At 71.3% G+C, this 230,686-nt stretch carries 194 protein-coding genes, 1 tRNA gene and 5 pseudogenes (2 of these 200 running past the window's edge); 131 read left to right on the top strand and 69 right to left on the bottom strand.

The genetic code is table 11. The features are described from left to right. The 8 genes in view from FR742_RS24490 to FR742_RS24455 are tightly spaced (at most 6 nt apart) and all read left to right on the top strand, a layout consistent with a single transcriptional unit that may run on beyond the window. Positions 1–324, top strand: partial view of an NtaA/DmoA family FMN-dependent monooxygenase gene (locus FR742_RS24490; RefSeq protein WP_148033114.1) — the 3' portion only. It extends 996 nt beyond the left edge of the window; only the last 324 of its 1,320 coding nucleotides appear in the window; its start codon lies off the left edge, out of view; its stop codon occupies positions 322–324. After that, on the top strand, positions 321–1,472 hold the full coding sequence (locus tag FR742_RS24485) for an LLM class flavin-dependent oxidoreductase (protein ID WP_148033113.1): 1,152 nt from the start codon (positions 321–323) through the stop codon (positions 1,470–1,472). The genes FR742_RS24490 and FR742_RS24485 overlap by 4 nt, the downstream gene beginning before the upstream one ends. Next, the gene (locus FR742_RS24480) at positions 1,469–2,503 is read left to right on the top strand and encodes an LLM class flavin-dependent oxidoreductase (protein ID WP_148033112.1); all 1,035 of its coding nucleotides are present in this window, start codon (positions 1,469–1,471) and stop codon (positions 2,501–2,503) included. Before FR742_RS24485 ends, FR742_RS24480 begins: the two co-directional genes overlap by 4 nt. Next, a complete protein-coding gene (locus FR742_RS24475) occupies positions 2,500–3,591 on the top strand; it encodes an LLM class flavin-dependent oxidoreductase (protein WP_148033111.1) in 1,092 nt (363 codons plus the stop codon). The genes FR742_RS24480 and FR742_RS24475 overlap by 4 nt, the downstream gene beginning before the upstream one ends. Then, positions 3,588–5,183 (top strand): ABC transporter substrate-binding protein, encoded by a 1,596-nt coding sequence (locus FR742_RS24470; protein WP_261808720.1) that lies wholly within the window; start codon positions 3,588–3,590, stop codon positions 5,181–5,183. Before FR742_RS24475 ends, FR742_RS24470 begins: the two co-directional genes overlap by 4 nt. Continuing rightward, on the top strand, positions 5,180–6,085 hold the full coding sequence (locus FR742_RS24465; protein ID WP_148033110.1) for an ABC transporter permease: 906 nt from the start codon (positions 5,180–5,182) through the stop codon (positions 6,083–6,085). Before FR742_RS24470 ends, FR742_RS24465 begins: the two co-directional genes overlap by 4 nt. Before the next feature lie 6 nt (positions 6,086–6,091). Further along, positions 6,092–6,940, top strand: a complete 849-nt coding sequence (locus tag FR742_RS24460) for an ABC transporter permease (RefSeq protein ID WP_148033109.1) — start codon at positions 6,092–6,094, stop codon at positions 6,938–6,940. Continuing rightward, positions 6,937–8,547: an ABC transporter ATP-binding protein gene (locus tag FR742_RS24455; protein ID WP_148033108.1), complete on the top strand. Its 1,611-nt coding sequence runs from the start codon at positions 6,937–6,939 to the stop codon at positions 8,545–8,547. The genes FR742_RS24460 and FR742_RS24455 overlap by 4 nt, the downstream gene beginning before the upstream one ends. Here FR742_RS24455 and FR742_RS24450 read toward each other — a convergent pair. Then, complete coding sequence (locus FR742_RS24450; protein ID WP_148033107.1) at positions 8,525–10,243, bottom strand: DUF4132 domain-containing protein; 1,719 nt, start codon at positions 10,241–10,243, stop codon at positions 8,525–8,527. The two genes, FR742_RS24455 and FR742_RS24450, sit on opposite strands and share 23 nt — an antisense overlap. 177 nt (positions 10,244–10,420) lie before the next feature. On the opposite strand from FR742_RS24450, the gene FR742_RS24445 reads away from it, so the two are divergent. The 3 genes from FR742_RS24445 to FR742_RS24435 all read left to right on the top strand — a co-directional run bounded on the left by FR742_RS24445 (position 10,421) and on the right by FR742_RS24435 (position 15,182). Continuing rightward, on the top strand, positions 10,421–11,716 hold the full coding sequence (locus FR742_RS24445) for an aspartate aminotransferase family protein (RefSeq protein WP_148033106.1): 1,296 nt from the start codon (positions 10,421–10,423) through the stop codon (positions 11,714–11,716). 24 nt (positions 11,717–11,740) lie between these two features. Then, entirely contained in the window at positions 11,741–12,784 is a 1,044-nt protein-coding gene (locus tag FR742_RS24440) for a LacI family DNA-binding transcriptional regulator (RefSeq protein ID WP_148033105.1), read from the top strand. 172 nt (positions 12,785–12,956) lie between these two features. Beyond that, the gene (locus FR742_RS24435) at positions 12,957–15,182 is read left to right on the top strand and encodes a cellulose binding domain-containing protein (protein ID WP_148033104.1); all 2,226 of its coding nucleotides are present in this window, start codon (positions 12,957–12,959) and stop codon (positions 15,180–15,182) included. On the opposite strand, the gene FR742_RS24430 is transcribed toward FR742_RS24435, so the two are convergent. Then, positions 15,170–16,363: an MFS transporter gene (locus FR742_RS24430; RefSeq protein WP_148033103.1), complete on the bottom strand. Its 1,194-nt coding sequence runs from the start codon at positions 16,361–16,363 to the stop codon at positions 15,170–15,172. The two genes, FR742_RS24435 and FR742_RS24430, sit on opposite strands and share 13 nt — an antisense overlap. A 271-nt stretch (positions 16,364–16,634) precedes the next feature. On the opposite strand from FR742_RS24430, the gene FR742_RS24425 reads away from it, so the two are divergent. After that, the gene (locus FR742_RS24425; RefSeq protein WP_261808719.1) at positions 16,635–18,098 is read left to right on the top strand and encodes an MFS transporter; all 1,464 of its coding nucleotides are present in this window, start codon (positions 16,635–16,637) and stop codon (positions 18,096–18,098) included. 11 nt (positions 18,099–18,109) lie between these two features. Then, on the top strand, positions 18,110–18,925 hold the full coding sequence (locus FR742_RS24420) for a ChbG/HpnK family deacetylase (protein ID WP_187281289.1): 816 nt from the start codon (positions 18,110–18,112) through the stop codon (positions 18,923–18,925). A 30-nt stretch (positions 18,926–18,955) separates the two neighbouring features. Here FR742_RS24420 and FR742_RS24415 read toward each other — a convergent pair whose 3' ends face one another. Together FR742_RS24415 and FR742_RS24410 are read right to left on the bottom strand one after the other, a co-directional pair. After that, on the bottom strand, positions 18,956–20,407 hold the full coding sequence (locus FR742_RS24415) for an MDR family MFS transporter (protein ID WP_261808718.1): 1,452 nt from the start codon (positions 20,405–20,407) through the stop codon (positions 18,956–18,958). A 226-nt stretch (positions 20,408–20,633) separates the two neighbouring features. Further along, positions 20,634–21,293, bottom strand: a complete 660-nt coding sequence (locus tag FR742_RS24410; protein ID WP_148033100.1) for a TetR/AcrR family transcriptional regulator — start codon at positions 21,291–21,293, stop codon at positions 20,634–20,636. 80 nt (positions 21,294–21,373) lie between these two features. Here FR742_RS24410 and FR742_RS24405 point away from each other — a divergent pair, with 80 nt between their 5' ends. Then, positions 21,374–21,835, top strand: coding sequence for a DUF1772 domain-containing protein (locus tag FR742_RS24405; RefSeq protein WP_261808717.1), 462 nt, complete (start codon positions 21,374–21,376; stop codon positions 21,833–21,835). A 5-nt stretch (positions 21,836–21,840) separates the two neighbouring features. Here the strand turns inward: FR742_RS24405 and FR742_RS24400 are convergent, their stop codons facing one another. Together FR742_RS24400 and FR742_RS24395 are read right to left on the bottom strand one after the other, a co-directional pair. Continuing rightward, on the bottom strand, positions 21,841–22,461 hold the full coding sequence (locus FR742_RS24400; RefSeq protein WP_148033098.1) for an L-threonylcarbamoyladenylate synthase: 621 nt from the start codon (positions 22,459–22,461) through the stop codon (positions 21,841–21,843). 55 nt (positions 22,462–22,516) lie between these two features. Continuing rightward, positions 22,517–23,278, bottom strand: a complete 762-nt coding sequence (locus FR742_RS24395) for a FadR/GntR family transcriptional regulator (RefSeq protein WP_222709044.1) — start codon at positions 23,276–23,278, stop codon at positions 22,517–22,519. 184 nt (positions 23,279–23,462) lie between these two features. On the opposite strand from FR742_RS24395, the gene FR742_RS24390 reads away from it, so the two are divergent. The 19 genes from FR742_RS24390 to FR742_RS45950 all read left to right on the top strand — a co-directional run bounded on the left by FR742_RS24390 (position 23,463) and on the right by FR742_RS45950 (position 45,848). Then, entirely contained in the window at positions 23,463–24,701 is a 1,239-nt protein-coding gene (locus FR742_RS24390; RefSeq protein WP_222709043.1) for a sugar ABC transporter substrate-binding protein, read from the top strand. A gap of 57 nt (positions 24,702–24,758) precedes the next feature. Beyond that, the gene (locus FR742_RS24385) at positions 24,759–25,691 is read left to right on the top strand and encodes a carbohydrate ABC transporter permease (protein WP_148033095.1); all 933 of its coding nucleotides are present in this window, start codon (positions 24,759–24,761) and stop codon (positions 25,689–25,691) included. Beyond that, positions 25,688–26,503, top strand: a complete 816-nt coding sequence (locus FR742_RS24380; RefSeq protein WP_148033094.1) for a carbohydrate ABC transporter permease — start codon at positions 25,688–25,690, stop codon at positions 26,501–26,503. The genes FR742_RS24385 and FR742_RS24380 overlap by 4 nt, the downstream gene beginning before the upstream one ends. 4 nt (positions 26,504–26,507) lie before the next feature. After that, entirely contained in the window at positions 26,508–27,656 is a 1,149-nt protein-coding gene (dgoD, locus tag FR742_RS24375) for a galactonate dehydratase (protein ID WP_148033093.1), read from the top strand. 2 nt (positions 27,657–27,658) lie between these two features. Then, positions 27,659–28,282 carry a bifunctional 4-hydroxy-2-oxoglutarate aldolase/2-dehydro-3-deoxy-phosphogluconate aldolase gene (locus tag FR742_RS24370; RefSeq protein ID WP_222709042.1) on the top strand — a complete coding sequence of 208 codons (624 nt, stop codon included), beginning with the start codon at positions 27,659–27,661 and terminating at the stop codon, positions 28,280–28,282. 24 nt (positions 28,283–28,306) lie between these two features. Continuing rightward, positions 28,307–29,536: a D-mannonate dehydratase ManD gene (gene manD / locus FR742_RS24365; RefSeq protein ID WP_148033091.1), complete on the top strand. Its 1,230-nt coding sequence runs from the start codon at positions 28,307–28,309 to the stop codon at positions 29,534–29,536. Then, on the top strand, positions 29,526–30,077 hold the full coding sequence (locus tag FR742_RS24360) for a gluconokinase (RefSeq protein WP_148033090.1): 552 nt from the start codon (positions 29,526–29,528) through the stop codon (positions 30,075–30,077). Before manD ends, FR742_RS24360 begins: the two co-directional genes overlap by 11 nt. 145 nt (positions 30,078–30,222) lie before the next feature. Further along, the gene (locus tag FR742_RS24355; protein WP_148033089.1) at positions 30,223–31,884 is read left to right on the top strand and encodes an ABC transporter substrate-binding protein; all 1,662 of its coding nucleotides are present in this window, start codon (positions 30,223–30,225) and stop codon (positions 31,882–31,884) included. Between the two features lie 2 nt (positions 31,885–31,886). Further along, positions 31,887–32,897 (top strand): ABC transporter permease, encoded by a 1,011-nt coding sequence (locus FR742_RS24350; RefSeq protein ID WP_148033088.1) that lies wholly within the window; start codon positions 31,887–31,889, stop codon positions 32,895–32,897. After that, on the top strand, positions 32,897–33,766 hold the full coding sequence (locus tag FR742_RS24345; protein WP_148033087.1) for an ABC transporter permease: 870 nt from the start codon (positions 32,897–32,899) through the stop codon (positions 33,764–33,766). Before FR742_RS24350 ends, FR742_RS24345 begins: the two co-directional genes overlap by 1 nt. Then, positions 33,763–35,700, top strand: a complete 1,938-nt coding sequence (locus tag FR742_RS24340; protein ID WP_148033086.1) for an ABC transporter ATP-binding protein — start codon at positions 33,763–33,765, stop codon at positions 35,698–35,700. The genes FR742_RS24345 and FR742_RS24340 overlap by 4 nt, the downstream gene beginning before the upstream one ends. A gap of 8 nt (positions 35,701–35,708) precedes the next feature. Beyond that, positions 35,709–37,760 (top strand): hydantoinase/oxoprolinase family protein, encoded by a 2,052-nt coding sequence (locus FR742_RS24335; RefSeq protein WP_148033085.1) that lies wholly within the window; start codon positions 35,709–35,711, stop codon positions 37,758–37,760. Next, a complete protein-coding gene (locus FR742_RS24330) occupies positions 37,757–39,454 on the top strand; it encodes a hydantoinase B/oxoprolinase family protein (protein WP_148033084.1) in 1,698 nt (565 codons plus the stop codon). The genes FR742_RS24335 and FR742_RS24330 overlap by 4 nt, the downstream gene beginning before the upstream one ends. Then, positions 39,447–41,651, top strand: a complete 2,205-nt coding sequence (locus FR742_RS24325; RefSeq protein WP_261808716.1) for a hydantoinase B/oxoprolinase family protein — start codon at positions 39,447–39,449, stop codon at positions 41,649–41,651. The genes FR742_RS24330 and FR742_RS24325 overlap by 8 nt, the downstream gene beginning before the upstream one ends. Next, the gene (locus tag FR742_RS24320; RefSeq protein WP_148033083.1) at positions 41,648–42,895 is read left to right on the top strand and encodes an amidohydrolase family protein; all 1,248 of its coding nucleotides are present in this window, start codon (positions 41,648–41,650) and stop codon (positions 42,893–42,895) included. The genes FR742_RS24325 and FR742_RS24320 overlap by 4 nt, the downstream gene beginning before the upstream one ends. Next, the gene (locus FR742_RS24315; protein WP_148033082.1) at positions 42,892–43,287 is read left to right on the top strand and encodes a DUF4440 domain-containing protein; all 396 of its coding nucleotides are present in this window, start codon (positions 42,892–42,894) and stop codon (positions 43,285–43,287) included. The genes FR742_RS24320 and FR742_RS24315 overlap by 4 nt, the downstream gene beginning before the upstream one ends. Then, positions 43,284–43,610: a TIGR04076 family protein gene (locus FR742_RS24310; protein WP_148033081.1), complete on the top strand. Its 327-nt coding sequence runs from the start codon at positions 43,284–43,286 to the stop codon at positions 43,608–43,610. The genes FR742_RS24315 and FR742_RS24310 overlap by 4 nt, the downstream gene beginning before the upstream one ends. Beyond that, positions 43,607–44,620, top strand: coding sequence for an LLM class flavin-dependent oxidoreductase (locus FR742_RS24305; RefSeq protein ID WP_148033080.1), 1,014 nt, complete (start codon positions 43,607–43,609; stop codon positions 44,618–44,620). Before FR742_RS24310 ends, FR742_RS24305 begins: the two co-directional genes overlap by 4 nt. A gap of 76 nt (positions 44,621–44,696) precedes the next feature. After that, positions 44,697–45,848, top strand: coding sequence for an alpha/beta hydrolase (locus tag FR742_RS45950; RefSeq protein WP_148033079.1), 1,152 nt, complete (start codon positions 44,697–44,699; stop codon positions 45,846–45,848). On the opposite strand, the gene FR742_RS24295 is transcribed toward FR742_RS45950, so the two are convergent. Further along, a complete protein-coding gene (locus tag FR742_RS24295) occupies positions 45,832–46,260 on the bottom strand; it encodes an Lrp/AsnC family transcriptional regulator (protein WP_219546296.1) in 429 nt (142 codons plus the stop codon). The genes FR742_RS45950 and FR742_RS24295 overlap by 17 nt on opposite strands. A 156-nt stretch (positions 46,261–46,416) precedes the next feature. On the opposite strand from FR742_RS24295, the gene FR742_RS24290 reads away from it, so the two are divergent. Beyond that, entirely contained in the window at positions 46,417–47,229 is an 813-nt protein-coding gene (locus FR742_RS24290; protein ID WP_148033077.1) for a tryptophan 2,3-dioxygenase, read from the top strand. Positions 47,230–47,233: 4 nt separating this feature from the next. Here the strand turns inward: FR742_RS24290 and FR742_RS24285 are convergent, their stop codons facing one another. The 3 genes from FR742_RS24285 to FR742_RS24275 form a co-directional block, all read right to left on the bottom strand. Then, positions 47,234–47,845 (bottom strand): helix-turn-helix domain-containing protein, encoded by a 612-nt coding sequence (locus FR742_RS24285; RefSeq protein WP_222709040.1) that lies wholly within the window; start codon positions 47,843–47,845, stop codon positions 47,234–47,236. Positions 47,846–48,022: 177 nt separating this feature from the next. After that, positions 48,023–49,444, bottom strand: coding sequence for a S28 family serine protease (locus tag FR742_RS24280; RefSeq protein ID WP_148033075.1), 1,422 nt, complete (start codon positions 49,442–49,444; stop codon positions 48,023–48,025). Positions 49,445–49,545: 101 nt separating this feature from the next. Beyond that, positions 49,546–50,778, bottom strand: coding sequence for an NB-ARC domain-containing protein (locus FR742_RS24275; RefSeq protein ID WP_187281288.1), 1,233 nt, complete (start codon positions 50,776–50,778; stop codon positions 49,546–49,548). A gap of 190 nt (positions 50,779–50,968) precedes the next feature. Between FR742_RS24275 and FR742_RS24270 the strand changes: the two genes are divergently transcribed. Genes FR742_RS24270 through FR742_RS24260 form a run of 3 tightly spaced genes read left to right on the top strand, consistent with a single transcriptional unit; the run spans position 50,969 to position 57,770 of the window. Then, positions 50,969–54,472, top strand: coding sequence for a PD40 domain-containing protein (locus tag FR742_RS24270; RefSeq protein ID WP_148033073.1), 3,504 nt, complete (start codon positions 50,969–50,971; stop codon positions 54,470–54,472). Between the two features lie 35 nt (positions 54,473–54,507). Then, a complete protein-coding gene (locus FR742_RS24265; protein WP_148033072.1) occupies positions 54,508–55,161 on the top strand; it encodes a hypothetical protein in 654 nt (217 codons plus the stop codon). Then, the gene (locus tag FR742_RS24260; RefSeq protein WP_148033071.1) at positions 55,158–57,770 is read left to right on the top strand and encodes an NACHT domain-containing protein; all 2,613 of its coding nucleotides are present in this window, start codon (positions 55,158–55,160) and stop codon (positions 57,768–57,770) included. The genes FR742_RS24265 and FR742_RS24260 overlap by 4 nt, the downstream gene beginning before the upstream one ends. Positions 57,771–57,823: 53 nt before the next feature. Here FR742_RS24260 and FR742_RS24255 read toward each other — a convergent pair whose 3' ends face one another. Next, complete coding sequence (locus tag FR742_RS24255) at positions 57,824–58,732, bottom strand: family 16 glycosylhydrolase (RefSeq protein ID WP_148033070.1); 909 nt, start codon at positions 58,730–58,732, stop codon at positions 57,824–57,826. Between the two features lie 105 nt (positions 58,733–58,837). Beyond that, positions 58,838–59,884 carry an iron-containing redox enzyme family protein gene (locus FR742_RS24250; RefSeq protein ID WP_222709039.1) on the bottom strand — a complete coding sequence of 349 codons (1,047 nt, stop codon included), beginning with the start codon at positions 59,882–59,884 and terminating at the stop codon, positions 58,838–58,840. Positions 59,885–59,970: 86 nt separating this feature from the next. On the opposite strand from FR742_RS24250, the pseudogene FR742_RS45945 reads away from it, so the two are divergent. Beyond that, positions 59,971–60,093: pseudogene (locus FR742_RS45945) on the top strand (hypothetical protein); the annotation flags it as partial. Here FR742_RS45945 and FR742_RS45940 read toward each other — a convergent pair. Then, positions 60,057–61,154: a glycosyltransferase family 2 protein gene (locus tag FR742_RS45940; RefSeq protein WP_261808715.1), complete on the bottom strand. Its 1,098-nt coding sequence runs from the start codon at positions 61,152–61,154 to the stop codon at positions 60,057–60,059. The pseudogene FR742_RS45945 and the gene FR742_RS45940 sit on opposite strands and share 37 nt — an antisense overlap. Positions 61,155–61,452: 298 nt before the next feature. Here FR742_RS45940 and FR742_RS24235 point away from each other — a divergent pair, with 298 nt between their 5' ends. Further along, positions 61,453–62,160 (top strand): SPFH domain-containing protein, encoded by a 708-nt coding sequence (locus FR742_RS24235; RefSeq protein WP_148033068.1) that lies wholly within the window; start codon positions 61,453–61,455, stop codon positions 62,158–62,160. Between the two features lie 3 nt (positions 62,161–62,163). On the opposite strand, the gene FR742_RS24230 is transcribed toward FR742_RS24235, so the two are convergent. The 5 genes from FR742_RS24230 to FR742_RS24210 form a co-directional block, all read right to left on the bottom strand. Then, a complete protein-coding gene (locus FR742_RS24230) occupies positions 62,164–64,890 on the bottom strand; it encodes a beta-L-arabinofuranosidase domain-containing protein (protein WP_148033067.1) in 2,727 nt (908 codons plus the stop codon). Continuing rightward, positions 64,887–66,272 (bottom strand): glycoside hydrolase family 43 protein, encoded by a 1,386-nt coding sequence (locus FR742_RS24225; protein WP_148033066.1) that lies wholly within the window; start codon positions 66,270–66,272, stop codon positions 64,887–64,889. The genes FR742_RS24230 and FR742_RS24225 overlap by 4 nt, the downstream gene beginning before the upstream one ends. 304 nt (positions 66,273–66,576) lie before the next feature. Beyond that, the gene (locus tag FR742_RS24220; RefSeq protein ID WP_148033065.1) at positions 66,577–67,059 is read right to left on the bottom strand and encodes a CoA-binding protein; all 483 of its coding nucleotides are present in this window, start codon (positions 67,057–67,059) and stop codon (positions 66,577–66,579) included. Beyond that, entirely contained in the window at positions 67,056–68,393 is a 1,338-nt protein-coding gene (locus FR742_RS24215; RefSeq protein ID WP_148033064.1) for an O-acetylhomoserine aminocarboxypropyltransferase/cysteine synthase family protein, read from the bottom strand. Before FR742_RS24215 ends, FR742_RS24220 begins: the two co-directional genes overlap by 4 nt. Positions 68,394–68,412: 19 nt before the next feature. Beyond that, positions 68,413–69,633, bottom strand: a complete 1,221-nt coding sequence (locus tag FR742_RS24210) for a homoserine O-acetyltransferase (RefSeq protein WP_148033063.1) — start codon at positions 69,631–69,633, stop codon at positions 68,413–68,415. A gap of 80 nt (positions 69,634–69,713) precedes the next feature. On the opposite strand from FR742_RS24210, the gene FR742_RS24205 reads away from it, so the two are divergent. From FR742_RS24205 to FR742_RS24195, 3 genes are all read left to right on the top strand, one after another. Then, positions 69,714–70,262 carry an OsmC family protein gene (locus tag FR742_RS24205; RefSeq protein WP_148033062.1) on the top strand — a complete coding sequence of 183 codons (549 nt, stop codon included), beginning with the start codon at positions 69,714–69,716 and terminating at the stop codon, positions 70,260–70,262. A 10-nt stretch (positions 70,263–70,272) separates the two neighbouring features. Beyond that, positions 70,273–71,514, top strand: coding sequence for an NAD(P)-binding domain-containing protein (locus FR742_RS24200; RefSeq protein ID WP_148033061.1), 1,242 nt, complete (start codon positions 70,273–70,275; stop codon positions 71,512–71,514). 496 nt (positions 71,515–72,010) lie between these two features. Then, the gene (locus FR742_RS24195) at positions 72,011–72,382 is read left to right on the top strand and encodes a helix-turn-helix domain-containing protein (RefSeq protein ID WP_148033060.1); all 372 of its coding nucleotides are present in this window, start codon (positions 72,011–72,013) and stop codon (positions 72,380–72,382) included. Positions 72,383–72,547: 165 nt separating this feature from the next. On the opposite strand, the gene FR742_RS24190 is transcribed toward FR742_RS24195, so the two are convergent. Then, positions 72,548–72,964 (bottom strand): hypothetical protein, encoded by a 417-nt coding sequence (locus FR742_RS24190; protein WP_148033059.1) that lies wholly within the window; start codon positions 72,962–72,964, stop codon positions 72,548–72,550. A gap of 969 nt (positions 72,965–73,933) precedes the next feature. On the opposite strand from FR742_RS24190, the gene FR742_RS24185 reads away from it, so the two are divergent. The 6 genes from FR742_RS24185 to FR742_RS24160 are packed head-to-tail and all read left to right on the top strand — an operon-like array spanning position 73,934 to position 79,245. Beyond that, a complete protein-coding gene (locus FR742_RS24185; protein WP_148033058.1) occupies positions 73,934–75,430 on the top strand; it encodes a histidine kinase in 1,497 nt (498 codons plus the stop codon). 55 nt (positions 75,431–75,485) lie between these two features. Further along, a complete protein-coding gene (locus FR742_RS24180; protein WP_219546228.1) occupies positions 75,486–75,893 on the top strand; it encodes a roadblock/LC7 domain-containing protein in 408 nt (135 codons plus the stop codon). Continuing rightward, positions 75,890–76,240 carry a DUF742 domain-containing protein gene (locus FR742_RS24175; protein ID WP_148033056.1) on the top strand — a complete coding sequence of 117 codons (351 nt, stop codon included), beginning with the start codon at positions 75,890–75,892 and terminating at the stop codon, positions 76,238–76,240. Before FR742_RS24180 ends, FR742_RS24175 begins: the two co-directional genes overlap by 4 nt. Then, positions 76,221–76,799, top strand: a complete 579-nt coding sequence (locus FR742_RS24170; protein ID WP_148033055.1) for an ATP/GTP-binding protein — start codon at positions 76,221–76,223, stop codon at positions 76,797–76,799. The genes FR742_RS24175 and FR742_RS24170 overlap by 20 nt, the downstream gene beginning before the upstream one ends. Continuing rightward, on the top strand, positions 76,796–78,121 hold the full coding sequence (locus FR742_RS24165) for a cytochrome P450 (RefSeq protein ID WP_187281286.1): 1,326 nt from the start codon (positions 76,796–76,798) through the stop codon (positions 78,119–78,121). Before FR742_RS24170 ends, FR742_RS24165 begins: the two co-directional genes overlap by 4 nt. Then, positions 78,025–79,245 carry a cytochrome P450 gene (locus tag FR742_RS24160; RefSeq protein ID WP_148033054.1) on the top strand — a complete coding sequence of 407 codons (1,221 nt, stop codon included), beginning with the start codon at positions 78,025–78,027 and terminating at the stop codon, positions 79,243–79,245. Before FR742_RS24165 ends, FR742_RS24160 begins: the two co-directional genes overlap by 97 nt. Before the next feature lie 87 nt (positions 79,246–79,332). Here FR742_RS24160 and FR742_RS24155 read toward each other — a convergent pair whose 3' ends face one another. Continuing rightward, on the bottom strand, positions 79,333–79,551 hold the full coding sequence (locus tag FR742_RS24155) for a hypothetical protein (protein ID WP_148033053.1): 219 nt from the start codon (positions 79,549–79,551) through the stop codon (positions 79,333–79,335). A 462-nt stretch (positions 79,552–80,013) separates the two neighbouring features. On the opposite strand from FR742_RS24155, the gene FR742_RS24150 reads away from it, so the two are divergent. From FR742_RS24150 to FR742_RS24130, 5 genes are all read left to right on the top strand, one after another. After that, the gene (locus FR742_RS24150) at positions 80,014–81,336 is read left to right on the top strand and encodes a cellulose binding domain-containing protein (protein WP_187281285.1); all 1,323 of its coding nucleotides are present in this window, start codon (positions 80,014–80,016) and stop codon (positions 81,334–81,336) included. Between the two features lie 386 nt (positions 81,337–81,722). Then, positions 81,723–82,733 carry a ketoacyl-ACP synthase III family protein gene (locus tag FR742_RS24145; protein ID WP_261808714.1) on the top strand — a complete coding sequence of 337 codons (1,011 nt, stop codon included), beginning with the start codon at positions 81,723–81,725 and terminating at the stop codon, positions 82,731–82,733. Further along, positions 82,730–82,981: an acyl carrier protein gene (locus tag FR742_RS24140; protein WP_148033051.1), complete on the top strand. Its 252-nt coding sequence runs from the start codon at positions 82,730–82,732 to the stop codon at positions 82,979–82,981. Before FR742_RS24145 ends, FR742_RS24140 begins: the two co-directional genes overlap by 4 nt. 19 nt (positions 82,982–83,000) lie before the next feature. Beyond that, positions 83,001–84,044: a ketoacyl-ACP synthase III family protein gene (locus FR742_RS24135; RefSeq protein WP_148033050.1), complete on the top strand. Its 1,044-nt coding sequence runs from the start codon at positions 83,001–83,003 to the stop codon at positions 84,042–84,044. A gap of 39 nt (positions 84,045–84,083) precedes the next feature. Further along, positions 84,084–87,857, top strand: a complete 3,774-nt coding sequence (locus FR742_RS24130; RefSeq protein ID WP_261808713.1) for a type I polyketide synthase — start codon at positions 84,084–84,086, stop codon at positions 87,855–87,857. Between the two features lie 130 nt (positions 87,858–87,987). Here the strand turns inward: FR742_RS24130 and FR742_RS24125 are convergent, their stop codons facing one another. From FR742_RS24125 to FR742_RS24095, 7 genes are all read right to left on the bottom strand, one after another. After that, positions 87,988–89,121, bottom strand: coding sequence for a thiopeptide maturation pyridine synthase (locus tag FR742_RS24125; protein ID WP_261808878.1), 1,134 nt, complete (start codon positions 89,119–89,121; stop codon positions 87,988–87,990). Positions 89,122–89,132: 11 nt separating this feature from the next. Then, complete coding sequence (locus FR742_RS24120; RefSeq protein WP_148033047.1) at positions 89,133–90,152, bottom strand: lantibiotic dehydratase C-terminal domain-containing protein; 1,020 nt, start codon at positions 90,150–90,152, stop codon at positions 89,133–89,135. Further along, positions 90,149–92,731 (bottom strand): lantibiotic dehydratase family protein, encoded by a 2,583-nt coding sequence (locus FR742_RS24115; protein ID WP_261808877.1) that lies wholly within the window; start codon positions 92,729–92,731, stop codon positions 90,149–90,151. The genes FR742_RS24120 and FR742_RS24115 overlap by 4 nt, the downstream gene beginning before the upstream one ends. A gap of 128 nt (positions 92,732–92,859) precedes the next feature. Beyond that, a complete protein-coding gene (locus FR742_RS24110; protein ID WP_148033045.1) occupies positions 92,860–93,039 on the bottom strand; it encodes a hypothetical protein in 180 nt (59 codons plus the stop codon). A gap of 22 nt (positions 93,040–93,061) precedes the next feature. After that, on the bottom strand, positions 93,062–94,675 hold the full coding sequence (locus FR742_RS24105; RefSeq protein WP_148033044.1) for a SagB family peptide dehydrogenase: 1,614 nt from the start codon (positions 94,673–94,675) through the stop codon (positions 93,062–93,064). A gap of 44 nt (positions 94,676–94,719) precedes the next feature. Further along, a complete protein-coding gene (locus tag FR742_RS24100; protein WP_148033043.1) occupies positions 94,720–96,663 on the bottom strand; it encodes a TOMM precursor leader peptide-binding protein in 1,944 nt (647 codons plus the stop codon). Further along, positions 96,656–98,563 carry a hypothetical protein gene (locus tag FR742_RS24095; RefSeq protein ID WP_222709038.1) on the bottom strand — a complete coding sequence of 636 codons (1,908 nt, stop codon included), beginning with the start codon at positions 98,561–98,563 and terminating at the stop codon, positions 96,656–96,658. The genes FR742_RS24100 and FR742_RS24095 overlap by 8 nt, the downstream gene beginning before the upstream one ends. Positions 98,564–98,919: 356 nt before the next feature. Here FR742_RS24095 and FR742_RS24090 point away from each other — a divergent pair, with 356 nt between their 5' ends. Both FR742_RS24090 and FR742_RS24085 read left to right on the top strand, forming a co-directional pair. Beyond that, positions 98,920–99,981, top strand: a complete 1,062-nt coding sequence (locus FR742_RS24090) for an ABC transporter substrate-binding protein (RefSeq protein WP_148033041.1) — start codon at positions 98,920–98,922, stop codon at positions 99,979–99,981. A 115-nt stretch (positions 99,982–100,096) separates the two neighbouring features. After that, positions 100,097–100,993 carry a hypothetical protein gene (locus tag FR742_RS24085; protein ID WP_261808712.1) on the top strand — a complete coding sequence of 299 codons (897 nt, stop codon included), beginning with the start codon at positions 100,097–100,099 and terminating at the stop codon, positions 100,991–100,993. A 46-nt stretch (positions 100,994–101,039) separates the two neighbouring features. Here FR742_RS24085 and FR742_RS24080 read toward each other — a convergent pair whose 3' ends face one another. Then, on the bottom strand, positions 101,040–101,606 hold the full coding sequence (locus FR742_RS24080) for an ABATE domain-containing protein (RefSeq protein WP_148033040.1): 567 nt from the start codon (positions 101,604–101,606) through the stop codon (positions 101,040–101,042). An 84-nt stretch (positions 101,607–101,690) separates the two neighbouring features. Here FR742_RS24080 and FR742_RS24075 point away from each other — a divergent pair, with 84 nt between their 5' ends. From FR742_RS24075 to FR742_RS24060, 4 genes are all read left to right on the top strand, one after another. Continuing rightward, on the top strand, positions 101,691–102,578 hold the full coding sequence (locus tag FR742_RS24075) for an alpha/beta fold hydrolase (RefSeq protein WP_148033039.1): 888 nt from the start codon (positions 101,691–101,693) through the stop codon (positions 102,576–102,578). Between the two features lie 56 nt (positions 102,579–102,634). Beyond that, entirely contained in the window at positions 102,635–103,372 is a 738-nt protein-coding gene (locus FR742_RS24070; protein ID WP_148033038.1) for a VOC family protein, read from the top strand. 158 nt (positions 103,373–103,530) lie between these two features. Continuing rightward, positions 103,531–104,742, top strand: a complete 1,212-nt coding sequence (locus FR742_RS24065; RefSeq protein WP_148033037.1) for an HNH endonuclease family protein — start codon at positions 103,531–103,533, stop codon at positions 104,740–104,742. A 20-nt stretch (positions 104,743–104,762) separates the two neighbouring features. After that, the gene (locus FR742_RS24060) at positions 104,763–105,191 is read left to right on the top strand and encodes a hypothetical protein (RefSeq protein WP_148033036.1); all 429 of its coding nucleotides are present in this window, start codon (positions 104,763–104,765) and stop codon (positions 105,189–105,191) included. Positions 105,192–105,248: 57 nt separating this feature from the next. On the opposite strand, the gene FR742_RS24055 is transcribed toward FR742_RS24060, so the two are convergent. The 4 genes from FR742_RS24055 to FR742_RS24040 all read right to left on the bottom strand — a co-directional run bounded on the left by FR742_RS24055 (position 105,249) and on the right by FR742_RS24040 (position 109,917). Then, positions 105,249–106,844, bottom strand: a complete 1,596-nt coding sequence (locus FR742_RS24055) for an ATP-binding protein (RefSeq protein ID WP_222709037.1) — start codon at positions 106,842–106,844, stop codon at positions 105,249–105,251. Positions 106,845–107,029: 185 nt separating this feature from the next. Continuing rightward, on the bottom strand, positions 107,030–108,412 hold the full coding sequence (locus tag FR742_RS24050; RefSeq protein ID WP_148033035.1) for an MFS transporter: 1,383 nt from the start codon (positions 108,410–108,412) through the stop codon (positions 107,030–107,032). 14 nt (positions 108,413–108,426) lie between these two features. Then, entirely contained in the window at positions 108,427–109,107 is a 681-nt protein-coding gene (locus FR742_RS24045) for a triacylglycerol lipase (protein WP_148033034.1), read from the bottom strand. 156 nt (positions 109,108–109,263) lie between these two features. Next, positions 109,264–109,917 carry a TetR/AcrR family transcriptional regulator gene (locus FR742_RS24040; RefSeq protein WP_148033033.1) on the bottom strand — a complete coding sequence of 218 codons (654 nt, stop codon included), beginning with the start codon at positions 109,915–109,917 and terminating at the stop codon, positions 109,264–109,266. A gap of 45 nt (positions 109,918–109,962) precedes the next feature. Between FR742_RS24040 and FR742_RS24035 the strand changes: the two genes are divergently transcribed. The 3 genes from FR742_RS24035 (at position 109,963) to FR742_RS24025 (ending at position 112,924) form a co-directional block, all read left to right on the top strand. Continuing rightward, positions 109,963–111,060 (top strand): DUF1214 domain-containing protein, encoded by a 1,098-nt coding sequence (locus FR742_RS24035; protein ID WP_148033032.1) that lies wholly within the window; start codon positions 109,963–109,965, stop codon positions 111,058–111,060. Beyond that, positions 111,057–112,376, top strand: a complete 1,320-nt coding sequence (locus FR742_RS24030) for a DUF1254 domain-containing protein (protein WP_187281283.1) — start codon at positions 111,057–111,059, stop codon at positions 112,374–112,376. Before FR742_RS24035 ends, FR742_RS24030 begins: the two co-directional genes overlap by 4 nt. Before the next feature lie 194 nt (positions 112,377–112,570). Continuing rightward, the gene (locus tag FR742_RS24025) at positions 112,571–112,924 is read left to right on the top strand and encodes a hypothetical protein (protein WP_148033030.1); all 354 of its coding nucleotides are present in this window, start codon (positions 112,571–112,573) and stop codon (positions 112,922–112,924) included. A 55-nt stretch (positions 112,925–112,979) separates the two neighbouring features. Here FR742_RS24025 and FR742_RS24020 read toward each other — a convergent pair whose 3' ends face one another. After that, positions 112,980–113,354, bottom strand: coding sequence for a helix-turn-helix transcriptional regulator (locus FR742_RS24020; RefSeq protein WP_396989693.1), 375 nt, complete (start codon positions 113,352–113,354; stop codon positions 112,980–112,982). 76 nt (positions 113,355–113,430) lie between these two features. Further along, positions 113,431–114,384 (bottom strand): TerC family protein, encoded by a 954-nt coding sequence (locus FR742_RS24015; RefSeq protein WP_148033028.1) that lies wholly within the window; start codon positions 114,382–114,384, stop codon positions 113,431–113,433. 435 nt (positions 114,385–114,819) lie between these two features. Here FR742_RS24015 and FR742_RS44690 point away from each other — a divergent pair, with 435 nt between their 5' ends. Continuing rightward, the gene (locus tag FR742_RS44690; protein ID WP_187281282.1) at positions 114,820–115,392 is read left to right on the top strand and encodes a helix-turn-helix domain-containing protein; all 573 of its coding nucleotides are present in this window, start codon (positions 114,820–114,822) and stop codon (positions 115,390–115,392) included. A gap of 14 nt (positions 115,393–115,406) precedes the next feature. Here FR742_RS44690 and FR742_RS24005 read toward each other — a convergent pair whose 3' ends face one another. Together FR742_RS24005 and FR742_RS24000 are read right to left on the bottom strand one after the other, a co-directional pair. Continuing rightward, a complete protein-coding gene (locus tag FR742_RS24005) occupies positions 115,407–116,432 on the bottom strand; it encodes a RidA family protein (RefSeq protein WP_148033026.1) in 1,026 nt (341 codons plus the stop codon). A gap of 44 nt (positions 116,433–116,476) precedes the next feature. After that, a complete protein-coding gene (locus tag FR742_RS24000; RefSeq protein ID WP_148033025.1) occupies positions 116,477–118,102 on the bottom strand; it encodes an amidohydrolase in 1,626 nt (541 codons plus the stop codon). Positions 118,103–118,193: 91 nt separating this feature from the next. Here FR742_RS24000 and FR742_RS23995 point away from each other — a divergent pair, with 91 nt between their 5' ends. The 7 genes from FR742_RS23995 to FR742_RS23965 all read left to right on the top strand — a co-directional run bounded on the left by FR742_RS23995 (position 118,194) and on the right by FR742_RS23965 (position 126,573). Continuing rightward, positions 118,194–119,711 carry a PucR family transcriptional regulator ligand-binding domain-containing protein gene (locus FR742_RS23995; protein ID WP_187281281.1) on the top strand — a complete coding sequence of 506 codons (1,518 nt, stop codon included), beginning with the start codon at positions 118,194–118,196 and terminating at the stop codon, positions 119,709–119,711. A 249-nt stretch (positions 119,712–119,960) separates the two neighbouring features. Further along, positions 119,961–120,932, top strand: coding sequence for an L-2-amino-thiazoline-4-carboxylic acid hydrolase (locus FR742_RS23990; protein ID WP_148033023.1), 972 nt, complete (start codon positions 119,961–119,963; stop codon positions 120,930–120,932). Positions 120,933–121,019: 87 nt separating this feature from the next. Further along, positions 121,020–122,078 carry an extracellular solute-binding protein gene (locus FR742_RS23985; RefSeq protein WP_148033022.1) on the top strand — a complete coding sequence of 353 codons (1,059 nt, stop codon included), beginning with the start codon at positions 121,020–121,022 and terminating at the stop codon, positions 122,076–122,078. Between the two features lie 118 nt (positions 122,079–122,196). Continuing rightward, positions 122,197–123,060 carry an ABC transporter permease gene (locus FR742_RS23980; RefSeq protein WP_148033021.1) on the top strand — a complete coding sequence of 288 codons (864 nt, stop codon included), beginning with the start codon at positions 122,197–122,199 and terminating at the stop codon, positions 123,058–123,060. Further along, a complete protein-coding gene (locus FR742_RS23975) occupies positions 123,057–123,869 on the top strand; it encodes an ABC transporter permease (RefSeq protein ID WP_187281280.1) in 813 nt (270 codons plus the stop codon). Before FR742_RS23980 ends, FR742_RS23975 begins: the two co-directional genes overlap by 4 nt. Beyond that, the gene (locus FR742_RS23970; protein WP_148033020.1) at positions 123,866–124,969 is read left to right on the top strand and encodes an ABC transporter ATP-binding protein; all 1,104 of its coding nucleotides are present in this window, start codon (positions 123,866–123,868) and stop codon (positions 124,967–124,969) included. The genes FR742_RS23975 and FR742_RS23970 overlap by 4 nt, the downstream gene beginning before the upstream one ends. Then, positions 124,945–126,573, top strand: coding sequence for an amidohydrolase (locus tag FR742_RS23965; protein WP_148033019.1), 1,629 nt, complete (start codon positions 124,945–124,947; stop codon positions 126,571–126,573). Before FR742_RS23970 ends, FR742_RS23965 begins: the two co-directional genes overlap by 25 nt. Here FR742_RS23965 and speB read toward each other — a convergent pair. Then, positions 126,548–127,519, bottom strand: coding sequence for an agmatinase (gene speB / locus FR742_RS23960; RefSeq protein WP_148033018.1), 972 nt, complete (start codon positions 127,517–127,519; stop codon positions 126,548–126,550). The genes FR742_RS23965 and speB overlap by 26 nt on opposite strands. Positions 127,520–127,619: 100 nt before the next feature. On the opposite strand from speB, the gene FR742_RS23955 reads away from it, so the two are divergent. The 6 genes from FR742_RS23955 (at position 127,620) to FR742_RS23930 (ending at position 134,522) form a co-directional block, all read left to right on the top strand. Then, positions 127,620–128,207, top strand: coding sequence for a flavin reductase family protein (locus FR742_RS23955; RefSeq protein WP_148033017.1), 588 nt, complete (start codon positions 127,620–127,622; stop codon positions 128,205–128,207). Between the two features lie 5 nt (positions 128,208–128,212). Then, positions 128,213–129,646: a 4-hydroxyphenylacetate 3-hydroxylase N-terminal domain-containing protein gene (locus FR742_RS23950; protein WP_187281279.1), complete on the top strand. Its 1,434-nt coding sequence runs from the start codon at positions 128,213–128,215 to the stop codon at positions 129,644–129,646. Further along, positions 129,643–130,869, top strand: coding sequence for a M20 family metallopeptidase (locus FR742_RS23945; RefSeq protein WP_148033015.1), 1,227 nt, complete (start codon positions 129,643–129,645; stop codon positions 130,867–130,869). Before FR742_RS23950 ends, FR742_RS23945 begins: the two co-directional genes overlap by 4 nt. After that, positions 130,866–131,720 carry a polysaccharide deacetylase family protein gene (locus tag FR742_RS23940; RefSeq protein ID WP_148033014.1) on the top strand — a complete coding sequence of 285 codons (855 nt, stop codon included), beginning with the start codon at positions 130,866–130,868 and terminating at the stop codon, positions 131,718–131,720. The genes FR742_RS23945 and FR742_RS23940 overlap by 4 nt, the downstream gene beginning before the upstream one ends. Beyond that, positions 131,696–133,306, top strand: a complete 1,611-nt coding sequence (locus FR742_RS23935; protein WP_148033013.1) for an amidohydrolase — start codon at positions 131,696–131,698, stop codon at positions 133,304–133,306. The genes FR742_RS23940 and FR742_RS23935 overlap by 25 nt, the downstream gene beginning before the upstream one ends. A gap of 61 nt (positions 133,307–133,367) precedes the next feature. Further along, positions 133,368–134,522 (top strand): C45 family peptidase, encoded by a 1,155-nt coding sequence (locus tag FR742_RS23930; RefSeq protein WP_148033012.1) that lies wholly within the window; start codon positions 133,368–133,370, stop codon positions 134,520–134,522. 14 nt (positions 134,523–134,536) lie between these two features. Here the strand turns inward: FR742_RS23930 and FR742_RS23925 are convergent, their stop codons facing one another. Continuing rightward, the gene (locus FR742_RS23925; RefSeq protein WP_148033011.1) at positions 134,537–135,472 is read right to left on the bottom strand and encodes an RNA polymerase sigma-70 factor; all 936 of its coding nucleotides are present in this window, start codon (positions 135,470–135,472) and stop codon (positions 134,537–134,539) included. A 175-nt stretch (positions 135,473–135,647) separates the two neighbouring features. On the opposite strand from FR742_RS23925, the gene FR742_RS23920 reads away from it, so the two are divergent. Then, complete coding sequence (locus FR742_RS23920) at positions 135,648–136,142, top strand: carboxymuconolactone decarboxylase family protein (protein ID WP_148033010.1); 495 nt, start codon at positions 135,648–135,650, stop codon at positions 136,140–136,142. A gap of 14 nt (positions 136,143–136,156) precedes the next feature. Further along, positions 136,157–136,909 (top strand): SDR family oxidoreductase, encoded by a 753-nt coding sequence (locus FR742_RS23915; protein ID WP_148033009.1) that lies wholly within the window; start codon positions 136,157–136,159, stop codon positions 136,907–136,909. 49 nt (positions 136,910–136,958) lie between these two features. Here the strand turns inward: FR742_RS23915 and FR742_RS23910 are convergent, their stop codons facing one another. Continuing rightward, positions 136,959–138,005 carry an aldo/keto reductase gene (locus FR742_RS23910; RefSeq protein ID WP_148033008.1) on the bottom strand — a complete coding sequence of 349 codons (1,047 nt, stop codon included), beginning with the start codon at positions 138,003–138,005 and terminating at the stop codon, positions 136,959–136,961. A 49-nt stretch (positions 138,006–138,054) separates the two neighbouring features. Between FR742_RS23910 and FR742_RS23905 the strand changes: the two genes are divergently transcribed. Continuing rightward, entirely contained in the window at positions 138,055–138,450 is a 396-nt protein-coding gene (locus FR742_RS23905; RefSeq protein ID WP_148033007.1) for a MerR family transcriptional regulator, read from the top strand. A gap of 3 nt (positions 138,451–138,453) precedes the next feature. Here FR742_RS23905 and FR742_RS23900 read toward each other — a convergent pair whose 3' ends face one another. Next, complete coding sequence (locus FR742_RS23900) at positions 138,454–139,269, bottom strand: type II CAAX prenyl endopeptidase Rce1 family protein (protein WP_261808711.1); 816 nt, start codon at positions 139,267–139,269, stop codon at positions 138,454–138,456. Positions 139,270–139,643: 374 nt separating this feature from the next. Between FR742_RS23900 and FR742_RS23895 the strand changes: the two genes are divergently transcribed. Beyond that, on the top strand, positions 139,644–139,994 hold the full coding sequence (locus FR742_RS23895; RefSeq protein ID WP_148033006.1) for a helix-turn-helix transcriptional regulator: 351 nt from the start codon (positions 139,644–139,646) through the stop codon (positions 139,992–139,994). Between the two features lie 375 nt (positions 139,995–140,369). Then, positions 140,370–140,711: a hypothetical protein gene (locus tag FR742_RS23890; RefSeq protein ID WP_222709036.1), complete on the top strand. Its 342-nt coding sequence runs from the start codon at positions 140,370–140,372 to the stop codon at positions 140,709–140,711. Positions 140,712–140,816: 105 nt separating this feature from the next. Here FR742_RS23890 and FR742_RS23885 read toward each other — a convergent pair whose 3' ends face one another. Continuing rightward, positions 140,817–142,508 (bottom strand): carbohydrate binding domain-containing protein, encoded by a 1,692-nt coding sequence (locus FR742_RS23885; RefSeq protein WP_187281278.1) that lies wholly within the window; start codon positions 142,506–142,508, stop codon positions 140,817–140,819. 343 nt (positions 142,509–142,851) lie between these two features. Here FR742_RS23885 and FR742_RS23880 point away from each other — a divergent pair, with 343 nt between their 5' ends. From FR742_RS23880 to FR742_RS23855, 6 genes are all read left to right on the top strand, one after another. Further along, positions 142,852–143,880: a LacI family DNA-binding transcriptional regulator gene (locus tag FR742_RS23880; RefSeq protein ID WP_148033004.1), complete on the top strand. Its 1,029-nt coding sequence runs from the start codon at positions 142,852–142,854 to the stop codon at positions 143,878–143,880. Between the two features lie 237 nt (positions 143,881–144,117). Beyond that, positions 144,118–145,410 (top strand): extracellular solute-binding protein, encoded by a 1,293-nt coding sequence (locus tag FR742_RS23875; RefSeq protein WP_148033003.1) that lies wholly within the window; start codon positions 144,118–144,120, stop codon positions 145,408–145,410. Between the two features lie 2 nt (positions 145,411–145,412). Continuing rightward, entirely contained in the window at positions 145,413–146,414 is a 1,002-nt protein-coding gene (locus FR742_RS23870) for a carbohydrate ABC transporter permease (RefSeq protein ID WP_148033002.1), read from the top strand. Next, entirely contained in the window at positions 146,411–147,274 is an 864-nt protein-coding gene (locus tag FR742_RS23865) for a sugar ABC transporter permease (RefSeq protein WP_261808710.1), read from the top strand. The genes FR742_RS23870 and FR742_RS23865 overlap by 4 nt, the downstream gene beginning before the upstream one ends. A gap of 49 nt (positions 147,275–147,323) precedes the next feature. Next, positions 147,324–148,883, top strand: a complete 1,560-nt coding sequence (locus FR742_RS23860) for a glycoside hydrolase family 13 protein (protein WP_148033001.1) — start codon at positions 147,324–147,326, stop codon at positions 148,881–148,883. Positions 148,884–148,885: 2 nt separating this feature from the next. Beyond that, positions 148,886–149,917, top strand: a complete 1,032-nt coding sequence (locus FR742_RS23855; RefSeq protein ID WP_148033000.1) for a LacI family DNA-binding transcriptional regulator — start codon at positions 148,886–148,888, stop codon at positions 149,915–149,917. A 30-nt stretch (positions 149,918–149,947) separates the two neighbouring features. Here the strand turns inward: FR742_RS23855 and FR742_RS23850 are convergent, their stop codons facing one another. Continuing rightward, positions 149,948–152,764 carry a BTAD domain-containing putative transcriptional regulator gene (locus tag FR742_RS23850; RefSeq protein ID WP_261808709.1) on the bottom strand — a complete coding sequence of 939 codons (2,817 nt, stop codon included), beginning with the start codon at positions 152,762–152,764 and terminating at the stop codon, positions 149,948–149,950. Between the two features lie 180 nt (positions 152,765–152,944). Between FR742_RS23850 and FR742_RS23845 the strand changes: the two genes are divergently transcribed. From FR742_RS23845 to FR742_RS23830, 4 genes are all read left to right on the top strand, one after another. Continuing rightward, a complete protein-coding gene (locus tag FR742_RS23845; protein WP_148032998.1) occupies positions 152,945–153,247 on the top strand; it encodes a hypothetical protein in 303 nt (100 codons plus the stop codon). A gap of 334 nt (positions 153,248–153,581) precedes the next feature. After that, positions 153,582–154,961 (top strand): MFS transporter, encoded by a 1,380-nt coding sequence (locus FR742_RS23840; protein ID WP_261808708.1) that lies wholly within the window; start codon positions 153,582–153,584, stop codon positions 154,959–154,961. A 66-nt stretch (positions 154,962–155,027) separates the two neighbouring features. Beyond that, positions 155,028–156,140 carry a C1 family peptidase gene (locus FR742_RS23835; RefSeq protein ID WP_148032997.1) on the top strand — a complete coding sequence of 371 codons (1,113 nt, stop codon included), beginning with the start codon at positions 155,028–155,030 and terminating at the stop codon, positions 156,138–156,140. Positions 156,141–156,148: 8 nt separating this feature from the next. Then, positions 156,149–156,586, top strand: a complete 438-nt coding sequence (locus FR742_RS23830; RefSeq protein ID WP_148032996.1) for a hypothetical protein — start codon at positions 156,149–156,151, stop codon at positions 156,584–156,586. On the opposite strand, the gene FR742_RS23825 is transcribed toward FR742_RS23830, so the two are convergent. After that, a complete protein-coding gene (locus tag FR742_RS23825; RefSeq protein WP_148032995.1) occupies positions 156,574–159,948 on the bottom strand; it encodes a hypothetical protein in 3,375 nt (1,124 codons plus the stop codon). The two genes, FR742_RS23830 and FR742_RS23825, sit on opposite strands and share 13 nt — an antisense overlap. 5 nt (positions 159,949–159,953) lie before the next feature. Then, positions 159,954–160,403, bottom strand: coding sequence for a hypothetical protein (locus tag FR742_RS23820; protein ID WP_148032994.1), 450 nt, complete (start codon positions 160,401–160,403; stop codon positions 159,954–159,956). A 243-nt stretch (positions 160,404–160,646) separates the two neighbouring features. Here FR742_RS23820 and FR742_RS23815 point away from each other — a divergent pair, with 243 nt between their 5' ends. Continuing rightward, complete coding sequence (locus tag FR742_RS23815) at positions 160,647–161,333, top strand: hypothetical protein (RefSeq protein WP_148032993.1); 687 nt, start codon at positions 160,647–160,649, stop codon at positions 161,331–161,333. A 120-nt stretch (positions 161,334–161,453) separates the two neighbouring features. Here the strand turns inward: FR742_RS23815 and FR742_RS45935 are convergent, their stop codons facing one another. Next, positions 161,454–163,307, bottom strand: coding sequence for a PHB depolymerase family esterase (locus FR742_RS45935; RefSeq protein WP_148032992.1), 1,854 nt, complete (start codon positions 163,305–163,307; stop codon positions 161,454–161,456). Between the two features lie 247 nt (positions 163,308–163,554). Here FR742_RS45935 and FR742_RS23805 point away from each other — a divergent pair, with 247 nt between their 5' ends. Both FR742_RS23805 and FR742_RS23800 read left to right on the top strand, forming a co-directional pair. Further along, entirely contained in the window at positions 163,555–164,013 is a 459-nt protein-coding gene (locus FR742_RS23805; RefSeq protein WP_261808707.1) for a MarR family winged helix-turn-helix transcriptional regulator, read from the top strand. 858 nt (positions 164,014–164,871) lie between these two features. Further along, positions 164,872–165,933: a beta family protein gene (locus tag FR742_RS23800; protein WP_148032991.1), complete on the top strand. Its 1,062-nt coding sequence runs from the start codon at positions 164,872–164,874 to the stop codon at positions 165,931–165,933. Here FR742_RS23800 and FR742_RS23795 read toward each other — a convergent pair. The 4 genes from FR742_RS23795 to FR742_RS23780 all read right to left on the bottom strand — a co-directional run bounded on the left by FR742_RS23795 (position 165,915) and on the right by FR742_RS23780 (position 170,509). Beyond that, entirely contained in the window at positions 165,915–166,412 is a 498-nt protein-coding gene (locus tag FR742_RS23795; RefSeq protein ID WP_148032990.1) for a hypothetical protein, read from the bottom strand. The two genes, FR742_RS23800 and FR742_RS23795, sit on opposite strands and share 19 nt — an antisense overlap. A gap of 1,092 nt (positions 166,413–167,504) precedes the next feature. Next, positions 167,505–168,404, bottom strand: a complete 900-nt coding sequence (locus FR742_RS23790) for an NAD(P)-dependent oxidoreductase (protein ID WP_148032989.1) — start codon at positions 168,402–168,404, stop codon at positions 167,505–167,507. Then, the gene (locus FR742_RS23785; RefSeq protein WP_261808706.1) at positions 168,401–169,861 is read right to left on the bottom strand and encodes an MFS transporter; all 1,461 of its coding nucleotides are present in this window, start codon (positions 169,859–169,861) and stop codon (positions 168,401–168,403) included. Before FR742_RS23785 ends, FR742_RS23790 begins: the two co-directional genes overlap by 4 nt. A gap of 54 nt (positions 169,862–169,915) precedes the next feature. Continuing rightward, positions 169,916–170,509, bottom strand: a complete 594-nt coding sequence (locus tag FR742_RS23780; RefSeq protein ID WP_148032987.1) for an NADPH-dependent FMN reductase — start codon at positions 170,507–170,509, stop codon at positions 169,916–169,918. 142 nt (positions 170,510–170,651) lie between these two features. On the opposite strand from FR742_RS23780, the gene FR742_RS23775 reads away from it, so the two are divergent. From FR742_RS23775 to FR742_RS23765, 3 genes are all read left to right on the top strand, one after another. Further along, positions 170,652–173,840: a BTAD domain-containing putative transcriptional regulator gene (locus FR742_RS23775; RefSeq protein WP_148032986.1), complete on the top strand. Its 3,189-nt coding sequence runs from the start codon at positions 170,652–170,654 to the stop codon at positions 173,838–173,840. Between the two features lie 160 nt (positions 173,841–174,000). Further along, on the top strand, positions 174,001–174,609 hold the full coding sequence (locus FR742_RS23770) for a TetR/AcrR family transcriptional regulator (protein ID WP_222709035.1): 609 nt from the start codon (positions 174,001–174,003) through the stop codon (positions 174,607–174,609). Beyond that, on the top strand, positions 174,606–175,526 hold the full coding sequence (locus FR742_RS23765; protein ID WP_148032984.1) for an alpha/beta hydrolase: 921 nt from the start codon (positions 174,606–174,608) through the stop codon (positions 175,524–175,526). The genes FR742_RS23770 and FR742_RS23765 overlap by 4 nt, the downstream gene beginning before the upstream one ends. 80 nt (positions 175,527–175,606) lie before the next feature. Here the strand turns inward: FR742_RS23765 and FR742_RS23760 are convergent, their stop codons facing one another. Next, the gene (locus FR742_RS23760; RefSeq protein ID WP_261808705.1) at positions 175,607–176,083 is read right to left on the bottom strand and encodes a helix-turn-helix domain-containing protein; all 477 of its coding nucleotides are present in this window, start codon (positions 176,081–176,083) and stop codon (positions 175,607–175,609) included. A 61-nt stretch (positions 176,084–176,144) separates the two neighbouring features. Here FR742_RS23760 and FR742_RS23755 point away from each other — a divergent pair, with 61 nt between their 5' ends. After that, a complete protein-coding gene (locus tag FR742_RS23755; RefSeq protein ID WP_148032983.1) occupies positions 176,145–177,389 on the top strand; it encodes an MFS transporter in 1,245 nt (414 codons plus the stop codon). Positions 177,390–177,459: 70 nt separating this feature from the next. On the opposite strand, the gene FR742_RS23750 is transcribed toward FR742_RS23755, so the two are convergent. From FR742_RS23750 to FR742_RS23740, 3 genes are all read right to left on the bottom strand, one after another. Beyond that, the gene (locus tag FR742_RS23750) at positions 177,460–177,969 is read right to left on the bottom strand and encodes a DUF1062 domain-containing protein (protein WP_261808704.1); all 510 of its coding nucleotides are present in this window, start codon (positions 177,967–177,969) and stop codon (positions 177,460–177,462) included. 220 nt (positions 177,970–178,189) lie between these two features. Beyond that, positions 178,190–179,032 (bottom strand): sigma-70 family RNA polymerase sigma factor, encoded by an 843-nt coding sequence (locus tag FR742_RS23745; protein ID WP_261808703.1) that lies wholly within the window; start codon positions 179,030–179,032, stop codon positions 178,190–178,192. 224 nt (positions 179,033–179,256) lie between these two features. Further along, the gene (locus tag FR742_RS23740; protein WP_148032980.1) at positions 179,257–180,438 is read right to left on the bottom strand and encodes an SGNH/GDSL hydrolase family protein; all 1,182 of its coding nucleotides are present in this window, start codon (positions 180,436–180,438) and stop codon (positions 179,257–179,259) included. 308 nt (positions 180,439–180,746) lie between these two features. Between FR742_RS23740 and FR742_RS23735 the strand changes: the two genes are divergently transcribed. The 6 genes from FR742_RS23735 (at position 180,747) to FR742_RS23710 (ending at position 188,634) form a co-directional block, all read left to right on the top strand. Further along, positions 180,747–181,532, top strand: a complete 786-nt coding sequence (locus tag FR742_RS23735; RefSeq protein WP_148032979.1) for a GntR family transcriptional regulator — start codon at positions 180,747–180,749, stop codon at positions 181,530–181,532. A 117-nt stretch (positions 181,533–181,649) separates the two neighbouring features. Beyond that, a complete protein-coding gene (locus FR742_RS23730; protein ID WP_148032978.1) occupies positions 181,650–182,684 on the top strand; it encodes an ABC transporter substrate-binding protein in 1,035 nt (344 codons plus the stop codon). Then, complete coding sequence (locus FR742_RS23725) at positions 182,684–184,387, top strand: iron ABC transporter permease (protein ID WP_148032977.1); 1,704 nt, start codon at positions 182,684–182,686, stop codon at positions 184,385–184,387. The genes FR742_RS23730 and FR742_RS23725 overlap by 1 nt, the downstream gene beginning before the upstream one ends. Before the next feature lie 20 nt (positions 184,388–184,407). Further along, positions 184,408–185,529 carry an ABC transporter ATP-binding protein gene (locus tag FR742_RS23720; protein WP_148032976.1) on the top strand — a complete coding sequence of 374 codons (1,122 nt, stop codon included), beginning with the start codon at positions 184,408–184,410 and terminating at the stop codon, positions 185,527–185,529. 4 nt (positions 185,530–185,533) lie between these two features. Next, a complete protein-coding gene (locus tag FR742_RS23715) occupies positions 185,534–186,340 on the top strand; it encodes a phosphatase (protein ID WP_148032975.1) in 807 nt (268 codons plus the stop codon). Between the two features lie 29 nt (positions 186,341–186,369). Then, a complete protein-coding gene (locus FR742_RS23710; RefSeq protein ID WP_148032974.1) occupies positions 186,370–188,634 on the top strand; it encodes a phosphodiester glycosidase family protein in 2,265 nt (754 codons plus the stop codon). A gap of 69 nt (positions 188,635–188,703) precedes the next feature. Here FR742_RS23710 and FR742_RS23705 read toward each other — a convergent pair whose 3' ends face one another. The 3 genes from FR742_RS23705 to FR742_RS23695 all read right to left on the bottom strand — a co-directional run bounded on the left by FR742_RS23705 (position 188,704) and on the right by FR742_RS23695 (position 190,941). Continuing rightward, entirely contained in the window at positions 188,704–189,525 is an 822-nt protein-coding gene (locus FR742_RS23705) for an alpha/beta fold hydrolase (protein ID WP_148032973.1), read from the bottom strand. Positions 189,526–189,544: 19 nt separating this feature from the next. Beyond that, positions 189,545–190,114, bottom strand: a complete 570-nt coding sequence (locus FR742_RS23700; protein ID WP_148032972.1) for a DJ-1/PfpI family protein — start codon at positions 190,112–190,114, stop codon at positions 189,545–189,547. Between the two features lie 83 nt (positions 190,115–190,197). Beyond that, on the bottom strand, positions 190,198–190,941 hold the full coding sequence (locus FR742_RS23695; RefSeq protein WP_148032971.1) for a GntR family transcriptional regulator: 744 nt from the start codon (positions 190,939–190,941) through the stop codon (positions 190,198–190,200). 377 nt (positions 190,942–191,318) lie between these two features. Between FR742_RS23695 and FR742_RS23690 the strand changes: the two genes are divergently transcribed. The 8 genes from FR742_RS23690 to FR742_RS23660 are packed head-to-tail and all read left to right on the top strand — an operon-like array spanning position 191,319 to position 199,569. Next, positions 191,319–192,668, top strand: coding sequence for an extracellular solute-binding protein (locus FR742_RS23690; RefSeq protein ID WP_222709034.1), 1,350 nt, complete (start codon positions 191,319–191,321; stop codon positions 192,666–192,668). Beyond that, entirely contained in the window at positions 192,665–193,615 is a 951-nt protein-coding gene (locus FR742_RS23685) for a carbohydrate ABC transporter permease (RefSeq protein ID WP_148032969.1), read from the top strand. The genes FR742_RS23690 and FR742_RS23685 overlap by 4 nt, the downstream gene beginning before the upstream one ends. Further along, positions 193,615–194,526, top strand: coding sequence for a carbohydrate ABC transporter permease (locus tag FR742_RS23680; RefSeq protein ID WP_148032968.1), 912 nt, complete (start codon positions 193,615–193,617; stop codon positions 194,524–194,526). The genes FR742_RS23685 and FR742_RS23680 overlap by 1 nt, the downstream gene beginning before the upstream one ends. Then, positions 194,526–195,593 carry an ABC transporter ATP-binding protein gene (locus FR742_RS23675; protein WP_148032967.1) on the top strand — a complete coding sequence of 356 codons (1,068 nt, stop codon included), beginning with the start codon at positions 194,526–194,528 and terminating at the stop codon, positions 195,591–195,593. Before FR742_RS23680 ends, FR742_RS23675 begins: the two co-directional genes overlap by 1 nt. Beyond that, positions 195,593–196,669 (top strand): ABC transporter ATP-binding protein, encoded by a 1,077-nt coding sequence (locus FR742_RS23670; protein WP_148032966.1) that lies wholly within the window; start codon positions 195,593–195,595, stop codon positions 196,667–196,669. Before FR742_RS23675 ends, FR742_RS23670 begins: the two co-directional genes overlap by 1 nt. A gap of 41 nt (positions 196,670–196,710) precedes the next feature. Further along, positions 196,711–198,171 (top strand): NAD-dependent succinate-semialdehyde dehydrogenase, encoded by a 1,461-nt coding sequence (locus tag FR742_RS23665; RefSeq protein ID WP_148032965.1) that lies wholly within the window; start codon positions 196,711–196,713, stop codon positions 198,169–198,171. Then, positions 198,168–198,332: a hypothetical protein gene (locus FR742_RS44685; RefSeq protein WP_187281277.1), complete on the top strand. Its 165-nt coding sequence runs from the start codon at positions 198,168–198,170 to the stop codon at positions 198,330–198,332. Before FR742_RS23665 ends, FR742_RS44685 begins: the two co-directional genes overlap by 4 nt. 1 nt (position 198,333) lies before the next feature. Beyond that, positions 198,334–199,569, top strand: a complete 1,236-nt coding sequence (locus tag FR742_RS23660) for an iron-containing alcohol dehydrogenase (protein WP_148032964.1) — start codon at positions 198,334–198,336, stop codon at positions 199,567–199,569. Positions 199,570–199,878: 309 nt separating this feature from the next. Here the strand turns inward: FR742_RS23660 and FR742_RS23655 are convergent, their stop codons facing one another. Together FR742_RS23655 and FR742_RS23650 are read right to left on the bottom strand one after the other, a co-directional pair. Further along, a complete protein-coding gene (locus FR742_RS23655; protein WP_148032963.1) occupies positions 199,879–200,886 on the bottom strand; it encodes a sugar phosphate isomerase/epimerase in 1,008 nt (335 codons plus the stop codon). A gap of 750 nt (positions 200,887–201,636) precedes the next feature. Continuing rightward, entirely contained in the window at positions 201,637–202,158 is a 522-nt protein-coding gene (locus FR742_RS23650) for an ROK family protein (RefSeq protein WP_148032962.1), read from the bottom strand. Positions 202,159–202,668: 510 nt separating this feature from the next. Between FR742_RS23650 and FR742_RS23645 the strand changes: the two genes are divergently transcribed. The 6 genes from FR742_RS23645 to FR742_RS23620 all read left to right on the top strand — a co-directional run bounded on the left by FR742_RS23645 (position 202,669) and on the right by FR742_RS23620 (position 212,565). Then, positions 202,669–203,946 (top strand): ROK family transcriptional regulator, encoded by a 1,278-nt coding sequence (locus FR742_RS23645; protein ID WP_148032961.1) that lies wholly within the window; start codon positions 202,669–202,671, stop codon positions 203,944–203,946. Between the two features lie 212 nt (positions 203,947–204,158). Continuing rightward, positions 204,159–209,357, top strand: coding sequence for a ThuA domain-containing protein (locus FR742_RS23640; protein ID WP_187281276.1), 5,199 nt, complete (start codon positions 204,159–204,161; stop codon positions 209,355–209,357). Between the two features lie 112 nt (positions 209,358–209,469). Next, on the top strand, positions 209,470–210,105 hold the full coding sequence (locus FR742_RS23635; RefSeq protein WP_148032959.1) for a hypothetical protein: 636 nt from the start codon (positions 209,470–209,472) through the stop codon (positions 210,103–210,105). A 131-nt stretch (positions 210,106–210,236) separates the two neighbouring features. After that, positions 210,237–211,262 carry a DUF916 domain-containing protein gene (locus FR742_RS23630; RefSeq protein ID WP_148032958.1) on the top strand — a complete coding sequence of 342 codons (1,026 nt, stop codon included), beginning with the start codon at positions 210,237–210,239 and terminating at the stop codon, positions 211,260–211,262. After that, the gene (locus FR742_RS23625; protein WP_148032957.1) at positions 211,259–211,975 is read left to right on the top strand and encodes a hypothetical protein; all 717 of its coding nucleotides are present in this window, start codon (positions 211,259–211,261) and stop codon (positions 211,973–211,975) included. The genes FR742_RS23630 and FR742_RS23625 overlap by 4 nt, the downstream gene beginning before the upstream one ends. Next, positions 211,972–212,565: a hypothetical protein gene (locus FR742_RS23620; RefSeq protein WP_148032956.1), complete on the top strand. Its 594-nt coding sequence runs from the start codon at positions 211,972–211,974 to the stop codon at positions 212,563–212,565. The genes FR742_RS23625 and FR742_RS23620 overlap by 4 nt, the downstream gene beginning before the upstream one ends. Positions 212,566–212,986: 421 nt before the next feature. Here FR742_RS23620 and FR742_RS45315 read toward each other — a convergent pair whose 3' ends face one another. The 3 genes from FR742_RS45315 to FR742_RS45305 are packed head-to-tail and all read right to left on the bottom strand — an operon-like array spanning position 212,987 to position 213,848. After that, positions 212,987–213,412: a hypothetical protein gene (locus tag FR742_RS45315; RefSeq protein ID WP_222709033.1), complete on the bottom strand. Its 426-nt coding sequence runs from the start codon at positions 213,410–213,412 to the stop codon at positions 212,987–212,989. Positions 213,413–213,459: 47 nt separating this feature from the next. Beyond that, positions 213,460–213,654 (bottom strand): LLM class flavin-dependent oxidoreductase, encoded by a 195-nt coding sequence (locus tag FR742_RS45310; protein ID WP_222709032.1) that lies wholly within the window; start codon positions 213,652–213,654, stop codon positions 213,460–213,462. Then, positions 213,654–213,848, bottom strand: a complete 195-nt coding sequence (locus FR742_RS45305; RefSeq protein ID WP_222709031.1) for a hypothetical protein — start codon at positions 213,846–213,848, stop codon at positions 213,654–213,656. Before FR742_RS45305 ends, FR742_RS45310 begins: the two co-directional genes overlap by 1 nt. A 627-nt stretch (positions 213,849–214,475) precedes the next feature. Here FR742_RS45305 and FR742_RS23605 point away from each other — a divergent pair. Beyond that, positions 214,476–216,311 (top strand): cellulose binding domain-containing protein, encoded by a 1,836-nt coding sequence (locus tag FR742_RS23605; protein WP_148032955.1) that lies wholly within the window; start codon positions 214,476–214,478, stop codon positions 216,309–216,311. A gap of 178 nt (positions 216,312–216,489) precedes the next feature. On the opposite strand, the gene FR742_RS23600 is transcribed toward FR742_RS23605, so the two are convergent. Then, entirely contained in the window at positions 216,490–216,975 is a 486-nt protein-coding gene (locus FR742_RS23600) for a hypothetical protein (protein WP_148032954.1), read from the bottom strand. A gap of 511 nt (positions 216,976–217,486) precedes the next feature. Between FR742_RS23600 and FR742_RS23595 the strand changes: the two genes are divergently transcribed. The 4 genes and pseudogenes from FR742_RS23595 to FR742_RS23585 all read left to right on the top strand — a co-directional run. Continuing rightward, positions 217,487–217,888 (top strand): exonuclease domain-containing protein, encoded by a 402-nt coding sequence (locus FR742_RS23595; RefSeq protein ID WP_396989663.1) that lies wholly within the window; start codon positions 217,487–217,489, stop codon positions 217,886–217,888. Further along, a pseudogene (locus FR742_RS23590) lies at positions 217,867–218,068 on the top strand (transposase); the annotation flags it as partial. The gene FR742_RS23595 and the pseudogene FR742_RS23590, both read left to right, overlap by 22 nt. Before the next feature lie 65 nt (positions 218,069–218,133). Next, positions 218,134–218,289, top strand: a pseudogene (locus tag FR742_RS46605) (transposase); the annotation flags it as partial. Between the two features lie 148 nt (positions 218,290–218,437). Continuing rightward, a pseudogene (locus FR742_RS23585) lies at positions 218,438–219,136 on the top strand (DUF4158 domain-containing protein); the annotation flags it as partial. Here the strand turns inward: FR742_RS23585 and FR742_RS23580 are convergent. Next, positions 219,096–219,710: a TetR/AcrR family transcriptional regulator gene (locus tag FR742_RS23580; protein WP_148032950.1), complete on the bottom strand. Its 615-nt coding sequence runs from the start codon at positions 219,708–219,710 to the stop codon at positions 219,096–219,098. The pseudogene FR742_RS23585 and the gene FR742_RS23580 overlap by 41 nt on opposite strands. A gap of 115 nt (positions 219,711–219,825) precedes the next feature. On the opposite strand from FR742_RS23580, the gene FR742_RS23575 reads away from it, so the two are divergent. Together FR742_RS23575 and FR742_RS23570 are read left to right on the top strand one after the other, a co-directional pair. Further along, the gene (locus FR742_RS23575; protein WP_148032949.1) at positions 219,826–220,641 is read left to right on the top strand and encodes an SDR family NAD(P)-dependent oxidoreductase; all 816 of its coding nucleotides are present in this window, start codon (positions 219,826–219,828) and stop codon (positions 220,639–220,641) included. 181 nt (positions 220,642–220,822) lie between these two features. Next, positions 220,823–221,522 (top strand): annotated as a pseudogene (locus FR742_RS23570) (ribosomal RNA small subunit methyltransferase A). Between the two features lie 632 nt (positions 221,523–222,154). Here FR742_RS23570 and FR742_RS23565 read toward each other — a convergent pair. Next, entirely contained in the window at positions 222,155–222,553 is a 399-nt protein-coding gene (locus FR742_RS23565; RefSeq protein ID WP_261808702.1) for a nuclear transport factor 2 family protein, read from the bottom strand. A gap of 88 nt (positions 222,554–222,641) precedes the next feature. On the opposite strand from FR742_RS23565, the gene FR742_RS23560 reads away from it, so the two are divergent. From FR742_RS23560 to FR742_RS23550, 3 genes are all read left to right on the top strand, one after another. Then, positions 222,642–223,430: a helix-turn-helix domain-containing protein gene (locus tag FR742_RS23560; protein WP_148032948.1), complete on the top strand. Its 789-nt coding sequence runs from the start codon at positions 222,642–222,644 to the stop codon at positions 223,428–223,430. Between the two features lie 298 nt (positions 223,431–223,728). Then, entirely contained in the window at positions 223,729–224,025 is a 297-nt protein-coding gene (locus FR742_RS23555; protein WP_261808701.1) for a hypothetical protein, read from the top strand. After that, positions 224,022–224,429, top strand: coding sequence for an aldehyde dehydrogenase family protein (locus FR742_RS23550; RefSeq protein WP_148032947.1), 408 nt, complete (start codon positions 224,022–224,024; stop codon positions 224,427–224,429). The genes FR742_RS23555 and FR742_RS23550 overlap by 4 nt, the downstream gene beginning before the upstream one ends. Before the next feature lie 733 nt (positions 224,430–225,162). Here FR742_RS23550 and FR742_RS23545 read toward each other — a convergent pair. The 4 genes from FR742_RS23545 to FR742_RS23520 all read right to left on the bottom strand — a co-directional run bounded on the left by FR742_RS23545 (position 225,163) and on the right by FR742_RS23520 (position 229,147). Then, the gene (locus tag FR742_RS23545; RefSeq protein WP_187281274.1) at positions 225,163–225,723 is read right to left on the bottom strand and encodes a DUF3987 domain-containing protein; all 561 of its coding nucleotides are present in this window, start codon (positions 225,721–225,723) and stop codon (positions 225,163–225,165) included. A gap of 410 nt (positions 225,724–226,133) precedes the next feature. Further along, positions 226,134–226,207 (bottom strand) — tRNA-Ile (locus FR742_RS23535). A 430-nt stretch (positions 226,208–226,637) separates the two neighbouring features. After that, positions 226,638–228,125, bottom strand: coding sequence for a S1 family peptidase (locus FR742_RS23525; protein ID WP_148032945.1), 1,488 nt, complete (start codon positions 228,123–228,125; stop codon positions 226,638–226,640). An 89-nt stretch (positions 228,126–228,214) separates the two neighbouring features. After that, positions 228,215–229,147 (bottom strand): LysR family transcriptional regulator, encoded by a 933-nt coding sequence (locus FR742_RS23520; RefSeq protein WP_148032944.1) that lies wholly within the window; start codon positions 229,145–229,147, stop codon positions 228,215–228,217. Positions 229,148–229,243: 96 nt separating this feature from the next. Between FR742_RS23520 and FR742_RS23515 the strand changes: the two genes are divergently transcribed. From FR742_RS23515 to FR742_RS23505, 3 genes are read left to right on the top strand one after another with little or no spacing between them, the layout of a single operon-like run. After that, positions 229,244–229,468 carry a DUF6158 family protein gene (locus FR742_RS23515; RefSeq protein ID WP_148032943.1) on the top strand — a complete coding sequence of 75 codons (225 nt, stop codon included), beginning with the start codon at positions 229,244–229,246 and terminating at the stop codon, positions 229,466–229,468. Then, the gene (locus FR742_RS23510) at positions 229,468–229,704 is read left to right on the top strand and encodes a hypothetical protein (protein ID WP_148032942.1); all 237 of its coding nucleotides are present in this window, start codon (positions 229,468–229,470) and stop codon (positions 229,702–229,704) included. The genes FR742_RS23515 and FR742_RS23510 overlap by 1 nt, the downstream gene beginning before the upstream one ends. Positions 229,705–229,732: 28 nt before the next feature. Then, positions 229,733–230,512 (top strand): putative hydro-lyase, encoded by a 780-nt coding sequence (locus FR742_RS23505; protein WP_222709029.1) that lies wholly within the window; start codon positions 229,733–229,735, stop codon positions 230,510–230,512. Here FR742_RS23505 and FR742_RS23500 read toward each other — a convergent pair. Then, on the bottom strand, positions 230,475–230,686 hold the 3' portion of the coding sequence (locus FR742_RS23500) for an excinuclease ABC subunit UvrA (protein WP_148032941.1). The gene runs 2,002 nt beyond the window's last position; only the last 212 of its 2,214 coding nucleotides appear in the window; its start codon lies beyond the right edge, outside the window; it ends in the stop codon at positions 230,475–230,477. The genes FR742_RS23505 and FR742_RS23500 overlap by 38 nt on opposite strands.

Genomic DNA, 230,686 nt, shown 5'->3' with positions numbered 1-230,686 from the left:
CAGGGCCGGGTGCCGATCAAGGACCGCGCCGCCGTCGCCGCCAAGTGGCGGGCGCTGGCCGGGGAGAAGGGCCTGTCGATCCGGGAGCTGGTCATCGAGGTGACCGGGCGGCAGACGTTCGTCGGCACCCCCGGGAGCGTGGCCCGGCAGATCGACGAGCACGTGCAGGCCGACGCCGCCGACGGGTTCATCCTCGTCCCGCACCTCACACCCGGAGGCCTGGACGAGTTCGTCGACCGCGTGGTGCCGCTGCTGCGGGAGCGCGGCGTCTTCCGAACCGACTACACCGGGGCCACCCTCCGCGACCACCTGGAGCTGACATGACGGTGCACCTGGCCGTGGCGCTGGAGGGCGCGGGCTGGCACCCCGCCGCCTGGCGCGAGACGTCCGCGGACGTCTTCTCCGCCCGCTATTGGGCCGCCCTCGTGACCGAGGCCGAGCGCGGGCTGCTCGACTTCGTCACCATCGAGGACGCCCTGGGACCGCAGTCGACCCTGCCCGACGGCCCCGACGAGCGCACCGACCAGGTCCGGGGGAGGTTCGACGCGGTGCTGCTCGCGGCCCGCCTCGCGCCGCTCACCAGCCGGATCGGGCTGGTGCCGACGGCCACCACCACGCACACCGAACCGTTCCACGTGGCCGTCGGCATCGCCACGCTCGACCACATCAGCGGCGGGCGGGCCGGCTGGCGCGCGCAGATCTCCGCGCGGGCCTCGGAGGCGCGGCACTTCGGCCGCAGGCGGTTCCCGCCGCTCGACCCGGAGGCCCGTGACATCGCCGCCGAACCGCACGTGCGCGACCTGTTCGCCGAGGCCGCCGACGCGGTCGAGGTCGCGCGGCGGCTCTGGGACAGCTGGGAGGACGACGCCGAGATCCGCGACGTGGCCACCGGCAGGTTCATCGACCGGGACAAGCTGCACTACGCGGACTTCGCCGGGCGGTTCTTCTCGGTCAAGGGGCCGTCGATCACGCCCCGGCCGCCGCAGGGTCAGCCGGTGGTGACCGCGCTCGCCCACGCGCGGCTGCCGTACGAGTTCGCGGCCGGCAGCGCCGACGTCGTGTACGTCACGCCGCACTCCGACGAGCAGGCCCGCGCCGTCGTGGAGGAGGTCCGGGCGCTGTCGGGCGACATCAAGATCTTCGCCGACCTGGTCGTCTTCCTCGGCGAGGACGCGGCGCGGCGTAAGGCGCGGCTCGACGAGCTGGACGGGGCCGAGCTCGCCTCCGACGCCGCGATCTTCACCGGGACCGTGCGCGAGCTGGCCGACGTGCTGCTGGAGTGGCGGCGGGCCGGGATCCAGGGGTTCCGGCTGCGGCCCGGCGTGCTGCCGTACGACCTGGAGCGGATCACCCGCGGGCTGACGGCCGAACTGCGCGGGCACGGGGTGTTCCGCCGCGCCTACGAGGCCACCACGCTGCGGGGGCTGCTCGGCCTGCCGCGTCCGGCCAGCCGCTACGCGGAGGTGTCATGAAATTTCTGGCTATCACGTTGATCGTCCATAACGATGACCGATCGCCCACCGAGCGCTTCCGCGAGGTCGTCGAGAACGCGGTGCTGGCCGAGGAGCTCGGCTTCGACGGGTTCGGCGTGGGGGAGCGGCACGAGCGCCCCTTCATCTCCTCCTCGCCGCCGGTGGTGCTCAGCCACATCGCCGCCAGGACGACCCGGATCCGGCTGTTCACCGCCGTCACCACGCTGAGCCTGCTGGACCCGGTCCGCGCGTACGAGGACTACGCGACGCTCGACCACCTGTCGGAGGGCAGGCTGGAGCTGATCATCGGCAAGGGCAACGGCGCGGCGCAGGCCCAGCTGTTCCACGTCACGGCCGAGGACCAGTGGGAACGCAACCGGGAGTCGTACGAGCTCTTCCGCCGCCTCTGGCGGGAGGACAAGGTCACCTGGGAAGGCCGGTTCCGGCCGCCGCTGACCGAGGCGGAGACCTGGCCGCGGCCGCTGCAGCGGCCGATCCGCGTCTGGCACGGCAGCGCCACCAGCCAGGAGTCGGTGGATCTGGCCGCCCGCCACGGCGACCCGCTGTTCTCCGCCAACGTCACCCACCCCATCGGCCCCTACGCCGAGCTGATCGACCACTACCGGGAACGCTGGGAGCACTACGGGCACGACCCGGCCGGCGCGCTGGTCGGCGCGGGGACGGCGGGCTACTACGCGGCCCGGTCCTCGCAGGAGGCCGTCTCCGCCTACCGGCCCGTCTACGACGCCCGGGTGGCGTTCCAGCGGAAGCTCGGCCTGCCGGTGGTCTTCCCGACCCTGGAGGACGCCATGGAGCGCAGTTCGATCCTGGTCGGCAGCCCGCAGCAGATCGTCGACAAGGTGCTGCGCTACCACAAGCGGTTCGGCCACGAGGTCATGCACCTGCACGCCGACGCCGACGGGCTCACGCCCGGTCAGCACCGGGACGCGTTGGAGCTGTTCCAGGCCGAGATCGCGCCCGTGCTGCGGGCGGAGATCCCCAGCAGGCCGTTCCCCGGAGGTGCCACGTGACGCTGTCCATCCTCGACCTCGCCCCGATCGTGTCGGGAGGCACGGCGGGCGACGCCCTGCGCAACACCCTCGACCTCGCCCGCCGGGCCGAGGAGTACGGCTACCGCCGCTACTGGCTGGCCGAGCACCACTTCGCGCCCGGCGTCGCCAGTTCGGCGCCGGCCGTGCTGATCGCGCTCGTGGCCGCGGCCACCTCCACGATCCGGGTCGGATCGGGCGCCGTGCAGCTCGGTCACCAGACGCCGCTGTCGGTGGTCGAGCAGTTCGGGATCGTCGACGCGCTCCACCCGGGCCGGATCGACCTGGGGATCGGGCGCTCCGGGCAGCGCCGCGCCGAACTCGCCACGGACCCGGTCGCCGAGAAGAAGGCGGCCCGGGTGGTGGACGGGCTGCTGATCCCGCCGCCCTTCGACTGGTCGGCGCTCGCCAGGCAGCCCAGGCTCGCCCGCCAGATCGCCGCCCTCCAGCAGCCGGGCGCGCGGACGCCCGACTTCGCCGACCAGATCGACGACGTGCTCGCCCTGCTCGACGGCACGCACGAGGCCCGCGCCGTGCCCGGCGAGGGCGCGGACCTGCGGGTGTGGATCCTCGGCAGCAGCGGCGGGCAGAGCGCCCAGGTCGCCGGGGAACGCGGGCTGCCCTTCGCGGCGAACTACCACGTCAGCCCGTCCAGCGTGCTGGAGGCCGTCGAGGCCTACCGGGAGGCGTTCAAGCCGTCGGAGGCGCTGGGCGAGCCGTACGTGATCGTCTCGGCGGACGCGGTCGTCGCGGAGAGCCGGGCGCGGGCCCGCGAGCTGGCCAAGGGGTACGACCTGTGGGTCCGCAGCATCCGGACGGGCGACGGCGCGATCCCGTACCCCACAGCGGCGGAGGCCGACGCGCACGTCTGGACCGACGCCGACCGCGACCTCGTCAAGGACCGCCTCGACACCCGGTTCGTCGGCCCACCCGCCGAGGTGGCCGAAGGGCTGCGCGTGCTCCGGCGGGTGACCGGGGCCGACGAACTGCTCATCACGAGCATCACCCACGACCACGAAGACCGCGCGCGCTCGTACGAGCTGCTCGCCGAAGCCTGGAACCGCCCGTGAAGCGCATCCTCCCCGCCCTGCTGCTGACCCTCGCCGCGTGCGGCGCGCAACCCGTCCAGACCGCGCGGACCACCTCGCTGACCTGGGCCGTCGAGACGCAGCCGATCACCCTGAACCCGCAGCTGTGGGCCCAGAACAAGGCCAGGCTGCTGGTGTTCAACCAGTTCGACGCGCTGCTGTCGAAAGCCGCTGACGGCTCCTTCGGGCCCTGGCTCGCCACGGCGTGGACGGTGTCGGACGACGGGCTGACCTACACCCTCGACCTGCGCGACGACGTCACCTTCCACGACGGCACGGCGTTCGACGCCGCCGCCGTCAAGGCCAACCTCGACCAGTTCCTCGTGCCCGGCTACAACCCGTCGGTGGCCGCGATCCAGCTCAGGTCCTTCGACGAGGCCGAGGTCGTGTCGCCGCACCGGCTCAGGATCACCCTCAAGGAGCCGGACGCGCTCTTCCTCGACTTCCTCGCCTCGCCCCTGGCCGGGCAGGTCTCGCCGAAGTCGCTGAAGGGCGCCGAGGACCTCAAGTTCGGCGGGCCGGACCTGGTCGGCACCGGGCCGTTCATCCTTGAACGGTACGTCCAGGGCCAGGAGATCCACTACCGGCGCAACCCCGCCTACGCCTGGCCCCCCGCCGGAGCGGCCCACCAGGGCCCCGCCCACCTTTCGGAGATCACCTACCGGTTCCTGCCCGAGGCCGCTGTCCGCGTCGGCGCGCTCACCTCGGGCCAGGTGCAGGTCATCGAGGGCGTCCCCGCGACCGAGGTCGCCCTCATCGAGAAGGACCCGGAGCTGACCCTGCGGACGGCGCTCAACTCCGGCACCGCCTACTCCTACTACTTCAACACCTCCCACGCCCCCTTCGACGACCGGCGCGTACGGGAGGCGTTCCGCGAGGCCGTGGACCTGGACGCGGTGCTGAGATCCGTCTACCAGGGCACCGCCACCAGGGCGTGGAGCATCGTCGGCAGCGAGAGCCCCTTCTACGACCCGTCCCTGGAGAACACCTACGGCGGCGACGTGGCCAGGGCCAACGCGCTGCTCGACGCCGCAGGGTGGAAGGAACGGGACGCCGAGGGGTTCCGGGTCAAGGACGGCGAGCGGCTCACCGTGCGCGAGGTCGCCTCGGCGCCGTTCGTCCGGGACCGCCGCGACATCCTCGCCCAGGCCATCCAGGCCCAGGTCAAGCAGAACGCCGGCATCGACTTCCAGGTCAGGATCCTCGACCAGGGCAGCGCGCAGCAGGCCGTGGACGACGACGCCTACGAGGTGTTCGGCAACTCCCGCGGCGACTCCGACGCGGGCGCCGCGCTCAACCTCATCCTGCCGGAAGGGGCCGCCATCAACCGCACCCGCTTCGCCGACCCCGACCTGGACAAGTGGCTCGCCGCCGCCTCCGCAAGCTCCGGCCAGGCCGAACGCAAGGAGCTCTACGCCAGGGCGCAGCGGGCGGTCGTGGCGGACCACGCCGTCGTGTTCCCGCTCTACGTGCCCGCCGACCAGATCGCCGCGAGCAAGAACGTCCAGGGGCTCGGCTTCGATCCCGCCTCCGGCACCCCGGCGAGCGCGTACGACGTGCGGATCGGCACATGATCAGACGGCTGGGCGCCGGGCTGGCGGTGCTCTGGGCCGCCGCCACCGCCTCGTACGCCGCGCTGCTGCTCGCCCCGGGAGACACCGTCGACATCCTGGTCGGCGACGGCCCCGACACCCCGGAGATCCGGGCCGGGATCGTCGCGGAATGGGGGCTCGACCGGCCCGAGATCGTGCAGTACCTGTCCTACCTGTGGCGCCTGCTGCACGGCGACCTCGGCCGCTCGTACCAGCAGCAGCGCGGCGTCGGCGAGATCCTGGCCGGCCAGATCGGGCCGACCGCGCAGCTCACGCTCGCCGCGGCGGCCACCGGCGTGGTGCTGGCCGGCCTCATCGCGATCGGCACGGCGGGCAGAGGGCGGTGGCCGCGGGCCGTCGCCTCGGCCGCCGAGCTGGTATCGGTGTCCGTGCCGCCGTTCCTCATCGGGATCGTGCTGCTGTCGGTCTTCTCGTTCACGCTCGGCTGGTTCCCCGTGTCCGGGGCGGACGGGCCGGCGGCGCTGGTGCTGCCCGCGCTGGCGCTCGGCCTGCCCGTCGCGGGCGTGCTCGGCCAGGTGCTCCGGGGCGGGCTGGAGCGGGCGCTGGAGCAGTCGTTCGCGGTGACGGCCAGGGCGCGCGGGCTCACCGAACGCGCCCTGGTCGCCCGGCACGCCCTGCGGCACGCGCTCATCCCGGCCGTGACGCTGGCCGGCTGGTTCACCGGCGCGCTGCTGGGCGGCGCGGTGATCACCGAGGTGCTGTTCGGCCGGCCCGGGCTCGGCCAGGTCGCCATGCAGGCCGTGACCGGTCAGGACATGCCCGTCGTGATGGCCGTCGTGCTGCTGTCGGCCGTCGTGTACGTCACGGTCAGCACGCTGCTCGACCTGGCCTACCGCGTCATCGACCCGCGGATCAGGGGCTGACCGCCGATGTCCCCGACCTCCCGCGGCACCGCCCGCCCCACCGGCCGGTTCGCTGTCCCGCTGTGGTGGCTCGTACCGGGTGCCCTTCTCGCGCTGCTTACCCTCGCCGTCGCCGCTCCCGGTCTGCTGACGGCCGCCGACCCGCTGGCCGCCGACCCGATGGACGCGCTCGCCCCGCCCGGCGGCGCCCACTGGTTCGGCAGCGACCACCTCGGCCGCGACGTGCTGGCCAGGGTCGTGTACGGGGCCCGCCACTCCATCAGCATCGGCGTGGCCGCCACCGTCCTGGCCGTCACCTCCGGCGTGCTGCTCGGCCTGGCCGCCGGGCTGTCGCCGAAGTGGCTGGACGAGGCGCTGGCCCGCTCGTTCGACGTGCTGTCCACCCTGCCCGAACTGCTGCTCGCCCTGCTCATCGTGGCGATCACCGGCCCGGGGACGATGAACGTGATCTTCGCGATCGCCGTCGCCCAGATCCCCAGCTACGCCCGCGTGGTCCGCGCCCAGACCTTCGTCGTCCGCCGCTCCGGCTACGTCGAGCAGGCCGTCACCTTCGGCCGCTCCCGCCTGGCGATCACCACGGGGCACGTGCTGCCGAACGTGCTCGGCCCGATCCCCGTCCTGGCCACCATCGGACTCGGACAGGCCGTGATCGCCGGTTCCGGGCTCAGCTTCCTCGGCATGGGGCCGCAGCCGCCCGCCGCCGAGTGGGGCGCGATGCTCTCCGAGGCCCGCAACTACCTGCGGGTCGCCTGGTGGGAGGCGTTCTTCCCGGGCCTCGCGATCACGCTCACCGTCGTCTGCCTGACCGTCGTCGGACGCCGCCTGCAACGCCGTTTCGAGGGGAGGACACCATGACCTCGCTGGTGACCGTGGAGGACCTGCGGGTGAGCTTCGGCGGCGCCGAGGTCGTGCGCGGCATCTCGCTGTCGGTGGCGCCCGGCGAGTGCGTGGCGATCGTCGGCGAGTCCGGCTCCGGCAAGAGCGTCACCGCCCGCACCCTGCTCGGCCTCGCCGGGCCCGGCTCGGAGGTGCGTGCCGGGGCGTTCCGGGTGTCCGGCAGGGACGTCCTCGCCTTCACCCCGGCCGACTGGCGGCGGCTGCGCGGCGGGTTCGCCGGACTCGTCCTGCAGGACGCGCTGGTCTCGCTGGACCCGCTGCGCACGGTGGGCGCCGAGATCGCCGAGGTGCTCGCCGTCCACGACGTCGTGCCCCGGGCCCGCCGCGCGGACCGGGTGCTGGAACTGCTGGACGCGGTGGGCGTGCCCGAGCCCGCGACCCGCGCCGGTCAGTATCCCCACCAGCTCTCCGGCGGGCTGCGGCAGCGGGCCCTGATCGCCTCCGCCATCGCCGCCGACCCGCCGCTGATCATCGCCGACGAGCCGACCACGGCGCTCGACGTCACCGTCCAGGCCCAGATCCTGCGGCTGCTCGCCGAGCGCCGGGCCGCCGGGACCGCGCTGCTGCTGATCAGCCACGATCTGGCCGTGGTCGCCTCGATCGCCGACCGCATCCTGGTCATGAAGGACGGCCGGATCGTGGAGGAGGGGCCCGCCCGCGACGTGCTGTCCGCGCCCGCCCACGACTACACCCGGGCGCTGCTGGCCGCCGTCCCGTCCGCGGCCTCCCGCGGCACCCGCCTCACCACCGGCGCCCCGCGCGCCCGTGCCACTCCTGACCTGTCCGCCCGGGTCCTCGCCGGGACCGGGCTCGCCCGCTCGTACGGCTCCCGCCGCGTCGTCCACGACGTCTTCTTCACCCTGCACGCCGGCGAGACGCTCGGCGTCGTGGGGGAGTCCGGGTCGGGCAAGACCACGCTCGCCCGGCTCGTACTCGGCCTGCTCGAACCCGGCGCCGGCCAGGTCACCCTGCACGGGCAGCCGTGGAGCCGCCGGCCCGAACGCGCCCGCCGCCCGCTGCGCCCCCGCATCCAGCTCGTCTCCCAGAACCCGCTCGACTCCTTCGACCCGCGCCACACCGTCGGCCGCCTGATCGCCGAGCCGCTCCGCCTGCCCCGGGCCGGACGCCGCGAGCGCGTCCTCGACCTGCTGGCGCGCGTCGGCCTGCCGCCCGGGACGGCCGCCCGCCACCCCAGGGAGCTGTCCGGCGGCCAGCGCCAGCGCGTCGCCATCGCCCGCGCCCTCGGCCCCCGCCCCGACGTGCTGGTCTGCGACGAGCCGGTCTCGGCGCTCGACGTCTCGATCCAGGCGCAGGTGCTCGACCTGCTCGCGGACATCCAGGACGAGTACGGCACCGCGATGGTGTTCATCTCCCACGACCTGGGTGTGGTCCATCACGTGGCCGATCGCGTGCTGGTCATGAAGGACGGCCGGGTCGTGGAGGAGGGCGACGTCACGGAGGTGTTCGCCCGGCCGCGCGACCCCTACACGCGCGCCCTGGTGGCCTCCGTGCCCCGGCCGGCGCGGGCCGACGCCGCGTGGATCAAGCCTGGAGCCGGGCGGTGATGGACGGGCCGGAGGCGGCCACGAACAGGTCGACGTCGCGCATGGCCTCGCTGAACACCGGCGCCGGCACGTCCGTCAACGGCGCGGCGCGCCACCCGCCCTCCACGAGACGGTCGAAGCCGACCTCCCCCGTGATCGCGTGGTCCTCGTCGTACAGGTGGTGGCTCAGCCTCGCCCGCCACCGTCCGCCCGCCATCACACGCCGGGCGTCGCCGTCGAGCTCGGCGCCGTCCCACGCCCCCAGGAAGGCGGACGTCCAGCCCCGCTCCTTGAACAGCGCGCGGAGCCTGCGGTAACGCACCACCTGCTCGGCGAACCGGTGGGAGGAGACGCCGCTCGCCTCCTCGGCCGGGGTGAGCAGGTAGACCTCGCGGAAGGCCTGCTTGAACGGCTGGCGCAGCTCCTCGCCCCGCACCACCTCCCGCCAGGCGCGCACCTCCTCGGCCCGCGCGCGGGCCGGATGCCACAGCCGCACCGGCACGTCCGGCACGGTCAGCCCCAGCTCGGCGCGCCACACGCCGGGCGAGACCTCGAACTCCCAGATGAGCCGGTCCGTGATCGGATGCCCCTCCAGCAGCCGGTACGGCGGAGCCGACGTGCCGGCGCACCCGGCTTCCAGCGCCCTGACCAGGGTGGCCCGCTGCCGGGTCCGCTTGACCAGCTCGCGCAGCCGCCCGACCTCCTCGGGGTGCTCCCGCGTGACCGCCACGGGAACCGTCTTCAGCTTCCGGTCGCCGTGCCACCACGACAGCTCGACCTCGTCGTCGGCCGAGATCACCGCCGTGTGCTCGCCGACGGCCTGCCGCACCGGCCCGTCGGGCAGCCGGAACGCCACCTCCAGCCGGTCGGCCAGGGCGGGCTCGACGCGCTTGAGCATGCGGGCGAGCTGCCTGGGCACCCCGGCGTGCCGGGTGGCCCGGCCCGCGGCGCGGAGCGCGGAGACCACCTCGGGGGTCGGGTGCTCCTCGGCCGCGCGGGCGATCTCGAACAGCACCGCCTGGGAAGGCAGCGTCCCGGCCCCGGTGGGCGCCACCGCGACCCCGCGCACCAGCGTGTCGAGCAACCCGGGCAGCCAGGGCTCGTCCCGCCGGAGGGCCAGCCGCACGGCCCGGCCGATGGCAGCCTTCTCCCCGCTGCCGAACGCCTTCTCCGCCTCGTACGGGATCTCGCCGGCCTGGATCGCCGCGACGCGGGCCGCGGCCGTCTCCAGAGCCGTCCGGGCGAACTCCGGGTAGCCGGGCAGGCCGCCGAGCCAGTCGGCCAGGCCAGGCGGCGGCGGCCCGTCCGGCCGCACCGCCTCCCAGAACAGCGACCGCCGCTCCACGTCCCAGCCGAGCAGCACGTCCAGCTCGGCGACCGCGATCGGCCCGCGCTCCCCGGCGAACCGGGCGCGCACCTCGGCGTCCATGCCGGCCAGCCCCGCCGCCACCACGACCAGGACGGGGTCGTCCGACCGCCGCCCGTCCTCCAGGAGGCGCCCGACCAGCTCGCGGGCCGGCGCGACCAGCACCTGCCGGGCAGGCTCGCCGAGCGCGTACCGGACCGGCACCGGGATGCCGTCGCCGTCCGGGATCGGCGAGCCGCCCAGCCCGACGAACCCGACGCTCAGCCGGGAGGCGTCCGGCCAGTAGGTGGGGTCGTTCGCGGTGCCGGTGAGCAGGTTGAGAAGACGCTGCGCGAGGGGGGAGAGGTGCATGCGGATCGTCCCTGTCGGAGGCGGGTTCGGCGGTGCAAGATCTAGCAGCAGCGGGCGACAGAATGAGACCGCCGCGGGCGGGCGGCTGCGCGCGGGCTTGTGACGGCTCCCGCCGTTGATCGAAGATGGCCACGGGCGAGGCACGCGGCGTCTCGGCGCGGCCGGAGAGGACTGGCGATGGACACGACGTTCTGGGAGGAGGCGGACCGCCTCCTGGTCCGCTACGGAGGCACTTTCACCCCGCGGGTCATCGAACGGGCCTCCGGCGCGCATGTCTTCGACCGCCAGGGCAGGCCGATCCTCGACTTCACCTCGGGGCAGATGAGCGCCATCCTCGGCCACGCGCACCCCGACATCGTGGCCACCGTCTCGTCCGCGGTCGCGTCGCTCGACCACCTCTACAGCGGCATGCTCAGCGCCCCGGTCGTGGACCTCGCCGCCAGGCTCACCGCGACCCTGCCTCCGGCGCTGGGCAAGATGCTGCTGCTCACCACGGGGGCGGAGGCGAACGAGGCCGCGATCAAGATGGCCAAGCTCGCCACCGGCCGCTACGAGATCGTCTCCTTCGACCGCTCGTGGCACGGCATGACCCAGGGCGCGGCCTCGGCGACCTTCTCGGCCGGGCGGCGCGGCTACGGCCCGCCGACGCCGGGCAACCTCGCGCTGCCCGCGCCGAACGCCTACCGGTCGCCGTTCCGGTCCTCCGACGGGTCGCACGACTGGGAGGCGGAGCTCGCCTACGGCTTCGCCCTGGTCGACCAGCAGTCCGCGGGGAGCCTCGCCGCCTGTCTCGTCGAGCCCATCCTGTCGTCGGGCGGGATCATCGACCTGCCGCCCGGCTACCTGCGCCGCCTCAGGGAGCTGTGCGACGAGCGCGGCATGCTGCTGATCCTCGACGAGGCGCAGACCGGTCTCGGCCGCACCGGCGCCATGTACGCGTTCGAGCGCGACGGGGTCGCCCCCGACATCCTGACGCTGTCGAAGACCCTCGGAGCCGGGCTGCCCGTGGCGGCCGTCGTCACCACCGCCGAGATCGAGCAGGTCTGCCACGACCGGGGCTTCCTCTTCTACACCACGCACGTCTCCGACCCGCTGGCCGCCTCCGTGGCGCTGACGGTGCTGGACGTCATCGAGCGTGACGCCCTCGTCGAGCGCGCCGCACGGCTCGGCGACCGGCTCGCCGACCGGCTGCTCGATCTCCGCGACAGGTACGAGGTCGTCGGCGACGTCCGCGGCCGTGGCCTGCTCCAGGGCATCGAGCTCGTGGAGGACAAGCGGAGCAAGGCGCCCGCCGACGCGCTGGGCAACGCCGTCACCTCGGCCTGCCTCGAACGGGGCCTGCACATGAACATCGTCCAGCTGCCCGGCATGGGAGGCATCTTCCGCATCGCCCCGCCGCTCACGATCACCGACGACGAGTTGCACACCGGCGTCGACATCCTCGAAGCGTCGCTCAAGGCCGTGGCCGGGTGAGATGACCCCGGATATGGTGCTGCGATGATCCGGGACGCTTCGGCCGCTTCCGCGCCGCGCCGCGCCGGCATGCGGCAGGTCGCGAAAGAGGCGGGCGTGTCCCCGACGACCGTGAGCAACGTGCTGAACAACCCCGAGCTCGTGGCCGAGGAGACGCGCCGGCGCGTGCACGCGGCCATGGAGCGCGTCGGCTACCTGCCGAACGACGCCGCCAGGCGGTTACGGGGCGCGCCCAGCCCGCTGGTCGGCGCGGTGACCCTCGACATCGCCGGGCCGTTCTTCACCGAGGTGTGCCGCGGCGTCGAGGACAGGCTGCTCCAGGACGGCTGCATGCTCATGACCTGCAGCACCGACCTGCAGCCTGGGCGGGAGCAGCACTACCTCCAGGAGCTGGAGAAGCAGGGCGTGCGCGGGGTGCTCATCACGCCGGTCGAGACCGACCTGGACCCGCTGGTCACCCTGGCCGGGCGCGGCGTCCCGGTGGTGCTGCTGGACCACAGGTCCGACGGCCGGCTGTGCTCGGTGTCGATCGACAACCAGTGGGGCGGCGAGCAGGTCGCCACCCACCTGATCGAGCTGGGGCACCGGCGGATCGCCCTGCTGGGCGCGTCGATCGAGGTGCAGCAGACCGCCGAGCGCCACGCCGGGGTGCGCAGGGCGTTCGAGCGGGCCGGCCTGGACCCCGGCAGGGGCGTGCTGGACGTCCGGGTGCCGTCGCCCGACATCACGGTGACCGCCGCGGCGGCGCTGGAGGACGTGCTGAGCGCCGCCGACCCGCCCACCGCGATCCTCTGCCTCAACGACGCGGCGGCCCTCGGGGTGATCGGCGGCCTGCGCGAACGGGGGATCGCGGTGCCGCAGGAGATGTCCGTGGTCGGGTACGACGACGTGGCGTTCGCTGCCCAGCTCGCCCCGCCGCTGACCACGGTGTGGCAGCCGAAGCGCGAGCTGGGCCGGGTCGCGGCGGAGCTGCTCCTGGACGAGGCCCGGCCGGGTCACCGGCATCAGAAGCTCGTCTACCGGCCGCGGCTGGTCGTCCGCGAGTCGACGGCGGCCCCCCGCCGCTGAGCGCGCCGATCCCGAAAGTTTCACGCTTCCGCGCCCGGCCCGCCGCTCTGACCTGAAAGGTAACAACCCGGCCCGTCAGGAGAGCCCGGCCACGATTGAACTCTGAGCAGGGGATTTCTACGGTGTAGGCGCTCAGCGGTCCATCGAAACCTCCCTTCTGATTGGACGCTCAATGAAACGTTTATCCCGTCCCACGCACCTCGTCGCGGCGCTCGGCAGCACCGTCTGCCTGGTGGTCGCGGGCGCCGTCGCCCTCCCCTCGCACGCCGCCGCGGTGGCGTGCGAGGTCGACTACGCCGTAGCCGCCCAGTGGCCCGGCGGGTTCACCGCCAACGTGACCATCCGGAACGTGGGCGAGGCGGTCGACGGCTGGCGCCTCGACTGGTCGTTCACCGCCGGGCAGCAGGTCAGCCAGGCGTGGAACGCCACCACCACGCAGAACGGCTCCGCCGTCAGGGCCGTGGACGCCGGCCACAACGCCGCGATCCCGCAGGGCGGCAGCGCGACGTTCGGCTTCAACGCCTCCTGGAACGGCTCCAGCAACCCCGCTCCCGCCTCGTTCGCGCTCAACGGCGTCACCTGCACCGGCGACCCCGGCGAGCCGACCCCGACAGTGACCCCCACAGTGACCCCGACCGTCACGCAGACGCCCGTGCCCGAGGGGAACAAGCAGGCCGAGGACCTCGACCGCGGCCTGATCAGCGTCCGCTCCGGCAGCGGCAACCTGGTCTCCTGGCGGCTGCTGGGCAACGAGGCGCGCGCGACGTCCTTCAACGTCTACCGGGGCGGCACGCGCGTCGCGACCGTCACGAACTCCACCAACTACCTGGACTCCGGCGCGGCGAGCGACGCCTCCTACACGGTGCGCCCGGTCACCGGCGGGACCGAGGGCCCGGCCTCGGAGCCCGCGCTCCGGTTCGCGAGCGGCTATCTCGACGTGCCCATCTCGCCGCCCAGCGGCGGCCACCACGCCAACGACGCCAGCGTGGGCGACCTGGACGGCGACGGCCGCCTGGACCTGGTGCTGAAGTGGGAGGCGAACAACTCCAAGGACAACTCCCAGTCCGGCGTGACCGACCCCGTCTACATCGACGGCATCAAGCTGGACGGCACCCGCCTGTGGCGGATCAACCTGGGCCGCAACGTCCGCGCCGGCGCGCACTACACGCAGTTCCAGGTCTACGACTACGACGGCGACGGCAGGGCCGAGGTCGCGATGAAGACCGCCGACGGCACCGTGGACGGCCGCGGCACCGTCATCGGCGTCGCGAGCGCCGACCACCGCAACTCCAGCGGCTACATCCTGTCCGGCCCCGAATATTTGACCATGTTCAACGGCCAGACCGGCGCCGCCATGTCCACGGTGAACTACGACCCGCCCCGCGGCACCGTCTCCTCCTGGGGCGACAACTACGGCAACCGGGTGGACCGGTTCCTGGCCGGCACCGCCTACCTGGACGGCCGGCGGCCCAGCCTGATCATGGCCCGCGGCTACTACACCCGCAGCGTGATCGCCGCCTGGGACTTCCGCGCCGGCGCGCTCGTCAAGCGCTGGACGTTCGACTCCAACGCCTCCGGCAACGGCTCGTACGCCGGCCAGGGCAACCACGCGCTCACCATCGGCGACGTGGACGGCGACGGACGCGACGAGATCGTGTACGGCGCGGCCGCCATCGACGACAACGGCCGCGGCCTCTGGAACGTCGGATGGGGCCACGGCGACGCCGCCCACCTGGGCGATCTCAACCCCGCCAGGGCGGGCCAGGAGTACGTGAAGATCTCCGAGTCGGCGAGCCGGCCGGGGCTGTACATGGTCGACGCCCGTAACGGCCAGGTGCTGTGGCAGACCGGCACCGGCTCCGGGTCCGACGGGGAGGGACCGGGCCGCGGCGTGGCCGGCGACGTCTACGCCGGCAGCCCCGGCGCCGAGTCCTGGGCCGCGGGCGCGGGACAGAACGGGCTGCGCAACACCTCCGGCACGGTGGTCGGCCGCCAGCCCTCCTCGGCCAACTTCCTGTCCTGGTGGGACGGCGACCCGGTGCGCGAGCTGCTGGACCAGACCCGGATCGACAAGTACGGCACCGGCGGCGAGACCCGCCTGCTGACCGCCTCCGGGGTGCACAGCAACAACGGCACCAAGGCGACCCCGTCACTGTCGGGCGACATCCTGGGCGACTGGCGTGAAGAGGTCATCTGGCCCACCACCGACGACCGCGCCCTGCGGATCTACTCCACGCCCCACGCGACCACCACCAAGATCCACACCCTGCTGCACGACCCGCAGTACCGGGTGGCCCTGGCCTGGCAGAACACCGCCTACAACCAGCCGCCGCACCCGAGCTTCTTCATAGGCGACGGCATGGGCACCCCACCCCAGCCCGACGTCTACCTGCGCTGATCGCCGGCGGAGGCCGCGGGAGAGCGGGCGCCGACGGCGGGCGCCAGGAAGATGGCGGAGACGACGAAGGCGAGCACCACCAGCATGGCCGCGCGCAGACCCCAGTGGTCGCCGAGGAAGCCGAGCGCGGGCGGGCCCACGAGGAAGGCGATGTAGCCGATCGTGGCCACCAGGCTGACGCGCGCGGTCTCGTCCGGTCCCGACTCTCCCGCGGCCGACAGCGCGACGGGGAAGCCCAGCGACGCGCCGAGACCCCAGAGCAGCACCGCCGTCCCCGCCAGGACGGCGTGGTCCGAGAAGATCACCACGAGGAGGCCCAGCGCCCCGAAGACGGCGCTGGCGCGCATGACGGCGGCGCGCCCGTAGCGGTCCAGGAAGAAGGCGCCGCAGAAGCGGCCGACGGTCATGGCGGCGGCGAACCCGGTGTAGACCAGGGAGCCGGACGCGGCGCTGAAGCCGTGCCCGTCCACCATGAGCAGCGGCAGCCAGTCGTTGGCGGCACCCTCGGCCAGGGCCATCGCCAGCACGATCGCGCCGATCAGGAGAAGCCTGCCGTCCTTCCAGACCTGCGGCTTCGACCGGCCGGTGCGGGTCTCGTCCGGCAGGCTCCTCCCGGTGCCCGCGGGGATGGCGCGGATGGCGTACCAGAGGATCGCGGCGGTGATGAGGGTGACCGCGGCCAGGTGCCAGTGGACCGGGAGGCGGGCGGCCGTGGCCGCGATGCCCGCGCAGGCGCCGATGACGGTGCCCAGGCTGAAGCAGCCGTGCATGGTGGGCATCGTCGTCGTGCCGCTGATGCGTTCGACGTCGGCGCCGTCGACGTTGATGGCGACCTCGCCCGCTCCCATGCCCGCGCCGAACGTGAACAGGCCCGCCGTGACCAGGAGCGCGGACGACGTCAGGGCGCCCGCCGCGATGACCGCCGTGCTCGCGACGATCAGCCCGGTGCCCGCGCCGATGACCGGCCGGGTCCCGTACCGGGAGACGAAGCGGCCGGAGCACAGGATCCCGATCATCGAGCCGAGCGACAGGCCGAACAGCACCAGGCCCATCTGGGCGGTGGACGCCTCCAGCCGGTCGCGGAGGTCGGGGGTGCGGGTCACCCATGACGACAGCGCGATCCCGGGGAGGAAGAAGAACAGGAACAGGGCGTGCCGGCGCCGGCGCGTGGCGAAGTCCATGCGGGGAGATCTCCGTGGGGGTGCGGACAGTCCGGCAGGTCTGGGGCTTCCGCGCCCACCGAGCGTACAGAAGCATGTTAATGGGGACGTTGATGCACATTCTGCCCCGATCCGATCTTGTCGTGCCGGGCCGGATGTGCGTGACAAGATCCCAGCTATTGACGCCGTACGGCACTTGTCTGCATCTTCTTATGCGAGTTGTCGAACACGTGTGAGCAGCCATCGAGCGTTGCATCCGGTGGGGCGTCGCACCAGCAGGGAAGGTGATCGCTTGTCCCGGCCCGGTACGGCCCCCGCTCCGGCGCGGACGCCCGCGTGGCGCTACGCCATCGGGATGTTCGGCACATCGATCCCGATCAACATGATCAAGGGATCGATGATCCTCTTCTACGTCGACATCCTCGGGCTCGACGTGCGCGCCTACGGCGTGGTCATGGTGATCTACGCGATCATCGACGCGATCGACAACCCCGTGCTCGGCCACCTCTCCGACCGCACCCGGAGCCGGTTCGGCCGGCGCCGGCCGTGGCTGCTCGTCGGCGCGCCGATGCTCGCGGCCTGCATGATCGGCTTCTTCTCCGCACCGGCCTCGCTGGACGGCATCGGCCTCCTGCTCTGGTTCGCGGTGTTCGCGATCCTCTGCGAGGCCTTCGACTCGATGCTCAACGCCAACTACGGAGCGCTGCTCCCCGAGCTCTACCCGCGCGAGCGTGACCGCGCCGTCGCCAACGGGCTGCGCCAGGGCTTCCAGCTCGTGGCGCTGGTGATCTCGCTCGCGGTCACCCCGTTGCTCACCACGCAGGTGTTCGGCACCGAGGAGACCACCCAGGGCTTCCGGACCACCGCGATCATCTACGGCGCGATCGCGCTCGTCGTGATCGTGTTCATGGCGCTCGGCGCCCGCGAGAACCCCCGCTACTCCACCCGCGAGCGGCCGCCGTTGCTGGGCAGCGTGTGGTCGATCGTGCGCAACCGGATGTTCTGGACGGTCGGGCTCACCGGCGCCTGCTACGGGATCGCCATGGCGCTCGTGCTCTCGGGCATCCAGCTGTACGTCCGCTACTCGCTGGGGCTCCCGGTCGGCAACGCGCTCTACCTGCAGGGCATCGTCATCCTCGTCTCGGCCGGCGGCCTCGTGGTGTGGACGCGCGTCGTCGCGCGCCGCGGCGCCCTGTGGGCCTGGCGGGTCGCCTTCGCGGTCCTCGCGGCCAGCTTCGCCGCCCTGTTCCTCGCCACCGACCTGGTCACCGCGATCGCCGCGGGGGTGCTGGTCGGGGCCGGGTGGTCGGGGATGCTCGCGACGAACGACCTCATCGTGGCGCGGGTGCTGGACGCCGACGCGGCGCGCAACGGTGAACACCGCGAAGGGCTCTTCCTGTCGGCGTTCGGCTTCTTCGGCCGGCTCAACGGGATCGTGACCGGGCTCTCGCTCACCTCGCTCGGCGTCTTCTTCGGCTACAACTCCGGCGACGACCCCGGCGCCGACCCCGGCCTCGCGTTCCGCGTGTACCTGTGCGTCTACCCGTTCATCCTGACGACGATCGGCGCGGTCGCGGCCCGCTTCGTCTCGGTCCCCCTCGAAACACCCCCCGAAGCCTCCGAACCACCCTCTGGCCCCGCATCCCCCACCCCAACGGCGGACCCACCCCACGATTCGGCGACGGAGCCGCCTTCCGGTGCGGTGGCCGAGCCGTCGTCTGGGGTTGGGGACGAGGCTGTGGAGGGGCCGCGGTGAGGCGACGGGTCGTGATCACGGCTGATGACCTCGGGCGGGAGAGCGGGACGACCGAGGTGATCGTGTCGCTGCTCGCCGAGGGGCATGTCAGCGCGACGACGCTCATCTGCGTCTCGCCGGTCGCGGAGGAGGCGGCCGGACAAGTACGGAAGCTCGGCGTACTGCCTCGGGTGCACGTCACGCTCACGAGCGAGCGCGGCGTCCCCCGGTGGCGGCCGCTCGACGGCGCGGCCAGCCTGGTCGAGCCGGACGGGACGCTCAGCGTGGATCCGATGGCACTAGGCGCTCGCGGGGAGGCCGGGGACGTCATCGGGGAGGCGGACGCGCAGCTGCGGTGGATGCGGCAGCGGGGTTTCGCCCCCGTGGCCGCCGACTCCCACGCCGGCACCCTCTACGGCCTGCACGGCCGGTCGTGGCTCGCCGAGGCGCTGGAGTGGTGCGCGCGCCACGGCCTCGCCTTCAGGCTGCCCCGCGACCCGGCGCCGTACTTCGGCGGGCCGCTCCCGCCGCCGCTCGCGGCCCTCCACGAGCGCGCCGTCGCGCACGCCGACGCGCTCGGCGTGGCCATCCCCGAGACGATCGCGACCAACCGGAGCACCGCGTCCGAACTCGGCGCGTACGAGCGACTCCGGGACGACTACCTCCGCCGGCTCGCCGCCCTCCCCGAGGGCACGAGCGAGTTGTTCCTGCACCCGTCACGCGAGGACGCGGTCGAGGGACCGGACGGCGTCGTGCGCTCCTGGGAGGCCCGGCTGCTGCGCGACCCGGTCTGGCACGACGCACTCCGGCGGGAGGACGTCGAAGTCGTCGCGGGCTGGTGGCCCTGACGCGGGCTTCCCCGTACGGATGATCGAGCCCTACGCGGCTTCCACCTCGCCGGAGGAGGCGGCGCGGGCCGGGAGGAGCAGGGCGGTGACGACCACGACCACGGACAGCGCCGCGCCGATCACGAAGGCCAGCCGCATGCCGCCGAGGTCGGCGAGCACCTCGGTGACCCCCGCCGCCGCCAGCGCTTCGGAGCGCGTGCTCATCACGGTGATCACGAGCGCGGTGCCGAAGGCCGCGGCGACCTGCTGCAGCGTGCTCAGGATCGAGCTGCCGTGGGAGTAGAGCCGCGGCGGGACCGCGCCGAGCCCGAGGGTGAACACCGGGGTGAAGGTCGCGGCCAGGGAGACCGACAGCAGCGTGTGCAGGCCGAGGATCTGCCAGTAGGGCATGGTCATCGAGACCTGGGTGAAGCCGGTGAGCGTGAGCATGATGCCGATCGCGCCGGGGATGACCAGCACCCGGCCGCCGTACTTGTCGAACAGGCGGCCGACGGCCGGGCCGAGCAGGCCCATGGCGAGGCCGCCCGGCATCACCAGCAGCCCGGTCTCCAGGGCGCTGAGCCCGCGGACGCTCTGCAGGTAGAGCGGCAGCAGGATCATCGAGCCGAGCATGGCCATGAAGGACACCGCCATCATGATCAGCGCGATCGTGTAGGTGCGGTGGCGCAGGGTGCGCAGGTCGAGCAGCGGCACGCCGCGCTTCTGCAGCGACAGCTGGCGGAAGACGAAGACGGCGATGGTCACCAGCCCGGCCGCCACGATGGCGGCGGCCACCCGGACGTCACCGCCCTCGAACCGGCTGAGCCCGTAGACCAGGCCGCCGAAGCCGGTGGCGGCGGCTGCCACGCTGAACCAGTCGACGCTGCCGATCTGGGGAGTGCCGACGTTCTCCAGCCGCTTCAGGCCGCCCCACGCGATCAGGGCGGCGATGGGCAGCACCACGGCGAACAGCAGACGCCAGGACCCGAACTGGAGGATCACCCCCGAGACCGTCGGGCCCATCGCGGGCGCGACCGACATGGCCAGGGTGACGTTGCCCATCACCCGGCCCCGGTCCTCCTGGGGCACCACCCGCATCAGCGTGGTCATCAGCAGGGGCATCATCACGGCCGTGCCGGACGCCTGGACGATGCGGGCGGCCAGCAGCACCTCGAACGACGGAGCGACGACGGCCAGCGCCGTGCCGGCCAGGAACAGGCCCATCGCGGTCGAATAGGCGGCGCGGGTGGTGACGCGCTGCAGGAACCAGCCGGTGATCGGGATCACCGCCGCCATGGTCAGCATGAAGGCGGTCGAGAGCCACTGCGCGGTCTGCTCGGTGATGTGCAGCGCGGCCATCAGCTGGGGGATCGCGTTGATCATGATCGTCTCGTTGAGGATGACCACGAACGTGGCGAGCACCAGCAACCGGATCACGGCCGGTGTGCGGCCCGGGGTGGTGGCCACGGGCTTGGCAGGTGGGTCGAGCAGTCGGCTGGACACGGTACCTCGATCGGGATCGTGGGGCGAGACATGGTCATGGCCGGCATCCCGGCACTGTGACTCACTGGAAGTCGTGGTCATGTACAGACTGACGGACGCCACTGACAAAACTCATCGACGACGCCCAGCCTTCCGCCACCCGCCAGGAAATGTCACCCGATTTTCCGCCGAGAAAACTATGCACTCCAGATAGGGAAGAGGCTTCGTCAAGGAGTCGCCGTAGGGGTCAGGGGGCGAGGAGGGTCGCCGCGAGCACGGTGGCGAGCCATTCCTCGTACTCGGCCTCGCTCCACCCGCACACCTCGGTCAGCTTCTCGAAGTTCTCCGTCGAGGTGAGCACGTAGATCTGCGCGGCCGCCCTGCCGGGGTCGAGGCCCGGGCGCAGCGCGCCGAGAGCGTGCAGATGTTCGGCCGGTCCGCGGCTTCCGGTCAGCCTTTCCCGCTCGATCCCCGCCAGCACGTCGCGCAGCCCGGTGTCGGACGGGGCCGCGGCGGCCGCCGCGCGCAGCACGCGGTGCACGGGGGTGACGCGCCGGAGGATCGAGGTGGCCATCGCGGCGTACCGGGCCAGCTTGCGTGCCGGGTCGGGCTCCTCGATGATCGCCCGGACCCCGGGCCGGTCGCTCTGCGGCACGGCAAGGGCGTCCCCGGCCAGCGTGATGTCGTAGACCAGCTTCGCCAGCGCGGGCTTGCCGCCGGGGCAGGACGTGTAGAGCGTCTGGACGGCCACGCCGGCGTCGCGCGCGACCTGCGCCATCGTGGTGTCGGCGTACCCCTTCCCGACCATCAGCTCCCGCGCCGCCGTCGCGATCCGCAGCCGGGTCGCCCGCGCGTGCTCGCGGCGCAGGCTGCTGGAGTACGAGCGGCGCTTCCTCGGCTCAGTCATCGCCACCATGCTTCCAGATCTATTGACTGGATTCATCTCTAATGAAAAAGTGCTGATCCAGCCAAAAGGAAGGCATGCTGATGTCCCTGGCTCTCAGCGTGTCCAGGATGGTGGCCCTGTTACTGGTCGGCGTGTACGCGGGCGGAGTCCTCTTCGTGGTGCTCGCCCCGTCCGTCGGCCGGATCCCGGGGCCCGCGTACGTCCGATACTGGCAGGCGCTCAACGCCGACTACGGCCAGCGCATGCCGCCGCTCCTGCTGATCAGCGTCGCGGCCCTGCTCGTCGTCACGGTCCTGTCATGGCAGCGCGGATGGCTCGTCTTCGGCCTGAGCGCGGCCGCCCTGATCCTGGTCGTCCTCACGGTCGCCCTCACCGTCGCCGGGATGGAACCCCTCAACCAGGCCGCGAACGCCTGGGACCCCGACGCGCTGCCCGCCGGCTGGGACGAGATCCGTCAGCGGTGGCTCAACCTGCACCTCGTACGGACCGGGCTCGCCCTCGCGGCGTTCGCGTGCCTGATCGTCGCCCGGACCGCCGACTGAAGGTGCTATTCGAACAGGTCCGCGGGCCCCGTGCCGTGACGGAGGATCTCGGGCTCGCCCTGCGAGAAGTCGACGACGGTCGTCGGGGTGGCGCCGCACTCGCCGGAGTCGATGACGGCGTCGACCGCGTGGTCGAGCCTCTCCTTGATCTCCCAGCCCTGCGTCAGGGGCTCGGTCTCGTCGGGCAGCAGCAGCGTGCTCGACAGCAGCGGCTCGCCCAGCTCGGCCAGCAGGGCCTGGGTGACGACGTGGTCGGGGATCCGCACGCCGACCGTCTTCTTCCTGGGGTGCAGCAGCCGCCGCGGCACCTCCTTGGTGGCGGGCAGGATGAACGTGTAACCGCCGGGAGTCGCCGCCTTGACCAGGCGGAACACGGCCTTGTTCACGTGCACGAACTGACCGAACTGGGCGAAGTCCCGGCACACCAGCGTGAAGTGGTGCTCGTCGCCGAGGCCGCGGATCTCCCTGATCCGGTCGATGCCGTCCTTGTTGCCGATCCGGCAGCCCAGGGCGTAGCACGAGTCGGTCGGGTACGCGATCAGCCCGTCCGCGTGCAGCAGATCCACCACCTGGTTGATCAGTCGGGGCTGGGGGTTGTCCGGGTGTACGTCCAGGTACTTCGCCACCCTTGGATCTTAGGAGCGGTCACGGGGTGACACGACACGCGGTCCCCGTCCAGGGTCACACGCCGCCGGGCTCGGCCGTCCGCTCCCACATCGACCGCATCTCGGCGAACCCCTGCTCCATGATGTCGACCATGGCCTGCCTGGCCCGCTCGCCGTCGCGCCGCTGGAGCGCCTGGGCCACGTCGATGTGGAGCTGCAGCGCCTGCTCGTGGGGGTAGTGGGGCATCAGGTGGTAGTGGTGACGTCCGGCCAGCACCTCGGCGACGATCAGTTGCAGTTTGGCGAACATCTCGTTGCCCGAGGCGGCCAGCACCCGGCGGTGGAAGTCGATGTCCAGGCTGAGGAAGCGTGACTCGTCGCCGGCCTTCCCCGCGGCCCACATCTTGGCCGCGAGCCCGACCAGCTCGCTCGCCTCGTCGTCGCCGATCCGCTCGGCGGCCAGCCAGGCGGCGTGCGGCTCGATCGCGGTCCGCAGCTCGGTGATCGAGCGCATCTGCGCCATCCGCCCGCCGGAGGCGAGCCGCCAGCGGATCACCTGCGGGTCGAAGACGCTCCACGCGCCGGCGGCCTGGATCATGATGCCGACCCGGCGCCGGGTCTCGATGAGCCCCATGGAGGCGAGCACCCGCAGCACCTCGCGGATGACCGAGCGGGAGACCTGGTAGCGGTCGACCAGGTCTTCGATGCTCAGGACGGAACCGGCGGCCACGTCGCCGTTGCAGATGGCGGTGCCGAGATGGTCGAGGACTCGTGCGTGCAGCCCAGCCTCGGCAAGGGATCGCTGAGTGGGTGCGCCCCCTGGGGAGGACTGGTTCACGGCTGAAAGCATATCAGTTGACGCCAAGCCTTGAATAAATCAGCTTTTTTGCCCTAACATCCCGGCAATAGTCAGATGTTAGACGAGTGTGGCGCCCTTCAGGGGGGCGGCGGCCATGCCAGAAAGGCGAGATGACGTGCGACGTCGATCGATAACCGGTACTTCTCTGGCCGTGGTTGTCGCCATGAGCCTGACCGCCTGCGGCGGAGGCGACGGCGGCGGCGGTGCGTCCGACACGGTCCGGGTCACCCTGGCCAACCACGTGTGGACGGAGAACGTCAAGCAGGCACTGCCCGAGTTCGAGAAGCAGACCGGGCTCAAGGTGGAGATCACCCAGCTCGGCGAGGACCAGCTCTCCGACCAGTACAACGTCAAGCTCAACGCCGGCTCGGCCGACATCGACGTGATGATGTACCGGCCCCTGCAGGAGGGCAAGCTCTTCGCCAGGAACAAGTACCTGGCCGACCTCACGGAGCGGGTGAAGTCCGAGAGCTGGGACTTCAGCGACTTCCAGCCCGGCCCGGTGCAGTCCACCACGTACGAGAGCAAGCCGGTCGGCATCCCGATCATCACCGAGCAGGAGGTCCTCTACTACCGCAAGGACCTGCTGGAGAAGGCCGGCCTGAGCGCCCCGCCGAAGACCCTGGACGAGCTGAAGGCCGCCGCCGCCAAGATCAAGGAGTCGGAGCCTGACGTCGCCGGCTTCGTCGCCCGTACGGGCAAGTCCGCGGCGGTCACCCAGTTCTCCAGCTTCCTCTACAGCTTCGGCGGCGACTTCGTCGACCAGAGCGGCAAGTCGGCGGTCGGCACCGACGCGGCCAAGCAGGCGTACGCCTACTACGGCGAGCTGATCAAGGACTACGGCCCCGCGAACGTCAGCACCGACATGGGCTGGCCCGAGGCGATGGCGATCTTCACCCAGGGCAAGGCCGCCTTCTACACCGAGGCGAACTCGCTCTACAAGAACGCCACCGACGCGGACAAGTCCAAGGTGTCGGACCAGGTGGGCTTCGCGCCGTTCCCGGCCGGCCCGGCGGGCTCGAAGCCGTACAACATCCCGTCGTGGGCGCTGGGCATCAACGACGCCTCCGAGAACACCGAGAACGCCTGGAAGTTCATCGAGTGGGCCACGGGCAAGGAGCAGACGCTCGCCCAGCAGAAGTCCGGCGTGCCGGGCGCCCGGACCTCGGTCTGGGCCGACCCCGAGGGCGTCTCGACCTTCCCCGAGGACCTGGCCGAGGCCATCGCGGCCAGCACCGAGAACGGCGTCGGCCATGACCGGCCGCTGGTGGTGAAGGTCGCCGAGGCCCGTGAGATCGTCGGCCAGCCGATCGTCGACGCGATCACCGGCAAGGACGCCGCGGCTTCGGCCGACACGGCCCACACCGCCTTCCAGCAGTTCCTGGACGACGAGGCCGAGTAAGCGGCACGCGCGGGCGGCGGGCCGAGCGCCCGCCGCCCGCCCACCCCTGGAGACCTCATGGCAACGATCACCAGCAAGGCGCCGAGCGGCGCCTCCGGCACGCCCGGCTGGGTGCGCTGGGTCAACGACCACCGCAAGTGGCTGTTCGCCGCGCCCGCGATGACCTTCGTCGCCGCGCTGCTCGTGTTCCCCCTGGCCTGGACCGGGTACCTCAGCCTCACCGACGCCGAGGGATCGGTCCGCGCCGAGAGCGAGTTCGTCGGCTTCCAGAACTACCTCGACGTGCTGTCCGACACCACCAGGTTCTGGCCCGCCGTCGGCCGGACCGCCACGTTCACCGGCGTCGCGCTGCTGTTCGAGATGGTCCTCGGGATGGCGATCGCGCTGCTGCTCTGGCGGCCGTTCAAGGGGCAGAAGTGGGTGCGGGTCGCGATCCTGCTGCCGCTCGTCGCCACCCCGGTCGCGGTCGGCATGATGTGGCGGCTCATCTTCGACCCGAACATCGGCATGGCCAACCAGGTGCTCGGCTGGATCGGCATCGGGCCGCAGCCGTGGCTCGCCGGCGAGCACACCGCCCTGCCCACCACGATCTTCATCGACGTGTGGCAGTGGACGCCGATGGTGGTGCTGATCCTGCTCGCCGGGCTCACCTCGCTGTCGGAGGAGCCGCAGGAGGCGGCCAGGATCGACGGCGCCAGCACCTGGCAGCGGTTCCGGCACGTCACCCTGCCGCTGCTGATGCCCACGGTGACCGTGGCGATCCTGCTGCGCGGCATCGACGCGCTGAAGACCTTCGACATCCTCTACGCCACCAAGGGCCGCGGCGGCGGCTCGTTCCACGAGGTGGAGACCCTGAACGTGTACGCCTACGGGCTCAGCTTCGACTACAACGAGTACGGGGTCTCCTCCACCGTCCTCATCCTGTTCTTCCTGATCATCATCGGGGCGATGTGGGCCCTGACCGCCCGGCGCAAGGAGGCGCGGCGATGAGGCCCAGTCTCGCGTACCGGGTGTTCCGGGTGGCGGCGCTCACCGTCGTGGTGCTCGCCCTGGTGGCGCCGCTGGTCTGGATGGTCGCCGCGGCGTTCAAGACCAACGTCGACATCTACGACCCGGGCAAGGCCCTGGTGTTCTCGCCCACCCTGGACAACTTCGGCAAGGTGCTCCAGCAGGCGAACTACGTCACGTTCATCGTCAACAGCCTCTGGGTGGCGTTCGCCGCCACCGTGGCGTCGCTGATCCTCGGGCTGCCGGCCGCCTACTCGATGAGCCGGTTCAACATGCGCAAGTCCGCGCTGGTGGTGCTGATGGCCCGGATCATCCCCGGCGTCTCGCTCCTGGTGCCCTGGTACTACGTCTTCTCCAACCTGCGGATGGTCGGCGGCTACGAGGTGCTGATCATCAGCCACATGTTCGTGTCGCTGCCGCTGGTGGTCTACATCATGATGGGCTACTTCGACAGCCTGCCGACGGAGCTGGAGGAGGCGGCGCTGGTCGACGGGCTGACCCACATCGGCGCGTTCCGCCGCATCACGCTGCCGCTGTCGGTGCCGGGCATCGCCACCGCCGGGATCCTGTCCTTCATCTTCTCCTGGAACAACTTCATGTTCGCGCTCGTGCTCTCCGACGCCGACACCAAGACGCTGCCCGTCGCGATCTTCGACTTCGTCGGGTACGCCAGCATCGACTGGGGCGGCCTGATGGCCGCGACCACCGTGGTCACCCTGCCGATCATGGTGATCGCCCTGTTCGTGCAGAAGTACGTGGTCTCCGGCCTCACCGCCGGCGCGACGAAGGGCTGAGCCGATGACGACCATCGCGCGCGTCGAGACCTTCCTCGTCGCCCCCCGCTGGCTCTTCGTCCGGGTGGAGACCGGCTCCGGGATCGTCGGCTGGGGCGAGGCCACCTGCGAGGGGCGTTCCGAGACCGTCAGGACCGCCGTGGACCAGCTCGCGGAGCTGCTGATCGGCCGGGACGCGCTGCGGATCGAGGACCACTGGCAGGTGCTGACCAAGGGCTCGTTCTACCGCGGCGGCCCGATCCTGGCCAGCGCCGTGGCGGGCCTCGACCAGGCGCTCTGGGACATCGCGGGCAAGCACTTCGGCGCCCCGGTGCACCAGCTGCTCGGCGGGCCGGTCCGGGACCGGATCCGGGTGTACGGCTGGGTCGGCGGCGACGAGCCGGGCGAGGTCCGCGACCACGTCGCCGCCCAGGTCGAGGCCGGGCTCACCGCGGTGAAGATGAACGCCTCGGGCAGGATGAGCCCGGTCGCGTCGGTCGCCGAGCTGAACGGCGTGGTCGCCCGGGTGGCCGCCGCCCGCGAGGTGCTCGGCGACGACCGTGACGTCGCCGTCGACCTGCACGGGCGGTTCACCCTCGCCAGCGCCCGCCGGGTGGCGCCGCTGCTGGAGCCGTACCGGCCGCTGTTCCTGGAGGAGCCGGTCGTACCGGAGAACTCGCACCTCATCGGCGAGTTCGTCCGCTCGACCACCATCCCCGTCTCGACGGGGGAGCGGCTCTACAGCAGGCAGGAGTTCCTGCCCGTCCTCCAGGCCGGCATCGCGGTCGCCCAGCCGGACCTCTCGCACGCCGGCGGCATCACCGAGGTGCGCAAGATCGCGGCGCTCGCCGAGGTGTACGACGTGCAGCTCGCCCCGCACTGTCCGCTCGGCCCGATCGCCCTCGCGGCCTGCCTGCAGGTCGGCTTCGCCACGCCCAACTACCTGATCCAGGAGCAGAGCCTCGGCATCCACTACAACCTGGGCGCCGACGTGCTGGACTACTGCGTGGACAAGACCCCGCTGACCTTCGTCGACGGGTACGTCGAGCGGCTCACCAGGCCCGGCCTGGGCATCGAGGTCGACGAGCATGCGGTGCGCTCGGCCGGCAAGCGGGGACACGCCTGGCGCGGCCCCGTCTGGCGGCACCGGGACGGCTCCTACGCGGAATGGTGACCATGACATCCGACTTCACCGCCACGCTGGCCGCCACCCGGCTGCTGGCGATCATCCGCGGCTCCGGCGGGGAGGCCGCCGTCGCCGCCGGGACCGCGCTGCTCGACGAGGGCGTCCGCGTGCTGGAGGTGGCCCTGACCACCCCCGGCGCGCTCGACGCCATCGCGGCCATCCGGGCCGCCGCGCCGGCCGGCACGCTGGTCGGCGCCGGCACCGTGCTCACCGAGGCGGACGTCGCCGACGTGGCCGCCGCCGGCGCGCAGTTCGTCGTCACCCCGGCCGTCGTCGACTCCATCGGCGCGGCGGCCAGGCGAGGGCTCCCGGTCGCCGCCGGAGCGCTCACCCCGACCGAGGCGTACACCGCGACGCGGATGGGCGCCGCCGCGGTCAAGCTCTTCCCCGCCTCGCTGGGCGGCCCGGCCTACCTGAAGGCGCTGCGCGACCCGTTCCCGCACCTCCCGCTCGTCGCGGTCGGCGGCGTCGGCCTGGCCGAGCTGCCCGGCTTCCTCGCCGCGGGCGCGATCGCGGCCGGCGTCGGGGGGCCGCTGGTCGGCGACGCGGCGTCCGGCGGCGACCTGGACGCCCTGCGCGAGCGGGCCCGCGCCTTCCTGGCCGCGACGTCGTGACCCCTCGTTGAGAAAGGCATCCACGTGAAGATCACCGCAGCGGACGTCATCGTCACCAGCCCCGACCGCAACTTCGTGACCCTCAAGATCACGACGGATGACGGGATCACCGGGCTGGGCGACGGCACCCTCAACGGGCGGGAGCTGGCGGTCGCGTCGTACCTGGCCGACCACGTCGCCCCCCTGCTGATCGGACGGGACCCGCACCGCATCGAGGACACCTGGCAGTTCCTCTACCGCTCGGCGTACTGGCGGCGCGGCCCCGTCACCATGGCCGCCATCGCCGCCGTGGACGTGGCGCTCTGGGACATCAAGGCCAAGGCCGCCGGAATGCCGCTCTACCAGCTGCTCGGCGGAGCCTCCCGGAACGGGATCATGGCCTACGGGCACGCCTCGGGCCGCGACCTGCCGGAGCTGTTCGACTCGATCCGCCTGCACCTGGAGCTGGGGTACCGGTCGATCCGGGTGCAGACCTCCGTGCCGGGGGTCGACGCGGTGTACGGCGTCGCCGCCCAGCCGAGCATCGACGGCAAGCGGTACGACTACGAGCCGGCCCAGCGCACCCCGCTGCCCGCCGAGGAGGACTGGGACACCCGCGCCTACCTGCGCCACCTGCCCGGCGTCTTCGAGGCGGTACGGAACGAGTTCGGCCCCGAGCTGCCGCTGCTGCACGACGGGCACCACCGGATGACCCCCATCCAGGCGGCCAGGCTCGGCAAGGACCTCGAACCGTACGACCTGTTCTGGCTGGAAGACTGCACCCCGGCGGAGAACCAGGAGGCGCTGCGCCTGGTCCGGCAGCACACCACCATCCCGCTGGCCATCGGCGAGGTCTTCAACACCGTGTGGGACTACCAGACCCTGATCCGCGAGCAGCTCATCGACTACGTCCGCTCCGCCGTCACCCACACCGGCGGGATCACCGCCATGCGCAAGCTCCTCGACTACGCCGCCCAGTACCAGATCAAGTCCGGCATCCACGGCCCGACCGACATCTCGCCGGTCGGCATGGCCGCCGCACTCCACCTGGACCTGGCGATCCACAACTTCGGCATCCAGGAGTACATGCGGCACGGCCCGGCCACCGACGAGGTGTTCCGGCAGTCGTTCAGCTTCACCAACGGCTACCTGCACCCCGGCGAGCTGCCGGGGATCGGCGTGGAGCTCGACGAGGAGGCGGCGGCGCGCTTCCCGTACCAGGCGGCCTACCTGCCGTTCAACCGGCTCAAGGACGGCACCGTCCATGACTGGTGACCGTCCGCCCACCCGGCACATCGTGGTCATGGGCGTGTCGGGCGCGGGCAAGACGACCGTGGCCCGCGGCATCAGCGAGGCGACCGGGCTGCGGTTCGCCGAGGCGGACGAGTTCCACTCGGAGGCGAACGTGGCCCGGATGCGCGCCGGCGTCCCGCTGGACGACGCGGATCGCTGGCCGTGGCTGCGCGACCTGGCCTCCTGGATGGCCGACCGGCACGCCGAAGGCGTCTCCACCGTCCTGGCGTGCTCGGCGCTCAAGCGCGCCTACCGCGACGTGCTGCGGCAGGGCCCGCCGGACGTGGAGTTCGTCCACCTCGACGGGGCACCGGAGCTGATCAGGGACCGGATGACCCGCCGCACCGGCCACTACATGGCGGCCAGCCTGCTCGACTCGCAGCAGCAGATCCTGGAGCACCTCGATCCGGACGAGTCCGGGATGGTGCTGGACGTGGCGCTGTCGCCGGACGAGCTGGTGGCGGCGGCGCTCACCCGTCTCGGCCTGCCCGGCGGGATGTTTCCCTCTGGTGAAATTATCTGAACGTCCTTGTCCTTAATGCCCGGTTACCGGTACAACGTCAGAGATAGACAGGACTCTGACCGGTGAACTGGCACGCGGGAGCGTTCAGTGAACGGAAGGCCTGACTGAACACGTCGTCTCTTCCGTGTCCCCCAGGAGGACCCCCATGGCCGGATTCTCACGTGCGGTCGCCGCCACCTCGCTGCCGATGTCGCGCAGGTCGGCGCTGCGGCTCGGCGGCGGCGTGGCGCTGCTGCTCGCCGCCGGGTGCGCCGCCGGGACCAAGGGGGGCGAGCAGCCGCAGCCGTCGGGGGCCGCGTCCGGCGGGGAGGGCGGCGCGCTGCGCATCGCCGTGGGCGGCTACGTCAGCAGCTGGGACCAGGACTTCGTGGGGTTCGACCTCACCGCGCTCATGCTGTTCAAGAACGTCTTCCCCTACATGATCGACTACGGCGTGAAGGACGTCGGCGGGGCGCAGATCCTCGACACGGAGAGCATCGCCCCCACCTTCGCCGAGTCGTTCGAGCCGGACGCCGACAACAAGGTCTGGACGCTGAAGCTGCGCAAGGGCGTCAAGTTCGCCAGCGGCAACGAGATGACCGCGGCCGACGTCAAGTGGTCCAAGGACCGGGCGTTCGCCGCCAAGGCCAACGTCGCGGGCGTCTACCGGCTGATCGGGCTCACCGAGGCCGACCAGGTCAAGGTGGTCGACGACTACACGGTGGAGTTCCACCAGGCGTTCCCCAGCGCGCTCACCCGGCAGATCCAGGCCATCTCCCTGTACGTCTTCGACTCCGCCGAGGCCAAGAAGCACGCCACCGACGCCGACCCCTGGGCCAAGGAGTGGTTCGCCAAGAACCCGCCGACCGGCGGCTACTTCGAGGTCTCCAAGGCGGTCCAGGGCCAGGAGATCGAGCTCAGCGCCAACACCGGCTACCCCGGCCAGGACCCGGCCAGGCTGAGCACCATCCGCCTCACCGTGGTCTCGGCCGCCGCCACCCAGCGCCTGCAGCTGGAGGCGGGCGACGTGGACATCGCCCTCGGGATGAGCCGCCGCGACGTCGCCGACCTGAAGGACGCCCAGGGCATCAAGGTGATCTCCGCGCCGAGCAACAACCAGGTGGCCATCCAGATGTCGGTCGCCACCGCGCCGTTCGACGACGTCAAGGTGCGCCAGGCGCTGGCCTGCGCGGTTCCGTACGAGCAGATCATCAGCAACGTGTACGGCGGCGACGCCCGCCCGGCCAAGAGCCTGGTGCCGCTGGACATGCCGGGTTACGCCGAGACCGGCTACCCCTACGCCTACGACCTGGACAAGGCGAAGGCCCTGCTGGCCGAGGCCGGCAAGCCGTCGATCAGCTCCGAGCTCGTCTTCGAGGCCGACAACGCCGAGCAGCAGCAGATCGCCGTGCTGGTGCAGAGCGAGGCCAGGAAGGCCGGCATCGAGCTGAAGCTCGCCCCGCTGGACCCGGCGACCCTCGGCGAGCGCCGCGAGAAGAAGAGCATCCCGTTGCAGCTCACCGCCGGGCAGCTGTGGGTCAACGACGTCGAGTACATGCTCGGCACCAGCTTCACCAAGGGCGCCAACCTGAACTACTCCAACTACGTCAACGACGAGATCGAGAAGATCTTCGAGCAGTCGCACACCACGGTGGAGGAGGCCGAGCGGCTCAAACTGTGGGCCCGGGTGCAGGAGATCCTCGCGGCCGACGTGCCGTGGGTGATCATCTGCCAGCCGAACTTCACTCTCCCGGTGCGCGAGGAGGTCGCCGGCTGGGTCCAGCCGATGGACGGCCTGGCCCGCCTGCGTTACCTGACCAAGGCATAACTGTGCGGATCGCCCGATTCGCCGCACGGCGCCTGCTGCAGGCCGTGCCCGTCCTCCTCGGCGTCGTCGTGGTGACGTTCGTGCTGGTCCGCGTGCTGCCCGGCGATCCGATCCGGACGATCCTCGGCCCCAACGCCACGGAGGCCGACGCGGCGGCGGCGCGTGCCCGGTACGGGCTGGACCAGCCGATGTGGCAGCAGTTCGTGGACTACCTGGGCGGGCTGTTCACCGGTGACCTGGGCGTGTCCATCCAGAGCGGCCAGTCGGTGATGGGCGAGATGGCCGTCCGCCTCGGGCCCACGCTGGAGCTCGTCGTGATCGCCGTGACGATCGCGACGGTGCTGGCCACCGTGCTCGGCATCTGGTCCGCGCGCCGCGCGGGCCGCGCCGGTGACCACACGCTGCGGGTGCTGGCCCTGGTGGGCAACTCGCTGCCGGAGTTCTGGCTCGGCCTGGTGCTCATCCTGGTCGTGTACAGCGGCCTCGGCTGGGTGCCGGCGCCCAGCGGCCGGGTCGACCCGGACACGAACCTGTCGCTGATCACCGGCGCTGACCTGCTGGACGCGGTGCTCACCGGCAACGGCCCGGCGTTCGCGTCGGCCGCCGGGCACCTGGTGCTGCCGGTGGCGACCATGGTCGTCGTCATCGTGGCGCCGCTGATGCGCAGCGTGCGCGCCTCGGCGCTGGAGGTGCTGGGCTCGGAGGCGTACCGGGCGGCCGCCGCGCACGGCCTGCCGGAACGCACGCTGCTGCGCGGCTATCTCGCCCGCGCCGCCCTGGTGCGGCTGCCCGCGCTGGCGGCGCTGGTGTTCGGGTTCGCGATCGGGTCGACGGTGCTGGTGGAGTACGTCTTCTCCTGGCAGGGCTTCGGGCAGTGGGCGCTGCGCGGGCTGCTGTTCCGGGACTACCCGGTGGTGCAGGCGTCGGTCGTGGTGATCGCGCTGTGCTACACGCTGATCTTCCTGATCGCCGACGTGGTGCACGCCGTCCTCGACCCGAGAGTGAGGATCTGATGGCCGACCTGACCACGGCGGGGGAGGCCGGCCCGCCGCGCGCCGCCGCCGCCGCGGACCGCGGCTTCGCCACCACGCTGATCCGGACCGGGTCGGTGATCCTGGGGCTGGTCGTGCTCGCCGTGCTGATCGGGCCGCTGCTGGTCCGCTGGGGACCCGAGGAGATCGACGCGGCGGCCTCGCTGGCCCCGCCCGGCGGGGCGCACCCGCTGGGGACCGACGTCAACGGCATGGACATCCTCAGCCGGGTGCTGCACGCGGGCCGCCTGGACCTGGGCGTCGCCGTCGCGTCGGTCGCCCTGGCCGTGGTGCTCGGCACGCTGCTCGGGATCGTCGCCGGGTACCGCGGCGGGCTGGTCGACGACGTGCTGATGCGGATCCTGGACGTGTTCCAGGCGTTCCCGGCGTTCATCCTGGCGCTGGCGGTCGCCGCCCTGCTCGGGGGCGGCGTGCCCGAGCTGATCCTGGTGATCGCCCTGGTCAACGCGCCCGCGTACGCCCGTCTCGTCCGGGCCGAGGTGCGCACGGTGCGGGAGCTGCCGTTCGTGGAGGCGTCCAGGACGTCGGGATCGTCCGGCCTGGGCACCCTCTGGCGGCACGTGCTGCCCAACAGCCTCACCCCGGTACGCGTCATCGCGCCGCTGAACTGCGGCTGGGCCATGCTCACCCTGGCCGGGCTGTCCTTCCTGGGTCTCGGCGTCACCGTGCCGACGGCGGAGTGGGGGGCCATGATCAGTCTCGGCTCGGCGGACGTGGTCGCCGGGCGCTGGTGGACCTCGGTGCCGCCCGGCCTGCTCCTGCTGGTCAGCGTCCTCGGGTTCAGCCTCCTCGGCGAGGGGCTGCAGGAACGCGCGGGGGTCACCCGATGACCCTGCTCGACATCCGGGACCTGAAGGTCGCCATCGGTTCCGTACAGGCACTCGCCGGTGTGGACCTCACGGTCGCGCGCGGCGAGGTCGTCGGGCTGGTGGGGGAGAGCGGCGGCGGCAAGAGCATGATCGCCAGATCGGTCGTGGGGCTCCTGCCGGACGGCGCCAGCGCCACCGGCCAGGTCCTCGTCGAGGATCGGGACGTGCTGACGATGGACGCCGCGGCGCTGGCGGCGCACCGCGGCGCGGGCGCGGCGATCTGCTTCCAGAACCCGCGCGGCGCGCTCAGCCCGACCCGCGTCATCGGCCGCCAGCTCACCGACCGCCTGGTGACCCACCAGGGCATGGACGCCTCCCAGGCGCGCTCGGCGGCGGTGGACCTGTTCGAGAGCGTCGGCATCCGCTCGGCGGCCCGGCGGTTCGGCAGCTACCCGCACGAGCTCTCCGGCGGCCAGGCGCAGCGCGTCATGATCTCCCTCGCCACCGGCTGCGCCCCCGGGCTGCTCATCGCCGACGAGCCCACCACCGGCCTGGACGTCACCCTCACCCGCGAGATCCTGCTCCGGTTCCGCGAGGCGGCCGACGAGGAGGGCCGCGGCGTGCTCCTCATCTCCCACGACCTCGCGTCCATCGCCCGCATCTGCGACCGCCTCGTCGTCCTGAACGCGGGCGCGATCGTCGAACACGGCCCCACCACCGCCATCCTGACCACCCCAGCCGCCCCCTACACCCGCACCCTCCTCTCCGCCGTCCCCACCCTCCCCACCCCAACCCGACACCCCGCCGAGTCCGGGGAATCCGGGGAATCCGGGGAATCCGGGGGGGCCGGGCAGGCCGGGCAGGCCGGGCAGGCCGCAGGTTCCGCCGACTGCGCCGATCCCGCCGACCGTGCGCGGCCCGTAGGTGCGGGGGTGTCTGCCGAGTCCGGCGAGTCCGGCGAATCCGTCCCTTCCGCTGGTTCCGGTGATGAGGTTGTGCGGGTTGAGGATGCGCATGTGGTGTACGGGAGCCGGTTCGGGGCGGGGGGGCACCATGCGTTGCGTGGGGTCAGTCTGACTGTGCGGGCGGGGGAGACCGTGGGCGTGGTCGGCGAGAGCGGGAGTGGGAAGAGCACGCTGGCCCGGCTCATGCTCGGCATGATCACCCCGTCGCGCGGGGTGGTCACGCTGGCCGGGCAGGAGCCGTCACGTCTGCGCGGGCGGGAGCTGCGCGCCCTGCGCCGCCGCGCCCAGCTCGTGTTCCAGGACCCGATCGGCTCGCTCAGCCCGCGCCGCACCGTCGCCGACGCGGTGGCCGAGCCCCTGCGCGCCGCCGGGGTCAAGGCGCCCGAACGGGCCCGGCGGGTCGCGGCGGTGCTGGAGCGCATGGGCCTGGACGGGACGTACGCCGAGCGCCGCCCGCACGAGCTCTCCGGCGGCCAGGCGCAGCGCGTCGGCATCGCCAGGGCGCTGGCCGGTGAGCCCGACCTGATCGTCTTCGACGAGCCCACGTCCGCGCTGGACGTGACCGTACAGGCGCAGATCCTGAAGGTGATCGGCGAGGTGACGGCCGAGCGGGGCCGCGGCTCGGTGTTCATCTCGCACGACCTGGCCACCGTGCGCGGCTTCTGCGACCGGGTCGTGGTGCTCTACCTGGGCCGGATCGTCGAGGAGGGCCCGGTCGAGGAGGTCTTCGCCCGGCCGCGGCATCCGTACACGATGGCGCTCCTGGCCGCCGTGCCCTCGCTGGACGGCGAGGAGGAGACCGGCCGGGTGCGTCTGACCAAGGACCCGGAGGAGGCCGCCGCGGGCGGCGGCTGCGCGCTCGCGCCGCGCTGCCCGTTCGCGGAGGACGCCTGCCGCACCGAGGAGCAGGAGCTGCGGACCCTGGGCCGCGCCCGCGTGGCCTGCCGCCGCGCCGGCGCGCTTCCCGATCTCGAAGGACCAGAGAGGTGACACATCCCATGCCCGCGATCAGGCTGGCCGTCGACATCGGCGGCACCTTCGTCGACGCCATGGAGCTGGACACGCGCACCCACGCGGTCCGCTTCCGCAAGGCGCCGACGACCCCGGCCCGCCCCTGGGAGGGCGTGCTCACCGCCGTCGAGCTGCTCGGCACCGACCTGCGCGAGGTGGAGCTGTTCATCCACGGCACCACGCTCGGGCTGAACGCGGTGCTGGAGCGGCGCGGCGAGACCACCGGGATCATCGCCAACGAGGGCTTCCGTGACGTCTTCCTGCTGGGCCGGGGCAACGTGCCCTCGGACCACATGTACGACTTCCAGTACCAGCGCCCGGAGAGCCTGGTCCGGCGCGCCGCCACGATCGGGGTGCGGGGGCGGCTCGACTACAAGGGCCGCGTCGTGGAGGACCTGGACCCGGACGACGTGCGGGAGGCCGCCCGGATCCTGGTGGAGGAGCAGGGGGTCCGGACGATCGCGGTCTGCTTCCTGCACTCCTACCTCAACCCCGAGCACGAGAAGCAGGCCGCGCGGCTCATCCGCGAGGCGTACCCGCAGGTCACCGTGTCGGTGTCGACGGACATCGTGCGCGAGTACCGTGAGTACGAGCGGACCAGCACCACCGTCCTGGACGCCTACATCCGCCCCATCTTCGAGCGTTACGTCGACCGCCTGGAAGCGGGCCTGGCCGAGGACGGCTTCGACGGCCGGTTCCTGATCATGCGGTCCGGCGGCGGTTCGATGACCTCGGGGGTGGCCAAGACCTCGCCCATGCACACCGTGCTGTCCGGCCCGGCCGGCGGCATCGTCGGAGCCGCGCACGTCGCCGCCGCGCTCGGCCGCGACAACCTGCTGACCTTCGACATCGGCGGCACGTCGCTGGACACCTGCGTGATCGAGCGGGGCGCGGCGGTGGCGGCTTATGAGGCGAAGCTGGAGCACTTCCCGCTGCTCATCCCCGCCTACGACATCCGCACCATCGGCGCGGGCGGCGGCTCGGTCGCCCACCTGGACCGCGGCCTGCTCAAGGTCGGCCCGCAGAGCGCCGGCGCCGACCCCGGCCCGGTCTGCTACGGCCGCGGCGGCACCCGGCCCACGGTCACCGACGCCGCCGTGACCCTCGGCTACGTCGACCCGGACCGCTTCCTCGGCGGCGACATGCGCCTGCACGACGAGGCGGCCAGGGACGCGCTGCGCGAGCAGATCGCCGAGCCGCTCGGGCTCGGCGTCGAGGCCGCCGCGGCCGGGATCTTCGACGTGCTGCTGGCCAGGACGGTCGGCGCGGTCCGGCAGATCACGGTCGAGCGGGGCCACGATCCCCGGGTCTTCTCGCTGCTGGCCTTCGGCGGCGCCGGGCCGCTGCTGGCGCCGCTCCTGGCCCGCGAGATGGGCATCCCCGAGGTGATCGTCCCGTTCGCGCCGTCCGGGTTCTCCGCGTGGGGCATGCTGGCGGCCGACATCGTGGACGACGTGTCGCGTACCGTCATGGTCACCCTGGAGGACGCCGACCTGGCCGCGCTGGAGTCGGTGTTCGCCGAGGCCGCGGCCGAGGCGGCGGCCTCGCTGGCCGCGCAGGGTATCCCCGCCGGGCAGGCCGTGCTGGAACGCGCCATGGAGGTGCGCTACCTCGGCCAGGAGCACTCGCTGACGGTCCCCGTCGGCCGCGACCTGCGCCCCGACGTGGTGCGGGCCGCGTTCGAGGAGCTGCACCACGCCCGGTACGGGCACGTCATGGACAACCAGCTGCAGATCCTGAACCTGCGGGTGCGCGGCATCGGGCGCATCGAGAAGCCGGAGCTGCCCCGGCACGCCCCCGGCGACGGCGACCCCGGCCGGGCCCGCACCGGCCGGCGGGACGCCTACGACTTCGGGACGCGGGCGGTGACGGAGTTCGCCGTGTACGACCGGGCCAAGCTGGAGCCGGGCGACGCCCTGGACGGCCCCGCCCTGATCGACGAGGGCACCTCCACCACGGTCGTGCACTCCGGGCAGCGCGTCCAGGTGGACCCCTTCGGTCATCTGCTGGTCACTCTCACTCCGGAGGCTCGGGCATGAGCGAGGCGAACGTGCGGCTGGACGGCGCGACGGCCGAGGTGGTCCGCAGCTACCTGCTGGCCGCGGCCGAGGAGATGCGGGCCACCCTGATCCGGACCTCGTTCAACCCGGTGATCTACGAGGTGCACGACTTCGGGCTGTCCATGTACGACGCGGACCTGCGGCTGGTGGCCGAGGCCACCGGGCTGACGTTCTTCCTGGGGGCGAACGACTTCTCGCTGGCCAAGGGCGTGGAGTACGTGGGCAGGGAGAACCTGCACCGCGGCGACATCGTGCTGCTCAACTACCCGTACTGGAACGCGGCCCACTCGTACGACGCGACCCTGTTCGCCCCGGTGTTCCAGCCGGATCCCGCGGACCCGGAGGCCGACGGCACGCTGGTCGGGTTCCTGTGCGTGCGGGCGCACTGGATGGATCTGGGCGCCAAGGATCCGGGCTATGTCCTGGATTCGACGGACATGCATCAGGAAGGGTTGATTTTTCCGGGTACGAAGGTGTTTTCCCGGGGTGAGCCTGTGCGGGAGATCCATGAGCTGATCCGGTTCAACTCGCGGATGCCGGACCTGGTCATCGGTGACCTGCACGCCCAGGTGGCCGCCCTGCGCACCGGCGAGCGCCGCCTGCTGGAGATCCTGGACAAGTTCGGCCGCCCCACCGTGGACGCGGCCGTCCAGCGCATGGTCGAGGACGGCGAGGCCCGCACCCGCGCCGCCCTCGCGGCGCTGCCGCAGGGCACGTGGACGGCCGAGGACTGGGTCGACGACGACGGCATCACCGAGGACCCGGTCAAGATGCGGGTCACGGTCACGATCGCCGACGGGCGCTTCACGGTCGACTTCGACGGCTCCGCCCCGGCCACGCCGGGCCCGATCAACATGCCGTTCGGCGCCACGGTCGCGCTCTGCAAGGTCATACTCAAGTCGCTGACCTCGCCCGACGAGCCGTCCAACCACGGCACGACGGTGCCGCTGGAGGTCCGCGCCGAGCCGGGGACGCTGTTCCACGCCGTCTACCCGCAGCCCACGTTCACGCTCTGGACGGGCATCGTGGCGGTGGAGCTCATCCTCAAGGCGCTGGCGCAGGGCATGCCGGACCGGGTGCCGGCCTCGTCCGGGGGTGACGTGCCCGGTTTCATGATGGTCGGTACGCATCCCGACACGGGTCAGATGTTCGCCGTCAGCAACAACGACCTGGTCGGCTGGGGCGCCACGCCGGACCACGACGGCATGAACGCGGCGACCCACGTCTCCGGCAGCGCCGGGCGGAGCACCCCGATCGAGGTGCTGGAGGCGCGTACCGGGATGTTCTTCGAACGCCTGGAGATGCGTACGGACTCGGGCGGCGCGGGCCGTCACCGGGGCGGAGTGGGCCTGCGGCGCGAGATCCGCTTCACCACGCCGGGAGAGTTCCTGTCGGTGATCAAGAAGACGCGGTCGCGGCCATGGGCCCTGGAGGGCGGGCTGGAGCCGGACCCGAACCAGGTGATCGTGTTCCCCGGCACGGATCGTGAGGCCCGGGTGAGCACCAAGCGGGTCAAGGTCGAGCCGGGAGACCGGGTGACGCTGCTGACGGCGGGCGGCGGCGGCCACGGCGACCCGCGCGAGCGCGATCCCGAGGCGGTCCGCCGAGACGTTGCCGAGGGCTACGTCTCAGCGGAAGCCGCCCGCGAAATCTACGGCGTGGACGATGGCTGACCCCACCACGCCCAGCCCCGCACGGCCGAATCCCACCACGCCCAGCCCCGCACGGCCGAATCCCGCGACGCCTGGCCCCGCGCGGCCGGACCCCGCGACGCTCGGTCCTGCGCGGCCGGACGCCGGGGTGTCGGATCCCACGCGGCCGGACCTCACGACGCCCGGCCATGCGCGGCCGGATCTCGCGGCGTCCGGCCACGCATGGCCGGACCCCGCGACGCCCGGATCCGCGCGGTCGGACGGCGGGGTGTCCGGGCCTGCGCGGTCTGATTCCGGGGTTCCTGGCATCGCTCTGGACGGGGCGACGGCGGAGGTCGTGCGCTGTCATCTGGTCGCGGTGGCCGAGGAGATGCGGGCCACCCTGGAGCGGACCTCGTTCAACCCGGTGATCTACGAGGTGCGCGACTACGGGATCTCGGTCTACGACCCGGACCTGAGGCTGGTCGCCGAGGCCACCGGGCTGAGCCGGTTCCTCGGCGCGAACGACTACTCCATCCGCAAGGGCGTGGAGTACGTGGGGCGGGAGAACCTGCTGCCCGGTGACGTGGTGCTGCTGAACTACCCGTACTGGAACGCGGCCCACTCCTACGACGCGACCCTGTTCGCCCCGGTGTACGGGGACCCCGGGCTGCTGGGCTTCGTGTGCGTGCGGGCGCACTGGATGGATCTGGGCGCCAAGGACCCGGGCTATGTCCTGGATTCGACGGACATGCACCAGGAAGGGTTGATTTTTCCGGGTACGAAGGTGTTCTCCCGGGGCGAGCCTGTCCGGGAGATCCATGAGCTGATCCGGTTCAACTCGCGGATGCCGGACCTGGTCATCGGCGACCTGCACGCCCAGGTGGCCGCCCTGCGTACCGGCGAACGCCGCCTCGCCGACGTGCACGCCCGCTACGGCACGCCCCTGGTGACCGCCGCCGTGGACAGGGCCGTCGAGGCCGCCACCAGGTCGGCCGCCGACGCCGTCGCCGCGCTGCCGCAGGGCACGTGGACGGCCGAGGACTGGCTGGACGACGACGGCATCACCGAGGACCCGGTCAAGATGCGGGTCACGGTCACGATCGCCGACGGGCGCTTCACCGTCGACTTCGACGGCTCGGCCGCGATGACGCCAGGGCCGGTGAACCTCCCCCTGGGCGCCACCATCGCCACCTGCCGGGTCGCGTTCAAGGCCATCACCACCCCGTGGGAGGAGACCAACGCGGGCCACTTCGCGCCGCTGGAGGTACGGGCCGAGCCCGGCACCCTGTTCCACGCCACCTACCCCGCGGCCACGTTCACCCAGTGGACGGGCACGGTAGCGCTGGAGCTGATCTACAAGGCGCTGGCGCAGGGCATGCCGGACCGGGTGCCGGCCTCGTCCGGGGGTGACGTGCCCGGTTTCATGATGGTCGGTACGCATCCCGACACCGGCCGGATGTTCGCCGTCAGCAACAACGACGCCGTCGGCTGGGGCGGCACACCGGACCACGACGGCATCGGCCCCGCCAACCACCTGGCCCAGACGCAGGCCCGCAACACGCCGGTCGAGGTGCTGGAGGCGCGTACCGGGATGTTCTTCGAACGCCTGGAGATGCGTACGGACTCGGGCGGCGCGGGCCGTCACCGGGGCGGAGTGGGCCTGCGGCGCGACATCCGGTTCACCACGCCGGGCGAGTTCCTGTCGGTGATCAAGAAGACGAGGTCGCGGCCATGGGCCCTGATGGGCGGGCTGGAGCCGGACCCGAACCAGGTGATCGTGTTCCCCGGCACCGACCGTGAGGCGCGGGTCAGCACCAAGCGGGTCAAGGTCCAGCCAGGAGACCGCGTGACGCTGCTGACAGCGGGCGGCGGCGGCCACGGCGACCCGCGCGATCGCGATCCCGAGGCGGTCCGCCGCGACGTCGCCGAGGGCTACGTCTCAGCGGAAGCCGCCCGCGACGTCTACGACGTAGCGGCGCCGCTCCCCGTTCCCTCCCCACCCCCGACGGCGGGCGGCTCCGTGCTCAAGCCCTCCTCACCCCCGACGGTTGAGGGCTCCGTGCTCAAGCCCTCCTCACCCCCGACGGTTGAGGGCTCCATGCTCAAGCCCTCCCCACGCCCGACGGCAGGGGGCTCCATGCTCAAGCCCTCCCCACCCCCGATGGTTGAGGGCTCCACGCTCAAGCCCTCCCCACCTCCGACGGCGGGGGGCTCCATGCTCAAGGAGATGCGATGAACACGGTCGTGATCACCGGCTGCACCGTGGCCGACGGCCGGGTGGCCGACGGGGCGAGCCCTGTCGAGGACGCCGGGATCCTTGTTCAGGGCGACCGCATCGCGGCCGTGGGCACCCGGCAGGAGATCCTGGCCGAGGTGGCGGACCGGACGGACGTGGACCGCGTCGACCTGGGCGGCGCGTACGTCACGCCCGGACTGGTCAACATGCACACCCACCTGTCCCTGTCCCTCCCCGGCGCCGGCGGTGACCAGGTCAAGGACCTGAACCCGCACGAGCTGGCCCTCTACATGGCCGACGGCGCCCGCCGCACCCTCGCCTGCGGCGTCACCACCGTGCGCTGCGTGGCCGAGAAGGACCACGCCGACTTCGCGCTCCGGCGCGCCATCGAGGCCGGCCGGGTGCCCGGACCCCGCATGTTCACCGCCGGGCGCGCCCTGGTCTGCACCGGCGGGCACGGCCACGAGGGCACCGACACCCTGGAGTGCGACGGCGTCGACGGCTTCAGGCGCGGCACCCGCGCCCAGCTCAAGGCCGGCGCCGACCTCATCAAGGTGATGATCTCCGGCGGCATCGCGGGACAGCACGAGTCGATCGACACGCCCCAGCTGTTCGCCGACGAGATGGCGGCGGTGATCGAGACCGCGCACGCCTGGGGCCGCAGGGTCACCGCGCACGCCGGCCCCGCCGCCGTGATCGCCCAGGCCGTGGAGCTCGGCCTGGACTGCGTGGAGCACGGCTACCAGCTCACCCCCGAGGTGGCCGCCCGGATGGCCGCCCGCGGCACCGCGCTGGTGCCCACCCTGCTGGTCACCCGCTGCAAGGAGTTCTTCGACGAGCTGGGCGTGCCGGAGTGGATGCAGTGCCGCTCGCTCGGCGCCGGCCCCGCCCACCTGGACAGCTTCGCCACCGCGGTGGCCGCCGGGGTGGAGGTGCTGCTCGGCAGCGACATGCCGCCGTTCTGGTCGTTCGAGGGCACCAACGCGACCGTGCGCGAGCTGGAGCACATGGCCGAGGTGATCGGCCCGGCCCGCGCGCTCCACGCCGCCACCCTGGGCCCCGCCCGCTGGCTCCGCGCCGAGGCCGACATCGGCACCGTGGAACCCGGCCGGTACGCCGACCTGATCGCGATGGACGAGAACCCCCTGGCCGCGGCGTCCGCGTACCGGGGCGTCCACTGGGTGATGAAGGGCGGCCGCGTCGTGCGGACCGGCCCCTCGACCTCTGGAAGGAAGACACCGTGACCCTGGACGCCGCGGCGGACATCGCCGCCGCCATCGACGACCTGTACGCCGCGTTCGTCGCCGGCGACCGCGCCCGCTTCGACGGCCACCTGCACCCCGACGTGACCACCTGGGAGACCCACCTGCCGGGCCCGCTGCGCACCCGCGCCGAGCTGGACGCCTACCGCGACGCCCGGGACGGCGCCGGCCGCCGGCCGGTCATGGACACGCTGACCGCCCGCGACAAGCGCATCGACGTCTGGGGAGAGGTGGGCGTGGCCCGGTACGTCCTGGTGGCCGAGCCGCACGGCGCCCCCGCCCAGCACACCAGGGTCACCGACGTGCTCCGGCACACGCGCGGCCGCTGGCTGATCGCCCACCATCACGCCGAGCTGCTGAGTGAGGGAGCATGACCACCGGCGACACCGACATGGAGCTCTACGACCTGCGGGTCACCGTCGACACGATCGAGGGCCGCTCGGTCTGCGGCATGGCCGTGGGCGACTACTTCGAGCTGGAGAACAGCGCCCACCTGCGGATCCCCGACGGCCGCCACTTCTGCGTCTGGGCCCTGGCCGCCGTCCTGCCCTTCCTGGCCGCCAAACAGCGCGACCTCGGCCCGGGGGACTGGCTGGAACGCGACACCCTGTTCTGCTGCCCGGACCCGGAGGAGCGGCTCACCATGCGGCTGGAGCGCGTCCGGCGCCGCCCGATGAACTCGGCGGACCTCACATGAGCCGCGGCTTCGAGATCGGCATCGGCCTGCAGAGCGACAAGCGCCCGGGCGACTACGCCCGGCTGGCCCGCATCGCCGAGGAGCACGGCATCGACGTGGTGTCGGTGTTCGGCGACCTGATGTACCAGCCGCCCATCTTCCCGCTGCTGGAGATGGCCGCCGCCACCTCCCGGGTGCGCCTGGGCACGGCCTGCCTCAACCCCTACTCGATGGCCCCGTACGAGATCGCGGGCCAGGTCGCCGCGCTCGACCTGGCCTCCGGCGGGCGGGCCTACCTGGGCCTGGCCCGCGGCACCTGGCTGGGCGAGGTGGGGCTGGCGCAGCCGCGCCCGCTGACCGCGCTGGCCGAGTGCGCCGAGGTCGTGTACCGGCTGCTCGGCGGCGACACCTCCGGCTTCTCCGGGGAGGTGTTCACGCTGGCGCCCGGCACCGCGCTGCGCTACCCCGTACAGCGTCCCCGCCCGCCGCTGCTGATCGGCGCCTGGGGCGCGCGCGGCGCGGCGCTCGCGGGACGTCTCGCCGACGAGATCAAGGTGGGCGGCAGCGCCAACCCGGCGATGGTGCCGGTGATCAGGGAGCGGTTGCGTCCGGGGGCCGAACAGGCCGGGCGGTCCGCCGACGACGTCGGCATCGTGCTCGGCGCGGTCACCGTCGTGGCCGCCGACGGCGCCGCCGCCCGCGCGAAGGCCCGGCGTGAGGTGGCGATGTACCTCGCCGTCGTGGCCGACCTGGACCCCACCGCGAACGTCCCCGCCGACCTGCTGGCACGGGTCAAGACCGAGACCGCGGCAGGACGCCACGAGGAGGCGGCCAGGCTCATCCCGGACGACCTGCTGGACCTGTTCGCGTTCTCCGGCACACCCGACCAGGTGGCAGCCCAGGCACAGCGCCTGATCGACGCGGGCGTCCACCGCGTCGAGTTCGGCACCCCGCACGGCCTCACCGACGATCAGGGCGTCTCCCTGATCGGGGCGGAGGTCGTCCCCATGCTGAGGCCCGCGACGCGATGAGACCACGACGGGGTCGTCCCGACGCCGGGCGTGGCGACGCGATGACGGCTGTCACGATGCGGAGGTCCGCGACGTCATGACGACTGTTACCGTGCTCACCGCCCCCGGGCTCGTCGCGGATCTCGGGCTGCTCGGGGAGCTGGCCGGGCGCGAGTTCGCGGCGCTCGGGGTCGCCGGGCGGGTGGTCTCGCCGCCGGACACGCCGTCCTTCGAGGCCGCCCTGGACGCCGCCCTGGACGCCGCCGGGGCGGACGGACTGGTGGTCGCGCTGCCCGGCGCCGATCCTGAGGTGCGCGCCCTGATGGATCCGCCCAGGCCGTACGCGTCGCGGCTGGTCTGGCTGGACCTGGGGGTGACCGGCCCGCACCCGGCCGGTGGCGCCACCCACCTGTACGGGCGCGGCGCGCAGGGCCTGACCTGGGCCATCCGGCACGTCGTGCACCGGGCGGCGGCCCGGCCCCGCCGCGTCCCCTACGGCCCGCACCCCGACCAGTACGGCGAGCTCCACCTGCCGGAGACGCGGCCCGCCCCCGTGGCGATGCTGCTGCACGGCGGCTTCTACCGGTCCATCTGGGCCGCCGACCTCATGGACGCCCTCGCCGCCGACCTGGCCGCCCGCGGATTCGCCGCGTGGAACGTCGCGTACCGCCGCCCGGACAGGCACGGCTGGGCCGCGACCGTGTCCGACGTCGCCGCCGCTTACACGGCGCTCAGCACCTTGCCGGACCTCGACCTGCCGGACCCCGACCGGCCGCTCGGTGACCGTTCGGACCTCGACCCCGCCCGCGTCGCCGTGATCGGCCACTCCGCCGGCGGTCAGCTCGCGCTGCGCCTGGCCGCCGACCTGTGGCAGTCGGGACGCCCGGCCCCCGCGCTGGCCGTCTCCCTCGCCGGGCTGCTTGACCTGGTGGAATGCGACCTGCGCGACCTCAGCGGCGGCGCGACCGCCATGGCGCTGGGCGGCCGCAGCACCGAGATCCCGGAGGAGTACGCCAGATCCAGCCCGCTGGCCCGCCTCCCGCTGGGCGGCCCGCAGCTCGTCGTGCAGGGCGCCCAGGACGACCCGGACCTGGTCGACTTCAACCGCCGGTACGCCGCCGCGGGGACGGACGACGACGTCACCTACCTGGAACGCCCCGGCGACCACTTCGACGTGATCGACCCGGCCGCCCCCATCTGGGACGCCACCGCCGAGCTGATCGCCGCCAGGCTCAGGGCAGCTCCGTGACCGGCCGCCACCGCACGGGGCTGGACAGCACCATCGTGCTCGACGGCCGCCCGTACTGAGCCAGCCGGTCGATCAGCCCTTCGAAGTCCGCCATCGACGCCAGCGCGACCACCAGCAGGCAGCACGTGTCACCGGTGACCCGGTACACCTGCACGATCTCCGGCTGCTCCAGCGCCTCCTCGTGACGCAGCACGCAGCGCGCCCCGTAACAGGACATCCGGATGAGCGCCCGCACCGTACGCCCGGCCCGCCCCAGGTCGACGTGCGCGTGGTAGCCCTCGATCACCCCGGTCTCCTCCAGCCGCCGCACCCGCTCGGCCACGGCGGGGGAGGACAGGTGCACCCGCCGGGACAGCTCGCTGAAAGAGAGCCGGGCGTCGGCCTGCAGCTCGGTAAGGATCGCCCAGTCCATCGCGTCCACGGCACCCACCCATCACTCTCGGCAGCGGTGAAGGCGAACCCGCGGTCCTGCTTTGAGAACGGAAAGTCTCCCCGTCCCAACGCCTTCGACATGCCATTTCATCACAGTTCGTCTTCGGTGAACATTGAGGTGAACGAGGAGGAAGCGATGGTGACCCCCAATCTGAGCTTCGCGCAAGCCACGCCGTACGACGAGTACGTCGGCACGGACACCCTGCGCGCGCTGCCGGGCCCGCGCACCGACGCGCCCGAGGAGCCCGCCTTCCTGGTGACCACTCAGGTGATGGAGCTCTACTTCGGCCTGGTGCGCACCGAACTGCGTCTGGCCGCCCGCCTGCTCGGCACCCCCGACCTGCCCCCGGCGACCGCCGCCATCGCCCGCGCGGCGGCCTACCTGGATGTGGTCAACACCGCCTGGCGCCCGCTGAACCGCCTCACGCCGCGCCAGTTCAACGCCTTCCGGCCGGCGCTCGGCGAGGGCTCCGGGTTCCAGTCTGCGCTCTACCGCGAGGTCGAGTTCCTGCTCGGCGACAAGTCCGAGTCCCTGGCGCGGGTGCACCGCGGCAATCCCGAGGCCCACGGCGAGCTGCTGGCGGCGCTGCGCGCGCCCAGCCTGTACGACGTCGCCATGTCCGTGCTGGCCCGGCTCGGCTACGAGATCCCCGCCACCACCCTGGCGCGCGACCCGGCTCAGCCGTACCAGCCCGAGCCCCTGGTAGAGCAGGCCTGGGCCCGCGTGTACGCCGAGCGCGGCGCCGGCGACCACCTCTGGGAGCTCGCCGAGGCGCTGACCGACGTCGCCGAGGGGTTCATGCGGTGGCGCACCCTCCACCTCATGGTGGTACGCCGCGCGATGGGCGCGAAGACGGGCACCGGAGGGTCGAGCGGCGCGAGCTGGCTGGAGCGGTCGCTGCGCCGCGAGATCTTCCCGGAACTGTGGTCGGCCAGGACCCTGATCTGAGCGTCTAGAACAGCCTGGGCGTCACGACGGACACCACCGTCGTCACCTCGTCGGTGTCGTTGTACATGCTGTGCGGCACCGTCGAGCGCAGGTGGACGCTGTCGCCGGGGTGGAGCCGGTGCTCCACCCCGTCCACCTCGTACAGCAACTCCCCGCTCAGCACGTAGGCGAACTCCTCCCCGGAGTGCCCGTACGCCGGCTCCCGCCGCCCGCCCGGCGCGATGTGCACCAGCAGCGGCTCCAGCACCAGGCTGGGCCCGCGCGAGGACAGCATCCGGTACGTCTGGGCCCCCGACACGTACTCGGTCGCCGCCGTCTGGGCCCGGGTGAGGGTGAAATGCTCCGGCAGCCGCTCGGTGTCCCGCCCGGGCTGGTGGCCGGGGGAGTCGTCGAAGAACTCGGCGACGCCCCGGTCCAGCGCCGCCGCGACGCTGTTCAGCGCGACCAGCCCGATGGTGGAGATCCCGCGCTCCACCTGGGAGAGGAACCCGATCGACAGGCCGGAACCGGCCGACAGGCCGCGCAGTGTCATCCCGCGTTCCTTGCGGAACTGGCGCATCCGCGCGCCCACGAGCTCCTGACGGGGCTCGTCCGCGGACCGGCCTCCCGACGTCACCGGTGACCTCCAGGTAAAAGGGGGGTTGTTCAGCAGCATGAACATATTTCACGGAAGGCGCCTGGGCCAACCCTTTCCGGCGAACCCGATGGTCAGAGGCTGTGTGACGGTTTCCGCGCCACACGGGCGTGGCCGGAGCGAGGCCGGGCGCTGCCCGGACCTCGCCCCGGCGGCGGGTCAGAAGGTGCGGCGGTCGGGGAGCATGTCGTCGTCGGGGATGGACGACACGCCGCGCTGGGCAGCCTGGGCGCCGGTCACCCCGGCCCAGCGGAGCAGCGTGTCCGTGGCCGCCTGCCGCTCGGCGTCGGGCAGGCGGGCGATGTTCGCGCCGTGGTTGGCGCCGGGGGCGACATACAGGTACGAGTCATGGCGGCTGGGCGTGAACCGCTCCGCGCTCCACGGGTCGTTCTCCCCATAGACGAACATCATCCGGCTGGACTGCTTGCGCACCCAGTGGTCGACGTCCAGCATCGGCAGCGGGTCGTGGCGGGACCGCAACTCGGCGGGGATGACCGAGTTGGGCTGGTAGAGCCCGGGGTAGCGGGTCAGGCCGCGCAGATGCCCGAACTTGAGCGTGGGCCAGCCGAGCTGGGTGGCGGCCTGGTAGTAGTAGGGGACGTAGTAGCCGATGCCCTGGTCGGTGTAGAAGGAGAAGCCGGCGACGGTGTCGATCCAGTCGTAGATCTCGTCGTCGGTCGCCGTGCCGGGCGGCACGTCCGCGCAGTCGCTCTCGTTCGAGTACTGCCAGAAGGCCCACACCGCGTCGAGCACGGTCATCTCGAACGACCGGTCGGCGCTGCCGAGCGACTGGGTGAAGGTGTAGCCGTTCCGCGCGGCCTCGGCCTCGAACCTCGGCACCAGCCTGGCGCGCCGCTTCAGCGCCTCCTTCTGCACGTTCTCCAGCGAGGTGCGGCAGGCGGCGTCGCCCACGTTCTCGAAGAACTCGTCATAGGCGCGGTCGGCGGGGTTGACCCGGTCGTTCGGCGCCACGTAGGCGATCACGCCGTCCACGTCGTCCGGGTAGAAGCGGCGGTGGTAGACCGAGGTCATGCCGCCCTTGCTGGCGCCGGTCTGGATCCACTTGCCGCCGTAGACGGTCTTGAGCGCCTGGACGATGCGGTGCTCGTCGCTCGCCTGCTGCCAGATGTCGAGCTTGCCCCAGTCGGCGGGCTCCGGCCGCGAGCTGCGGAAGAACCGGTGCTCGACCGAGACCTGATTGGCGCCCAGCAGCCGGGTCGGCTCGGTCTGCGAGGCCGACGGGTTGACGGCCAGGCCGTAGCCGCCGGTGTAGAGCACCACGGGCGCGTCGTCGGACCGGTGCAGCAGGGTGAGACGCTGCTGGTACGTGCCCTTGCCCGGACGGCGGTGGTCCACCGGCTGGGTGAGCGTGAGGACGAAGAAGCGGAAACCGCTCGGCCGGGTCTCGGAGACGACGGTCAGGCCGGGGATCGCGGCGAGCTTGTCCAGCAGGGGATCGGCGACGGTGGCGGCGGAAGCGGCGCTCGCGGTCGCGGCGGCCGAAGCCGGCTGGGCGAGTGCGCCGGTGGTGACTAACGCGAGGGCGAGTGCGGCCGGGAGCAGACGGGGGCGCGGGGACATGCTTCTCCTGGTTTGCGTCGAGGAGCAGGACGTCTCACTTATACCGATCTGCCGGTTCCAAGGCGACCCTCCGGCCCAGCGGCCCCACGCGGCCGGCCGCGTCACAGCGCCGCGGCGTGGTCGTGCACCAGGTCGTGCATCCGGTACCAGCAGGGTGACGTCTCCTGGAGGAGGTGGGCGTCCATCAGCTGGTCCAGCAGCCGCCGCGCCCGCGGCATGCTCGTGTCCAGCAGTGCGGCGGCCGTGTCGGCGCCGAAGCCGGCGCGGCCGCCCGAGCCCAGCAGCCGGTACACCCGCCGCTGCTCGTCCGGCAGCCGATCGTACGACCGGTCCAGGGCGGCGGCGACGCTGTGCGGGCCGTCCGCCAGCTCGGCCAGCCGGTCGCAGGCCAGCCGGTCGAGCAGATGCCGCACCCCCCAGGCGGGGCGCGCCCTGAGCCGGGCGGCGGCGATGCGGATGGCCAGGGGGAGCAGCCCGCAGCGCCGCACGACCTCCGCCAGGACGTCCGACGGGGCGCGGCGGTCCAGGCCGGCCAGCCGGGTGAACAGCGCGATCCCGGCGGTGACCGGCAGGACGTCCAGCGACAGGCCGCGGGCGTCGCCGTGACAGGTCAGGCGGCGGCGGCTGGTGACGATCACCAGGCATCCCGGCCCCGCGGGCAGCAGCGGGAGGAGCTGGTGCTCGTCGGCGGCGTCGTCCAGGACGATCAGGACCCTGCGTCCGGCGAGCACGCTGCGGTAGAGCGCGGCGCGGTCGTCAGGGTGCCAGGGGATGTGCTCGTCCGGGACGCCGAGGGTGCGCAGCACGCGGGCGAGGGCCGTGCCGGGCTCGACGGGCGCCTTCGGGGCGTGGCCGCGCAGGTCGACGAAGAGCTGGCCGTCGGGGTACAGCGGCGCGAGCCGGTGCGCGGCGTGCACCGCCAGCGCCGTCTTGCCGATGCCCGCCATCCCGTTGACGCAGACGACCGGCACCGTGTGCGAGCTGCGGTGGCCCTCCACGACCGCCAGCTCCCGATCCCGGCCGGCCAACGCGGCGACGTCGGCGGGCAGTTGCCGGGGCACGGTCACGGGAGGCGGCCCCGCCACCGCCGGGCCAGGCTGGCCGTGGGCGGCGGCGTTCAGCGTCGCCCGGTCCGCGCCGTTCAGCTCCAGCGCCTCCGCCAGCAGCAGCATCGACGTGACGCGCGGCCGCAGGAGCGCGCCGCTCTCCATGCGGCGCACGGTTCTGACGTTGAGACAGGCCCGTTCGGCGAGTTGCTCCTGGGTCAGCAGCGCGCGCTCCCGCCACCCGCGCAGCAACGCCCCCAAGGACATCCCGGCACAGGGATCCCCCACGGTTCCGACACCCCCCGGTTCGATTTCGTCAGCCCTGCCGGTGCGGACAGAGAGGACCATCGAAACCGCGTCCACGCTGTTCAGGCCACTGGTGAGACGACATCGGACGGAATCGGACGGGCCGGGCCATCCCGGATCCCCGTTCGAATGCGATTGATGGGAGCGGCGGCGAGTGACCAGAATGAGCGCCATGGGCGAGCGGGAGGATCACGGCCATGCGCACGATCTATGCCCCTACCAGGGTCTGGCGCCCTTCGAGAGCGGGAGGGCCGAGCTGTTCTTCGGCCGTACGAGGGCGACCCGCGACCTCCTCGACCGGCTGCGAAGGCGGCTGACGGACCACGGCTCCGTCCTGCTGGTCACCGGCGCCTCGGGTGTGGGCAAGTCCTCGCTGCTGAGGGCGGGGCTGATGCCGGCGCTCGCCGGATCGCACGACTGGCCGCGCCTGCTCGTCACGCCGACCGCGCGGCCGTTCCGCGCGCTCGCCGAAGCCTGGGCGCGGGCGTTCGGCGGGCACCCGGAGGAGGTCGAGCGGACATTACGTGACGTCCCTCGGACGCCCGGCCGGCTCGTCCTGGTGGTCGACCAGTTCGAGGAACTGTTCACCCTGGTGACCGACGAGCGGGAGCGCCAGGCGTTCGTCGGCGCCCTGCACGCCATGGCGGCCCGCCCCGGAGGCGCCGCGGTGATCGTGGGGGTGCGCGCGGACTACTGGGAACGCTGCGCCGCCTACCCGCACCTCGCCGAGGCCATCCAGGACGGCCAGGTGATCGTCGAGCCGATGACGGAGCCGGACCTCCGGCTGGCCATCACCGGCCCCGCCGCCGCGGCGGGCCTGGAGCTCGAACCCGGCCTGGTGGAGATCATCCTGGCCGAGCTGCGCGCCGGGCCGTCAGCGGGCGATCGCTACGGTGCCGCGGCCCTCCCCCTGCTTTCCCAGGCGCTGCGCAACACCTGGGAGCGACGCGAAGGCCGCACCCTGACCGTCCGCGGCTACGAGGAGTCCGGCCGGGTCCGCGACTCCGTACGGCGTACGGCCGACGAGGCGCTCGGCGAGCTGCCGCCTGAGGATCGCAAGGCCGCGCTGAGGATCTTCCGGCGGATGATGGTGATCACCCCCGGCGGCCGGCCGGCGCGGCGCGCGGCGACGCTGGCCGAGCTGCACGCCGCCGCGTCCGCGCGCCCAGGGGAGCGGGTCGCGGCGCTGCTGTCCGCGTTCGCCGGCCGCCGCCTGCTCACCCTGCACGAGGACTCCGTCGAGATCGCCCACGACGCGCTCCTCACGGCCTGGCCCACCCTGCGGCAGTGGCTCGAACCCGACCTCGCCGCGCAGGAGGTGTACGACCGGCTCCTGGACGCCGCCGGGCAGTGGGCCGAGAACCACCGCGACCCCGCCTTCCTCTACCGGGGCCCCCGGCTGCTGGCCGTCCAGGACAGCCGGCCCCGCTGGGACCGCGACCCCGGCAGCTTCCCCCCGCCGGGCCCCACCGCGGAGAGCTTCGTCACGGCCTCCGTGCGGGAGGCGCGGCGCGTGACCCGCCGCCGCCGTCTCGTCATGGGCGGTCTGTCGGCGCTGTCGGTGCTCGCCCTCTGCGCGGCCGGCGCCGCCGTCGCCGCGGCCGACGAGGCCGTACGGCAGCGCGCGGTGGCGATCTCTCGCCAGCTCGCCGCGCAGAGCGAGGTCACCGGAGACGCCACGCTCTCCTCACTGCTGGCCGTGGCCGCGTGGGACATCGCCCCGACCGACGAGGCGCGCAACCGCGTCCTGTACGCGGCGACCCGCACCGGCAGGGGGACGCTCACCGGGCACGCGCGCGGCGTCATGGCGCTGGCGTTCAGCCCCGACGGCTCCGCCATCGCGACGGGGAGCGACGACGGCACCGCGCGGCTCTGGGACACCGCGTCGCGCCGGCAGCTCGGCGCGCCCATCACCCGGCCCAAGTACGACTGCTCGGACGTCCGCCTGGCCTTCAGCCCCGACGGCCGCACGCTGGCCACCGCGTGCGCGGGCAGCGTCCGGTTCTACGACGTGGCCACCCGCCGCGAGCTGGGCCGGCCGCTGGAGCACGAAGCGGTCGTGTCGGCGCTGGCGTACCGTCCCGACGGGAAGACCCTCGTGACCGGCGACTTCAGAGGCGTCGTCCGGCAGTGGGACGCCGCGACGCACCGCCCGCACGGCCCGCCGATGGGCCGCCCCGACCACGGGCCGAAGCTGGCGAACATCGTCCGCGAGGTGACCTTCAGCCGGGACGGCACGGTCATGGCGGTCGCGAGAGGCAGGGTCGTACGGCTCTGGGACCCCGTCACCTCCCGGCCGCGGGGCGAACCCGTCGCCCGGCAGGCCGACACCGTCCTCGACGTCGCGCTCAGCCCGGACGGCGCCACCCTCGCCACCGTCAGCCAGGGAAGGACCGCCCTCCTGTGGGACCTGGCCTCGCGCGAGCGGACGGGCGAGCTCAAGGACCACCTCGCCGGGTTCACCGCGATCGCCTTCAGCCCGGACGGCACCAGGATCGCCACCGCGGGAGGCAGCGGCCGCACCGTCCTGTGGGACACCGCGGCCCGCCGGCGGCTCCTCACGCTCGCCGACAACGTCGGCGTCCTCGAATGCGTGGCGTTCAGCCCGGACGGGACGCTGCTCGCCGCGGCCGGCCAGGACGGCGTGGTGCGCCTGGCGGACCCGCGGATCCGCCAGCAGATCGGGACCCACGTGCCCGCGCGCTCGGCCGTCGCGCTGAGCCCCGACGGCCGCACGCTCGCCGCCGGGGCGGCCGGCGAGAAGGATCCCGCGATCCAGCTGTGGGACACCGCCACCCAGCGGCCCGCGGGCCCGCCGCTGAGGCCGACGGGCACCCGCCGTTCCGTGGCCACGATCGAGTTCACCCCCGACGGCCGCACGCTCCTGACCTCCGGCGGGGACGGCCTGCGGCTCTGGGACGTCGCGGGCCGCCGCGAGCTCGCCCACGACCGGACCCTCGACGGCGTGGCCGAGCTCAGCCCCGACGGCAGGTTCGCCGCCGTCCAGGTCGGTCAGGACATCGCGTTCTGGGACCTCGCGCGCCGCGGGGAGACCGGGCCGCGCCTGCGCGTCCCCGGCCACACCGACGTCGTCACCGGGATGGCGATCAGCCCGGACGGCGCGACCCTGGCCAGCGCGGGCTTCGACGAGCGGGTGCGGCTCTTCGACGTGGCCACCCGCCGCGAGATCCCCGGCTCGCCGCCCGCCGCCGCCGGCGGGCTGGTCAACGACCTGGCGTTCAGCCCCGACGGCCGGACGCTCGCCTACACGGCCGCCGACGACGCGGTCCGGCTGTGGGACGTCGGACGTCGCCGCCCGGCGGGCATCGCCCTGATCAACGAGGACGGGGCGACCGGCGCGCTCGCGTTCAGCCCCGACGGCCGGATCCTCGCCACCGGCTCAGCGGACGGCGGCGTGCAGCTCTGGGACCTGCGGATCCACCGGAGGCTCGGAGCGCCGATGACCGGCCACACCGGCGGCGTGACCGACGTCGCCTACGGCCCTGACGGGGCGTCCGTCGCCACGGTGGGCGGCGACGGCGCCGCGCGGCTCTGGAACGTCCGCACCCCCGCCGACCTGGTGGCCGCGGCGTGCGCCAACGCGGGCCGCGCCCTCACCCGCGAGGAATGGGAGAACCACGTGCAGGAGGAAGAGTACCGCCGGACGTGTCCATGACCCCGGAGCCGGGCCCTCTCGGGGGGAGAGCGCGCATGTTCCTGCGAGGACTGCGGCGGCGGACGGACCGGCCCGTCCCCGAGCTGGTGGCGCTGTTCCGCTCGATCATCGACGGCGGCCGCGACGTCCACCCGATCGCGTCCGACTTCCTGGAGCACTTCATGGACGGCGCGGGCGCGTCCAGGACGATGTCGTCGCGGTGGCTGCGCTCGTTCCGGGTGATCGAGAAGGCCGAGCGCAGGAACCAGCGCCGGTTCGAGCGGCAGCTCACCCGGGAGGCGGGGCTGCTGCCCGACGGCGGGTCGAGCTGGTCGCACGACCACTGGGACGCGCGGATCAACGCCTTCATCGGCACGGAGCTGTTCTACGTCAGCAGGATGAGCCTGCTGCGCTCGCACGGGTCGTTCGTGCTGACCAGGGACGGGCCGGAGGTGCGGGTGTCGGGTACGGTGCGCCACCGCTGGTTCGACCCCTACGACTGGGACCGGGGCCGATGGGTCTACATCCCCCGCCACGGGTTCGTGCCCATCGCCGTCGGCCGCGAGCTCGTCGAGGCCGACGAGGCGCGCAACTTCCTGATGGAGTGCCGCCACGTCCAGACGCTGGAGGGCCGGTGCGTGGCCGGCCGGTGGCCGCGGCGCGGCCGCGCGAGCTTCGCGTGGTCGCTGGTCCGGACGGGGGACGGATGACCGCGGAGCGTCCCCGCCCGCCGGGCCCCGGCACCGCCGGCACGGCGGACTTCGTACGCTCGCTGGCCCTGCTCAGGCAGTGGGCCGGCGAGCCGTCCCTGAGCAGGCTGCGCGTCCTCGGCGGTCAGACGCCGACCGCCGACGGGACCAAGGTCGACGCCCTGCCGAAGAGCACGACCTCGCACGTCCTGCGGCAGACCGACAGGCTGCCCCGGTGGGACTTCGTCCGGGCCTTCGTCACCGCCTGCTTCCACTACTGCGACCATCCGCCCGAGCTGATCCCCGCCGAGCTCGAACGCTGGCGGGCGGCCAGGGCGGCCCTGGCCGAACCGGCCGCCCCCGCGCCCGAGCCGCCACCCGCCGACGTCCCCCCGCCCGATCCCGCCGTCCGGCTGCTGGCCCGGCGCGTGCTCCGGGAGGAGGACCGGGCACGCAAAGGGCTGCTCGGCGGCTACAGTCTCGCGCCGCTTCCCTTCGGCCCTGACGACGCCTCGGGCGGCGGGGCGGCGCACGACCTGCACGCGATCGGCCGGTTCTTCGGCGGCCTGCGCCCGCGGCGCCTGCTGGTCGTGGGGGAGTCGGGGGCGGGCAAGACGGTGCTCGCCGTCGAGCTGGTGCTGCAACTGCTGGAACCCCTGCTGGGGGGACGACCCGGCCGGGACCGGCCGGTGCCGGTGCGCCTGAACGCGGCCCGGTGGACCCTGGGCAGGCCGTTCGAATCCTGGCTGGCCGAGCAGCTCGCGCAGCAGTTCGGGCTCGCGGCCAGGGACGCGCACCGGCTGGTGCGCGACCGTCTGGTGCTGCCGGTGGTGGACGGGCTGGACGAGCTGGACCCCGAGCCGTCGTCGGGTCCGCCGCGCCGGGCGATCGGGCTGCTCGCCGAGCTCAACCGCTACAGCGACCTCTCCGGGCGGCGGCCGGGCGCGGTCGTCGTGACCTGCCGCGCCGACCGCCACGCCGAGCTGCGCGCGGCCGGGGCGGGGCTGGACAACGCCGCCCTGATCAGGCTGAGACACCTCAACACCGAGCAGATCGGCACCTACCTGCGCGCCCGCTGGCCGGACGGCCACCCCTTCGCCCCGCACCGCGACGCCGTCCACGCGGCGCTGTCGGGGCCCGCGGGCGAGGCCGTGCACGCCGCGCTCGCCACGCCGTGGCGGCTGCTGCTGACCGTGACCGCCGTGGAGTCCGGCGGCCACCCCGACGACCTGCTCCACGCCGACCCGGACGCCGACCCCGCCGCCGGAGCGGCACTGATCGCCGGAAGGCTGCTTGACGCGTACGTGCCTGCGGCCACCCACCTGGCACCCCGCACCGCCCACGGCACCCCCTACCGCCCTGACCAGGTCCGCTCATGGCTCGTCCGCCTGGCCGCCCACCTACACGACCAGTCCACCCTCGCCACCGAGGCAGACCGGCCGAGGCCCGGCTTCCTCACCCACCTGCGCGGGCACCGCAACGGGCCGCCGCCCGGCCTTGGCCTCCACCCGCGCGGGCGAGTGGGTGGCGCTGCCGGGGTGGATGGGCCGGTGTCCGGCATTGGTCTCCACCTGGGTGGGCGGGTGGGGCGTGGTGCTGGGGTGGGGCGGATGGCGCCTGGGTTGACGGCGATCGATCTTGTGCCTCATCTGTTGTGGCCGATCGGGGGGCGGCGGCGGGTGCGGGTGCTGCACAGTCTGGGGTGTGTGGTGTTCGCGGTGATCGCGATGCTGGCGTTCTGGACGGGCTCGGCGGCCGGTGAGCTCCCGGATCAGTCGCTCACCCTGGCGCTGATGGCGGGGTGGGTGGTCATCGCCACCGTGCTGTCGCTGGCGCCGTGGCCGGCCGCCGCCGGTGGGCGGACCGGGGTGCCGCGACGGCGCCGGGTCACCGGCGGTCTGGTGGGCGCGCTGGGGGGGGTGCCCGTCGGCGTGCTCGGAGGGCTGACCGGGCTCGCGCTGACCGGGGGAAGGGCCTTCGGTCCCGGCTTCGCGGTCGTCGCCGGGGGCACGGGGGGACTGGTGCTGGGCGCCGTGATCGGGCTGACGGCGGCCGGCCGGCCGGGAGCCGAGCGCATGACCGTGCCGGAGGCGATCCGCGCCGAACCCCTCACCCTGCTGGGCTTCGGGCTGTGCGGCGCGCTCACCGGCCTGCCGCCGCTGCGGCTGGCCGGCGCCGGTCCGCTGCCGCTGGCCGCGGGGGTGGCCGCCGCCTTCGTCCTCGCCTTCGCGCTCGGGGTCGTCTTCACGATCGCCACCGGGGGCTGGAGCAAGGACGCGGAGCTGGCCCACCCGCGAGAGGCCCTGCACCGCAACGCGGTCATCGGGCTGGCCTTCGGCCTCATCGGCGGCGTCGCGGCCTTCCTGGTGTTCCTCATGAAACACGACGTCGCCGAGTCGCTGCTGTGCGCGCTCGTCGGCGGCGTGACCTTCGGCCTCGCCTTCGGCGCGATCGCCTGGGCCCGCACCATGATCGGCCTGGCCGTCGCGGCCGCGCGTGGCCTGCTGCCGCTACGGCTGTGGGCCTTTCTCGACTGGGCCTGCGAGGCCAACCTGCTGCGCGTCAGCGGCGCCACGTACCAGTTCCGGCACCGCGAGCTCCAGGACTTCCTGACTCCCGGCGACAGATGACGCCGGAAAGGGGCGAAGATCCGACACGCGGGGAGTTCCCGAACGGCGGCCTGTCACCAGGCGCGGGTGCGGCCCACCCAGACGTTGCGGGCACGCAGGTGGGTGTCGCCGGTCGGCCCCGGCAGCTGTTGGTTCCAGCCGGGGTCGCCGGGCCCGTCCAGGCCGGACGCGTACGAGCCCATCTGCAGGTTGATGATGAGGTACTGCGGGACGCCGGCCCAGTTCTCGCCCCTGTGGGTCGCCACCCAGGAGCCGTCGAGGTAGTAGTCCAGCCCGACGTCGTCGCCGTCTTTGTACATCCAGACCCGGTACTTGTGCCAGGCGGCCGGGTTCGCGACGGGCACCCGCTCCCGCGTGACGAAGTAGTCGTCGCCGGCCTCCTCGCCCTCATCGCCGCTGGAGGTCTTGTTCCAGGTGTTGAAGAGGTTGGTGGAGTCGCCCACGTACTCCAGGATGTCGGTCTCCGGCGGCCACGCCGGCCATTCCCCGGTCGTCCAGAACGCCGGCCAGATGCCCGGCCCGGTCTGGGCGCTGAACTCGCCCTCGATGTCGTACTCGGGGAACTGGTCGTTGACGATGATCTGTTCCTTGGCGTGGATGGCGCCGGAGCGGTACCACAGCGGGGCGTACGGCTTGTGCGGGCTGGTCCCGTCGGCCGCGGCCAGCCGGGTCGCCTTCAGGGTCAGCACGCCCCCGGAGAGTGAGATCTGGCCGGCGTGCATCCGGGCGGCGCCGTTGTGGGTGTCGTCGTCGCCTCCCCAGGGATAGAGGCGGTTCCACTCCCGGTCGAAGGCCGTCCAGCTGTCGAAGGACGACTTCTCGATGACGTTCTCCCACGTCTCGGCACGGGCGGGAGAAGGGGACGGGGTCGCGGCCGTCGCGCCGGTGGGCAAGGCCGCCACCCCCAGGGACAGGCCGGAGACGGTCAGAAATCTACGCCGGTCGACGCCATGATCAGACATCTGTTTCCTTTGCCGGTTCCGCCACAGAGTGCCCGCACGTGAGTCAATGATCACTGTTAAGGCGGCAACAGTATGCCTCACGTGACGAAGATCGGCGAGCCCCCGTCAGGGATGCCGCAACGACGTTAGCCCCGCGTCCCAGCGGCCGAGGACGTACTCGGCCCACAGGCGTTCCAGCCGCAGCGCGCACGCCGCCCCGTACAGGACGTCCCCGGCCAGCCACGGGTGTTCGGCGGCGAAGTTCTCGCACAGGTCGTGGCAGGCGATCTGCTCGTGCACGGCGTCGGCCTGCACGTGCTCGTCGTAGAAGAGCGCGGCGGTGTCGTCGCCGCCGAGCCTGCGCAGCCCGATGGCGTAGCGGCGGTTGGGCAGGGAGGAGGTCATCTCCAGCGCGGCGAGATGCCCGATCAGGGCGCCGCGCAGCCGCCGGTGCAGGCCGAACAGCGACATGGCGTTGGAGATGGCCAGCGTGATGCCCGGCACGCGGCCGAGGTGGGCGCCGTAGGAGTCGTCCAGGCCGAGGCCGCGCATGGTGGCGCGGAACAGCTCGGAGTGCATGCGCTCGGCCCGGCCGCCGCCGTACTCGTCGGCCTGGATCTCCACCAGCGCGGCCTTCGGCCGGCCACGGAGGCGGGGGATCGCCCAGGTGTGCGGGTCCGCCTCCTTGAGGTGGTAGATCGACCGGTGGATGACGAACTCGCGGAACTGCTCCAGGCCGGCCCGGCGGGACAGGAAGGCGGACAGGGAGGGGCCGTCGTCGTCGGCGGTCAGCTCCCTGAGCGCCCGCCGCACCTCGACCGGGCCGTCGAGCGGCGGCCGGGGCACGGCCGCCGCGAGCGTCTCCTCGAAGCGCCGCTCCAGCTCCATGCGCGCGGCCAGCAGCGGCGGCGCCCACTCCCAGCGCTCGTCCACGTCGTCGAAGCCCTGGTAGTGCAGCTCATAGCAGACGAACAGGGCGAGCTGGAAGTCGTCGTCGCCCAGCTCGGCGCCGGTGACGTCCAGCGGGATCGGGCTGTCGTCCGGCGGACGGGTCAGGCGGTCGAAGAGCGTCGCGGTGACCGGCCCGCGCGGAGCGGGCAGCCTCGTGGCCGGCTCCCGCCCGGTGGCGCCGCGACCTTCCCTCCTGGCCCTCCTGGCATCAACCGCTGTCACGCGTCCCCCTTCTCGCCCGGGAACTGCCCGGGGACCGACGCGCAAAACCCGGGTGTCCCTCCTGTTTCGCCGGGAAGAAGGGTGGGATGTCGCATCAGGGAGATGACGTGGTGACGGTGACGCCTTGCGAGGACGGGCCCCTGCTGATCCGGGGGCCGTTCGAGCTGGTGACTCAGGACGGCGTGCCGATCCCGGCGGGGCGGGCGACGGTCGCGCTGTGCCGGTGCGGGTTCTCGTCGGTCAAGCCGTTCTGCGACGGCTCGCACAAGGTGGCCGGCTTCCGGGCGCCCAGCGAGCGCGAGGCCCCGGCCTGACGCAGCCACCGTACGGAGTGGGCCGCCCGGCGGAGCCTGCGCCCGGCGTACGGCACGCCGCCGCACACGGCGGCACCGACCGCGAGCCAGGCGCACGTCGCCCGCTCCACGATCCAGACCGGGGCGAACAGCGCCGACGTGCCCGGGAAGACGCGCCGCCCGCCCGCCCTGCGCCGCCCCGCCTCCGCCACCCCCACGGCCAGTACGGCGCCCGCCACGGGCAGGACATACCGGCGGCGCAGCAGGCAGAAGGCCAGCGCCGGCAGCACGGACAGGAACAGCGCCATGCGGCCGGGCTGCGCCAGGTCGTCGTACGCCTGCCGGACGCGCTGGCTCCAGAAGCGGGCGGCGTCGGGCGGCAGGCGCCGGACGTAGAGATCCAGCGGGCGCAGCTCCCTGCCGCCGTGCGCGCGTACGGTACGGATGAGTTCGAGATTCTCGAACAGCACGTCGCCGTCGTAGCCGCCCATCCGGGTGAAGAACGAGCGGCGCACCCCGAACGTGCCCGGATAGTCGGCCCCCAGACCGCGGTTGAGCAGGGTGCGGGCGGTGTCCCAGCGGGCGTGCCAGGGCAGTCGCGCGAAGTAGTTCTGCGGCCGGACCAGCTCGGCCTCGTCCAGGAGACGATCCACCCTGGCCAGGGCCCACTCGTCGTAGCGCACGTCGTCGTCGGCGATGATCACATGCTCGGCGCGGGCCAGCCGCATGCCGGTCAGCACGCCGCCGACCTTGCCGTTGGCGCGGAGCAGATCGGTGTCCGGGCGGGCGTGCGTCACGAGGCCGCGCCAGGCGGCGGCGTGGCGCTCGAACAGCGGCGCGGGAGAACCGTCGACCACGACCACCCGTACGCGGCGGCTCAGGGCGCGCAGGTAGGCGGTCAGCTCCTCCAGGCCGGAGTCGTCCTCCCAGCGCAGCGGGAGCACGTAATCCATCAGGCGGCGTCTTCCATCCCTCATGCCGGTCGCACCGTACCCGGGAAGGCCCTCAGGAAACGACGGCCGATGCGTGCCGGGAATAAATCGAGGTTAGAATGCTCACCGGTTGACCGGCTCTTGAATCCCGGCCCCCACGTGCGGCTACACCGTGGAATTCGACAATCTACATAGTCTTGCCCCCGCGAAATGGGTGCCGGCCCCGATAGCCGGATTCCTGTTCCTGGGCCAAACTGGTAAGTGAGCGGACCCGATTGCTCGAAATTCCTTGAAGTGACGAGGTTCGCGCCGACGACGAGCCAGGTCGACAGGGGATGAGGGCATGTTCGCGCTGGACGGTCAGACGGTCACGTGGCAGGCGCCGGCCGTGTGGCTCCTGCTGGGCCTCCTGCTCCTCGCCGCGCTCATCGCCCGGGTGGTGCGCGTCGTCGGCGAGGACGAGCGGCTGGTGGTGCGCAGGCTGGGCCGCGTGACGGGGGTCCGGGGGCCGGGGCTCGTGGTCGTCTGGCCGATCCTGGAGCGCGACGTACGGGTGTCGCTGCGCACGGCGGGGCTGGACGTGTTCGGCAAGGAGGCCGTCACCCGCGACGGCCGCCCAGGTGAGCGAGACGACCCGGCAGTGGGGGATACGCGTCACGCTGCTCGACATCACCGACATCCAGGTCCCGCTCAGCGCCGATCTGATCGCGTGGGGCAGGGGCGACCGGCGGCAGGAGAGCCTGCCCGCATGACGTCACAGGGAAGGAGACCCATGAAGATCACGAGCAACACCATCCCCGGCATAGGGACCGTCCATCACACCGACACCTGGCGGGGAGACCACCTCGCCGTCATCGTCACTCCCGCCGGACGCACCCTCCTGCTCTACGACGAAGCGGACCCCGACACGCCCGCGCACACCGTGGAGCTCGAACAGCAGGAGGCCGACCAGCTCGCCGACCTGCTGCGCGGCCGTCCCACGGCAGACCGGCTGACCGAGGTCGAACGCCGCCTGGCCGCCGTGGAACGCCGCCTGGCCGCCGCCGCGTAGCCCTCAGAGGAACCTCCAGAGGGTGTTGCCCGCTCCCTCGTCGGCGAGCACGACCTGCGCGCCCTGGGACGTCCCGGCGAGGCCGAGGACCCGGCCGCCGTTGGCGCACTGGATGCGGAAGGCGGCCCCCGGCCCGGGGCGCAGCCGCCAGCGGTGGTCGGCCGTGCCGTTGTCGGCCCACTGCAGGACGCGCGATCCGGAGGCGGTGCCCATGTTCTCCACACCCAGCACCTTCTGGCTGTGGCCGTTGCGCAGCCGCAGGTAGCCGCCCGTGTCGACGACCGCCGTCCACAGGTGGTCGGCGGTGCCGGTGTCGCCCCACTGGACGACGAGCGCGCCGTCTGCCGTGGACATGCCGGTGACGCCGAGCACCATCCCGGTGGCCACGTTCTGGACGCGCCGGGCGCCGCTCGGCACGAACCGCCACCGGTTGTCCGCGCCGCCGTTGTCGGAGTCCTGGACCACCGGGGCGCCGTTGGCCGTCGAGCCGTTCTGTACGCCGAGCAGCTTGCCGCTGTGGACGTTGCGGATCTTGACCGAGCCGTCGCCGGTGTCGGTGACCGTCCAGCGGTGGTCGGCGGTGCCGTTGTCGTCCCACTGGACCACCCGGGCGTTGTCGGCGGCCGACATGTTCTCGACCCCGAGCACCTTGCCGCTGTGCGCGTTGCGGAACCGCAGGGCGTCGCCGTCGACGATCGGGACCCAGTCGTGGTCGGCGGTGCCGTTGTCGGTCCACTGGAGCGCCGGGGCGCCGTCGGCGGTGGACATGTCCTGGATGCCGAGGACCAGCCCGCTGGCCGCGTTGAGCAGCCGGAAGCCGGAGCCGGTGCCGCCCTGACCGCCGGTGTTCCAGTAGACGACGTAGTTGTGGCCGTGCGCGTCGTGGAACGGCCCCAGCCGCACCGTCGCCCCGCCGGCCGTCGCCGTGAAGGCCAGGGACGAGGTGCTCGTACGGGTGATCGACGAGGGGACCAGGACCGGGGCGGACGACAGGCCGGTGTTGCCGTAGTCGCCCGACAGTACGACCGGGCCGTAGGTGACGGCCTGCAGACCAGGGTTGTCGTTGGCGGCCTTCATGACCACCCGCATGGGCAGCCGCACGGTCACGGTGTCGCCCGGCGCCCACGACCGGGTGAGGCCGGCGTAGCTGCCCGGGGTGACAGGGATGTTCTGCTGCACCCCGTTGACGCTGATCGTCGCGCCCTGGGTCCACGCCGGGATGCGGACGCGCATCGTCCACGTCCCGCCCACCTCGCCGGTGACCCGCAGCGACGTGGTGTCGCCGACCGGGTACGAGGTCGTCTGGGTGACCGTGATGCCGCGCTGGCTCCAGTCGAGGGTGGAGGGCGCGAACAGGTTCACGAACAGCGTGGTGCCGTCGTAGAAGTAGATCGAGTCCATCAGCTTGGTGTTGGTCTCGATGCCGGTGCCCTGGCAGCACCAGAAGGAGTCGTAGTCCGTGCTCCAGGTGCCGCCGCCCCAGGCCGGGCCGACGCCCCGGCGCCCGCCGGGGTTGAGCGGGGTGAAGTACGTGACGTGCCCGCGCGCGTCGGCCGGGTTCTGCTGCCCGATCAGATGGTTGAGCAGGGCGTTCTCGTAGTAGTCGAAGTAGTCGGCCCGGGTCGGCGACAGCAGCCACAGCTCCCGGGTCAGCTTCAGCATGTTGTAGGTGTTGCACGCCTCGCCGGTGTCCCTGGTCAGGTGGGCGGCGATCGCGTTCGGGGCGCGGAAGTGCTCGGCCTGGCTGTTGGAGCCGTTCGCGTACGTGTGCGCGCCGACGGTGATCGACCAGGCGTTCGCGGCGATGTCGCGATAGCGGGTGGTGCCGGTCGCCTTGTACTCGCGGGCCGCCCCGATCCACTTGGGCACCTGCGTGTTGGCGTGCAGCCCGTTGAGCTGGTCCTGGCCCGCGGCCAGCGGGTTGAACACGGCCGCGTGGTCGAACCGCTGGGCCGTGGTCAGCCACCGGGAGTCGCCGGTCATCTGGTACAGGTCGGTCAGCACCGCGTTCATGCCGCCGAACTCGGTGCCGAGCATGGCCTGCAGCTGGCTCGCGCCGAGCCGCGAGGTGCGGGTGTCCACCCATCCCGCCAGGGCGAGCAGCACGGTCCTGGCCCGGGTGTCGCCGATCAGCCGCCACACGTCCAGCAGCCCGGCCAGCGTCTTGTGGATGCAGTAGTACGGGACGTTGCCGTTGGTCAGCGTGCGGTTCTCCACAGCGGTGATGTCGGACTCGGGGAAGCCCGACAGGTAACCGGCGGTGAACCCGGCGGCGGCGTTGTTGGCCTGGCACCGGGCCAGCTCGGTGACCATGTGGACGGCCTTGTCCCGGCAGGTGGTGTCGCCGAGCACGGCGTAGGCCTGCGCCCACGCCGTCAGGAAGTGGCCCTGCATGTGCGACCGGAACGGGAAGCCGGGCGCGTCCCAGCCGCCGTTGGCCGCCGCGCCGCCGGTCGGCAGGCGGTGGTTGGCCCGGAAGACGTACAGCAGCCGGTCGACGTCGACGAAGCGCAGGTAGTTCAGGGTGCGGTTCTGGTTGTCCAGCCAGCGCCCGGAGGTCAGCCGGACCTGGCCGAGGTCGAAGGCGTGGGCCGAGACGCCGATGTCGGATCTGGCCCACGGCAGCGCGGCCGCGGACGCGGGGGAGGCGCCGGCCACCTGGCCGGCGGCCGAGAGCGCGACGGCGGCACCCGTGGCCTGGAAGAGCCGGCGGCGGCTGATCTCGCTCATGAGGCCACCCGGAAGGTCGCGTCCTGGCGGTCGGTGGCGCTCGACGAGGAGCTGACCGGGTCGATGCGCAGCACGTACCCCTGGTGCCGCAGGTGGTGGGTCGGGAAGTTGTGCGACCGGAACGACGACCAGCCGCCGTCCGCCAGCCCGGCCACGCGGTGGAAGGTGGCGTCGGCGCGGAACACGGACGAGCCGTCGTCGGGGTCGAGCCGGACCGCGTAGTTGCTGTGCCGCAGGTAGTTGCCCGGCACGTTCACCGACTGGAACGAGACCCCGGCCGGATCGGCCAGCCCCGGCACCATCCGCCACAACTGATCCTGGTGCGGGTCGAACGGGTAGGGGTCGATGCGTCCCACCCGGTCGGCGTGCCGGACGAAATAGTCGGGGAAGTTGTACGACTTCAGCCGCACCCAGTTCGGCAGCCCCCACCGCGCGACCATCGCGTTGTACTCGGCGTCGGTGATCGAGGCGATCGAGCCGTGCTTGGAGTTCAGCGGCGGGGTGTAGTCCCGCTGGTTGGCCGCCGTCCACGCGCCGGCGCCGATGTTCGACGACGACCACAGGTAGTAGTCGTTGTTGACCGGGCTGAAGGAGTCGCCCCACAGCCGCCAGCCGCCTTCGTTGGTCTTCTGCAGCAGCGGCGCCTCGATCGCGTTGCCCATCCGCAGGCCGCCGGTGTACGTGGTGAAGCTGTTCGGCTGTCCTGTGGCCGAGCGGGCGCCGTAGAGGTTCCCGTCGTTGAGGTTCTTGTAGTAGAGGTACGTCGTGCCGCCGTCGACGACGATGTCCCCGTCGAGCACGTTGAAGGCGGGGCTGAAGAACGGCTGCTGGGCGCTGACCGACTGGAAGTCGCTGGTGTAGTTGACCGCCAGGATGTCCCGGCCGCCGGTGTTGAACGAGTAGACGATGCCGTACTGGCCCCGCGAGGCGTCGCGGAAGACCGTGGGCGCCCAGGTGTGGCCGCTGGTGGTGTGCATGCGCAGCCGCCGGTAGCCGGTGAAGGCGGTCAGGTCGGCCGAGTCCCAGACGTGCAGATACTGGCTGGTCGTGCCGAAGTCGAGGCCCTTCAGGTCGGTGGCGATCACCACGAAGGCGCCGTCGAGCTTGCGGTGGATCTGGGGGTCGCGCAGGCCCTGCTGCCCGGCGGTCGGAGTCGCGACGGGGTTGTTCTGGTTGAGCGGCGCCCAGTTCAGGCCGTCCCGGCTGACCGCGAGGTGCAGGCCGTAGTCGGCGGCCGACTGGTTGGGGGACTCGGTGAAGTACGCGAACACGTAGGCGGTGCCGGCCGCCTGCGCCGCGCGGGGAAAACCGGCCACACCGGTGGCCGCCAGCGCGGCCGAGGCCAGGGCGGCCTTGCCGAACTGCCTGCGGCTCAGGGACATCCAGGGCTCCTTGGCTAGATCGGAGCGGACGGCCACAGCATGTGTTAGCGCTACCATTTCTTTCCGCCGAACCACATGGCCTGCTCCGGTGGGTGCGTCGTCGCGGAGTACATCCGACACCCCGCCCCGACGTCAACGGGGGCGATCCGCACCGGCGGTGCAGACCTGCCCCCGAAGCGCCCGCATCTGGAGTTTCCCGGTGAAGCGGACCGCGCCGTACCGTCCGCGACGTGAAACTTTCACCGGCGGCCGCCGTCGCCGAGCCCGTCGCGTTCGCGACGGGACGACCCGGCGGAGCGCGTGACTACTGGAGCCCGGCGCGGACGGACGTGATGCGCTGGGTGTTGAAGCCGAGCCAGTGCATCCGGCCGACGTAGCGCGCGTGCTCGACCTTGATGCAGCGGTCCATGATCACGGTCACGCCGCCGTCCTCGGCGATCCGCGCGCCTTCTTCGTTGATCACGCCGAACTGGCACCACAGGGCGCCGGTGTCGATCGCCACGGCCTCCTCGGCGATGGCGGGCAGCGCGTCCGGCGCGCGGAAGACGTTCACCAGGTCGACCGGGACGGGCACGTCGCGCAGGCTCGGGTAGCAGGTCTCCCCGAGGATCTCCTTCTCCCGGGGGTTCACCGGGATCACCTGGTAGCCGTGCCGCTTGAGGTAGTAGCCGACGAAGTAGCTGGCCCGCAGCTCGTTGCCGGACAGGCCCACGATCGCGATCGACCTGGTGGCGTGGAGCACGCGCTGGATCGTCAGCGGGTCCTGGTAACGCCCGAGCTCGGTCATGCCGTCTCCTCCTTCTCCCCGATCGCCTTGGCGACGCGGGCGAACCCCTGCTCCAGATCCCAGATCAGGTCCTCGACGGACTCGGTGCCGACCGACAGCCGCACCGTGCCCGGCCCGACGCCGGCCGCCCGCAGCTCGGCGTCGCCGAGCTGGCGGTGCGTCGTGCTCGCGGGGTGGATGACCAGGCTCTTCGCGTCGCCGACGTTCGCCAGGTGCGACCAGAGCGTCAGCCCGCCGATCAGGCTCTGCCCGCCCTCCCGGCCGCCCGCGCAGTCGAAGGAGAACACCGCGCCGGCGCCGCGCGGGAGGTACTTCTCCACCAGCGGTCGGTATCTGCTGCCAGGCAGGCCGGCATAGCTCACGTTGGAGACCAGCTCGTGCGACTCCAGGAAGGCCGCGACCGCCCGCGCGTTCTCGACGTGGCGGTCCATCCGCAGCGACAGGGTCTCCAGCCCTTGCAGGAACAGGAAGGCGTTGAACGGCGAGAGCGCCGCCCCGAGGTCGCGCAGGGTCTCCGCGCGCAGCTTCATCAGATAGCCGTACGTGCCGAACGTCTCGTGGAAACGCAGGCCGTGGTAGGCCGGAGACGGGTCCGCCACCACCGGGAACCGCCCGTTGGACCAGTCGAACGCGCCGGACTCGACGACCACGCCGCCGATGCTCGTGCCGTGGCCGCCGATGAACTTGGTCGCCGAGTGGATCACGATGTCGGCGCCCCACTGGATCGGGCGGCACAGGTAAGGCGTCGCGAACGTGTTGTCCACGATCAGCGGCAGCCCGTGCTCATGCGCGATGGCCGCCACGGTCTCGATGTCCAGCACGTTGCCGGCGGGGTTGCCGATCGTCTCGCCGAAGAACGCCTTCGTGTTCGGGCGCACCGCCTGGCGCCACGCGTCGGGATCGTCCGGATCGACCCAGGTCAGCTCCACGTTCATCTTGCGCAGCAGGTGCTTGAACTGGTTGACCGTCCCGCCGTACAGCGCCGAGGACGAGACGACGTGGTCGCCCGGCTCCAGCAGCGTGAAGAGCGCGGCCGCCTGCGCGGCGATCCCGCTGGCGAACGCCACCGCGCCGCAGCCGCCCTCCAGGTTCGCCACCCGCTCCTCGAACACCGCGACGGTGGGGTTCATGATGCGCGAGTAGGTGTTGCCGTACTCCTGCAGGTTGAAGTACGCCGCCGCGGACTCGGGATCTTCGAAGACGTAGCTGGTCGTCTGGAAGATCGGCACGGCGCGGGCGCCGGTGTTCGGGTCCGGCCGCTGCCCGGCGTGCAGTTGCCGGGTCTCGAACCCGAACTCGCGGGCTTGTTCGGCACGGGAAAACTGGTCGGTCACGAAGGCCTCTTCTTCGACGTCATCCGGTCCCGCCCTGAGCCAGGAACCGGCGGATCATGGGAGTCTGGCGCGCTTCTTCGAGCAGGAAGCAGTCGTGGCCGTACGGTGCCTCGATCACCTCGAACTCGACCGGCTTGCCGAGGTCGCGCAGCGCCCGCGCGACCTCCTCCGACGCCTGCGGCGGGTAGAGCCAGTCGGAGCTGAAGGCGATCAGCAGCGTCCGCGCGCCGACGCCTTCGAGCGCCCGCGTCAGCGATCCGCCGCCGTGCTGCCGCGCGAGGTCGAAGTACGTCAGCGCGCGCGAGATGTAGAGGTAGGTGTTGGCGTCGAAGCGCTTGACGAACGAGCCGGCCTGGTGGCGCAGGTAGCTCTCCACCTCGAACTCCGGCTCGGTGATCGTGTAGCGGAGGTCGTCGGCGAACTGCAGCCGCCTGCCGAACTTGTCGTCGAGCGCCGGCGCGGACAGGTAGGTGATGTGGCCGACCATCCTGGCCACGCCCATGCCGCCGTCGGGCGCCCGGCCCGTGCCGTAGTAGTGGCCGCCCTGCCAGGCGGGGTCACGCATGATCGAGTCACGCGCGATCGCGTTCCAGGCCATGCCCTGCGGGTGGAGCGCGTGCGTGCTGGCGATCGCCACGACGGCGTCGACCTGGTCGGGGTACAGGACCGCCCACTCCATGGCCTGCATCCCGCCGAGCGAGCCCCCGGCCACCGCCGCGAGCCGCTCGATGCCCAGGACGTCCAGGAACGCGCGCTGGGTCCGTACCATGTCCGCCACCGTGATCACGGGGAAGTCCGCCCCGTACGGCCTGCCCGTCGCCGGGTCGATGGACGACGGGCCCGTCGTGCCGCCGCAGCCGCCGAGCAGGTTGGTGCAGATGACGAAGAAGCGGTCGGTGTCGAAGGCCTTGCCGGGGCCGATCATCCCGTCCCACCAGCCGAGCCCCTTGCCGGCGGCGCCGTCGCGGTCGGCGGCCCCGAACCCGTCGCGGGTGCTCTCCTCGGACGGCACCTTGGCCAGGCCCGCGGCGTGGGCGTCGCCGCTGAGCGCGTGGCACACGAGGATGACGTTGTCGCGCTGGGGCGAGAGGACTCCGTAGGTCTCATACGCTACGCGCACCGGGTGCAGATCTCTGCCGCAGTCGAGGGGGACAGGCTGCGGCAGGTCGAGATACTGGGTTTCCACGGTGCCGGCCGTGCCGGCCATGCCGGCCGCGAGCGTCGAGGCTGGCTGTGACATGGGAGCTATGGTAGCCGCCACCGTGGGTGTATGGTCAAATACCTACTGGAAGTACAGGAAGTAGCCGAAGGGTGCGGGACATGACGACTGTCGCCAACGGAGTGAACGTGCAGGCGCTGCTGGACGCGCGCGAGGTGCTGAAGACCGCGCCGGAGGCCGCGCAGTTCGTCTGGCGGGCGTCCTCCAAGTGGCAGAACGGCGTCCACAGCACCACCACCGTCAAGGAGTTCTTCGGTCTGGGGCAGGAGCAGACCCACAAGAACGAAGCGGTGTTCGACGCCGACCACCCTGACGTCTTCGCGGCCGAGGACAACGGCATCACGCCGATCGAGTACCTCCTCGTCGGCCTGGCCAGCTGCCTGACGGCCGGCGTCGCGTCCGTCGCGCAGAACCGCGGCATCCAGCTGCGCTCGGTCGAGGCGACGCTCGAAGGCAAGCACGACATCCGCGGGATCCTCGGCGCCGACGCCGACGTCCGCAACGGCTTCACCGACATCAAGGTGACCTTCAACATCGACGCGGACGCCTCGAAGCAGGACATCGAGGCGCTGGTGGCCCAGTCGCAGAAGCGCTCGGCCGTGTTCGACGCCATCACCAACCCGACAGACGTCACCGTCGAAGTCGCCTGAGGGCCGAGTCATCAGCGAGCGTGTCACAACGGTCGTCATCGGGGCGGGGCACGCGGGCCTCGCGGCGAGCCGCTTCCTCGGCGACCGTTCGATCGATCATGTCGTGCTGGAGCGCGGCGAGGTGGCGAACTCCTGGCGGCGCGAGCGCTGGGACTCCTTCCGCCTGCTCACCCCCAACTGGCAGAGCCGCCTGCCCGGCCTCGGCTACGAGGGCCCGGACCCCGACGGCTACATGACCATGGGGGAGGTGACCGAGTTCATCGAGCGTTTCGCCGTGCTCTCCGGCGCTCCCGTACGAACGAGCACCAACGTCACGTCCGTCCGGCGGACCGACGGCGGATACGACGTGACGACGGACCACGGCGAGATCGGCTGCCGGGCGGTCGTCATCGCCAGCGGTGCCTGCAACCAGCCGGTGGTGCCGAAGTTCAGCGAGGCGGTGCCGTCCTCCGTGCGGCAGCTGACGCCGTTCGGCTACCGCGAGCCCGGTCAGCTCCCCGACGGCGGCGTGCTCGTCGTGGGCGCGTCGGCGACCGGCGTGCAACTGGCCGCCGAGCTGCGCAGGTCGGGCCGGCCGGTGATCCTCTCGGTGGGCGAGCACGTGCGGCTGCCCCGCACCTACCGCGGGCGCGACGTGCTGTGGTGGATGGACGCCTCCGGCGTGTGGGACCAGCGCTACGACGAGGTCGACGATCTCACGCGGGCCAGGCGGCTGCCCTCGCCCCAGCTCGTCGGCACCCCCGAGCGCGCGACGCTCGACCTCAACGCGCTCACCGCGATGGGCGTCGAGCTGGTGGGCCGCTGGGCGGCCGTGCGCGACGGCCGCGCGCTGTTCTCCGGCGGCCTGCGCAACGTGTTCTCGCTCGCGGACCTCAAGATGAGGCGCCTGCTCGACGGCTTCGACGCGTGGGCGCGCACGTCCGGCCGCGAGGCCGAGGTCGGCCCGCCCGAGAGCTTCGAGCCGACCCGGGTGCCCGAGTCGGCGCGCCTGCAGCTCGATCTGAACAGCGGCGAGATCCGCACGATCGTGTGGGCGACGGGTTTCCGGCCCGATTACGGCTGGCTGGACGTGCCCGTGGTCGACGAGAAGGGCCGGCTGCGCCACGACGGCGGCGTGGTCGACAGCCCGGGACTGTACGCGCTGGGCCTGCCCATGCTGCGGCGGCGCAGATCCACCTTCATCAACGGCATCGAGGACGACGCGCGCGACGTCATCGGCCACCTCGCCCAGGACCTGGCCGTACGTAGCTGAGCCCCTACCGAAAATCTATGTTCGCCGTAGTAGACATCCGAAGGCGTACGCGCTAGAGTTCTTGTCATCGAAAGGAACGGATCCGCCGGGCAGCAGAAGAGTTACCGCAACACGACGAACTGCCCGTGACGAGGTTTGAGTAGGTGAAGGCAGAAGGTCGGACGTGATGGGCCAACGCAGTGGTAAGGGGTCCTGATCGTGGACGCGCTGCCGAAGTGGAAGTGGACAGTCAGTCCGGCAAGTTGAGGAAGGGAGTGTTGAACGCCATCGAAGGATCGCCCGTCGCCGGCTGAGTCCCGCCGGACGGGTGCCGCAGTTCCACAAGATTGGAAGGTGGTCTACGGTCACGCATTCGCGATCCCCGCATCACCGCCGCACATCAGGGCGGATGCGGAATACAGTAGGCCGGCCGAATGGCCGGTAGATGGTGTTGAACCTCTTCGGGCCCCGGCGCATACAGGCGCCGGGGCCCTTGTTCGCATGATGAAAGGCATCTATGGATCAAACCCACACACCCGGCGCCCGCCCGGGCGGCACCGCGGGCAGCGTCACACACGAGGCCGACGATCGGTTCGAGGATGAGGACTACCCCGCCTACAGCATGGGTGCGGCAGCCGAGATGCTCGGTGTCACCCCCACGTTCCTGCGGGCCCTCGGCACCGCCAAGCTGATCGAGCCGAGACGCTCCAGCGGCGGCCACCGCCGCTACTCCCGCTACCAGCTGCGCCTCGCGGCCCGTGCCAGGGAACTCGTCGACCAGGGCACCCCCGTGGAAGCCGCCTGCCGGATCATCGTCCTGGAAGACCAGCTCGCCGAGGCGCTGCGCATCAACGCCGCGTACGAACGCGAGCGCAAGACCGGAGACTGACGCGGCGGCTTCGCCACCCTGCGGCCTGGTCTCCGACCGCGCTGACCAGGCCATCCCTCCCGAGGGGAACCGACGTGGCATCCTGGCTCGCGCTGGACCGTTGCCCGCCGACGGACGGCAAGAAATCGGCGCCGCCGAAGCAGCGCCGATTCCTCGATCAGCGTCCTATGGGACAGCGCCGCGGTCGAACGCCTTCATCTCCCTCCCGTGGACGGCCAGCGCGTAGATGACGAGGACGTCGAAGACGATGACGATCGTCGACCAGACCGGGTAGGCGGGCAGCCAGGCGAAGTTGACGAGCGCCTGGAGGGCGGCGAGGGTGATGCCGACCACTCGTCCCCAGGTCTTGCCCGTCATGACGGCGACGCCGGCGAGGAAGACGACCACACCCATGACCAGGTGGAACCATCCCCAGAACGTGTAGTTGACGGGAATCGCCAGGTTGTTGGCGGTGACGACGTAGAAGTCGGTGTTGAAGATCCCCACCAGGCCCATGAAGGCCTGGAAGCATCCCAGGATCATCATCCCGATGCCGGCGAGTGCCACCCAGCCGACCCAGCCGGTCGGCTGGGGCGCCTCCATCGTGGGCCGGGCAGGAGCCTGTTGCGGCGTTTCCTGACGGGCTTGTGGAGGCACCTGACCTCGGGACGTCTCCTGCGGTCGTGCGTAGCGTGGATTGGTCATTGCCGGCTCCCTTCGCACGGCAGAGCTTGCGAGGTGGCCCGCTTGCGCGGCCCCGCCTGTGCGCCGAATTCGTCCGGACGCTGTCTCCCGGTGATTCAGCGATTCGGGCAGCTCAGGCGTGTACCTAAAAACACCCTATTCGGTTCTTATGTTCAGAACCTTCGCTTCTCGCCCGCATTTCTCCAAAGGTGTTCAAAATGGGCATTGCCCGGGTCGAAGCGGAACATCTTCCCAATGGGACTTCTTTATCCATTTATGGTGATCGTACGGGTGAGAAAAGGGGATCAACGTTCCCGATGATGGAGGGCCTCGACCGGCCGAGTCCCCGCTCAGCCCGCCTCGGCGCGGTCGAGCTGCTCGCCCGACTGTCCGAGCTCCTCGGCGAACAGGGCGACGAAGGCGATCTCCCCGGCCTGGAGGGTGAAGCCGGCCGCCGCGGACCACCCGGACGGCCCGCATCAGGCGGTGCCGGCCGGAGTGGGCGGGGGAGGGGCCCGGTTCCATGGGGTCGGCGACCTGCTCTGCGCCCATTAGTCCCGACGCCACCGCAATCAGAACAAATCGGGACAATTTGCGCGACGGAATGCACTGAAGACCTTACACACGGTTGACTATCGTGACCAAGCGGGAATACTGGTTTCCCTGTTGGCCGTCGTTCGACTGAGACTGAGGATGCACATGTCGCTTGGCCTCGCCCTGCCTCAGGCAGAGCCGCACCGGGCACGCAGCCGTGCCCACGTCGCGGAAGGGCGCGGTCAACGCCGACGCGGTCCAGGCCGGACGCCGCGCGAGAACCCCACGCGCCGCTAGCAAACTCTTCGGCGGTCGACATCTTTCCGCCGGCTCTCCTCGACCCCAGGACTTGTCATGCCGCCAGACTCCTTCAGCGTTCCCGCAGCGATCATCGCCCTGGTGCTCGCCCTGGCCCTCGTGGGCGTCCTCCTCCACCTCGTGCGCGTACGCCGCGATCTCGCCCAGGCCCGCGGGCAGCTCGCCCAGGCCCGTCAGGAACACGAACATCGGACGCGCGAGACCAGCAACACCGAGCAGCGCCTGGCCCATGCGGAGCGCCAGGCCCAGGAGAGCGCGGAGCTGCTGCGCGAGGCCCGCGCCCAGCAGGAGCTCGTCCGCGCCGAGACCGAGCACCTGATCACCAAGCGCGTCCCCGCCCTGCTGTCCCACCTGCGCAGCCCGCACGTGATCGTGCCCGGCGTGCAGCACCAGGCGCTCGCGGGCACGGACGTCGACAGGCAGCACCGCGCCCTCCTCGACGCGTTCACCCGCGGCGTCAGAGAGGAGGGCGAGCGTATCGACGAAGCGGCCCAGGCGGTCATCAGGGGCGCGATGTCCCGCGTGCAGACCCAGGCGCTGCGCGCCCAGGACCTGCTCGCCGGTGTGCAACAGCGCTACAGCGGCGACGAGCACACCGCGCTCCTGCGCGAGGTGCTGGGACTCGACATGTTCAACGAACTGATCATCCGCCGCGTCCAGGTGACCGGCATCGCGTGCGGCGCCACGCCCGGCCTGTCGCGTGACGACACCTACCTGGTGGACCTGATGGTGGGCGCCATCTCCCGGGTGGAGAACTTCGAGCAGCGCATCGAGGGCCCCGCCAACCACCTGCGCCGCCGGATCGGGGTCGCCGCCCGCGCCGCGGAGTCGATCCTGTTCATCACCGCCGAGCTGCTGGCCAACGCGGTCCACCACTCCTACGGCACGCTCAAGGTGACCATCGCCGTGCACGAGACCAACAACGGCGCCGCCATCGTCATCGACGACGCCGGTGTCGGACTCAACGAGGAGCAGTACGCCCGCGCCACCCGCCTGCTGAGCGGCACCCAGCCGGCCCGCCTCGTCGACCTGGGCAACCCGCCCCACACCGGCTGGGCCGCCATCGGCCGCCAGGTCGCGCACTACGGCCTGCAGGTCACGGTCAAGAAGAGCGCCTTCGGCGGCGTGCAGGCCGTGCTGAACATCCCCACCGCCCTGCTCGTGGAGATGCCGGAGGACAGCCGGCCGTCGGTGCTGGCGCCCGAGCCGGTCCGCGCCGCGGCCCCCGCCTTCCGGCCGGAGCCCGTGGCGCCAGCGCCCGTCGCCTCGTTCGCGCGGACCGAGCCCGCGGCGGAGACGCGGCAACAGACAGGAGAGGACCTGGCCCCGCTGCCGCAGCGTCGCCGCCAGTCGCCGCCGCGCCCCGCGTCCGGCCCCCGGCCCGGCGCGGGCGGTTCCCAGGGCCCCGACGGCAAGGTGCTCACCACCCCGGAGGCGGCCCAGAAGCGGTGGGGGGACTTCCAGATCGGAGCCGAAGCGGGCCGCCGCGAAGCGCTCCCGACCCAGCAGCACGACATCACCGAAGGGAATTGACCGTTCCATGGACGCTCACAGCGCTTCTGGCCGTGTTCCGACCAAGGGACGCGCGTTGTCCCTCGACGTGTCCTGGGTCCTGTCGCCCCTGATGGCGCTGCCCGGGGTCACGCGAGGCGTGGTGCTGAGCCGTGACGGGCTGATCCTCGGCGGTTCGGCCGACGTGACGACCGAGACCGGCGAGCGCGCCGCCGCCATGACGAGCTCCGTGCTGGGGGCCGCCCGAGCCCTGTGCGACGGCCTCAGCGGCGGCTCCGAAGGCGGGGTGGTGGACATCGTCATCTCGGCCGACAGCGGCTACTACTACATCGCCCCGGCCGGCGACCGCGCCGCCATCGTCGTCGCCGCCACCGGCGCGGTCAACGTCGGCGCGCTGGCCTACGAGGTGCAACTGCAGGTGCAGAAGCTGATCAAGGCTCTCGACGAGGCCAGCGCGGCCAGGGTGCAGGGCGTGCGGACATGACCTCAGGACGACAACGGCGGCGGGTCGTCCCGGACTACATGGCCGCCGCGAGACTGACCGTGCCCGAGCACATCAGCGTCCAGCGGACGACCCTGGTCTACATCGCGCCCGACGCCGCCACCAACGGGCTGGACCCTCCGGGCTCGCATCTGCTGGCCCTGCTGCGGGACGGGCCGTTGTCGGTGTACGAGTGCGCCGCGCACCTGGGCCTGCCCTACTGCGTGGTGCGGTTGCTGGTCGCCGGGCTGGTCGGCGGCGGAACGCTGCTGACCCGCGATCCGCCGGCCACCGACCTGCCCGACATCGAGATCTTGGAGTTGGTACTCAATGGCCTCCGCGCTCTCTGACAGTCGCGTCAGCGCCGAGCACATCCCGGTCAAACTGGTCATCGCAGGGCCGTTCGGGGTGGGCAAGACGACCATCGTGGGCGCGCTCTCGGAGATCAAGCCCCTCAACACCGAAGAGGTGCTCACCCAGGCGGGCACGCTGGTCGACGACCTCACCGGCGTGAACGAGAAGACGACCACGACCACCGCGATCGACTTCGGCCGCCTCACCCTGCCGGGCGTCGTGCTCTACCTGTTCGGGGCGCCGGGACAGACCCGCTTCCAGGTCCTGTGGGACGAGCTGGTACGCGGCGCGCTGGGGGTCCTGGTGCTGGCCGACACCCGCCGCATCGACGAGAGCTTCGCCGTGCTCGACCTGGTGGAGAACGCCGGCATCCGCTACGCCGTGGCCGTCAACCACTTCCCCGACTCGCCGGACTACCCGCTGGAGTCCGTGCGCCAGGCGCTCGACCTGGACCCGCGCACGCCGCTGATGGTGTGCGACGCCCGCGACCCCGCCTCCGCCCGCGCCTCGCTGATCGCGCTGGTGGAGCACGTCAGAGAGCTGGTGTTGTCATGACCCTGCGCTACATGCCCGACGCCGGGCGCCTGTACGGGCCCGAGTACGCCAGAGACCCGCAGGCCGTCTACGCGGAGCTGCGCGCGCGGCACGGCGCGGTCGCGCCCGTGGAGATCGCCCCGGGCGTCGAGGCCCACCTGGTGATCGGCTACCGGGCCGCCCTGGACGTGCTGACCAACGCCGGCGGCTTCTGGAGCAAGAACTCCGGCGCCTGGCAGGCGCGGCTCCCCGAGACCCCGGAGACCGGCGGGGTGATCGCGATGCTCGGCTACCGGCCGAACGCGCTGTTCTCCGACGGCGCCGAGCACGCCCGCTACCGCAAGGTGATCGCCGACTGCTTCCAGCAGATCCAGCCGCACAAGCTGCGCCAGCTGGTGACCGAGGTGTCGGACTCGCTCATCGGCCGGTTCGCCACGAAGGGCGAGGCCGACCTGGTCGCCGACTTCGCCCGGCTCATCCCGGCCCGCGTCTTCAACCTGCTCTTCGGGCGGCCCGACTCCGACAGCGAAGGCCTGGTCCAGGCCCTGTCGGACATGATGGAGGCCGACGGCGAGACGGGCGCGCGAGGCAGCGAGGCGTTCAGCCGCTACATCGGCGAGCTGATCCAGGCCAAGCACGCCCAGCGGGGCGACGACCTGACCTCCTGGTTCATGGACCATCCGGCCATGCTGCGGACCGACGAGCTGGCGGAGACCCTCGTGTTGGTGACGGCCGCCACCTACGACCCCATGGCCAACCTGATCTCCAACACGATCTCCCGGATGGTCAGCGACGACCGCTACTACAGCTCGCTCACCAATGGCGCGCTCAGCACGTACGACGCCCTCATGGAAGCCCTGCGCGCCGAGCCCGCCATGGCGAACTACGGCCCGTACTTCACGCTCCAGCCCGTGCACTTCCACGGCACCTGGATCCAGCCGGCCGAGCTGGTCCTCGTCTCCTACGCCGCGGCCAACACCGAGCCCACCGGCATCCCCGAGGAACTGCGCTCCGACGGCGGCGCGTACCTGGGCTTCGGCGCCGGGTCGCACCGCTGCCCGGCCAGCGACCCGGCCGTGCTCATCGCGATGACCGCGATCGAACGCCTGACCTCTCACCTGTGCGACCTCGAACTGACCGTGCCCCGCGACGAGCTGTCGTGGCGGCCCGGCCCGTTCCATCGCGCGCTGGCGCACCTGCCGGTGCGCTTCACCCCGATCCGTCCCGACCAGCCAGGAGAATCCCCGTGGGCAATGCGGCCCCCGTCGTCCTCGATCCCTTCGGCTCCGACCTCCCCGGCGAGGTCCGCCGACTACGCGACCTCGGCCCCCTGGTCCTCGTAGAGCTCGCGGGAGGCATCCCGGCCTGGGCGGTGACCCGGCACGACCTGCTCAAGCAGCTCATCCTCGATCCGCTGGTGAGCAAGGACAAGCGGCACTGGCGGCTGCTGCCCCAGGCGCTCGCCGAGCCGGGCTGGACCTGGATCATGACCTGGATCGGCGTGTCCAACATGCTCAGCGCCTACGGCGAGGAGCACCGGCGGCTGCGCAAGCTGATCGCCCCGAGCTTCACCGCGCGCCGTACCAAGGCCATGCAGCCGATCGTCGAGGACATCGTCGCGGAACTGCTGGACGCCATGGCCGCGCAGCCCCGGGGCCAGGCCGTCGACCTCCGCGCCGCCTACGCCCACCCGCTGCCGATGCGGGTGATCTGCGAGCTGTTCGGCGTCCCCGAGGGCATGCGGGAGGAGATGGCCCAGGTGATGGAGGCCATCATGGACACCACCGCCACCCCGGAGCAGGCGGCTGCCACGGCCGTACGGATCGGCACCGCGCTGCCCGCCCTGGTCGCCCACAAGCGTGAGCACCCGGGCGACGACCTGACCACCGAGCTGATCAACGTCCGCGACAGCGGCGACTCGCTCACCGACGACGAGCTGCGCGACACCCTGCTGCTCCTCATCGCGGCCGGGCACGAGACCACCGTCAACCTGATCGGCAACGCGGTGCACGCCCTGCTCACCCATCCGGACCACCTGCAGCGGGTCCTGTCGGGAGAGGTCTCCTGGGAGGCGGTGGTCGAGGAGACGCTGCGCTGGACGCCGTCGATCGCCAACCTGCCGCTGCGCTTCGCCATCGAGCCGATCGAGATCGGCGGCGTACGGATCGAGGCGGGCGACGCGATCATCACCAGCTACCTGGCGGCCGGGCACGACCCCGACCAGCACGGCCCGGACGCCGACCGGTTCGACCCGACCAAGGAACGCGACGAGCACCTGGCCTTCGGCATCGGCGTGCACCGCTGCATCGGGGCTCCGCTCGCCCGGCAGGAGGCGCTCACCGCCCTGCCCGCGCTGTTCGCCCGCTTCCCGGACCTCCGGCTGGCCGTGGACGAGAGCGAGCTGCCCCACGTGCCGTCCTTCATCGCGCACGGCTGGGCCCGCCTGCCGATCCTGCTGCACCGCTGACCGGCACCGGCCGGCACGAAGAACGGTGAGACACACGCGCCCCCCGGTCCGGCCCCTCAGCCCCGGGGGTGCGCGCGGCTCACGGTGTCACGCGTAGAGGAAGTAGTAGCGGTAACGGCCTTCCCACTCGCATGAATAGTCGTCCCACCAGCCCTGGTTTATGCCGTGGCTGCCGATCCGCTGGCACTCCGAGTAGTCCCTGAAGACGCCGGCCAGCCTTTCGGCGTGCGCCGGGGCGGCGCCGATCGTCAGCGACACTCCGAGGACCATGACGGCCGAGACGAGAACAGCGCGTGCCTTTCGCATTCGTCCTCCTGCGACTGGGGGGTGATCATCACGGTGGACATTATCACCAACCCGGCGTTGGAAAGATTGTCACGTCGAATCGGCCGGGGCAAGAGGATGAAACTTTCACGGCGTTAACCCGAGGTTGCGCGGGTGTTTACTGCCGGTAAGGCCGGTGTCGCTTGCCGAGTGGCTTGTCAAGGCCTCGTGGGTGCTTATCCGACCGCCTGTGCATGCCATGGATGATCTGGTCGGCCTTCGAGCCCTGTGATCCACAAAGTACGATTTATGCCGCTTTTTCAGCCCGGTTGGGATGAAGTGCGGAAAACTTTGACCAGCGTCACTTACGTGTCATATCGTCTCCCCGCCCATATCGATGTGAGCCGCGACACTCGAGCAGGACATTGTTCTAGCAGGGTTCTAGCAGGCGCTATGGCCGGGGACCGGGGAAGCGGCGATCATCCGACCAACCGGAGTCGCACCATGCAAGCTCGAATCCGCACGGCCATGATCGTCGGCATGGCGATGACCGTGCTGGCCGCCGTCGGTGTGTCGGTGGCCTCGGCGCCGCCGGCCCACGCCGCGCAGGTGGTCACCGACATCGCCTACGCGCCCGCACAACCGGCCGGCAGCAAGGGCCATCTGCTGGACCTCTACCTGCCGTCCACCGGCATCACGCCCCGGCCGCTGCTGATCTGGCACACCGGCTCGGCGTGGACGAGCGACGACGGCAAGGCCGGCACGGACGCGATCGCGGCGATCTTCAACCCCCTGGGCTTCGCCGTGGCCGGCGTCAGCGTCCGGAACAGCGCACAAGCGATCTTCCCGGCCCAGGTGCACGACATCAAGGCGGCCATCCGCTGGCTGCGTGCGAACGCCGCGACGTACCAGATCGACCCGAACCGCTTCGCGATCATGGGCGACTCCTCGGGCGGCTGGCTGACGGAGATGGCCACCCTGTCCGGCGGGGTGGCGGCGCTGGAGGGCACCGTCGGCACGACCGGCGTCTCCAGCGCCGTGCAGGTGGGACTCGCCTTCTACAGCCCGACCGACTTCCTGCAGATGAACGCGCAGAACCTGCCGACCGGCGGGCTCGACCACGACTCCCCGGCCTCCCCGGAATCCCTCCTGGTCGGCTGCCCGATCCAGACCTGCCCGGCCAAGGTGGCCCAGGCCAACCCGATGACCTACGTCGACGCCAACGACCCGCCGCTGATGTTCCTGCACGGCCAGGCCGACTTCCTGGTGCCGCACGGGCAGAGCGTCCTGCTCTACAACAGGATCAAGGCTCAGTGCGGCGACGCCACCTTCGTCTCGGTGCCCGCCGCGGACCACATGATGTCCCAGATCATGGACCCCGCCCAGTACGGCAACCAGACCGTCTACACCACCACCGACTGCTCCGAGACCGTGGGCACCGGCACGCTGAACCCCACCTGGGCCAACTTCGCGACCTTCCTGCGCGGCGGGCTCAAGCTGGGCACCTCCTGTGAGGTCGCCTACGCCACCGGCGCCTGGAACGGCGCCTTCAACGGCACCGTGACCATCAGGAACACCGGCACGACCCCCGTCGACGACTGGACCGTGACGTGGGCCTGGTCGGGCAACCAGCAGATCACGAACGCCTGGAACGCCACGGTGACCCAGACCGGCGCCCAGGTGACCGCCCGCGACGCCGGCCACAACTCCTACATCGGCCCCGGCTCCAGCCAGAGCTTCGGCTTCTCGGCGACCGCCACCGGGACGAACCCCGTTCCGGCCCAGTTCAAACTCAACGACATCGTCTGCACGAAGGTGCCCGCCTGAGACGACGCGCGCCGGGCCCGAGCGTGAATAGCGCCGGGTCCGGCGCCGGATTCGCGGCCGTCACATTCGCGGAAATGGCGGTGTGAAGCGGAAAGAAGCATTTCCGAAATGCGACACGTTCCGTCGGATCTCGATTACGGAATGTCGCGGGCCGGATCACTCGCGGACATATTGCCTTATCCGAGGATCGGCCCCTATCCTTGCTGACGGCTCGCCGGACCATTCCGTTGTATTCACCCGCCGGTCGGGAGCCGATTGATATCCCGGGCCCGAAATAAATCGGATGAGCCGCCTCACGCTGCCCGAGGACCGTTGCCCGGGATCGTCGACGAGTTAGGGGACGTGTGCGTACATCCAACATGTTCGTCAGGAGCCTCGGCGTTTATGTGCCTGACAGCGTGAGCGTCGAGCAGGCGGTTCGCGAGGGCTGGTATCCGGAGGAGGAGGCCGAGAGATTTCGGCAGATCGGCGCGGCGGTGGCGGGCGACATGCCCGCGCCCGAGATGGCGCGGCTCGCGGTCCTGGACGCGTACGACCGCTGGGGTGAGTCCTCCCCGCGCGAGCTCGACCTCCTGCTCTACCCGTCGGTCTGGCACCAGGGCCCGAACGGCTGGCAACCTCAGCACTACCTGCAGAAGCACCTCCTCGGCGGGAACGTTCCGGCGTTCGAGATCCGGAGCGGCTGCGTGGGGATGATCAGCTCGCTGGAGCTGGCGGCGAGCTACCTGCGGGCCGACGAGGACCGGCGGACCGCCATGGTCGTCTCCTCGGACAACCACGGCACCCCGCTGGTGGACCGCTGGCGGATGACGCCCGGGGCGCTGATCGGCGACGCCGCGGCCGCGCTCGTCCTCGGCAAGGAGTACGGCATGGCCGAGCTCCTGTCGGTGAACGCGACGGTGATACCCGAGGCCGACGCGGTCAACGACGGCGCCTACCCCCTGTTCCCCCCGGACGCCACCGTCGGCAGGGGGCTGAGCTTCGGTGACCGCCACGAGGAGTTCCGCCAGCGGCTGCTCAAGGCGCAGGGGACCGGGATCCACCTGACGATCCAGAAGACGATGATGCAGCAGGTCGAACAGACCCTGGACGAGGCCGGGATCGGGCTCTCCGACATCACGCGGGTCGCCTTCCCGCACGGCCGCCGCGAGGACCTGGACGGGCAGATGTCCTGGCTGGGCATCGACGAGGACCAGACGACCTGGGACTACGGCAGGCGCGTGGGCCACTGCGGCGCGGTGGACCAGTTCATCGCCTTCGAGCACCTGATCGCGACCGGCGGGCTGGTGGCCGGCGACCACCTGCTCATGGTCGGGTTCGGCTCCGGGACGTCCGTCGCCGCGGCGGCGTTCAGGGTCCTGTCCACCTCTCCCGTCACGCAAGGGGCACGCGCATGACCGAGCTCACGCAGAGACTGGTCGCCTTCGTCCAGGAGAACCTCGTCCTGGACGGCGACGACATCAAGGTCGACGAGACGACCCCGCTCCTCGTGTCGGGCCTCCTGGACTCCCTGCGGACGGCGCGGCTGCTGAACTTCCTCCGCAGGGACCTCGGCGTCGCGATCCCCGCGGCGAAGCTCGACCCCGACAACTTCCGGGACGTCGTGACCATCGTGGCGATGGTCCGAGAGCTCGAATCCGTCTAGCCGGGACGAGGGCAGAGTCATGAAGTTGGCGGACACGTACATCAGCGGAGTGGGAACCTTCGTGCCCCGGACCGTCGTCAGCGTCGCGAAAGCCGTCGCCAAAGGCTGGTATCCAGCCGAGGAGGCCGAGCTGCACAACCTGGCCGGGGCGGCGGTGGCCGGTGACGTGCCGGCCCCGGAGATGGCCCTGCACGCGGCGCGGAGCGCGCTCAAGCGCAGCGGGCGGGCGCAGGCCGATCTGGACCTCCTCCTGTACGCCTCGACCTGGCACCAGGGGCCGGACGGCTGGCCCCCGCACTCCTACCTGCAGCGTCACCTCGTCGGCGGGGACGTCCTGGCCACCGAGGTCCGGCAGGGCTGCAACGGGATGTTCATCGCCCTGGAACTCGCGGCCGGCCACCTGGACGCCGCCCCCGGCCGGCAGGCCGCCCTGCTGGTCGCCGCCGACAACTACGGCACCCCGCTGATGGACCGGTGGCGGATGGGCCCCGGCTACATCGGCGGCGACGCGGCCAGCGCGCTCGTGCTCACCAAGGAGACCGGCTTCGCGCGGCTGACGTCCGTCTGCACGACGACGGTGGCCGAGGCCGAGGAACTGCACCGGGGCAGCGAACCCCTGTTCCCGCCGGGCGTCACGGTCGGGCGCCGGATGAGCTTCGCGACCAGGAACGAGCAGTTCCGGCACCAGGTCATGCCCAAGGGCGAGGCCACCTCGGCGCTGTTCAAGATCCAGCGGGCGTTGATGGAGATCGTCGAGCGCGCGCTGGCCGAGAGCGGGATCGAGGCCCGCGATCTCGCCCGGGTGGCGTTCATGAACTACTCCGAAGAGATCGTCGAACAGCGCTGCATGGCCATGCTCGACCTGCCGATGTCCCGCTCGACCTGGGACTACGGCCGCACCATCGGCCACTGCGGTGCCAGCGACCAGATCCTCTCCCTCGACCACCTGCTGACGACCGGGCAGCTGCGCCCCGGCGACCACATGCTGATGCTCGGCACCGGGCCTGGAGTGACCGTCTCCGGAGCCGTCATCAAGATCATCGACACTCCTCCATGGGTATGAACCGAAGGGAAACCAACGCAGATGGTCGACAGTCCGCGGGTGGAACCAGTGGCGGTGGTCGGGATCGGCTGCCGCCTTCCCGGCGACGCCCGCTCACCGGACGAGTTCTGGGACCTGCTGTGCTCCGGCCGGAACACGACCGGGCCGCTGCCGGCCGAACGCTGGCGCCGGTATGAGAACCGGAGTCCGGAAGACGCCGCCGCGCTGCGCGACGCCGTGCGCCACGGCAGTTTCCTGAGCGACATCGAGGGCTTCGACGCGGAGTTCTTCGGACTGTCGCCCCGCGAGGCCGAGCTGATGGACCCCCAGCAGCGGATCCTGATGGAGACCGCCTGGGAGGCCCTGGAGCACGCCGGCCTGCCGCCGCACCGGCTGGCCGGCACCGACGCCGGGGTGTTCGTCGGCGTCTGCACCGCCGACTACGGCGGCCGTCTGCTGGAGGACCTGCCCCAGATCGAGGCGTGGACCGGCATCGGCGCCGCCACCTGCGCCGTCGCCAACCGCATCTCCTACTCACTCGACCTGCGCGGGCCCAGCATGGCGGTCGACACCGCCTGCTCGGCGTCGCTGGTCGCGCTCCACCTGGCCGCGCAGAGCCTGCGGCTCGGCGAGAGCGACGTCGCCCTCGCCGGCGGCGTCAACCTGCTGGTCACCCCGGGCCAGACCCTCACGCTCGGCACCGCCGGAGCGCTGGCCCCCGACGGGCGGTCCAAGTCGTTCGACGCGTCGGCCGACGGCTACGGACGCGGCGAGGGCTGCGGCGTGGTCGTGCTCAAGCGGCTGTCCGACGCCCAGCGCGACGGCGACCGGATCCTCGCGCTCGTCATCGGCAGCGCCGTGAATCAGGACGGGCACACCAACGGCATCATGGCGCCGTGCGGCGAGGCCCAGGAACACGTGATGGTCAAGGCCTGCCGGCAGGCGGGCGTCGCGCCGTCCACCGTCGACTACATCGAGGCCCACGGCACCGGGACCCGGCTCGGCGACCCGCTGGAGGCGGGGGCGCTCTCCTCCGTGTACGGCACGCCGCGGCCCCCCGGCGACCCGTGCCTCATCGGCTCGGTCAAGTCCAACATCGGTCACCTCGAAGGCGCCGCCGGCATCGCCGGCGTCATCAAGGCGGTCCTCGCCCTCGACCGCGGCGAGATCCCCCCGAGCGTGCTGACCACCCTGAACGAGGCCATCCCATGGGAGGACTCGGGCCTGCGCGTGGTGACCGGGCGATCGGCCTGGCCGGAGCGCGACCACCCGCGCCGGGCGGGCGTCTCCAGCTTCGGCTACGGCGGCACGGTCGCGCACATCGTGCTGGAGCAGGCGCCTCCCGCCCAGGAGGCGCCCGGGGACGAGGTGACGGGGGAGCGGCTGTTCCCCCTGTCGGCCGCGTCGGAGCAGGCGCTGCGGCAGTACGCGGGCAAGCTCGCCGACCACCTGGACAGCGGGCTCGACCTGGCGTCCGCGGGCCACACGCTGGCGCTCCGGCGCACCCACCTGGCCCGCCGCGCCGTCGTGGTCGGGGCGGGCGCGGACGAGCTGGCGGCCGGCCTGCGCAGGCTCGCGGAGGACGTGCCGGCCGAGGCCGTACTCACCGGGGACGTGCTGCCCGAGCCCGGTCCCGGGCCGCTCTGGGTCTTCTCCGGGCAGGGCTGCCAGTGGCGCGGGATGGGGCGGGAGCTGCTCGCCGTGCCGGAGTTCGCGTCCCTGGTCGACGAGGTGGAGCCGATCTTCGCCGAGGAGATCGGCTTCTCTCCCCGGCAGGTCCTGGCCGACGGCGAACTCGACACCATCGACCGCGTCCAGACCATGATCTTCGTGATGCAGCTGGGCCTCGCCAGGCTCTGGAACGCGCACGGGGTCGCGCCGGAGGCCGTCATCGGCCACTCCGTCGGCGAGATCGCGGCGGCGGTGACGGCCGGCGCGATGTCCGTCGCCGACGGCGCCCGCCTGATCTGCCGCCGCTCCCGGCTGCTGCGCCGGGCCGAGGGCAAGGGCGCCATGGTGATGGTCGGCCTGTCCTTCGAGGAGGCGGCCGATCGGCTGGCCGGCCGGACCGACCTGGTGGCCGCGATCGCGTCGGCGCCCGGCTCCACCGTGCTGTCCGGCGACGTCGCCGCCGTCGAGGAGGTGGTGAACGAGTGGCCGGCCGAGGGCATCGTGGTGCGGCGGGTGGCGTCGGACGTCGCCTTCCACAGCCCGCACATGGAGCCCCTGGCCGTCGAGCTGGCCGCCGCCACGGCCGATCTCTCGTTCGGGGCGCCCCGCATCCCCATGTACACGACCGCGCTGGCGGACCCCCGGTCGACGCCGATCCTGGACGGCGCGTACTGGGCGGCGAACCTCCGCGACCCCGTGCGGCTGGCCGCGGCGACGACGGCCGCGGCGCAGGACGGCTACCGCGTGTTCCTGGAGATCTCGCCTCACCCCGTGGTCGCGCACTCCGTCACCGAGACGCTCTCGGAGAACGGGTTCGAGGACGTGTTCGTCGGCACGTCACTGCGCCGCAACCAGCCGGAGGCGGCGACCTTCCTCGTCGCGGTGGGCACGGCGCACTGTCACGGCGTCGACGTGGACTGGAGCCGGCTGCAGCCGACCGGCGGCCTGGCCGACCTGCCGCCGTACGCCTGGCAGCACCGCCGCCACTGGCGCGAGGCGTACGCCGACGACGGCAACCGAGGGCACGACGTGCGCTCCCACACCCTGCTCGGCGCCGCGACCAGCCTCGCGGGCAGCCGGACCCGGATGTGGCGGACCAGCCTGGAGGACGCCAACCGGCCCTACCCGGGCAGCCACGCGCTCAACGGGGTCGAGATCGTGCCCGCCGCCGTGCTGGTCAACACGTTCCTGCACGCGGCCGAGGACGAGGACGTCACGCTCACCGACGTGGAGATGACGCACCCGCTGATGACCGCGGAGCGCAGGCAGGTCCAGGTCGTGCACGAGCCGCCGGCGGTACGGCTCGCGGCCCGCACGCCGGCCGGGCCTGGCGAGCCCGAACCCGCCTGGCTGGTGCACGTCACCGCCGACGTGGCCGCCCCCGGCCAGGTGAAACCCGACGTGCTGCCGGACGCCGGCGATCTCAGCCCGATCGACCCAGGGTTCGTGCACCGGCGGCTGGCCGCCGTCGGCGTGCCCTCGACAGGCTTCGGCTGGACGATCGGGACGCTGCTGGCCGGAGACGGCGCGCTGCGGGCGACGGTACGCACCGGGGAGCCGGGAAGCTGGGCACCGGCGCTGGACGCGGTGATGTCCGTGGCGCCCTGCGTGTTCCCCGGCGACCCGGTGCTGCGCATGGTCGTGCACATCGACGAGGTGGTGCTGACCGGCACGCCGCCCTCGACGGTGATCGTCCACGCGGCCGTGGACCCGGCCGCCGACGACACCGTCCGGGCGCTCCTGGCCGACGTGGACGGCCGGGTGGTGGGACACCTCACGGGACTCCGCTATCCGGTGATCGACGCGCCCGCCCCGGCCGACGAGGATCTCCGGGGACCGGCGGAGTCGTTCGCCGGCCTGGCGCCCGAGGACCTGCGCGAGCGCGTCCTGCCCGAGATCCGCGCGGAGATCGCGGCCGTGATGAGGACGGCCCCCGAGGACCTGGCGATCCGGCGTCCCCTCGTCGAGCAGGGGCTGGACTCGGTGATGACCGTCATGGTCAGGCGGCGCCTGGAGAAGCGCTTCGGCCGCCGTCTCCCCGCGACCCTGCTGTGGCAGCAGCCCACCATCTCCGCGATCGCGGACCACCTGGTGGAGCTGCTCGCGACTCCGGTCCCGGCGGCGGAGACCGCTCCTGAGAGCATGCCCGCGATCGGGGGGTGAGACCGCCGCCTCACCGTGCGCCGGAGGGCGAGCCGTCGGGATTCGTCAAGCTCTGAGTCCGGCGTGTCCATCGAGCCCGGCACCCCTGACGAGGAGGTGCCGGGCTGCGCCCCCGGCCGGCCTGTGCTCGTCAGCGTGACGGTTCCGTGGGCTCACCCGACCCGGCGAACCGGCGCAGGGCGTCCAGTCCCGACAGGCCGTAGACGTCCTCCACCGCGTCGGCCAGCAGGTGGCAGGCCCTGAACCGGTCGAGCGGCGTGAGCCCGAGCCGGGTCAGGTGCAGGTACGTGTAGTTGAGCAGCACCCGGTAGCGCAGGAAGCGCGGGTCGGTGAAGACCGCCGCGTGGTAGGCCGGGTTCTCGTAGATCAGGCGTTGCAGCTCGTTCGGCTCGTGGTGGGGAGCGGGCGGGTCACCGGGCCTCGCCCGGAGCGCCTCGCCCGGCTCGAACGTCGGCTGGACCAGCCGGCCGCTGTCCAGCAGCGTTCCGGCCCGTCGCCGGTAGTCCTCCAGCAGCGCCGCCCACTCGCGTACGAACGCCACGGGCGGCGCGGCGGGGTCGTCCAGGGCGGCGACGACGTCCCGCACCCGCTCGGTGAGCGCGGCCCGCCGTTCCCGGAAGCCCCGCTCGAAAGCGGCGCGGACGCCTTCGGGGTCGGCCGCCCACGTGATGAAGCCCTCCGCGTGCATCCGGTACGACAGGTAGCTCCGCGTGATGTGCTGCGAAGTGTGCGCGACGGTCAGCATGAGGCTCAGCGCGAGCCCGGTCCTGCTGTCACGGCCGGCACGCACGTGCTCCAGCATGCCGAACAGCAGCGGGGTGGCATCGGCGTAGAACGCGGTGAGCAGGCCCACCGCCTCGTCGCTGCCGAGCACGTGCCGGCGGGAGTCGTACGGCGCGTCGTGGATGGAGTTGTCCGGCGGCCACGGCGTGAGCGGCCCGTGCTCCTGCTCCCGCATGGCGAGCAGGCGGTGCCTGGCCAGGCTCGCGGCCGGGTCGAGCGCGGCCGTCGAGGGGTGTGCGCGCAGGTAGGCTCCGATGACCTCGTCCACCCGCGGGCGCACGACCCCCTCCCAGACGGCCGGCGCCGCCTTGACGTTGATCCGCAGGTGCGGGCCCTGCCGCCAATGGCGCAGCACGTACGCCGCCTCGATCTGACCGCGAAGCCCGTCGAACAGCGGCCGCACGGCATCCAGCAGCAGGCCGTCCTTGTCCGCCGCGTGGTAGTAGACGTGCACGCAGTGCCAGGTGGGAGCGTCGGACACGGTCAAGGGGGTCACCTCCGGGAGTCGGCGAGTCCGGCGAGGGCGCGGACCGCCAGGTACGACACGTGGCGCTCGGTCCCGGCACGCAGCCCCAGCCGGTTGTGGAACAGGTGGACGCAGCGCATCAGGATCAGCGACACCGTGCGCCGCTCCGGCGGCGCGGCCAGGGCGAGCAGCGCGTGCGGCGAGCCCGAGTCCCGCGGCGCGCACCGGCCGGCGGCGTGCAGGGCGGCGAGCTCGTCGCGGAGCGCGCACACCGATGCCGCCCACGTGGCCAGCAGGTCGCCGCCGGAGCCGGGCGTGTCCCACAGCCTGCGCGTCTGGGCGAGGAGAGCGCCTTCGCGGCGCCGCCAATCCTCCGCGCTGACGGACTCGTCACTCACCGCTCGCGCTTGGCCGGCGCCGGCGGCGAGGCGGTGGGTGGTGCGGTCCTCTCGTGCCTGGCGGGCGGTGGCGAGGCGGTGGGCGGCGGCGGGCAGGTCCGGCTCGCACGCGGCGGCCGCGACGGTCAGCGCGGCCAGCCCGATCGCCGCGCGCCGGGCCATCTCCGTACCGGCGCGCAGCACGTCCAGGGCGAGCCGGCTCGACTCCGCGAAGTGCCGTTCGGCGGCGGCGACGCAGGCGGCGTCCCCGTACGCCTCGTATTCCGGCCGGTAGCCGATGAACGCCACCGAGCCGGCGGGACGCAGCCGCTCGTCGTAGGACGTGCGCCGCTCGCCCGCCGCCATGGCGGCCGCGAACGCGCGGTAGGCCGCCGCGTCGACCGGCGGCGACGGGTGGGCGGCGAAGTGCGCCGCCGCCCGCTCGCGCACCAGGTCATGGACGCGCGGTGCCCGCGCCGGGTCCGGCACCTCCAGCCGCAGCCGCACGTGCTGACCGCCCTCCCAGTAGCGCAGGAAGAACGCGCGGCGCACGGTGCCGTCCGCTGCCAGTTCCCGCGTCACCGGGTCCACCACGTCGTTGATCAGCGGGTCGAGGTCGCCGGAATGGAACAGGTGCGCGCCGATCCAGCGGCTGCCGGCGTCCGTCATCGGCCCGGCCGCGCGGAGAGCTGGACGACGTACTCGGTGACCCGGCGGCCGGGGCCGTAGCGGGGCGCTTGGGAGGGATCGGGCAGGGCCTCCTCGATCACCAGCAGCGCGCCGGGGTCGCGCAGCGCGCGCAGGAACCCGTTCAGCAGCAGCATGTCGGTGACGTCCACGTACATCGGCTTGCGGTCCTTGCTCAGCAGCCCCACCAGCAGGCCGTCCCGCAGGTCCACCACCCGGGCGAAGAACCGGCGGGGCACCTCGTGCAGCGCCAGCCACTCGGCGAGCCTGGGGAGGTACGAGGCCTCGCCCTCGCCCTTGGCCGGCACCGGGAAGGTGCCTGCCCGGAGCCGCCACACCGCCCGGGCGAACGTGACCCGCCCGAGGTCCATCCGCGGCCACCGTTCCACCTCGCCCTCGCCCGGCACCTCGCTCCGGGTGCGGAACACCCAGCCGGGCACCATCGCCGTGGACGGCTCCCCGAACGTCCGCACCAGGAACTGCAACCACGGCGGCAGCCAGTACTGGGCGGTCATGCCCAGGTGGACCGGCCGGACCGGGCGGCCCGCGCCGTCGAACAGGGTCAGCCTGTCGCATCCGGGGTCGTAGCCGACGGTGAGCTCCGCCGGCGAGACGCGCGGGAGGTGCGCGTCCGGGGCGGTGAAGGGGTGGTCGAGGGCGAGGTCGGCCGCGGCCGGACGGGCGTTGAGGCCGCCGCCGACGAGTCCGCGGAACTCGGCCACCAGGACGTCGCCCTGCGCGGCGCGGAGTTCGCCGGCGGGCGGCGCGTCACCGCCGGCGAGGACGACCAGCCGGTGCAGCCGCGACAGGCCGCGCCCGTACCCGGCGGAGATGGAGTTGACGACCGCGCGCAGGGCGCCCGGTCCCGGCACGGCCTGCAGGTAGCAGCAGATCGACCCGGGGGGCCGGACGAAACTCGGCCAGTCGCCGGCCATCTCGGCCAGGCGGGCGGCCGTGAGGTCGACCACCGGCCCCGGCTCCCGCGCGCCGGTCTGTTCCCAGAAGCTCCGCCGCAGTCCGGTGAGCCGTACCAAGCCGGGCGGCGGCTCGGCGTCCGGCACCTCCCGCGTGCCCGCCACCGGGTCGCGCAGCATGCCGCGCAGCAGCGCTCCGCTCCCGCCCGGCGCCTCCTGGTGTATCTCGCGGTAGAACGTCAGTGCGGGGATCCGGCCGCCGGGGCCGTGCCGGTCCAGGAAGAACGCGGCGGCGGCGATCTTGACGGGCAGGTCGGGGTCGAACAGGCCGAGCAGCCCGCGCAGCGCGTCGAGGTCGTCGCACACGTCGCGCCAGGCCGGCGCGCTCAGCCGTCCCGCGACGCCGGGGATGACGGCGCTGTGCCAGAGCAGGTTCTTGTCCGGCAGCGACGGCCCCGGCGGCAGCACTTCCCGCAGCGCTTCCCGTACGACCGCGGACGCCTTCTCGTCGCCGGGCCGGGTGACGCCGTCGCGCAGGGCCGCCGCGACCCGGCCGACAGCTCGCGTGTACGGCGCCGGGCCGTCCTCCGCCAGCCACGACGCCAGCCGGCCCACCGGGTCGTGGCCTTGCTCGTCGTACGGCGCGACGAACTCCAGCAGCCCCGCGTCGGCCAGCGGCTCGATCCCGGGGGCGGCGGCCAGGGTGGGGCAAGGGTGCCCGCGCACCCAGTCGAGGGCCTCCCGGACCGCCGGGCTCGACGGCACCGCGGACAGCGGCTCGCCGTGACCGGCTCCGAGGAACCAGATCCGGTCGCCGTCGTCGGCCGCGGTCGGGTTGACGCGGAGCCGGGCGCGCTCCCGTACGCGCCGATGCCGGGTGAGCGCCGCCCACAGCGGGCGCAGGACCGCCCGATCCAGCTCGACCACCAGGCGCCAGGCGGGTTCGCCGCCGGTCGCCGGCGCGGGGCCGTCCGCCTCCCACCGGCCCAGGCCGCTGAGCGTGAACGTGGCGTACGGGCTGGTCTTGACGGTCGCCCGGGCGAGATAGCGGGCCAGCCGCAGCAGCTCCTGCCGTTCCGGCCGGCGGTCGGCGGGGCCGGCGAGCCAGGCGTCGAGGCGTCCGGCCAGCACCGGGCTGCCCTGGGCCAGGCCGTGCCGGAAACCGGCGTCGGACACCGCCTCGCGGAGCAGCGCCGTCTTCTCCCGCGACTCCTCTGCCAGGGCGGCGGGCAGCGCCGCGCGCAACTCGTCCGCGCGGCGCCGCAGGGCGGTCCACGCGCCGACGCGGGCGGTCAGGTCGGCGGGGAGGGCCGCCAGCGCGTCGGCGGTCGCGGCCCCGCCGCTCAGGCGGCGTCCGGAGAACACCGCGCGCCGTAGCGCCACCAGCCCGGACCGGGCCGGACCGGGCGCGGTGCCGCCGATCACGTCGTGCAGCGGATCGGACAGGTCCGCGCCCTCCCGCCGCAACCAGGCGGAGACGTTCACCAGCTCGTCCACCAGCCGCCACGTCCGGGTGCAGCGCATCCGGTCCAGCCCGGCCACCGGCAGCGCCGCGACGCGGACAGCGAGGACGGGCGAGACGGCATAATCGGGATCAGCGAGCCTTGCCAGGTCGCCGTCCCCGGTGACGGGGACGGCGTGCGTCACATCGGTCAATCGAACGCGCTCCTCGTGAGGGTTCGCCAGGGGCCGAGGGCGCCCACGGCACGGGCGCCCTCGGCCCTGCTCGTCATACCGGTGACCCGGGGGTCACCGGCGGGCCGACGCCTCCGGCGTCACGCCTCCGGAGCCCAGCAGCTGGTGGCCGTCAGGTAGGACGAGCAGTAGCCCAAGGCGGAGGAGGCGCCGGTCTCGATGGCGCCGTGGCCCTCCACCACGAGGGAGTCGGCCGACACGACCTCAATGGAGTCGACGTCCAGGCCGCGCAGGTCGAGCTTGAGGTTCTCAGCGGACATGTGCTTCTCCTTCTGATTACGATCAAAGGTGATCTGTACGGGTCAGGCTCTCGTCGGAGCGGGGCATCACCTCCTCGTGCACAACGGCCGGCATGGGGCGGGCCACCAGGGGCCCGCCGGTCGGGGGAGTGCCCAGCAGCAGGAAGGACAGGCTCCGCAAGGGGGTTCCGGCGAGGCCGAGCACCTCGTCGGTGGTCTCGTTGGCGCCGTCGGAGTGGATGCGCGCGGCCAGGCCCAGCGCGGTGGCGGCCAGCGTGGCCCGCTGGACGACCAGGCCCGCCTCCATCTGTTGCATGCGATACCAGCGGTCCCCGAACAGGCGCGCGCCCGCGACCGGGTCGCCCGCGGGGACCAGCGCGGCGGCGGCCCCGCGCAGCGCCACCCGGGTGTTGGCCAGCAGCCGCCCCGTGGCCACCTCGTCCACCCGCTCGGCGCCGGCCAGCTCGTGGAGCGTCCGCCGGGCCGGGTCGTACCAGTAGGCGCCCCGCGGCAGGCCCTGCACCCGCAAGGCCAGCAGGCACAGCGCGGTCGCGGCCGGCCCTGTCTCGGCGCCCGGCAGGTCGGCCGGGTAGCCCTCGCCCGCCGCGGCCAGCACGGCGCCGAGGGCCGCGCCCCTGAGGGGCACCGGCCGGTAGCCGGCCAGCGGGGACGTGCGGCGAGACGCTCCTGTGCCGGCGCGGATCCCGGTCGCGGGCTCAGGAGCCGGGAAGGCCCGGCCCGCCCGCGCCGGCGGCCGTGGCCGCAGCGCCTCCGCCGGCTCCGGCGAGCCCGTGGGGGAGGCGGCGGAGCAGGCTCGGTGCAGGGCCGCGGCGAGGCCGTCAGGCATGGGCTTGGGCAGCGGCGTGCTCTCGCCGGCCACCGGGCGCTCGATCAGCTCGCGGGCGGACGGGGTGGCGTCCGGGCGCCCCGCACCGCCGGGTGGCAGGGTCAGCGTGAGCACGGCCAGCGCGGCCTCCCGGGCGCCGTCGAGCCCGAGGAGCCGGTCCACCTCACCGTCCGGGAACCGCAGCCAGGCCCGGCACGGCAGCCCCAGCCGCCCGCCGGCGGCCAGCGCCTGGGCGACGAGCACGCCGGTCTCCTGGCAGATCAGGCGGTAGCCGAAGTCGCCGTACTTGAACATCGACCGCCAGAACACCGCAGACAGGACGATCGCCACGTCCGCCGCCGGACCGTCCGCGAGCAGGCCGGCCAGTGCCCCGGTGTGGTCGCCGCCGCGCACGCGCTCCAGCACGTGGTGCACCGGATCGTAGTGGTACAGGGCGGCCGGCAGGCCGGGCGGGCGCGGCTCGCCCGCGGCCACGTACGCCTCGATCGCGTACAACCCTCCGCCCGACGGCGCCGGCCGGCCGGTGAGGAGCATGGGCGGCCGCCCCGCGGGTTCGCCGCCGTCGTCGAGCTGATGGCACCAGACGAGCCTGGTCATGCCGAGCAGGTCCCGCAGCAGCTCGCCGATCCGGCCGAGGGCCGAGCCGTCGCCGGACTCCCAGGGGAGCCGCGTCCGTACGGCGCCCGGGTAGCGCTTGTGCCTGGTCGGCGCGCCGCCCCAGTCGATGGACAGCGGTCCCCGGTTCCGCATCGCGGCCAGGTAGCGGCGGGTGGCCGCGCCGGCCTCGCTCGCCGCCGTGGTCGGGTGCATACGGGTCCGCCTCGCTTCCTTCGTCGTGCCGGTGGTGACCGGGGTCAGGGGAACGGATGAGGATAGGGATTCAGCTCTTCGGACCCCAGGTCGCGGTCCCGGTGACCGAGGAGCCGCGGCAGGCTCAGCAACCGGGGCAGGCCGTGGACGCGCCGGTAGCGGTGACCGAACGTCATGGGCGCCGTACCCGGCACGATCACCTTCGCGGCGGACATGCCGCACGCCTTCGCCTCGGGCGAGGTGATGTCGACGGCGATCACGTCGAGGCCGCCGGCCAGGAAGCGTCCCGCCAGCTCGGCCACGTCCGCGCGGAGGTCGTCGTGCGCGGGCCACCCCGCACGGGCCGTCACCTCGGCGACGGTCAGCGTGGGCCCGTCCAGCGGCAGGAAGCCCAGCCGGTCGAACGCGTCCGGGTGGGCGTAGGCCAGGGGATGGTGCTCCAGCAGCCGCACCTGCTCGGGGTCGGCCGCCAGCCGGGCCGACGACGCCGGGTCGTAGCGGTCGACGTGGCCTGCCAGCATCGGGCCCAGGTCCTCCAGCGCCCGGCGGAGCGCCCGCTGCGGCACCAGGTGGGAGGCGGAGCCGCACAGCACGCGCGGCCGGTCCGGCCGGTCCAGCGCGTCGACGGCCATCACCCAGAACACCGGCACCCGCTGCTCCATCAGCGCGGCGAACGCGTGCACGTCGTAGCCGAGCCGGTCGCGTACCCGCTGGGCGAGCATCGGGATGCGGCGGTCGGAGGCCGAGCCGAGGTCCACCCGCGGAATGGGCATCCGGGCATACCAGGTGGCCAGGGCCGCGTCCCGCTCGGCCACCTCCAGCAGGCCGTACAGGATCGCCTCGGCCGGGTGGCCGCCCAGGGCACAGCCGTTGGAGCACTCGTAGGCGAATCCGAGGTCGTCCGCCGGGCGGGGGCCGAAGAAGGCGTAGCTCTCCGGCACCAGCACCGGCGCGTCCCGTGCGAACGAGTACGCCCACACCCACGAGGTGGGCCGATCCGGACGGAAGCGGGTGAACAGGAAGCCGGGCCGGTCGTACCAGTCGTCCGGATAGAGGCCCAGCGTGCGCGGGTCGAGCGCGTCGCCGGCGATGTCGTCGTAGGCGGCGCGCACGACGGTCCGCCGGCCGCGCGGGGCGATGCCGGCGATCCGTTCCAGCGCCTCGGCGACGGCGGTGGCCCGCGCGGACGCGAAGTCGCCGCTGCGGCCGTAGCCGTGGTGGCTCTCGTGCTCGGTGCGAGCCGGGCTGAGCCGCGCCACCGCGAGCGGGCCGCCGCCGCGCTCCTGCGCGACCAGAGCCTGCACGGTGCCGGTCTCCGGGTCGACGAACCGCTGTTCCCACTCCGCCGCCCGGTGGCCGATGCCGCTGACCCGGAAGGTCGCGGGGTCCGGCTTGGGCGCGGGACGGGGGACGTACCGAGCCGCGTGCGGTCCGTCGTCGGGCCGCACGCCGCAGTCGGGGCAGAACGGGTCGGGAAGGAACGGGTGGTGGCGTACTTCGGCGTTCGGCAGGCGGACCTTCAGCAGCGCGCCGGCGGTCCGCGCGGAACCGGGGTCACGCCGCAGCCGGCGCACCTCGTCGGCGACCAGCGCGGCGACGGCGCGCGTGACGAGCGGTGTGAGCAGCGCGCTGGGCCGGGAGCCGAGGTCCGCGCCCCACCGGGCGCGCAGCCTGTCGCGAGCCACCGCGTCCGGCCGGTTGCCCGCGCGTCTCCGTTCCACACAGGTCGGGCAGCCGGGCAGGGGCGGGCGCGCGGCCGGGCCCACCAGCGCCCAGCCCGCCTCCACGCGCACCGGCAGCCACGACGCGCCGCTCTCGGCCGCGCGTCGCGCCACTCCCGGGTACGGCCGCACGTCGTCGGCGTCGCTCGCGACCACGATCACGGGACCGGTGGCCGAGGCGAGGGCCGCGCGGATGGCCGCGTACAGGCGGCCCTCACCCAGAACGGTCACCGGGTCCGCGTACGCGGTGACGGCGGCCTCAGTCATCGAGCAGCGCGACGTGGGTGACGAAGGGGAGCAGCCGGGCGGCCTCGGGGTCGCCGTCGAGTGGCACCGCCACCGGCACCTTGCCCAGGCGGCGCAGCCCCCGGGCCATCCTCCGTACGGCCTCGGAGGGGTCGCCGTCCGGCGGCCAGAAGGGACGGGCCTCGGCGTACGCGGGCTGCCCGGCGGTCCGCGACTGCCAGCGGAGCAGCAGCCGCTCCAGGCCGTCGCGCAGCGCCGCCGGGGCGGTGGCGGCGACGGACACGATCGGGTCCTGGCCGGGGACGGTGAGGGAGATCGCGGGCACGCCGAGAACGGCCGTGTGATCGCTCACCTCCGGCGTTTCACCGGCCAGGACGAGCTGGCGCAGCAAGGCCTCCGCGATCGGATCTTCCGTGGGACCCACCGGCGCGCCCCTCCCGTCCGCCTCCAGAGTGCCCGCCAGCAGGTGCTCGCACCGGGCTCGCAGACCGGCGGCCAGCGCCTCCGGCCAGCTCAGCCCGGCACCGGTGCCCACCGGAGGGCACGGCGTGCCGAAACCGGTGAGCCGGAGATCGGACACCGGCACAGGAAGAGGCCGGCCCTCCGGCAGTTCCACGCCCCATATCGTCGCTTCCGGGTCGGCACTCGGGTCGACGGTGAGCAGACCGTACGTGGCGAGTGCGGCGAGCAGGCAGCGGAGCCGGGCCGTCCGCTGGTCCGGTCCCCAGCCGAACACCTGCGGAGGCGGCGCCCAGCCGGGCAGCGCCCCGAACGGGTCCGAGACGGTCGCCCCGCACACCGCCAGCGGCGACTGGGCCAGCGCCTGCTCGTCCAGCATGCCGAGGAGGCCCAGGCGCGAGCCGACCAGCTCGGGGGTGCGGCCGAGCAGGCTCTCCGCCTCGATGGGCGTGGCCGTCGCCAGCACCGCGGCCCGGTCCCCGATCGCCTCCGGGCCTCCGCCAGGACGGGTGCCCGCACGTGGACGGGCCAGGAAGCGGTGCGGGAGCGTGTCGAGATTGCGCAGGTCGACCCGGGTGAGCAGGCGCTCCCGGTCCGTGTCGAGCCCGGTCACCTGGGAGAAGCAGGCGAGCGCCAGCATGGCGGCGACGACCTTCGGCACCGGTCCTGTCAGCCAGTCCTCGTTCGACGACGCCGGGGCCGCGGCGGGCAGCGCGGCCAGCCGGTGCCAACCGGACTCCGCGGCTGTCACCGAGGGCCGTCCCACCCTGCTGAGCCAGACCTCCGCAGGACCGGCGAGAGCCTGGCCCAGCACGACGTCGCCCGCCTCGGCCAGGCGGGCCGTCGCCACCAGGTCGTCGAGGTCCGCGCTGACCTGGAGCACGACGTCGGCGTCCCCGGCGACGGCCCGGACGAGCGCGTCGCCGGCGGGAGAGAGCGCCCGGATCTCCTGGCGGGGATCGCGCCGGACGGCCTCGGCCGCCCGGCCGGCCGCCGCGGCGTCGGGACAGATCACGGCGACGTACCGCCACCCTGAACCGACACACGCCTCCACCAGCGCCTCCAGCAGCGGGCCTGCCCCGGCCAGCACCAGGCGGGCGCTGCGGATCCGCTCGAATCGCGCCTCCGGCGAATCCAGGGCGTAACCGATGAAGGCGATCTCTTCCGCGTACGCGCGCAGCTCCGCGCCGGTCAGTCCGTGTGGCCGCGCCTGCCGGTCATCCACCACGAACCGGTGTTCGGCGAGCCGGCCCACGAGGCTCTCGACCATGGCCTGCTTGTCGGCGGAGAGGTTCGACGTGAGCTCGTCCAGGGTGTGCCGGCCGGTCAGCGCGGGCGCCAGCCTGCCGAGCCAGGCGTACGCGTGCCGTCCGCGCAGCGTGCACGCACCGTAGTCACTGTGCACGTAGGCCCCGTCGGGGCATTCGACGAACCGGACGTCGTCGCGTAGTCGTGGTCTCATCGCCGCATCAGTGTTTGGGAGCGCTCCCATGAGCGAAATGCTACGAACTGACGTCCTATATGTAAACCCGAAATCGGCCCTATCATGCAGCGCCTATCGTGGCTATAATCACGGGATTCTCGCATATTCATAACGGAATGCCCACATTCAGTGATGGGAGCCCGCGTTTCTCGCCATTTCGTCGGCATGGAGCGCACCGCGTTCCGCGAGGCATCCCGTCCCTTGACGGATCAGCGTCGTCCGCCCTGGACAGGTCATACCGGGGTGCCTGAGCCGGCCGTTCCCGGCTCGGTTACTCTCGGCGCGTCGCTCTGCGATCAGGTCAGAGCGCGACCGGACTCGGGAGATGCCAACGTATGCATGAGCCATCGGAGCGGACTGACGGATCGCCCGTCCGGATCGGCGCGCTCGCCCCGCTGACCCGGCCCGGCTGGACCGAGGCGGGCCGGCACCTGCTCGCCGGACTCGAACTGGCCGCCCGCGAGGTCAACGACGCCGGCGGGATCGCGGGAAGGCCGCTCGAACTGCTGGTACGAGACACCGCCGCTGATCCCCACAGGGCGGAGGCGGCCGTGGAAGAGCTGGCCCGCCTGGGCGTGGCCGCCGTGGCGGGGGAGTACCACAGCGTCGTCGCCCGCGCCGCCGCCGCCCAGGCCGACGCACTCGGCGTGCCGTACCTCTGCTCGTCAGCGGTCCTCGACGCGCTCACCGAGCAGCCGACGGACCGGGTCGCGCGCCTGGCCCCGGCGCAGTCCCGCGGCTGGCGCATCTACGCGGACTTCCTCCTCAGCGGGGGCCACCGCCGCGTCGCCGTGGCGGCCGAGCCGAGTGTCTACTGGGCCTCCGGGACCCGCATCCTGCGGGACCACCTCGCCGAGCACGGAGGCACCGTCGTCGAGCTCGACGCGCGCGCGGCCGTGTGCGACGAACTCGCCGGCAGTGGTGCGACAGCCCTCCTTCTTCTCGCCGGTTCCCCGGAGCCCGCGGTGCCGATCGTCAAGGCCGTCCGCAGCGACCGGCGCCTCGCCGAGATCATGATCGGCGCTCCGGCCGGGCAGCCGGAGTTCGCCGGCTGGGCCGCGTCGCTGGGCGGCGACGGCGCCGCGATCCCGTTCCTGCGCTACCTGCCCGAACGCCTCGGCCCACTCGGCGCGCGCGTCGGGACGGCCCTGCGTGAACGGCTGGCCGAGGCGCCCTCCTTCGTCGCCTTCGAGGGCTACGACACGGTCACCGTCCTCGCCGAGGTGCTGCGCACGGGCGGATCCTGGTCCAGCGTCGCGGTCGAAGGCACCCGCGGGGAGATCCGGTTCTCCCGCACCCCGGGCATCAGCGTCTGGCAGTGGGCTTGGCCCCCGATCCAGGTCGCCGACCGAGACCCCGCCGAACCCGATCGCTTCCGGATCCTGCACACCGGCTGAAGACCGCCGAGCGTGGCAACACGGCTGGCAAAGACCGGTCATGGAGGTTGTCGAGTCTCCGGGCCCAACGGATAGTCGAGGGTGTCAGGCCTGTCCCCGTACCCCGAGGAGAAGCATGGACGGATCGGCCACCCGCGATCGGCGCCGCACGGGCACGGTGCGGCGCCTCTTATCGGCGACCGTCGGACTCATCGCGATGGTCTTCCTCGTCGCCCCGCCCGCCGGCGCCCTGGCGCTGCCCACCCCCGCGCAGCTGGTCTCGAACCTCGACCTCGAGTGCTTCAAGACCAGCCCCTACCAGCCGCCGGCCGTCGGGCTGGCGCTGCGGCACATCAACCCGGTGCTCGTCGGCCTGCCCATCGAGCAGGTCTCCCTCGGCGCGCGTGACCAGCTCTGCGTCCCGGTCGCCAAGAACGACGTGATCCCGCCGGACGGCGTGCTCGACTTCGTCCGGTACGTCGACCTGTCGTGTTACCGGGTCACCGGGTCCTCGATGGACAAGTCGCTCGTGCTCAGCCATCTCAACCGCGTCCTGAGTGACCTGCCCCGCAAGCAGGTCCTGCTGAACCGGCCGGAGCAGCTGTGCGTCCCGGTCGCCAAGAACGGCGTGCTGCCCCCGGCGGAGGTGCTCCGGGTCGTCAGGCACATCGACCTCCTCTGCTACGGCGCCACCCCGAACGTCCCGATGAACAGGCCGCTGGCGCTCCGGCAGCTCAACCCCGTGCTCGTCGGCAAGATCCCGCCGGCCGACGTACGGGTGGGCTACTCGCGCCAGCTCTGCGTGCCGGTGTACAAGGGCGGGGACAACATCCCGCCCGAGGTCATGGATCTCGTCAGATGGATCGACCTGGAGAAGTACGACATCACGGCGCGTGAGATGGCGCCCGTCGACCTGACCCTGCGGCACCTCAACCCGGTGCTCGCCCGCCTTCCCGAGGAGAAGGCGACGCTCACCGCCGCGGTCCAGCTCGGCGTCCCCGTCGCCAAGGACGGCCGGATACCGCCCGGCTGAGCGACAGCTGACGAGCCTGCCGGTTCTCCCATGGGCGCCGGCAGGCTCACGTGTGCTTGCGGCGCTTGTAGTGGCGGGCGACGCGGACGCGGTTGCCGCAGCGGGCCGCCGAGCACCAGCGGCGGCGCGGGTGGGCGGGCAGGAACAGCATGACGCAGTCGGCGGCGTCACACTGGCGCACCGTGGCGACCGCCGGGTCCGCCAGCAGGCCGGCCGCGCCCTCGGCCAGCCACGTCGTCAGGCGCGCGCCGGGGGTGCCGGTGCGGCGGTGGGTGGCCGTGACGGTCTCGCCGTTCCAGGTCAGCTCGCTGATGGCGGGCGCGGCACGCTGGGCCCGGTTGACGGCTTCGAGGTCGGCGGCCGGTGGCCGGGTCCCGGCACGGACGTGCTCCAGGGCGCGCGCGATGTGCTCGCGGAGTTCGCGTACGGCGGCCAGGTCGGCGGCGGTGAACTCGGTGGCGAGGAGCTCCCGCGCCTCGGCGAACCGGTCGGCCTGCAGGCCCAGCCATGCGCGCAGGTCGCCGGGCGTGGTCAGCAGGTCGCCGGTGGCCGGGCGGGTGTTGACCAGGTCCAGGGCGAGGGGTTCACCGGTCAGGGGGCCGAGCTCACTCATGCCCTAATGCTATCTCCGTGCTTTGACACGTTAGATCGCTGATCGCTATAACTAATGTGTCTTCTGCGATGAAAGGCATTAGCCATGACGTTCCCCGCGCTCGCCCGCACCGTCCACCGCCACCTCGACGTCGACGGCGTCCGCGTCTTCTACCGCGAGTCGCTGCCCGAGCGGGCCGACGCGCCCGTCCTGCTGCTCCTGCACGGCTTCCCGTCGGCCTCGCACCAGTTCCGCCGCCTCATCGACGTGCTGGGCGCCCGCCACCGGCTGATCGCGCCCGACTACCCCGGTTTCGGGCACACCGAGGCCCCGGCCGGCTTCACCTACGCCTTCGACCGGCTCGCCGACGTCACCGAGGGCTTCGTCCGGAAGCTCGGCCTGACCCGCTTCGTGATGTACGTCTTCGACTTCGGCGCACCCGTCGGCTTCCGGCTCGCCGAGCGGCACCCGGAGTGGATCGCGGGCCTCGTCGTGCAGAACGGCAACGTCTACGAGGAGGGCCTGTCCGCCGGAGCCCGCGACTTCATCGCGCTGCGCCCTGACCGGCCCGGCGCCGAGGACACCGTCCGCGACCTGCTCACCCTGCCCGGCACCCGCGGCCAGTACGAGACCGGCGTCGCCGACCCCGAACTCGTCGCCCCCGAGGGCTGGACCCTCGACCAGCACTTCCTCGACCTGCCCGGCCGCAAGGAGGCCCAGGTCGCGCTCGCCTTCGACTACCACACCAACGTCGAGCGGTACCCCGCCTGGCAGGAGTGGCTGCGCACGCACACCCCGCCCACCCTCATCACCTGGGGCGCGAACGACCCGTTCTTCCCCGAGCCCGGCGCCCGCGCCTACCTGCGCGACCTGCCCGGCGCGGAACTCCACGTCCTCGACACCGGCCACTTCGCCCTTGAGGACCGCCTGCCGGAGATCGCCCCGCTCGTCGCCGGCTTCCTGGAGCGGGTGTGGGACCGAGGGCCGAGTTGACCGCCGGCACCACGCTTCCAGTGGCCGGCTCGCGACGCCCCACTATGATCGGCGGCATGGCGCTGCGACTCATCCAGGTGAACTTCAAGGCCCGGGACGACTCGGCGCTCGGCCGGTTCTGGGCAGAGGCGCTCGGCTGGAACGTCTCCAGCGAGGCGCCCGGCGTGACCAACCTCGAACCCGAGGGCTTCGCCTGGCCGGACCCCGACGCCTTCTACGTCGACCTCGTCACCGTCCCGGACCCCGAGACGGTGAAGTACCGCGTACACCTCGACCTCGCCACCACCTCCGCCGCCCACCAGGCCGAGCTGGTCGCGCGCCTGCAGGAGCTCGGCGCGACGCCCGCCGACGTGGGTCAGGGCGACGTCCCGTGGACAGTCCTGGCCGACCCGGAGGGCAACGTGTTCTGCGTGCTGGAGCCCCGGGAGATCTACCGGGACACCGGGCCGATCGCCGCGGTGGTGGTCGACTGCGAGGATCCGCGCGCCATGGCCCGCTTCTGGGACGAGGCGCTGGACTGGACCCTGCACGAGGTGACCGACGACCACGCGCGGCTCCGCTCCGCCAAGGGCGTCGGCCCGTACCTGGAGTTCCTCCGTACGCCCGGTGCGAAGACCGGGCGTAACCGCATCCACCTCGACCTGCTGCCACACCCCGTCGAAGACCAGGAGGCGGAGGTGGCCCGGCTCAAAACTCTGGGCGCCACCGCCGCCGACGTCGGCCAGGGCGACGCCCCGTGGAAGGTCCTGGCCGACCCGGAGGGCAACGAGTTCTGCGTCCTCGGCCGGGGCTGACGCGGGAAGGCTGCTGGAAGCGGGGCCCACGGATTGTGAGTCGGCTCTTCGACAACGCTCAGTTCCTACCAGTTCTTCCGCAGCATGGTGAAGGAGTTCGACGACCCACCCGCGGCCGGCATGTCTACGACGAATACTGGAAGCCGATCCAGGACCAGGTGGACGCCAAGGCCATGGAACAATTGATGTACCTGGTGCTGGTCCTGCGGGAGGGTGGCGAAGCCCAATACAACGCCGTCTACCGGGGGCATCAGCAGTTGCTTCTGGCACTGTCCGGGGATGAGAGGCGAATCGAGTCGTACGTCCGGGATCTGCACCGTCGCGCGCGGCATCTCAAACAGATCCTCTTCCCCCCGGAGGATTTCCCGTTCGCGGGGCGGCTGCGCTTCCTCAAGGAATGGCAGGCGTCCACGGCCTACCCGCTGGTGATGCGCCTGCTCGAGTTGCGGGAGGACGACCACATCGGCGATGAGGAGGTGGGCGAGGCGCTGGCCTACGTCGAGAGCTTCCTCGTGCGCCGCCTGATCGCCGGGGTCGCCACGGGCAACCTCAACCGCATCTTCCAACGGCTCGCCGTGCAACTGGGCGCCGAGGAGGAAGTGCCGCACGCGGTGCGTGTCGCGCTGTCACCGGCCAGGCTGTACTGGCCTTCGGATGAGCAGCTGCGGGAGGAGATTCGCAGCCGCGCCTTCTACTGGCAAGGGCGTACGGTTCAGCAGAAGCTGATTCTGCGGCGTATCGAGGAGTCGCTGGGCAGCAAGGAGCGGGTGGACCTGGCCGACAAGCGCATCACCATCGAGCACGTCCTGCCGCAGTCCATGACCACCGACTGGCTGGGCGAGCTCTCCCACGAGGGAGACGACGCCGACCTCCTGCACCGGCAGCTCGTGCACACCCTGGGCAATCTCACGCTCAGCGGCTACAACTCGGAGCTGAGCAACAACTCCTTCGCCGCCAAGCGCAAGCAGCTGGGGCAGAGCGGCCTGGTCATGAACCAGGAGATCGCCGCCTGTGAGCGCTGGGGCAAGGCGGAGATCCTGGCCCGCGCCGACCGGCTCGTGGACCGTGCGATCGCCATATGGCCAGGCCCGGAGGAGTCCGGCCGCGGGAGCGCGGCCTCCCGCGACTGGACACTGCTGCACAGCGCCCTGGCAGTCCTGCCGGCTGCCACCTGGACCTCTTACTCAGATCTCGCCGAGCTGATCGGCTCGCATCCGGTGCCTGTCGGCGTCCATCTGGCAAGCGTCCCCGTGCTCAACGCGCACCGGGTCCTCAGCAGGTCCGGGCAGAACTCCTGGGTCTGCCCATCGCCGCGGATCTCGCCGAATCCGAGGCCGCGGACGATGGGTCCTTGTCGCCAGAAACGCTGACATCCCTGGAACAGCGCTTCTTGCGTCAGCTCAACGAGGCGAGCGGCCCGCAGGCGGCCGGCGCGGTACAGCGGCTGCTGGAGCACTGGCGCTCACGAGGTGGCGAACTCCAGTACGGCACTTCCGCGAGTGCCTCCTGTGCGCCGATCATCAAGGTCGGCGGACAGAGCCTGTACGCCATCCGCTTCTATGCCAAGAGCGCCGAGATCCCCTTCGGGCTGCTGCGCAAGCGCAAGCCGTTCGACGACCCCGCGCTGCGTGAGGAACTCCGGCAGCGGCTCAACGACGCACCCGGCGTGGACATACCCGTCGCCAAGCTGGAGTTGTATCCCCCCATCAAGAACACCCAGTTGGCGAACGTCGCCGTGTCCGACGTGGTCGTCGCGGCGCTCGACTGGTTCATGGCCGTGGTGACCGCGTCGGACGAGCGTGCCTGGGACTCGCCGTAGTCCTCCCCGGCCGCCGTCGGGGCTGCATGACAGGACGTTCACCGCCCCGGGACACCCTCACACCCGCAGGAGAGTGACCTGGCGGCCGGACGGTGTGGTCGCCAGGTCGAAGCTGCCGCGCTCCTTCCAGGGCGGGGCTTGGGGGCGGCGGTCGAAGATGACCAGGACGCCGGTGGTGAGGGTCAGGCGGTCGAGGTAGCGGTCGAGCTGGGCCAGGCCCGCAGGCTCTGGGTCGTCCGCGCCGGGTCGCCACACCTTCAGTTCCATGGCCTCGCGCTGCGTCAGCCGTTCGCCGTCGGGGCTGGTGTACGGCCAGCGGATGTAGACGTCCATGCGTTTGCGGCCTGCGGCGTATTCGCGGTCGAGGTGGCCGCCGCCGTTGACGAGGCGGTGCAGGAAGGCCATGAGGATGATCTGGCACGCCGCCTCGTGGTAGCCCTCCTGCTGGATGAGGACTTCGCCGTGCTCGCGCCAGAACACGACGAACTCCTCCAGCAGGCGCGGCAGGTCGAACCGGCCGTCGGGGAGCACGAAGCTGTGCGGATCGGCGTGGACGTTCTGCTCCGTGAGGTCGCCCAGCACGCGCAGGATGACCTCCCGGTAGATCGGGTTGGCCACCTGGGGCGGAGGTTGCTGGGTGATCAGGCCCAGATCGCGGGCGTAGGACAGGTCCTCGGAGTTGCCGCGGTCGGTGTAGGGGCCGCCGGCCACGATCGGCTCCATCACCCGCTTGACCCGGGGCTCGTACAGCCGAGCCGCCAGGGAGTCCAGGTGGGTGGCGCGCTTGCGGATGAGCCGTTCCTTGGCCTCCTCGATTCGCTCGCAGGTGATGGTGCCGGTCACTCTCATCTGGAAGGTGATCTCGTAGGCGAGGGCGTTGACCAGCCAGGGTTGTCCCTGGGTGAGCTCGAAGGCGCGGTCCACCGCGTCCTTGGTGAACCCCTGGCCGGTCGCCTGGGTGTGTTGGTCGTACAGTTCGGCGATGTCGTCGGCGGTGAAGTCGCCCAGGCGCAGTGAGTCGGCGAGGATGTTGAACGGGCTGGCCGCATTGAACCGCTCAGGGGCGCCGCCGGAGGCTACCTTGTAGTCACGCAGGTCGCGCAACCCGCACAGCACCACCGACGCGGGGAACGGATAGCCCTTCGATCGCTTGTTGTGCCCGTCGCGGAGCTGGCCGAGGACGCTGACCAGGCTGTTGCCCTGCAAGGCGTCGATCTCGTCGAGGAACAGCACGACCCGGCGCGGGCAGCGTCGGCACCACTCCCGCAGCGCCGCACCGAACCGGCTACCGGGCGTGACCCGCGGCCGGGAAGGTGGCGGTAGCAGCTTCTTCGGCCAGCCCGACAACTCGGCGGACTCGCGGAGGGAATCCAGCAGAAGCGACTCGGCGGCGCCGTAGTCGTCGCCCGCCGCCTTGGCGCGTTCGCAGGAGAACATGAGGGCGGCGGTGCCGCCTTCGGCGGTCAGGCCGGAGGCCAGAGCGTCCAGGACGGTGGTTTTCCCGGTCTGCCGGGGGGCGTGCAGGACGAAGTAGCGGTCCATCTCGATGAGCGTCCGCGCTTCGGGAAGCCGGGGTATGGGGGGCAGCATGTAGTGGAGCCGCGGGTCGCAGGGGCCGGTGGTGTTGAAGTATTTCGCTCCGCGCGTTCGCATGGTCACAGCCTGCCACCTTCTTGGGTGTCGCACCGGGGACAAGCCCTCTCTGACGCCGATGACTCGTTCATGGGGCCTGCCGCCCCTGGCAAACGAACCAGACGATCTTGCCGTCCGGCGCCGGATCGACACCCCATCGTTCGGAGCAGGCCGCGACGGCAGCCGGCCCGCGTCCGTGCTCCTCGTCAGGCCCCGCTGGTCGGTGGCGTGTCGTGGGCGGAGTCCAGGACGCGGGCGGCGTCGCGTTCGTACGGGCCGCGCGCCGTCACGGTGAGCAGCCCTCCGGCCAGTACGGGCAGGGTCATGACGAGCAGGGCGCTGGTGAGGGAGCCGGTCCGGTCGGAGAGGATGCCCACGATCAGCGGTCCGACGGCGATGGCGCCCCCGGCGACGAGCTGGGCGAGGGCGAAGGCGATGCCTCGGGAGGAGGCTCCGATCACGTCGGCGAGTGACGCGGTCAGGTTGGGGGTGGCCATCGACATCAGGATGACCGCGGCGGCCGTCAGCAGGGCGAACGGCATCAAGGCGCGGGGGGCGGCGAGCAGCGCGACGGCCATGACGACCGCGCCGGCGACGACGCCGCAGCCGCCGACGAGCAGCCGGCCGCCCTTGCGGGTGACGTGCGCGCGGCGGCCCAGCCACGCCCCGACGAGGGTGCCGGTGACCACTCCGAAGACGGTGACCAGGCCGCCCAGCGCTCCGGCCTGCCCGGGGGACAGGGCGAAGGTGCGGCCGATCAGCGTGGGCATCCAGTAGAAGAGCCCGGCGACGCCCATGCCCAGCGTGGCCAGGCCGACGGTGACGATGACCAGCGTGCGTACGGCGAGCACGTCCCGCACCTGCCGCCCGAGCCGCGGCGGCGTCGCCCGGCGCGACCCGGCGCCGTCCGCGACGGCACCGCCGGCGGCGGCCCCGGCGGTGACCTGGTCGAGGAGGCCGCGGGCCGGCTCGCGGAGCCGCAGGCAGATCAGGGCGGTCAGCAGGCCGGGGATCGCCATCAGCAGGAACGCCGCCCGCCAGCCGAACGCCTGCCCCAGCACCGCGCCCAGCACCGTGCCGATCCCGCCCAGGTGCGCCGACATCCGCGTCCAGCCGAACGCCCTGGCCCGGCTGATCGGCGGGTAGTAGTCGGCCAGCAGGCTGCCGGTCGCCGGGTTGTCGACGTGCTCGGCCGCGGCCAGGGCCATGCGGGTAAGGAAGAAGACGGCGAATCCCGGGGCGAGGCCGCTGCCCGTGGTGGATACGGCCCAGAGGAAGACCATGACGGTGATGACGCGGGTCCGGCTGAAACGGTCGGCGAGGTATCCGGCGGGGATGGCGACCGCCGCCGCCGCGATCGCCGAGCCGGTCGGGATCGCTCCGGCGACGGTGTCGCCGATGCCCCACTCGGCCTGGATCAGCGGGAGGAGGCCGCTGAGCAGGCCGGCCTCGACCCGGTCCACCAGGCCGACCAGGAACAGGATGACGAGCGGCGCCCAGCCGTAGGGGGCCGGGTCACCGGCGCGGATGCCGCCGGGAGGAGGCGCCCCCCAGCGGCGCCGCGGCACGGGGCGGACGTCGTCACGCATGACACACCGGCCGGTCAGGACACAAAGTCGCGCACCTTCGCGTAGACGGAGGCGTCGGTCAGGAACGCGGCGTGCGACAGGCATCCGGCGTACGTGTTGACGGCCCCGGCGAGGGACACGCTCGAGTCGGGGTTGACCACCGTGTCGCAGTCGGACCAGAACGTGCCGTACGCGACGTCGCCCGGGGTCTCGTCACCGCTGTTGAGCTCGGTCAGGAACGGCGAGCCGATCCGCATCTCCTGGCAGGTGAGCCGCTCCTCCGAGCAGAGGCGGGTCGCGGTCGTGCCGTGGTTGGGGCCCGCCAGGGAGACCCAGGTCCTGACGGCCGCCGTGCCGCCGAGGAACTTGAGGTAGTGGCGGCTGTTCAGCGAGCCCATCGACATCGCGACGATCGTCACCTTCGCCGCGCCCGTGGAAGATCGGATGGCGTCGACCCTGGCCCGGATGTCGGCGGCGATGTCGACGTTGGACTTGGTGCTGTCGTAGTCGACGGTGAACAGGCGGTCGGCGGGCCACCCGTCCGCCTCGAAGCGGTCGATCATCGTGCTCCAGCGGCTGCCGTCGCCGCCGTAGCCGTGCACGAACAGGATCGGCCCGGTGTCCGCCCGCGCGGGCGGGGTGCCGGGGATCAGCACGGCCAGACACGTCAGCAGCGCTGCTGTCAGGGCGGTCCCGGCGCGAGCTACGGCGTTCATGGGCGACCTCCTCGGGGAGTCCGACGAATGCCACCTGATTGTGCGCGACAGGAAAGTTAATGGCAACAATTAAATTGCTTTCTCCGGCGGACGCCGAATGCTTGACCAGGTCGCCGTCTGCCCTCTATGCTCCGGCCGTCTAATGGTGACCCTTAACTATTCCGCGGGGATCGCCGCGAGCGTCTCCGTCGAGGCCGGGGCGGTCAGTCCGGCGACGAGCATGTCGAGCAGATTGCCGAAGAACAGCTCCCCCGTCACCGGCGGCTCGCCGGGAGCCGACTCGTCGAGGAGCTGGGCGCGCAGGCCGAACAGGCTGATGAGCTGGGACCGCAGCATGGCGAGCCGCTCCAGCCGGAGAGGGCGGGGGAGCGGTTCGAGCGTCGCGTGCAGCCATCGCACGACCGCGAGCCCCGCCGGCGCGTCCACGATCCGGAACGGCCGCCGGTAGGCGAGCGAGGGATAGCTCAGCCTGGCCACGATGCGCAGGTGGGCCCGGCCCAGCTCGGTGCCGAGGTCCTCGTCCATGGGGGCGGCGAGCGCGTGGACCAGGGCCCGCGGGTCCGCGGTCAGGTCGTCGGCGGCGACGGCGGCGACCAGCGGCGCGCGGCGCGCCTCGACGGCCTCCAGATGCCCGCGCAGGATGGCCTCCACCAGGCCGTCCTTGCCGCCGAAGTGGTAATGCAGCGCCGACTCGTTACGCGCCCCGATGGCCTCGTGCAGCTGACGGGTGGTCACGTCGGCGACCCCGTGCCGGGCGAACAGCAGCGCGCCCTGCCGGAGCAGGGCGTCACGGGTACTTGATCTGGACACTTCGCCATACTATCGTCCGACAGATATTAATGAGATCCATTACTCATGGAGGAGATCGAACGCATGGCGGACGCCCTGGAGGCCTGGAGGCGGTTCGTGCGCGCGCTGGACGAGGCGGGGGAGACCGTGGCCGGCCTGGCCGGGCCGGACGCGGGCGTCGACGTCGCGGAAGGCTTCCGCTATGTGCTCCACGTCCTGGCCGACCAGGTCGACCGGGCCGGCACCCGCGACTCCGGCCGCCCGCTGTTCCTGCCGGGCGTCACTCCGGTGCGCAAGCTGTTCTTCGACAACCCCGACACCGAGTACGACATCGCGCTCATCTCCAGCCGGCGCTCGTACCGCATCCGAGGAGACCGCGGCACCGTGCCGTACCTCGCCTTCTGCGTCTACGGCGCGAACACCGGCGACGGCCGCCCGACCCGCGTGACCAACCTCAACGACGAGCGGATCGCCTTCGGCCCCGACGGCTCGTTCGAGATCACGCTCTCCCCGGAGGCGCGGCCGGGCACCTGGATCCCGCTCGCGCCGGGAGCGCACACGGTCATCGCCCGCCAGTACTTCCTCGACCGCGCCCGCGACAGGCCCGCGCGGTTCACGATCGAGGCGCTCGACGATCCGGGGCCGGATCCGGTGTTCGACGACGCCCGCTTCGTCGCCTCCACCCGGTCCGCCGCCGCGTTCGTCACGGCCGCGACGCGCGTGGCACGGCAGCGCGCCGAGCAGGCCGAGGCCACGCCCAACCGGTTCGCCGAACACCGGGGCCACGGCCTGTACGGGACACCCGACGCCGGCTATGTCATCTGCTGGTACTCCCTCGAACCGGACCAGGCCCTGGTCGTCGAGGCCCGGCCGCCGCGATGCCGCTACTGGGGCGTCCATCTCGCCAACCGGTGGGGCCAGTCGCTCGACCATCGCAGCCGCTCCACCGCGCTCAACGCCCGCAGCGCCACGCTCGCGCCCGACGGGACCCTGCGCGTCGTCGTCGCCCACGCCGACCCGGGCGAGCCCAACTGGCTCGACACCGCCGGTCACCCGCGCGGCTGGGTGCTGTTCCGATGGCTGCTCACCGACGACGTGGTGATCCCCGAAGCACGGGTGGTCCCGCACCCCGCACGACGCACCGGCCCCGGAGGACCGACATGAGCTCACCCGTCTGGCACGACGACGCGGCACCGGTCCCCGAGGCCGCGGATCCCCGCGTCACGGCGGCCAAGAACGCCTTCCTCGCCGGCTTCCCCCTGGTGGCCACCGCGCGCATCATGCAGGGCATGGCGCAGCGGCTGGGCGTCAACACCATGTGGGCCTCACGGCGGCTGTCGGGCCCCGGCAGCCGGGCCATCGTCGCGCCGAACCTGGACACCGTCTACGCGCTCGCCGTCCTGGACCTGCGGGCGGGCCCTCTGACGCTGACCCTCCCCGACATTCGCGACCGCTACCACAGCGTGCAGCTCCTCGACGCCTGGATGGGCGGCTTCGGGCTGCTCGGGACGCGGACCACCGGCGGCCGGGGCGGCTCCTGGGCCATCCTTCCCCCCGGCCACTCCGGCCCGATCCCCGACGGCCTCGAACCGATACCGTGCCCCACCGGTCACGCCTTCCTCCTCTGCCGGATCCGCGCCCTCGACGCCGCCGACGCCGCCGAGGCCGGCGCCCTCGCCGCCCGGATCGAGCTGCGCGCCCTCGCCGGAACCGCCGGAGGCACGACCCTGCCGCCCCCCGCCGGCCGCGCGCACGACACCGGACGCGACGGCATCGGCTTCTTCGACGAGCTCTGCGCCGCGCTGCCTGCCAACCCGCCCGTCACCGCCGAGCAGCGCCGGGCGCTCGACGCCGTGGCGGCCCTCGGCGTCGCCGCCGGCCGGCGCCCCGGCGCCGAACTGGACGAGTCCGGCAGAGCGGTCCTCGCCGCGGCCGTCGCGGCGGGCATGCGCGAGCTGGAGCCACCCGCCATCGCCCCCCGCACCGTCAACGGCTGGACCACCAACCTCGGCCTCGGCACGCAGGACACCCGCGGCGGGCTCCGCGAACGGGCGACGGTCGCCAGATACTTCTGGGGCCCCGTCCCGGCGGAGGAGGCGATCTACCCGCGGACCTCGACCAGCGCGGACGGCCTGCCCCTGGACGGCTCCAAGCGCTACCGCATCCGCTTCCCCGGGGGCGGCCTGCCCCCGGTCGACGCCTTCTGGTCCCTGACCGCGTACGGCCCGGACATGTTCCTCGTCCCCAACGAGTCCGGCCGCTACTCCATCAGCGGCGACGACCCGGGCCTCGTCACCGGCGCGGACGGCTCGCTCGACCTGCACCTGTGCCACGAACCGCCGGCGGGCTCCGAGAGCAACTGGCTGCCGGTCCCGGCCGGTCGGTTCAACCTGATCCTGCGTCTCTACCTGCCCCGCCGGCCGGTCCTCGACGGCGCGTACGCGTACCCGCCCGTGACCGTGCTCCCGCCCGGTACGTGACGCTGATCCCGGCGGGAGCGGGACGCCCGCGCCTCCGGTGGCGAGGCCAGGCGTCAGGAAGCCGGAACCGGAACGACCACATGTCCAGCGAATGTCCTGTCGCTGCCCTCGTCCTGTCCCTTCCTGGAGGCGAGGCTTCAGTGAGCCCGTTCTCGGGCCACCAGAAGCCACGCAGTCGAAAGAAGGGGACAACCATGCGTACGAAGATCCTGCGGGTCGGGCAAGTAGCCATCGCCGCGGCCGCGACGGCCCTGGCCATGACCGCCCCCGCGCAAGCCCACTCGTTCCGCGTGGGAAACGACTGGGGCTTCGCGGAGATCAACTCCAACCACACGAGGCTGAACGTCTGCCGGGTTCTCGGAAGCTGGCCCGATTCGGACGTCTGGGGCACGGTGCGGTACAGCGGCGGCACCCTCATCCGATATGACGCGCCCATTTACAGCGGCGTGTGTTACCTCCACACCCTGAGGTCCAACCCCACCGACGTCAGGTTCTGCTGGCGGCCTTCGGGGACGAACAACCAGTGCACGGGGTGGCGGGCCGTCTGATCCTCCCGCTGCTCCCCGCGGGCGGAACCCCGCGTCGCCATCCTGGCCGACCTGGTCAGCCGCCTCGGGCGAGCTCTTCCGGAACGGCTGCTGTCACGCTGTCTTGGCCGGCGCCGGCCGGCGGCGCCTCGCTTCTGGAGGGTGCGGTGTAAGGGAGAGCAGGTTGGAACACCGCGAGGATCTCGCCGATCTGATGGTCCTGTTCGAGAGGGTGCCGCAGCGGCAGGGTGGGGTTGAGCCGGTAGCGGTTGCGGCGGCCTTCCCGGCTGGCGGTGAGGTATCCCGCGGCGGTGAGGTCGGCCAGGATGCGTTGCGCGGCGCGCTCGGTGATCTGGACGCGGGCGGCCACATCGCGGATGCGCACGCCGGGGTCGCGGGCGATGCACAACAGCACGTGGGCGTGGTTGGTCAGGAAGGTCCAGTCCGGCACGTCCACCATTTTACGAGCACGATTTCGTTGTCATGAATCGAAAGTGACGAATCGCGAGTCAGGCGGGGAGAGCGGGTCACCCCTCCCGTGCCATCCGGCCGTCGGTGGCGGCGCCGGAGGCACGGGTGGCGATCAAGCTCCAGACGATCGAGACGGCGATGGCGACGACGATGACGCCCAGCGTCAGCGGGATCGGCAGTTTGCCGACCGGGGTCTCCGAGAGGATCAGCTTGACGCCGGCGAAGGCCAGCAGCACGGCCAGGCCGTAGTGCAGGTGGACGAACCGGCGGAGCAGCCCGGCCAGGCAGAAGTACAGGCTGCGCAGCCCGAGAATCGCGAACGCGTTGGCGGTCCAGACGATGAAGGCGCTGGTGGTGATCGCCAGGATCGCGGCGACGGAGTCGATCGCGAAGACCAGGTCGGTCGCCTCGACGGCGATGAGCACCACGAGCAGCAGCGTGGCCACCCGCCGGCCACCGGTGCGGACGAAGAAGCGGCCGCCGTGGTAGCGGGGGTCGGTGGGGATCACCCGGCGCACCAGGCGCACCACCGGGTTGCGGTCGGGCGGGGTCTGCTCGCCGTGCCGGAAGGCCATCTTGTAACCGGTGTAGACGAGGAACGCGCCGAACACGTACGCGGTCCAGAAGAACGTCTCCAGTAGTTCCACGCCGACGAAGATGAACGCGAGCCGGAAGACCAGCGCTCCGATGACCCCCCAGAACAGCACCTTGTGCTGGAGCGTGGCGGGAACCGCGAAGGCGGTGAAGATCAGCGCGAAGACGAACACGTTGTCGATCGACAGCGCCTTCTCGATCAGGTAGCCGGCGAAGTAGGTGCCCGCCACCTCCCCGCCCTGCCACCACCACAGGATCGCCCCGAACAGCACGCCGGCGGCGATCCAGACGCCGGACCAGACGGCAGCCTCGCGAAAGCCGATGACGTGGTTGTCGCGGTGCAGGAACAGATCGACGGCCAGCATCGCCGCGACCACCAGCATCACCGCGACCCACGCCCACCAGGCGACAGACACAACGGACCCCCTCGACCCGGCCGCCCGCGCGGGCGGCGTCGGCTGGTCGACGGTCTCCCCAGGTCGCCTCGGCGGGCGACCGCACCACCGGGCCCCGGATCCACCGGGTCCGTCCTGACGGCGATGCGTCGATCGTCGGGTACTCCCCCTCGATTCGGGAACAAGTATTCACGACACAAAAGACGTGTGTCAAGCCCGCCTCGCGGAGTCCGTACTCCGGTGGCGGGCGGGCGCCGAGATGACCGCGGGCGAGCCTTCCGCCGAATATCCTCTTCTCGTGATCACGGGTCGCGCGCTGCCGGGCCGCTCTTCCCGGGCAGGTGCGAAGGACCGATGTACTGCAGACCCTGCAGTCCTACTGTAAGGACCGGTATCCTTGCGGTTGTCGCGCTCGGGCCGCCCCCTTCGCCGACGGCCCGTCTGGAGGAGATACGGATGTCAAACGAGATTGCGGAGCCACTGGACGTCGCGGAGATAGGCCGGCGCCTGCGCGAGGCCAGAGCGTCCAGGAACCTGTCCCTGGACGTGGTGTCCGCGGAGTGCGGGATCAGCCCGAGCCTGCTCAGCCAGGTCGAGCGGGGGAAGGTGACCCCGTCGCTGGCCACGCTGCACAGCATCACCCAGGTGCTCAACATCGCGATGTTCGACCTGTTCGGTTCCCCGGCCGACCGGCCGGCCCTGATCCGGGAGGGCTCCCGCAACGTCATCCGCCCGCCCGACAGCGGCGGGGTGTCCTACGAGCTGCTCTCGTCAGGGCAGCTGCGCAACCTGCAGATGATCGAGATGCACCTGAGCGCGGAGACGGGCAGGTTCAACCACGCCCTGTCCCACGCGGGCGAGGAATGCCTGATCGTCAGGCGCGGGTCGGCCGTCATCAAGGTCGGCGCCGAGGAGCTGACGCTGAGCGAGGGAGACTCGCTCTCCTACGTCGCCCGCCTGCCCCACCAGTTCCGGGGGCTGGAGGACGACACGCGGCTGATCATCTCCATGACCCCTCCGGCGTTCTGAGCGGCGCCGCCGTCTCAGCCGACCAGGGCCTGCACCTCGATCTCGACGTCCATGCCGGGGTAGGCGAGCACCGGGAGGGGCACCGGCACGAGAGCGGGGGAGGAGTCGCCGAAGAACGCGCCGACCTCGGCCTGGAGAGCGGCCAGCTTGCCCGGCCCGCTGCCGGCGTCGGCGGCCACGAAGGCGGTGAGCCGCCGGACCGCGGACCGGGGCACGTCGAGTTCGTCCAGCACCCGCGCGATGTAGTCGAGCGACCGGCGCACCTGCGCGGGGAAGTCGCCGACGTCCAGTGAGCGGGCCCGCTCGTCGAGGGGCACCTGCCCGCCGACGAAGGCCAGGCCGCCCGAACGGTTCCCGTGCTTGTACGGCAGATGGAACGGCCAGTCCCAGTGACCCTCCGGCCAGGAGTGCCGGCGGGCCGGACGGGCGCCCCGCAGCGCCAGCACCTGCATGGCGATCAGCACGCCGGGCTCGTCGAACCGGGGCACCGGGATCCCCGTCGTCGCCGGCCCGGGTTCGGTGAAGTACCCGGCGCGGACGCGCGCGGCGACGGCCCAGTCCTCCTGAGTCCCCTCGCCCCGGTAGAAGATGTTGAACTTCACCACGTCGTCGGTGCCCAGGCCCTGCTCGGCGAGGAGGTCCTGGATGGTCCGCAGGATGGCGTGGGACTGCTCGACGATGTCCCCGGCCTCCGGCGCCGTGATCAGCCGGGTCGCGACCGCCGGGCCGCCGGCCGCGTACCGTCCGCCCGCCTCGCGGGCGGCGGCCACGCCGGAGGGTAGGGCGGTGGCCTGCACCCGGGTCAGGTCTTCGCCGAGCACCCCGACGGCGGCCGGGATCGCCGACACCGGGAGGGCGCCGTCAGGGTTCAGCTCCCGCACCGACTCCCGTGCCTGCTCGGCGCTGAGCCGCGCGTGGTCGTAGAACACCTCGACGGCGAGCAGTTCTTCAGGGCGGACGCCCTGCTCGGCGAGGGTCGCCGCGGCGGTGCCGCCGGGACCGGCGTCGAGGAAGCGCAGGACGGGAGTGGGAGAAGGCATATCGGGACTCGCCATCGGTGAGGTGGGACGGGTTTCCAGCAGGTTCAGGAGGTCCACGCCGGGACGCCTCCGACCCAGGTCTGCGTGACGGGTATCTGGTCCAGCTCGTCGGGCGGGACCTCGAACGGGTCCGCCGCCAGGACGACCAGGTCGGCGAGGTAGCCGGGGGCGAGCCGGCCCTTGTGGCCCTCCTCTCCGGCCGCCGCCGCGGCGCCGGTGCCGAACAGGGTGAGCGCCTCGCCCGTGCTGATGCGCTGGTGAGCGCCGAGCACGCGGCCCGCGCGGGTGCGCCGGGTGACGCAGCTCTTCACGCCGAACAGCGGCTCGTACGGCCCGCACGGGTAGTCGGACGACCCGGCGACGGTGATGCCGGCGTCCAGCATGCGGCGGTGGGCGAACATCCGCCCGAGACGTTCCTCGCCGTAGGCGTCCACGAGCGCGTCGCCGTGGAAGGTGACGTAGCCGGCGAACGGGACGGGGATCAGGTCCAGCGCCGCGATCCGCTTCACGATCGCCTCGTCGACGACGGAGCAGTGCTCGATGCGATGGCGGGTCGTGATGTCCGGCCTCCGCCGGCGGGCGTGCTCGACCGCGTCCAGCAGGAGCGCGATGGCGCGGTCGCCGTTGGCGTGCACGGCCAGGCGCAGCCCGGCGGAGTGCACGCGCACCGCGAGGTCCGTCAGCTCCTCCGGGCTCACGACAGGCATGCCGTGGTCGTCCGTGCCGCGGAACGGCTCCGACAGCCAGCAGGTGAGCCCGGCCACCGCGCCGTCGACGAACGCCTTGATGCCGCCCAGGCGCAGCCACTCGTCCCCGAACCCGTCCTGGATCCCGGCGGCGATCAGGTGGTCCGCGTGCGGGTACGTCACCAGGGCGGTGACCCGCTGCCGGAGCCGGTCGCGGGCCCGGGCGGTCTGCAGCAGCCGCAGCTCGTCCGGGCCGACCATCGCGTCCCCGATCGAGGTGATCCCCGCCGACAGGAACCTGGCCGAAGCGGTGTCCAGCCCGGCGAGCAGCTCGTCCTCGCCCGGCGGCGGGATCACGGGCGGGCGGCGAGCAAGGGACGGGTAGGCCAGGTCGAACAGCGCCTGCTCGTACAGCACCCCGGTCAACCGGCCGGCCCCGTCCCGGCCGAGCGAGCCGCCGCGCGGATCGGGGGAATCGTCGGTGAGCCCGGCGGCGGCCAGCGCCGCGGAGTTGACCACGCCCCAGTGGGCGCCCACATGGGTGACGAGGACCGGCCGGTCGGGCACCCAACGGTCCAGGTCGTGCCGGTCGACGACCCGCCCGCCGGTGGTCCGTACGTGGTCGTACCGGCCGGCTCGCAGCCAGGCACCCGCCGGCAGTGTCGCGGCGGCGGCCCGCAGGCGCTCCGCCAGCCGATCCGCGGACGGGGTCACGTCCGCGGAGACGTCGGCGCCGACGGAGTCGCGCGCCGCCATCGTCAGGTGCAGGTGCGCGTCGACGAACCCCGGCAGCGCGCAGCCGCCGCCCAGATCGGTCTCCGGCGCCTCGGGGAACCGCTCGCGCAGCCCGGCCAGCGGCCCGGCGGCGACGACGCGGTCACCGGCGACCGCGAGCGCGTCCACCACCTGAGGAGCGCCGGTCGGAGCCATGGTGCGGATCCGTTCGCAGCGCAGCAGCCGCACCGGCATGTCGTTGACGGCCATGCTGCAGTCTTCCCGAACCGGCGCGCAGGTCGGCAATCGTCGGATCCTCCGGACGCCGGGGCAGGAACCTGGAGATTGCTACAGTACCGGCGTGTACCTGCACGAACTCGTGGCCACGGAGGGCCTCGGCCTGCGGTTCGTGCTGCGTCCCAGCCGGCCGGTCCCCGTGAGCTGGGTGCACTCCACGGACATGGCCGACCCGAGCGGCTACCTCGGCGGCGGCGAGCTGATCCTGACGATCGGGCTGTGGCGGCAGGCCGAGGGCGACGCCGAGCGCTTCGTCCAGGCGCTCCACCGCTCGGGCGCCGCGGCCCTCGGCTACGGCGTCGAAGCCCCCGGCGCGGACATCCCCGCCGACGTGCTGGACGCGTGCCGGTCCATCGGCCTCCCGCTGGTCCGGGTGCCGCACGAGGTGCCGTTCATCGAGGTCGCGCGGGCTTTCCACGCCGCCGCGAACGCCGAGCGCCACGACCTGCGCCGGCTGGTGCGGCACCACGAGGCGCTGGCCGCGGCGGTCTCCGGCGGGGGCATGCCCGAGCTGGTCCGCGTCCTCGCGGCGCAGCTCGCGGGCGACGTCTGGGTGGCGGACGGCCCCGAGGTGGTCTGGGCGAGCCCGGCCGCGCCGCCCGGCGCCGCCGCGGTGACCTGCCAGCGAGGCAGCCAGGCCGTCGCCTTCCCCGTCCAGGCCGTACTCGCCGACTCGACGGCGGTCACCGTCATGCGGGTGGACGAGGTCGCGCCGGCCCGGTGCTTCCTCGGCTACGCGCGGCCCGTCGCCGCCATGACGGCGGCCGAGCGCCGCGTGCTGGACAACGCGCTGCCCTACCTGCGCGGCGAGCTGGTCCGGGTGCGGGAGCGGCGCGGCCACGCCGCGTCACGCCGGCGCGAGCAGCTCGCCCTGGCCGAGAGCGGCCGCCCGGCAGGCCCGCCGCTGGCGGGGCCCGCTCCGGCCGTGGCGGTGCTCGCCTACCCCGCCGTCCCAGGACCGGTCGCGGACAGCCTGCTCGACGCCGTGCCCCCGGCGGCGCGGGACTGCGGGGCCGACGAGGTCGAGGTCATCCCGGACGTACGCGAAAGCGTCCTGATCCTGCGGCCGGGCGCGGCGGTCGGCGACCAGACCGTGGCGTGCCTGCTGAAATGTGTGGAACGCCAGCTCGACCGGGAGGTCCACGCCGGCTGGACGCTGGCCCGCGACGGGGAGTCCGACCTGCCGCGCGCCGTGACCGCGGCCCGGCGCGCCGCCCGGCTCGCCGCCACCGGCGCCGGGCGCGAGCGGGTCGCCAGGTACGAGCGCCTCGGCACCCACGAGGTCCTGCTCGCGCTGGACGAGGAGATCGTCGGCGGGTTCGAGGACCTGGTCCTGGGCCCGCTGGTGGAGTACGACTCCCGGCACGGGTCCCAGCTGGTGGCGACGCTCAGGGAGTTCCTCGACCGCAACGGCGCCTACCAGGCGAGCGCCGAGGCCCTCGGGATCCACGTCAACACGTTGCGGTACCGCCTGGTGACGATCGAGCAGGTCACGGGGCGGGACCTGCGCCGGATGGCGGACAAGGTCGACTTCTATCTCGCCCTGAGATCTCGGCGGTCGCCGGAGGACCCCGCGGCCTGAGCGGGTCAGGGGCGCTTTGTTGCGCTCAGGTAAAAGGCTCAGACGTTCGCCAAGGTTTTGGTTGACCTTTTCCGACATCGCTACCTATGTTTGTACCCACTCTGCAGCACCACTGCAGCCTCTTGCAGTCACGCTCTAGGGCAAACCAGTGCCACCGAGCGGTCCCTGCCCCCCATCCGCCGATCGTCGACGTCTGCCGGAGCAGTGTCCGACAGGAGGTACGAAATGTCCCATGAATCAAGTGACCTGATGACGCCCCTGGTCACGACCATGACGCACGAGGCACGGATCATCCGGCACGCCGGGCTCGCGTACACCAGGGCGCGGCAGGAGGCCGGTCTCGCCACCGTCGAGCGCGCCCTGCGCGGCTACTACGACTGGCGCGCGGAGGCCGCCGCCGGCCGCGGCGGCGACGGCCTGCCGGGCATCGTGCGGGCCTGGGGGACGGCCGAACTGCTGTCCGTCAACGCCGAGAAGTGGGGTGAGCTGCGCGTCGGCGAGGCAGGGCTCCGGCTGGAGCTGCACGGCACGCCGGAGCTCCTGCACTACCGGGCCTCCGGGGTGCCGGCGTTCGCGCTGATCCACTACCGGGCGCTGGTGTCGGCCCTCATGCGCGCCGCCGACCTGCCGGACGACGTCGAGGCCGGATGGCAGGGCGACTCGCTCGTCCTGGAGGCGGGACAGGCGCCGCCCTCGGGTGAGGGGACGCTCCCCGGCGTCCCGCTGACCGGCGAGGAGGGCCTGGCCCTGCTCAGGGCGACCACCGAGAACCGCGGCGCGCTGCTCGTGTACCTCGGCCGCGAGGCCGAGCAGGCCTTCGGCGCCGACGGCGACCTGATGTTCCGCGAGGCCGTCCGCGCCTTCGGCGCCGAGCGCGGCGCCGCCATGCGCCTGGACCACCTGAGCAAGGGTCTCACCCTCGACCTGGTGAACATGATGGAGCTGTACGACTCCGGCGGCAACGAGGACGTCTGGCAGTACCGCGACGAGGGCACCCTGACCCCCGTCGAATGGTCGCAGGACTGCACCTTCTGCCCGTTCGTCCAGCCCTGGCACGACCTCGACGGCCTCCGGTACGGGGAGATCTACGACTACGAGTTCCACGTCTCCCAGTTCAAGGCCTACCGCGAGGACATCGAGGTGAAGTGGGGCGAGTTGATGTCGCGCGGTGACGCGACCTGCGAGTTCCGTTTCTCCATCCCGGGGCCCGTCCCCGCCTGAGCGGGCGTTCCACCCCTCAACGTCCCAGGGACGCGTGACCACGCGCCCCTGGATCGTTCCATCGCCAAACGAACAGTAGGAAGAATCATGGGTTGGTCGAGAAGGCCCGTCACGGTGGCAGCCGCCACGTCGGTGCTGGCGCTGCTCCTGGCAGCGTGCGGCGGCGGAGGAGACGGTTCAAGCGCAGGTGGCGGCGACAAGCAGCTCACCTTCGTGTCCTGGGGCGGTGGCTACCAGGAGACGCAGGAGAGCCTCATCGTCAAGCCGTGGGGTGAGAAGAACGGCGTCCGCACCCTCTCGGACGGTCCGACGGACTACGCCAAGCTGAAGGCGCAGGTGGACTCCGGCAACACCCAGTGGGACGTGATCACGCTGGAGCCCTTCTGGGCGATCTCGCAGTGCGGCACCATGCTGGAGAAGATCAAGGACAAGGTCGACACGTCCAAGCTGCCCGCCGAGGCGGTCACCGACTGCGGCATCCCGTTCGACATCCTGTCCTACGTCCTGGTGTACGACTCCGCGAAGTTCGGTGACAACCCGCCGACCTCGTGGGCGGACTTCTTCGACACGGCGAAGTATCCGGGCAAGCGCGGCGTGTGGAACTACGCTCCCGGCGGCGCGCTGGAAGCCGCGCTGCTCGCCGACGGCGTCGCCCTCGACGGCCTGTACCCCCTCGACACGGCCAGGGCGATGAAGAAGCTCGACGCGATCCGCGGCGACATCGCCTTCTACGACACCGGCGCGCAGCAGGTGCAGCAGTTGCAGAGCCAGGAGGTCGTGATGTCGATCGCCTGGAGCGGCCGAGCGCTCGACGCCGTCCGCGCGGGCGCCACGTACGAGCCGGTGTGGAAGGACAACCTGATGCTCGTCGACTCCCTCGCGATCGTGAAGGGCTCGAAGAACATCGACCAGGGCGTCAGCCTGATCAACGAGATGACGTCGGCCGCCGGCCAGAAGGCGTTCGTCGAGAAGTACACCTACGGGGTCGTCAACTCCGACGCCAAGCCGGAGCTCGACGAGACCGCGCGGAAGTTCTCCCCCACCGAGAACGGCCAGGGTGAGCAGGGCCGCTACATGGACCAGCAGTGGTGGGCGGACAACTTCGACAAGGTGAGCGCCGACTGGACGAAGTGGGCGTCCGGCTGATCGGAGCGTCCACCACCACCTCGATGCACGCGGGCGCCGTCCGGAGGCGGCACCCGCGTCATCGGCCCATCCCATGTCCCATGGCCGACCGAAGCACGACAGGAGCGGGAACCACGGCATGCTGAAGCTCGCCCAGCAGACGGCCCGGCGACTACGGGGGATCCACCTGGCGATCCCCCTGCTCGTCCTGCTCGTCGCATTCTTCGCCATCCCGGTCCTGGAACTGGTCCGGCGCTCGTTCCTCGACGCGGACGGCGCGCTGACGTTGCAGAGCTACGGGGACTTCCTCGGCACGCCCGCCTACCGCACGATCCTGTTCCGCACGTTCTTCGTCGCGGTCATCTGCACCGTGGCGTGCCTCCTGTTCGCGTATCCGTACGCGTACCTCATGACCCTGGCCGGCCCGCGGCTGCGCCGGGCGCTGCTCGTGCTCGTGCTGCTGCCGTTCTGGACCAGCCTGATGGTGCGTACGTACGCGTGGCTGGTGCTCCTGCAGGACACCGGACCGTTCAAGGCGGTCCTGGCCGCGATCGGGCTCGGGCAGGTGGACCTGATCCGCAACACCACGGGCGTGGTCATCGGCATGGCGCAGATCCTGCTGCCCTTCATGGTGCTGCCGCTCTACAACAACCTCCAGAAGATCGAGCGTTCCGACCTGCTGGCCGCCCAGTCGATGGGGGCGACGCCCTTCCGGGCCTTCTGGCGGGTGTACTTCCCGCAGAGCCTGCCAGGGTTGTTCGCCGGCAGCGTCCTCGTCTTCATCCTCGCGCTCGGCTTCTACATCACGCCGGTGATCCTCGGCTCGCCGCAGAACTCGATGATGTCCCAGTTGATCGTCCGGCAGGTCACCGAGCGGCTCGACTGGGCCAGCGGCGGCGCCATGGCCGTGGTGCTCGCCGTGCTGACCCTCGTCTTCGTCGGCCTCATGAGCCGGGTCGTCAACGTCCAGCAGGCCTTCGGCGGAACGGTGGACAAGAAATGACCAGCACGGAGACCAGGAGCCGGCCGCGCTGGCTCTACCTCATGGCCGCCATCGTGGCCATCTGGATGACGGCGCCGCCGCTCGTCGTCATCCCGATGAGCTTCGCCTCCGAGCGCACGCTGACCTTCCCGCCGTCCGGCTACTCGCTCCGCTGGTACCAGGAGTTCTTCCAGAACCCGGTCTGGATCGACGCGCTCCGGTCGTCCCTCCTGATCGCCGTCCTGGTGATGGTCATCTCCGTGGTGATCGGGACGCTCGGCGCGTTCGCCGTGGTCCGCGGGCGGTTCCGGGGCCGCGGACTGCTGGAGATGGTGGGGATCGCCCCGCTGGTCGTCCCGATCGTGGTGCTGGGCATCGGGGTCTACGCGATGTTCCTGCGCTGGGGGCTGATCGGCACGGTGCCCGGCTTCGTGGCCGCGCACTGCGTCCTCGCGGTCCCGTACGTGATGATCACGGTGGGCAGCGCGCTGCGGGTGGTGGACGGCCAGCTGGAGCGCGCCGCCCAGGTGCTGGGCGCCCGCCCGCACCGGGTGTTCCTGCGCGTGACGCTGCCGCTGATCGCCCCGGGCATGCTGGCCGGCGGGCTGTTCGCGTTCGTCACCTCGTTCGACGAGGTGGTCGTCTCGCTCTTCATCGTCAGCCCTGGCCTGCGGACGCTCCCGGTCGAGATGTACTCCAGCGTGACGCGGGACATCAACCCGACCATCGCCGCGGCCTCGACCCTGATCCTCCTGGTCAGCACCGTGCTCATCCTCGTCTCGACGAAGTTCCTCTTCTCCAGCAGCTCCGACGGAAGGTCAAAGCGATGACCGTTGCAGTGGACACCGACCTGGCCCTGGAGCTGCGCGGTGTCTCCAAGCAGTACCCCGGCACCGACACGGCGGCCGTCAGCGGCGTCGATCTCCAGATCCGCCGCGGCGAGTTCGTGACCTTCCTCGGCCCCAGTGGTTCGGGCAAGACCACGACCCTGAACATGATCGCCGGCTTCATCTCGCCGACGGCGGGGGAGATCGTCCTGCACGGCCGGAACATCGCCGACCTGCCCCCGCACCAGCGCAACCTCGGCATGGTCTTCCAGAACTACGCGCTGTTCCCGCACATGTCCGTCTGGGACAACGTCGCGTTCCCACTGGTCGAGCGGAAGTACCCGAAGGACCAGATCCGCGAGCGGGTGCGCGCGGCCCTGGAGATGGTGAACCTCACCGGCTTCGAGAAGCGCCGTCCCCGGGAGCTGTCCGGCGGCCAGCAGCAGCGCGTCGCGCTGACCAGGGCGCTGGTATTCGACCCGCCGATCCTGCTGATGGACGAGCCCCTGAGCGCCCTCGACAAGAAGCTGCGCCAGCGGCTCCAGCTGGAGATCAAGCGCGTCCACCGCGAGGTCGGGATCACGTTCCTGTTCGTCACCCATGACCAGGAGGAGGCGATGGCGCTCTCGGACCGCGTGGTCGTCTTCGACCAGGGCCGGATCGAGCAGGTCGGTACGCCCGACGAGCTCTACCGCCGGCCCGCGACGCGGTTCGTCGCGGAGTTCCTCGGCGACAGCAACCTGATCAAGGGGAAGCTCGTCGAGCAGGACGGCGCCACCGCCCTGGCGACCCCGGAGTGCCGCATCCCGCTGCCGGACTGGCCGGGCGGCAAGCAAGCCCCGTCCGGGGACGAGCACTGCGTGATGTTCCGGCCGGAGGACGTCAAGGTCCTCCCCGCCGACGACGCGGAAGCGGCCTGCCGGGCCACCGTGCGCGAGGTCGTCTACCTGGGCTCCGAGCAGCGGGTGATCGTCACGACGGAGACCGGCCGCGACGTGACCGTGCGGACGGGCGGTGAGATGACCGGGATCCCCGGGGTGGGGGACACGGTCGGCCTGCGGTTCTCTGCGAGCAACGCATGGCTGATACCGACGGGCGGGTAAGCCTGTTCCGGGCCCGCGCCGTCCTGCCGGAGGCGGGCTGGCCGGGCCGCCCCGCGGACGCGCTCGCCGTGATGGGCGGCAGGGTCGCGGCGGTCGGCCCGTTCGGCGAGCTGTCCGGCGCGTGGCCGGACGCCGACGTGGTCGACCTGGGCCGCCGCTGGGTCATCCCCGGCCTGGAGGACGCGCACTGCCATCCCACGATCGCCGCCGACGAGCTGTGCCACGTCAGCCTGTCACCGCGCGACCAGCGCGATCCGCGTCGGGTGGCCGCCGCGGTGGGCCGGGCGGGCCGCAGCAACGGCTGGGTGAAACTCGTGGGCTGGCTGGAGGAGCGGTGCGGCGGCGCCGCGGTGGACCGGCGCCTGCTCGACCGCTTGTGCCCGGCGGACCCGCTGGTGGTGGTGCACGCGAACGGCCACTGGGGCTACGCCAACACGGCCGGCCTGGCCCGCATGGGCTTCGCCGACGACACCGGCGCGGTGATCGAGGCGGAGGTGCCGGCGAACGGCTGGGTGGAGACCGGGGCCGACGGTCTGGCCACCGGCCGCGTCTTCGAGCAGGCGATGTTCGACATCATGGAGCCGGCCCTCGCCCGCCACCCCGGCCGGGTCGCCCTGGCCGGTTTCGAGGACCGCCTCGCGGCGCTGCGGCGGATCCAGCGGGACTACCTGAGCCGCGGCGTCACGGCGCTGACCGAGGCGCTGTGCGGCGAGACCGGATGGGACCTGCTCGAACGGATCCAGGCCGAAGGCGCCTCGCCGCGCTACTCGGCGCTGGCGCCCGTCGGCGATCCGGACCTGGCGCGCCGGCTGGCCGAGCGCGGCGGGCCCCGGCTGCGCCTGATCGGGCTGAAGTCGTTCGTGGACGGCGCGCTCAACGGCGGGACGTGCCTGCTGAGCGAGCCCGTGCCGGACGGTGACCCGCAACAGCTGCGCACCGCCGACGACGTCGCGCGGGAGTTGCGGCTGGCCGATTCCCTCGGCCTGCTCCTCGCCGTGCACGCCAACGGCGACGCGGCGATCGACGTGCTGCTGCGCGCGTCGGAGCGGACCGGGCTGCGCGGGCGGATCGAGCACGGCAGCGTCGTCCGCGACGACCAGGTGCCGGTGATCAGGCGCCAGGGCTGGGGCGTCGTGCCGTTCGGCTCGTACATCCATGAGCACGGAGAGCGGCTCGCGGACACCTACGGGCGCGCCCGGATGGGACGGCTCATCCGGCACCGGACGCTCGTCGACGCCGGTGTCCCGGTGGGCGGCTCGTCGGACTACCCGTGCGCGGGCCCCGACCCCTGGCAGGGCATGTGGAGCTGCGTGACGCGACGGTCCAGGGAGGGGGAGGTGCTCGGTGAACAGGAGCGACTCACTCCGGTACAGGCGCTGCGCCTGTACACGCGGGGGTCGGCGTCGGTGCGCCCCGGGTCCGGCCCGGCCGGCGCGCTGCGGCCGGGCGCCCCGGCTGACTTCGCGGTGCTCGACGCCGACCCCCGGCGGCAGGAAGGGCTCGAAGCCCGGCTCGGCGCGCCGGTCGCGGCCACGTTCGTGGCCGGCGCACCCGTGTACGCCGGCCACGACGTCGAGGTCAGCGGGCCGGAGTGGTGTCGCTGACGTGGCCGCCGGCCATCACGGTCAGCAGCTCGTACGTGACGTGGCTGGCCGCGACGCCGGTCAGCTCCGCGTGGTCGTAGGCCGGCGCCACCTCGACGACGTCCGCGCCCACCACGTTGCGCCCGTCGAGGGCGCGCAGCAGCTCCAGCAGCTCCCGGCTGGACAGGCCGCCGGCCTCCGGGGTCCCGGTCCCGGGCGCGTGCGCCGGATCGAGCACGTCGATGTCCACCGAGACGTAGACCGGACGGTCGCCGAGCCGCCGCAGCATGACCTCGATCAGCGTGTCGAGCCGCTCGTGGGCGAACTGGCGGCTGGTCAGCTGCTGGAACCCGAGCCGGGCGTCGTCGGTGAGGTCCTCCTTGGCGTACACGGACCCCCGGATGCCGACGTGCAGGCAGCCCTCGGGGTCCAGCAGCCCTTCCTCGGACGCCCGCCGGAACGGCGTGCCGTGGGTGACCGGCGCGCCGAAGTAGGTGTCCCAGGTGTCCAGATGCGCGTCGAAGTGCAGCACCGCCAGCTCGCCGTGGTGGCGGTGCAGGTCACGCAGCAGCGGCAGCGCGACCGTGTGGTCACCGCCGAGGGTCACCAGCCGCGTGCCGGCGCCGGTCAGCGCCCCGGCCTGCTCCTGGATCTGCCCGACGGCGTCCGTGATGTCGAACGGGTTGATGACCATGTCACCGGCGTCGGCGACCTGCACGACCCCGAACGGGGAACGGTCCAAAGCCGGGTTGTAGGGCCGCAGCAGCCGGGAGGACTGACGGATGTGGGAGGGGCCGAACCGCGCCCCCGGACGGTAGCTGACGCCGCTGTCGAACGGCGCGCCGATGACGGCGAGGTCGGCCTTGCCGACCTGGTCGGTACGGGGCAGGCGGGCGAAGGTGGCGGGCCCGGCGTAGCGCGGGACCTCGGTGCCGGACACCGGCCCGACGGGGCGGTTGGTTTCCATTCCGTTCTTTCCGTTCAGGGAGAGCACTGCTTCCGGTCCCGGCCGCGCTGCGGTGGCCGGGGACATTGCGCTCAGGATACGCGATCTGTAGTATAACTGCATGAGTTTCAGTCACACTGCAGAAACGGGTCTCCGCGACTCCGTCCGCAGCGTGCTGCGCCGGGTTCCCGCCACCGTCGTGGTCGTGACCTCGTTCGTGTCCGGCCGCCCGTGGGGCGTCACCGCGTCGAGCTTCTCGTCGGTGACCCTCGACCCGCCGATCGTGTCGATCTGCCTGTTCTCGCACACGGCGGTCATGCGGGCCGCGCGGCTGCACGGCCGCGTGGGCGTCTCGGTGCTGTCGGCCGGCCAGGTCCACGTCGCCCGCGCGGCCGCCGCGCCCGGCGCCCCCAAGTTCCTGGAGTCCTTCTCCCCGGAGGCCGAGGGACTGGGGGAGACCGGCATCCCCCATCCGGCGCCGAACCGGCGCTGGGATCCGCACGACGGCGCCGCCGTCCCGCCGGCGCCGTCGGTGCACGGCGCGCTCGCCCACTTCGACTGCGCCATCTCGCAGGTCGTGACCGTGGGCGACCACGACGTGCTCTTCGCCCGGGTGGAGCGGGTCCGCGAGGGCGACGCCGCCCTCCCGCCGCTCCTCTACTACGACCGTGACTTCTACCGTCTCCCCGACGACCCCATCGAAGGTTGATGACCATGCTCAAGACCGGTGACGAGTACCGGGCGAGCCTGCGCGACGGCCGCGTCGTGCTGGCCTCCGACGGCTCACGGGTGTCCGACGTCACCACGCACCCGCAGTTCAGGGACGCCGTGGACACCGTCGCCGCCCTCTACGACATGCAGCACCGGCCGGGGACGGCCGAGATCGCCACGTACCAGGACGAGGAGACCGGGAAGCCGGCCAGCCGCGCCTGGCAGGTGCCCCGGACCAAGGACGACCTGGTCGCCCGGCGCGAGCTGGCCCGGCTGTCCACCTACCACACCTTCGGGGTGTTCGGCCGGCCGCCGGACTACGGCTCGTTCAACGCGCTGGGCCTGCTCTCGGTCGCCGACCGCATCGCCCCCAGCAGCGAGGAGTGGGCGCGCAACATCGACGCGTTCATCGACTGGGGCCGGGCCAACAACGCGATGAGCGCCGACATCGTCGCCGACGTCCAGTCGGACCGGTCGGTGCCGACCGCGCAGAAGCCCGGCCGGCTCCGCTGCGTCGAGGAGCGCAAGGACGGGCTGGTCCTGTACGGGGCCAAGCCGTGCGCCTCCGGGGCCGTCCACTCCCACGTTGGCACCGTCGTCACGCTGCTGACCCCGGGCGCCGACCCCGACGCGAACCTGTTCTGCTACGTGCCGCTCAACGCGCCCGGCCTCACGATGGTGGCCAGGGAACCGGTGATCATGCCGGGCACCACCGACGAGCACCCGCTGGACGTGCGCGGCGAGGAGCCCGACTCCCTGCTCGTCTTCGACCGGGTCTTCGTGCCCAGTGAGCACGTGTTCTCCTTCCGCAACGAGGAGATGCTGGGCCTGTACCACGAGCTGGGCGCCCTCGCGCTCTGGCACATCCTGGCCCGGCTGTCCTACAAGTCCGAGATCCTCGCGGGCGCCGCCCAGGCGATCGTCGAGGTGCTGGGCACGGAGAACATCCCGCAGGTGCGCGACGCCGTCTCCGAGATCAGCGCCTACGCCACCGGGCTGCGCGCCCACGTGCTCGCCGCCGAGGACACCGCCGCCTACGCCAACGGCGTCCTGGTCCCGGCCGAGCGGTACGTCACCGCGGGGCGCCTGCACTCCGTCGAGAACTACCCGCGGATGCTGCAGCTGCTGCGGGAGATCTCCGGCCAGGGCCTGATCAGCCGCTTCTCCGAGCGGCAGTTCGCCGACGGCTCGGTGGGGGAGATGCTCACGGAGTTCCTCCCCGGCACGGGCGTCAGCGCCGAGGCCAAGAACCGGGTGTTCAACTTCGTCTGGGACCTGACCTGCGGCGCGAACGCCATGCGCGTCGCCCTGTTCGAGAACGTCAACGCCACGCCCCCGGCCGCCATGCGGGCCCGGATCTACGCTTCCCCGTACCGCAGGCCGTGGCGGGACTTCGTGCTCGACCACCTGGGCGTCGACATCAGCGCGGCCCGATGACCGCACCGCCGACGGCGGCGGGCGCGGCCCTCCGGGACGAGCTCGGCACGCTCGTCCTCGACCTGCTGGCCGCGCCCAGCCCGAACCCGCCCGGCGACGTGCGCGACGTCGCCGGGGTCGTGACCGCGTACTGCGACCGCGCCGGCCTGCCGCACCGGCTGGACCGGCCGGCCGCGCGCCGCCGCAACATCGTCGTGGACGTGCTCGGGACCACCGACTGGGACGGCCGGCACCTGGTGTGGAACGGGCACCTCGACACGTTCCCCGCCTCCGGCCCGCCGTCCCGCCCCCGGCGGGTCGCGGACCGGGTGCACGGCAGGGGAGCGGTCGACATGAAAGGCGGGGTCGCGGCGTTCCTCGTGGCCGCCCGCCGGCTGCGGGAGAGCGCCGGCGACCTGCCGGGACGGCTCTCCCTGGTCCTGGTGTGCGACGAGGAGACCTTCGGCCCGCTGGGCGCGCGCGGCCTGCTCAGGCGCCGGCCCGACCTGCTCGGCGACGCGCTGGTCAGCACCGAGCCGTCGTCTCTCGGCCTGGTGCGGGTGGCCGAACGCGGCTACCTCTGGCTCATGGTGCACGTGCCCGGCCAGAGCATGCACGCCGCGTACCCAGGCGCCGGGGAGGGCGCGATCCTGCGCGCCGCCGGATTCGCCCGGCGGGTGGCCGGCCTCGTCGCCGAGGTCAACCGCGGGCTCGCGGCCGCGCACCCGCCGCCGGGCGCCCGCGACGAGGCGATGGACCGGCTGCTGGGCGACGGCGCCGCCCGCATCGTCCGCGAGGTCTCGCTCAACCTGGGCACCGTCCGCGGCGGCCTGGCGGTCAACATGCGCCCGGCCGACTGCCGGCTCAGCGTCGACCTGCGCGTGCCCGAGACGGTCGACCCGCAGGACCTGCTCGGCCGCGTCGAGGAGCTGGCCCGTGAGGCCGGCGCCCGGGTCGAGGTCCTCGGCCGCGGACCGGCCAACTCCACCGGCGAGGACGCGGACATCGTCACCGCCGTGACCGAGGCCGTCACCCGGCGCACCGGCCACCGGCCCGTCCCCTCCACCGGGATCGGCTGCACCGACGCCCGGCTGTGGCGCCACGCGGGCGTGCCCGCCTGCGTGATCGGGCCCGACCCGGCCACGATGGGCACCGACGACGAGCACGTCCGGCTCGCCGAGCTGGAAGCGCTCGTGGACATCCTGTGCGATTCCGCACGCCAGTACCTCTCTGGAGAGTCATGACCGAGCGGAGCTCGCCCGCGTACCCGCCCGGCCAGCGCAGCGCGCTGTGCCTGACCTTCGACCTGGACGCCCACACCATGTGGACCTCCAAGGACCCGGGGAACGCCGCCCGGCCGGCGGTGCTCTCCTCGGGCGACTACGACCTCGGCCAAGGGCTGGACCTCGTGCTCGGGCTGCTCGCCGAGCACGGGATCCGCACCACGTTCTTCGTGCCCTCCGACGTCGCGGCGGACGCGCCGGGGGCGATCGGGAAGATCGTCGCCGAGGGGCACGAGATCGCCATGCACGGCACCGACCACAACCCGCTGCCGGACCGCTCCCGTCCCGCCGAGGCGGCGCTGCTGCGTACCGTGAAGGACACGCTGGAGCAGGTGAGCGGCACGCCCGTGCGCGGCTACCGGGCGCCGCTGTACGACGTCACCGAGCACACCCGCGACGTCCTCGCCGAGATCGGCTGCACGTTCTCGTCCAACTTCATGGACGCCGTCCGCCCGTACGTCGTGCGCGGCGAGCACGGCCCGGTCGCCGAGATTCCGACGCACTGGGCTCTCGACGACGGCCCCCACCTGCTGTTCGCCAACAGCCCGCCGAACTACCGGCAGTTCCTCGCCAACGACCAGATCGCCCGCATCTGGACCGACGAGCTGCGGGCCATCCACGCTCTCGGCGGCGTGACGACCATGGTGCTCCACCCGCAGCTCGTGGGCCGGCCGTCCCGGGTGGCGCTGCTGACCCGGCTGATCGAGACCGCGGAGGAGCTCGGCGAGGTGTGGCTCCCCACGATGGGCGAACTGGCCGCCCATCTGCTCGACCAGGAGGTGACCCGATGGATGACGAGACGGTGCTGCTGACCGGCGCCTCGGTGGTGTCGCCGGAGGTGGCGGCAGGGACCGCCGACACGGTGGCCGTCCGCGGCTCGCGCATCGCGGCGGTCGGCACGCTGGAGGCGGTGCGCGCGGCGCTGCCCGGCGCCCGGTACGAGGTCGTCGACCTGGGCGGCGGCTGTCTGACCCCGGGCTTCGTCGACCCGCACAACCACCTGCTCGCCACCGGGGAGACCATGTCCGGGGTGGACGCCGGCTACCCGGCGGTCCGTTCCATCGCGGACCTGGCCCGCGCGGTGGGGGAGGCGGCCCTCGCCCAGCCGGCCGGGACGTGGGTGCGCGGCTCCGGCATGGACGTCGCCAAGTATCCGGAGGACCGCCTGCCCACGGCCGCGGACCTGGACGCGGTCAGCCCGAACCACCCCGTGATCGTCTTCCACAAGTCCGGGCACAGCGCGGTGGTCAACTCGGTCGCCCTCGCGATGGCCGGCGGCGCGACCGGGACCGATCCCACGGGAGGCTACTTCGACAGGGACGAGACGGGGCGCGCCCGCGGCTACTGCGTCGACGCCGCCCTCGATCTCGTCTTCCCCCGGGCCGTCGACATCGCCTGCCACGGCCCCAACTTCCACTTCGACGCCACCCCTGAGGACCTCGACCACGCGCTGGAAGTGGGCGTCCGCGCCTACCAGGCGGCCGGCATCACGACCGTCTGCGATCCGCAGGTGACCAGGCGCGAGATGAGCACGTACCTGCGGGCGCGGCGCGCCGGCCGGCTCGGGGTGCGCGTCGTGGCCATGCCGTTGTCGAGCAACCTCCCGGCGCTGAGCGAGGCGGGGCTGTCCAGCGGGATCGGCGACGACTGGTTCCGCATCGGCGCCATGAAGTTCTACTCCGACGGCGCGCTCACCAGCGGCACAGCCCTGTTCAGCGGCGGCTACTCGAACGACGCGCTGACCCGGGGACAGCTGTTCTGGCAGCCCGGGCAACTCCGCGAGCTGGTGGCCGACGCGATGGCCAGGGGCTGGCAGGTCGGCATCCACGCCCAGGGCGACCTGGGCATCGAGTACGCCCTCCAGGCCATCGAGGCCGGCCGCGGCACCGGCCGGCACCGCGTCGAGCACTGCGGCGGGCCGACCTGGGAACAGCTGGGCCGCATCGCCGACCTGGGCGTCATCCCGGTCAACCAGCCGAACTTCCTCACCGAGAGCGGCGACGAACTGCTGGCCACCCTCGGCGACCGCACGCACCGGCTGCAGCCCCTGCGGTCCGAGCTGGACCGGCAGATCCTGACCGTGCTGTCCAGCGACGCCTTCGTCTCCAACTACCGGCCCATCCGGACCATCGCCTCGGCCATGGGACGGGAGACGGAGTCGGGCACCGTGATCGGCGCCGACGAGCGGCTCGGCTTCGGCGACGCGCTGCGGATGCACACGCTGCTCGCCGCCGAGGCCCTGGGCCTGGACGGGGTCATCGGTTCGATCACCCCCGGCAAGTACGCCGACCTGGTCCACTTCACCACGGACCTGAGCGACCTGCGCCCGGCCGAGCTCGCGGCGACCACGCCGAACGCCACGATGATCGCCGGCCGCTGGGTGACGGGCGCCGGGTGACGGGCGCGCCCCCGAAGCCCTGACCCACCTCACCGACAGAGCCCGAAGCATGGAGCGCATAATGCCCGAAACACCGCGATACCCCCGCATCCGGGTGAGCGGCGGCCCGTACGAGCGCGGCCGCCTCTACGGAGACGCCGCCCGCGATCGCGTCCACCGCAGCAGAGCCGGCTACGAGACGGCCTTCGCGCGGTCGGCGGGCCTGAGCTGGGAGCAGGCGGTCGCGGCCGCCGCGCCGCTGGAGGCCGCGATCGCGGCGGTGTTCCCCGCGTACGCGGAGGAGATGCGCGGCATCGCCGACGGCGCCCGGCTCTCCTTCGCCGACGTCCTCACCATGAACGCGCGCACCGAGGTGATGTGGGCCGCCACCGCCCGCCAGGCCGCGTCGCTGCGGGCCGCGCACGCCCGCGAGTGCAGCTCCTTCGCGCTCCTGCCCAGCCGTACGGCCGGCCGCCACACCCTGGCCGGGCAGAACTGGGACTGGCTCGTGCACGGCTTCGACACGGTGGTCGTCCTGGAGGTGGAGCAGGACGACGCCCCCAACTACGTCACCGTCGTGGAGGCCGGGCTGCTGGCCAAGACGAGCATGAACTCCTCGGGGCTCGCCATCGCCACCAACGCGCTGGTCACCTCGGCCGACCGCGGCGAGCCGGGCCTGCCGTACCACGTGGTGCTGCGCGCGCTGGCCGACTGCCACACGCTGACCGACGCGGCCAACGTGGTCCAGCGCCACTGGCGTTCCTCCTCCGCCAACTACCTGCTGGCCCACCGGGACGGCACCGCGATCAACCTGGAGACCGCCCCCGGCGACCACAGTCAGGTGTATCCCCTGCTGCCGGCCGACGGCGCCCTCGTCCACACCAACCACTTCCTGTCACCGCTCCGGGAGGTGACGGACGTCTCCCTCTACGCGATGGCCGACAGCCTGGTCCGTCTCCAGCGCGTCCAGGCCGCCATCTCCGCGGCCGACCGGCCGGCCACCGTCGGCTCGCTGCGCGAAGCCCTCAGCGACCACGCCGACTATCCGTACTCCGTCTGCTCCCACCCGGACGTACGAGCCGGCGCGGACGAGCGGTGGGCGACCGTCACGTCCGTGATCATGGACCTGGACGAGCGGACCGTCTGGCTCAGCGACGGCAACCCCTGCCGGCACCCGCACCGCCCGCTCACCTTCGACGGCCTCCTCGACAAGCCGTCGCCGCTGCTCACGCCATAGGTCCATGGAGTCGCTCAGCGGGTCACGGCGGTCTCCCGCTCCACACGCGACAGCTTCTCGGGATTACGCACGTGGTAGGCGCCGGTGACGTAGCCGTTCTCCACGCGCACTGCCACCACCCCGTCGATCTCGCCGTCGACCCGTACGAGCAGCCCGGGCCCGCCATTGATCTGAACCAGCTCGACCGACCTCTCCGCGTCGCGTTTCCACCAGCCGGCGGCCAGCAGGCGAGCCACGTTGCCGATCCCCACAACCGGCCGCGGCAGGGCATGCCTGACTCCGCCGCCGTCGCTCAGGGCGACGACGTCCGGCGCGAGGACGTCGAGCAGGCTCTGCAACTCGCCGGTCTCGACCGCTCGCTTGAAGGCCTGGAGCGCGGCTCGGGTCTCGGCCGGGGAGGCGATGCCGCGGGGCCGGCGGGCCGCGACGTGCGCCCGCGCCCGGTAGGCGATCTGGCGGACCGCGTTCGGGCTCTTGCCGACGGCTTCGGCGATCTCGTCGTAGTCCAGTTCGAACACCTCGCGCAGCACGAACACCGCCCGCTCGGTCGGCTGAAGCGTCTCCAGCACCAGCAGCATCGCCATCGAGACGCTCTCGGCGAGCTCGACGTCCTCGGCCACGTCGGGCGAGGTGAGCAACGGCTCGGGCAGCCACGGCCCGACGTAGGACTCCTTGCGCCGACCGAGCGCACGCAGCCGGTCCAGCGCCTGCCGGGTGACGATCCGCACCAGGTAGGCACGCTGCTCCCGCACGGTGCCGAGATCGACGTCCACCCATCGCAGCCAGCTCTCCTGCAGGACGTCCTCGGCGTCCGCGGCCGAGCCGAGCATCTCGTAGACGACGGTGAACAGCAGGTTGCGATGGGCGACGAACGCCTCGGTGGCGGAGTCCACGCGGCCGGCCCGATCGAGCGGCCCGGCCGGGTCCGCCCTTCCTTCGCGCTCGCTCATGTCCGGCTCCTGCCCGGTCGTTCTCAGCACTGCCACACGCACAAGACGTCGCTCCCCGTCGCTGCGTAACAGCCACGGCAGGTGTCCTACGTCACAGAGCCGCGCTGTTACGGGGATCAGGGCGCCGGCGTCTCGTGATCCGTACGGCACCACGACGAGAAGGGAAGTCTTCCCCATGTCCACGCCCACGACCGGCCGGCGGTCGCGCATGCCCAGCCCTCTGCCCTTCCTCCCCGAGCTGGCGGAAGTCGGCGAAGGTCTGCACAAGGCCCTCCGGAACAGCGCGATCCCGCAGACCACCATCCACCTGCTGCACCTTCGCGCCGGGCAGATCCTCGGCAGCACGTACTTCACCACCAGAGAGACCGGCGACCTGCGCAGGATCGGGGAACCGGAGGAGCGCATCACCGCCATGGCCACCTGGCACGACGCCACCTGCTTCACCGACGCCGAACGGGTCGCTCTGGAGCTCGTGGAGGCGGTCCTCACCCCGAACCCGTCCGGTGAGCGCGTCCCCGACGAGCTGTACGCCAGGGCGTCGGCGCACTACGACGACAAGGCGATGTGGTCGCTCATCATGGCGCTCGCCCACATCGGCTTCTTCACCCCCGCCGCCCTCATCGCCAAGCCGATCCCCGGCATGCCCCCCGGCCAGAACTACAGCGAGTAAGAGAGGCGCCCAGCATGAGCATCACCACGTTCGCGGTGGCAGGGGCGACCGGGCGGCTGGGCCGCCACGTCGTCGACGTCCTCACGGAACGGGGGCACCAGGTCGTGCCGATGTCCCGCGCCACCGGCGTGGACGTCATCACCGGTCAGGGCCTGGCCGAGGCGCTCACCGGGGTGGACGTCATCATCGACGTCGCCTCGTGGCACGCCTCCGAGCAGGAGGCGGCGACGGAGTTCTTCCGCACCTCGGCCCGTAATCTCCACGAGTACGGTCAGCAGGCGGCCGTAGCCCGGATCGCCATGGCGTCCATCATCGGCGCCGACCAGGCCACCGCCGGTTTCCTCGCCGCCAAGAAGGCGCACGAGGAACTGCTGCTGTCCGGCCCGCTCCCCGTCCGCATCCTGCGGGCCGCGCAGTTCCACGAGTTCATCGGCCAGTTGCTGGACTGGCAGGAGGGCGACGTCGCCCACATCCCGGCCCTGCCCACCCAGCTCGTCGCCTGCCGCACCGTGGCCGAGGAACTGGCCGACCTGGCCACCGCCCCCGATGCCCCGGGAACACCGATCCCCGAGATCGCCGGACCCCGCAAGGAGACCATGGCGGAGGCGGCCCGGCTCCTCGGCGCCCGCCGGGGCGTCCAGGTCGTCGGCGTCGACGGGTCCGGCATGCCCGATGCCGGGCTCGCCGCCGACGGCGCCTTCCTGCCCGGCCCGCACGCCAAACTGGCCGGGCCCACCTTCCAGGAGTGGCTCGACATCCAGCCCTGAGCCGACCTCGACCTTGTGACCCGGTCCCGGCTTCCCCGGGACCGGAGGCTCAGCTCGCGGAGCGGTCGCCGGGCGGGCGGCGGCGCAGCGCGGGGTCGGTCAGGGGCGCGGGACTCCAGAGAGCGACAGGAGGGTAGACGTCGGTGCCGGGCGGCACGAGCTCGTCGATCCGGTCGAGCACGGTGTCGTCGAGCACCAGCGAGGCGCCCTTCAGCAAGCCCTCCAGTTGCTCCATCGTGCGCGGGCCGAGGATGACCGAGGTGACCGCCGGGTGTGACACGACGAAGGCGACGGCCAGCTCCGGCAGGGTGCGGCCGAGCTCGTCCGCCAGTTTCACCAGCTCCTCGACGACCTCCAGCTTGGCCGCGTTGACCGGGATGGACGGGTCGAACCGTTCCGGCGCGCGCGCCGCGCGGCCCTGCGACAGGTCGACCTGTCCCTTGCGGTAACGGCCGGTCAGGAACCCCCAGCCCAGCGGGCTGTAGGTGAGCACGCCCATACCGAGCCGCTGCGCCGTGGGCAGGACGTCGCCCTCGATGCCGCGGGCCAGGATGTTGTACGGCGGCTGCTCGGTGCGGAACCGGTACAGGCCGCGCTGCCGGGCCACATGGTAGGCCTCGACCGTCTCGTGCGCCGGGAAGGCCGAGCTGCCGAAGGCGCGGATCTTGCCCTGCCGTACGAGATCGGTCAGCGCGGAGAGGGTCTCCTCGATGTCGGTCCGGTGGTCGGGGCGGTGGATCTGGTACAGGTCGATCCAGTCGGTGCGCAGCCGCTTGAGACTCGCCTCGACCGCGCGCATGATCCAGCGCCGCGAGTTGCCGCTCCGGTTGGGCCCTTCCCCCATCGGGAAGTGCACCTTGGTCGACAGCACCACGTCGTCCCGCCGGCCCTGCAGCGCCTTGCCCACGATCTCCTCGGACTCGCCCGCCGAGTACATGTCGGCGGTGTCGATGAAGTTGATCCCCTGGTCGAGGGCGGTGTGGATGATGCGGATGCTGTCATCGTGGTCGGGGTTGCCGGCCGAGCCGAACATCATGGTGCCGAGGCAGTGGGTGCTGACCTCTATGCCGGTGCCGCCGAGGATGCGATATCTCATACTTCGGAACCGTAGAAGCTAGAGCCGACTCTAGGTCAAACTGAGCCGCATGTCGGGATTGAGCATCGGCCAGGTCGCCGAACGCACCGGGCTCAGCGTGCACACCCTCCGGTTCTACGAGCGAGAGGGGCTGCTGGCCCAGCCGGTACGGCGGGGAACCGCGGGACACCGGGTCTACGACGAGGGTGACGTCGACTGGCTGGGCGTGTGCGTCCGGCTGCGGGCCTCCGGCATGCCCCTGACCGACATCCGGCGCTACACCGAGCTCGTCAGAGCGGGCCAGGGCAACGAGGCGGAACGGCTGGAGGTGCTGCGCGGACATCGGGAACGGGTGCTCGCCCAGCTGCACGAACTCGACGAGTCACTCAAGCTGATAACCCACAAGGTGGCCATCTACGAGGGCCGGCTGGGCTTGCGGGACACCGTCCCCGACTGCGCGCCCTGAGGCTCAGACCAGCGCGCCGGCCAGCAGGAAGATCCCGGTTCCGTGGGCGAGGGCGGCTGCGGTCACGCCTGACCGCAGCCGCAGGAAGGCGCAGATCAGCCCCTCGTACAGGGTGAAGGCCAGCAGCGGCCAGCCGACGTCGGTCACGGTCGAGGCCAGGAAGACGTGGCAGGCGGCGAACAGCAGGGCCGACAGCAACGCCGCCCGGACGCCGTCGGTGTGCTGCTCCAGCCGGCCCTGCAGGAACCCGCGGAACAGCACCTCCTCGGCGAGGTTGCCCGCCAGGCTGAACAGCAGCAGCACCGGCAGCAGCGTGACCGCGACCGCGCCGCCCCGATCCGCCGGCGGTGTCGCCAAGGACAGCAGCAGCACCGGAGCGGCGGCCAGGACGCCGCCGCCGATCCCCAGCGCGAGCGCGGCCGGGGTGAACCGGCCCCACCGCACCAGCGAGCGCAGCTCGCCATCCAGGGTCAGCACGGCGGCGGTCAGCACCACCGTACCCACGGCGAACAGCAGCAGGATGCCCGCCTCGTCGGTGAAGCGCAGCCAGGGCGCCCCTCCCGCGACGCCGAGCCGCCAGAACCCGAGCGGTGTCATCGCATCCCTGATCAGCACGAAGCCGAGGACGAGGGTCATGATGCGCAGGAGCGGGTCCCGCTCGGCGCGCGCCAGCGCGAAGCACGCGCCGATCAGCAGCAGTCCGGGCAGGATCCGTACGCCGTAGGACAGAAGGTCGGACAGCACGAAGACGTCTCCGTTTCTCAGGGGGTCGTCGGCGAAGGCCCGTGCCCGCGCCAGGGGGAGGGCCGGGTCGGTCACCAACTGCTCGCCTTGGGGGAGCGGGCGTCGGCCGGCAGCCGCGACGTCGAGGTCTTCATGGTGCTGTCCGTGCCGCAGTTCGACGGCTGGGGCGGCTTGGAGGGAGCCAAGTGGAGGAGTCCTTCCCGGGCGGTGGACGACCCGGCCGGGACCCACGGGGAGACTCGGCCAGGCATGACTGCGTGGCCGAAGGTCTCGCCCACCGGCCGGTGACCGGTCCCCGCCGCCGGAGAACGCGAGGTTCTCAGCGTGTCGACGTGCGGGCGTCGCGGGCTACTCCCCTTCGGAGCGGCTTCACTCTTCCACACATTTCGGAAATCGCGCAAGTGTCGAAACGTGGAGGCAGGCCGGAGGCGCGGGACAATGGAGAGGCCATGCCGACCTCCACACCGGGTTCACCCGGCGCCGAGCACCCGACCCCCGCGCAGCTGAGGGCGGCGGCCGAGACGTTCGCCCTGATGGCCAGCCCGGTCCGGCTGCACCTGATGTGGCTGATCACCCACGGTTCCTACGACGTCAGCACGCTGGCCACGCACGTGGGCATCGGCATCGCCACGGTCTCCCAGCACCTGGCCAAGCTCCGCCTGGCCGGCCTCATCACCGCACGCCGGGACGGCCGCCGGACGCTGTACGCGGTGGAGGACCCTCATGTGGTCACCCTGATCCGCCAGATCTTCGATCACATCGCCCCCGACGGGAGCCTGGCGCCCGACCCTCCCCGGTAGCCGCGATCCCGGACTCCGTGCCGGAACGGTGGCAGGCGAGGCCCGCCACCGCCGCGGATTGGAGACGACTGTCGGCCGGACTCCGGAACAGTCACTTCCGGCCGAGGATTTTCGCCCCGAACCTCACCGAATGCCCGGCCCCGCCGCACGCCCGGCATTTACCGAAAGCCCCCTTGAAAGTGGTCGAATGCGACTCTTTTGAGCGATTGCAGCGCGGACACTTCATATAGGGGTGGAAGTAGCAGGACCCCAGGTAGACGACGGCCATGACGATGGCGAACCACACCAGTAGTTGCATTCCGCCAGAGTGCACAGAAAGTGATGCTCCCGTCACAGGAATCCCAAGACGGGGTCATCACTTCATGCATCCGAAAGGTGACAGTACGCTCACTTCCGGCCGAACAGATGCCGCCGGTTCAGCCGCCGTCGGCTCGCGCCCGCTCCGGCTCGACGTCCTGCTCGCCGGTCACCGTCGAGGGGCGGCTCACCGGTACCGACGGCAAGGCGCCCGGGCTCAAGCCGCTCGCGGTGACCCGGCGCCTGGTCCACGGGACGAAAGAGCCGATCGCCGGCGTGACGACGCAGAAGGACGGCACGTACACGTTCACCGACATGCCCGCCATCGCCGGCAGGTACAGCTACCTCGCGTTGTGGTCAGGGGACGCCGCGGCCCGGCCCGGCCAAGGCCGCCCATCACATCATGGTCGAGTGACCTGACGGCCGGTCGGCGCGTCGGCCTTCTGACCGGGTCAGACCCTGGTGTGGCGGGGGCAGCCTCGTCGGGGAGCCCCCGCCACACCCGTCGCGGAACAGGCGGGGGAATCAGCTTCCGCAGGGGTCGGCGGCGTTGGGGGTCACGACGCCGTCCTTGACGGTGGAGGTGCCGGTGGTGAGGGTGTAGTCGTTGCCGTTGTTGTTGTCCCAGGTTCCGGCGCCGTTGTTGAACGCGGCCTTGAGGGTGGTGGCGTTGGCGAGGTTGATGGTCTTCTTCTTCCAGCCGGCGCAGGCTGTTTCCATGGGCAGGCCTGGGACGGTGGTCCAGGTGCCGTTGATGCCGTAGTGGATGTTGGCCGTGGCCCAGCTCGTCTTGTAGTAGACGGTGGCTTCCTTGTCACCCGGCTGAGGGGTCGAGCCGGTGTGGACGGCGACCGCGCTCTTGCCGGGCACGGTGACCGTCGCCCTGCCGCCGGAGTCGACCGTCACCGTGCCGCCGCCCGCCACGTTCGGATACGTCCCGGCGGGCAGGCCGGTGGTGAAGGTCCGGGTGATGGAGCCGCCCTCGTTGTTGATGGCGACCCAGCCCTTGTCGCCGCGGCTGAAGGCGATCAGGTTGTTCCCGTTGTCGGTCCAGTTGGCGACGCCGGTGCCCTTGACGGCGTTGTGGAAGCCCACCATGCCGGCGACCTGCCGGTTGAAGCAGGTCCACTGGCCGTTGGAGCAGTTGACGTCGGTGGCGTGGCCGCCGTTGGCCGAGGGCGGCCCGGCCTCGCTGTTGTTCCAGGTGTACGAGGCGTACACCTGGGGGGTGCCGAACGGCCAGGCCAGCATGAAGAAGTTGGCCAGCTTGTACGTGTCGCCGTTCTTGTAGGTGAGCGTGGAGCCGCCCCGCTCGGTGTCGTGGTTGTCGACGAACACCACGGCCTTGTCGCCGGGCACCGACAGACCCCAGCTCTCGCCGAAGGTCCGCAGGTTCTTGATCTGGCCGGTGAACTGTTCCCGCAGCTTGCGGCCGTACACGAACTCGTCGACGTCGCCGACGCCGGTGTAGTGGCTCGGCTGGACGGCCTCCTGGTCGCCTTGGATGACCTCCTGGTGGATGTAGGGCGATCCGACGAGCCTGGACTTGATCGCGGACAGGTCACCGGGGTGGATGTGCTTGGCGGCGTCGATGCGGAAGCCGGACACGCCGAGCGACGTCAGCTTGTTCAGGTAGTCCGCGATCTTGCCCCGGACGTACTCGGACCCGGTGTTCAGATCCGACAGGCTCACCAGCTCGCAGTTCTGGACCCGCCAGGCGTCGTTGCGGTAGTCGCCCTGGTTGATCTGGCAGGTGGGCTGGTGGAAGTCCTGGGAGGAGTAGAGCCCCGGATAGTTGTACTTGCTGAAGCCGTAGCCGCCGTAGCTGGTGGCGCCCTGGCCGGTCATGTGGTTGATGACCGCGTCCACCTGGACCTTCACGCCGGCGCCGTTGCAGGCGTCGACCATGCGCCTGAACGCGGCCTCGTCACCGAACTTGCTGGTCAGCTCGTAGCGGGCGGGCTGGTAGATGTCCCACCAGACCGTGCCGCCCTTGGTCATCGAGTCGTGGGGCGGTGAGACCTGCACCGCGCCGTACCCGGCCGGGCCGAGCACCTCCGTGCACTCCCTGGCCACCGAGTTCCAGTTCCAGCTCCACAGGTTGGCGATGACGCCGACGCCGGAGGCGGCGTGGGCGGGGGCTTGGCCCAGCACGGGCACGGCGATGCTGCTCGCCGCCGCTAATGCGGTGGCGACGATTGCTTTGTAGAGTTTCATGCGGGGATCTCCAGAAACGTGAGGATGGGGTTCCCGTCAACGGGCTGGGTGGGCCAACACCCGGCCCGTCTTGCTTTGAGGGCTGCTTTGTGGCGGACCGAGGGGCCCGGCGGTGCTCTGGCACGCCCATGGGGGAGAGGCACCATCAGAACCTCCGCGTTCGGGTTTCCTCGGTGTTGCCTGGAAGTTACTCGGCGGCCAAGGTCCTTGCAATAGTTTGCAGACTTTTCAAGAGTGACCTGCCTCCACGGCGAAGTGTCTGCAAGAGCTTGCAACGCATTGCTGGCCGAAGCGCCCGCAGCCACGGTCCTGGGAGGAGACGGAGAACGGTAAATTGGCTGCCATGACCATGCGCCTCGCCGACATCGCCGCCCAAGCGGGCGTGAGTGAGGCCACCGTGAGCCGGGTGCTCAACGACAAACCGGGCGTGGCGCCCGGCACCAGGCAAGCCGTCCTCACCGCACTCGACGTGCTCGGCTACGAGCGCCCGGCCAAGCTCCGGCAGATCCACACCGGCCTGATCGGCCTGATCCTCCCCGAGCTCAGCAATCCGATCTTTCCGGCGTTCGCGCAGGTCATCGAGAGCGCCCTGGTGCTGTCCGGCTACACCGCCGTGCTGTGCACGCAGACGCCGGGCGGCGTCACCGAGGACGACTACACCGCTTTGCTACTTGAGCGCGGTGTCGCGGGCATCATCTTCGTCAACGGGCTGCACGCCGACTCCCGCTCCAACGCCGCGCGTTACGTGCATCTGACCGAGCTGGGCCTGCCCATGGTGCTGATCAACGGTTACCGCCCCGACATCCAGGCTCACTTCATCTCCAACGACGACGTCGCCGCGCTCGACATGGCCGTCGCCCACCTGGTCTCCCTCGGCCACCGGCGCATCGGCCTGGCGATCGGCCAGGAGCGTTTCGTGCCCACCATGCGTAAGACGGAGGGCTACCGCCGTGCCATGGCCAACTACGCCGGCGTCACCGACGTCTCCGACCTGGTCGTCAACACGCTCTACACCGTGGAGGGCGGCCAGTCCGCGGCCCAGCAACTGCTCGAGCGCGGGTGCACGGCCATCTGCTGCGGCAGCGACATCATGGCCATCGGCGCGATCAGGGGCGCCCGCAACCTGGGCCTGAGCGTGCCGGAGGAAGTGTCGGTGGTCGGCTTCGACGACACGCCGATGACGGCCTACCTCGACCCGCCGCTCACGACGATCCGGCAGCCCGTGCGCGAGATGGCGCTGAACGCGGTGAGCAGCCTGCTCGACGAGATCGGCGGCGTGCCCGCGCCCCGCGGCGAGCTGCTGCACCGCCCCGAGCTGGTCGTCCGCCGCTCGACGGCCCCCATCCGCACGCCCGTCGTCCCCACCTCCTGACTCCCGCGGCAGCCCTTCCTCCGGCAGGTGCTCGGATCAGGAGACCTGCTGTCCAGGTGTCGTCACCCAGAGTGACGGCTGGCTGTCTCCTTGCAAAGATAACGAAAAAGTGATCCTTCTTTGCAAAGTCTTTCAATGAAGCTTGCAGGCGCGTAACGTCCACCTCACTTCCGAGGACCCCGGCGGGCGAGGTCTCCCGCGGCGTGTCCCCCTTCGGCTTCCTACGAGGAGACAGAGATGCGGCAAGCCCTTTCGGCCGTGACGATGGTCGCGGCGCTCGCGCTCGCGGTCGGCGCGTGCGGCGGCGGCGACGGCACATCCTCCGCCGCGCCGACCGGCTCGGCCCCCGCCGACCCGAGCCAGATCAGCGGCGAGATCACGTGGTGGGACACCGTCCGCCCGGACAGCGAGGGCCCGACATTCCAGAAGCTGATCAAGGAGTTCGAGGCCAAGTACCCCAAAATCAAGATCAAGTACGTCAACGTCCCCTCCGACCAGGCGCAGAACCAGTTCCAGACAGCGGCCCAGGCCGGCACCGGCGCCCCTGACGTGATCCGCTCCGAGGTCGCCTGGACGTCCCAGTTCGCCGAACTCGGCTACCTCCAGCCGCTCGACGGCACCCGCGCCGTCGACGACGAGGCCGACTACCTCCCCGGCCCGCTGAGCAGCACCAAGTACAACGGCAAGACGTGGGCGGTCCCGCAGGTGACCGACACACTCGCCCTGCTGTACAACAAGCGGCTGCTGAAGGAGGCCGGCCACGACAAGCCGCCCGCGACCGTACCCGAGCTCAAGCAGGCGGCCCTGGACGTCAAGTCCAAGACCGGCGCCAACGGCCTGGCGCTCAACGTGGACGGCTACTTCCTGCTGCCCTTCATCTACGGCGAGGGCGGCGACCTCCTCGACGTGCGGAACAAGCAGGTCGTCGTCAACTCCCCGCAGAACGTCAAGGCCATGGCCACCCTGCAGGACCTCATCACCTCGGGTGCGGCGGCCAAGCCCGCGCTGCAGGACAGCTACGCCAACGCGATGACCGCGCTCAAGGACGGCAAGACCGCGATGATCTACAACGGCCCCTGGTCGCTGTCGGAGGTCTACCAGGGCAAGGAGTTCGCGGACAAGGAGAACCTCGGCATCGCCCCGGTGCCCGCAGGCTCCGCCAAGGCGGGCGCCCCCACCGGCGGCTGGAACCTCGCGATCTACGCCGGATCCAAGAACATCGAGGCGTCGTACGAGTTCCTGCGCTTCATGAGCTCGTCCTCCTCGCTCGCCACCGTCTCCGCCGAACTGGGCCTGCTGCCCGCCCGCACCTCCAGCTTCGAGGACCCGAGGGTGAAGGCCAACACCGACGTGTCGATCTTCAAGCCGATCATGGAGACCGCGGTGCCGCGCCCGTGGATCCCCGAAGGCGGCCAGCTCTTCCAGCCGCTGCTGGAGAGCTACCAGGAACTGGTCGGCGGCGCCACGCCCGAGGAGACGCTGACCAAGGCCGAGGAGAAGTTCCAGACGATCATGAAGGCCTGGAGCTGACCGTGGCCGTTTCGACTGGACGTGCGAGGAGCACGACCAGGGACAGCGCCGACCGCGGCCGCCGCCGGGCCGGCCGCGACCAAGGCCCGCTGCGGCGGGCCCTGTCCCGGCACTGGTACGCCTGGGCGATGGTCGCCCCGGTGATGATCGTCGTCACCGTGCTGATCGGCTGGCCGCTGCTGCGCGGCGTCTACCTGTCCCTGACGGACGCCACGGAGGCCAACGTCGGCCGGACGATCGGCGTCAACGTCATCCCGGCCACCTACGAGTTCGTCGGCCTGGACAACTACGTCGGCATCCTCTCCAGCGGCCTGTTCTGGGAGAAGCTCACCTGGACGGCGATCTGGACGGTGTCCTGCGTCGTCCTGCACTACGGCATCGGCCTGGGCCTGGCCATGCTGCTGCACCGCCGGCTGCGGTTCCGCTCGCTCTACCGGGTGCTGCTGATCCTGCCGTGGGCTATCCCCGGGTTCGTGGCCGCCTTCATCTGGCGCTACCTGTTCAACAGCGACTTCGGCGTGATCAACGCGATGCTCAGGGCGGCCGGGCTCGGCGCGGTCGGCTGGCTGGACGACCCGGTCACGGCCAAGCTCGCGGTGATCGCGGTCAACGTCTGGGTCGGCGTGCCGTTCATGATGGTGGCCCTGCTGGGCGGCCTGCAGTCGATCCCGTCCGAGCTGTACGAGGCCGCCGCGGTCGACGGCGCGACACCCTTCCAGCGCTTCCGTCACATCACGCTGCCCATGCTCCGGTCGGTCTCGGCGACGGTCGTGCTGCTGGGCACCATCTGGACGTTCAACATGTTCCCCGTGATCTTCCTGATAACGCGGGGCGGTCCCGGCAGCGAGACGGAGATCCTCGTCACCTACGCCTTCAGGGAGGCGTTCACCGGGGTGCGCAACTACTCCGGCTCGGCGGCCTGGGGCGTGATCATCCTGGCCCTGCTCGTCGTACTCGCCACCGTTTACCGCCGCGCGCTGCGCAGACAAGGGGAGGTCTGGTGACCGCGAACACCCGCCCGGTCGCGCCGGGCGCCGCCAGGCGCAGCCCGGCCGCGTCGGTGCTGCTGCACGTGACCCTCGTCGCGGCCTGTGCCGTCTCGCTGTTCCCCGTCGTCTGGCTGGTGCTGACGTCGCTGAAGCCTCGCGACGGATGGCTGTCCGCCGAGCTGGAGATCTTCAACCAGCCGTCGCTGACCAACTACGCGCGGGTGCTCGGCGAGACCGAGTTCCTGACGTGGCTGGTGAACTCGGTGCTGGCGGCGGGCCTCACCACCGTCCTCGGCGTCTTCCTCGCCTCGACCACCGGGTACGCGCTCAGCCGCCATGCCTTCCCCGGCCGGCGCGGGATCATGTGGATGCTGCTGATCACCCAGATGTTCCCCGTCGCCATCCTCATCGTCCCGCTCTACAACCTGATGGCCGCGCTCGGACTGCTGAACCAGATCCCCGGGCTGATCATCGCCTACATGACGATCGCGGTGCCGTTCTGCGCCTGGATGATGAAGAGCTACTTCGACTCCATCCCGCGCGAGATCGACCAGGCCGGGCTGATCGACGGGCTCACGCCCTTCGGCGCGTTCTGGCGGGTGGTGCTGCCGCTGGCCCGGCCCAGCCTGGCCGTCACCGCGTTCTACTGCTTCATGACCGCATGGGGCGAGGTCGCGTACGCCACCGTGTTCATGTCCCAGGAGGAGAAGCGCACGCTCGCCGTGGGCCTGCAGCAGTTCGTCGGCCAGCACTGGTCCGACTGGGGACTGCTCACCGCCTCCGCCGTGCTGATCGCGGTGCCCGCCGCGGCGGTCTTCCTCGTCGTCCAGCGCCATCTGGTCGCCGGGCTGACCAGCGGCGCGACGAAGTCGTGAGCCGGCCTCGTCGCACCGGCCTTCCGACTCTGACTGATCGGGGAAACAGATGACCGAACTCGCCGAGGGCGCCGTACAGCCGGTGACCGCCACCCGCTGGTGGCGGGACGCGGTGATCTACCAGGTCTACGTGCGCAGCTTCGCCGACGGGAACGCCGACGGCGTCGGCGACCTGCCGGGCGTGCGCCGGCGCCTGCCCTACCTGGCGGAACTGGGCGTGGACGCCGTCTGGCTGACGCCGTTCTACCCCTCGCCGATGGCCGACTTCGGCTACGACGTCGCCGACTACCGCGACGTGGACCCGCTGTTCGGCACGCTCGCCGACGCCCGGGCGATGATCGCCGACGCGCATGCCCTCGGCCTGCGCGTCATCGTCGACGTGGTGCCCAACCACACCTCCGACCGGCACCCTTGGTTCGCCCGTGCCCTCAAGGGCGGTCCTGACCGGGAGCGCTACATCTTCCGTGACGGCCGCGGCGCACACGGCGGGCTGCCGCCGAACGACTGGGAATCCATCTTCGGCGGTCCCGCCTGGACCAGGGTGGGCGACGGCCAGTGGTATCTGCACCTGTTCGCCCCGGAGCAGCCCGACCTGAACTGGGAGCACCCGGAGGTGCACGCGGAGTTCGCCGACGTGCTGCGCTTCTGGCTCGACCTGGGCGTGGACGGGTTCCGGGTGGACGTCGCGCACGGCATGGTCAAGGCGCCGGGGCTGCCCGACGTCGGCCGGACCGGCCAGGTCCGCATGATCGGCGCCGACGTGGTGCCGTACTTCGACCAGGACGGCGTGCACGAGATCCACCGGTCGTGGCGGCGCGTCCTCGACTCGTACCCGGGGGAGCGCATCGGCGTGGCCGAGGCGTGGGCGCCCACGGCTGAACGGCTGGCCCGCTACGTCCGGTCGGACGAGCTGCACCAGGCGTTCAACTTCCACTTCCTCAACACCCCGTGGCAGGCCGGGGCGCTGCGCGAGGTCATCGACGAGTCACTGGCCACGGCCGGCTCGGTCGGCGCGCCGTCCACCTGGGTGCTGTCCAACCATGACGTCAAGCGGCCCGTCACCCGCTACGGCAGCCTGGCCAGGGCCCGCGCCGCCGCGCTGCTGACGCTCGCCCTGCCCGGCTCCGCGTACGTCTACCAGGGCGAGGAACTGGGCCTGCCCGAGGTGCTCGACCTGCCGGAAGAGGTCCTGCGGGACCCGCAGCGGCTGCGCGACCCCGACAGCGGCCGCGACGGCTGCCGGGTGCCCGTTCCCTGGACCCGCGAGACCGGCTGGAACGACCCGTGGCTCCCGATCCCCGGCACGTGGGCGGAGCTGAGCGTGGAAGCGCAGCGGGACGACCCCGGCTCGACGCTGGAGCTGTACCGGCAGGCGCTGCGGCTGCGCCGCGCACGCCCAGAGCTCGGCGACGGCGCGCTCACCTGGCTCGACTCGCCGTACGGGACGCTCGTCTTCACCCGCGGCGACGGCTTCACCTGCGCGGTCAACCTCAACGACCACGAGGTGGAGCTGCCGGTCTCGGGCGACCTGCTGCTGGCCAGCGCGCCCCTGGCAGGCGGTACGCTCCCGCCCGACTCGGCCGCCTGGTGGGGGCGGCCCCTGTGGTAGGGATGCCCGCGAACGGGATGCCCCGGCTGACCGACATCGCCGCGCTCGCGGGGGTGAGCGAGGCGACGGTCAGCCGGGTGCTGAACGGCCGGCCGGGAGTCTCGAAGCCGACCCGGCACTCCGTGCTGACCGCGCTCGACCTCATCGGTTACGAGAGGCCACCGCGCATCAGGCAACGCAGCCGCGGCCTGGTGGGCGTGGTGACACCCGAGCTGGACAACCCGATCTTCCCAGCCTTCGGCCAGGCGATCGAGAAGGCGCTCACCCAGCACGGCTACACGCCCGTCCTGTGCACGCAGCTGCCCGGCGGCGCGCCCGAGGACGAGTTCACCGAGCTGCTGCTCGAATGCGGGGTCAGCGCCATGATCTTCGTGTCGGGGCTGCACGCGGACACCACCGCGCGGGCCGACCGCTACATCCGGCTGGTGACGCAGAAGGTGCCGATGGTCCTGCTGAACGGGTACGCCGCGGACGTCGAAGCGCCGTTCCTGTCCACCGACGACCGCCTCGCCGCCCGGCTCGCGGTTCAGCACCTGCACGCCCTCGGACACGAGCGGATCGGGCTGGCCGTGGGCCAGGCCAGGTTCGTCCCCGTGATCAGGAAGATCGACGGCTACCGGCAGGCCATGGCCGACCTGTGCCCCGGCGAGGACCCCGGCGCGCTGATCGCCCACTCCCTCTTCTCCGTGGAGGGCGGGCAGGCCGCGGCGGCCCAGCTCCTGGATCGCGGCTGCACCGGAATCGTCTGCGCGAGCGACCTCATGGCGATCGGCGCCATCAGGGCGTGCCGCGACAGAGGGCTGGACGTCCCCGGCGCGGTGTCCGTGGTCGGATACGACGACTCGGTGCTCATCCCCTACACCGACCCGCCGCTGACCACGGTGCGCCAGCCGGTACAGGTCATCGCCGCGGCCGCGGTCGACACGCTCCTGGAGCTGGTCGCCGGGGCGCCGTCCCGCCACCAGGAGCTGATCTTCCGGCCCGAACTCATCGTCCGCGCCTCCACCGGCTCGGGCCCGAAGATCATCCGATGACGGAGGGGGGCAGTTTCGGCGTTCCGGGGTTCAGACGAGCCTGCGGCAACGACGGCGGTACTCCTCGTTGGCGCCGGCGAGATCGTCCAGATCCTCGTCTATCGTGGCCAGCCACTCGCTGAGCACCGCGCTCTGACGATGGCCGAGGTCGCGATAGATCGCCAGCGCCGCCCGCCAGTGCGCCCGGGCGGCCGGCAGGTCCTCCAGGAGCACGGTGGAGGCCAGCAGGTCGAGTGCCGCCGCCGTGCGCAGCGGGTCGCCGAGCTCCTCGGCGTGGGTCAACTGGGTCTCGGCGTGCCGCCTGGCCGCCTCCCGGTCTCCTCTGCGTAACGCGATCTCGGTGAGGTTGTGCAGGGAGAAGCAGATCTGTTGCACGTCATCGCAAGCGATCGCGTATCCGAGCGCCCGCCGCAGCGCCTCGTCCGCCTCCGGCAGGCTGCCCATCTCGATGAGGGCACAGCCCAGGTTGACGTGTCCCGCCGCGGCGTACTGCGGCACCTGTCCGTACTCGGGCACGGCCAGCGCGATCCGCAGGTGCCGCATCCCTTCCTCGGGACGGCCCTGGGTGATGTACAGCCCGCCGAGGTTGGCGTGGGCCGAGCCGACCATGCGGTCACTGCCCGCCGCGGTCGCCAGGTCGATCGCCCGCCGGTAGTGCTCGACGGCCTCGGCGTAGCGCCCGGTCTGCTTGCAGACGATGCCCGACGAGTTGCTCATGTACGTCATGCCCTCCAGGTCGCCGCACCGCGTCGCGGACGCGTGGCCGATCCGCAGTGCGGCCGACCACTCCCGCCAGCGTCGCCGGATGATGAAGTACGCCAGCAGGTCGGAGGTGAGTCGCCAGGCGCGGTGATGCCGGCCGTGCCGGGCGGCGAGCTCGACGACACCCACGAAGCTCTCGCGCTCCGCGTCGTGCCAGGCCAGAGCCTCGGCCCGATCGGCGAACCGCAGCCGCTCCACCGGCGGGTGTGTCAGCTGACGCTCGCCCGGAGGCCGGCGCGGCTGCAACAGGGGATAGGCGGCGAAGACCGCGTCGGCGTAGAAGTCGACCAGCCGCAGGGCCGCCTCGGCCCGCCCCTCGTCCGGTTCGTCACTGGCCAGCATCCGGATGGCATAGCTGCGCAGCAGATCGTGCATCGTGTACCGGCCCGCCCGATGCTCATCGATCATGTGCGCCGTGGACAGCTCCTCCAGGGGACGCCGTGCCCCGGCGAGGGTGACGCCGAGCAGCGCCGCGGCCGCCTCCGGCGCGAAGTCCTGGCCAGGAGCCAGGCTCAACAGCCGGAACAACCGCCGCGCGACGTCCCCGAGCGCGCGGTAGGACAGCTCGAACGCGGAGTCGACCGGCCCCTTCAGGCCACCCTGGATGTCGAGCACCTCCAGCGCGTCATCGGTCGCGAGGCGCCTGGTGTACTCCACGATCGTCAGATGAGGACGGCAGATGAGCTGCGCCGCGGCCAGCCGCAGGGCCAGCGGCAGATACGCGCACCGCCGCGCCAGCTCGCGGATGGCCTGCTCGTCGTCGGCCGTCGAGCTCGTGATGGCCCCGCGCAGCAGCTCGTCCGCCTCGATCGCCGTGAGCGGATCGAGCCGCAGCAGCCGCGCTCCCTCGTTGGCGATCAGGCCGCGGAGCTGGTTACGGCTGGTGACCAGGACGACGCAGCTCGCCGAACCGGGTAGCAGCGGCCGGATCTGTTCAGCGTCGCGCGCGTTGTCCAGCAGGATCAGCACACGTTGCCGGGAGAGCCGCGAGCGCAGCAGCGCCGCCGCCTCGTCCACCTCGTCGGGGACCGCGTCGACTCCGACAGAGCGCAGGAACCTGTGCAGCACCTCAAGGGGTTCCAAGGGATCACGGCCGGGATCGAAGCCGCGCAGGTTCACGTAGAGCTGCCCGTCGGGAAACCGGTCGCGATGTCCGTGCGCCCAGTGCACAGCCAGCGCGCTCTTGCCCACCCCGGCCGTGCCGACCACCAGCACCGCGGGAGGCGGGTCGGCCGCGCACGCCATCGCGGTCAGCGTTTCCAGCTCCCGGGCCCTTCCCGTGAAGCGGTGGACGTCATAAGGGAGCTGGGCGGGCCGCACCCAGGTCGTCGGAGCGAGGCTCAGGGATTGGTCCGCGGTGAGGATGGCCTGCTCAAGCCGGACGAACGCCTCTCCAGGGTCGAGCCCTTCCTCCTCGGCGAGCAGACCGCGCATCCGCCTGGCGGTCTCCAGCGCCTGAGAGCGAAGGCCCGCACGGTACTGCGCCAGCATCAGCCGGCACACCATCGGCTCGCGCAGCGGGTGTGCCTCGACGAGGCCGCTCAGCTTGGGGATCAGCGCGTCGTGATCGCCGAGCGCCAGCCGGGCATCAGCGAGCGACTCCAGAGCGCTCAGCCGCTGCTCATGCAGCCGGTGGCGGGCCGCGTCCGCGTACGCCGCGGTGATGTCCGCCAGCGCCTGCCCTCGCCACAGCCCGGCTGCCGCGTCCAGTTCGCGGGCCGCCTCCTCGTGCGCGCCGCGTTCGAGGAGCCTGCGGCCCGCCTTGACGCGGCCGGCGAAGACGTCGGCGTCCAGCGCACCGTACGCCAGCTCCAGGCGGTAGCCGCCGGGGCAGGTGACGATGACGTCGTCCAGCCCGCGCTCACGCAGCGCCTTGCGCAGTCCCGAGATCGCCACGTGGACCTGTGTCCGCGCGGACGCCGGCTCCGCGCCGCCCCAGATGGCCTCGATCACCTGATCGGGCGTCACCACCCGGTTGGCGTGCAGCAACAGATACGCCAGGAAAGCCCGGTGCCTGGGCTGGGCGGCGGATACCGGCCCGCTGTCCGTGATGATCTCAACCGGTCCAAGAATGCCGAACAGCACCTGCGGCCCCCCTGATCGCTGATGGCGAGCGTAGGCACACTGCCGAAGTGCCGCAAGCGGGTAATAGCCGCCGACAAGCGGATGGATAGCCCCTCCTGCCTACGCTGTGCCGTAGATCAACGGCGTTCCAGCCGAGTCCTGTCACGGTGATAAGACCCTGTGAGGAGTGCAATGAAAAAGGTGACGAAGACGCTGCAGGTGGCCGCGGTCGGCGCATTGCTGGCGGCCGGCACAGTGGTCGCTTCGGCGGGGGCCGCACACGCGGCTCCCTCCAACTGTTCCGACACGTACACGACGTTCACCTACGAAGTGTTCTGCGGTAAGGGGGACGGGGAGTTCCAGGCCGTGGTCAGGTGCTACAGGATCGGCTCCAGCAACTACACGACCCGGTACGGACAGTGGAGGCGCCCCAACACCGTGAGGTCCGTGGCCAAGTGCACGACCAGCGAAGAGCCGGCGAGCGGCTACTGGCGCTTCCGCTGAGGGCCGATCGCCATCCCCGATCAGGGCATCGTGGGACCGACGGGACACAGGGTGCGGTGCCGGGGCGGCTGCCAGGTCCGGCAGAGTGATCAATCTGCCGTCGGCTCCGGTAGCATCGGTGACATGTCTGGCGCTTCGTGCGCGGCCGTCTGTGCCGCGGTGACAAGGACGCTCCGCTAAGCGGCGGGGCGTTCTTCTCACCATCCGCTGAACGTCCTGTCGCTTCGTGGTCCAACCGGAGCGGCACGTTCGTGCTGCCCGGAACCTCCTCTGGGCAACGGAGCACTCGATGCTTTCAGGCATTCTCCTTTCGCTCCGGGACGGATCGTCCCCGGTGCGTGCGTGGCTGGTGCTGTGCGGCATGGCCACGCTGCAGTTCTTCATCGCGCTTGACATGACCGTGGTCAATGTCGCGCTGCCCTCGATCGGCGCCGACTTCGGCGTCGACGATCACGCGCTGACCTGGGTCGTGGTCGGCTACACCATCACCGGCGGCGGGCTGCTGATGCTCGGCGGCCGGCTGGGCGACGTGCTCGGCAGGCGCCGCATCCTCCTGCTCGGCACGACGCTCTTCGGCGCCGCGTCCGTGCTGGCCGGGCTCGCGCCGTCCTTCGCCCTGCTGGTGACAGCCCGGCTGCTGCAGGGCGTCGGTGAAGCGGTCGCGCTTCCGGCATCCATGGCGGTGATCGTGCTCATGTTCCCCGAGGGACCGCGCAGGTCGCGGGCGCTGAGCGTGTGGGCGGCCGTGGCGAGCTGCGGCCTCGTCGTCGGGTTCGTGGCCTCCGGGATCATCACCGAGCTGCTCGGCTGGCGGTGGATCTTCCTGGTGTCCGTACCCTTCATCCTGGTCGTGCTCGCCACGGTGGTCCTCCTCGTGCCGGGCGGACGGGCTGCCGAGCGCGCTCCGCTGGACCTCCCCGGTGCGCTCCTGCTGGTCGCGGCTCCGCTGCTGTTCACCCTTGGGGTCGTCGAGGCAGGAGGGGCGGACGGCACGCTGCCGTGGCTGCCGCCGGTGGCGCTGGCCGGCGCGGTGGTGGCCGGGGCGCTGTTCGTCAGGGTCGAGCGCCGTGCGCGGCGACCGCTCGTGCCGGCGCGGTTCTTCCGCAACCGGCCGCGCGTCCTGGCCAACCTCGCCACCGCTCTGCTGAGCGCGGCATTGTCCACTTCGTTCCTGCTGTTCACCTACTACCTGCAGGATCGGTTGGGCGCCGGCCCGCTCCAGGCCGGCCTGACGATGCTGCCCCTGGCGGTGTCCCTGATCGCGGCCTCGCTGCTGATTCCCCGGCTGTTCGGACGGTGGGGCGCCCGCGTCTGTGTCCTGGCCGGGATCGGCTGCACCATGCTGGCGATGGCCGCCATCGCGCTGGTCTCCCGTCTCGGGGCCGCCGGTCCGGCGATGGTTCCGGCCATGATGCTCGTCGCCGCAGGGATAGGGTTCGGGATCGTCGGACTGCAGTACGTGGCGGTGACCGGCGTGACCGATGACGACGCCGGCATCGCCTCCGGCGTCCAGCGAGCCGCCGACCAGCTGGGCGGTGCTACCGGGGTCACCGTGTACGTCGGCATCGGGTTCGCTCCCGCCTTGGACGGCATCGACCCGTTCCTCACCAGTAGCCTTCTGGCCCTCGCCGGGCTCGCCGCGGCCGGGTTCGTCGCCTGGCGCATCGCCATGCCGCACCCGCACGGCCTTCGGCGGGACTGGGGAAGCCCCTAGGTCGTCCCCCGGGGCGCCAGGGGTCCGGCACGGCGACGCTTGGAGCCACGCGACCTAGGAGGGGACATGCCAGTGAACAGTCCGCTCGACCTGGGCCGGCTCCAGACGGAGCTGGAACAGGCCGAGCAGCCATGGAGCATGGCGTACACGTCCATGACCGGGCTCACCGAAGAGAGCAGGGTCCTGCGCCTCGGGGTTCCGCCGACCCCGGGCGTGAGCGTCGCCGAGCTCGACGACGACCTCGACGAGCGGACCGCGGCGGCCCACGCGGCCGGCGCGGAGTCGGTGGGGGCCCCGGCCGCCTTCGACCTGCGCGACCACGGCGGTGCCGACTACACCACACCGGTCAAGGACCAGGGGGACTGCGGGTCGTGCGTCGCCTTCGCGGTGATCTCGACGATGGAGCACGTCGTCCGCTTCACCAACCGGACGCCGGGCCTCACAGTGGACCTCTCCGAGGCCCACCTGTTCTACTGCCACGGCGGCCAGGATGGAGCGAGCTGCGTGGCGGGCTGGTGGCCGGCGCAGGCCCTGCCCTACTGCCGCGACGCGGGGGTCGCGTTCGACGACTGCTTCCCCTACGTGGCCGGGGACCAGGACTGCTCCCGGCTGAACGCCGACTGGCCCAACCGCATGGCGAAGGTCGCGCGGTTCCAGGACATCAGCGGCGACGCCGCGGCCATGAAGGAGCACATCGCCGCGTACGGCGCCGTCTCCGCGTGCCTGGACGTCTACCAGGACTTCTTCAGCTACGGCGGCGGCGTCTATCGGCACGTCACCGGCGCGTACGCCGGCGGTCACTGCGTCAGCCTGGTCGGGTACGACGATGCCGCCGGATGCTGGATCGCCAAGAACAGCTGGGGTCGTCACTGGGGCGACCAGGGCTTCTTCAAGATCGCCTACGGCCAGTGCCGCATCGAGACCTACCAGACCTGCTCCGTCTCCGGGGTGACGCTGCGCGGCTGGCTGCCGGACCAGCGGATCCTGGGCCTGTGGAGCAACGAGGCCGACGGCAACGTGTGGGCCTACGGCAGCGTCCGCGGCTGGCTCAAGCTCGACGGCGCCGACGCGACCACCGGCGAGGCGATGCTGCTCGAACTGGCGGCCTCCAAGGCGCTCGGCACGCCCGTCGGCCTGTACGAGGACGGCGGAACCGTCCACCAGATCTACGCGTGGTAGGGGGAGAGATGACGACGAAGGAGTACGACGAGATCACCGGTTCCCGGCCGGTGCTGATCCCGCCGTCCGTCCGGCCGGTGGCCGCCGATGGCCAGGGCTCCGCCAAGCCGGCCGGTGACGAGATGGTCGCCCGGTTCGCGCAGCTACCCGATGGCGAGATGCGGCCGACGCTGACCGTCTCCCCGGAAGCGCCCGAGGAGACCGTCGCGGAGAATGGCGGAGCCGGTGGGTGGATCTCCGGCGCCACCGTCACCGCCACCTGGTCGATCGCCCAGACCCGCAACGCCTGGATCCTGGTGCAGGGCGTCTGGAAGAAGATCTACAACGGCGGCGACGGGGCGTTCACGGCGCTGCTGACGCTCGCCACGCAGGCCAGGCAGACCGGGTCCCCGATCACCTATCGGGAGGAGCCGGACGGCCTGGTCCACGAGATCTACCTGTGGTGACGGCGTTTCCGTATTCCGGCCGCCTGGCTGACCGTGGTGCGTGCCTCTTCTCCGCGGCCCAGGCGGTCGAGGATCTCGGCGAGCGTGTCCAGCATGATCACGAGGTTGGGTTCGTGCGTGGCGGGTTCGTCGCGGGCGAGCCGCTCCAGGATCCCGGTGGCCCGCCGCGCAGGTTCCAGGGCCTCGGCCGGGCTGGACCACTGCAGGTTGGACGCCAGGAGGTGCAGGGTCGCGGCGAGGGTGAGCCGGTCCGCGCCGGGGTCGTCCCGGGCGAGGAGGTCGTAGAGGTGGGCGGCCTCTCCCGCCGCGGCGGCAGCCTCTTCGTGGCGTCCGACACGTCCCAGCCTGTGTGCGTGGCGTTTCAGGGCGAGCGCGAGATGACCTCGGTGCTCGGCGGAACCGCCGCGGGCCAGCCGGCGGCGGATCTGGACGGCCTCGTCGCCGGCGGCCAGGGACTCCCACGGTTCGTCCTTGATCCACAGGGCTTCGGCCAGCGTCTTGAGCGTGACGGCCAAACCTTGGTCGCGCTCCTGGGCGTCGCCGTGGGAACGCCGCCGGTAGGCCGCCGCTATCTCGTTCAGCATGGCGACGTTCTCGTCCCGCGACTCGCGCTCGTAGGCGCCGGCGGGCTGCTCGTCCGGCGACCGGCCCACGCTGCCCGTGGTCATCGCCGTCAGCCCTCCGTGAACGGCGTACTCCAGCTCGGCGGCGGTGCCCTCCCGCAGGAGTTCCCGGGCGATCGCGCCGATCACGTCCAGGGTCTCGTCCCATCGCCCCAGCATCGCGAGGACGGTGCCGTGGGCGGCCAGCATGCCGAGCAGATCGGTCGCGTCGTCCCAGTGCCCGAGGAAGTCGATGGCGTCGCGCTGCCCGGCCAGGACGAGGTCCCATCGTTCCAGCCGGCGCAGCAGGAGGTCGAGCGAGAGGAAGGTGTGATAGAGCGCCACCCCGTCGGCGGTGGGGTTGGCCCGCGCCTCGTGGCGGAGCACCCGCGCGGCCGTTTCCAGGCCGGTCTCCACGTCGTCCTCGGTCCCTTGCACCCACACCAGGCCGAGCGCCCCGGCGAACGTGTCCTGCCAGGCGTCGCGGCCGTCCGAATCCTTCCGCCGGTCGAGGCGGCGACGGATCCGTACGGCCTCGTCGAGCACGGCGACGGCCGGTTCGGCGCGGCCCAGCCGCAGCAGCACCGCGGTCTGGAAGGCCAGCATTCCGTAGAGGCTGTCCTCGTGGGCGGGCTCGGCGGGGTTGTCGCGGGCGAGCCGGCGCAGGATCTCCATGGCCTCGTGGGCGAGCGCCGCGGCCTGCTCCGGTTCCGAGGCCACCAGGTTGCCCGCGAGGGCCATCAGCGCCGCCGCGACGTCGTCCGAGTAGTCCTTGCCCAGGTTCTCCTGGTCGCGCGCCAGCCGGCGGACCAGGTCGACGCCCTCGCGCGCGAGGGCCAGCGACTCCTCCGGCGCTCCCAGGTACGGTCCGCAGAGCGCGGCCACACAGATCACGGCGGCCAGGCGTTCCTGGTGTTCGGCGGGATCGTCGCGGGCGAGCCGGCGGAAGATCTCGACGGCCTCGCGGAACGCCGCCAGCGCCTCGTCCGGGCGGGCCAGGGCGGGCCGCAGCGCGTCACCGCCGGCGGAGAAGTAGGCCACCGCCGCCAGGTCGTCCGGCTGAGGTATGGCGCCCCCGAGTGCCAGGTCCATGGCGAGGTAGAACGCCGCCGCGGCGAGCTTGGGCTCGAACGTCCGGGGATCGGCGGCGGCCAGCGGCCGGTACAGCCGGGTGGCCTCGGTCAGCGCGGCGGCCGCCTTCTCCTCCTGGTGGGCCTGGTAGAGCCACCGGCCCAGGACGTCGTACAGCTCCGCGCGGGCGGCGGGATCGGTGAGCGTCGGCAGCCGGTGCCCGGCGAGGCGCTCGGTGAGGTCGGCCGCCGCGACGGCGAGGTCGCCGGCCGCGTCGTCCGGGTCCTCGGGGAGGAGACGCTCCAGTGTTTCCAGCGTGGGGATCAGATGGGGCCAGCGTTCGCAGGCCGCGGTGAGGAACGTGATCGTCCGCGCGGCGTACGGCGGCAGCGTCCCGTCGCAGGACGGTGAGGCGAGCAGCGTCTCGGGGGCGGTGGCCGCCCACGCCTCCGGCTGGTGCTCGGGCAGGTCGTGGCCGGGCAGGCACAGGGCCAGGAAGTCCTCGGCGAGCCGGTCGGGGTAGAGGGGCTCCAGCACCGTACGGGGATCGGCGGGCGGGTAGCAGAAGGTGTGGTCGGTGAGCACCCGGTCGGTGTCACCGCCGACGCCGACGGCGTCCAGCGCCGCCATGGCGTCCCGGAAGCCCAGGGGACCGGTGAGCACGGCGGTGAACACGGCCCGTCGCATCCGGATCGGGTCGGTGCCGAACGTCGTGCGCGCGCCCGTCAGGGGGTCGGCGGTGCCGTGCAGCGTGTGCCAGTGATGGCTCTCGCGCCCCAGCAGGTAGGCGGTCAGCGCCAGCATGCTCTCACCGGGCGCGGGCCGGGGCGTGTCACGGACGTGGCGGTCGACGGCGACCAGCGCGGCCATGTGCACCGCCAGGGTGAGGCCGAACTCCTCACGTTCCAGCCAGTCCGGCACGCCGATCACCGACGCCCGCGTCAGCCCGTAGCAGCGGGCGAAGCAGTCGCGGGCGGCCCTGAACATGTCGCGGCGGGCGTCCCTCGTGCTCGGCAGGGGGCCCAAGGACCGGGCGGCGCAGGCCCCGGGTGGCCAGCCGGCCTGGGTGAGGGCATGGCGCAGGGCGGGCCAGATGTGCTCGTTGCGGGCGAGGAGCAGCACTCGTACCGGTACGTCCTGGTCGAGGATCTTGTTGCTGAACAGCCACGTCAGGTGGGCCAGGGGCCAGCGGTCGGCGTAGTCGACCAGCATGAGGATCCCGCGGGCGGTCCCGAGGCGCAGGTCGTGGCTGGTCTGGTCCTCGGCGTTGACCACCTGGGCCGGCGCGTGCTCGGCGACGATCACCTTCCAGCCGTCGCCGGCCGCCGCCGCGGCGAGGTGGGCGGCGAGGCGGGTCTTGCCCTGGCCGCCGGGGGCGTGCAGCCAGCGGACCGCGTGGCTGTCACCGCTGTCGCGCCACGTGGTCAGCTCCTCGACTTCGCCGTCGCGGCCGGTGAAGTCCACCACGGCGTGGCGGGCGTTGAGGAGCTGGCTCGGCTGGGCCGGGAGCCCGAGAGCGTCCAGCGCGACTCTCAGCTGCGCCCGTCCGCTCGTCTCCTTGAGCAGGTACAGAGGTCTGCCGTCGCCGAAGACGTGCAGATCCGCGCCGATCACCCCGTAGGCGAAGCCGCTCTCGACCCGTACCTCCTGGTGAACGGTACGCCCCAGCTGGCCGAACATGCCGTCCATGCCGGTCACATGGAGCTGTCGGCGCCGCGGTCCGGCTGCGCGGGGGAGGCGTAGTAGTTGATGTCGCCGTCCATCACGGAGAACTGCCGGGAGTTGTCGCGGGCGATGTTGTACTGGTGCTGCACCCGCTGCGCGTCGGGCAGAGCCTCACGTACGCGCGCGACGAGCTCTCGCAGCTCGGCCTCGACCTCGGGGTGCTCCTCCAGCAACTGGGCCAGCGCCATCTCCCAGACCGGCACCAGCTTCTGCCGCGCCTGACCGGGATCACCGGCCCGCTCCACCAGGACGACGTTGCCGTCGAGCTGAGCTTCGACGGCGGCCTGACGCTCGGGCCCCTGGCGGCTGAACAGCCGGGCCACACCGCTGCGGGTCGCCTGCCAGGCATCGGTGGCCATGGCTCCCACCAGAGCCGCCCCACCGCTGGCGGCCAACGCCACCAGGGATTCGGTCAGCATCGGCCCCTCCCTTCCTCGCGCATATCCGTTGCACGCCAATCCACCGAAAGTCAGATCAATACTGACGGCGCACGGCCGGACACGCCTCACGAACGACGAAGATTCCGAGATCGTCATAATTCCCCTACCGGCCTTCGTCTGAGGCGATCAAGGTGCCACCCTGGAGCCATGTCGAATGCGGCGAGAGGGCAGAAGCGAGCGCCGGGTACGTGGGTATGGCGGGCGGTGCGGAACACCGCCATCGTGGTGCTGGTGGTCTCGCTTCTGGTCTGGTTCCTCGTCGACCCGCTCCGTCTGCCAGGGGATGTGCTGGAGGGGCTGAATCGACGGGCCAGCGTGATCGGGATGTTCACGGGCGCGGCCGGGCTGGTCGTCTCGATGCTGGGGTTGCGCGCGCAACTGCGAAGCCGGCCCGCCGACGACGACGCGTCCATCTCGGGGACACCGGAGCCCGCCCACGCCCGTGGCCCGCGACCTCGTACGATCCTGCTGATCGCGGCCGTGCCGGCCGTCGTGGTGACCACCCTGATCGTCCTGGCCGTCGTATCAGAGAGGCCGGTCCGTTACGAGGCCGAGGACGGCACTTACCACAATGCCAGGCGCCTTTACAATATCGACGGCGCGTCGAACAAAGCTTCTATGGGCTATTTGAACCACCCGGACAGCTGGGTCGAAATCAAGGTGTACGCGCCCAGGGCCGACACCTATACGGTGAACGTGCGGTACAGCGCCGCCGATGGCAACGCGCGTCAGTATCTGACGGTGAATGGCTCGCACAAGGTCGTCCTGCATTACCCGGGTAGTCCCACCTGGACGTCCTGGTCGGACGCGCCGGTCAAGCTGAAGCTGGACCACGAATGGAACACACTGCGATTCCAGCACGACGACGGACCGTTCGCGGCCGAACTGGACTACGTCGAGATCTCCTGATGTGGCCGGTTCGGCGCGTTCCGAGAGGTCGTGCGGTGCTTCCGCCGCCGCCGGCGCGGATCCCTTGATCACGGCCCGGTCCCACCTGACGGGGCCGTGATCAGGGAAGCGCGCTGACGGTCAGGCGCAGGTGTAACCGGACGGCAGGGCGGTGTCGCCGTTGGGCCTGCTCGCTTGGAAGCCGAAGCTGGTAGTGCTAGCTCCCGGCGCGAGCGTGCCGTTGTGGCTGACACTTCTGACCGTGACGGTCTGGCCGCTGGTGGTGACGGTGCCGTTCCACGAGCCGGTCAGGGTGTGCCCGGCCGGCAGGGTGAAGGTGACCGTCCAGCCGGTGATCGTCGAGGTGCTGGTGTTGGTGATGGTCAGCGGCTGGATCACATACCCGTTCCCCCACTGGGACTGCACGGTCGGGGTGGCCGAGCAGGCACCAGTCGTGCCTCCCTGCGTGGTGATCTGGACGGTGTTGGAGACCGGAGAGACGTTGCCGGCGGCATCGCGCGCCCGGACCTGGTAGCGGTAGGTGGTGCCCGCGGTCAGGCCCGTGTCGGTGAACGAGGTCGTGGCCGAGGTGCCGGCCTGCGCGAACGTGCCGCCCGACGCGCCGGGAGCGCGCAGGATCTCGTAGCCGGTCACACCGGTGTCGTCGGTGGAGGCCGTCCAGGTCAGGCTGGTGCCGGTCGTGGTGGTGCCCGAGGCGGTGAGCCCGGCCGGGGCGGTCGGCGGCGTGGTGTCGCCTCCGGTGGCGGCCGTGGTGAAGGTGACCGTCGCGGAGTTGCCCGACAGGTTGCCCGCGCCGTCGCGCGCCCGTACGTACACCTGGTACTGGGTGCTGGCGCTCAGCCCGGTCAGGGTGATCGACGTGGTGGTGGACTGGCCGAGCTGCGGGTCGGTGGCGCCCTGCTCCCGGTAGACGTTGTAACCCGCCAGGCCGGAGCCGCCCTGGTCGGTGGACGCGGTCCAGGTCAGCGTGGCGCTGGTGGCGGTCACGTTGGACGCGACCGGGGTGCCCGGCGTGGTCGGCGGCGTGGTGTCGGTCTGGCTGGTGGTCAAGCCGAAGAACTCGACGGCGTAGCGGGCCATGCCGCTCTGCGGAAGAGCGTGCCCGGTGCCCTGGATGCTGTACGCCTCCACCTGCACGGTGCCGGACGGATCGGCGTACCGGCTGCGGTTCCAGTTTGCCTGAGGGGTGTCGGTGCTGGTCGGGGTCTGGCTCAGCCCGAACACGTTGGTCCACTGCTCGATCGACTCCCGCAGCAGCGAGTAGGGCACGAGGGTGTCGCTGGTGCCGTGCCACAGCTGCATGCGCGGGCGGGGGCCGGAATATCCCGGGTGCGCCTGGCGGACCGCGTCGCCCCACTGCTGGGGTGTCCGGTCCATGCTCCCGCCGGTGCACCTGCTGCTTCCCGGCGGGTAGTCGGAGGCGCCGGCGAAGCAGTTGAAGGGCACACCCATGAAGGAGGCCCCTGCCTTGAACACGTCCGGGTAGACGGCGAGCATGTGCTGGGTCATCATGCCGCCGGACGAGCTTCCCGTGGCGTAGACCCGGTTCGGGTCTCCCTGGTGGGTCCGCTCGACATAGTCGATCATCGAGAGGATCGAGACCGGGTCGCTGCCGCCGCCGCGCCGCTTGGCCGCGTCCGACCAGGTGTCGAAGCAGTTGCCGAACCCAGCCGACTGGGTGGCGGTCGGGTAGATGACGACGAAGCCGTATCGATCCGCCAGCGAGGCGAACTCACTGCCCTGGTAGAAGCCGGGACCGGACCCGCCGCAGCCGTGCATCGCCACCACGATCGCCGGCGAGGCCGGGCGCGAGTCCGGCACATAGACGTGCATCCGCATGTTGCCCGGGTTGCTGCCGAAACTGGTCACCTCCACCAGGGTGGCGGCGACGGCCGGCGATCCGAGTACCACGGTCATGACGGCAAAGAGCGCCGCGGCGCAGGCACCAGCCAGCACCGTGGTCAAGCGTCTCATTCGCGCTCCTCCTCTCCATGTCCGCGGCGCGCCGCGGATCGGTCCGCCGCGTAATGACGTCGGTTCGCTGGAAAATAGAAGGGCCACGATCCACCGTCAATGCACGCCCGCCGGACGTCCCCGCCGGTTCACCTGGCGCAGAGCCGTTTCCCATGGTTATCAAGTAACTTGCTATCAAGGACCTTGATAACGGGGTGAGAAACTTACATTGGAGCCCGTACCGACAGGGGCGCGATATCGTCTCCTGGTGACCGATCCGGGTGTCCCCGCGGACGCGCCGCCGCCCCGTGTGAGCTACCTCGTGTTCCGGCTGGAACGCCGCATCCGCGCCTGCCTGGACGATGCGCTCGCCCGGCACGGCATGACGACCACCGGATACATGGCGCTCAGCGAGCTGCGCCTGCGCGACGCCCCGTCCTCGGCCGACCTGGCCCGCATCGCCTTCGTCACCCCGCAGGCGATGAACCTGGTCATCCGCGATCTCGAACAACGCGGCCTGATCCGCCGCGACCCGCATCCCGACGGCGGCCGCGCTCTGCGCACCCGCCTCACCCCGAAGGGCCTGAGCACCCTCCGGCGATGCGACCGCTCCCTCGACAGCATCGAAGCCGTCATGCTCGCCGAGATCGACGACCCGGACCGCACGACACTCGCGGAAACGCTCACCCTGTGCGCCCGAGCCCTCCACTCGGACACACGGCCGTGACCTCATTCCTCGGCTCGCAGGAGCCACCTGAACGCAAGGGTGTCCTGGACTGACACAGGGAGGATCTTCAGCTGGGAAGACGGCTCAGAGCTGCCGCAGCCATACAAATCAACATCCGGCGTGCCGAGCGATATCAACCGAGGATTTTTTTGTAATCCGTGGGTCGTGGGTTCAAGTCATGTGCCGCCGTCTGCCGCGCTGTACCGCGTACACGCGAGCAACCACCTATTCTTGAACCATCGGCGATATGCGTCATTGGTCCTGTTCGGAGCATGTGGCTCTCGGAGGCACGAAGCAAGGTGCTCCGTGCTGAAGCCCTAGCTGCACGGCGGATCGCACACGCACGAGCAGCCATCGAGCAGTACCCAGCCGACGGTGTTCGTGCCGTGGAACGCAGCGGTGGGCCATCTGTTGGACCAGCGTCTCCGCGACGACGTCTCGGGTGGGCTCCGCGTCGCAGATCCGGAGGTGCGGCTCCGCAGGGACTGCTGTTCGTGGCCAGCGCCCGGGCGCCGTCGCAGGGTCCAACAGCACAGCCATGCAGTCCGCCTCGCAAGGTTCAACACTTTGCGTCGGAACTTCGGCAGGTGGACCGTCGCCCATGCCATTCCCATCAAGCGGCACGAGAACCCAAGATTCGTTCCCTCACCTCGGGCCTGGCGAGCCTCATGAAACAAAAATCGTCAAACGGTACTCTGTATCATCTGTGGTCGGCTCTGTTTCTCACTATAACCTGACAGATATTGACGGCCTTCCCATCGTGCTGGAGCCTCAGTGGAACCGGGCAGTGGCAGCCCGACAGGCGAGGGACGGCTGCTCACCGGTCATGAGGTTCGCCAACCGCACGGAGAACCAGCCATGACGGTGTACGTAGCAATTCTGAAGGGGCGTCAACCCTATTTTCAGGCACTGGCAGAAGCGAGCGATCAAGTTAAAAGCATCATCCGGCCCCTTATTGAAGTGTTCCCCCGACGAGGGGACACGGAAGTCAAGCGCCTCATCACGCGCCTGGCGGGGCAGATAAAGGCGCAAACGTTGGCTGACGTCGACATGTGCTTCGACACCCAGCCGCTGGCCTCCTACTTCGGCCCGTCAGGGCGCAGCGAAGCTCTGCGGCGTCTCACAGACGAGCTAGGGGTACATGCTTTCCGCCCGGTCGTTCACCTCGGCGACACGGGGGAAGATCTCGAGGAATTACGCGAAGTCATCGCTGACCAGCAGATGGGGCTCTGCCTGAGAATCCCCCTGTCGTTCGCCCACAACCTCGACTATCCTCGCGATTTGTTCGACCTTCTCGGCTTGGTCGGTGAGTCACCCGAACGGACCGACGTGATTCTCGAGTGCGGCCACTGCGAGGCGCCGGCAGAGACCCATCGTCAACTTACGCAGCCAATGCGACGTCTGCTTGAGTATGACTGGCACACCCTCACGATTGCTGCTGGATCGTTCCCATCTCCGAAAGACTTCAAGCCTCCGCCGGAACCGCGCATTACTCGGTTGCCGAGGGCGGAGTCGGAACTCTGGTGCAGAGTGAGCACCGCATGGCGCACCGTGGACTATGGCGACTATGGCATCGATCATGCCTCAGCTCCGCCTGCGGATGGAGAGCAGCCTGCTCCTAATCTGCGCTACGCCAGTGGCCAACAGTGGTGCCTGTACTACTGGCCGAAGGATTCGCGCGGCAGGCACAGCACTTTTTATCCGCTCTGCCGGGCATTGATGAGGTCTCCCGAGTGGCCGCGTTCCGGCCCTGCGTTCTCATGGGGTGATGAACAAATCGCCGCGGCCGCTCAGGAGGAACGCGGCCCTGGTGGCGGCGCTCAGTGGAAGGCGTTCGCCTTGTCCCACTATCTGGCCCTCGTGACGAGCACGTTGCAGCAGGATGCCAGGGAAGAGGACGGCTACGTGTCGATGCCGTAGCGGGCGTGGATCGCTTCCATCCAGCTCACAGCTTGGGCGGCCAATTGAGTGACCTCTGCGTAGATACGCCGCTCCTGGGCGGCGCGCTCGGGGGCCGGCGCCGTCTCATACGCTTCAGCAGCAAGCTTGCCGAGCTGCGCCATCATGGCCACGACTCGGCCCCGGCCCAGCTCGTAGAGGTCAGCTCCGGCTGGATGGGCGCGAAGTCGCTCGCGCTCGTGCAGGACGTCGTCGAAGGCGCTGCTCAGCCTCAGCTGGGTGGCGTGGGCCTGCACCGCTTCGACGATGAACTCGGCGACCTGTCGCGGATACGCGGTATCGGCGATCTCGAAGTACAGGCTGTACTGTTCCTCATCGCCTGCGGTCACGGCCCAAGGACCGCGTTCGTCCTTATCGGGGTTCGACTGGCTGGGGACGACGGTCCACGATGCTAAATCGACGGTGCTGATCTGCTCGGGTGTGGGTATCGGTGCCTGCATCGCTGTCTTCCTTTGAGTTCGGGTGTTGGAAGGTGGCGTGGTCGGGCGTCGAGGGTGGTGTCCCATCGTGGAGGTACACCCTGTCTGATCGCCATGGATTGCCGGTCGTTGTGACGTACACGTAAGGCGGCCGGTCAATGATCGCCGCTCCGGCTGATCGACTGGTGTGTTGCCGGATCAGACGTGCCGCACCGGGTGGCTCGCCGCGGCGAGGACAAGGAGTCTCTCCATGGCTGCCAGGATCGACGCCAAGACGCGGCCGACGCCCGGGGCGCAGGAGCAGGTGGTAGGCGAATTCGAGGCGGTCTGGTGACGGCGGATGTGGTCCGCGCCTGCCGGAACGGGCTCGCGCAGTCAACTATTCAGGATGGGCCGGTATGCAGGCAGCAGCAGAGGCACCACGCCAATCGCGTGGGCCCCGCAGCGGATGACCTCGACCGGGCCTCGCCGCCCTCTGTCTTTGACTCGGCGCTCTGGGTAAGCATTGGCACGGCGAACCGCAGCTGCCTGTCGTGTGCGATCAAGCCCAGTACGGCCTGCTGCTGGTTCCGGCCGTACGCGAAGTGGGCCGCGCCGTTGACAAACGTTGCCATGCTGTCTCGGACCGGCAACCTTATGAGGCTGACGCGGCCAAAGGCAACAACGGTTGCCATGGAGGCGACAAGGCCGCGTTTCCAAGGACGAGCGATCGGCAAGGCCCGGGAGGCGATGTGCGTGGGACTTGAACCCACGGCCACGGATTATGAGGGCGGCTACCTGTAGCTTGCATGTTTCACACCAAAGAGGTCACTGGTTCGACCGAGAATCGCCCACCACATCGCAGCAGGTCAGGGGCCGGTTCTCCAATGGAGGGACCGGCCTTCTCGCTGTCTGGACCGTGACCTCGGCAGTCACCCACCCGGACGGACCGTCACACTCTGGCGGACGGTTGTTCGGCACAGCGGACTTCTTCTTTCGGAACCAGGGATCCCCAGAGATCAGGTGTCCACCAAACCGGGTCCAGCATCGTGCTTGGGCGTAGCTCTGGCGGCGGGTTGTGGATCGCCACACTCGCCGGACTCGAGCTACGCCCACGTGTGAGGGGTACGCGGTCTAGGCTCGGCTGGGCCGGCCCAGCAGCTCGAACAGGCTGGAGAAGCCTTGGTCGCCGTGGCCGCCGGCGATCCTGCGGTCCATCAGTTCCTTGACCTCCTTCATCCGGACGGCTTCCACGCCGAGGGATTCGCGGTGGTCGATCAGGTCGTCCATCAGCGCCGCCTGGACGTTGAGCGGACCGAGATCCGGTGCGTACTCGCCGCTCTTGACGGCCTTGCCCATCGAGGTCAGCAACGACGGGTACATGGCCACAGAACCGGCGACGCGCTCGGTGAACTCCACCACGTCGACCCCTTCCGCCTGGACCAGGCGGAGCACGTGCAGATAGCCGATGAGCAGTTCGTAGCCCACCGCGACCTGGGCCATGAACTCCACGGCTGCCAGGCCGGCGTCCTCACCGTGGTAGGCGATGCCGCCCAGTTCCCGCAGCGTCGGCTCGTGAGCGTCGAAGGTGGCGTGGGAACCGCTGAAGAGGAACATGACGTCGGGGGTTCCCACGTAGGGCGGATCCCCCATGATCTTGCCGTCGATGTACTCGGCGCCGTGTTCACGCGCCCAGCGCTCGTTCGCCCGGGCCTGGCCTGCGGAGCCACTGGTCACGTTCACCAGCACCTTGCCCGCGACCGTCGGCCCCACGGACGCCAGCACCTCCTCGACCGCCGTGTTGTCGAGCAGGCAGACGATGACGAGCGGGCTCGCAGCCACCGCCTCGGCGGCCGTGGCGGCGGCCGTGGCGCCGCTCTCCACCAACGGGGTGCTCCTGCTCGCGGTCCGGTTCCAGACCGTCGTGCGATGGCCGCGGTCGACGAAGGTCCTGGCGATCGCCGACCCCATCTCACCGAGCCCCAGTACGGTGACCTGGCTGGTCGCGGCGGTCGGGTTCCTGGTCGTCGTCATGATGACGCCTTTCGTGTCGAAGCGTGGGGTGCGTTCGGTGGTTCGGCCAAGGTCGGTGATGGGGCGGCCGGGGTGGTGCGGCGGGTGAGGGTCAGGGCGGCGAGGATGCCTGCGAGGGTGAGCGCGGCCGCGAGGTAGACCGCGTCGCGCAGGCCGGCGGAGGTGGCGGCGCGCAGCGCCTCGCCGGTCAGCCCGGTGAGCCCGGAGGCGGAGACGCTGACCAGGATGGCCAGGCCCACGCCGGTGCCGACCTGGAGGGCGGTGTTGGCCATGCCCCCTGCGGCGCCCTGGTCGTTGTCGGCCACGCCGGTGCCCGAGACGCCGAACATGGTCGGGTAGATCGTTCCCATGCCCATGCCGTACACGATCAGGCCGGCGAGGATCGTCCAGTACGAGCCGTCGGCTCGCATGCCCGCGGCCATCAGCGCGCCGCCGGCGGAGCCGAGCAGCAGGGCGATGATCAAGGTGGCGCGGGCGCCGATGCGGTTGATCAGTCGTTCCGCGACGAAGTTGGCGATGCCGATCACCACGGAGAGGCCCAGGAAGACCAGCCCTGCCTGCAGTGCCGAGTAGCCGAGCACGTCCTGGACGTACAGGGTGAGGAAGTAGACCAGGTTCTGCATGGTGATGCCGAAGGTGAGGATCACCAGCAGGCCGGCGCGGACGTTGGGGTTGGCGAACAGCCGCAGCGGCATCAGCGGGTGCCTGGTGCGGGCCTCGATGACGACGAACGTGGTCAGCAGCGCCACGGCGAGGACGGCGGAGGCGAGGACGGAGGTCGTGTTCCAGCCGATCTCCGGGCCCTGGGCGATGGCGAAGACGAGCAGGGTCAGCCCGGCCGTTCCGGTCAGGGCGCCCGGGATGTCGAAGCCGCGTCCCCGTTGGCGCGGGCCGTCCACGTCGAGCAGGGCGAACGCGCCCACGGTGCCCGCCACGACCAGCGGCACGTTCACCAGGAACACCGCCTCCCAGCCGAACGCGTGGGTCAGCACACCGCCGAGCAGGGCGCCCAGGCTCAGCCCGCCCGCGCCTGCCATGGCCCACACGGCCAGGGCGCGTACGCGCTCGCGGCCTTCGGTGAACCTGGTGGTGACCAGCGAGAGCGTGGCCGGGAACAGGAAGGCGCCGCCGATTCCCTGGAGCGCCCGCGCCGCGATCAGTGTCGCGGGTGAGGTCGCCAGGCCACCCAGGAGCGAGGCACCGCCGAACAGGAGCATGCCCAGGACGAACATGCGGCGGCGGCCGAGCAGGTCGGACGAGCGGCCGCCCAGCAGCAGGAAGCCGCCGAAGAAGATGGCGTAGGCGCTGACCACCCATTGGACGGCGTGACCGGACAGCCCGACCTCGCGGGCGATGTCGGGCAGCGCCACGTACACGATGGTGAAGTCGAGCGAAGTGATCAGGCTGGAGAAGGCCAGCAGAGCGAGGATCCAGCGCGACCTGGCGCTGGTGGTCATTCTTTGTGGCGATGGCATCGCGATCTCCTCAGAAGGTTCGGGGCAAGGCGTCTGTCACGCCACGTAGGGGCGTTCCGCACGGGCGTCACACAGGGTGCGGGCCCACCAGGTCAGCTGGTCGATCAGGCTCTCCGCCGCCGCGCGGCAGCCGACCTCGTCGATCGGGCGGCCGCGGTCGTCGAACTTGTCCCGGCAGGAGTGGAAGCTGACCGTGTTGCGGACGGTGACGGCGTGGAGCTCGGCGAAGACCTGCCTGAGGTGCTCGACGGCGCGCAGGCCTCCGGAGGCTCCGCCGTAGGAGACGAAGCCGACCGGTTTGGCCTGCCATTCGTCGACGTACCAGTCGATGGCCGTCTTGAGCGAGGCGGGGAAGCTGCGGTTGTACTCCGGCGTGACGATCACGAACGCGTCGGCCCGGTCCAGCCGTGCTCCCAGCTTCCGTACCGGTTCTGGCGCCTCGGAAGGCCCCGTGTCGTCAGCGGCGAGTACGGCGGGCAGGGCGACATCGGCGAGGTCGATGAGGTCGAGACGGAGGGCGGGGTGCCGGCGGGCCTCCCCGGCGAACCATTCGGCCACCGTGGGACCGAACCGGCGGTCCCGGATGCTGCCGGTGATGATGGCGACGTTCAGCGGTGCGGTCGCGGTCATCGCTCTCTCCCTTCGAAACTTCCTGTGCGGCTCGGTGGGACGAGCATGGCGACCGGCGCTTTTCCGGCTCTTACCGCGCGCTTCTCGCCGGCGGCGGGCCGCGGTAAGCGGGGCCGGGGAAAGCGCCAGATAGTGTGACGACATGCGATTCGGGGTGCTCGGGCCGCTGGGGGTATGGACGGCGGACGGCGCCCCGGTGGTGGTGCGCGGGGCGAAGGTCCGCGCGCTGCTGGCCGTGCTCCTCGGGCATGAGGGGCGGCCGGTGCCGGTGGACCGGCTGATCGACGACCTGTGGGGTGACGCGCCGCCGCGCAATCCGTCCGGGGCACTCCAGGTCAAGGTCTCGCAGCTGCGCCGCGCCCTGGACGAGGCCGAGCCGGGCGCCAGGAACCTGGTGTCCTTCGAGGAGACCGTGGGGTACCGGCTTCGGATCGATGCGGAGGCCGTCGACGCGACGCGGTTCACCGGGCTGCTGGCGCGGGCGCGCGAGGCGCCCAGCCCGCGGTCACGGGCGGGCCTGCTGACCGAGGCGCTGGAGCTGTGGCGCGGGCCGGCCTACGCCGACTTCGCCGACGAGGAGTTCGCGCGGCTGCCGATGGCGCTCCTGGAAGAGCAGCGGCTCACCGCCCTCGAGGAACGGGCGGAGGCGCGCCTGGAGATCGGTGAGCTGGGCGCCCTGGCGGGCGAACTGGGCGACCTGGTCGAACGCCATCCGCTGCGCGAACGCCTCCGCGCCGCGTACATGCGCGCCCTGTACGGCACCGGTCGGCAGAGCGACGCCCTCGAGACCTACGCCGACCTGCTGACGCGGCTGCGTGAGGAACTGGGCCTGGACCCAGGGCCGGAGATCGCCGGACTCCACCGCCGGATCCTCGAGCAGGACCCTGCCCTGGCCACCGCGCCAGAGGCGGCGCCGCGGACGAACCTGCCCGCGCAGATCAGCGAGCTGGTCGGGCGTGAGGAGGCGCTGGCCCAGGTCCAGGCGCTGCTGAAGTCGGCCAGGCTGGTCACTCTCACCGGCCCGGGCGGTGTCGGCAAGACGCGGATGGCTTTGGAGACCGCCGCTGGCGTCGCCGCGGATCACCCTGATGGCGTGTGGCTCGTCGAGCTGGCCGGCCTCGACAGGACGGCCGGGGCGGCCGGGACCGATCGGCTCGTGGAGAAGGTCATCGCCGTGCTCGACATCCGCGACGACACCGCCCCCGGCATGCCGCGTTCCGGCGCTCCCTCAGATCCGGCGGAACGGCTCGCCGACGCGTTGCGTACCCGCCGGACGCTGCTCGTCCTGGACAACTGCGAGCACGTGATCGACGAGGTCGCCGCGTTGAGCGAGCGGCTGCTGCGGGCCGCGCCGGAGGTGCGGATCCTCGCCACCAGTCAGGAGCCCCTGGGACTCGCCGGGGAGTCCGTCTGGCCGGTCCCGCCGCTGGAGGCGCCCCTCTCCCCGGCCGAGACCGGGGTGGCGATTCTCCGCAGGTTCAGCGCCGTCCGGTTGTTCGAGGCGCGCGCGGCGGCCGCCGTTCCCGGGTTCGTGATCGACCACACCAACGCCCGGGTGGTCGCGGCGATCTGCCGCCGGCTGGACGGCGTCCCGCTGGCCCTGGAGCTGGCGGCCACCCGCCTGCGCGCACTGGACGTCCACGACCTGGCCGAACGGCTCGACGACCGGTTCCGGCTGCTCTCCTCCGGGCACCGCGGCGCCCCGGCGCGGCAGCGGACCCTGCGCGCGATGATCGACTGGAGCTGGGAGCTGCTGTCCGAGCCGGAACGCCTTGTCCTGCGGCGCCTCGCCGTACACACGGAGGGCTGCGCGCTGGAGGCGGCCGAGGAGATCTGCGCGGACGGCGGCGACGTGGCGCCGGAGGACGTCCTCGACCTGCTGGCCCGCCTCGTCGACCGTTCGATGGTGGTCAGGGTCGGTGGAGCGGGCAGCAGCCGCTACCGGCTGCTGGAATCGGTCGCGGCCTACGCGCTGGACCGTCTGGAGGAGGCCGGTGAGACCGAACGGGTCCGCCTCCGGCACCTGATCTTCCACACCGAGCTGGCCGAGCGCGCGGAGCCGCGGCTGCACGGCCCTGACCAGCGGCGCTGGCTTCGGCGCCTGGACGCGGAACACGGCAACCTGCGCGCGGCGCTGGAGGAGGCCGTCCGGCGGCAGGACGCCGGCCTCGCCCTGCGCCTGGTCAACGCGCTGGCCTGGTACTGGTTCCTGCGCGGGAGGATCGGCGAGGGCCGGCGCGCGTTCACGATGGCGCTGGCCATCCGGGGGGCGGCCCCCGCCGCGGCGAGAGCACGGGCCGAGGCCTGGCAGGCCGGGCTGGATCTGCTGGGCGAGCGTACGACGGACTTCCGTACGCCCGCGGAGACCATCGCCGACCCTGGCGAACGCGCCAGAGCGGAGTGGTTTCTCAGCGACGTGCTGCTCGGAGCCGGCGACCTGGCCCTCAGCCAGGACCTGGTCAACCGGGCGCTCCCCGTGCTCCAGCGGCTCGGCGACCGCTGGGGCACCGCCGCGGCGCTGGCCACGGTGGCCAACCACGCACTCGTCCGCAGCGACCTCGGCACGCTCGAACGAGCCGGGAACGAGAGCCTGGCGATATTCGAAGAGCTGGGGGACCGGTGGGGGCAGGTACGGGCCATCGACCTGCTCGGCAGGCTCGCGGAGATCAAGGGCGACCATCGCAGGTCCGCCGATCTCGGCCGCACCGGACTCCGGCTGGCCGAGGAACTCGGGCTGTGGCTGCAGGTCTCGCTGCTCCAGTCCGGGCTCGGCCGGATCGCCCTGCTGGCCGGCGACCACGCCGAGTCTGACCGGCGCCACGAGCGAGCCAGGACCCTCGCCGCCGAGCACGGTTACCGCACAGGCGAGACCTTCGCCCGCACCGGCCTGGCCCTCACCGCCCGCCGAGCGGGCCGCCTCGACGACGCCGAGGCCCACATGCGCGACGTCCTCGCCTGGGAACGCGAGGTGCGGTACGCGCCGGGCATCGCGCTCGGGCTGGCCGAGCTCGGCTTCACCGCCGAGCAGAGAGGAGACGCCGCCGCGGCGGAGGAACTCCACCGGGAGGCCCTCGCCGTCGCACAGGACACCGGCGACCCCAGGGCGATCGCGCTCGCCCTCGAAGGCTTGGCCGGCACGGCGGCCCTGACGGGCGCCCATGCGGAAGCGGCACGACTCCTCGGCGAAGCCGCCGCCCTGCGCCGGTCCGCGGGCGCACCCCTGCCACCCGAGGAGCACGGGGACGTCGACCGCATCACGGCCATGGCGCGGTCCGCACTCGGCGACGACGCCTTCGCCACGGCCTTCGCCGAAGGCCACGCCACGGCCTGACAAGCCTGTCCGTGCCTTAGGTATCAGCGAACGCGCAGTCATCCGCTGTATATGTATTACGATACGGTACGTGACGTATCGAGATAATGGTGAGGCGGCGGCGCGCGGCCGTCCCCGTGATGCGGCCCTGGATCAGCGGATCACTGCTGTCGTACTCGAGGTGCTGGCGGAGTCCGGTTACCAGGGGGTGTCCTTCGAGGAGGTCGCCCGGCGGTGCCAGACATCCAAGGCGAGCCTGTACCGACGGTGGGGGTCCAAGCGGGAGATGGTGATCGCTGCGGTCAAGGCCGGGCCCGCACGGCGCGAGGCCGGTGAGCCGATCGACACGGGCACCCTGCGCGGAGACGTGTTGAGCCTGTGCCGGCGCCTGGACCAGACCATGCGCGCCGCGGACAGTCAGACCGCGATGCTGCTCTTGCAGGCGGGTCTGGAGGACCCGGACCTGTGCGAGGCCATCGAGAACGCCGTCGGCCCAACAGGAGCCCGGTTGCCGCGACGGGTCATCGACACCGCGATCGCACGTGGCGAGCTGCCCGACGGCGCGGACCCTTTCGCCTTCGAGGAGGTGGTCGGTGCCGCCCTCCTGCTGCGACGGGTCAACGACCTCGCGGTCGACGAGGAGTACCTGTCCGCACTCGTCGACACCATCGTCATCCCAGCCCTGAAGGCATCGTCGGGGCGTGCACCCCTGCCCGCCGGGATCTTCTCCGGCCGCCCAGCCCTCACCGCCCATGAGACCGCCGCGCCTGACGCGAAGGAGAACGCATGACCACCCGACTGACGATCAGCGGCTTCGACTACCGGACCATCCCCGGCGCCGACGGCGTCAACCTCAACGTCGCCGTCGGCGGGAGCGGGCCGGCCGTGGTCCTCCTGCACGGGTTCCCGCAGACCCACTACATGTGGCGCCACGTCGCGGCGCGGCTCGCCGACGACCACACGGTCATCGTCCCTGACCTGCGCGGATACGGCGGCAGCGGCAAGCCGGACGGGAGTGACCCCGCCACGTACTCCAAGCGCACGATGGCTCAGGACATCGTGACGGTCGCCTCCGCCCTCGGCGTGGACCACTTCGGGCTCGTCGGGCACGACCGCGGTGCGCTGGTCGCCGTCCGCGCAGGCTTGGACCACCCCGCCGTCGTGGACTACCTGGGAATCCTCGACGTCCTGCCCACCCTCGACACGTGGGCCGTTCTGCAGGGAGTCGACGCCAAGGTCGCCTGGCACCTGTACCTGATGGCTCAGCCCGTCGGGCTTCCCGAGAAGATGATCCGCGCGGTCGCTCCGGAGTTCTTCGGCTCCTTCCTGGACGCCTGGGACCCCAGCGGCACGACTTTCACCCATGAGGAGCGCGCCCACTACATCGACAGCTCGGTCGCCGCGGTCGACTCCATCGTGGCCGACTACCGGGCCACCGCGAGCATCGATCTCGAAATGGATCGAGCCGACCGTGAGCGTGGTGCGCAGCTCGCGATGCCGGTCGGCGTCATCTCTCAGGACTGGGGCTCCCGGCTCGGCTTCGACGCCGCATCGCTGTGGCGGGCCTGGGCGCCGGACCTGACCTACCAGCCGACCGCGTCCGGTCACTTCATGGCCGAAGAGAACCCTGTCGAGATCGCCACCTTCATCACCACCCTTGCGACGCGCCCGAACGCGCGGAACCACCGAGTCGTTCCCGGCAAGTGATCGTCGCTGTCGGTGATGGCCGTGTCCTCGGTCGCGGTCGATTGCAGAGCCCGATGGGACGGGTTCTGGCGCGGCCGGGCTCAGGCGGTTTTCCGGACGTGCGACGCCTCGGCGGAGAGCGGCGCGCCGTCTTGGTCGAGTGGGTGGAGTTCGGGAAGCTCCCGCCCTCGGTCGTCGACGAGAACGGAGTGTGGCTCGTCCGGGGCGAAGGCGTGGCGCTCGCCCCATTGACGCAGGGCGACGACGGCCGTGAAGAGGTCCTGCCCCGCTTCGGTGAGCCGGTATGTGTGCCGCCTGCCGTAGGCGGCGGCGCTCTTGTCGAGGATGCCGTGCTCGACGAGCTTGCGGAGCCGGTCGGCGAGGATGTTGCGGGCGATCCCCAGTCGCTGATGGAACTCGGTGTAGGTCGTCGCCCCGTCCATCGCGTCGCGGATGATCAGCAGGCTCCACCGGTCGCCTATCAGGTCGACGGTCCGCGCGACCGGGCAGGCCGGGTCGGTCCAAGCGCCTCCTGCGGCGAGCGTGACGTCCACTGACTCCTCCGTGATGAGTTTCAATCTGCAACCATTATGCCCTTACCTTGGATAGGTTGCATTTCGAAACCTATTGGAGGGTGACGTGCCGTCAGGATTGGCCGGAAGGCAGCGGACCGTGCTCGCGCTGGTGTGCGCGGCGGCGGTGTCGACCATCTACGGCATCCAGCCGGTCCTCGAGGCCGCGGGCGAGGACCTCGGGCTGGGGGAAGGAGCACTGGGGTGGCTGGTCGCCGCCGGCCAGATCGGCTATCTCGCAGGGCTGGTGCTGCTGGTCCCGCTCGGTGACCTGTTCGACCGCCGCAGACTCATCACGGTGCACCTGCTGCTCACAGCAGCAGGTGCGGGGGTGGCCTCCGCCGCGCCCAGCGGTGGCATCGCGATCGCGGGCCTGGCCCTGGCCGGACTGTTCGCCGTGGTCGTCCAGATCACGGTGGCCTACGTCGCCACCGTCTCACCGACCGGCGAGCGCGGCCGCAACATCGGAGCGGTCACCTCGGGCGTGGTCATCGGGATACTCGGAGTACGGGTGGTCGCAGGCACACTGGGCGAGCTGACCGACTGGCGCACGGTCTACCTCGTCATCGCCGGGCTTTGCGCGATGCTCGCGCTCGCCGCCCGATTCACCCTTGAGGCCGACATCCGCCGCCCCCGAGCCCGGTACGGGCAGCTGCTGTCATCGCTGGGTCGTCTGGTCGTCGGCGACCGGCTCTTCCTCAGCCGGGGACTGGTCGCGTTCTTCCTGTTCGCCTCCTTCGGCACGCTGTGGAGCGGACTGGCGCTCCCGCTCGGCGACGAGCCGTGGCACTTCGGCACTACCGAGATCGGATTGTTCGGACTCGCCGGTCTCACCGGGGCGCTGAGCGCGGCCCGGGCCGGCCGATGGGCCGACCGGGGCCTGGCGCCCTCGGTCACCGGCTGGTCGCTGGCCCTGCTCGCAGCCTCATGGCTGCTGATCGCTCAAGCTCGGTCATCGCTGTGGCTGTTGATCGTCGGCGTCATCGTCCTGGACTTCGCCGTGCAAGCCGTTCACGTCAGCAGCCAGCACCTGCTCACCACCGCCCGCCCCGACCAGAGCAGCAGTGTCATCGGCGCCTACATGGCCTTCTACTCCCTCGGCTCCGCGCTCGGTGCGATCACCACCACCTGGGCCTACAGCGCCATGGGATGGCCGGCCGCCAGCCTGCTCGGCGCAGCCTACGCCGCACTCGGACTCCTCGTCGCCACCTCGACCCGACGTTTCACCGCCCCACCTCGGACGCAACAACCAAGTGCGTCCGTATCGGCATGCCCACCTGGTGGGCGTGGCCGTGCTGAGATATCCGGGTGAGTGAACGCAAGCCGTACGCGACGGACTTATCCGATGAGCGGTGGGCATTTGACCGAGCCGGAAGGTCCGGTCACGCGCCGCGGCTGCCTTCCCGGTAGTCCCAGGCCATCACGGTGAAGGTGAATCCGGCAGTCGTCGGACGGCGCAGCGGAAGGTCGCACTTGACCCTGCGCAGCACCTCGTTCCTGCTGAGGCCGAGCCCCTGCGCGATGAGGTTGTCCGGGCGCACTGGCACCGGGTCCTCGAACACGACCTGCGCTTGGAACGGCCACGGCCCGTCGAGCCACGCCGACGGGGTGTCCAGCCGCCAGGCCCCTGTCCAATCCAGGGTGAAGCGGTTGCGGCGGGCCAGCAGCGGATCCAGCAGCCTGGCCGCCACCAGCTTCGGGTCGTTGGCGTAGTAGCCCTCGAGCTCGACCGGATCGAAGGACCTGACCGGCATTCGCTCGTGCACGGTGAGCTTGCTCGTCCGGTCGCAGGACACGCAGCGGACCAGCAGCCACACGTCCAGCAGTTTGCGGTTGGCGTTGACACGGAACCTGCCCTCGCCGGTGGTGGCCGACTCCGACCGGCAGTCCACGCACCGCAAGGACAGCAGAGGCAGCCTGACCCGACGAACGATCCAGGGCAGCACAGTATGAGGTTGTGAAGACATGATCTCTCTAGACCTGACACAAGGCCGATTGCGCGCGGCCTCGAACGCCGTACGACCGGGCGCGCACGGGCAGCCCGGCAGAGCCGACGGGAGGGTCGGCTTGAAGGTGAGCGAAGAAAAGTGTCAGGTTAAAGAGCAGGCGGGGTCACGCGGTGCGTCCTCTGTCCTCACGACGACGGGCCGTAAGAAACGTACGGAAACGCGAAGGCAAGATCAAACGGTTTTCCGGCGGTGCTCGCTGGCAGGCTGAGCCCTCCGAGGTCCAGGGACGGTGCGAGTGGCTGTGCGTGTGCCGCCGCTCTTGCAGCGTCGGTGTCCGCCGGTTTCCGGCCACGGTCGGGGCAGCTCGTAGCGGTGGCCGTCCTGGTCGGCCTGCGAACGTACCTGGGACAGGGGAGTGGGCACGGGATCTCCCGGATGGTGGGGTTGAGGAGGACGCGCAACACGTTGTCGCGCAGGTGAGCCCGCGGTACGGCGCCGTAGGTGACGAGCGTGTCATGGCCGGCCCGCCACGTTTGCCCAGGGCCTGGGCCGCCTCTGCCACTGTCAGCTGGTCGATCACCACGAGCTCGAGCAGCGCCCGTTCTCCTTCTGGCAGGTCGGCCATGGCCGACAAGGCACGCCGGGCGGGCTCTTCGGCGTCGATGCGGTCGGTCAGGTCGGCGATGTCGTCGCCGTCCAGCAGCCGGCGCGCGACGACCCGTTCGACGGCACGGGCCTCGCGCTCGCTGCGGCGTCGTTGGACCGACAGCACGTTACGCGCCACTCCGTACAGCCATCCGGTCTCGCTGCCCTGTCCTGGCTGGTAGGTGTGCCGGGAGTGCAGCGCCGCAAGGAATATCTCCGCCGTCAGATCGGCCACCGTGTGCGGGTCGGCCACCCGGCGTGCGACGAACCGTGTCATCACGTCGAAATGTCGCAGGTAGAAGGCTTCGAAACCCTGCGTCCGAGCTAACGGGTCCGCCGGTCCCTTTTGGTCGAGCCGCAAGAGCTGGGTTCCCTTCGTCCGACAGTGCTTACACCTGGTACTTGACCGAACCCCGCGATGCGTTACGAGACGGTGCCGCATGCGGGTCGGTTCCCCTGTTCGCGGCTCGTCATGGCGCGCCTTGCTCTCGAACGGCGGCGCTTGATGATCACCTCCATCATGTGCTCCAGTCCGGGCCGTGCCCCGGGACGTGCCGCGAGCCCCGGGGCAGTGCAGAGCGGCGGTCAGTGGCCTCGTCTCTTCAGGATCGGGCGCAGGACCTTCTCGTACGCGTCGGCGTACGTCGCCATGCCGAGGTCGCTCGGGTGCGAGCCGTCCACCAGCTCCTCAGGTCCGGGGAGCTTGTCGGCCGAGAGGTAGGAGAGACCTCTGACGCCGGAGCGGCGCAGGTTCGTGTAGGCCGTGCGCAGGGCCGCCGCGTTCTGGGCGTTGCGGGTGCGGCGGAACTCGACGAACTGGCCGTCCCCGTACCGGCGGTCCTCGACGAGCACGATGGGCGTGTCAGGGCGGGCCGCGCGCAGGATGCGGACGAAGGGTTCGGCGCGTTCCGCGATCTGCTGCGGGTTCATGTTGGGGGAGCTGTCGACCACGTAGACGGACGCGTCGAGCTCGGTGAGCAGCTCGGCGATCTCGGGCTCCATCCGCGCGTTGCCGGAGAAGCCCAGGTTGACGGTGGGGACGTCGAAGCGGCGGCCCAGGAGCGCGGTGATGGACATGCCGGGCCTGGACGCCACGCCGCCCTGCATGATCGAGCTGCCGTAGAAGACGGCGGGCGGGGTGGTGCGCGGTGCGGCCCCGAGGAACTTGGCGCCGGCCCGGACGCCGATCTCCAGCCGCTGCGGGCTGTTGTACAGCGGCAGGTAGGCGGTGTAGAGGCGCTCTCCTGGGTCGACCGCGATGCCCATCTGCTGGTCGACGTTCTGCGCCGCCGGGTGCGTGTTGGCGAGCCAGGCGTCTTGTCCTGCGGGGGTGCGCGCGTACAGGTCCACGCCGCTGTGGCCGATGGCCGGCATGTGGTACATCGCGACGGTGGCCAGGCTGAGCCGGTAGCGGGCCCGGAAGATGGTCGAGTCGGTGACGAACCGGGTCAGAAGCCCCGAGGAGTTGCGGCTGCGCACCCAGACCTCGGGGGTCACGACGCCTTCGGCCTTGGCCGGGAGCCGGTCGTAGTAGGCCGCCGTGTCGGACCAGCCCTTGCCCTCGACGCCCCAGTGCGAGACGTCGTACCAGGCGATGTCGCCCTCGACGCTGGGCGTCACCTCGACGAACTCGGTGGGCCACGCGGCGGGCGGCTGCGGGGCGGCGGCGTGCGCCGGCATCGTCAACAGGCCGGGGACCGCGAGGGCGGCGCCGCCGGCGCCCGCGAGCCCGAAGAGATGACGTCGATTGACCATGTGGTTGCCCATCGGTGCTCCCTTGTCGGAACGATGCTGTTCAGGGTTGAGGCCGGTCGGGGGAAGGCGCGGGTCTGGGCAGGGTGGTCATGCGTCGGCCCTGATGCGACGATGATCGGACCCGGCCTGACGGTCGCGGCCAGCCGTGGGACGGAGGAGTGGCGGTGGCGTCGTCGCGCCCCGCCCTGGTTCACCGGAAGGTCATGATTCTTCGGTGACTGTAAGAGTTGGTATACAAGTCGTCAATACCAATCCATGGCTGTGGCGTAACATGCGGGAGAGGTGCGGGTGTCGCCTTGAAGGGGTTGGAGGGGGTGGACGTGAGCGACGCGGACGCTCGTCGCGGGCGCAAGCACAACATGGTCCGCGAGCGGATCATGAGCCTGCTCGAAGACCTCAACGTGGGAGATCCGATCCCGCCCGAGCGAGTGCTTGAAGAGGACTGCGGCGTCTCCCGGCTCACGGTGCGGCGCGCCGTCGACGACCTGGTCAGGGACGGTCATCTCATCCGCAAGCAGGGCAGCGGCACCTATGTCGCGCGGCCCACGATCACCCAGTCGCCGACGGCGTCGTCGTTCTCGATGGGGCTGCGCCGGCGCGGCATCACGCCCTCCACCCGCGTCGTCGGCGTGGAGCGCTCCGACGCGGGCGTCCGCATGAGCTGGCGGCTGCAGATCGCGCCGTCCGACGTGATCGTGACGATTCGCCGGCTGCGGCTGGCCGACGGCGATCCGATCGCGCTCGCCACCACGACGCTCCCCGACGCGCTGGTGCCCGGCCTGCCCGCCGAGGAGCTCGAGGAGAAGTCCCTCTACCAGTTGCTCTCCGACCGCTACGGCCTGAAGGTGGCGGCGGGCACGCAGACCATCGAGCCGACGGTGCTCAGCCAGGAGGAGTCGGCCGTGCTGGACGCGCCGCCGTACTCTCCCGCGTTCCTCTTCAGGACCGCGACCCGCACGTCCGACGGCGTTCCGATCGAGTTCACCCAGACGTTGTTCCGCGGCGACCGCTACATGATCACATCGGAGCTGGACCTCACGTCGACCCTGGAGGAGGACCTCGGACACCCTCGCGGAGTGACCCACAAGGCGACGTCTTTGGGATGACGACCCGTCAATTGGTCTACAAGAGATATTGACATCTCGCGTCACTGATAACACCATTTCGTGCATCGTGACCTTGCGTCCCTTCCTGCGGGCGCATCGATCCCAAGGCGGTCACTCATGCACAAGTCCCTGTTACGAGTCGCCGCAGGCGCGCTCTCTCTCGCACTCCTCATGCTCGGGTCGGCCTGCGGATCCGGCGGCGGCGACGACGCCGCATCCGCGTCCGGCGGCACGGTGACCTGGTACACGCCGATGCCCGAGGAACCCGCCCGGCGGCTGGCCGAGGCGTTCACGGCCGAGTCGGGCATCGAGGTCGAGGTGCTGCGGCAGAGCGCCGGCGAGCTCCTGGCGCGGCTGAAGGCCGAGGCCGGCCGCCCCGCGGCCGACGTGATCGGCCTGGCCAGCGGGGACGCCGGACCGCTCGCCAAGGAGAAGCTGATCCGGTCGTTCAAGCCCACGGTCGAGGGCATCGACAAGCGGTTCGTCGACCCCGAGGGCTACTGGCACGCCAACGAGCTCATCCTGATGACCGTCGGCGTCAACGCCGACCGGTGGAAGGAGGAGACCGGCGGCGCCCCGCTCCCGACGACGTGGGACGAGCTGCTGCGCCCCGACCTGAAGGGCCAGCTCGTCATGCCGAACCCGACGCTGTCCGGCACCGGGTACACGTTCGTGGCGACGCAGATCTTCCGCAACGGCGACGAGGCGGGCGCGTGGAAGTTCCTCGACGAGTTCCACAAGCTGATCGGCCAGTACACCGACAGCGGGGGAGCGCCGTCGCAGCTGGTCGCCACCGGCGAGTACGCCGCCGGCGTCTCCTTCGCTCATGACCTGCTCAACGTGCGCGGGGCCGGGTTCCCCATCGAGCTCGTCTACCCCAAGCCGACCGGCGTCGTCATCTCCGGCAACGCGCTCGTCCAGGGGTCGCCGAACCCTCAGGGCGGCGAGAAGTTCGTCCAGTGGCTCCAAGGCAAGAAGGCGTCCCAGATGATCGTCGACCTCGTCCACTCCTACCCCGTGCGGAGCGACGTGGACCTGCCCGACGGCGCGCAGGGTCTCGCCGAGCTCGACCTCGTGGACTACGACCCGGTGCGCGCGGGCGAGATGCGCGACGCGGTGTCCAAGGAGTTCGCCAAGCGGTACGGGGTCTGATGCCCGTGCCCTCGACGACCCAGCAGACCGTCGTACCGGAGAAGCGGACCGAGCGGGCCCCCGGGTCCCGGCCGGACTGGCAGCGGCGCAGCCGCAGACGCCTGCTGGCCGACCGGATCACGGTGGGCACGCTCGTCGCCTACGTCGCCGGCCTGCTCCTCCTCCTCGTCCTCGTGCCGACGGTCGCCATGCTGTTCGAGCCCGACGGCGAGGCCTGGAGCAGGCTCGCCGAGCCGCGCGTGGCGACGGCCGCGAAGAACACCGTCGTCATCGGCGTGGCCTCGACCCTGAGCGCCACCGTGGTCGGCTTCCTGTTCGCCTACGCCCTCAGCCGGCCCGACATCAGGGGCCGGGCCGTGCTGCGGGTGATGGCCCTGCTCCCGCTGATCTCGCCGCCGTTCGTCGTCGGCCTGGCGGTGCTGCTGCTGTTCGGGCGGCGCGGTCTGATCACGCACGAGCTGCTCGGCCTGGACATCAGCCTCCTCGGCCTCGGCGGGCTCTGGCTCGTCCAGACGCTCGCCTTCTTCCCCATGGCCACGCTGACCCTGCTGCCGACGCTGAAGAACATCGGCTCCACCCTGGAGTGGGCCAGCCGGGATCTCGGCTGGACGTGGTTCCAGACCTTCCGCCGGGTCACGCTGCCGCTGGCGTTCCCCACGATCCTGAACGCGCTGCTGCTCGTCGGCATGTTCGTCATCACCGACTTCGGCAACCCCGTCCTCATCGGTGCCGGGTACCAGGTGCTCTCGGTCGAGGCGTACGTGCAGGCGGTGGGCCGGCAGGACTTCGGGATGGCGGCGGTGCTGTGCGTGCTGCTGTTCGTACCGACGCTGATCCTCTTCCTGATCCAGCGCCGCGTCCTCGCGCGGCGCTCCGCGGTCACCGTGTCGGGCAAGACCGGGAGCCTGCCGCCCGCGCCGCTGCCCGCGGCGGTGCGGCGCGGGCTCCTCATCGTCCTCGGCCTGGTCAGCGTCCTGATGATCCTCATCTACGGGAGCATTCTGGTCGGCTCGTTCACCCGGGCGTGGGGCGCGGACTGGAGCCTCACGCTGGACCACTGGCAGACGGCACTCCTGCGCGGTGACGACATCCGCAACTCCGCGCTGTTCTCCGCCACGGCGGCGATCATCACGACGATCAGCACGCTGGTCGCCGCGTACGTCGTGCACCGCACGCGGGTCTTCGGCCGGGGCGTGATGGACGGGCTCGCGGTGCTGCCGTCGGCGATCCCCGGGACGATGATCGGCATCTCGTGGCTGCTCACGTTCAACGAGCCGCCGATCGCCCTGACCGGCACCGCGCTGATCCTGGTGCTGGTCATGGTCGTGCGGGCCATCCCGGTCGGCTACCGCACCGCGGTGACCACCATCAACCAGATCAGCCCGTCGATCGACGAGGCCGCCACCGACCTCGGCGCCTCGCGCGCCCGGGTCATCGTCCAGATCATGTTCCCCCTGCTGGGCGGCGCGTTCACCACGTCGCTCGTGTTCGGGTTCCTCCACGCGATCAACACGCTGAGTGCCGTGATCTTCCTGACCTCGCCGGGCATCGGCCTGGGCGCGCCCACCATCGTCAACCTCGCCGAGTTCGGTCAGTGGGGCGCCGCGACCGGCGTCGCGGCCGGCCTGATGGTGGTCAGCTTCGCCGGGCTCGCCGTCGCGAAGCTCGCCCTCGGCTCCCGGCTGCGGCTCTACGACCTGTGACACCTGCTGATGGAGATTCCATGATCGAACTGAAGTCGTTGTGCAAGTCGTTCGACGGGGTGCCGGCCGTACGCGACCTCGACCTCGTCGTCGGCCGCGGCGAGTTCCTCTGCCTCCTCGGCGCCAGCGGGTGCGGCAAGAGCACCACGTTGCGGATGATCGCCGGGTTCATCCAGCCGGACAGCGGGAGCGTGCTCATCGACGGCGTGGACGTGTCAGGGTACGGCCCCGACGCGCGGCCGACGTCCATGGTGTTCCAGGACTACGCGATCTTCCCGCACCTCACCGTCGCGGAGAACATCGAGTTCGGGCTGAAGGCGCAGAAACTGGCCAAGGACGAGCGGGCCCGCCGTACCGAGGAGGCGCTCGACCTGGTCGGCCTCACGGGACTCGGCGGCCGGCGGCCGAACGAGCTCTCGGGCGGGCAGCAGCAGCGCGTCGCCGTCGCCCGGTCGCTGGCGATCCGGCCGTCGGTGCTGCTCATGGACGAGCCGCTGTCCAACCTCGACGCGAAGACCCGCATCCAGCTGCGCACCCAACTGCGCGAGATCCAGCGCGACACCGGGACGACGATCGTCTACGTCACCCACGACCAGGAGGAGGCGCTGGCCCTGGGCGACCGGATCGCCGTCATGAAGGACGGCTCGCTCGAACAGCTCGGCAGCGGGCACGAGATCTACCTGGCCCCGTCCAACGGGTACGTCGCCGACTTCGTCGGCATCACGAACTGGCTGGCGGGGGAGTACGCCGGCGGGTCGGACGAGTTGTGGGAGGTGAACGTCGCCGGAGCGGTGCTCCGCGCGACGCCCGCGAGCACGTCGTCCTCCGTCTCTCCCGGCTCGCCCGTCGATGTGTCCGTACGCCCTGAGGACGTGTCGCTCAGTGAGGAGGACGCACCCGGTGCGGGGGTGCTGCGCGGTGTCGTCCGCGACGTGCAGTTCCTCGGCCCGGTCGTCCGCACCTACGTCGAGGCCGGCGGCTCGGTGGTGCTCGTGCACTCCGCCCAGAGCGGCTGGTCGCCGGGGGCGAACGTCCGGCTGAGCATCGGCGAGGGAGCGGCGCGGGCGTTCCCCAGGGTCGAGGGCGCGTGGCGCCCACCGGAAGCCGCCGCCCGGCCCGTCGTCGCTGCCGCGGCGAGCTGACCGCATGGGCATCGCACACGAAGCGGCGGACCTGCGCGACCTGCTCGTCGAGCGGAGCCTGTCCGGCGGCATCAGGACCGTCCGCCGGCAGTCACTGGCGTACGCGCACAAGATGCTCAAAGGAGACCCCGACAACACCTTCGGCCTGGAGGACTGGGGTACCGCGTCCATCGACGAGGTCGTGACCGCCGTCGAAGCCGGCATCGGCGACCGCATCACGGACGGCGACCCCGAGCTCGGGTACATCGCGCCCGAGCACACGCTGGCCGGCATCAGGGCGCACGCCGACGCCCTCGCCCCCTTCCTGCGGGACGGCGGCGGCACGGTGCTGCTGGCGACCGGGCACCCGACCGGGCTGCTCGACCACTACGCCGACCTGGCGCGCGCGCTACGGAACGCGGGCAACCAGATCGTCCGCGTCCTCGACGACCACCGGCTCGACCGCGCCGTCGGGGCCCACGCCGCCGGCGAGACGGGGATCCGGTTCTTCGGCGGGGTCGCGTGCGCCTTCCACGACGAGGCGATCCTGCACACCCACCGGCCCGACCACATGGAGGCCGTGATCGCCGCGGTGGCCGCCGGCGGCGTGCGGATCGATCTCGTCATCGCCGACCACGGCATGGCGGGCGCGGCGATCGCGGCCGGCCTGCACACGCTGTCGATCGCCGACGCCAACGACATCGCCCTGTTCCTGGCGCGCGCCAGGGGACGGCACGAGCACGTCCTGCCGATCGAGGACAACTTCACGCCCGCCGAGTTCGCGCCGGTGACCGCGTACATGCTCCGGCGCGCGACCGGTATCGCTATTTGAGGAGGATGGTCATGTCCCGTCACGGTTTGATGCGATGGAAAGTCCCCTCTGCCCTGTTATCGGCGGCTCTCGCCCTGGTCCTGACCGGGCCGGCGTACGCGGGGACGCCGTCGCCCGCCGCCGCGCCCGCCGTCGTGGGCGTCCTCGACGGCCGCACCGAGACCTACCGCGAGACCCGGCCGGTCGCTCCTGGCGTCGAGCTGAGCACGGTCGAGCTGTACGGGCCCGACGGCGCCACCGGGGAGCCCGGCTGGCTGCAGACGTACCAGATGTCCGCCGACCTCAAGGCCGGCGTGCAGATCGGGCGGCTGTTCCCCGGCCAGGTCGCCGCGCGGCGGCCGCTGCTCGACATGGCGCGCGAAGTGGGCGCCATCGCGGCGACGAACGCCGACTACTTCGACATCGCCGCCTCCGGCGCGCCTTGGGGCGTGGCCGTCCAGGACGGCGAGCTGCTGCAGTCGCCGCTGCCCAACACCAAGGCGACCCAGACGAACCAGACCGCGGTGATGTTCTCCGAGGACCAGGTCGGCGCCATCGGCGAGATCGTCTTCGAGGGCACCGTCAAGCTGCCCGGCAGGACCGTCCCGCTGGACGCGCTCAACAAGGCCGAGCTGCTCAAGGACCAGATCGGGATGTTCACCCCGGTCTGGGGCACGTACTGCCGCTGCCATCCGGTCAAGGGCGTCGCGCGGACCATCGAGGTGGTCGTGCGCGACGGCGTCGTGGCCGAGGTGGTGGACGTTCCCCGCGAGGGCGCGATCACCGAAGGCGCGTTCGTGCTGGTGGGACGCGAGGCCGGTGCCGACGCGCTGTCCTCGCTGCGGGTCGGCGACCCGGTCTCCGTGGACTATGCCCTACGGGCTCCCGGCGACATGAAGGTCAAGGCGGCCGTGAGCGGACGTCAGCTCATCGTCGCGGACGGCAAGCCGCTCGAACTTCCGCCCGAGAACAACACGCCGGAGCCCAGGACCGCCGTCGGATTCTCCGCCGACGGGACCAAGATGTGGCTGGTCGCAGTGGACGGCCGGCAGCCCGAGTTCTCCCGCGGCATCGGGCTGAACGAGCTGGCCGAGATGATGGTCGATCTGGGCGCCCACAGCGCGCTCAACCTCGACGGCGGCGGCTCGACGACGCTCGTCGTGCGCGAACCCGGTCAGAAGCGGGCCGACCTCGTCAACCGGCCGTCCGACGCGGCGGGCACCCGTCCCGTGCCGACCGGGCTGGCCATGTTCCTGCCCAAGGGCAGCGGCAAGGCCAAGGGCTTCTGGGTGAGCACGGCGACGGAACGCGACCGGTTCCCCGGGCCTGAGGCCGCCGCGTCGTGGCGTACCGAGCGGGTCTTCCCCGGACTGACCCGCCGGCTGACGGCGGCCGCGTACGACGAGACGTACGGTCCCGCCGGCGTGCCGCGCAAGATCAAACCGCAGTGGCGGGTCAAGAACAGCCGGATCGGCCGGGTCGACCGCGACGGCGTCTTCCGCGCGCTGTCGTCCGGCGAGACGACCGTGACGGCCGAGCACGGCAAGGCCGCCGGAGACATCGACCTCACCGTGCTGGGCCGGTTGGCCCGCCTGGAGACCGACACCCGCCGCATCAACCTGCTGGACAAGGGCACCCAGGGAACCTTCGAGGTCAACGGCTCGGACTCCGCCGGGTACGCGGCCCCCATCGACCCCGCCGACGTCCACCTCACCTACGACAAGGCGGCGCTGGACGTGACCGCGGCCGGCACCGGCGCGTTCACCGTCACCGCGCGGGCCGCCGAGGGCGAGCACGTCGTCACGGTGTCCGCCGGCGGCGTGCGGACCGAGCTGGTCGTCGGCGTCGGGACGTCCCAGGACGTCGTGGACACCTTCGACGACACCTCGAACTGGGACTTCTGGAGCCTGCGCGCCACCGGCACCGCCTCCTCCACCCCTGACGGCCACGTCGGGAACGGGCTGAAGCTGGACTACGACTTCACCCAGAGCACCGCGACGCGCGGCGTCGGCATCTGGCCGTCCGCCAACCTCCTCCCGGTGGCCGGCCGGCCGACGGCGTTCAAGCTGTGGGTGAAGTCCGAAGGCCACGACCAGCGGACCCGCCTGGAGGTCGTCGACCGCAACGGCACCCTGCACACGATCGAACCCGCCTTCATCACCGAACCCGGGTGGCAGCAGATCACGTACGACCTGCCGGACACCATGGCGTACCCGGTGAGCCTGCGCCGCATCTTCTTCAACGAGATCAACCCTGACGCCCGCTACACCGGCACCCTGGTCCTGGACGAACTGACCGCCGTAGCCGCCGGCTGACCGGCTGGGCGCGGCACCTCTGGTGCCGCGCCCGGCACCTGAGTACGGGCTGCGGACCTGTCGCAGCGATCAGGGACCTTGTTCCCGGCCGAGGAAGCACGACAGGAGTTGCCTGAAGTCGTGCGGGTGTTCGAGCGCAGGCACGTGCCCGCACCGGCCGAACACGTGCAGACGGACATCGGCCAGGCGTTCGAGCAGGGGCAGGGCTGCCGTCCCGAGCGGGGTGACTCGGTCCTCGGCGCCGTGGACGAGCAGCACGGGCGCGCGGATCCCTGCCAGCGTTCGCTCCGAGAGGGCGAGGTCGTCGGCCCAGCGTGCCCTGGGGGGAGGGAACAACGACGCGAATGCGGCCGCCCCCGCTCGCATCGCGGCCGCACGGGCAGCGACGGCCGACTCGGTCACGAGCGCTTGGTCGAAGACGAGGCGACTCAACATGTCCCGTGCCCCGGGCGGGCCGGCGGGGGCGGCCCAGATCGCGTCGAGCTCAGCGGACAGCGGCGCCCCGGGGGCGCCCATCGTCGAGACCGCCACGACATGGGTGACCTGCCGGGGACGCGCGGCGGCCAACGCCAGCGCCACGGCACCGCCCATGGAGTGGCCCACCACGGCGTAGCGCTCGACACCGAGAGCATCCATCAGACCCGCGGCCTGCTCCGTCCACAGCCGGAGCCCGCCCCTGGAGCCCGCCGGGATCGGTGTGCGGCCGAACCCTGCCTGGTCAGGAGCCACCAGGCGCCGGGACGTGCCCAGTGCCTGTGCCGTTGACGCCCAGGCTCCGGATCCGGTCGTACCGGGTCCGGAGCCGTGCAGCATCAGCACCGCAGGCCCGGTGCCGCTCTCCAGGACGTGGATGGGGGAGCCGTCGACGGTGACGGTCCGCAGGGCCGTCACCGGGACAGGCCAGGCGCGCTCATGCCGATGCGGAGTTGAGGGACTTCGAGAAGACCTCCATCATCGCCCTGCCGAATTGCGGCATGTCGGGCCACCCCCGGCAGGAGACGAGGTTGCCGTCCACGACGTCGGGAGCGTCGATGACGGTCGCGCCCGCGTTCTCCATGTCACCGGTGATGGGAGGGAAGCACGCCGTCTTGCGACCCTTCAGCAGCCCGTACACAGCCGGCACCTGCGCGCCGTGGCACACCAGCGCGATCGGGAGGTTGCGCGCGAAGAAGTGCTCGGTGATGCGCCTGACGTCGGCGTCGACCCGGATCCACTCGGGGGCGCGTCCCCCAGGGATGATGAGGGCGTCATAGCGCTCGACGTCGACCTCGGCCCAGGGCACGTCGACCGGCAACTTCCGGCCGTTCTTCTCCACGTAGGCGTCGGAGTTGGGGTCGAACTCGTGGATGACCAGCTGAACGTCACGCATCGTCCGTGACGAGACATCAACGTCCCAGCCGCCCTCCTGCACACGATAGTAGGGATACATGGTGTCGAGCTCCTCGGCGGCGTCGCCGGTCAGCAGCAGCGCTCTGGGCACCTGCTTCTCCTCGCATCCGGGGCGGGTGAGGTGGATCCGATCCGATCGGATTTGAGTTAGCATTCCCCGGCGCAGCCCGCCCGTCAAGCCTCTTCCGCCATTCCTTCCGCGGCCTCCGCCTCGTCGAACAGTCGCTGGAACCGCTCGCCGGACCGCAGGATGTGCCGACGCATGGCGTAGGCGGCGGCGTCGGGGTCGCGCGCGGCGATCGCGGCCACGACTTCTTCATGCTCGGCCATGGCCAAGTGAGTGACCTGGGCGTCGCGGTGAAGCCGGAACAGGTGCACGTGCGTGTGCAGGCGAGCGAGCGTTTCGCGGATGACCTGGTTCTCCGCGCTCGAGGCGACGAGATCGTGAAGAGCGGCGTCGCGCAGCCCGAAGGCGCCGTAGGCCATGGGGCCCTTGCCCCCCTCCAGCTCCGCCATGTCCTCAAGCATGCGTCGCATGTCGGCCACCTGCTGCGGGGATGCGCGTTCGGCGGATCTGCGCGCCGCTGCCGGCTCGAGGAGCAGGCGGACCTCCAGCATGTCCTCGAACCGGTGACGGGTGATCTGGGGAGGAATGCGATAGCCGGCATGGGGCACACGCACGACCAGGCCCTCGGCCTCCATGCGGTTCAGAGCGTCTCGGATCGGCGTCTGTGAGACCCCCAGCTCCCGTGCCAGGACGTCGATCGTGACGCGGGAGTCGGGCTCTATCCGTAGCGACATCATCTGTCCGAGCAGCGCGTCGTACACCTCGTCGGCAAGCCGGCCGCGAGATCTTCCCGGCGGCGTTCCGCCCGGCATGGCCTCATGGCGCCCAGCGATCACCGCTTCGTCGTCCATCGTGACGTGAGGTCCTTTCTTGCGTCTTCGGGACCATGTTGACATCGGTCGCCATACTGCGGGATGTTGACGCTCCCCACCGGATCGTATAGGAAAGGTGACGGATGTCAGCCATCCGTCACTCATCGGGGAACCGTCCGCCATCGCTCCGCCCTGCTCAAAGTCCCATCACGTCGCGCCGTACGCGTGACGCCGGCCTGCGGGTCAGCCCCTGCGACAGCCGGCGACACGCCTGGACAACCCAGCAACCGGTCGGCGAAGCACGCAGCAAGGCTCCCGAAGTCCCCGCCCAGAAAGCAGGCAAGAAGATGCGGTATCCCAAGCGAAGAGGACGACTGTCCGTTCCCGGCCGAAAGGTGGGGCTTGCGACGGCGGCCATGTTACTGGCCACGACCGTGGCGGCTTGCGGCGGCGGCCAGAACGACAGCGCCCCCAAGGCGCCGGCGACCATCCCGGAGCTCACCAAGGATCCGCTGACCCTCAGCTTCATCTGGTTCGACTGGCCCCCCGCCCACGCGCTGGAAGACTTCGCGAACGCGGAGTACGCCAAGGAGCGGCCGAACGTCACCGTCAAGGTCAAGACCGTGCCGAACGCGAACTGGCACGACGCGATGTTCACCCAGTTCGCCGCGCACAAGACCGACTTCGACATCCCGATCCTGGACTCGCAACACATCGGCGAGGCCGTGACGAACGGCAACATCCTGGACATCACCGACTTCGTCCGGCAGAACATCGACGTCGAGGCCTACAACCCGTACCTCCTGGCGGCCTACGGCCAGTTCCCCCAGGCGGAGACCGGGAAGCGCGACGAGAACGCCAGCCTGTACGGACTGCCGCTGCTCGGCGACACCTGGACGATGATCTACCGTAAGGACCTGATCGGCGACAAGCCACCGCAGACCTGGGACGAGATGATCTCAGTCGCCGAGAAGTGCCAGGCGGACAACCCCGGCGTCAGCGGGCTGGCTTTCCACCAGGCCAACGGCTCCGACGCCGCGGCCGTCACCTACAACACGGTCAACGGCGTCTACGGCGGCAACCTCTGGAACCCCAAGACGCGCAAGATCGACGGAGTCCTCAACGACGCCGCGGGCCATGAGGCGATGGACGTCCTGGTCAACAAGATGAAGCCGCTGACCGCCAAGGGCTCCGGCAACTGGTTCATCGACGAGGTGAACGCGGCGGTCGCCCAGGGCAAGGCATGCATCGCGTTCAACTGGATCGCCGCGAGCGGCGGCCTGCTCGACCCGAAGCAGTCGACGCTCGGCACCACGCGGGAGGAGATTCTCGGCAAGCTGGGTTTCGCCGCCCTGCCGAGTCAGAAGACGAACCTGGTGCCTCTCGGCGGCATGGGGATGCACGTGTCGGCCTATTCCCCCGAGGCGAACCAGGCGGAGGCCCTGAACTTCATGAAGTGGTTCGAGCAGGCTGACATCCAGAAGAAGTGGGCCGCGGCCGGTGGCGTGCCGTCGCGTACGGACGCCCTGGAGTCGCCCGAGTTCCTCAACGCCGCGCCGTTCAACCAGGTGTACACCGACTCGGTGCCACGGATGCGGGACATGTGGAATGTGCCCGAGTACGCGCGCCTCGTCGACATCGAGAACACCAACGTGAACGCGGCCCTCAACGGTGCGAAGACGCCGAAGGAGGCGCTCGACGACATCGCCAAGGAGCAGCAGAGCGTGCTCGACTCCAGTGACAGCAAGGGCGGCGGCGGACTGTGAGTGACTCCGCCCCCCTGACGAGCGACCAGCCCGGGCAGGTGGCGTCCGCGACGCCGCCTGCACCGGGCCGGTCCCGCCGCCTGAGCGACCGCGGGCTCGCTGTGGCTTTCACCTCGCCCGCGCTGCTGCTGTTGCTCGCCATGTCGGTGTTCCCGTTGCTGTGGGCGTTGTACCTGTCTTTCACCGACTACTCGGCCACCCGCGGGGGGCCGGCCGATTTCGTCGGGTTCGGCAACTACACCGCCATCCTGGCTTCGGAGCAGGTCCACCTGAGGGCCTTGACGACGTTGATCTACGTGGTCGGCGCGGTCACCCTGCAGACCGTGCTCGGTTTCGCCATCGCCTACCTGATCTCACGGCGCACGCACGGGCGGGGACTGCTGACCACGCTGTTCCTGGTTCCGATGATGCTGTCGCCGGTCGTGGTCGGGCTGTTCTGGCGATTCATGCTCGACGCCCAGTTCGGCGTGATCAACAGCATGCTCGGCTCGCTCGGCCTGGGGCAGGTGGAGTGGCTCACCGGGCAGCGAACGGCACTGATCTCCCTGATCCTGGTCGACACCTGGCAGTGGACGCCGTTCATCATGCTCATCGCACTCGCGGGCCTCACCGCGGTTCCCAAGTACTTGTACGAGGCCGCCTCGATCGATCGGGCGTCCGAGTGGTTCCGGTTCCGCACCATCACTCTTCCGCTGGTGTGGCCGCTGCTCCTCATCGCCGTGCTGTTCAGGGCCATCGAGGCCTTCCGGCTGTTCGACCTCGTCTACATCCTCACCAGCGGAGGTCCGGGGGTCTCCACCGAGACGTTGTCGTTCCACGTCTACAAGGTCGCGTTCCTGGGCTTCAACACCGGAACCGCCTCGGCGTACGGGATCCTGATGGTCCTCGTCGTCATCGTCCTCACGCAGCTCTACCTGCGTTACTTGAACAAGCTCAAGGAGGACTGATGGCAGTCTCCGTCGACGAGGCCGTGTCCACACGTCCTGCCCGGGATCGCACGCCCCTCGCGCGCCGCTTCGGCGGCCGGGGCCGCTCCGTGCTGGAGATCGCGCTGCTGACCGTGCTGGCCGTCGTGATGCTCTTCCCGGTGCTGTGGATGATCGAGACGTCCATCAAGGAGAACCGGGACGTCTACGCCATCCCGGCCAAGTTCTTCGACTTCCAGGTCACCCTGGACCATTTCAAGGACGTGTTCGTCGCCTCCGGCGGCGGTCGCTCGACCTTGTCCGCCGCGTTCCTCAACTCCGTCGTGGTCGCCGGGGCCTCCACCGCGCTGGCCACCGTGCTGGGGGTCCCGGCGGCCTGGGCCTACTCGCGCTTCGCCGTGAAGGCCAAGAAGGACCAGCTGTTCTTCATCCTGTCCACCCGCTTCATGCCGCCCGTGGTGGTCGTGATCCCGATCTTCCTCATGTACCGCCAAGTCGGGCTCATCGACACCAAGCTCGGCCTGATCCTCATCTACGCCGCGTTCAACGTCCCGTTCACGATCTGGATGATGAAGGGGTTCGTCGACGAGGTGCCCGCGGAGTACGAGGATGCCGCCATGCTCGACGGCTACACCCGATTGCAGGCGTTCTGGCGATTCACCCTTCCCCTGCTCCTGCCCGGCATCGCCGCGACGGCGGTCTTCGCCCTCATCTTCTCGTGGAACGAGTTCGTGTTCGCCATCTTCCTCACCTCCAGCGACAGCGTGCGGACGGCCCCACCCGCCATCGCCGGCCTCATCGGTGGCACCACCGTGGACTGGGGTCTGGTGGCCGCCGCCTCCGTGGTGTTCGCCCTGCCGGTGCTCGTCTTCGCCTACCTGGTGCGCAAGCACCTCGTCGCCGGTGTGACGCTCGGGGCGGTGCGACGCTGATGGCGGGCATCGAGGTGACAGCCCTGCACAAGCGCTACCCGGACGGGACGGTCGCGGTCGATCACGTGGACCTGTCCATCCGCGACGGCGAGCTGTTCGTGATGCTCGGTCCTTCGGGTTGCGGCAAGACGACCACGCTGCGGGCCATAGCCGGCCTGGAGAGGCAGACGACGGGCGACATCCGCATCGGCGACACGCTGGTCAACGACCTGCCGCCCGCCGAGCGCGACATCGCCATGGTGTTCCAGTTCTACGCTCTCTACCCGCATCTGAGAACCCGCGACAACCTGGCGTTCCCCCTGCGGGCCGAGGGACTGCCCAAGGCGGAGGTACGCGAGCGGGTCGACGAGGCCGCCCGGCTGATGCGGCTCGGCCCGCTCCTGGACCGGCGGCCGCGCCGGCTGTCCGGCGGGGAGCAGCAGCGCGTCGCGCTCGCCCGCGCCCTGGTGCGACGGCCGCGCGCATTCCTCATGGACGAACCTCTCACCAATCTGGACGCGGAGCTGAGGGCGGACATGCGCACGGAGATCAAGCACCTGCAGGGGGAGCTGGGGACGACGATGGTCTACGTCACCCACGACCAGGTCGAGGCCATGTCGCTCGGTCACAGAATCGCCATTCTCAACAAGGGCCGCGTCGAGCAGATCGGCACGCCGCTGGAGGTCTACGACCGTCCGGCGAGTCTCTTCTGCGCCGCGTTCATCGGCTCCCCGCCGATGAACCTGATCGAGGTGGAGGTGGCCGACGGGAAGCTGCGCAGCAAGGACGGACTGGTCTTCACGCCACCGCCAGGCTTGCCGCGCGACCGTCGCCTGGTCGCAGGCGTCCGGCCGGAGGCGCTGGAAGTCACAGAACCAGGGGCGGAACGTTCGGTCCCGGCCCGCCTGGTCTCGGCGGAGTGGCTCGGCGACGAGATCATCTACGTGGTCGACCACGGCGGCCGGCACGACGTACGGGTTCGGATGCCACCGACCGTCCGTTTCGCCGCTGACGCGCCGGTCGGGCTGCGGCACATCGGCGGGACCCCGGCGGTCTACGACGTGAGCACGGAAGAGCTGGTGGCCTGATGGGAACCGTGGCAGTGCACGGGCTGCGCAAGTCCTTCGGCAAGGTCCAGGCCCTGGACGGGGTGACGCTGGACGTGCCCGACGGATCGTTCTTCGTCGTGCTCGGCCCCTCCGGGGCAGGCAAGACGACGACCCTGCGAGCGATCGCCGGCCTGGAGAAGCTGGACGCCGGGTCGGTGCATCTGGACGGGAGGGACGCGACCGGTGACACCCCGGCCGCACGCGACCTGGCCATGGTCTTCCAGAACTACGCCCTCTACCCGCGACACACGGCGTACGAGAACATCGCTTCGCCGCTGCGGGCACGCCGCTGTCCGGCGAGCGAGATCGCCACCGCCGTCGAGCGGATCTCGGGCCTGCTGCACATCGAACGTCTGCTGCGGCGCCGTCCGGCGCAGTTGTCGGGCGGCGAGATGCAGCGCGTCGCCCTGGCCCGGGCGCTGGTACGCCGCCCACGCGCGTTTCTCATGGACGAGCCGCTGACGAACCTCGATCTCAAGCTCCGCGTCGAGATGCGCACCGAGCTCGCCCGCATCCACCGGAGCCTCGGAGCGACCTTCGTCTACGTGACCAACGACCAGGTCGAGGCCCTGTCCATGGCCGACCAGGTCGCGGTACTCAAGGAGGGGAAGGTGCAACAGGTCGGAACGCCGGCCGAGGTGTACGAGCGTCCGGCCAATCAGTGGGTCGCGGGATTCGTGGGGAGCCCGCCGATCAGCCTGCTCCCCTGCCACGCCGAGGGAGATCGTCTGGTCGGGGCGGAAGGCTGGACGCTGCCGCGGCCCCGCTGGACCACGGCTGAGGACGGTCGTCCGCTGCTGCTGGGCCTGCGCGCGGAGGACCTGTCCGTCGAGCAGCGTGGGGACGCGTCGTTGTCAGGTGAGCTCTACGGCCTGGAGCCGCTCGGTGACCGGACGGTGGTCGACGTCCGAGTGGGGACGGAGATCCTCAAGGTCAAGGCACGAGCCACCGTCACCGGTACGCCGGGCGAGCGGCTGCTCGTCACGGTCGACCTGGACCGCGCGCACCTGTTCGACGCGGGCACCGGGCTGGCGCTGTCCGAGGCCGGGCGGTAGTCACGCCGGACAGCACCAGCAACATCACAGGAGGCGACGCAATGAGTGACCCGATGAACGTCCTGGCCCCCGAGCACCGGCGGCTCCGGATCGGCGACGCCTGGCGCGACGCCGCCGGCGGAGCCACCTTCGTCGTCGAGGATCCGGCCACGGGCAAGACCATCGCCGAGGTGGCGGACGCCGACGTCGTCGACGGGCTCGTCGCTCTGGACGCGGCCGGCGGGGCGATGACGGAGTGGGCGGCGACCCCGCCGCGAAAACGGTCAGAATTGTTGACCGCGACGTACCGGGCACTGACCGAGCGATCCGAGGAGGTCGCCCGGCTGATAACGCTCGAGATGGGCAAGCCGCTCGCCGAGGCTCGGGGAGAGGTGGCCTACGGCGCCGAGTTCTTCCGTTGGTTCGCCGAGGAGGCGGTGCGGGTCGAGGGGCGCTACAACACCGCTCCCGCTGGTGGATATCGCATCCTCACCGTGCCGAAGCCGGTCGGACCGTGCGTCTTCGTGACGCCCTGGAACTTCCCGTTGGCCATGGGCGCCCGCAAGATCGCTCCTGCGCTGGCGGCGGGCTGCACGACGATCACCAAGCCGGCGGCCCAGACGCCGCTCACCATGCTGTTCCTGGCCCGCATCATGGAGGAGGCCGGAGTTCCCCCGGGCGTCGTCAACGTCGTGACGACCAAGCGCGCCGGCGAGGTGGTCTCAGCACTGCTGGCCGACAGCCGGACCCGCAAGCTCTCGTTCACCGGGTCGACCGAGGTCGGGCGCGTGCTCCTCCGGCAGGCGGCGGGCAACGTGCTGCGCACCTCCATGGAACTGGGCGGCAACGCGGCCTTGATCGTGTGTGCCGACGCGGACCTGGACGTCGCGCTCGACGGTGCCATGGTGGCCAAGATGCGCAACATCGGGGAATCGTGCATCGCGGCCAACCGCATCTACGTCGAGGAGCCCGTACGGGAGGAGTTCGCGGCGCGCTTCGCCGAGCGGATGGGCGCGCTCTCGATGGGCCACGGTCTCGACGACGGCGTGGACGTCGGGGCGTTGATCGACGAGGCGTCGGTCACCAAGATCGACAAGCTCGTCGCCGACGCGGTCGATCGCGGCGCCCGTGTCTTGGTGGGCGGCGAGCGTCCGGACGGGCCGGGCCACTTCTACCCGCCCACGGTCCTCGTCGACGTGCCCGAGGACGCGCGGATGCTGGCGACGGAGATCTTCGGCCCGGTGGCGCCGATCATCTCGTTCACCTCCGACGACGAGGTGATGGCGAAGGCCAACGACACCGAGCACGGCCTCGTCGGATACGTCTTCACCCGTGACCTCCAGCGGGCGCTCCGGTTCACCGAAGGGCTGGAGACGGGGATGGTCGGTATCAACCGTGGTCTGATCTCAGACCCGTCAGCTCCGTTCGGAGGCGTGAAGCAGTCCGGGATCGGCAAGGAGGGGTCGCACGAGGGCATCCATGAATACCTCGACATCACCTACGCGGCGATCGACCTACCGTGACCGGCCCGCTGCTCCAGGTGCCCGGGGACGCCGTCGGCTCCGCCGGTGCGCGCGCCACGGACGCGGCCGCGGCGGTGGACGGGGCGATCGCCGTCCCGGTCTCGCAGGTGAGCTGGACGTCCGTCCAGCACATCACCGCCGACGTTCCAGAGAGGCACTGACATGCTTGAGACCGTCCGCGCACCACGCCAGCTGATAGTGGGCGAAGGGGTCGCGCAGAACATCCCGCGAGTGGTGGCCGAGTGTGGCTCGCGCGTCCTCATCGTGACCGACCGGGTTCTTCTGGGGCAGCCGGGCGTGGCCGAGATCGTGGCCGCCGTGCGGGAGAGGGTCGAAGTCGTCGAGGTGTTCGCCGACGCGAGTCCGGACGTGCCACTCGCCGATGTCGCCCTGGCCGTCTCGGTCGCCGCAGAGGTGGACGCCGACGCCATTCTCGCCATCGGCGGTGGCACGGTGATCGACCTCGCCAAAATCGTCGGCGTCATCCGGTGCCATGGTGGGACGCCGCGCGACTTCTACGGCGAGTCGAAGGTGCCCGGGCCGACGATTCCTCTCGTCGCGGTCCCGACGACGTCAGGCACCGGCTCCGAGCTCACGCCCGTCTCGGTGTTGACCGACCCTGACCGCGAGCTGAAGGTGGGGGTCTCCAGCGTCCACATCGTGCCCGACTTCGCCATCGTCGACCCCGAGCTCACCTACACCTGCCCGGCGACCGTCACTGCCCACTCCGGCATCGACGCGTTCTGCCACGCGGTGGAGAGCTACACCGCGCGGCCCCGGGCCCACGGACCACGCGACCCGGTGGAGCAGGTCTTCCTCGGCCGCAACTCGATCACCGATCACTACGCGCTCCTGGCCGCGGAGCGGATCGCCCGCAGCCTGCCCCATGTCGTCAGGGACGGAGGCGACAAGGAAGCGCGCGCGGACATGTCCTACGGGTCCATGCTGGCCGGGCTCGCGTTCTCCCACGCGGGCAACGCGGCTCCGCACGCCCTCCAGTACCCCATCGGCGCCGCCACCCACACACCGCACGGCCTGGGCGTCGGGCTGCTGCTGCCCTACGCGCTGGACGCGGCCAGGGGCGCCATCGGCGACCGGTTGGCCATCCTCGCCGAGGTGTGCGGGCTCGATGTGACCGACGCCTCGGACGCCGAGGCCGCAGATGCGTTCCTCACCTGGCTCGACGGGCTCCTTGCCGACATCGGCATCCCCGCCACCTTGGCGGACATCGGCGTGGCACGCGCTGACCTCCCGCGCTTCGCGGAGATGGCCAGTGGTGTCACCCGCTTGATCCAGAACCATCCAGGCCCGACCGACACCGCCAGCCTGACCGCGATCCTCGAAGCGGCCTGGCTGGGGGACCGAAACCGACACGTCCTGACTCCGGAGGATAAATAGTGACAGGCCTTTAATGTGAAGTATCGGGAATTGCCAGCGATGCCTTAATGGGAGCCCTCTATTCTCAGGCATGGCGCGCGGCCGCATGCCCACCCGGCCGGCCAAGGCGCAAAAGCCATAATGGCCACCGTGCTATTTCGCTCATGACGTATAGATGCCCGAAAATCGGCCGCAGAGGTCGAAGGGGCGGAGATTCCGGTCTTGCGGCCATCCACTCGCGCGTCGAGCGGCATCTGCACGGGAACGGAGAGCGTGCGGATCTCCGCCGGGGCGGCGGCCACCTGCGGCCGCCGCCCCGGCGTAACGGCGTCACTCGGAGGAGAAGGCGGCGTCGAAGGCGGCGGCCGGCGGGGTGATGGCGTTGAGCGAGCGGATGTAGGCGAGGGATTCCGGCGCGCCGTGCAGCCGGTCCATGCCCGCGTCCTCCCACTCGATGGAGATCGGGCCGTCATAGCCGATGTGGTTGAGCGCCCGGAAGCACGCCTCCCACGGCACGTCGCCCCGGCCGGTGGACACGAAGTCCCAGCCGCGCCTGGGGTCGGCCCAGGCCAGGTGGGAGGACAGGCGGCCGCGCCGTCCGTCGCGGGTGGCGACGCGGGCGTCCTTGCAGTCCACGTGGTAGACGCGGTCGGCGAAGTCGAGGATGAAGTTCGCCGGGTCCAGGTCCTGCCACACCATGTGTGAGGGGTCCCAGTTCAGGCCGAAGGCCGGCCGGTGCCCGATGGCCTCCAGCGTGCGCACCGTCGTGTGGTAGTCGTAGGCGATCTCGCTGGGGTGCACCTCGTGGGCGAAGCGCACGCCGACCTCGTCGAAGACGTCGAGGATCGGGTTCCAGCGGTCGGCGAAGTCGGCGTACCCCGCCTCGATCATGGGCGGGGGCACCGGTGGGAACATCGCCAGCGTGTGCCAGATCGACGAGCCGGTGAAGCCGACGACGGTGTCGACGCCGAGCGCGCGGGCGGCCCTGGCGGTGTCCTTCATCTCCTCGGCGGCGCGCTGCCGCACGCCTTCCGGCTCGCCGTCGCCCCAGATACGGGCGGGCAGGATGCCCTTGTGGCGCTCGTCGATGGGGTGGTCGCAGACGGCCTGGCCGACGAGGTGGTTGGAGATCGTCCACACGCCGAGGTTGTACTTGGCCAGGGTCTCCTTCCTGCGTTCGACGTAGGAGTCGTCCGCGACGGCCTTGTCGACCTCGAAGTGGTCGCCCCAGCAGGCGATCTCCAGGCCGTCGTAGCCCCATTCGGAAGCCAGCCGGCAGACCTCCTCGAACGGCAGGTCCGCCCACTGCCCGGTGAACAACGTGATCGGTCTCGTCATGAATCCTCCACCATCGTGAAGCGGCTGCCTCAGCCGCACTCTGCTCGACGGCCGCCGGCACGCGCCGCACCCGCGGGCCGTCCTCGAAGGACGGGGAGGGGCCGGCGCCGGCGGCGATCGCCTCCAGGAAGTCCTTCGTCTCGTGGACGAAGGCGTGCTCGTACCCGAGGCCGTGGCCGGGCGGCCACCGGGCGCCCGCGTACGGGTGGTCCGGCTCGGTGACCTGCACCCGCCTGAACCCTTGCTCGGCGCTGCCGAGGGGGTGGTCGTGGCCACAGGTCGTGCACGGCCTCGAAGCCGGAGGTCAGGCTGCCCAGGGCGGGTGGCGATGCCGTGACGCATCGCCGCGGCCGGCGGGGCCGGCCGTACGGGGGAGGCGTCGCGCACGCCGGGGAACTGCTTGACGATTCCCCGCATCACGAGCAGGGACGAGGAGCCGGATGCTGACCGCGGCACAGGGCCTCCTCGGTTCGGTGGGGCCGTGCCCCGCCCGCCTGACGGCACCGGTTGGCACCGCCGCGATGGCACCGAGGTCGGCGTCGACGGTGCCGCTGCGGCTCTGGCGGCCGATCAGGCGGGCGGGACGTTCTGGGGCGGAAGGGCACGGGAAAGGCATGGGAAAGGCATGGGAAAGGCATGGGAAAGGCATGGGAAAGGCATGGGAAGGCACGGTGGGCAGGGACACGGCGGCGTCCGTCCGCCGGACGGCATGCGCCGTGGCCGCAGCGCGCGGAAGGCGCGGAACGGCGATCAGGCGGGCGGAAGGTGCGGAGGACGGGGGCGGGTCAGGGCGAGCGGGGAGAGCGGACGGGGTTCCCTCGATGGCTCCGACGGCCGGAGACGTTCGGATGGAGATGCTGGTGGGGCCGCTTCGGGCTGCGCCGCGCCGATCCAGGGCCACCGGCCGGCCTCGGCGTGCGGATCTCCGTCGGCTCGGCGCTGCTCGATCTCGGCCAGGCGCTCCTCCGTGTCGCGGACGACCTGCGGGCCGGTGCCGTACGGGCGGTCCGGGGTGGCCATGCCCACCAGCGCGGCCGGCCCGACCTCGGTCTCCCGGCAGCCGAGGCGGCCGCAGCGGCACCGTGCGCCGGACGGATCGATCATGGCATGGCCGATCCCCGCGAACCCGTCCGCTCCGCCCAGGAGCCGGCCGCCGGAGATGACGACGCCACCGACGCCCACCTCGGCGGTGAGGCAGGCAAGGTCGGGGATGCCCGTCGCGACGCCCGAGGTGTACTCGGCGATGTGGTCGACGTTGACCTCTACGCCCAGGGAGCCGCCTAGGGCGAGCGCGACACCCGGGAGGCCGACGGAGCCCGCGTGCTGAGGGCCCCGTCTCGTTGACGGGGCTGGTGACGGTGGCCTTGTTCAGCCTGGTCGCGACGGTGACGGCCGGCAGGGAGCACGGGTTGTTCGCGCTCACATGACGCGGCACGAGGGCGGGGTCGGGGCGCATGGTGGCCTGGTCCGCGAGGGCTCCCGCGGGTCCGTCGCGACTCGCCGAGTCGGTCGCGTGGCGGTCGCCCAGGTTGTGGTCCACGCTCCTCCTCGATCAGTGCGGATGGCTAGCCGAATTAAAGGGGCCGACCTCTGATGACACAAGAGGGAAACCGGTTGCAATGTGTGTAACGTTCCGGTAACTGGCGCCGGAGTGGTCGCTGAAATGCGGGGATTTCGGCGATGCCAACTCGTTACGGATGTGAGGGGTGCACATTCCTGCATCCCCGTGTTACAACTGCGATTAATTGATGTCAAAGATAAACAAAGGGGCGGGTGGTACCCATGACGTACAAGCCGCCCAACCGTGCTCCGGGCGGCGCTCCGCCGGCGGGTCTCGCCGCGCTGCGCCGGGCCAACCTCTCCCTGGTGCTGCGCGAGCTGCGCGACCACAAGTCCCTGTCCCGCGCCCACATCGCCGAGGCGACCGGGCTGCACCGGGCCACCGTGTCCAACCTCATGGCCGAGCTCCTCGAACGGCGTCTGGTACGCGAGGTCGGCGTCGAGCACGTCGGCGCGGTCGGCCGCCCCAGACGGGCGGTCGCGCTGCACGGCGCGCACGTCGGCGCCCTCGGCATGGAGATCAACGTCGACTACATCGCGGTCCACGGCACCGACCTCAGCGGCCGGATCCTGGTCGAGCGCCGGGTCGTCCACGACGCCATGGGCAGCGGCCCGGACAGCGCCGTGCGCCGGCTCGGGCTCGTGGCCAAGGAGGCCGTGGAGGCCATGCGGCGGGCCGGAGCGTCGCCCGCCGGCATCGTGGTGGCGGTCCCGGGGCTCGTGGACGTGGTACGCGGCGTCGTGACGCTCGCGCCGAACCTCTACTGGCACGACCTGCCGCTGGCCGACCAGCTGAGCTCCCTGCTGAGCCCGCTGCGCGTGCCCGTGCGGGTGGACAACGACGCGAACCTCGCCGCGCTGGCCGAATACACCTCCGGCGTCGCCGCCGGCACTCCGTACCTGGTGTATCTCACCGGAGAGGTCGGGGTCGGCGGCGGCATCATCCTGGGCGGCGAGCTCCTGCGCGGCGCGGACGGATTCTCCGGCGAGGTCGGGCATCTGCAGGTGGACCCGAACGGCGCCCAGTGCGGCTGCGGCCGCATCGGGTGCTGGGAGACCAAGGTCGGCCTGGCCGCGCTCGTCCGCGCGGCCATGCCCGAGCAGGCCTACGGGCTGCCCGGCATGCCGATGCCCGACCCCGGCGAACGGGTAACCGACCTCGCCAGGGGCCTGGCCTCCGGCGACCGGCGAATGACGACGGCGGTGGCGCAGGTCGGCGAGTGGCTCGGGCTCGGCGGCTCGATCCTGGCCAACCTGTTCAACCCTCGCGTGATCGTCATCGGCGGCTACTTCGCCTCGCTGGCGCAGTGGCTGCTGCCGCATGCGCAGGATCAGCTGCAACGGCTCGTGGTGGCCGCTCCCGCCGCCCAGTGCCGGTTCGTCGCCTCCACTCTCGGCTTCGGCGCCGCCTCTCGCGGCGCCGCCAGCATGGTGGTCAGCGACATCATCGACGACCCGACGACGATCATGGATTCATCGCCCCGGCCGGTACCTCACTGACGGCCCCACATGCCTGGAGACGGCACCCTCCAGCACCCCGCACCATCCGCTACCCACCAAGTGGCAACAGCGCGGCGGCGCGCGCCTTTGCCTGACGTCCCCCCGGTCAGGAAGGGTTTTCCATGTCACCACGTCATCGAACGTGGGCCAGGCTGCTCAACGCGGTCCTGCCAGCACGCGGACGACGCCCGAGGCGCCGGACCGTGACGACGATGGCCTTGGCCCTCGTCGCCCCCTTCGTCACCCTCCTCGCGGCGCCCGTGAGCGCCGAGGCCGCCACGGCCGCCGAGCCCGCGTTCAAGGTGCTCGTCTTCTCGAAGACGACAGGCTTCCGGCACGACTCGATCCCCGAGGGCATCACGGCCGTGCAGAAACTCGGAGAGGAGAACAACTTCGCGGTCGACACCACCGAGGACAGCGCGCTGTTCACGGACCAGAACCTGGCCCAGTACCAGGCCGTGGTCTTCATGTCCACGACCGGTGACCCGCTGGGCACGCAGGACCAGAAGGACGCCTTCCAGCGCTACATCCAGAACGGCGGTGGCTTCGTCGGCGTCCACGCCGCCGCCGACAGCGGCTACGACTGGGCCTGGTACGGCGAGCTGGTCGGGGCGTACTTCAAGTCGCACCCGGCGATCCAGCAGGCCACGGTCAAGGTCGAGGATCCGGCGCACCCGTCCACGAAGGACCTGCCGGCGACCTGGACCCGTACCGACGAGTGGTACGACTACCAGGCCAACCCGCGCGGCACGGTGCACGTGCTGACGTCGATGGACGAGAAGTCCTACACCGGCGCCACGATGGGCGCCGACCACCCGAACACCTGGTGCCACGACTACGACGGCGGCCGTTCCTGGTACACCGGGCTCGGCCACCTCAAGGAGAACTACAGCGAGCCCAACTTCCTGAAGCTGCTCCTCGGCGGCATCCAGACCGCCGCCGGCGCGGTCAGGGCCGACTGCTCGGCCTCGCAGAGCAGCAGCTTCGAGAAGGTCACGCTCGACGACAACACCTCGAACCCGATGATGGTGGACGTCGCCAAGGACGGCCGGGTCTTCTACATCGACCGGCTCGGCGATGTCAAGATCATCAAGCCGTCCGGCGGCACGGTGACGGCGGCGCAGCTGGACGTCTTCACCGCCAACGAGAGCGGCCTGCTCGGGCTCACGCTCGACCCCGACTTCGACACCAACCACTGGATGTACCTGTTCTACTCGCCCACCGGGACGAACGTCGACAGGCTGAGCAGGTTCACCGTCACCGGTGACACCCTGGACCTGGAGAGCGAGACGCGGATCCTCGACGTCCCGGTTCAGCGGGCCGAGTGCTGCCACCACGGCGGCGGCATGGTCATGGACCCCCGGACCGGCGATCTGTGGCTGGGCACGGGCGACAACACCAACCCGTTCGCCTCCGACGGCTACACGCCGATCGACGAGCGGTCCGGCCGCGCAAGCTGGGACGCCCAGCGCACCTCGGGCAACACCAACAGCCTCAGCGGCAAGCTGCTGCGGATCCACCCCGAGCCCGACGGCACCTACACCATCCCGTCCGGCAACCTCTTCCCGCCGGGCACGGAGAACACCAAGCCGGAGATCTACGGCATGGGCTTCCGCAATCCGTTCCGCATCGGCCTGGACCCGAAGACGGGCCACATCATGCTCGGCGAGTACGGCCCCGACGCCGGTTCGGCGAGCGCCACCCGGGGCCCGCAGAACACGGTCGAGTGGAACATCGTCTCCGAGCCGGGCAACTACGGCTGGCCCTACTGCGTCGGCGACAACACCCCGTACATCGACTACGACTTCGCCACCCAGCAGTCGGGGGCGCCGTTCAACTGCACCGCGCCGGTTAACGACTCCCCGAACAACGACGGCCTCACCGACCTGCCCACGATGGTGCCCGCGACGATCTGGTACCACTACGCGGCCGACCCGCAGAACTTCCCGGAGCTGAGGGGCGGCGCGCCGATGGGCGGCCCGGTCTACCGCGCCGACCCGGACCTGCAGTCGGACGTGAAGTGGCCGGCGTACTGGGACGGCAAGGCCGTGTTCGGCGAGTGGAACAACGACCAGGTGTGGTCGTTCCAGCTCGACGAGAGCGGCACCGAGCTCGTGGAGATGAACCGCATCCTCGGCTCCCTGTCGTTCAAGAAGCCGATGGACATGAAGTTCGGCCCCGACGGCGCGCTGTACATGATCGAGTGGGGCTCCGGCTTCGGCGGCGACAACGCCGACTCCGGCATCTACCGGATCGATTACATCAAGGGCACCCGCCCGCCGATCGCCCGTGCCACGGCGGACAAGACGGACGGGCCGCTGCCGCTGGCCGTCACGTTCTCCAGCGAGGGCAGCCGGGACCCGGACGACGAGCCGCTCACGTTCGCGTGGGACCTCGACGGCGACGGCGACACCGACTCCACTGACCCCAACCCCTCCTACACCTACGAGGAGGGCGGCGACTACAACGTGGTCCTGACCGTCACGACCCCCGGCGGCAAGACCGCCACCGCCAGTGTCGCGATCAGCGCGGGCAACACCCGTCCCACCGTCACGGTGGACCTCCCGCCGAACGGCGCCTTCTTCGAGTTCGGTGACCAGGTGAAGTTCAAGGTGACCGCCACCGACCCCGAGGACGGCACGATCGACTGCGACAAGGTGCAGATCCAGGCGATCCTCGGTCACGAGAGCCACGGCCACCCGCTCGACCAGCACACGGGCTGTGAGGGCACCCTGCAGACCCAGCAGGCCGGCCACGGCGAGTACGACAACCTCTTCTACGTGATCGAGGCCAGCTACACCGACGAGGGGGCCAACGGCGCGAAGCCCCTGACCGGGCGGGGCGAGACGCTCCTGCAGCCCAAGCGCAAGCAGGCCGAGCACTTCACGCAGACCGGCCGGGTGGCCGACGGCGTGGGCACCGACACCGCGGGTGTCCAGGCCGAGACCACGAGCGACCCGCAAGGCGGCAATCAGCACATCGGGTTCGTCCAGGACGGCGACTGGTGGTCGTTCGACCCGGTGAACCTGTCGAACGTCACCGCGCTCCGGTTACGCGCCTCCTCGGGCGGCGCCGGCGGCACCGTCCAGGTCAGGGCGGGTGACCCCGAGACCGGCGCGCTGGTCGGCTCGGCAGAGGTGACGCCCACCGGCGGCTGGCAGACGTTCACCGACGTCACGCTCGACGTGACCGGCGCGCCGGCGGAGAGCGGACCGCTGTACTTCGTCGTGCGTAAGCCGGCGAGCGCGGCGAACGACGCCTACCTGGCGAACTTCAACTGGGTGGACTTCGTCGGCAAGGGCGCCACGGACAACCAGCGTCCGGTCGTGACCGCGACGGCGACGCCGGCGACGGGCGTCGCCCCGCTGACGGTCGACTTCGAGGCGACGGCCACCGACCCGGAAGGCGACCCGATCACTTACAAGTGGAACTTCGGCGTGAACGGCGCGCCGGAGCCCACCACGGCCGAGGCGAGCCACACCTACACCGCACCGGGCACCTACACGGCCGTGGTGACCGTGTCCGATGACAAGGGCGCGTCGGCCACGGCGCAGGTCCAGGTCAAGGTGGACGCGCCGGCCGCGGTGTGCTTCACCGGACGTTCCGACGACTTCCTGGGCGACCAGCTCGACCGGGACCGCTGGTCGGTCATCAGGGAGAACCAGGACCTCAGGGTCGCCGACGGCAAACTGGTGATCCCGACCTCGACCACCGACATCTACAGCACGGGTGGCAACACGCCGAACATCGTGGTGCAGCCGGCGCCGTCGGGCGCCTGGACCGCCACCGCCAAGCTCACGCTGGACGCGCGGGACGCGTACCAGCAGGCGGGTCTGATCATCTACGGCGACGACGACAACTACGCCAAGATGGTGCTGCAGGCGCGCTCCACCTCGGGTCCGAACCACGCCGACCGCATCTTCCAGTTCATCCGGGAGGAGAACGGCAGCCCCAACGAGGTGTCGCAGAGCAATACGGCCACCCTCGGGGACGCCTACCCCGACACGGTGTACGTGCGGTTCATCAGCGACGGAACGAACATCACCGCCCACTACTCCGCCGACGGCACCACGTTCACCGCGATGCCGCAGACCAAGCCGCTCGCCGGGATCACCGACCCGAAGATCGGCCTGATCTCGCTGGCGGGGGCCGACCACCCGGTGGTGGACGCGTCCTTCGACTGGTTCCACATCACGCCGGACGACAGTGCGACCGGGCCGGACCCGAACGACGAGTTCGACGGCACCGCGCTCGACGCCTGCCGCTGGACCGCGATCGTGCGCCCCGACGCCACGGCGATGCGCGTGAGCGACGGCAAGCTGGAGCTCGACACCACGACCGGTGACATCTACGGGACCGACAACACCGGCCCGAAGAACCTCATCCTGCAGCCGGCCCCGAGCGGCGACTGGACGCTGGAGACCAAGGTGGACGCCTCGGCACTCAACGAGCAGTACCAGCAGGGCGGCCTCATGGTGTACACCGGCGACGACGACTACGTGAAGCTCGACTTCCTCACCACCAACGCGGCCGGGTCGACAGTGGCGCGGAGCATCGAGCTGCGCAGCGAGGTCGGCGGGACCGTGCAGAGCCCGCAGCCACAGGTGAACAACCTCACCACCGGCATCTGGTGGCTGCGGCTCAAGAAGGAGGGCGACACCTACTCCGGGTCCTACTCCGCCGACGGCGAGACCTGGACGGAACTGTCCGCCGCGGTGCAGAACAGCGCGGTGGCCACCGACGCCAAGGTCGGCGTGTACACGATCGGCACCAACCAGTCGGCGTCGAAGAAGGTCACGTTCGACTACTTCCGCCTCACCAAGGCGGCGGCCGAGGACAAGACCGCGCCGGTGACGACGGCGACGACCGATCCGGAGGAGCCGGCGGGCGGCACGTTCACCGGCCCGGTGTCGGTCACGCTGCAGGCCACCGACGAGGACGGCGGCAGCGGGGTCGACAGGACCGAGTACCAGCTCGACGACGGCGACTGGACCGCCTACACCGGACCGGTCACCGTGACCGGCGACGGGCAGCACGAGCTGCGCTACCGCTCGGCCGACAAGGCGGGCAACGTCGAGGAGGCCAAGACGCTGACACTGACGATCTCGGCGTCCACACCGCAGGTCGACCTGACGGTCTCCGCCTCGTCCCGCTGCATCAGCACCTCGGCGTACGTGGCGGTCACGGCCGTCAACGGCTCCGACGTGCCGGTGACGGTGACGCTGACCACCCCGTTCGGCTCGAAGACCGTGGCCGACGTGACCCCGGGCAAGCAGGCGTACCAGTCCTTCAACAGCCGGGCCGGGCAGATCGACGCCGGCACGGTGACCGTGAAGGGAGTCGCGACGATCGGCGGCGAGCAGGTCACCTCGTCGTACGACGCCGACTACCCGGCGCTCAGCTGCCGCTGACCGCACCGGCGGTGACCACTGTCCGCGCGACCGTGGTCACCGCCCCCAGCAGAACCGGGGCCGGCCGGCCGATCGGCCGGCCGGCCCCGCCCCCCAGCGATGGAGCGAAGACATGAGAATCAACAGGACCACGCAACTGCTCGCCGCGGCGGTGCTCGGCGTCGCGCTCGCGGGCGTCGGCATGGCTGGTCCCGCGGTGGCGGACGACGACCCCGAGCAGGGCATCGACGTCACGGTGACGATCGAGCCCGGCACCACTCCGGGCCAGGTGTCCATGACCGTCGCCGACAACGGCGGCGTGTCCCTTCAGGAGGACGGCTCCAACGCCGCCGCCCGCCAGTTCGTCGGCACCCTGCCGACGGTCACGGTGAACGACACCCGCCGGCCCGAGGAGATCCCTGCCGGCGACTTCTGGGCGGTTGTCGGCCAGGCCGGCGAGTTCACCGCGACGAGCGGCTCCACGCCGCCCATCGGCTCGCAGTACCTGGGCTGGCGGCCGCGCCTGCTGACCGACTCCTCCTCCGGGGCGGTGGAGGCCGGTGAGCCCGTCTCCAGTGTCATCTCCGACGGCTCGGGAGCGCCGGCCGTCGGTCTGCAGGGCCAGGAACTGCTGGTGTCGACGGCGAACTCCGCCGACGAGATCGGCACCTGGCAGGTCAACGCCGACCTCACGCTGCGCACCCCCGCCGACGTCACCGCCGGCGAGTACCACTCGACCCTCACGCTTTCCCTGTTCAACCAGTCCTGAACGGCAACCGGTCCCGAACGTTCACCTGGTCCTGAACCGGAGGCAGGACGCCATCGTCCGCTCCGGCCGTCCGGGGCCCGCGCCCGCCCGGCGCGGGCCCCGGACGGCCACGACGAGACTGGAGACCTCTGTTGACCGCAAGCCGCCCGCGAGGCGTCCTCGCCCGCCTCGCCGTCCTCCCCGCTCTAGGCGTCGCGCTGCTGGCCGCCATGGCGGCGTTCGCCACCCCGTCCGGCGCCGACACCACCTGGTCGGTCGTGCCGGCCAGCGCCGACGGTCCCGACGGCCGCAGCGCCATCGACCTCGAACTCGCCGGAGGCCAGCAGGTCGTCGAGCACGTGGCGGTCATCAACCGCTCCACCGAGCCGGTGGACTTCGCGATCGACGCCAACGACGGCTACCTGACCTCCAAGGGCTATTTCGACATGCTGCCCTCCGACGCCGAGCCCACCGACGGCGGTGCCTGGATCACGGTCCCCGAGAAGGTGACCATCGCCGCCGGGGCCACGTCCGTCGTTCCCGTGACGGTGTCGATCCCCCGGAACGCGACGCCGGGGGACCACCCCGCGGGCGTGACCGCGTCTCTGGAGACCGTCTCCGGCCAGGTACGGGTCCAGAACCGGGTGGGCGTCCGCCTGAACATCCGCGTCACCGGCGACTACGTGGCCAAGGTGGCCGTGACCGGCGTGCGGGCCGAGTACGTGGGCTCGTGGAACCCGTTCGCCGCGGGATCCGTCGAGGTGACCTACACCGTGGCCAACGAAGGCAACGTCCGGCTGGTCACGGACAACGAAGTGCTGACGTCCACGCTCGTGGGGGAGAGCGGCTGGAACGACCCGTCCGCGGCCAGGGCCAGGGAGCTCATGCCGGGCGGCAGCCGCACGTTCGTCGCGCGGGTGCCCGGCGCGTGGCCGCTGGGCCCCATCGGCACGACCGTCATGGCGGTCCCCTCGCCCGTGGGCGAGCCGCTTCCCGGCGTCGCCGCCCAGCGGGCGGCGGTCGGCACCACGGTGTGGGCGCTGCCCTGGCCGCAGCTCGGCTCCCTCGCCCTCCTCGTCCTCGCCTTCTTCGCCATCCGGCTGAACGCCGCCAGGCGCCGCAGGCGCATCGAGAAGCTGATCATGCTCGCCCGCCAGGAAGCGTCCCAGGAGGCGTGAGCGCCCTCGGCAACCGCCCCCAGGAGGTGGCCACCATCAACCGACCCAGGCAGCCGGCCCCGGCCCGGCCCGCGGCGCGGGGCCGCGTGCTCGCCCTCGCGTTCGCCCTCGCGTTCGCGCTCGGCGCGCTCGTCGCCGGCGGCGTGGTGTTCGGCGTGACCCGGCCGAGCTCGATCGAGCAGGCGGCCGACCGCCTCCGCGCCGAGTCCGCGCTGCGCGACCGGACACAGATCAGGACCCTGACGGAGCTGGCCCGCGGCACGCGGACCCGGCTCCTCCCCGTGCTCGACGGGCTCGCCCTGGCCCTGCCCGGCGACGGCGCCGCGGGACCTGTCGCGGTGACCGCCGCCGACGTCGAGAAGTGGCGGCAGGCCGCCGCCGCGGCCGTCCAGGGCTTCGCCGACCCGCCGTCCGGCGAGACCGCCACCAACGTGGCGCGGTCGAGTCTCGCCTCCGCCGCGCGGCAGTTCGCCACGACCGTCGACACCTACACGATGGCGCGGGACCTCACAGGACCGGCCCGCGCCGCCGCCCTCGACCTGGCCGCACGGCAACGCGCCGACGCGCTCTTCACCTGGTCGATCGGGGCCACCGCCCTCGACGCCGTGAACATCGACGCCGGCTACGGCCACCAGCACGTGTTCCTGCCCACATCACCCGGCGAAGGGGCGCTCACCCCCGACACCGAACCCGAGGGGAGCCACCAACCGTGAAAAAGGCACCGGCCTACGTCCTCACCGTCCTGCTGGCCGGGCTCGCGCTGGTGCTCGGCGCACCGGCAGCCGCGGCCCACGGCGGGCCGATCAAGCTGGAGGTGACAGGAGACGGCGCCGACAACGTCAACGTGCTGGTGACATACAAGAAGGACGGCCATCCCGTCACGGAGATCGTCGCGGCGACGCTGAAGGCGACCTCGGCCGACGGCCGGTCCTTCGGGCCGGTGCCGCTCAGGTCGGCGCCGGAGGGCCAGAACCTCTACCACTCCGCCGAGCCGCTGCCGAGCGGGGAGTGGCGGGTCACCGTGACCGCGACCGAACCGTCCAAGGCGAAGACGATGGTGCGGGTGAAGGCGGGCGTGGTCGCCGCCACGCCCGCTGTCGAGGCCCTTCCCGCATCGGACCAGACGAGCCGGGCGACGGCGCCCGCGCGGAACGGGGCCGCCGCGGCGACGACCGCGGGGGACGACGACGGCGCGACGGGAACTCCCCTCAAGATAGGCGTCATCGTCCTCGCGGCGCTGGCCGCCGTCGCGGCCTGGATCGTCTTCGCCCGGCGCCACACCCGCGCGGGCGCTGGACACTGACGGACCTCGCGGGCCGGTCGCGGCCGTGCGGTTCAGCCCGGGCAGGGCGGGGTGAACGAGACGTACCGGGGAGCGGGCACGCTCGCCCGATCACTTCGCCTGCTCGCGTCCGGCCAGGTCCGCTGAGGTGAAGCCCGCTCTGGTGACGCCGCCCGCCGCGTCGGCGCCGATCTTGGCCAGCTGTTGAAGGCGGGACGGACATGAAGTACGTGTCGGCGGTGGGGTCCCCTCTCGGCAGATCTTCCACCCGCTGGCGTGGGCAGCCGGCGGGGATCGGTCTCGTGGAGGGCGTGCTGGTGCCCGGTGGCCGCTCAGGAGGGCGGTAGACGAGGTGGGCGGGGTGAAGTAGCCGTGTTGGTAGTTGGAGCAGGAGCACACACCGCGCCAGGGCGTTGAGCTCGGCAGCCGAGATTCGAGCAGGTCAGCGGAGTAGTTCGATAACGGGCTCCATGGCACGCATGCCGTCTCCCACCCCTCCCTGGAGAACCGTGACGTACCTGAACCCGTAGCGCTCGCGGTTCTGCTGCAGCTTGTCGGCGATCCGCTCCGCCGTACCGACGAGACAGCCGTGGACGTCGCCCAGTTCGTCGTGCGGGACGTCCGGCGCGAAGTGCTGGAGCTTGGACATCGCCGCCTGTCGCTCGTTCGTAACAATGATCGCCGGGATCCCGTTGTTCAGCTCCACTTGTGCCTGGCGGAAGCTGAGCGCGGCCCGTACGAAGGCGACGCGTTCGGCGATCATGGGCGCGCCGGCGAAGGCGGGTAATCCGACCTTGCCGTAGCGGCTGCTGGCGGCGCCCGTGATGGCGATGATGTCGGCGTGTTCGGCGCCGGTGGGGTAGAGCATGCCGAGCTCGGCGAGCCGCTCAGGGGTGGCCGACGGCCGTCCTGCGGCTAGCCGAGACGCGGTCGCGTGGTGTGCTCGGCGGCCAGCATGAGTGCCGGGAACGGTGCGGGCCGGCCCAGGTGGTCGACGACCGAAATCGTGTCGAAGCCGACACTCTCGGCCGTGCGGCACTGTTCGATCCAGTCGCGGCGATCGGCGGCGGCGCTCAGCGCCACACCGATGCGGAAGGGTTTCAGCGCCATCACGCCCGCTCCGCGGCAAGGCGCAGCAGCTCGTCGACGGACCACTGGTCGCTCGCGCGCTTGCCGTACTTGACCGCCAGGACGACCCCGTCGGGGGCAGATGAGGAAGTCGCGGGCAGGCCGAGCGCGGTCTCGCCGGACGAGGGCGCCGGGGAGCCTCCGGCGCGGAGCCCGGCGGTTACCTTTCTCGACATCATGACAGCGTGTCGTCCGCTGGGCGCATACGTCGGCGGGACAAGCAGCGATCGCGCCCGAGAGCATGAGATGCGGTCATGTCAGCGGAACGTGTTCCCATAACCCTTGAGAAGGCGTGAGGCTGCGAAAGTGACACGATCCCCGACATGTGATCCACCGCACACGCGGTGGCGAGCGCCTATCGGCTCCTGCCTGCGTCGCGTCGTAGCCGAGGGCCGACGAGCCGAGCCCGCTTTCTCGTCCAGGGCTTTGGAAGCGGCGCGGTCAAAGGCAGGGAAGGGTTGAATTCGGCCTCACGGCTTCCTGGGAGCCTTGCCCTGAAATTTTCACTATGTTTTCGGACTGAACGACGTGATACGTGCCAGCAAAACGGCATGGGAGCGCCGCCCGTCACCTCAGAGGAGCGAACCGCGCCTTGACGGGACCCGCATGCCTCGTATTTGCTCCGTCGCACCACCATCGGCAGGAACGGGCGCGGCAAAGCGATGTGAACGATGACGCGGTTCTTCCGCCGTGCCCTCCCATTACGCCAGTTCCGCACGGATGAGAGGACTGATTCAGCTCATGTTAACGCTAACTGACGCCCTGGCACCGTCCCTTCCGGCGGTGCCACAGGCAGGTGAGTGATGATACGGCGTAATTCCGTCCTCGCCGCTGTCATCGCGGCGGTGCTTCTCGCGGTGGCCACGGGTGGTACGGCGCTGGGCAGCAGCGAAACCACGTCCCGTGCGGCGAGCGCCGCCGCCACGACGCCAGGATGCGGCAAGACTCCAACACTCAGAAGTGGCACGCATACGATCCAGAGCGGCGGCCAGACCCGCTCCTTCATCCTGAGGATTCCCGACAACTACAACAACACCAACCCCTACCGGTTGATCTTCGGGTTCCATTGGCTGGGCGGCACCGCCAACGACGTCGACTCGGGCGGGAGCAGCGGATTCACCTGGTCTTACTACGGGCTCAGGCAACTGGCGAACAACACTGCGATCTTCGTCGCCCCTCAGGGACTGAACAACGGCTGGGCCAATTCCGGCGGGCAAGACCTGGCCTTCGTCGACGACATGATCAGGCTGATCGAAGCAGACCTGTGCGTCGACACCACGCAGCGGTTCGCCGGAGGCTTCAGCTACGGCGGCGGCATGAGCTACGCCCTGGCCTGCGCCCGGGCGACGGTCTTCCGCGCGGTCGCGGTCTACGCCGGCGCACAGCTCAGCGGATGCAGCGGCGGCACCCAGCCCATCGCCTACATCGGGCTCCACGGCCTCAGGGACAACGTGCTCAACATCTCGCAGGGCCGGTCGCTGCGCGACACGTTCGTCAGGAACAACGGGTGCACTCCCCAAAACCCGCCCGAGCCGGCACAGGGCAGCCTGACGCACGTCGTCACCGCCTACTCGGGATGCCGATCCGGATACCCGGTCGTGTGGGCGGCGTTCGACGGGGGGCACACCCCTGGTCCAGTGGACGGGTCCACCGCTGACGACGGCGCACGTACCTGGACCAAGGCAGTGGTGTGGGACTTCTTCAACCAGTTCCAGAGCACGAACGACACCACTCCGCCGACCTCTCCGGGGACTCCCGCCGTCTCCGACGTGACCGCCACCAGCGCCACGCTGACCTGGACGGCATCCACCGACCAGGGCGGCTCCGGCCTGGCGGGTTACAACGTCTACCGGGAGCAGGGCGCCACCGACCCGCAGCTCGGCCAGTCCACCACCAACTCGATCACCCTGACCGGGCTGACCGCCGACACCGAATACCAGGTCTACGTACGAGCACGCGACGGTGCGGGCAACCTGTCGGGCAACTCCGCGACGGTCACCTTCACCACGACCTCCACCGGAGGCGACACCACGCCACCCACCGCCCCGGGCGGGCTGGCGGCATCCGGCACCACCGCTAGCGGCACCAATCTGTCCTGGGCCGCTTCCACTGACAACGTGGGGGTCACCGGCTATGACATCCTGCGCGCACCCGGGGCCACTGGCGGCACCTTCGCCCAGGTCGGCACCTCGGCCACGACCTCGTACAGCGACACGGGCCTGACCCCGAGCACCACCTACCGTTACCAGGTCCGCGCGCGGGACGCCGCCGGCAACCTCTCGCCGGTGTCCGGCACCGTCCAGGTCACCACCCGCGGCACCAGCACCGAAACCTGCTCGGCGACGCCGACCGTGCAGACCCAGTGGGGCACCGGCTATGTGATCCAGCCGCTGACCATCACCAATACCAGTACCTCGACGACCACCAATTGGACGGTCACCTTCACGCTCCCGGCCGGGCACACGCTGACCGGCTCGTGGAACGCCACCGTCACCACCAGCGGGCAGACCGTCACGGCCAAGAACGTGAGCTACAACGGCACGCTGGCCCCCGGAGCCACCACCAGCTTCGGCTTCCAGGTCAGCCGCCCCAACGGCGACACGGCCCTGCCATCCGGATACACCTGCACCGGCGCGTGACCTCGCGACCGGATAACGGCCCAGCCCTCGGCGAACGTCTCAGTGAGGGCTGGGCCGCACCCGTTCTTCCTCACCGCCGCTGACAGCACTGGCGCGATGGTGAGGGCGCGGTATCCGTGCCCGCATGTGAGAAGGCCACCCGCGGTGAAAGCGGACGGCCTTCTGGGAAGCAGGAGCCTCAGCTGTAGGAGTAGGACTGCGCGCTGCAGCCGGTGATGTAGGGCCCGGGGTAGACCTGCTGGGTGGAGCAGCCCCAGGTGGCGGTCAGGGTCGTGGCCGAAGAGGGAATGCTGATCGCCGGTCCGTTGGTCCAGCCGACCTGGTCATATTGGTGACCGCCGCTGCAGATGGCCGACACGCTCACCGAGGTGCTGCCGCCGGGCAGGCTGATCGTGAACGACCACGTGTGGTTCGCCGGGTTCGCGACCATCGAGCTGAAGGGCATCGTCACGCCGTACGAAGGAGGCGCGGAGGCGACCGAGACGTACGAGGCGTACCAGTCGCGGGTGTCGCCGGAGTAGTTGACGTTGAGGCAGTCCACCGTGGCGTTGAGCGTCAGGGTTGAGGCGGCGGCGGGCTGCTGCATGGTCACGACCATCGCGGCGGTGGTGGCCAGCATCACGCCGGCCGTCAGTGCCCGGCGGATCAGGTTGCCAGCGATCATGGAGTCCCTCTCTTCGCGCCGTTGACTGTGGAGATTCGCCAGAGCCGCCGGCCTCGCCGTCCGCCAGGGGCGCCGCCCTGATCGGGGTGAGGCGGACGCGCACGTCGGTGAGGCCGGTCGGGTGTCGAGGGGAGGATCACACAATGGGTACGGACTGGACAGACCCATACAAGGGACCGCGCTCCGAAACAAGCGGTGAATCGCGGTTCCGTACGGCCCGTAAAAGGGCGGCGATACCGCCCCACGGATCAACAGGCTGGTCGCAGGCCATGTGACGCCATGCGATGTGGCGGTCGTACCCGCGTCATCACCGTCGTCCGCGCGGCGGTGTTCGTGAAACTTTCCACACGGGGACGCCTGGCGGCGAGCTGTCGAAGCTCGCGGTCCGGGAGCGCCCCAATGGTGATCTACGATGTAAAGGCATGGCCAATGAGCGGTTGCTGATCATCACAAGATAGTCACAATCCGTGTCCGAACTCCAACCCCTCAGGCATCAGGACGCGACGTCCTGATGGACGAAGGGGTGAGGGAAATGACCAGCGGCCCAACCGGATACGCCGTCATCGACGTGGAGACCACGGGCCCGCGCCCGTCGTGGCACGACCGGATCGTCGAGGTCGGCGTCGTGCTGCTCGACCCGCGCGGACTCGTCACCGGCGAATGGAGCACCCTGGTCAACCCCGAACGCGATCTGGGACCGCAACGCATCCGCGGCCTCACCGCCGCCGGCGTCCGCCACGCGCCGACCTTCAAGGAGATCGCCGGGAGTCTCGCCGGTCTGTTGCGGGGCCGGGTGCCCGTGGCTCAGAGCGTGTCTGAGAAGATCGTTCATGTACGGTGTGGCAGCGTGACGACCAGCTCGCGAGCGGTCAAGGTGTCCAGGTGCTCCCGCAGCACTACCCCTCAGACCTGACCGACACCCAATGGGAACTCGTCGCGCCCTTACTTCCCGAGCCGAACACCGGCGGGCGACCGGAGAAGCACCCACGCAGGAAGATCGTCAACGCCATCCTGTACGTGGTCCGGTCCGGCTGCCCATGGCGCTACCTGCCCACCGACCTGCCGCCCTGGCAGACCGTGTACTGGTACTTCCAGCAGTGGGAGCAGGCCGGCGTGACCGAGACCCTGCTACGCGAGCTGCGCATCAAGGCCCGCCGCCAGTAAGGCCGCGACGACGAGCCGTCCGCGGGCGTCATCGACTCCCAGAGCGTCAAGGGCGCCGACACGGTCGGGCGTGACAGCCGCGGCTATGACGCGAACAAGAAGGTCAACGGCCGTAAGCGATCCATCATCACCGACACCACCGGCCTGCTGACGACGAGCATGTGAACGAAAAGTCCCGTTAGCGAATCCCCAGCTAACTACTTGATCTTCCGCTCGTCCTGCTTGCCCGGCCTGCCCTACCTTCGGCGTCTATGTCGGTTGAGTTCTTGAGGGATGATGAGGCGGCCGCTTCTCGGGTGCTCCGTCGCAGGCGGAGCTGGAGCGGTTCTTCTACCTGGACGACACGGATCGAACGCTGATCGCCGATCGGCGTGGGACACACGCCCGCCTCGGCTTCCCCCTCCAGCTGACGACAGCCCGCTACGTCGGGCGCTTTCTGACCGACCCGCTGGACGTGCCCGACGAGGTGCTGGTGTACCTCGGCGAGCAACTCGGGATCGAGGATGTCCCGCAGATCAGCCAGTACACCGAGCGGCGCAGCACGCCGTTCGAGCACCAGGCCGCGATCCGCAAGGCGAACGCGCTGAAGGAGTTCTCCCAGGCGGAGGCGGATTTCATCGTGTGGGCGAGCGCGCGGGCATGGAACATCGGCGACGGCAAGAAGACCATCGTCTATGACGGGGTGACGTGGCTGCGCACCAACAAGGTGCTGCCCCCGGGTGTGACCACGCTGGCCCGGCTGGTCCCCGAGTGCGGGATGAGGCCACCGACCGTCTCTGTGACACGCTGCGCGGGTGCTGTCGCCGCGGCAGCGGGTGATCCTGGAGATGCTGCTGGAGGTGCCCGAAGGCCGGCGCTCCTCGGAGTGGGGCTGAGGGTGATGCCGCTGCCGGTGGAGGTGCCGCACCGGCGGATGGTCGATTCGGCGGCCGTGACCTCAAGGCGGGCCACATTGATCAGTGGGCAGAACCGCCGATGCCCGGTCGCATGGCTTTGAGGAAGGCGTCGACGAGGGCGTCGGCGTACTGCGGGGTGAGCGGGCCCGAGCGGAGCAGCCAGCGCTGATAGAGGGGGCCGTACAGCAGCTCCAGAGCCAGGTCGAGGTCGGCGTCAGGGGCGAGTTGGCCGGCTCGCTGGGCGCTGCGCAGCCGGGCCTTCTTGGCCTCGTCGACCGGCCCGGCCAGTTTCTCGCGGTATTGGGCGGCGAGTGCCGGATCGTTGATGATCTCGGTGTTGAGCGCGCGGATCGGCCCCTCGAACGCCGGATCGGCGAACTCGGCCACCGTCGCCCGCATTACCACCCTGAGGTCGGCCTTCAGGTCGCCGGTGTCGGGCAGCGCCATGTCCTGCTCCGGCCCGCTCTCGCTGAGCGCCAGAAAGGCGTCCAGGACCACCGCGCCCTTGGAGGGCCACCAGCGGTAGATCGTCTGCTTGCCCACGCCGGCCCGGGTCGCGATGGCCTCGATGGTCAGCTTGACGTATCCCATCTCGGAAACCAGCTCGCGGGCGGCGGCCGAGATGGCCTGCCGGGAGCGCTGACTGCGGCGGGCGGGGTTGGGCTGCTTGGCCATGTGCCGAATCATAACACTCTTGCAAGACGAGACGTACCGTCTTGACGTTATGGCGAGGCGAGACGTACCGTCTTGTCTCGTAAGCACTGGACCCGAACACGAGGAGGTGGAGCCCATGACCCGGGTGTGGTTCATCACGGGCGCGTCACGAGGACTGGGCCGGGCGTTCACGGAGGCGGCGCTGCAAGCGGGCGACCGGGTGGTCGGGGCCGCGCGCAACGTCGAGCCGCTCGCCGATCTGGCCCGGCGCCATCCCGGCGACCTGGTACCGCTGCCGCTCGACGTCACCGACCGCGCAGCCGTGTTCGCGGGCGTGGAGCGGGCGGCAGCGGCCTTCGGCAAGCTCGACATCGTGGTCAACAACGCCGGCGTCATGCTCCTGGGCATGTTGGAGGAGGCGACGGAAGAGCAGATCAGATCCCACTTCGACGTCAACCTGTTCGGCGCGATCTGGGTCACCCAGGCCGTGCTCCCTCACCTGCGCTCCCAGGGCTCCGGCCGCATTCTGCAAGTCACCACGATGGGCACCGGCGGCGGCTTCCCCATGGTCGGCCTGTACGCGGCCGGCAAGTCGGCGCTCGACTCGGTCTCCGAGGCCGTGGCGGGAGAGGCCGAGCAGTTCGGCATCAAGCTGACCATCGTGCAGATGGGCGGCTACGACACGGGCCTGTTCACCACGGGCACCACGATGACCGCATCCGCCCCGCACTATCAGGAGCTGCGCGACAAGCTGATCGAGATGTGGGGCGATGAGGCCGGTCCCGCCCCGGAGACCGCCGCTCCGGTGATCATGGAGCTGGTGGACCTGCCGGAGCCGCCGCGGCGTCTCATCGTCGGCGCCGCGTCCTACGACATGGTCCAGCAGGACCTCCAGGACCGGGTCGCGAAGTACCGCGCCTGGGAGCACCTCAGCCGCAGAGCGCCCGGATGACCCGCCCACAGGACCAGCAGAGCACGCCTGCCGGGGCGCTCGGGACGGAACACCCCGGCAGGGCGGCACGGTGACGCGCGATCACGCCTTCGATGACCGGCCATCCTCCCGGACCACGAGCAGGGCCGGCGGCGCCCGCACCACCGCGGACCGGGCGCGGCGCACGCTTTCACAGAACTTCCTGGCTGACCGCCGGGCCATCGATCTCGTGATCAGGGCAGCAGACCCGGCAGGGCTGGTGCTGGAGCCTGGGGCGGGCGCTGGAGCGCTGACCCTGGCACTGGCCGGGGCGGGCGCCCAAGTGATCGGCTACGAGATCGATCCACGCCTGGCCCGGCGGCTGGCCGCAGGCACACGCGATGATCCCCGCGTCGAGGTGGTGCACGGCGACTTCACCACCGCGCCGGTGCCGGGACGGCCGTTCGCGGTCGTGGGGAACATACCGTACTCGGCGACGTCGAAGATCGTGAACTGGTGCTTGGGGGCGCCGTCCCTGACCTCGGCCACGCTGCTCACCCAGCGCGAGTACGCCCGCAAACGTGCGGGCGGCTACGGCCGCTGGAGCCGCGTGACCGTGCGGTCGTGGCCATGGTTCCACTGGCGGCTCGGCCCCACGGTGAACCGGAGGTCCTTCCGGCCGGTACCGTCGGTCGACTCGGCGATCCTGCGGATGGAGCGTAGGCCCGAACCTTTGGTGCGCGGCCGCCGCACCTACCAGGAACTGGTCGAGCGGGCTCGGCGGCTCGGTGCGCGCCTCGCTGAGGATGCGTCACCGAGGAGTGGACGCCGCTCTGGCGGCGGCCGGCGTGTCTCGTGACGCCGTCGTCGGATACGTTCACCCAGACAAGTGGATGGCGCTGTGGCAGCGCCTGTACTGGTGACCCGCCCTGAATCCTCGGCGCGGTAGCTCTCCAGCGACATCGCCCTTAAGCGGAAGCGATCGCTGTGGCAGCAGCCCATACCGAGACCGCGACCCGCTACCGGTTGATCGCCCACCACGGCGAAGAACGCGACTCCGCCGCGGCCCGCCTGGCCTCGCTCGTTGAAGCGAGGCTCCGCGCCGGCGGTATCGACATCCCCCGACCGGATCGAGGCTGAGACCGACAGGAGCCGTCGCAGAGAGCCCGTTCCCCGGCCGCCGCAGCCCGGGGAACGGGCTGAGGAGAGGATCGGTCCAGTCAAAGGGGCGGGCTCACCAGACGTGGACCCGAGACACAGGCGACGTAGCACCAAAATCCGGTCCGCCCCTCCCCGGAGGCCTCCCGGTCAAGGATGAGGACGCCGGTCGGCTGTCCCCGCTCGGTCACGCCCATCTCGACGTCCTGGGCCGCTACTCCATCTCCTCCTCCGCACTGGCCGAAGGCCTGCGGCAGTTCGGCGAGATCCCTGACCTTCCCGACGGCGGGGGTGGCCGGGGAGGGGGTGCAGAACCCAGGCTTGAGGTGGGGCATGGGGCCGTTCCGATGCCCCGGTGTTCACGGCCGCGGCGCCCGGCTTGCGGCCGGGCCGGCGATCAGCGAATCTCCCACCAGGTCAGGTTGGCGGCCGCCTGGGACGTCGGCTCGATGATCTCCCATGCCTCGGTGATCAGACCGTCGTCGAGCCGCCAGATGTCGACGACCGTGATCTCCGGCCCGTCAGCGGGCAGCTGACGCCTGGAATGCATCACGACATGATGGCCGTCGGCGAGCACGTGCTGGATCTCGACCTGCATGCCGGCGAGCGGGACGAGCGCGGCGCCCACGGCGGCCAGCCATTCCGACTTCGTCTTGGAGGTCGCGTCCGGGCGGTGATGGAGGAAGTCGTCACTCAGCAACGGCGCGAGCGCGTCGACGTCGCCGGTCGCGACCAGTGCGGTCAGCGCCTGCTGGACGATGCTCTTGTTGCCGTGGGTCATGTTCTGCGTAGTCACGGGCCGCAATGTTTCCGACGTCCGGGACATTTGTCGATGAAATGCCATTTCATGGCATTCGGGTGCTCGATGAGTAGCATCGTCGTCCATGCACACCGTGGGGGAACTGCTGCGGCAGTGGCGGCATCGCCGGCGCCTCAGCCAGCTGGATCTCGCGATCGCCGCTGAGGTGTCGGCTCGTCACGTCAGCCTGGTGGAGACCGGCAAGTCCCGCCCGAGCGCCGAGATGATCCTGCGACTGGCCGAGCAGCTCGACGTGCCGTTGCGAGAGCGTAACCGGCTGCTGCTGGCTGCCGGCTTCGCGCCCCGCTATGCCGAACGGCCGCTCGATCAGGAGTCGTTGTCGGCGGCCTGGGACGCGATCGAACGGGTGCTGCGCGCGCATGAGCCGTATCCGGCGCTGGCCATCGATCGCCGGTGGGACATCGTGATGAGCAATCGCGCCATCGACCCGTTCCTCGCCGCCGTCGCCCCCGACCTGCTGGTACCGCCGATCAACATGGTGCGGCTGGGGCTGGACCCGCGCGGGCTCGCGCCGCACATCGTCAACCTGGCTCAGGTGCGTACGCTGCTGCGCATCCGGATCGCACGGCAGCTCGCCACAGCTCCCGACCCTGGACTCACCGCGATCTACGAGGATTTCCTTGCCCCCCATTCGGGGGACGCGAGTCAACCGGTCGAGTCGGAGGTCGCCATCCCGATGATCTTCAGCTTCGGCGGGCGCGAACTGCGGCTGTTCTCGACGACGACCACGTTCGGCACTCCGATGGACATCACCCTGGACGAGGTCGCGATCGAGTCGTACTACCCGACGGACGCCGACAGCGCCGCCTACTTCACCGCACTCGACGCCGGCAGGCAGTCACCTGCCCTCTGACCAGGAAGACGGCGGCTGGAGTGAACGGAGCGCTGGTGGGCGGTGGGACGGTCATGGCGGTACGCGCCAGGAGGAGATGCGACACATGAGAACCGCCGGCGCGACGTCGGCCAGGCGCGTCAGCACAGGATCGGAGACGTCGGCGGGGTGGCCCGACGCGACGCTCCAGACAGCCGCAGACTCGAAGGGCCTCGGCCTGGGTGGAGGGGTATGGCTGGAAGTGCTCGGACGCGCGACTCCGGCACGTTATCCGGTACATCGGCCGAAGCGGCTCAACGAACATCACCCGGCGGCCGGCATGAGCGCCGCGCCGAAGATCACCGCCCTGCTCGGCCGCGAACGGCCGCTCGCCGACGTAGCCGACGCCGAGATCGGCGCCGCGCTCACCGAACTGTGGGGCGGACGCGCACCGGCCACCTGGAACCGCAACCGCGCCGCCGTCACCTCCTGGCTGCTGCGGTGCCAGACCAAGAAGCACTGGGCCGCCCCCCTGGTCCCGGCTGAGGCCGAACGCCGCAAGGAGAGCGCCGACGAGACCCGCGCCGTCGCCAAGACCACCATCCACCGGCTGCTGTCCCGCCGCGGCACGGGCTGAGCGACGGAGGCTACTGGGTCGAGCCGACCGTGCTCGACCACGTGACCACCGACCACACGGTGGCCCGGACCGAGGTCTTCGGTCCGGTGCTGGCGGTGAGCACGTTCGTCGATGAGGCCGACGCGGTCAGGCAGGCCAACGACACCGAGTTCGGACTGGCTGGAGCGGTCTGGACGCGGTCAGTCGAGAGGGCGCACCGGATCGCCGACGAGGTCCGGGCCGGCACGTTCTGGATCAACTCCTACAAGACGATCCATGTGGCGGCACCGCTCGGTGGGTTCGGGGATTCGGGCTGGGGTCGTTCATCCGGCCCTGATGTGTTGGGCGAGTACACCCAGGCGAAGGCGGTCTGGGTGCCGACCGCTCCCTACCCTGCACCCTCTCCGTCTTTGCGGGATTCGTGACGGCTACGAGAGTGTGCACCCTGGTCAAGGTGTGAGGCGTCATGCGCGCCTCGAGATTTGACCGGACCGGCGGTTGACGGCTGCTGCCACGGCGGAAGCGTCTCACCTGCGTGGGGTGAGACGCTTTCGCCGTCGGACCCGACCTCGTCGGCTGTCTGCCGGTCGCGCAGTTCGATTACCTCGCGAACGGTCAGAAGATTACGTCCTGAAGGATGGCTGGAAGTTGCTGCCGCTCGATGAGTCGCAGGCATCGGCGGCAGTTCACCGGCGCGGTCGAGGTGCGCAGTCGTCGTGGGTCCCAGCCTGCGATCGCCGTATGACAGGCCGGTGCGGGTCGGGGAGCTCTTCGTCGTATCGGTCGATGCTGGTGCCCGCCAGATGGATGGTGTGTGAATTGTCCAGTCGTAAGGCGCTGGCCTCCATACAGGCGATTCTACCAAGGTGATGTTCGCTTCGGTGTTATTCGAGATTCAGGCGTTTCCCACATATCGTTCCTCTTCGCTCGTGACCTGAAGCTAATGACAGAACTGACAGTACGTCGGAAGTCCGCTCTGATTTGGGTCCTTGGCGTCGGACGTAACAGAGACAGAACGTTGACGAATCTACTCTGTGAATGACAGAACCCGAATCTCGCGTGCAGCTCTGGTGAGGAGGGGAGAGGGAGAGATGTTCTGTCACTGCTCTGCGATCTGTCACCGTTCTGTCTTACCTTTGCCCAGGTCGTTTCCGCAGGTCATCTCCACCGTAGCGGTTCTGTCACGGCTTTTCCGAAGAGAACAGGGTTGATGGCGTACTTCGGAGAGGGCCTGCGCCCGCCTCGCGATCCGGGGGAGGGCTCGGGAAGGGCGCGGATGCAGCCGTGCGCGTCCAGTAGCGACAGCACCGCGCCTACCGTCGAGGCGTCATTGAATTTCGTCTGCATCCCGCGATGGAGATCGCGCCGGCTGAACCGCCGGGCCGTCCTGACGTTCTCGTTCTTGGTCATCCAGGTCACGGCATCGCCGGCGAGTTCGGTGTGCCGACCTTCCGCCATCGCGCCGAAACAGGCCGCGGCGTGGGCGATGTAATAGCGGGCGATCTCGATGGCCTGCCGCATGATCTCTTCGACAATGGGCTTACGGAAGCCGTCATGGAGATGCTCGGCCAGGTGCAGCAGGCCCGTGATGCGGACGGCGGCGCCGACGAGCTTGCCCGCCCAGTCGCGCAGGCTGCCGAGCTCGCCGACGCCCGCACGCAGCTTGGGCTCGATCTCGTCCTGGAACTCGGTGACGAGCTTGGCGGCAGCTGGGGACAAGTCGAGGATCTAGGGCCGCTCCCATTCGGCCAGACTGATGACCAGATGCGTCATATTTCGCTCGTAGGCGTGCCGTACCTGCTCGGGTACGAGGTCCGGTTCGGTCTTGCGGTAGCCGACCGTGTCACGATCTCCGGCATGGCGCGGCCACGCTCAGCCTGGCGGCGGGGACGGACATGAAGTACGTGTCGGCGATGCTGCGGCACTCGTCGATCGGGATCACTTCCGACATCTGCACGGCGGTGCTGCCGGATGTGGCCAGGGCGGCAGCGGAGGCGGCGCTTCGCCTGGTGCCTCGAAAAATCATGCTGAAGGAGGGGTCCGAAACTGGGGTCCCCCTTCGGTCCCCCAACCGCCGCTTCCCCCGCCCGCGGAAGCGGGATAGGGTGCTCCGTACCTGGTGAAGTGGGTAGGGCGGGTGGGACTTGAACCCACGACCCACGGATTATGAGTCCGATGCTCTGACCGGCTGAGCTACCGCCCCTGGATTGAGTTGTGCGCATCGACAAGGTTAAAGCATGGTGAGCGCCCCCAGCCCCGCCTGATGCCTCGCACATCATTCCACGCCTAGCCCTCTCGGGGGAGAGTAGGACGATCATTCTTCCGAGAGCGGACGGGGTGGCGCGCTCGCCGGTGAAGCTGATCTACGAGACGCACGCCACCACGGTGGAGCCGGCGAGCTGTCCGCCGCCGGGCGGGAACAGGCGCGTGAGCTGGGGGAGCGGCGGAAGGACGTGGACATGGTCCACGCCTCGGACCTGCGCCGCGCCGTACGGACCGCGGAGATCGGCGGGCGGCAACAGGGGCAGGGCCGCACCGTTGTCAACCGGTGGGCCCTGCGGGTGCTGTTCGGCGGGACGCCGCTGGAGGAGCTGGTTGAGGGCCCGTTCCAGTGGCGTCCCGGGGGGAGTACGTTACGGCCGGTTGAAGCCGAGGGTGTACGCGCCGGAGCCGCTGTAGGCGTGCACGCGGTAGCGGTAGTAGCCGGCGCTGCCGTTGTAGGTGACGGTCTCGTCGGCGCCGGGCGTGATGCCCTGGGCCACGGTGCTCCAGGAGAAGCCGTTCCACCTCTGGAGGTAGAGGTCGAAGTCGGTGCCGTCAGGGGCGTCCAGGCAGGCGGCGTGGGTGCCCGACGTCGTCGTCTGGTAGTAGGAGCCGTTCGGCTGGTAGGCGTTCTGGCCGGACGACAGCGAGCCGGTGTGGGTCGACTGGTAGCCCTGGCAGCCGGTGGGCGGGTCGGGGTCGCCGCCGCCGTCGCTGGTCACCAGGGTCAGGCCGCCGACGGAGATGATCTCGCCGATCGGCTGGAAGTACGTGGTGCCGCCGATGCTGCAGTTGCCGGAGCCGCCGGAGGTCATGCCCTGGGCCTGGTCGCCGGAGATGAACGCGCCGCCGGAGTCGCCGGGCTCGGCGCAGACGGAGGTGCGGGTGAGTCCGGAGACGGTGCCCTGCGGGTAGTTCACGGTGCTGTTGAGCGCCTGTACGGTGCCGCAGTGCCACTGGGTGGTGGAGCCGGAGCGGCACACGGAGCCGCCGGGCTGGGTGACGGACGCGCCGCGCACCGGCAGGATGCCGGCCGAGTAGCCGTTGACCACGCCGGGGGCGGTCCAGTCGGCGTTTGTCGCGACCCAGGCGTAGTCGTTGCCGGGGAACGAGGAGATCTGGAAGGTGCCCTGCGCCACGCGGTTGTAGCCGGTCGTGGACTGGCCGTTGGAGCCGCAGTGGCCGGCGGTGGTGAAGCCGACCTGGGTGCCGCGCCGCGCGGCGAACCCGACGGAGCAGCGCGAGGACGAGATGTAGTACGCGTCGCCGCCGCGGATGTCGTACAGGAGCTTCGGCCGGTCCGCCGAGTCCGCGAACTTGACCGCGCCGGTGTCGACGCCGGCGCTCTTCGCCCAGGCCAGGGCCGCGTCCTGGTCGGCGGCCTGCACGACGACCGCGTTGTCGGCGGGTGAGACCGACCAGCTGTGCACGGTGTCGGGCGGCGCGGCCTTGTCCAGGCCGTCCTTGACGGCGGTGAGCTGGGCCAGCGTGCGGGTCACGATGCGGGCCTCGGCGCCGGAGCTCTTGATCGCGGCGGCGTCCGACTGCTTGACGCTGGCCGCGACCAGCTTGCTCTCCGGCCCTTCGAACCAGGCGCCGGCGTAGCGGTCGCCGAGCTGCTTGGCCAGGGCGGGCGCGGCCTGGTTGCCGCGGGCCTCGTTGGCCATCCGGGCGACGGCCTGCCTCTCGCTGATGCCGAGGTCGCGCTCGATGGCGTCGATCACGCCCTTGGGGGGCTCGGCCGTGGCGGTGGTCGTGGCGGTGGTGGTGGTCGTGGTGGTGGGGGTGGCGACGGCGGGGGTGGCCGTCATGACTAAGGCACCGATCGAGATGGCGATCAGCGCTGGGGTCCGCAGCATGGGGTGTCTCCTCGCTGTGGCTGGGGGGTGCCGTCAACGTACGCGGGTGGCCGAGACCCGAGGAGTACCAGTTCGGCCCTATCACGGTGTTATGGCGCGGTGCCGAACCCGGGGTTGCGGCCCAGCCAGTCGTGGTAGGCGCGGCTGCGCCGTACCGCTTCCCGGTGTGTCTGCTTGGCCTGGAGGAGCACCCACGCGGCGTCCGGCGCGGCCGGGTGGCGGCCGAGGAGCTGACGCCACCGCAGCGGCGCGTTCTTCAGCGGCACCACCACCATGCCGGGGGCGGGCTGGTGGGTGGCCTGGCAGAGCACCACCGCGCGGCCCACCTGCGCCAGGTGCACGCAGGTGGCCACGTCGGTCTCGTAGATGGTGCCCGGCGTGAACCCGGCCCGCGCGCACGCCATCGCGAAGCAGTCGTTGAAGCAGCCGTCCCCCGGCGTGACCGCCCACTGCTCGTCCGCCAGGTCGGCGAGCTCCACCTCCTTCTCCACGGCCAGCGGGTGGTCCACGGAGAGCAGGGTGAAGACCGGGTCGAGGCTGATCGTCTCCCAGGCCAGGGTGCCCGCCGGAGTGCCGTTGTCGCCGCACGCCCCGGTCAGCACGTAGTCGAGCCGGCCCAGCTCGACCATGGTGGTCAGCTCGTGCGCCGACCAGCTGGTGTAGGTGGTTACCTGGCGTTCCGCGGCCAGGCGGTGCACCAGGCCGCCGAGTATCGGGCCGTTGGTGGCGCCTATCCGGTAGCCGGAGGTGGGGGCGTGCGCGAACCGTACGGCCTCCTCCTGCAGCTCCTTGGCGGCGGGCAGGAGTACCCGGGCGCGGGCGAGCACCAGCTCGCCCAGCCGGGTGGGGCGGGCGCCGTGACGGTCGCGCTCGAAGAGCGCGCCGCCGAGCATCCGCTCGATGCGCTTGAGCTGGGCGGTGAGGGCGGGCTGGGCCAACCCGAGCATGGAAGCGGCCTTGCTGACACTTCCGGCGTCCGCGACGGCGCGGACGATCTTGAGGTGCCTGAGCTCGAGGTCCATAACGGGAAGGTAAGGCGGTCTAATCTCCCAAACAATGCCTATGTGTCAGGAAATGTGACAGATATTGTCGAGCGCCATCTGGGGTAGAGGGAGCCCATGACGACGATGGGAATCGACCCGGCCCAGCTGAGCGACGAGGACCTGCTGCGCGAGCTGCGGCAACTGCACACCACCCGCACCGACACCTTCCTGCACGGATCCGACGACGCGCTCGCCCGTCACACCTCGCGGACGAACGAGATGGAGTCCGAATATCTGCGCCGCTATCCGGAGCGCGAGATCGACCCGAACCGGCTGCGCGAGGGAGCGAGGGCACGCTGATGGATCCGCGACACGACGTGCAGGCGCTGTCCGACGTCGACATCCACGTCTATGAGGCCGTCGCGGGCCCGGCCGTCGAGCACGGCTGGGTCGGTATGGACGAGCTGGTGCACATCACCGGCCTGCCCGGCGAGGAGGTACGGGAGAGCCTGGAGCGGCTGATCGGCCAGGGGTACGTGCTGCCGACCCCTGACGGGTACGGGCTCGGGCCGCACACCTTCGGCGTCTGGCGCTGATCCGGCGACTCGGGCGTACGCTCGAGGAGTGGACGTCGCACACCTGACCCCCGCGCAGGCGCGCGAGCGCTTCCGCGGCGGGGAGCGCACGCCGACGGCGGGCTGGTGCAGGGGCTGGACCCAGGCCAATCTGATCGCCGTGCCCCAGGAGCTGGCCTACGACCTGCTGCTGTTCGCGCACCGCAACGCACGGGCCTGCCCGCTGCTCGACGTGGGCGAGCCCGGCGCGGTGCGCACCCGCCTGTTCCCCGGCGACCTGCGCACCGACCTGCCCGGCTACCGCGTCTACCAGGACGGACGCGCCGTCGCCGACACCGGTGAGGTGGTGGCGGAGTGGCGGGCGGACCTGGTGCCGTTCCTGTTCGGCTGCAGCTTCACCTTCGAGCGGGCGCTGCTGGCCGCGGGCGTGCCGATCCGGCACCTGGAGCAGGGCGTGAACGTGCCGATGTACCGGACGAACGTGCCGTGCGAGCCGTCGGGGCCGCTGGCGGGGCCGCTCGTGGTGTCGATGCGGCCGGTGCCGGAGGCGCTGGTGGCCACCGCGATCGAGGTCAGCGGGCGCTACCCGATGGTGCACGGCGCGCCGGTCCACACCGGCGACCCGGCCGTGATCGGCATCGGCGACCTGGGCAGGCCCGACTTCGGCGACCCGGTGGAGGTGCGGGAGGGGGAGACGCCGCTGTTCTGGGCGTGCGGGGTGACGCCGCAGGCGGCGGTGATGGCCAGCGGCGTGGAGTTCGCGATCGGGCACCTGCCGGGGCACATGGCGATCATCGACGCGCGGGACGAGGACTATCGAGAGACTTAGCCAGATATTTCGCGGTATGGGTGGAGGCTTCGGCCAGCGCCGCCGGGGTGCCCTCGAACATCACCCGCCCGCCGTGCCGTCCCGCCTCCGGCCCCAGGTCGATCACCCAGTCGGCGTGCTTGACCACGTCGAGGTCGTGCTCCACCACGATCACCGCGTTGCCGCCGTCGACGA

Origin of the sequence: Nonomuraea sp. C10, assembly GCF_008017515.1 — a bacterium.
GTDB lineage: Bacteria > Actinomycetota > Actinomycetes > Streptosporangiales > Streptosporangiaceae > Nonomuraea > Nonomuraea ferruginea.
Note: the sequence above shows the minus strand (reverse complement) of the source record. Positions and strands in the feature narration are given on the sequence as shown.

Bases quoted from the DNA above. Each gene is read 5' to 3' on its own strand.
- FR742_RS24485 (WP_148033113.1), top strand. From the start codon at position 321: ATGACGGTGCACCTGGCCGTGGCGCTGGAGGGCGCGGGCTGGCACCCC.
- FR742_RS24480 (WP_148033112.1), top strand. From the start codon at position 1,469: ATGAAATTTCTGGCTATCACGTTGATCGTCCATAACGATGACCGATCG.
- FR742_RS24465 (WP_148033110.1), top strand. From the start codon at position 5,180: ATGATCAGACGGCTGGGCGCCGGGCTGGCGGTGCTCTGGGCCGCCGCC.
- FR742_RS24460 (WP_148033109.1), top strand. From the start codon at position 6,092: ATGTCCCCGACCTCCCGCGGCACCGCCCGCCCCACCGGCCGGTTCGCT.
- FR742_RS24455 (WP_148033108.1), top strand. From the start codon at position 6,937: ATGACCTCGCTGGTGACCGTGGAGGACCTGCGGGTGAGCTTCGGCGGC.
- FR742_RS24450 (WP_148033107.1), bottom strand. From the start codon at position 10,243: ATGCACCTCTCCCCCCTCGCGCAGCGTCTTCTCAACCTGCTCACCGGC.
- FR742_RS24445 (WP_148033106.1), top strand. From the start codon at position 10,421: ATGGACACGACGTTCTGGGAGGAGGCGGACCGCCTCCTGGTCCGCTAC.
- FR742_RS24440 (WP_148033105.1), top strand. From the start codon at position 11,741: ATGATCCGGGACGCTTCGGCCGCTTCCGCGCCGCGCCGCGCCGGCATG.
- FR742_RS24435 (WP_148033104.1), top strand. From the start codon at position 12,957: ATGAAACGTTTATCCCGTCCCACGCACCTCGTCGCGGCGCTCGGCAGC.
- FR742_RS24430 (WP_148033103.1), bottom strand. From the start codon at position 16,363: ATGGACTTCGCCACGCGCCGGCGCCGGCACGCCCTGTTCCTGTTCTTC.
- FR742_RS24410 (WP_148033100.1), bottom strand. From the start codon at position 21,293: ATGACTGAGCCGAGGAAGCGCCGCTCGTACTCCAGCAGCCTGCGCCGC.
- FR742_RS24405 (WP_261808717.1), top strand. From the start codon at position 21,374: ATGTCCCTGGCTCTCAGCGTGTCCAGGATGGTGGCCCTGTTACTGGTC.
- FR742_RS24390 (WP_222709043.1), top strand. From the start codon at position 23,463: ATGAGCCTGACCGCCTGCGGCGGAGGCGACGGCGGCGGCGGTGCGTCC.
- FR742_RS24385 (WP_148033095.1), top strand. From the start codon at position 24,759: ATGGCAACGATCACCAGCAAGGCGCCGAGCGGCGCCTCCGGCACGCCC.
- FR742_RS24380 (WP_148033094.1), top strand. From the start codon at position 25,688: ATGAGGCCCAGTCTCGCGTACCGGGTGTTCCGGGTGGCGGCGCTCACC.
- dgoD (WP_148033093.1), top strand. From the start codon at position 26,508: ATGACGACCATCGCGCGCGTCGAGACCTTCCTCGTCGCCCCCCGCTGG.
- FR742_RS24370 (WP_222709042.1), top strand. From the start codon at position 27,659: ATGACATCCGACTTCACCGCCACGCTGGCCGCCACCCGGCTGCTGGCG.
- FR742_RS24360 (WP_148033090.1), top strand. From the start codon at position 29,526: ATGACTGGTGACCGTCCGCCCACCCGGCACATCGTGGTCATGGGCGTG.
- FR742_RS24355 (WP_148033089.1), top strand. From the start codon at position 30,223: ATGGCCGGATTCTCACGTGCGGTCGCCGCCACCTCGCTGCCGATGTCG.
- FR742_RS24345 (WP_148033087.1), top strand. From the start codon at position 32,897: ATGGCCGACCTGACCACGGCGGGGGAGGCCGGCCCGCCGCGCGCCGCC.
- FR742_RS24340 (WP_148033086.1), top strand. From the start codon at position 33,763: ATGACCCTGCTCGACATCCGGGACCTGAAGGTCGCCATCGGTTCCGTA.
- FR742_RS24335 (WP_148033085.1), top strand. From the start codon at position 35,709: ATGCCCGCGATCAGGCTGGCCGTCGACATCGGCGGCACCTTCGTCGAC.
- FR742_RS24330 (WP_148033084.1), top strand. From the start codon at position 37,757: ATGAGCGAGGCGAACGTGCGGCTGGACGGCGCGACGGCCGAGGTGGTC.
- FR742_RS24325 (WP_261808716.1), top strand. From the start codon at position 39,447: ATGGCTGACCCCACCACGCCCAGCCCCGCACGGCCGAATCCCACCACG.
- FR742_RS24320 (WP_148033083.1), top strand. From the start codon at position 41,648: ATGAACACGGTCGTGATCACCGGCTGCACCGTGGCCGACGGCCGGGTG.
- FR742_RS24310 (WP_148033081.1), top strand. From the start codon at position 43,284: ATGACCACCGGCGACACCGACATGGAGCTCTACGACCTGCGGGTCACC.
- FR742_RS24305 (WP_148033080.1), top strand. From the start codon at position 43,607: ATGAGCCGCGGCTTCGAGATCGGCATCGGCCTGCAGAGCGACAAGCGC.
- FR742_RS45950 (WP_148033079.1), top strand. From the start codon at position 44,697: ATGACGACTGTTACCGTGCTCACCGCCCCCGGGCTCGTCGCGGATCTC.
- FR742_RS24295 (WP_219546296.1), bottom strand. From the start codon at position 46,260: ATGGACTGGGCGATCCTTACCGAGCTGCAGGCCGACGCCCGGCTCTCT.
- FR742_RS24290 (WP_148033077.1), top strand. From the start codon at position 46,417: ATGGTGACCCCCAATCTGAGCTTCGCGCAAGCCACGCCGTACGACGAG.
- FR742_RS24280 (WP_148033075.1), bottom strand. From the start codon at position 49,444: ATGTCCCCGCGCCCCCGTCTGCTCCCGGCCGCACTCGCCCTCGCGTTA.
- FR742_RS24270 (WP_148033073.1), top strand. From the start codon at position 50,969: ATGGGCGAGCGGGAGGATCACGGCCATGCGCACGATCTATGCCCCTAC.
- FR742_RS24265 (WP_148033072.1), top strand. From the start codon at position 54,508: ATGTTCCTGCGAGGACTGCGGCGGCGGACGGACCGGCCCGTCCCCGAG.
- FR742_RS24260 (WP_148033071.1), top strand. From the start codon at position 55,158: ATGACCGCGGAGCGTCCCCGCCCGCCGGGCCCCGGCACCGCCGGCACG.
- FR742_RS24255 (WP_148033070.1), bottom strand. From the start codon at position 58,732: ATGTCTGATCATGGCGTCGACCGGCGTAGATTTCTGACCGTCTCCGGC.
- FR742_RS45940 (WP_261808715.1), bottom strand. From the start codon at position 61,154: ATGAGGGATGGAAGACGCCGCCTGATGGATTACGTGCTCCCGCTGCGC.
- FR742_RS24235 (WP_148033068.1), top strand. From the start codon at position 61,453: ATGTTCGCGCTGGACGGTCAGACGGTCACGTGGCAGGCGCCGGCCGTG.
- FR742_RS24230 (WP_148033067.1), bottom strand. From the start codon at position 64,890: ATGAGCGAGATCAGCCGCCGCCGGCTCTTCCAGGCCACGGGTGCCGCC.
- FR742_RS24225 (WP_148033066.1), bottom strand. From the start codon at position 66,272: ATGTCCCTGAGCCGCAGGCAGTTCGGCAAGGCCGCCCTGGCCTCGGCC.
- FR742_RS24220 (WP_148033065.1), bottom strand. From the start codon at position 67,059: ATGACCGAGCTCGGGCGTTACCAGGACCCGCTGACGATCCAGCGCGTG.
- FR742_RS24210 (WP_148033063.1), bottom strand. From the start codon at position 69,633: ATGTCACAGCCAGCCTCGACGCTCGCGGCCGGCATGGCCGGCACGGCC.
- FR742_RS24205 (WP_148033062.1), top strand. From the start codon at position 69,714: ATGACGACTGTCGCCAACGGAGTGAACGTGCAGGCGCTGCTGGACGCG.
- FR742_RS24195 (WP_148033060.1), top strand. From the start codon at position 72,011: ATGGATCAAACCCACACACCCGGCGCCCGCCCGGGCGGCACCGCGGGC.
- FR742_RS24190 (WP_148033059.1), bottom strand. From the start codon at position 72,964: ATGGAGGCGCCCCAGCCGACCGGCTGGGTCGGCTGGGTGGCACTCGCC.
- FR742_RS24185 (WP_148033058.1), top strand. From the start codon at position 73,934: ATGCCGCCAGACTCCTTCAGCGTTCCCGCAGCGATCATCGCCCTGGTG.
- FR742_RS24175 (WP_148033056.1), top strand. From the start codon at position 75,890: ATGACCTCAGGACGACAACGGCGGCGGGTCGTCCCGGACTACATGGCC.
- FR742_RS24170 (WP_148033055.1), top strand. From the start codon at position 76,221: ATGGCCTCCGCGCTCTCTGACAGTCGCGTCAGCGCCGAGCACATCCCG.
- FR742_RS24165 (WP_187281286.1), top strand. From the start codon at position 76,796: ATGACCCTGCGCTACATGCCCGACGCCGGGCGCCTGTACGGGCCCGAG.
- FR742_RS24155 (WP_148033053.1), bottom strand. From the start codon at position 79,551: ATGCGAAAGGCACGCGCTGTTCTCGTCTCGGCCGTCATGGTCCTCGGA.
- FR742_RS24150 (WP_187281285.1), top strand. From the start codon at position 80,014: ATGCAAGCTCGAATCCGCACGGCCATGATCGTCGGCATGGCGATGACC.
- FR742_RS24140 (WP_148033051.1), top strand. From the start codon at position 82,730: ATGACCGAGCTCACGCAGAGACTGGTCGCCTTCGTCCAGGAGAACCTC.
- FR742_RS24135 (WP_148033050.1), top strand. From the start codon at position 83,001: ATGAAGTTGGCGGACACGTACATCAGCGGAGTGGGAACCTTCGTGCCC.
- FR742_RS24120 (WP_148033047.1), bottom strand. From the start codon at position 90,152: ATGACGGACGCCGGCAGCCGCTGGATCGGCGCGCACCTGTTCCATTCC.
- FR742_RS24110 (WP_148033045.1), bottom strand. From the start codon at position 93,039: ATGTCCGCTGAGAACCTCAAGCTCGACCTGCGCGGCCTGGACGTCGAC.
- FR742_RS24105 (WP_148033044.1), bottom strand. From the start codon at position 94,675: ATGCACCCGACCACGGCGGCGAGCGAGGCCGGCGCGGCCACCCGCCGC.
- FR742_RS24100 (WP_148033043.1), bottom strand. From the start codon at position 96,663: ATGACTGAGGCCGCCGTCACCGCGTACGCGGACCCGGTGACCGTTCTG.
- FR742_RS24095 (WP_222709038.1), bottom strand. From the start codon at position 98,563: ATGAGACCACGACTACGCGACGACGTCCGGTTCGTCGAATGCCCCGAC.
- FR742_RS24090 (WP_148033041.1), top strand. From the start codon at position 98,920: ATGCATGAGCCATCGGAGCGGACTGACGGATCGCCCGTCCGGATCGGC.
- FR742_RS24085 (WP_261808712.1), top strand. From the start codon at position 100,097: ATGGACGGATCGGCCACCCGCGATCGGCGCCGCACGGGCACGGTGCGG.
- FR742_RS24080 (WP_148033040.1), bottom strand. From the start codon at position 101,606: ATGAGTGAGCTCGGCCCCCTGACCGGTGAACCCCTCGCCCTGGACCTG.
- FR742_RS24075 (WP_148033039.1), top strand. From the start codon at position 101,691: ATGACGTTCCCCGCGCTCGCCCGCACCGTCCACCGCCACCTCGACGTC.
- FR742_RS24070 (WP_148033038.1), top strand. From the start codon at position 102,635: ATGGCGCTGCGACTCATCCAGGTGAACTTCAAGGCCCGGGACGACTCG.
- FR742_RS24055 (WP_222709037.1), bottom strand. From the start codon at position 106,844: ATGCGAACGCGCGGAGCGAAATACTTCAACACCACCGGCCCCTGCGAC.
- FR742_RS24050 (WP_148033035.1), bottom strand. From the start codon at position 108,412: ATGCGTGACGACGTCCGCCCCGTGCCGCGGCGCCGCTGGGGGGCGCCT.
- FR742_RS24045 (WP_148033034.1), bottom strand. From the start codon at position 109,107: ATGAACGCCGTAGCTCGCGCCGGGACCGCCCTGACAGCAGCGCTGCTG.
- FR742_RS24035 (WP_148033032.1), top strand. From the start codon at position 109,963: ATGGAGGAGATCGAACGCATGGCGGACGCCCTGGAGGCCTGGAGGCGG.
- FR742_RS24030 (WP_187281283.1), top strand. From the start codon at position 111,057: ATGAGCTCACCCGTCTGGCACGACGACGCGGCACCGGTCCCCGAGGCC.
- FR742_RS24025 (WP_148033030.1), top strand. From the start codon at position 112,571: ATGCGTACGAAGATCCTGCGGGTCGGGCAAGTAGCCATCGCCGCGGCC.
- FR742_RS44690 (WP_187281282.1), top strand. From the start codon at position 114,820: ATGTCAAACGAGATTGCGGAGCCACTGGACGTCGCGGAGATAGGCCGG.
- FR742_RS24005 (WP_148033026.1), bottom strand. From the start codon at position 116,432: ATGCCTTCTCCCACTCCCGTCCTGCGCTTCCTCGACGCCGGTCCCGGC.
- FR742_RS24000 (WP_148033025.1), bottom strand. From the start codon at position 118,102: ATGGCCGTCAACGACATGCCGGTGCGGCTGCTGCGCTGCGAACGGATC.
- FR742_RS23990 (WP_148033023.1), top strand. From the start codon at position 119,961: ATGACGCCCCTGGTCACGACCATGACGCACGAGGCACGGATCATCCGG.
- FR742_RS23985 (WP_148033022.1), top strand. From the start codon at position 121,020: ATGGGTTGGTCGAGAAGGCCCGTCACGGTGGCAGCCGCCACGTCGGTG.
- FR742_RS23980 (WP_148033021.1), top strand. From the start codon at position 122,197: ATGCTGAAGCTCGCCCAGCAGACGGCCCGGCGACTACGGGGGATCCAC.
- FR742_RS23975 (WP_187281280.1), top strand. From the start codon at position 123,057: ATGACCAGCACGGAGACCAGGAGCCGGCCGCGCTGGCTCTACCTCATG.
- FR742_RS23970 (WP_148033020.1), top strand. From the start codon at position 123,866: ATGACCGTTGCAGTGGACACCGACCTGGCCCTGGAGCTGCGCGGTGTC.
- FR742_RS23965 (WP_148033019.1), top strand. From the start codon at position 124,945: ATGGCTGATACCGACGGGCGGGTAAGCCTGTTCCGGGCCCGCGCCGTC.
- speB (WP_148033018.1), bottom strand. From the start codon at position 127,519: ATGGAAACCAACCGCCCCGTCGGGCCGGTGTCCGGCACCGAGGTCCCG.
- FR742_RS23955 (WP_148033017.1), top strand. From the start codon at position 127,620: ATGAGTTTCAGTCACACTGCAGAAACGGGTCTCCGCGACTCCGTCCGC.
- FR742_RS23950 (WP_187281279.1), top strand. From the start codon at position 128,213: ATGCTCAAGACCGGTGACGAGTACCGGGCGAGCCTGCGCGACGGCCGC.
- FR742_RS23945 (WP_148033015.1), top strand. From the start codon at position 129,643: ATGACCGCACCGCCGACGGCGGCGGGCGCGGCCCTCCGGGACGAGCTC.
- FR742_RS23940 (WP_148033014.1), top strand. From the start codon at position 130,866: ATGACCGAGCGGAGCTCGCCCGCGTACCCGCCCGGCCAGCGCAGCGCG.
- FR742_RS23935 (WP_148033013.1), top strand. From the start codon at position 131,696: ATGGATGACGAGACGGTGCTGCTGACCGGCGCCTCGGTGGTGTCGCCG.
- FR742_RS23930 (WP_148033012.1), top strand. From the start codon at position 133,368: ATGCCCGAAACACCGCGATACCCCCGCATCCGGGTGAGCGGCGGCCCG.
- FR742_RS23925 (WP_148033011.1), bottom strand. From the start codon at position 135,472: ATGAGCGAGCGCGAAGGAAGGGCGGACCCGGCCGGGCCGCTCGATCGG.
- FR742_RS23920 (WP_148033010.1), top strand. From the start codon at position 135,648: ATGTCCACGCCCACGACCGGCCGGCGGTCGCGCATGCCCAGCCCTCTG.
- FR742_RS23915 (WP_148033009.1), top strand. From the start codon at position 136,157: ATGAGCATCACCACGTTCGCGGTGGCAGGGGCGACCGGGCGGCTGGGC.
- FR742_RS23910 (WP_148033008.1), bottom strand. From the start codon at position 138,005: ATGAGATATCGCATCCTCGGCGGCACCGGCATAGAGGTCAGCACCCAC.
- FR742_RS23905 (WP_148033007.1), top strand. From the start codon at position 138,055: ATGTCGGGATTGAGCATCGGCCAGGTCGCCGAACGCACCGGGCTCAGC.
- FR742_RS23895 (WP_148033006.1), top strand. From the start codon at position 139,644: ATGCCGACCTCCACACCGGGTTCACCCGGCGCCGAGCACCCGACCCCC.
- FR742_RS23885 (WP_187281278.1), bottom strand. From the start codon at position 142,508: ATGAAACTCTACAAAGCAATCGTCGCCACCGCATTAGCGGCGGCGAGC.
- FR742_RS23880 (WP_148033004.1), top strand. From the start codon at position 142,852: ATGACCATGCGCCTCGCCGACATCGCCGCCCAAGCGGGCGTGAGTGAG.
- FR742_RS23875 (WP_148033003.1), top strand. From the start codon at position 144,118: ATGCGGCAAGCCCTTTCGGCCGTGACGATGGTCGCGGCGCTCGCGCTC.
- FR742_RS23860 (WP_148033001.1), top strand. From the start codon at position 147,324: ATGACCGAACTCGCCGAGGGCGCCGTACAGCCGGTGACCGCCACCCGC.
- FR742_RS23855 (WP_148033000.1), top strand. From the start codon at position 148,886: ATGCCCGCGAACGGGATGCCCCGGCTGACCGACATCGCCGCGCTCGCG.
- FR742_RS23835 (WP_148032997.1), top strand. From the start codon at position 155,028: ATGCCAGTGAACAGTCCGCTCGACCTGGGCCGGCTCCAGACGGAGCTG.
- FR742_RS23830 (WP_148032996.1), top strand. From the start codon at position 156,149: ATGACGACGAAGGAGTACGACGAGATCACCGGTTCCCGGCCGGTGCTG.
- FR742_RS23825 (WP_148032995.1), bottom strand. From the start codon at position 159,948: ATGGACGGCATGTTCGGCCAGCTGGGGCGTACCGTTCACCAGGAGGTA.
- FR742_RS23820 (WP_148032994.1), bottom strand. From the start codon at position 160,403: ATGCTGACCGAATCCCTGGTGGCGTTGGCCGCCAGCGGTGGGGCGGCT.
- FR742_RS45935 (WP_148032992.1), bottom strand. From the start codon at position 163,307: ATGAGACGCTTGACCACGGTGCTGGCTGGTGCCTGCGCCGCGGCGCTC.
- FR742_RS23800 (WP_148032991.1), top strand. From the start codon at position 164,872: ATGACGGTGTACGTAGCAATTCTGAAGGGGCGTCAACCCTATTTTCAG.
- FR742_RS23795 (WP_148032990.1), bottom strand. From the start codon at position 166,412: ATGCAGGCACCGATACCCACACCCGAGCAGATCAGCACCGTCGATTTA.
- FR742_RS23790 (WP_148032989.1), bottom strand. From the start codon at position 168,404: ATGACGACGACCAGGAACCCGACCGCCGCGACCAGCCAGGTCACCGTA.
- FR742_RS23785 (WP_261808706.1), bottom strand. From the start codon at position 169,861: ATGACCACCAGCGCCAGGTCGCGCTGGATCCTCGCTCTGCTGGCCTTC.
- FR742_RS23780 (WP_148032987.1), bottom strand. From the start codon at position 170,509: ATGACCGCGACCGCACCGCTGAACGTCGCCATCATCACCGGCAGCATC.
- FR742_RS23775 (WP_148032986.1), top strand. From the start codon at position 170,652: ATGCGATTCGGGGTGCTCGGGCCGCTGGGGGTATGGACGGCGGACGGC.
- FR742_RS23765 (WP_148032984.1), top strand. From the start codon at position 174,606: ATGACCACCCGACTGACGATCAGCGGCTTCGACTACCGGACCATCCCC.
- FR742_RS23740 (WP_148032980.1), bottom strand. From the start codon at position 180,438: ATGGGCAACCACATGGTCAATCGACGTCATCTCTTCGGGCTCGCGGGC.
- FR742_RS23730 (WP_148032978.1), top strand. From the start codon at position 181,650: ATGCACAAGTCCCTGTTACGAGTCGCCGCAGGCGCGCTCTCTCTCGCA.
- FR742_RS23725 (WP_148032977.1), top strand. From the start codon at position 182,684: ATGCCCGTGCCCTCGACGACCCAGCAGACCGTCGTACCGGAGAAGCGG.
- FR742_RS23720 (WP_148032976.1), top strand. From the start codon at position 184,408: ATGATCGAACTGAAGTCGTTGTGCAAGTCGTTCGACGGGGTGCCGGCC.
- FR742_RS23715 (WP_148032975.1), top strand. From the start codon at position 185,534: ATGGGCATCGCACACGAAGCGGCGGACCTGCGCGACCTGCTCGTCGAG.
- FR742_RS23710 (WP_148032974.1), top strand. From the start codon at position 186,370: ATGCGATGGAAAGTCCCCTCTGCCCTGTTATCGGCGGCTCTCGCCCTG.
- FR742_RS23695 (WP_148032971.1), bottom strand. From the start codon at position 190,941: ATGGACGACGAAGCGGTGATCGCTGGGCGCCATGAGGCCATGCCGGGC.
- FR742_RS23690 (WP_222709034.1), top strand. From the start codon at position 191,319: ATGTTACTGGCCACGACCGTGGCGGCTTGCGGCGGCGGCCAGAACGAC.
- FR742_RS23680 (WP_148032968.1), top strand. From the start codon at position 193,615: ATGGCAGTCTCCGTCGACGAGGCCGTGTCCACACGTCCTGCCCGGGAT.
- FR742_RS23675 (WP_148032967.1), top strand. From the start codon at position 194,526: ATGGCGGGCATCGAGGTGACAGCCCTGCACAAGCGCTACCCGGACGGG.
- FR742_RS23670 (WP_148032966.1), top strand. From the start codon at position 195,593: ATGGGAACCGTGGCAGTGCACGGGCTGCGCAAGTCCTTCGGCAAGGTC.
- FR742_RS23665 (WP_148032965.1), top strand. From the start codon at position 196,711: ATGAGTGACCCGATGAACGTCCTGGCCCCCGAGCACCGGCGGCTCCGG.
- FR742_RS23660 (WP_148032964.1), top strand. From the start codon at position 198,334: ATGCTTGAGACCGTCCGCGCACCACGCCAGCTGATAGTGGGCGAAGGG.
- FR742_RS23655 (WP_148032963.1), bottom strand. From the start codon at position 200,886: ATGACGAGACCGATCACGTTGTTCACCGGGCAGTGGGCGGACCTGCCG.
- FR742_RS23645 (WP_148032961.1), top strand. From the start codon at position 202,669: ATGACGTACAAGCCGCCCAACCGTGCTCCGGGCGGCGCTCCGCCGGCG.
- FR742_RS23640 (WP_187281276.1), top strand. From the start codon at position 204,159: ATGGCCTTGGCCCTCGTCGCCCCCTTCGTCACCCTCCTCGCGGCGCCC.
- FR742_RS23635 (WP_148032959.1), top strand. From the start codon at position 209,470: ATGAGAATCAACAGGACCACGCAACTGCTCGCCGCGGCGGTGCTCGGC.
- FR742_RS45315 (WP_222709033.1), bottom strand. From the start codon at position 213,412: ATGCTCTACCCCACCGGCGCCGAACACGCCGACATCATCGCCATCACG.
- FR742_RS45310 (WP_222709032.1), bottom strand. From the start codon at position 213,654: ATGGCGCTGAAACCCTTCCGCATCGGTGTGGCGCTGAGCGCCGCCGCC.
- FR742_RS45305 (WP_222709031.1), bottom strand. From the start codon at position 213,848: ATGTCGAGAAAGGTAACCGCCGGGCTCCGCGCCGGAGGCTCCCCGGCG.
- FR742_RS23605 (WP_148032955.1), top strand. From the start codon at position 214,476: ATGATACGGCGTAATTCCGTCCTCGCCGCTGTCATCGCGGCGGTGCTT.
- FR742_RS23600 (WP_148032954.1), bottom strand. From the start codon at position 216,975: ATGATCGCTGGCAACCTGATCCGCCGGGCACTGACGGCCGGCGTGATG.
- FR742_RS23595 (WP_396989663.1), top strand. From the start codon at position 217,487: ATGGACGAAGGGGTGAGGGAAATGACCAGCGGCCCAACCGGATACGCC.
- FR742_RS23580 (WP_148032950.1), bottom strand. From the start codon at position 219,710: ATGGCCAAGCAGCCCAACCCCGCCCGCCGCAGTCAGCGCTCCCGGCAG.
- FR742_RS23575 (WP_148032949.1), top strand. From the start codon at position 219,826: ATGACCCGGGTGTGGTTCATCACGGGCGCGTCACGAGGACTGGGCCGG.
- FR742_RS23560 (WP_148032948.1), top strand. From the start codon at position 222,642: ATGCACACCGTGGGGGAACTGCTGCGGCAGTGGCGGCATCGCCGGCGC.
- FR742_RS23555 (WP_261808701.1), top strand. From the start codon at position 223,729: ATGAGCGCCGCGCCGAAGATCACCGCCCTGCTCGGCCGCGAACGGCCG.
- FR742_RS23525 (WP_148032945.1), bottom strand. From the start codon at position 228,125: ATGCTGCGGACCCCAGCGCTGATCGCCATCTCGATCGGTGCCTTAGTC.
- FR742_RS23520 (WP_148032944.1), bottom strand. From the start codon at position 229,147: ATGGACCTCGAGCTCAGGCACCTCAAGATCGTCCGCGCCGTCGCGGAC.
- FR742_RS23515 (WP_148032943.1), top strand. From the start codon at position 229,244: ATGACGACGATGGGAATCGACCCGGCCCAGCTGAGCGACGAGGACCTG.
- FR742_RS23510 (WP_148032942.1), top strand. From the start codon at position 229,468: ATGGATCCGCGACACGACGTGCAGGCGCTGTCCGACGTCGACATCCAC.